Here is a 230686-nt window from a genome sequence, read left to right on the forward strand (position 1 = left end):
TGGAGAGAGACTCTTTCGTTGAGGATTGCGTTTGTTTTTGTTTTGTCAGTCTGTCTATGTCCTCTTCAAGCTGTTTCATCTTTTCAGATACGGCAGAGAGCTCTTCTTCAAGCTTGCGTTTGCGCGCTTTTTTCTCTTCATCGCTTTCAGACAGAGCAGATTTTTCTTGGTCATAGAGCTCTAAATGGGTATTGATATTTTTCTCGGCAACTTGAAGTTCGTACAGCTGGCCTTTCACATCCTGCTGCTTTAACCTTAAGCCTTCCCCGGTTTCTCTTAAGTCAGCCAGTTTTTTCTCCATATCCTGAATGGATTGCTTAAGGGTTTTGACCTCTTGTTCAAGCAGTGCTGTTTTCTCTTCCATTTCAGCGAGCCGTTTCGTCACATCTTCTAGCTCCCGGCTTCTTCCAAGGAGGGAGTTATTTTTCTTTTTAACCGCGCCGCCCGTCATTGAACCACCGGGGTTCACAACATCTCCCTCAAGGGTTACGATGCGGTACCGGTGCCCGAGAAGCTTCGCAAGCTCGTTTGCACCCTTTAAGTCCTCTGTGATCAGAACGGTTCCAAGAAGATTCTGGATGACGCTTCGATACGCAGAATCAAATGTGACAAGTTCACTGGCAACCCCGAGAAATGATGAATGTCGGGCGGCTGTTTCCGCGTCACGGCTTTGAAGCTGGCGGTCTCTAATAACAGAAAGAGGCAGAAACGTCGCCCGGCCGAAGGAATTCTGCTTTAAATATTGAATCGCTTTTCGGGCAGATTGTTCATCGTCGGTCACGACATGCTGAGCAGAAGCGCCGAGCGCTATTTCAATGGCCGTTTCATACTTCTGTTCTGTAGAAATCAGCTCAAGAACCGCTCCGCGAATTCCACCAAGGCGCTCTTTCGCTTTTAGCACTTCTTTAACACCTTGATAAAAGCCAGAAAAATCTCCCTGCATCGTCTCAAGCATGTCCTTTTTTGATCTCGCTTGCTGAACGTATTGGTATGCCTGATACAGAGCGGATTCATTTTTTTCGTATTGACGCTTTTTCTGCTCATATTTTGTCTGCATATCACGATATGCACCGACTTGACTGTGAATCTCCTGCTCAATTCGGGCAAATTCCGTTTCACATGCGGCTTTACGCGCAGAAATATCACGCCGTTCCTGCAGGTGCTTTTCATTGTTGTCCGCGAGTCTCTGCAATGTGACAGCGGATTGGGACATCTGGTCATCAAGAAGCTGGAGTTCGTTGCGTATCGAAGCCTGGCTGTTTAACAGCTCAAAATAATCACTTTTCAGCTGCTCGATTTTCTCTTCGACATTTTCATTGTGAAGACTGAGAGCCTGCTGTTTTTCTTTTACTTGCGCCCTTAACTGCTTCACCTCAGCCTGAAGCGTTTCGAAGACAGCTTCCTGCTTCGAAAGCTCTTCTTTCAGAACCGTTTCTTTTTGCTGAAACTGAACGATGGCTTCTTCAAGCTGTTCTTGGTTTTGCACAGCGTTTTTCTTTCGTTCTTTCAGGACTTCTTTACGGCCTTCAAGCTTTTCCAGCTCCTCACTAGTTACCAGTAAAACTTGCTGGAGCTCATCTACTGACTCATCAAGCGCTTGTATTTTGTCCCTTGTATCCTCAATCTTTGCTTCTTTCGCAGAAATAGCAGACGATTCAGCAAGCTCTTCTTCTTTTGCCATCTGCACTTTCTCTTTAAGAGTCGACCATTTACCATGCAGCTCTTCGATATCATAGGCAGTCAGCGCAATTTCAACATGCTCCAGCTCTTTCTTTTTCTCAAGGTAGTCTTTCGCTATTGAAGCTTGAATTTTAAGAGGTTCAACCTGTCCTTCAAGCTCATGTAATATATCTTCTACCCGATTTAGATTGTCCTGTGTCTCAAACAGTTTATTTTCTGCTTTTTTCTTTCTCGTTTTATATTTAAGCACCCCGGCCGCTTCTTCAAAGATACTGCGGCGATCCTCCGCTTTGCTGCTCAGGATCTCTTCCACTTTCCCTTGGCTGATAATAGAAAATGCTTCTTTACCAAGCCCAGAGTCCATAAATAAATCAATAATATCTTTCAAGCGGCATGGCTGATTGTTAATCAGAAACTCACTCTCACCTGATCTGTACACACGTCTTGTGACACTCACCTCGTGGAAGTCAATTGGCAAGAAATGATCATCATTATCAAGAGTAAGCGTAACTTCAGCTAGATTTAATCGCTTTCTTGAATCACTCCCGGCAAAAATAATGTCCTCCATTTTTCCGCCGCGAAGAGAGCGTGCCGATTGTTCGCCGAGAACCCAGCGAATGGCATCCGTGATGTTGCTTTTTCCGCTTCCGTTCGGCCCGACAACCGCTGTCACGCCTTTAACGAAGTCTACGGAAATCCGTTCTGCAAATGATTTAAATCCTATAACGTCTAAACGTTTGAGGAACATAGCGATCCTCCTTATGTAATAAGTATTTCAATTCTATCATAAACATTGGTGAAATAAGACGGCATACATACTGAAATCCCCCTGAGTCATAAGGGGGATTTTATTGTTTCGTATGGTGTTTTTGCAATTTAGCTAAAGCTTCCTGAGCAGCGTGCTGTTCGGCTTCTTTCTTTGAACGGCCGTTTCCGACTCCGAGTGGTTCACCTTTTAGAGATACGATGGCTTCAAATTCACGGTTGTGCGCAGGTCCTTTTTCGTTGGAGATTTTATACTCCAGAGAGCCTTTGCCGTCCCGCTGCACGTATTCCTGCAGCTGGCTTTTGAAATCCATCACATGAGAAAAAGCACCATCGTTAATTTTAGGGAACACATAAACTTTTAAGAAACTTTCGACCGGCTCTAATCCTTGGTCAAGGTACAAGGCTCCGATAAATGCCTCAAAAACATCCGCCAATAGAGCAGGACGCTTTCTTCCGCCTGTCATTTCCTCGCCTTTACCCAACAGGACAAGATCGCCGAATGACAGCTCGTGAGCCAATGAAACGAGAGACGGTTCGCAAACAATTGCGGCTCTCAATTTCGTCAAATCTCCTTCACTCATAGCCGGGTATTTGGCAAATAAGAATCTGGAGATCGTCAGTTCCAAAACAGCGTCACCTAAAAATTCAAGCCTTTCATTATCTTCATACGGCTTTTTCCGATGCTCATTCACATAAGATGAATGTGTAAATGCTTGATACAAAAGCTTTTCATTTTGAAAGTGAACCGAAATCCGTTCTTGAAACTCTTTAAATTGTTCTACTTTTTTATAGAACTTTTTTTTATCTTTATAATGTGAGTGTTTTGACATAGTAACCTCCATAGGCACATCAGGTTCACCGCGCTTCTCTGACTAAACCGGATACAGCGCGCGTAAAAGCGGCATGCTGTAATAACTGCACGAATAAAGGGCTAAAGCCCCGCGTTTCGGCGGGACTTTTAGCATCAGCTTATTGCTGGTTTTGTATGTAGTTCACAGCGTCGCCGACTGTTGCAATCTTTTCAGCATCTTCGTCAGAAATCTCCATATCAAACTCGTCTTCAAGTTCCATAACAAGCTCAACTACATCTAGGGAATCAGCACCTAAGTCTTCCTTGAAAGAAGCTTCAAGTTTGACGTCTGCTTCATCAACGCCAAGGCGATCTACGATGATTTTCGTTACACGCTCTAATGTGTCTGCCATAGCAATTCACCTCCCCTCAAGTATTATAGTGGATTCGTTTTTAAAAAACTAGAGAAACTATGATGAAATTTTCGAGAAAAAACTTACATCACCATTCCGCCGTCAATATGAAGCGTTTGGCCTGTCATATAACGGGCTCCCTCTGAAGCTAGGAACGTGACAACACTGCTGACATCGCTAGGTTCACCAAAGCGCGCGAGCGGAATTTGTTTCAGCATTTCGTCTTGAACGTCTTTTGCAAGTTTATCTGTCATATCAGTTGAGATAAATCCTGGCGCTATTGCGTTTACCGTAATATTTCGGCTGGCGAGCTCTTTAGCAGAAGACTTGGTTAAACCGATGACGCCGGCTTTTGCAGCCACGTAGTTGGCCTGTCCAGGGTTTCCGCTGACGCCGACGATAGACGATACGTTAATAATGCGGCCTGAACGCTGTTTCATCATTTGTCTTGTAACAGCTTTTGTGCAGTTGAAAACACCCTTCAGGTTAATGTTAATGACGTCATCCCATTCGTCTTCTTTCATTCTCATGATGAGATTGTCTCTTGTAATTCCCGCATTATTAACTAGAATGTCAATCGTAGAAAAAACAGACAATGTTTCTTTTATCATGTTTTGTACATCTTCGGGATTTGATACATCCGCTTTTACAGCAATTGCGTTTCTGCCCATTGATTTGATTTCATCTACCACTTCATTTGCTTTCGCTTCATTGCCGGAGTAGTTCACGACAACATTTGCTCCGCTTTTTGCCAGATCAAGGGCGATTGAGCGGCCGATTCCGCGGGATGCGCCAGTGACAATAGCCGTTTTATCATTAAGCATTATCATTCTCCTCCTTAAGCGTTTGAATTGCCAGCTCGATCGTTTCCGGATCTGATACAGCAATTGTTTTTAACCGTCTATTTACTTTTTTCACAAGGCCTGAAAGCACTTTTCCGGGACCGATTTCAATAAAAGTCGTAACACCCTCTGCGATCAGCTTGTTAATGCTTTCCTCAAAACGAACCGGAGAGTAAAGCTGCTCAATAAGTTTTTCTTTGATATCTGCTTTTTCAGTCATCACGTCAGCAGAAACATTTGAGATGACCGGAATGTCAGCGTCTTTTATGTCACAGGCGTCCAATACCTCTTTCAGCTTTTCAGCAGCCGGTTTCATCAGTTCAGAATGGAACGGACCGCTTACTTCAAGCGGAATTGCGCGTTTTGCGCCGTTCTCTTTTGCCAGTTCAGATGCAAGCTCAACCCCTTTAGCTGTTCCGGAAATGACGATTTGGCCAGGACAGTTGAGATTCGCAAGCTGTACAAGGTTGCCTTCCTCTGTGACTTTATCGGTTACTTGCTTTAATGCTTCAGCATCCATGCCGAGAATCGCAGCCATTGCTCCTTCGCCAGCCGGTACCGCTTCATTCATAAACTCTCCGCGTTTTCTGACGGTATAAACAGCATCTTTGAAAGACAGAGCGCCAGCCGCAACCAGTGCAGAATATTCACCAAGGCTGTGTCCTGCTGTGAAATCAGGTGTAATGCCAGATTCTTTAAATTTCTCAAGAACAGCGATGCTTGTCGTAAGCAAAGCAGGCTGCGCATTGTATGTAAGTGTTAATTCTTCAGCAGCCCCCTCAAAAATAAGCGAGCTGAGCTTTGTTTCTAACGTTTCATCGGCTTCATCAAACAGACGCTTTGCAGCAGGCACCTGCTCATAAAGCTCTTTTCCCATGCCGATAAATTGTGATCCCTGACCCGGGAATAAAAATGCAATCTTACTCATGATGTAAAAACCTCCAGACTACTCATCTGTTTTTTCTTCTTTCACTTCTTCCTGAATGAGCGCAGCCACATTTTGGCTGACCATCTCTCTTGCTTGCCGAATCGCATGGAATACAGCATTTGAATCTGAAGAGCCGTGCGCCTTGATCACAGGCGCTTTTAAGCCAAAAAGACTTGCTCCGCCATAATTCGAATACTCCATATTCATTTTCATTTCTTTCAATTTTGGCTTCAGCACAGCTGCTGCAAGCTTGGATGTCAAAGTAGACGTCATTACGTCTCTCATCATTTTAAAAATAGACAACGCAGAGCCTTCCAGCGTTTTGAGTGTAACATTCCCGGTAAAGCCGTCTGTTACTACAACATCCGCCACATCATCTAAAAGGTCTCGCGCTTCCACGTTTCCGATAAAATTGATGTTTGCTGTTTCTTTTAAAATTTGAAACGTCTGCTTCGTCAGTTCGTTTCCTTTTTTATCTTCTGTTCCGACATTTAAAAGTCCGACTCTCGGTGAAGTGACACCGCGCACTTGCTGAGAATAAACAGAACCCATGATGGCATATTGAACGAGGTGCTCCGGTTTGGCATCGACATTGGCGCCGACATCAAGGAGAAGAAATCCGTCTCCCGAAACAGTCGGAAGTGTCGGGGCAAGCGCCGGACGGTCAATTCCTTTAATTCTTCCGACAATAAAGAGACCGGCTGTCATTAATGCACCGGTATTTCCTGCTGAAATGCAGGCGTCAGCTCTGTTTTCCGCAACCTCCTGCGCCATAAGAACCATAGATGAGTTCTTTTTTCTTCGCACGGCACGGACAGGTTCATCCGTAGGCTCAATCACTTCATCTGCGTGCAGCACCGTGATGCGATCTGATGTAGTTGTTAAATGTGATTCTATCGTTGTTTTGTCACCGACAAGTGTGATATGGAGATCATCAAATGCCTCTATACCTTTTATAACTCCGTCAATAACAGCTTTGGGAGCGTGGTCTCCTCCCATTGCATCTACAGCTATTCTCATGCATGCTCCACCTTTATGAATGTTTTGAACGATACATGTCAAAGCGTCCAGAAAAAACAATTTCTTCGCCAACGTAGCTGTTCACTTCGACAACCGTTCTTCCTTTTTCTTTTTCGACAGCCGTCACTTTCGCTTTTGCTACGACACGTTCACCCTGCTTTACCTGTCTTGTAAAGCGGATGTCTGCACTTGCAGTCAGCGCCAGCTCGTCATCAATGACTGCAACTGCCAAAGAATTCGCCTGTGCAAATAAATGGTGTCCTCTCGCAATCTGATTCCGGCTGAACACGTGCTCCTGTTTTATTTCTAAAATGGATATCGCCTGATCATCCAGCTCAAGGTCAATAATTTCTCCGATAACTTCATCAAGTGACAGAGACTTCACTTCGTCCTCAAGTGTTTTCTCTGCCACGTTCTTAATTCTTTCTCTCAGTTCAGGTATGGAAAGCTCTAAGCGGTCCAAACGTATCGTCTGGATGCTCACCCCGAATTTACCCGCTAATTCTTCATCTGTAATAAAGGGGGTTGCTTGAATCGTCTGCTGAAGTAATTCCTGGCGTTCTCTCTTATTTCTTCTCATATCTAAACACCATCCGGACAATTAAGACTAGGTACTAATAGTAGTATATAATTTCATAGATTGGAATGCAACGATTGTTTCTGGCTGAACACCAAAAACTTCTGATACTCAGCTTAATTTTTCCCCGTCCATTACTCCGCTCTTCAGCAATTCATCTCTTAACACAGCGTATTCCGGCTCCTTCCAGAACGCGTCAGAAGCCACAAGATTCGCAGCATCCTGCCTTGCCGTTTCAAGCGCTCTGTAATCATGAACCATGTCCGCCACTTTAAATTCCGGCATTCCGCTTTGTTTTTTCCCGAAGAAATCACCGGGACCTCTCAGTTCCAGATCCTTTTCAGACAGCTCGAAACCGTCATTGGTCTCCGACATGATCCTCATCCGTTCTTTCCCTGTTTCTGATTTTGGATCAGCCATCAGAATACAGAAAGATTGATGCTCACCCCGTCCAACACGGCCGCGCAGCTGGTGAAGCTGTGATAGTCCGAAACGGTCGGCGTCATAAATCACCATAATTGTTGCATTCGGAACATTCACGCCAACCTCCACAACAGTGGTTGATACGAGAATTTGACAGTGATTTGCGCTGAATTCTCTCATGACCTGGTCTTTTTCATCGGAATGCAGCTTTCCATGCATAAGGCCGACATTCCATTTTCCCCGAAAAATATCAGAAAGCATATTGTACACGTCAATGGCGTTTTGCACATCAAGCTTGTCTGATTCTTCAATCAGCGGACAGATGATATAAGCCTGCCTGCCTTGCTTTAATTCTTTTTCGACAAATGCCAATATACGATCCAGCATGTCATGTTTTACCCAATAGGTTTCGATTCTCTTTCGTCCAGCCGGCATCTCATCGATGACAGATACATCCATTTCACCGAACACTGTGATCGCTAACGTTCTTGGGATTGGAGTGGCTGTCATAAAGAGAACATCGGGATCCTGCCCTTTGTTCCGAAGCTTTTTGCGCTGCTCAACTCCAAATCTGTGCTGTTCATCAGTAATAACGAGACTCAGCGCCTTAAACTCCACCTCGTCTTGGATTAAAGCGTGGGTTCCTACAAGAATATCAATCTCACCCGCCGCAAGACGCTCAAGCAGTTCTTTTCGCCGCTTCCCTTTAACAGAGCTTGTCAAAAGAGCAACGCTGACGTCCCATTTTTCAAATAGCGAAACGAGCGAATCAGCATGCTGCTCGGCCAGAATTTCTGTCGGCACCATGAGCGCTCCTTGGTATCCGGATAGGATCGCGGCATACAGTGCAATGGCGGCGACTGCCGTTTTTCCTGATCCAACGTCCCCTTGAAGAAGACGGTTCATTCTGTATGGAGAAGACATGTCTGCTGTTATTTCGCGAAGAACGCGTGACTGGGCGTTTGTGAGGGGAAACGGGAGGCTTTTGATAAATCTCATGAGTTCTTCGTTTGAAAAACGCTGCCGTATCCCTTGTGTCTGCTCTCTTTCCGCCTTTCGGAACGCCTGCATTTTCAACTGAAACAACAAAAATTCTTCATAAACAAACCGCCGTCTGGCAAGCTTTAATGCTTCCCTTGTTTCAGGCTGGTGCATTGCTTTTAACGCTTGATAATAGTCAGGCAGTTTATAGCTTTTTCTTAGCTTTTCCGGAAGAGGATCAGGAAGTGAGTCTGCATATTGGGTCAGCGCCTGCTGAATAAACCGCCTCATCATTTTGACGGTAACATTTTCTTTCACAGAATACACTGGTTCAATGCTTTTGTCTTCTTGATGCGGCCCGTTTTTCAACTCCTGAACAGAGATGGTTTGGCGGTGCTTGTCCCATTTACCTGAAACCGTCACCACAGAGCCGAGCGAAAGCTGCTTCTTCAAATAAGGCCGGTTAAAACATACGGCTGTAATTAAATAGTGGCCGACCAGAAGCCTGAATGTCAGCCTGTTTCGTTTTTTTCCGTAATAGGTAAGAGAAGGCTCTGAATGAACCTTCCCTTCAACTGTGACTCTTTCATCATGCTTTACTTCTTCTAAATCCCTCAGCTCGTAGTCATCATAGCGATAAGGGAAATAATTCAGAAGATCAGAAATGTCATAAATACCGAGTTCGTGTAATGTTTTTTCTGTTTCCGGCCCAATACCCTTAATGTTAGCTATACTAGTTTGCTGATGTTGTTTCACGTGAACCTAGCGCTCCTCCGAAAATTTTTTTCTCTAATTCTCTTCCTGTCGGTGTTGCCGCTAAACCGCCCTGGCCTGTTTCTCTAAGTGCAGTTGGCATCGTTTGGCCTATTTTATACATGGCATCGATAACCTCATCACATGGAATACGGCTTGTAATGCCCGCCAATGCCATATCAGCGGCAATCATTGCATTTGACGCGCCCATCGCATTCCGTTTCACGCAAGGCACCTCAACAAGCCCTGCAACAGGGTCGCACACGAGGCCTAGCATATTTTTTAATGTAATGGCCATGGCTTCCGCGCTTTGTTCGGGTGTTCCTCCTGCCATTTCAACAATGGCCGCAGCCGCCATGCCTGAAGCTGATCCAACCTCTGCCTGACATCCTCCGGCGGCGCCGGAAATGCTTGCGTTATTAGCCACGACAAATCCGAAAGCCCCGGCCGTAAACAAAAAGCGGATCATTTGTTCTCTTGTTGGATTCAGCTTTTCTTTTACAGCAAATAACGTACCGGGCACCACACCGGCAGAACCTGCAGTCGGTGTCGCACAGATGGTTCCCATTGCTGCATTTACTTCATTTGTTGCAACGGCTTTCGATACAGCATCTAAAATCAGCGGGCCAGACAGGCTTTTTCCTGATCGAATATAGGCCTGCAATTTAACGGCATCTCCGCCTGTTAAGCCCGTTTGGCTCGTAACTCCCTCGAGTCCTTTCTGAACCGCCGCTTCCATAACAGACAGGTTATGATCCATCTGCTGAAAAATGTCCTCTTTTGTTTTTTCTGTTACTTCCATCTCTTGAGCTATCATCACATCAGAGATCAATATTTGTTTTTCTTTAGTAATCTCAATTAATTCTTTTACATTACGAAACATAACTGGCTCCTCCTGACCCTTTTCGCTAGTCAGCAATCTTTGTCACTTGAATAATATTCGGCAGCTTCGACAGCTCGTCGAGAATGTGGTCGTCAATATTTTGGTCGACCTCTATTGTCATCAGCGCAAGCTGGCCGATATCTTTCCGGGCTACTTCCATATGTCCTACGTTGATTGAAAATTTCGCCAGAACATTGGCAACACCGGCAATTGTGCCAAACTTGTCATTATGAACAACTAATATGGCCGGATGATTTCCTGACAGCCGGAGCTCAAAACCATTCAATTCTGTGATTTCAATCTTTCCTCCGCCAATCGAAATACCCGTCAGTTCCAGCTCACCCTTTTCATCAGAAATGGTGATTTTTGTTGTGTTCGGATGGACCGGGACTGCGTCTTCTACCCGAAACTCTATATCAATTCCTTTAGCTTCTGCAATTTGTATAGCGGTTTTAATCCGTTCATCGAATGTATCAAAATCAAGCAATCCGCCGATAATCGCGACATCTGTGCCGTGGCCCTTATACGTTTCCGCAAACGAGCCGTAAAAAGATACAATGATGCGCTCAGGCTCTCTGCCAAATAAACTTCTGGCCACTCTCCCGATTCTAGCAGCTCCCGCTGTATGAGAGCTGGACGGACCGATCATAACCGGGCCGATAATATCAAAAACGCTTCTGTATTTCATGCTATTCCTCCTTATGAACCAGAGCTTATTAGCGCTTTGCTTCTAGACTAATTGATCAGATATAAAATGGCAAGCGGGCGCGTTACAGCGCTGCCGCACTTAAAAGCAGACATAAGAATAGAAGGGCAAATTGCCCTTCTATTCTGCTGAAACTATATACGAATACAGAGGCTGTTTCCCATTGTGGATCTCAACCTCAATCTCCTCGTACTTTTCACTGAGAAACGCTTCAAGCTGCTCAGCTTCTTCCTGAGACGCATCCTCACCATATAGAATGGTCACGATTTCATCATCTTCTCCGATCATTTCTGACAGCAGCATTTTCGCGGCTGACAGCTGATTTTCAGAAGTGCCGATAATCGTTCCATTCAGAATGCCCATAAAGTCGCCTTTTTTAATATCTTTACCGTCAATATGAGTATCTCTGACTGAGAACGTCACCTGTCCGCTTTTTACTTGCTGAATGGCGCTTAGCATATTGGCCTCGTTCGCTTCAGCTTCTTGATCCGGGTTAAAAGCCAGCAGGGCTGACATCCCTTGCGGAACCGTTTTAGCAGGAATGACAAAAACCTGTTCATCCACTACGCTGGCCGCTTGGTTAGCAGCCATGATAATGTTGGAGTTGTTAGGCAGGATAAATACCGTATCTGCATTTACAGACTTCACGGCATCAACAATATCCTCAGTGCTTGGGTTCATGGTCTGGCCGCCTTCAATCACAACAGAAGCGCCAATGCTTTTGAATAGGTCTGAAATTCCTTCTCCCATCGCCACAGTCACAATGCCATACGGCTGCTTTGCCGGCGGTATTTCGTTGTCTGCAGGTTTGCTTTCTTGACTGATGATAGAGGTATGCTGTTCTCTCATATTTTCTATTTTTATTTTGATCAATTCACCGTAATGCTGGGCGTAGTTTAACACGTTTCCCGGCTCTTCAGCATGAATATGAACCTTCGCCAGCGATTCATCCGCAATCACAAGCAGAGAATCTCCGAACTGGCTGAGGTCTTGCCTGAACGTGCCTTCGTCGAACTCTCTTTTTGTCTGATCAAGCCTAACCATCACTTCGGTACAGAATCCAAATTCAATATCTTCGGTATTCATCATGCTTTGCGCGCTCTTGTGATGCTCTGCGCTGACCATGTCGTCAAGTGACGGAAGAACTGCTTTCTGAGGTACAGTTTCACCTTTTAATGAAGCAAGGAAACCTTCATACACACAGAGCAGGCCTTTGCCCCCGCTATCGACAACTCCTACTTCCTTTAGGACAGGTAGCAATTCAGGGGTGCGGTTTAAAGACGCCTCTGCTTCTTCTGTCACTGCAATCATCAGCGCAGTGATATCGGTTTCTTTTTCTGCTAAGATCATCGCTTTTTTTGCAGCGTCTTTTGCAACTGTTAAAATGGTGCCCTCTACAGGTTTCATGACAGCTTTATACGCCATGTCTACACCTGCTTGCAGCGCAGCGGCAAACTCAAGTGCATTAATTTCTTTTTTCGTTTCAATGCTTTTGCTAAATCCGCGGAACAATTGGGATAGGATAACTCCTGAATTTCCGCGTGCTCCCATGAGCAGCCCTTTAGATAACGCGGAACCCACCTTCCCGATATCATCCGTATCCATTTGTTCAACTTCTCTTGCTCCGGAAGTCATCGACAGGTTCATATTTGTTCCCGTATCACCGTCCGGCACCGGAAACACGTTCAGTGCATCAACTGCACTGGCGTTTTGAGACAGATTCTGCGCTCCCGCAAGAATCATCTCGGCAAAGGTTCTGCCGTTTAATGTTCTGATAGACAATCCTACTCCTCCTAACTACGGGTTCGTCACTCGTACGCCTTGGACATAAATATTGACAGAGTCCACTGCCAGTCCGATGGTTTGATTTACTGTGTACTTTACTTTTGTTTGGACATTATGTGCCACTTCAGAAATTTTCGTGCCGTAGCTGACAATGATATACATGTCGATATGTATCTGTTCTCCTTCTTGGCGAACTTGGACACCCCTGCTGAAATTCTCTTTCCGAAGGATTTCAGTCAGTCCGTCTTTAATCTGGTTTTTAGAGGCCATGCCGACAATGCCGTAACAGTCAACCGCCGCGCCTCCTGCAACCATCGCGATGACTTCATTAGATATATCAATCTGTCCGTACTTCGTTCTTAATTCAATGGACACACTAGTTCCTCCTTCGAATGCATAGAGTTACAGCTATTCTACTATATGGTTTCCATTATGAAAAGACCAGGCAATAATCGCTGGCCGTACCTCTACATATACTATAGCGCTGCTGTTTCCGCAAGATGTCAAGTGAATTTTCTTGAAAGATGATGAAACAATAGTTGCAAACGTTTTTTAGCTGTGGTAAATTATTTAAAGTATCCATATCGAAAGCATCTAAGATTATATGAATGTTAAAAAGTAGATGTTTTGTGCAAGTGAGGAGGGAAACAAATGGCACGTAAATGCGTTATCACAGGTAAAAAAACAACAGCTGGGAATAACCGTTCTCACGCAATGAACGCTTCTAAGCGCACTTGGGGCGCGAATCTTCAAAAGGTTCGTATCCTTGTGAACGGAAAACCTAAAAAAGTATATGTATCTGCTCGAGCTTTGAAATCCGGTAAAGTTGAGCGTGTATAACAAAATGAACGCCTGCCCCGATATGTGGCAGGCGTTTTTATGTGGTGAAAGAGGGCTTTGAACCCCTGGGCCTTAATCTTTTCTAAATGAGCCCAGCATCGCCCGGACAATTCCTCCTAAAAACTTCGGCAATTTAATGGTGTAAAATTTCATTTTTGTCCCCTCCTATAACGTCCCGTAACCGCCTTGTTCATTGTTTTCAGCAATTGAATGAAAGCACATGCTTAATCCGTGCTTCTTATCATTATTAATATGCCTTTTGCAAACGAAAAAGTACCTCGTGAATGAATGAGTTCGTTACTAATACATAGTGTTGAACCGAGCGTAATATGACAATTATTTAGAGGATATTTAAAACCGGTCAGGGTCAGCTCATGTATGTCTTCGGAAAACGGTATGAAGGAGATATATCGCTTATTTTCATCCTTCTCAATATCATATTCACCAGGAGGGAACATTTGAATATGATTTTGTTTGTCTATCAGCCTAATTTTTATGTTCGTTTTTACACCTCTATACAGTAGCTGAATGTTTCCTAAAAAATGATCAGCTCTGCCGCCTGTAATGCCGAAAATCTGAATAATATCCGGCTGCTTTTCCAGCGCCCAATCAAGGGCGAGGTCTAAATCTGTTTGATCTTTTTCTGCTTGATACACATGAAGGGCGGGAGCGGCTTTTTCTATTCGCCGGCGTTCTTGCTCCGTTATGCTGTCAAAATCTCCGAAGGCTTCAACAGGAATGATCCCGGCATCTAAGAGAGTGACGGTGCCTTTGTCAACACCGATCCAAAGCGTGTGTTCATCCGTATAGCCGGTTAGATCGGGAATGAGATTTTTCGGGCCTCCCGCAACGATATTAATTGTTTTCATCTCTGATTCCTTTCTCTGCATACAGGAAAAAGAGCTTAGGCTATTGTATGCCCAGCTCTTTTCTAAAGCTGCTTATTTACTTCCTCTGATTTCAGAAATTGCTTTTTTGCGGTCAGACTGCCCATAAACAGCTGAACCGGCAACGAGTAAATTTGCGCCCGCTTCAATGACGAGCGGAGCGGTTTCTTTGTTGACGCCGCCGTCTACTTCAATTAACAGATCTTTTTTTCCTTTTTCATCCGCCATTCGCTTAACCTCTTTTATCTTAGGAAGGACTGAATGAATAAATTTCTGGCCGCCGAAGCCCGGGTTCACCGTCATTAAAAGAACAAGATCAAGATCGTCGAAAACATGCTCGATGACTTGAACAGGAGTATGCGGGTTTAGAACTACTCCGGCCTTCACTCCTTGCTCTTTAATGAGCTGGATGGTACGGTGCAGGTGCGGACATGCCTCAGCATGTACAGACAGGATATCTGCGCCTGCTTTCGCAAAAGCCGGGATATAACGATCCGGCTCTTCTATCATTAAATGGACATCAAGCGGCAGATCCGTTACCGGCCGGACTGCTTCTACAATCAGCGGACCGATTGTGATATTCGGGACAAAATGGCCGTCCATAACATCAATATGAATACAATCGGCTCCGCCTTTTTCTACATCTTTAATCTCATTGCCTAAAGCGGCAAAATCAGCGGAAAGAATAGATGGTGCAACCTTTATCATTATGCTAATACCTCGGCTTTCTGTCTTTAATCTCCGTCATAAATTCAACATAATGGTCATAGCGATACTGCTTTAATTCCCCGTCTCCAACAGCTTGTTTCACCGCGCATTTCGGCTCTTTCAGATGTAAACAGCCTCTAAATTTGCATGAAGCGCTTTTTTCTCTGATATCTGGGAAGGTATAGCCCAGCTCTTCTTCCTCAATGTCTGTAAATTCAAGCGAGCTGAATCCCGGCGTATCTGCAACCAAACCTCCGGACGTGTGAATCAGCTCCACGTGGCGGGTTGTGTGTTTCCCGCGGCCCAAATGCTCGGAAATCTCGTTTGTTCTCAATCCGAGCTCCGGACTGATCGCGTTGAGAAGCGAGGATTTTCCAACACCGGACTGACCGGCAAATACCGTTGTTTTATCCTGAAAATGCGGGATGATGTCCGTTAAACTGTCTTGGTCCTTAGAGGAGGTAAGGTATACGTCATAACCAATATTCCGATAGTCTTCTGCATAGGCTTGTATCGTATCTTCTGTATCTTGATCTTCAATCAGATCCATTTTAGTAATGCATATAATCGGCTGAATATCATTGGCCTCAACGAGAACCAGGAAGCGGTCGAGCAATGCCGTGCTGAAAGAAGGCTGAACCGCTGAGAAAACAAGGACCGCTTGATCAACGTTGCAAATTGGCGGCCTGATAAGCTCGTTGGTTCTTTCTTTAATTTCCATTAAATATCCTTCTTTGTCATTTTCAGCTTGATACACAACATAATCACCGACAAGAGGGGTAATTTTGTTTTTTCTGAAAATGCCTCTTCCTCTGCATTGTATTACTTTATCTGAATCCTCTGATTCATCCAGTACATAGTAAAAGCCGCTTAGCGCCTTAATAATTTTGCCCTCAGGCATATTTTCCCTCCTTGTTATTCATCTTTCGGATACTCAATGGTTTTGTAGCTGACAACTTTATTGTTTACCATTACTTGATAGTACCCTTTTTGGCCGGGTTCAATCTTTAGTTCGATCGTTCGTTCAGTCGGCTCTTTTATCTTAAATTCTTCGTAAGTGTCAGAGATGCTGTGATCCGCATCGTCAACCGCGATTTGCACTTGAAGCTCGTCCCCTTCATTTTCTGGTTCGTAGGGGATCTTGACCTTTTCTTTCACTGTTTTCGCAGGTTTTTTCTCTGGTCCGAGAGAGAATGTCACTTCAACTTCGTTTCCCGGCTTTACTGCCGTACCTGCTGCTGGTTTTTGTTTGACAACCTGTCCTTCTGGAACATCATCTGAGTATGCTTCTTTTTCTACAAGCTTCAATCCGTTGTCTTCCAGATATCCAGACGCTGCTTCTTTACTATAGGTTTTCAAGTCTCTAAGCGTAATGTCTTCGGGTCCGATACTGACTGTAAGTTTGACTTGATCTTCACTCGGGACAAGCTCAGTCCCTGCTGAAGGATTTTGGTCAATGACAGTGCCCGCATTTTTCTCGTCATTCACTTCATTTACTGTTACATGTTTAAACCCTTGGTCCTTCAACGCTTTTTTTGCCTGGTCGACCGTTTGGCCTGTCACATCACCGATCTCCGTTTTTGCTTTTCCGGTGCTCTTATAAAGGGTGACCGTGGCGCCTTCTTTGACTGTGGTATCCGCTTTAGGATCCGTTTTTACCATCAGGCCCTCTTCAATTTTTTCATCTGAGATTTCCAACAACTCGGAATCAACCTGTAAACCTTCTTTTTCCAAGAGCCCTGCGGCTTTTTCGTATTCCATTCCGGAGACATCAGGTATTTTGACATCCTTAGGCATGAAAAGCGACGGAAAAACAGTGACAGCAAGAATTCCAGCTGTGATAAAAACGAGGCATATCGTGAGCAAAACCCACGGCCACTTTTTTCTTTTACCGTTCTTCTTTGTTTTGTTTTCTTGTGCGGTTGTCACTTCAGCTTCTTTTTCGCCAGCAGCTTTAGCGAGTTCTTCATCTTTAATGATAGGTATCGCTTTTGTCATTTCTTCATCTTCTTGAATCGTAAATCTCTTTTCATTGAGTCTGTCGGCATCAAAAGCTGTTTTTATGTCTGCTTCCATGTCTTCAGCCGTTTCGTAGCGATGAAAAGGATCTTTGGCAGTTGCCTTGAGTATGATGTTTTCAACGCTTTGGGGGACCGATGGATTCCACCTTTTTGCCGAAGGAGTTTCCGCTTGAAGATGCTTCAAGGCGATGCTGACTGCTGACTCTCCATCAAACGGAATACGGCCGGTTAAAAGCTCAAATAGAACGATTCCAAGCGCATAAATATCCGATTTCTTTGTGGCTAAGCCGCCCCGGGCCTGTTCAGGTGATAAGTAATGGACCGAGCCCAGAACTGAATTGGTATGGGTGATTGTGGTCGAACTTAGTGCCGTCGCAATTCCAAAATCCGTTACTTTGATATTTCCCATATGATCAATCAAAATGTTATGCGGCTTGATGTCTCTGTGAACAATCTGGTTTTGATGGGCATGAGCGATGGCTGAGACTATTTGCTCCATGATGTTCAGCGCTTCTTTAGGGTGAAGTGGCCCATTTGCTGTTATGTATTCTTTAAGCGTCATGCCTTCAACGTATTCCATGACAATATAATAAATATCATCTTCCTCGCCCAAATCGTAAATGCTGACAATATTCGGGTGATCGAGGCTTGATGCGGATTGGGCTTCTCTGCGGAAACGTCTGATAAATTCATTGTCATTTGCATAGTCAAACCGCAGGATTTTAATTGCGACTTCACGGTCTAGAATGATATCCTCAGCTAAATACACGTTGGCCATTCCCCCGCCGCCTATAACGCGGAGAATTTGGTAACGCCCGCTGATCCGCTTGCCGATTAGCACTGATCTTCACCCTCTTCAACTTGTAAAGCAAGCTCAAGCAAAACTGCTGTGATGTTGTCTTCTCCGCCGTTCTGATTGGCTTTGTCCACAAGCAGGTTTACTTTTTCCTGAGGAGCTGAATCGCTTTGCAGGATGTCTTTTAACTCAGTGCCTTCCACTTTATTCGTCAGTCCGTCAGAACATAGAAGCAGTTTGTCTCCGGGTTCTATATCAAAGGAACGGGTGTCAATACTGACTGACTGGTCTGTTCCAAGCGCCTTCGTCAACACATTTTTTCGCGGATGATGTTCAGCGTCTTCTCTGGAGATCTCTCCAGTGCGAACCAGTTCATTTACAAGCGAATGGTCTTCTGTCACTTGAACGAAATCATCGTCCTGAAGCAAATAGCATCTGCTGTCTCCGATATGGGCAACAGAAACCGTTTTCCCCGTAAAAAGTGCACATACAATCGTCGTCCCCATGCCTTGGCATTCTTCGTGGGCTTGAGCATGATCGTATATTTTGCTGTTTACCGAAAGAATCTGTTCAATGAGCCATTTTTCACATTCCGAGGGCGCAGTTGGAATCGTCTCTGCTTCATTCCATTTCTCCCCCATGGCTTTCACAGCCATCTTGCTCGCAACATCTCCAGCAAGATGGCCGCCCATGCCATCAGCGACAACCGCTAATATAAATTCATCTTTCCCCTTGAATATCCCCGCATCATCTTCATTATGCTGGCGGATTTTTCCTGTATCTGTTTTTAAGGCTGTTAACAACCCTCATCACCTCGTCTCGTCTTGACGCTCCTTCGCGCGAAGCTGACCGCAGGCTGCGTCAATGTCATGTCCTTGCTCTCTTCGGATTGTGACATTTACTCCGCGGGATTTCAGCGTTTTTTCAAAAGCAAAAATCTGATCACGCGGTGTGCGCACATAGTCCCGTTCAGGCACGTAGTTTACCGGAATCAAGTTCACGTGGCATTTGACTCCTTCCAGCAAGTCGGCAAGCTCTTCGGCGTGTTCCACCTGGTCGTTTACGCCTCCGAACAGCCCGTATTCAAAGCTGATGCGGCGTCCCGTTTTATTAATATAATATTTAACGGCTTCCATTAGATCAGGCAGTTTATATGCTCTGTTAATCGGCATCAAACGGCTTCTGATTTCTGTGTTCGGCGCGTGCAGAGAAATTGCAAAGTTAATCTGCATTTGCTGATCAGCAAATTCGTAAATTTTCGGGATGATTCCACTCGTAGAGACCGTAATATGGCGAGCACCGATATTCAGGCCCTTGTCATGGTTAATGATTTTCAAGAAAGCGAGCATTTCGTTAAAGTTATCAAAAGGTTCGCCGATTCCCATGATCACGACAGAGCTGACGCGTTCATCCGTTTCATCAAGAGCTTTTTGCACTTTGACTACTTGAGCGACAATTTCCCCCGCTTCAAGGTTTCGTTTTAAGCCTCCAAGCGTTGACGCACAGAATGTACAGCCAATACGGCAGCCGACTTGTGTCGTTACACATACAGAATTGCCATACTCGTGTCTCATTAAAACGGTTTCGATGGTATAACCGTCATGAAGCTCAAACAAAAACTTCATCGTACCGTCTTGAGAGGTTTGTTTAACAGCCGTTTTCAGCGTTGTTAACACAAAGTGAGTGTTTAATTTCTCACGCAGATCCTTTGAGAGGTTTGTCATTTCTTCAAAAGAAGATACGCGTTTTTCATATAGCCATTCAAAAATCTGAGCCGCACGGAACGGTTTCTCTCCGTTGTCTGTCAGCCATTGTTTAATTTCGTCTAATTCAAAAGAATAAATCGACGGACGCTCTGTCCGCAATTCTTTTCTTACTTTTGTTTTATTAAGTTCTGCCATTGCTTATCCCTTCTTTCTCATGCTGCAAATAAAGAAACCATCTGTTCCGAAATAATGAGGAAGGATCTGAAGCCTTCCATCCCGAACAAAGGGTCTCACCTTTTCAGGCAGCCGCTTTTCAAGAGACAAATCGGGTTCAAAATCAGGATGTTCTTGTATAAACGCATGTATTACTTCATCATTTTCTGTCCGGTCCATTGTACACGTACTGTAGACAAGAGTGCCACCTTTTTTTACTAATGGTGCGATTTCCCTCAGGATCGACAGCTGGATTTCAGCTAGACGGGCGCTGTCGTCAGGCTTTTTCGTGTATTTCATGTCCGGCTTTCTTCTGATAACACCGAAACCTGAGCACGGGGCATCGACCAATATTCGGTCAAACTGTTCGTTTTCAAACGTTTCCCCCGCTTTTCTAGCATCCATTGTTTCCGCATGAATGATTGTCAGGCCAAGCCGGTCTGCCGCTTCTTTGATCAGCTTCACTTTATGTTTGTGAAGATCAAGCGACGTAACGCTCCCCTTGTTCTGCATTAATTCTGCGATATGAGCCGACTTTCCGCCAGGCGCCGCACACGCGTCAAGCACTGTTTCATCAGGCTTAGGGTCAAGGGCGCGGGCGACGAGCATGGAGCTCTCATCCTGGATGGAAACTTCGCCGTTTTGGAAGAAATGAGTTCCGGCAATTGTTCCCTTTAAGAGCTTCACAGCATCTTCAGCGAGGTCGCCTTTTTCAACTTCGATTCCCTCAGCAGCCATTTGGTCAAGCAGCTCAGCTCTGTCTGCTTTCATTTGATTGACACGCAGCGTCTGCTTCGGCGGAATGAGATGGATGCGGCAAATCTTTTCCGCAGCTTCAAATCCATACGCATCCGCCCACTCTTTCACAAGCCACTCCGGATGGCTTGTTTCTGTCGCCAGCCGGCGTACAGGATCTTCGATCGCGTCAAAGGATGGAACACCTTCGCGCTGAATAGAACGGAGCACGCCGTTGACAAATGAAGCAATGCCTTTGTGTCCGCGGATTTTAGCAATCTCAACCGCTTCATGAATGGCTGCCCTGTCTGGAATCTTCTCTAAATACTCCATTTGATATAAGGATAGGCGAAGAAGCTGAATCACCCACGGCTTTACCTTTTGAGGCTTATTGATAAACGGTTTAAGCATATAATCAAGCGCGATCTTATTTTGTAATGTACCATAGACAAGTTCAGTCAAAAGCCCTCTGTCCTGATCACTCAGTTCATTTGATTTAATGACCGATTTCAGCAGCAGGTTGCTGTATGCCTGGTTTTGTTCTAATTTGATCAGCGCCTCAAGGGCGATGTCACGAACACTAGTTTTTTTCATTGTTTACTCCTAACACATCACCGACTTCAACATGAGCGCCTCGCACAAAGTCTTCGCCTTTCATTCGTTTTTTGCCTGCCGGCTGGAGTTCGGTTAATAACAGAGCCGTCTCGTTACCTGTGGCAACGATAATCCCTTCCTTTTCAACCGCAACGACTGTGCCTGGCTCAGCTTTGGTTGGTGCGGGTGTTTTTTTGGATTCCCACACTTTCAAGTTTTGTCCATTAAGCGTCGTATAGGCAACAGGCCATGGATTTAAGCCGCGGATCTGGTTGTAAAGCTCTTCGCCCGTTCTGGACCAGTCGAGCAGCTCTTGCTCTCTTTTAATGTTAGGCGCGTATGTCGCTTTCTCTTCATCCTGCTTTTCAGGTGAAATGCTGCCGGCAATAACGTTTGGAACCGTTTCTGACAATAGCTTCGCGCCAGCCGCGCTTAATTTATCGTGCAGTGTTCCGACATTGTCGGTTTCTTCAATGTCCACTTCCACTTTTGAGATCATATCGCCCGCATCCAATTTTTCTACCATATACATAATGGTAACCCCGGTTTTCTTCTTTCCCTGCAGAATGGAATAATGAATCGGAGCACCGCCGCGCAGTTCCGGCAAAAGGGATGCGTGAACGTTAATGCAGCCGTACTTTGGACTGTCGAGAAGCTCTTTAGGCAAAATTTGTCCGAATGCCGCCGTTACAATCAGGTCAGGCTTTAATGCCAGCACTTTCTCAATTTCTTCTGTCAATCTGACTTTTTCCGGCTGAAGAACCGGGATGCCGTGACGCAATGCCTCTTCCTTGACCGGAGGAGGTGTCATGACTTTTTTTCTGCCCTTCGGACGGTCCGGCTGTGTGACGACCCCCACTACTTCATATCCGTCCTCAATCAGGGTTCTTAAAACAGGAACTGAAAAATCCGGCGTTCCCATAAATACGATTCTCGTCATCAAATCATCCTTCCATATCCGCTAGTTCATCTTCTGTATAGTATTTACTTATTTTAGATGTAAACAGCACACCGTCTAAGTGGTCCATTTCATGCTGCACGGCTCTTGCTAAAAAGCCTCGCGCTTCCAGAATGAACGGTTTTCCCTGACGGTTAAACGCACGCACTTTGACATAATCGGCACGTTTGACATCACCATAGACGCCAGGAAAGCTCAAGCATCCTTCAATTCCGGTTTGCTCGCCGCTTCTTTCTAAAATTTCAGGATTAACGAGATCAATTCTCCCTCTGTCATCCCCGATATCTACAACGGCCGCTCTTTTTAAAATGCCGATTTGCGGCGCTGCCAGTCCGACACCATCCATTTCAAGCATGGTGTCGTACATATCATCAAGCAGTTTTTTTAGCTTTTTATCAAAAACAGTCACGGTTTCCGCAGGTGTTTCCAAAACCTCCGCAGGATGTGTGACGACCTTTTTTACTGCCAATTTGTTACCCTCCAAGACGTGAGATCTTACATCATCATATAAGGATTCATATCAATTGAAATCATTACATGTTTTTGTTCAATTTCGCGTTTATAATGTTCCAGTATCTTCTTCAATAAAGCAGATAACTGGGTTTCCTGTTTGTATTTTATCACGCATTGATAGCGATATCTATCTTTGATCCTGGCTATCGGCGACGCGCTTGGTCCGAGAATTTTCGTGTCAGCTCCGCAGTTTGCTTTCAAAAAATGAGCGATTTTTTCAGCTGTAACCGCTGCTTTCGCCACTTCCTCATGAGAAACAGTCACAAGAGCCAAATAGTAGTATGGCGGATAGGATTGCTCTCTCCTGTGCGCCATTTCATGCTGATAGAACGTTTCATAATCGTGTGTTTTCGTCAGCTGGATACTGTAATGAGACGGTGTATACGTTTGAATGATGACATGGCCGGGCTTTTCATGCCTGCCTGCCCGGCCGCTGACTTGCGTTAACAGCTGAAATGTTTTTTCAGCCGATCTGAAATCAGGAATATGAAGTGTTGTATCAGCACTTAACACTCCGACAAGCGTGACATTCGGAAAATCAAGCCCTTTCGCGATCATTTGCGTTCCGAGAAGAATATCCGCTTTTCCTTCTCCGAAAGCTGACAGTAATTTTTCATGGGCGCCTTTCCGTGATGTCGTGTCAACATCCATCCGAATCACTCTCGCACTTGGCAGCACTTTTGTCAGCTCTTCCTCCACTCGCTGTGTTCCCGTTCCGAAAAAGCGGATATGCTCGCTTGCGCATTCAGGACAAGTGTGCGGAACAGGCTCTTCATGTCCGCAATAATGGCATTTCAGCCTTTGGCCGTAACGATGATACGTCATGGAAATGTCGCAGTGCGGGCATTGCGGGACATAGCCGCAATCCCTGCACATCACAAAGGAAGAATAGCCCCTCTTATTTAAAAACAGCACCGCCTGCTCACCCTTGGCAATCGTTTCTTCAAGCTTTTCCATCAATTCAACTGAAAACATCGAGCGATTGCCGTTTCTAAGCTCCTCTCTCATATCGACAAGCGAAACCTCAGGCATCACCCGATGGTTAACACGGTGCTTCAGTGAAAGAAGCTCGTATACGCCCTTTTGCGCTCTTGCATATGACTCTAATGTCGGCGTAGCACTCCCTAATACAACCGGGCAGCTGTGATGCTCGGCCCGCTTGATTGCCACCTCTTTCGCATGATAGCGCGGCATTTCTTCCTGTTTATAGGAAGACTCGTGCTCTTCATCGATGATTATCATTCCTAGATTTTCAAACGGAGCAAAAATCGCGGATCTGGCACCGACGACAAGCCGTACTTCCTTCCGGTGGATTTTACGCCACTCGTCATATTTTTCTCCTGTGGATAAACCGCTGTGCATGACTGCCACCTGGGAGCCGAAGCGGCCCTTGAAGCGGTTGACCATTTGCGGCGTCAGCGATATTTCCGGTACGAGGACGATGGCTTCTTTTCCTTTCGCCAGTACTTTTTCAATTGATTGCAGATAAATTTCGGTTTTTCCGCTTCCTGTCACGCCGTGAAGGAGGAACACTTTATGCTCATCGCTGTCCAATGTCTCGCGTATGGGCTCGAAGGCAGCCCTCTGTTCGTCTGTCAGCGGCAGGGGCTCTGTTTTTTTGAACATTTTGTCCTGATAGGGATCTCTGTAAACCTCTTCATAGCTTTCCTTCAAAAGCCCTTTTTGGATAAGGGTTTTGATGGTTGCAGAGCTCGTGTCCGTTTTTTTGCACAATTCCGCAGCAGGAATTTTCACACCTTCCGGCTCAGAGATGAGAAAGTGAAGAATCGCCTGCTGTTTTGCTGCTTGGCGGGACAATCCCTCAGCCTGCTTAGCAAGCTCTTCTTTACTCGCATTTGCCTGAATATGCCTGACCATTTTTTTATTGGTTTTTTGCGCGACTTTATACGTCACGTCAATGTCCCCTTTTTGAACATGCCTTTGAATCAGTTTCAGCGTATCATGATCGGGTATATCCGAATACAACAGCGTCTTTGTTTCAGTAAACAGCCGTTCCACTTGCGGCGGAAGATCGGCGCCGTGTGCAATTTTTAATTCTTTTTCATATTTCGCCTTTAAGGCGGCAGGCAGCATTGCTTGAAGCGCCGTTATTTTAAAAGACAGCGTTTTGTCTGACAGCCATGATGACAGATCCATAAGCTCCTCTGTCAGAACAGGTGTAAGATCTAATAAACCCTCTACTTCCTTGACAGATTTTCCCGATAGGTCAGATGCTTCTTTGACTGCTGTCACAAATCCTTGAATCTTACGGGGGCCAAACGGAACAATGACCCGCATCCCCGTTTTGATCATGCCCTTGAGATGGTCTGGGATTTTATAATCAAAAGGCCTGTCTATATTTTTGGTGCTCACATCAACGATGACTTCGGCAAAATTCATGAGCGCTCTCCGGTTTGTTTTGAGAGGTCTGCGATCTCCTGAAGGATTTCAAAAGAAACATCGAGCTTAGACATAATCGGGAGTTCGCGTTTATGCCCGTCTTTGAAAAAGATTGTCACGATATTCGTATCAGCACCAAAACCGGCCCCATTTGCTTTCACATCATTTGCCACAATCAAATCAAGGTTTTTAGCGGCGAGCTTTTTACGTGCATAGTGTTCAATGTCTTGTGTTTCGGCGGCAAATCCGACCAAAATCTGCTCTTTCTTTTTCTCGCCCAATTCTTTCAAAATATCGACTGTTCTTTTCAATTCTAAGGTCATGCCGCCGTCTTGTTTTTTCATTTTATGGTCAAATACTGTTTTCGGCGTAAAATCGGCTACCGCAGCTGTTTTAATGACTATATCACTTGCGTCATACACAGAGAGCACAGCTTCGCGCATATCCGCAGCCGATTGAACAGGGATAAACTCAGCAAGGCCTTTAGGCTGATCAAGTGAAACAGGCCCAGAAATTAAGGTTACCCGTGCGCCGAGCTGAACAGCAGCCTCCGCTAATGCGTAGCCCATTTTGCCCGTCGATTTATTGGTAAAAAACCGGACGGGATCAACCGCTTCCCGCGTTGGGCCGGCTGTAATGACCACATGCTTGCCTTCTAAAGGAGCGGATGTTTCTTCAGCAAAATGTTTTTCGGCCAGCTTTACGATGTTTTCCGGCTCTTCCAATCTGCCTTTTCCTACGTAACCGCATGCTAAATAGCCCTCACTTGGCTCAATAAAACGATAACCGTCCTGATAAAGAACAGAAATGTTTCGTTTGACTGCCGGGTGGTCATACATATGAACGTTCATCGCCGGCGCGATCCAAACGGGAGCCGTTGCTGCCAACAATGTTGTCGTCAGCATATCATCAGCGATGCCGTTTGCCAGTTTTCCAATCACATTAGCCGTAGCCGGCGCTACGATAATCAAGTCGGCCCAGTCTGCGGCATCAATATGAGAAATGACGCTTGGATTTTGTTCTTTAAATGTATCTGTATAGACTTCGTGGCGGCTCAATGCCTGAAATGTCAGCGGTGAAACGAATCGGCAAGCGGATTCAGTCATAATCACTTTGACATTTGCTCCTGCCTGAACCAGCTTGCTTGTTAACGCACAGGCTTTATAAACAGCGATGCCTCCGCTCACGCAAAGTAACACATTTCGATTGTTTAGCAATGAATTCTCCCCCTCTGCACTTTACAAAACCGCACGGAAAAAAATAACAACCTACATGATATAGGTTGCTACTTGTGCTACTATTCGCGGTCTTCCTTTTCAAACGAAAGCAGGCCTGCATCAATTTCTTCTAAAGCTTTGCCTACATATTTGTGTGAAATCGTATGTTCAATCATTTGGTCTTTTTTGATTTGCATTTCACGGGCGCGTCTCGCAGAAACAGTCACGAGCGTATATTTTGAATCTAATTTATTCATTAAAGAATCAATTGACGGATCTAACATTGATTATTCAACCTCCAGCATTTTCTTATATCTTGGTGCAACGCGTTCACGCTTCAAATGTTCAGCAAGAACGATTGCTTTGATTTTATCGCAAGCCGTTTCGACATTATCGTTTTCAACGACATAGTCATAAGCATCCATCATTTCGATCTCAGCTTTTGCAGCTTTCATTCGATTTTCAATCAGAGCGTCTGTTTCTGTGCCTCGTGTCACGATTCTGTTTTTCAGTTCAGAAAGGCTTGGAGGCGCAAGGAAAATAAACAGGCCTTCCGGGAAAGCATTTCTCACTTGAAGAGCCCCTTGAACTTCAATTTCTAAAAAGACGTCTTTTCCATCTTGAAGCGTCTGTTCAACATAATCGACTGGCGTGCCGTAATAATTGCCGACATACTCTGCCCATTCAAGCAGCTTGTTGTCCGCAATCATTTGCTCGAATTCATCTCTTGTTTTGAAAAAATAATCGACTCCGTTCACTTCGCCCTCTCTTGGACTTCTTGTGGTTACTGAAATCGAATATTCAAATTTTGTGTCTTCCTGCGAAAAGATCGCTTGTCGAACCGTTCCTTTACCAACTCCTGAGGGACCTGAGAGAACGATTAATAAACCTCTTTCTTTCATGCGGCAATTACCCCTGCCCTTCATCCATAATTTCTTCTTTAACAGAAAGTCTGTGTGCAACTGTCTCAGGCTGGACGGCAGATAAGATAATGTGATCACTATCCATGACGACAACTGCACGGGTTCTTCGTCCGTATGTAGCGTCAATTAGCATTCCGCGGTCTCTTGCATCCTGAATCATCCGTTTGATTGGCGCAGACTCCGGGCTGACAATCGAAATCATCCGATTGGCGGAGATGATATTGCCAAATCCGATATTAATCAGTTTAATCGTCATCTTCTACGTTCCCCCTGTAAAATAGACGTCTCTAGTTTAGCCTAGTAAGACCGTCTGTAAACAATACGCACAGTCACTATTCTATATTTTGCACTTGTTCTTTTATTTTTTCAATAGAACTTTTCATTTCAACGACAAGCTTTGTGATCTGATGATCATTTGCTTTTGAGCCGATCGTATTTGCTTCCCGATTGAGCTCCTGAACAAGAAAGTCGAGTTTGCGCCCGACAGCTCCGCCACTAGCTAATATATCACGAAACTGGGCGAAATGGCTCTTCAGCCTTGTAATCTCTTCAGTGATATCAGAGCGGTCTGCAAAAATAGCGCATTCTGTTACAAGCCGGCTCTCATCTAATACGTCTTCAGTCCATTCTTTGATTCTGGCGTACAGCCGTTCCCGGTAACGAGATACGACATCTGCAGCCAGCAATTCAGTTTCTCTCACCAGCTCTTCAAGCTGATCAATATGCATCAGGCAGTCTTTCGCTAAGAGCAGCCCCTCTTTTTCACGCATTTCACAGAGACCTTTTACCGCTTCTTCTGCAGCATCGATAATCAACGCCTCCAGCTTGTCATTTTGCGTCTGTTCTTCATGAACCTGGACGACATGATCAAGCTTAAAGAAATCCATTACATCGGGTTCTGCAGATAATTGATACCGTTTCTTCATATCTCTCGCGGCTGCGACAAATTCATCGAGCAGCGGCCAATCAATTTCAAGCCTTTTCTCAACAAGCATATCGCTGTCAACGGATACGAAAAGCTCAATTCTTCCGCGCTGAATATGCTGCAGAATGGTCTGTTTCAGCTTATCTTCAAAATATAGCAAAGGCCTTGGCAAACGAGCGTTCACTTCTTTAAATCTGTAGTTCACAGATTTAAGTTCAACGCTTACAGAGAGATCGTCTTGTGTTTTGCTTGCACTGCCGAAGCCTGTCATACTTCGTATCATTATAAAACACCCAATTCTTCCCTGTTCTCATAATAAAAGGGCAATAGACACGCTATTACCCCTAAGATTATATCATATGAATTTATTTTTTTCTTGTTAAAAGTGACCCCGCCAGCAAAAAAGTAGGGATGGCGGACATACCGATGACGAGCATCCAGTCCCCCGGCGTGATGGCTACAGTATGGAAAATCGGCTGAAGCGGCGGATAGTAGATTACTACAAGCATCAGCAAAATGGATGACAATACCGCGCCGATTAAATACAGGTTTTGAAACGGATTTCTAGAGAAAACAGAAGTTTCGCTGCGGCAGTCAAACACGTGAATAAGCTGAGCGAGAACCAATGTGGCAAACGCGATCGTCTGGGCATAAGCTAAGTTTTCCGGATTGCGGTGGTATACAATGATAAACGCTAAAATAGTGGCAACTCCGATTAAAAATCCTCTGGAAACGACCTTCCATCCTAGCTTGCGGGCAAATACCCCTTCTTTCGGATGACGGGGCTTGCGCTTCATGACGTCTCCTTCCGGCTGATCCATGCCGAGCGCCATTGCCGGCAATCCGTCCGTCACCAAGTTGACCCACAAAATCTGAATCGGAACGAGCGGTAAAGGAAGGGCGAGCAGCATCGCAAACAGCATGACAAGGATTTCTCCGACGTTAGACGCCAACAGGTATCTGATAAACTTCCTGATATTTTCGTAGATGTTCCTGCCTTCTTTTATCGCTGATTTAATCGTCGCAAAATTATCATCTGCGAGAACAAGAGATGATGCTTCTTTGGCCACATCTGTCCCGGTAATGCCCATAGAGACGCCGATATCAGCTTGTTTAATGGCAGGAGCATCATTGACGCCGTCTCCCGTCATCGCCACAATATGCCCGTTCTCCTGATAGGCTTTTACGATTTTTAGTTTATGTTCAGGGGAAACGCGGGCAAATACATAAACATCCTCCACCACATGAGAAAGCTCTTCTTGAGAAAGTTCATTCAGCATCTTGCCGTCCATGATTTTGCCGCTTTTCGGAAGGAGGCGCAAGTCTTTCGCTATCGCTTTAGCGGTTTCTACATGATCACCTGTTATCATAACGGTCTTAATTCCTGCTTCACGGCATTCTTTTATCGCCTGTCTGACTTCCGGCCGCGGGGGATCAATGATACCTGAAAGGCCAAGCATGGTCAGGTCTTTTTCCGCCTGCTCCATTGACGGTGTTTCGCCTGCTTTTATCGGCCTGTAGGCGACCGCTATCGTTCTGAGCGCCTGTGATGCCAAATGTCTTAATACCGCCTCTGTTTCTGCTTTTCTTTCATTTGAAAAAAGAGCCGCTGAGCCGTCATAATAAATACGGGAAGATCGCTGCATCAGTACATCCGGTGCACCTTTTGTAATGATATAGCGCTTTCTGTCTTGATCCTCTACGATGACAGTCATCATTTTCCGTGCAGAATCAAACGGAAATTCTTCGATCACCCGGTAGTTTGATTCAACAAACTCCTTTGAAAAACCGCCTTTTCTTGCCGCGGTGAGCAGCGCTCCCTCTGTCGGATCTCCGTCAAGCACATATTCGCCGTCTCTTTTCTCAATATTGGAGTTGTTACAAAGCGCTCCGAACAGAAGCATCTGCTGAAGCGGCTTATGTTCATTGACATTGATCTCTTTTTCGTTTAGTGTGAAGCTTCCTTTCGGTTCATAGCCGGCCCCTGCCACTCTCCATGTTTTCCCTCCGGACCAGACATGTGTCACCGTCATTTTGTTTTGGGTCATTGTCCCTGTTTTATCTGAACAAATGATAGACGCACACCCAAGCGTTTCAACAGCAGGAAGCTTTCTAACAATGGATTTTTGTTTAATCATCCGCTGTACACCAAGCGAAAGCGCCACTGTCACAATCGCCGGCAGCCCCTCCGGAATAGCAGCTACCGCTAACGAGACACCTGCTAAAAACATACTGTACAGATCATGACCCTGAATAACACCGACAGCAACGACAAGTACGGTCAAAAGCAATGCAACAACAATCAAAATCTTCCCGAGCTGCTCCAGTCTTCTTTGCAGCGGGGTTGACAATGTCCCTGCCGATTCAAGCATGTCGGCAATTTTCCCCATAGCCGTATTCATTCCTGTCCCGACGACAACCCCCACACCGCTGCCGCGGGTCACAATCGTACCCATAAATGCCATATTGGTAATATCGCCAAGTGAAACATCCGGTTTTTTCAATTTATCAGCATGCTTCACAACCGGGATTGATTCCCCGGTCAGCGCTGATTCTTCTATTTCAAGGCTTCTTGCTTCAACAATTCGAACGTCTGCGCCAATTCTGTCCCCGCTCGTAAATTTCACAATATCACCCGGCACCAGTTCCTTAGAAGGAATCTTTGTCCAGCTTCCTTCTCTGAGTGCCATGACATGCGGTGTTGAAAGCTCTTTTAAAGCCTGAAGAGATTGCTCAGCACGCCTTTCTTGAAAGAAACCGAGTATGCCATTCACAAACACAATCGCAATAATCGCAACCGCATCTACATATTCACCAAGAAAACCTGAGATTAACGTTGCCGCCAGAAGCACAAGCACCATAAAATCTTTGAACTGCGCGAAAAACAAGAGAAGCGCTGAAGTTTTTTTCCCTTCTTGCAGCTCGTTTGGTCCATGCTTGTCAAGGCGTTTTTTTACCTCTTTTTCTGTTAATCCTTGTTTCATGGACGTATTGGTTGCCTCTAGTAAATCTGTTTGTCCCATTTCATGAAACTTCATTCCGCTCGTCCACTCCCCTGCTCTCTTATAGAGATATCACTCTATAAGCATGCTTATTCTGACTCGTCCCATTTCATGCTATAATTATCGAATGCAGGAAGAATGAGAGGGTGTATTGCATATGTCGTTTGATGGCATGTTTACATACGGAATGACACACGAACTTAACGAGAAAATAATGGGCGGACGAATTACAAAAGTCCATCAGCCATATAAGCACGATGTGATTTTCCACATCCGTGCCAAGGGAAAAAACCAAAAACTATTATTATCGGCACATCCGAGCTATTCACGGGTGCATATCACGGCACAAGCTTATGAAAATCCAAGCGAACCTCCAATGTTTTGCATGTTGCTGAGAAAGCATATCGAAGGCGGATTCATTGAGAAAATTGAACAAGCGGGCTTAGACCGCATTATGATTTTTCATATCAAAAGCCGAAACGAAATTGGCGATGAAACCGTACGAAAGCTTTATGTAGAAATTATGGGCCGCCACAGCAATATCATTTTGACTGACGCAGCAGAAAATGTGATCATCGACGGACTTAAGCACTTATCACCGTCAATGAACAGCTACCGTACAGTACTGCCCGGCCAAGATTATAAGCTTCCGCCTGCCCAGGACAAAATATCGCCTCTTGAGGCGTCAGAAGATGATATTTTGCGTCACCTCAGCTTTCAAGAAGGAAAGCTTGATAAACAAATTGTCGACCACTTTTCAGGGGTGTCTCCGCTTTTCGCCAAAGAAGCGGTTCACAGAGCAGGCCTTGCCAACAAAGTCACACTGCCAAAAGCATTGCTGGCACTGTTTGCCGAAGTGAAAGAGCACCGTTTCATTCCCAACATTACGACTGTAAACGGAAAGGAATATTTTTATCTGCTGGAGCTGACTCATCTAAAGGGCGAAGCGCGCAGTTTTGAGTCATTAAGCGAACTGCTCGACCGTTTTTATTTCGGAAAAGCTGAACGAGACCGGGTCAAGCAACAGGCTCAGGATCTTGAGCGTTTTGTTGTGAACGAACGGAAGAAGAATGCCAACAAAATCAAAAAATTAGAGAAAACCCTGGAGTATTCGGAAAACGCGAAGGAATTTCAGCTTTACGGAGAGCTTTTAACCGCTAATTTATATATGCTGAAAAAAGGTGATAAACAGGCTGAGGTCATCAATTATTATGATGAAGAAAGCCCGACAATCACGATTCCTTTAAACCCGAACAAAACGCCTTCTGAAAACGCACAGGCCTATTTCACGAAGTATCAGAAAGCGAAAAATTCGGTCGCAGTTGTCGAGGAGCAAATCAGGCTGGCACAGGAAGAGATCGAATATTTTGATCAGCTGATTCAGCAGCTTTCGTCCGCTTCTCCCCGGGATATCAGCGAAATCAGGGAAGAGCTTGTAGAGGGCAAATATTTACGCCCTAAGCAGCAAAAAGGCCAGAAAAAGCAAAAACCGCACAATCCGGTGTTAGAAACATATGAATCCACCTCAGGGCTGACAATTTTAGTGGGTAAGAACAATCGTCAAAATGAATATTTAACGACAAGAGTGGCGGCCAGAGACGATATCTGGCTTCACACGAAGGACATTCCAGGCTCCCACGTTGTGATCAGAAGCAGCGAACCGGATGAGCAAACAATCATGGAAGCCGCGACAATTGCAGCTTATTTTTCAAAAGCTAAAGATTCAAGTTCAGTGCCTGTAGATTATACAAAAATCAGGCATGTCAAAAAACCAAACGGCGCGAAACCCGGTTTCGTCACCTATGACAGCCAGCATACCGTCTTTGTCACGCCTGATGCTGATACTGTCATCAAGCTCAAAAAAAGCTGAGCCGCATAAAGAAAAGCCAGAGCATTTGTATGCTCTGGCTTATTTCTTCCTTCTCACCTGATAAAGCCTGTTCACTTCAGCAATAAAATCGCCGTCAATCAGCTTATCCACGTTTTCAGCAAGCTCTTTCGTGTGCTTTGGACTGGCTCCGCTTGTAGAAACAGACACAGTGACATGCCCTCTTTTGACAATTTTCGGCATATATACATTGCCAAGCTCAGCGTCACTGACACAATTGACAAGCTGAAAAGGCGAAGCGGATTGGGCAATTTCTTTGTTCACTGCCGCATTATCCGTCGCAGCAATAATGAAGAAAGCATTGAGATAATCTTCTTTTTCAATTGTCCGTTTTTCCCATTTGATACGTCGCTCTTCTGCCATTTGCTTGATTTCCGGTTCAACATCCGGACTGACGAGCGTTATATCAGCTCCCTCAGAAATCACCGATTTCAGCCTTCTGAGAGCGATGCTGCCGCCCCCCGCAATCACAACCTTCTTCTTTTCCAGGCTAATGTGCAGCGGAAGCATATGAATCTCCATCAAAATCAAATTGTCCCTCAGAATTTGCCGCAGTTTCTCTCACACGGTTCAAAAATGCGTTTTTCACATGAGGATGAAAACCGATATAGGAAGAGAGGTAGACGTTCGGATTATGAGCTTTTAATTTCTGAACCTCTCGTTCGATTTCATTCATCAGCATACCCGTAAAGAGCAAATATGGAACGATAAAGGTTGTTATGCCGTCATCTTTTTTAAGTTCTGAAAAAACCTCTTTGTAATTAGGGCCGCATGCTGTCAAAAAGCACGGAATGACTTCCTTGACTGGAATCATTTCCTGAAGAAGATTAGCAATACCAGTTACGTCTCTTTTGACATCAGGATCTGAACTTCCCCTTCCGATGAGTACCACTCTGGCATTTTCATATGGAACACCTATGTCTTTCATTCGGTGATATACAGCCTTGACTACTTCTTCGTCAATCCCGATCGGCTTTCCGTATGAAATGCGGACTGACGGATATCGAGATGCAGCACGGGCAATTTCTTCCGGAATATCATGTTTTGCATGCGCAGCTGTTAAAAGAAGCAGAGGCACCACTGCGATATGAGTGGCGCCTTGCTTCACACATGCTTCAAATCCTGTCTCAATTGTCGGCTCCTGAAGCTCTAAAAAGCTGATTTCTTGTACTGGCACAGAGATGTGAGCCTTGCATCCTTCCAAAAAGGCTGCGGCTTCTTGCTGCGCTTTTTTGACCCGGCTGCCGTGGCCGACATATAAAATTGCTTGTTTCATTTTTACAACGCCTCGCTTAAATCTTGTTTTTTCAGTTCAGATTCAAACCATTCCAGCTTATAGTGATAATTTACAACATTTCCAATGACAATTAAACTCGGATTTGTAATGTTTTCTTTTATCACCGTTTCTGAAAGGGTTTCAACTGTACAAAAAACAGATTTTTGCTTGTCCGTTGTTCCCCAATGAATAAAGGCTGCCGGCGTAGAACCGTCCCTGCCGTTTTCAAGGAGTTTTCTTTCAATCTGCTGCACGTTTTTGATACCCATATAGATGACAAGTGTATCAATTCCTGTAGCCAGCGCTTTCCACTTTTCCTCAAAATCTTCTTCTTTTTTATAATGACCCGTTACAAAAGCGACGTTAGAGCCCGCCTCCCGATGAGTAACAGGAATCCCGGCATAAGCGGCTGCCGCGATTCCAGACGTAATGCCGGGGATGATTTCAAACGGAATTCCATTTTCAGAGAGGCATTCCGCTTCTTCCCCTCCTCTGCCGAACACAAAAGGGTCTCCGCCTTTCAGTCTGACAACCATTTTCCCTTTTTGCGCATACTTCACAAGAAATCGATTGATGGTTTCCTGCTTCATCGTATGAAAATCTGGAAGCTTCCCGCAGTAGATCAGGTCTGCTTGCTCTTTGGCATATTGTAAAATCTCTTTATTTACTAATCTGTCATATAAGATGACATCAGCTTTTTCAATGGCTTTCAGCGCTTTAATTGTCAGCAGATCAGGGTCACCAGGACCCGCTCCTACAATATATACTTTCCCCATCGTATTTCCCCCGATCTATTCGAGTTCTTCCAGAGCATTCGCTGTGATGATGTTCTCGCTTGCATTCCGGCATCTGAGAAGAACGCAGCAGATCATATTCAGCTCAATTTTTGTTTAACAAACTCGATCAGCTGATTTTTACACGCTTCACGGTCATGCTGTCCTGAATCAAGAACGAGCTCTGGAGCTTCCGGTTCTTCATAAGGTGAATCAATTCCTGTAAAGAACGGAATCTCTCCGTTTCTTGCTTTTTTGTAAAGTCCTTTCGGATCTCTTTGTTCACAAATATCAAGGTCGCATTTAATGTAGACTTCATTAAATTCGCCCGCTTCCACAAGCTCGCGAACCTGTTGCCTGTCCTCGCGGAAAGGAGAGATAAAAGCAGTAATCACAATGGTTCCCTGCTGAACAAAAAGCTTCGCCACCTCTCCGATCCGGCGGATGTTTTCTTTTCGGTCTTCATCAGAAAAACCAAGATCCCTATTTAGGCCGTGACGGATATTATCCCCGTCCAGCACAATGACTTGGTAGCCTTGCTCAAACAATTCTCTCGCAGCGGCGTTGGCAATGGTTGATTTGCCTGAGCCGCTTAACCCTGTCAGCCAGAGAATGGAGCTTTTATGCTTGTTTTTTTGCTGATACTCTTCTTTTGTGATAGAGGCTTCATGCCATACAATATCGCGATTTGTCACTGCCAGTCCTCCTTAAGATACGCCTACTTCTTCTTTTTTCTTCATCCCTTTGATTAACACTTCTACTACTTCTTTTCGACTGAATTCAGCAGGCGGCAGCACACCGTCTCTCAGCATACCTCTTACCTTAGTGCCTGATAAAATGACGTGATGCTCTCTGCCATGAGGGCAAGTTTTCGCTGTTCCCATATTTCCGCATTTTTTACAGAAGAAGCTGTGCTCAAATTTCAGCGGTGTAATTCCGAGTTCTTCAGGTTTAAATGTGTCAAACAGCTCCTGTGCTTCGTATGTTCCGTAATAGTCGCCTACACCTGCATGATCACGGCCGACGATGAAATGTGTGCAGCCGTAGTTCTTTCTGACAAGCGCGTGGAAAATTGCTTCTCTCGGGCCTGCATAACGCATCGCCGCTAAAAAGACACCAAGGAAAACGCGATCTTTCGGGTAATAATGATCAAGAAGCACTTGGTAGCTTTCCATCCGTACATCAGCTGGAATGTCATCAGATTTTGTTTCACCTACTAACGGATTCAAGAACAAGCCGTCTACTGTTTCAAGAGCCGTTTTTTGAATGTATTCATGCGCTCTGTGAACAGGGTTTCTTGTTTGGAAACCGACAATGGTTTCCCAGCCTTTTTCCGCAAACTGGCGTCTCGTTTCTAACGGTTCAAATGTAAATTCAGGGAACTGTTTTGAAGCTTTTTTAATCAACGTAATCGGCCCGCCGACATATGTATTGCCGCGGCTGAACAGCTTTTTAACACCAGGATGCTCCTGTTCATCTGTTTTGTACACATTGACAGCTTCTTTTTGTTTGTCAGGCACGTACAGGTCTTCGATTTGGATAACGCCGTATGTTTCTCCTTCATACGTTAACTTTACCGTTTCACCAAGTGACAGTTCCGCTGCTTTTTGCGCATCGACCGGAAGCGTGATTGGAAGAGACCAGACAACGCCGGAAGAAAGACGCATGTTTTCGACTACAGATACGTAATCTTTTTCATTAAAGAAACCTTCAATCGGGCTGTATGCACCGATACCGATCAATTCCAAATCCGCGAAAGAAATTAAATCAAGTTCAATTTCTTTTTGAATGCCGCTCACATCATATGATTCATCTACTCTGTTTACTAATGTTCCTCCGTGTGGTGCTAAGCTCATAATAGCCATCTCCTCCTAGTTAACTTATAAAATTACTCAGATTAATGATCAGATTCCCCCGCCTTGTTCGTGGACTGAGCGTCTCTCTTTACGAATGGCCTTTGTCAGGCTGACGGCACCGCCCGCCGCTAAAAGCACACTTACCATGATAAAGATCGAATAATAATCTGCTTTTAAAAACAAGGATACAAGCAGATAAGAAATCGATAAAGATAAAAACGGCGATACGATCCATACCTTCAGCATCGTTTGAACAACTTGTTTATGGAACACGTTCGGACCGTTTTTTGCCATGCCTATTCCGATAATAGACGATGACGTGACTTGCGCCAAGGGCACCGGCATCCCAAATACAGAACTGATGATCACCAGTCCGGCTCCTGTACCGGATAAGAGAATGCCTTCCCCTTTGGAGAATCTCGTAATTTTCTTCCCGTTTGTTTCTAGCACACGCCGGCCTAATAACAGTGCGCCAAGAGCAACAAAAGCTCCTCCATACAAGGTTCCTTTTCCGACATCAAGCACACCGGCAGCTACTAACGGGCCAACAGCATTCGCCACGTTATTCATGCCGGCAGAGAATGCTTCGAAAAATCCGGCAACTAACAAAACAACGCCGAGGATTTTTTGCTTTTTAGAAGATTTTACTTCAATCTTAAAATAACGAAACAGCTTAGATACGAAATAGGTGAAGCCGAAAGCGAACAGCGGGACAAAAACCCAAAATGACACAATGATCAGAAGATTGTTCACAAACAATACTTTATAAGCCACTCCCACGCCGACAACCGCGCCGACTGTTACTTCACTTGTCGACAAAGGAATGCCGAGCAGATTAGCAGTAAAGAGCGACAGGGCAGCAGCTCCAATAATGATGCAAACAATCGTCAGTGTAATCGTCTGCTCAGGAATAATGCCGGAGCTGATTGTTTTTACAACCTCGCCTCCGCCAATGACCGCCCCGGCAAAGACACCGACTGCGCATAGGATCAAAGCGTAGGTTTTCTTTTTGATGGCTCCGGAGCCGTAAGCAACCCCCATCGAAGCTGCAGCGCCGCTTGCACCAATATTCATCGCGAAAAACAAGCTAAATAAAATAGCGGCTAATTCCATTTTGCAGCTCCTTATTCATGCAGTCCGCATTCTGTTTTCGCCATACCATTCCATCTGCCTGAGCGCAAATCCTCTGCTGTAAAAGCGGGAGCAGTGCAAGGCGCACATCCAATACTTGGATATCCTTGGTCATGAAGCGGATTGTAGTCCAGTTCATTCCGGGATGTGTATCTCCAAATGTCTTTCCAAGTCCAATGGATAAGCGGGCAAACTTTTACTGACTTGAATTTTTCATCTTTGTTTAAGAAATTCGTATTGGCACGGCTTGGCCCTTGATCACGACGCAGGCCGGAAAGCCAGGCTGGATGTCCTGAAAGCGCCTCTCTTAAAGGAACGACCTTTCTAAGATAGCAGCACTGATTCGGCTCTCTTTCCCACAGTTTGTCACCATGTTCTTCGGCTTGTTCCTCAAGGGTGAGGTCTGGTTTTTTCAGGATGATATTAAGACCCGGATAACGCTCTTTCACTCGTTCAATTGTTTCATAGGTTTCTTTAAAATGAAGTCCTGTATCAAGAAACACAATCTCTGCGTCTTTTTTCACTTTATAAATTAAGTCAATCAGAACGATTCCCTCAATTCCGAAACTGCAGGCATAAACAAGTTGATTGCCGTAATGGCCGTATGCCCATTTTAAAACTGACAGCGCTCCTTTATAAGGATCGTCTTCCGGAAATGTAATCGTTGGTTCTTCCCAATTATCATACGTTAACATTTCTTCTTTCCTCCTTTCGGAGACAAACAAACAGTAGCTTTCTGCCGGTTGTCTTTTCCCATGTAATGTGATTCGCGGCTGCTGATATACAGATAGCCTTTTTACCTCTTAAAATAAAAAACTTTCAATCCGGCGGAAAGAAAGACAGGAACAGCATGCAGCCCTTATCTTTCAAAATGGAATTCATTTTGCTGGAAGTAGCACCTTACAAACTATGCAGGTTGCCGGGCTTCATAGGTCCAGTCCCTCAGCCGCTCTTGATAAGTTTTTAGATTTGTAGTAAATTTTAGCACAATTCTAACATAAGTCAACCCGACTTTTTTTATAGGATTAATAAAAAAACAGGCCTCACAGCCTGTTTTCAAGTACAGAAAGGCTTTGAAGCCTCTTTATATCATTTGAATTTATTTTTTATTTTTTAAACCAATCTTTTGACTCGGGATTTTGTTTCCATGTTTGCAGCTTTTTTAGATCATTTGAATGAATATTTCCGTTTTCAAGCGCGACCTCTGTGAGCGTATCATAATCAGTTAATGAGTAGTATGGCAGTTCTGCCTTTGCGAAGGCTTCCTCCGCTTTAGGAAGTCCATACGTAAAGATTGAGACGACACCAAGCACTTCACAGCCGGCCGCTTGTAAAGCTGCACAAGCTTCAAGCACGCTGCCTCCTGTGGAGATTAAGTCTTCAATGACGACTGTTTTTTGCCCTTCTTGCACAGCTCCCTCAATCTGATTGCCTTTGCCGTGTGTCTTCGGCTTGCTCCTCACATAACACATCGGAAGATTCAAACGGTCAGCCGCAAGAGCAGCATGAGGAATACCGGCAGTTGCTGTTCCCGCAATCATTTCAGCTTCAGGAAAATGCTCTTTGACAAGCTTGCTGATACCTGAGGCGACATCGTTTCTGACCTCTGGGAAAGATAGCGTAAGGCGGTTGTCACAGTAGATTGGTGATAAAATGCCGCTTGCCCATGTGAACGGCTCGTTCGGGCGTAAAAATACAGCTTGGATGTCTAATAGATGTTTTGCGATGATTTGTTTCAAGATTTGATTCCCTCCCATTCAAGTCTGACAGCCTTATAGGCTTTTACCGGGTCTTCCGCTTTTGTAATCGAGCGTCCTACTACAATCGCTGATGAACCTTTCTCTCTTGCAATGGCAGGCGTCGCTACGCGGACTTGGTCATTCGCAGCGTCCTCAGACATTCTGATCCCCGGAGTGACAGTCAGAAATGAAGGCGACACCGCTTGGTAAATGGCTTTTGCTTCATGAACAGAGCAGACCACTCCATCCAGTCCGCTTTCTTCCGCCTTTTTGCTGTAGTGCACAACCGTATCAATCAGAGACTTTTCGATCAGCAGTTCATCTTTCATGATTTGTTCAGATGTGCTTGTCAGCTGGGTTACCGCGATAAGTGACGGACGTTTTTTTCCAGCCGGCGTACCTTCTTCTAAGCCTTCGAGAGCTGCCTGCATCATTTTTTTGCCCCCAGCAGCATGAACATTGACGAGATCTACTCCGAGACTGGCAAGGCGCTTCATCGCTTTGTTTACAGTAGTCGGGATGTCATGAAGCTTTAGATCTAAAAACAGCTCACAGTTTCTTTCTTTTAATTGTTTCACGATCGATGGCCCTTCTTGATAAAAAAGCTCCATTCCAACCTTTACAAATAACGGTTCTTGCTGAAAAGGCGCTAAGAACGCAAGTGTTTCTTCAGCTGATGCAAAATCAAGCGCGATGATGGGCAGGTTGTTTTTCATGATTCCAGCTCCTTCCGATGCATTCTTCAATTGATTGATAGCCGTATTGGCGCAAAACAGATGGGAGCTGTTCAATAATCTCTGGACATGCAAAAGGATTCACAAAGTTTGCTGTTCCGACAGCGACTGCGCTTGCTCCCGCGAGAAGAAATTCCAGGGCATCTTCAGCCGTCTGCACGCCTCCCATTCCGATAATCGGGATGTTGACCACCTGGCTGACTTCATACACCATGCGAATGGCAACCGGCTTCACAGCAGGGCCTGAAAGTCCCCCTGTTTTATTCGCTAATATCGGTTTGCCGGTTTTTAAATCGAGTCTCATGCCGATTAGTGTGTTGATCATCGTAAGACCGTCCGCTCCCGCTTCCTCGATCGCTAATGCAATTTCTGTGATATTGGCCACGTTCGGAGAAAGCTTCACATAAACGGGTACATTCGAAACCTCTTTCACCGCTTTTGTCAAATCGGCAGCCATTTCAGGATTCGTGCCAAAAGCGATTCCGCCTGTTTTCACATTCGGGCAGGAAATATTCAATTCAAGAGCATGAACATTAGGCGCTTTGCTGATATGCTCTGCGACTTCAACATAATCCTCGACTTGAGAACCTGCGACATTGGCAATGATCGGCGTATCAAACTGCTCAAGCCACGGCAGCTCATTATGCAACACGCTATCCAGCCCCGGATTTTGGAGACCGATCGCATTGAGCATTCCAGCACCAGTCTCAGCTACCCGCGGCGTCGGATTCCCAAAGCGTGGCTCCTTTGTCGTAGCCTTAATCATGATGGCTCCAAGACAAGACAAATCATAAAAACGTGAAAATTCTTTTCCAAAACCGAAGCAGCCTGATGCAGGAATGATTGGGTTTTTCAAATCAAGTCCCGGCAATTTCACCTCTAGCATTACAGCGCCACCTCCTGAGCTTTAAATACAGGCCCGTCGAGACATACTTTTACATAGGATGTCTCACTTTCGTTTGTATGGCACACACACGCGAAGCATGCGCCGATTCCGCAGCCCATTCGTTCCTCCATGGACAGATATACTTCTTTATGGGCATATTCCTGTTTTAACGCCTTGAGCATCGGTGTCGGACCGCAGCTGAGGAGGATATCAAACTCTAGATTTTTCCGTTTAATCACATCTGTGACAAATCCGGTTTCCCCGTAGCTTCCGTCAGCTGTTGCCACATACGTGTCTCCGTACTGCCGGCATTCTTCCTCGTAAAAAACATCCTTTGCCGATTGGAATCCTAAAACGTGGATGACATTTACCCCTTTTTCAATCAAGCGTTTCGACAGCTCTTGGAGAGGCGGCACACCTACTCCGCCTCCTACCAGCAAAGCCGTCTTTCCGGGTTGAACTTCATTAACAGGAAAGCCATTTCCCAAAGGCCCGAGGACATCCACAAGTTCTCCCTGCTGCTTCAGTGACAAGAGTCTTGTCCCTTCCCCATCTACCCGATAAATGATGGTGACTTCATTTTTTTCAAAGTTGACGTCTGCGATGCTGATCGGCCTTCTCAAAAGAGGCGTAACCGCTTCGCTCACTTTAAGATGAAGGAACTGTCCAGGGGTTGTAAACCCTTGGACAAGCTCCCCTTTCAGAACCATTTGAAACACCCGGTCTGCAATTTGCTGGTTAGAACATACTGTCAAATACGCTTTTTTCATATAGTGACTGCCGCCTCCTGATTTGTGTTGACTGCCGGCATTTGATCAGCACGGAATGTCATGCTTTCCAGCACTCGCAATATCGCCTCTGCCGTATCTAAAGATGTTAGGCAGGCAACACCATTTTCTACTGATTCACGTCTGATTCTAAAACCGTCTCTTGCCGGCTGCTTTCCTTTTGTCAGCGTATTGATGACAAACTGCGCTTCTCCGTTTCTGATGACGTCAAGCAAGTTCGGGCCATCCTGACCGATTTTTCCGACGACCTTCGCTGGAATGGAAGCTTCTTTCAAGTAGCCTGCCGTTCCTTCCGTCGCTAAAATGTTGTAGCCGATCGCGTGGAACCGCTTAGCAATGGCAAGCCCTTCTTCTTTGTCCTTATCAGCTACTGTTAAAAGCACGGAACCGTAGTTCGGGATTTGAATACCTGAAGCAATCAAGGCTTTGTAGAGCGCCTTTTCAAGTGTCGAATCTTTCCCCATGACTTCACCGGTTGATTTCATTTCAGGCCCTAACGTAATGTCCACTCTTCTCAGCTTGGCAAAGGAGAAGACCGGCGCTTTTACAAATACACCTTGCTGTTCAGGCTGAAGGCCCTCTGTATAGCCAAACGCAGCCAGCTTTTGACCAAGAATGATTTTTGTTGCGAGATTCGCCATTGGGATACCCGTAATTTTGCTTAAAAACGGTACGGTTCTGCTTGATCTCGGATTCACTTCTAGCACGTACACCTCGCATTGCGACAAGACGAATTGAATATTGAGCAAACCGACAATATTCAGCCCTTTAGCCAATGCGATCGTGTATTGTTCAATTTTTTTCTTAATGTCCTCTGTGAGAGACTGAGGCGGATAAACAGCGATCGAGTCTCCGGAGTGAACGCCCGCACGTTCAATGTGCTCCATAATTCCCGGAATGACGACTGTTTCACCGTCGGATACTGCATCGACTTCAATTTCTTTTCCGGTCAAGTATCTATCAATTAATACAGGGTGCTGCGGATTGATTTTAACTGCGTTTTTCATGTAATGAAGCAGCTCTTCTTCATGATACACAATCTCCATTGCCCGGCCGCCAAGTACATAGGAAGGGCGTACCAGTACCGGATAACCGATATCACTCGCGATGCTTACCGCCTGATCAACTGATGTGGCTGTTTTGCCAAGCGGCTGCGGAACACCAAGTTCTCCAAGCGCTTGTTCAAATTTATCCCGGTCTTCTGCACGGTCTAAATCTTCTAATGAAGTTCCAAGGATTTTCACTCCGCGCGCAGAAAGCTCGTCAGCAAGGTTAATCGCAGTTTGTCCGCCGAACTGTACGACAACGCCTATTGGCTGTTCGAGGTCAATGATGTGCATAACATCTTCAATCGTAAGCGGTTCAAAATACAGCTTGTCTGAGATGCTGAAGTCTGTTGAAACGGTTTCCGGGTTGTTGTTGACAATAATGGCTTCATAGCCTGCTTGTTTAATTGCCCATACAGAGTGAACCGTCGCATAGTCGAACTCGACACCCTGACCGATTCGAATCGGCCCCGAACCAAGCACCATCACACTTTTCTTATCTGTAACGACAGATTCATTTTCTTCTTCGTATGTGCTATAGAAGTATGGCGTTTCTGACTCGAATTCCGCCGCGCACGTATCTACCATTTTGAATACCGGCTCAATCCCCGCTTGTTTTCTCAAGCTGTAAAGCTCAGATTCTTTCATTTTCCACTCGCGGCTAATGTACTGATCAGAGAAGCCGAGTTCTTTTGCCCGTCTCAGCACATCCGTATTGCCCGCATTGGCCTTCAATTCTTTTTCAAACTGTACGATTCCGAACAGCTTATGCAAGAAGAAGACATCGATAGCGGAAAATTCATGGAGGTCTTCTACCGTGTAGCCTCTTCTGTACGCTTCAGCTAAGTAGAATAAGCGTTCATCACCGGCCTTTTTAATTCGCTTTTCAAGAAGCTCATCTGAAATGTCAGCGGCGTCCTTCAATTCAAGATGATACACATCCGCTTCCAGTGATCTCACTGCCTTCAGCAATGACTCTTCAAGTGTGCGGCCGATTGCCATGACCTCACCTGTCGCTTTCATTTGCGTGCCAAGCTTTCTGTTTGCTGATTCAAACTTATCAAACGGCCAGCGCGGAATTTTGGATACGACATAGTCAAGAGCTGGTTCAAATGCTGCATATGTTTTTCCTGTCACCGGGTTCATCATTTCATCTAATGAAAGTCCGACTGCAATTTTAGCGGCGAGCTTTGCTATCGGGTACCCCGTTGCTTTTGATGCAAGGGCAGATGAACGGCTGACACGCGGATTTACTTCAATAATGTAATATTGGAAGCTGTCCGGATCTAAGGCGAGCTGGACGTTACATCCGCCTTCGATCCCAAGTGCGCGAATCAGTTTTAACGATACATTCCGCAAGAGCTGATATTCGCGATCGCTGAGCGTTTGGCTCGGCGCGACAACAATACTGTCTCCAGTATGGATTCCAACTGGATCAATGTTTTCCATGTTACAAACGACAATGGCGTGATCTTGGCTGTCTCTCATGACTTCATACTCGATTTCTTTATAGCCGGCGATGCTTTTTTCAAGCAGACATTGGTGTACCGGGCTTAATTTCAAGCCGTTCTCAACGATTTCTTTTAACTCTGTCTCATTCGAGCAGATGCCTCCGCCTGTTCCGCCTAATGTATATGCCGGGCGGACAATGACAGGGAATCCAATTTGACTGACGAATTTTTCTGCTTCTTCAAGGGAGTGGATAATCTCACTTTCAGGCACCGGTTCATTCAGTTCATTCATTAATGTTCTGAACAAGTCACGGTCTTCAGCTTGCTGAATCGCAGACAGTTTTGTGCCAAGCACTTCGACGCCGCATTCTGCCAAAACGCCTCTTTCAGAAAGCTCAACCGCAAGATTCAAACCAGTTTGACCTCCGAGTGTAGGAAGAATGGCATCCGGGCGCTCTTTTCTGATGATTCGTGTCAGGAATTCAGGTGTGAGCGGTTCGATGTAAACCCGGTCAGCCATTTCTGTATCTGTCATGATCGTGGCAGGGTTTGAGTTGACAAGGATGACTTCATAACCTTCTTCTTTCAAAGCAAGACAAGCTTGTGTTCCCGCATAGTCAAATTCCGCTGCTTGGCCGATGATGATCGGTCCAGATCCGATTACTAAAATTTTGTTAATGTCTACGCGTTTTGGCATACCGCTTCCCCTTCTTTCTCTGTTGTTTCGATCATTTCGATGAATCTGTCAAATAGATGGTTGGCATCCTCAGGACCAGGTGAGGCTTCGGGATGATATTGAACCGTAAATGCCGGCAATGTTTTATGCTTCAGCCCTTCAATCGTATCGTCGTTAATTGCGATATGCGTCACTTCCAGTTCTGTTTTACTGATAGACGAAACTGTATATCCATGGTTTTGAGATGTTAAGGCAACTTTTCCTGTAGCCAGCTCTTTTACCGGGTGGTTTGAGCCCCTGTGGCCGAATTTCATTTTTTCAGTATTCGCCCCGCACGCCAGCGCGAATAATTGGTGGCCGAGACATATTCCGAATAATGGCACTTTTCCAAGAACACCTTTAATCATTTCAATCGCTTCAGGCACATCCTTCGGGTCTCCAGGTCCGTTAGAAAGCATGATACCGTCCGGTTTCAGCTGAAGCACCTCTTCCGCTGTAATGTTGTAAGGCACAACGATGACGTCACATTTCCGTTTGTTCAGCTCTCTTAGAATCCCGTGTTTCATGCCGAAGTCAACCAAGACGATGCGTTTGCCTCTTCCCGGGCTCGGATATGCTGTTTTTGCTGATACTTGGGATACTTGATTTCTTGGCAATTCCGTTTCGTTCAGTCTTTTCAGCACTGCTTCGATATCTTCATCAGATGAAGCGAATGTTCCTTTTAGCGCGCCTGCCGTGCGGATCATTCTTGTCAGCTTCCTTGTATCAATCCCCTGGAGTCCGGGAATGTTTTTCATTTTTAAATACTCGTCTAAGGTGTATGCTGAACGCCAGTTGGAAGGCAGCTCACATAATTCTTTGATGATCAGCCCTTTGACAAAAGGGGTAATGGATTCAAAATCATCACGGTTAATGCCGTAATTTCCGATAAGCGGGTATGTTAATGTTACGATTTGTCCGCAGTAAGAAGGATCAGATAAAATTTCCTGATAGCCTGTCATCCCAGTATTAAAAACGACTTCTCCCATGTTGTGTTCTAAGCTTCCGAAGGCTTCTCCCTCGAATACCGCTCCGTTTTCCAGTACTAATCGTCTCTTCATTTGACAAGTCTCCCCTCTTCATAAGCAAGCTTCCCTGCCGCAATTGTAGCGACCGGCCAGCCGGTGCAGCTGATGCCGTTGAATGGTGTATTTTTTCCTTTTGATAAAAATGTCTCTTTGTCTATAACTGCTTCTTTTTCTAAATCGATTAACGTAATGTCCGCAGCTTGCCCCGTTTGTAATGTTCCATATGGGAGACCGAACGCTTCGCATGGCTTGATTGTCATGTAGTCAATCAGCTGCTTCAGCGACCAGCTGCCATTTTTGACAAAGTGTGTGTAAAGAAGCGGGAATGCTGTTTCTAAGCCGACAATTCCGAATGGCGCCAGTTTCATTTCTGTGTTTTTCTCTTCTTCCGTATGCGGTGCATGGTCTGTTGCAATAAAATCAATTGTTCCGTCTAAAAGACCTTCAATTAAAGCAGCTCTGTCTTCTGCGCTGCGGAGCGGAGGATTCATTTTATAGTTTGTGTCCAGCCCCGGGATGTCCTCATCACAAAGCAGCAAATGATGCGGCGACACTTCTGCTGTCACTCTGATTCCCGCTTTTTTCGCATCGCGTACGACCCTGACAGATTCTTTTGTACTGATATGGCATACATGGTAATGGCAGTTTGCCGCCTCAGCCAGCAGCACATCGCGGGCAATATGAACCGATTCACACACAGAAGGTATGCCGTTTAGCCCGTTCGCTTTGGAGAATGTCCCCTCATGTACGCTTCCTCCGTAAATTAAGGAGTTGTCCTCGCAATGTGCAACAATCGCCTTGTCAATTGCGGCTGCCCGTTTCATCGCTTCATACATCATGCCTGCTGTCTGTATACCAACGCCGTCATCTGTAAAAGCAAATGCCCCGGCTTCTTTTAACGCTTCAAAGTTTGTCATTTCATCGCCGATTTGTCTGATCGTAATGGATGCATATGGAAGAACTCTGACGCATGATGTTTCTTTAATTCTGTTTTGCACCCATTCCATCTGCTCCTTTGTATCAGGAACCGGCCGCGTATTCGGCATTGCTGCTACTGTAGTATAGCCGCCGCGTGCCGCCGCTTTGGCCCCGGTTTCAATAGTTTCTTTTTTCTCTCCGCCCGGCTCTCTGAAATGCACGTGGAGATCAACAAACCCAGGTGAAACGAGCAAACCTTTTGCATCAATTACCGTTTCATTATCCGTTGCATCAAGCTTGCCGATTGCGGTGATGGTTTCTCCAGTCACTCGGATATCCGCTTCTGTTTTTTCACCATTTTCGTTTAGTATCCAGCCGTTTTTAATGAGATATGACATACGCTGCTTCTCCTCTTTTCACATTGGTTTGTAAGGCACGCTGTATCACTGCCATTCTGATAAATACGCCATTTTGCATTTGCTTGAAGATTCTTGATTTTTCGCTTTCTACTAAGCTGTCATCAATCTCCACCCCTCTGTTTACCGGAGCAGGATGCATGATGATCGCATGCCGCTTCATACGCTCAGCCCGTTCTACGGTCAAGCCGTATTTGTTTAAATAGCCTTCCTGGCTGACAGCGGATTGATGTCGTTCATTTTGAATGCGCAGCAGCATGACGACATCGGAAGACTCAACTGCTTCATCCATTGAGACATACGTACCGAATGTATTTTCTTCATCCTGCCATTCCGAAGGGCCGGAAAATAGGACCCGGGCACCCAATCTTGTCAACACTTCCGCATTTGACCTTGCCACTCTGCTATGCTTGATGTCGCCGTGAATGGAGACAGTAAGCCCTTTGAACGTATTGAACTCTTCATAAATCGTCATTAAATCAAGCAGTGATTGTGTTGGATGCTGGCCGCATCCGTCTCCCGCATTCAGAATCGGAATATTCACCTGGCTGACAAGCTCTTCATAATACTCATCCTCACTGTGCCTGATGACGCAGACGTCCACACCGATTGATTCGAGCGTCCGGATCGTGTCATATAAGGTTTCGCCTTTTTGCACGCTTGTGCTTGTTCCATCAAGGTTGAGCACATTCATGCCCAGCTTTTTTTCTGCGACCTCAAAGCTGAACCGCGTTCTCGTGCTCGGTTCGAAAAACAGGTTTGCGGCAAACTTTCCTGTAAGCTGATTGTCTGTTTTTCCGCTTTTGAGATCTTGTGCTTTTTGAAGCAAATCTTTGATTTCCTCAGTGCTGAGTTCACTCATCGTCGTTAAATGCTTCATGTTCTTTCCCCTCTCTTTTCAACTTAAGGCTGAAAAAAACCCCGGTCTAAGATAGACTCGGGGTATGGTTAAATAGAGGGCAGCATTGAAGCTTCCTTCTCTTCATAACCCTTCCAAGCCTCTCTGGACTTTCATTAAAAGGTTTTAGATATGATGTTCAGATGTGTCTGTCTGCTCTTCCTTCGCCTGCGGAAGAATCAGGTTTAAGATGACACCGACAATTGCGGCAAGCGCCATTCCTGACACTTGGAATCCGCCTTGAGACACTTGGATAAAAGCTCCTCCTACACCGATGACAAGGATAACTGATGTAATAATGAGGTTTCTGTTGTTTTCATAATCAATTTTGTTGTCAATCAGCATTCTCAGGCCGCTTGAAGCAATGATTCCGAACAGCAGGAAGGAGACGCCTCCCATGACCGCTGATGGCACTGAACTGATCAGCGCTGAAATTTTGCCTATAAAGCCGAAGCAACAAGCAATCACTGCCGCTCCTCCGATGACAAAGACGCTGAATACTCTTGTGATGGCCAGTACGCCAATGTTTTCTCCGTATGTCGTTGTCGGCGGACCGCCGATCAGGGAAGCGAGGATTGTCGCCACACTGTCACCCATAATAGAGCGATGAAGACCTGGCTTTTTAATGAAATCTTGTCCGACAACCTTGCTCAGCACCATTTGGTGGCCGATATGCTCTGACATTGTGACAAATGCGACAGGAACCATTGCGGCTGCGATGCCGAGTGTAACTGACGGTGAATAATCTTTGAACGGAATGATAAATTCAGGCACTGCAAACCATTTCGCGTCAAGCACCGGCTGGAAGTTGACAATCCCTTGAGTAAGGGCGAACAAGTATCCGCCGATGATTCCGATCAGAACCGGAATCAGGCTTAAAAATCCTCGTAAGAAAATCGCACAAATAATCGTAATTGCCAGCGTAACTCCTGCGACACTAAAGTGCTTTAAGCTGTAGACCAACTCACTCGCGTTTGGATCAGCATACATCGCCATGTTTACCGCAGTGCTTGCCAGTCCCAGCCCGATGACGATAATAACAGGCCCTACGACTACAGGCGGGAGAATCTTGATCAGCCATCCTGTTCCAAGCTGCCTGATCAATAAGGCAATCAGCCCGTACACCAGCCCTGCAAGAAACGCTCCAACCATTGCCGCTCCTGGCCCGCCGGTCGCTTTTACCAGAATGATCGGAGAAATAAAGGCGAAGGATGAACCGAGATACGCCGGAATTTGCCCTTTCGTAATAAGAAGGTACGCCAGTGTTCCGATGCCGCTTGTCACCAACGCCACAGCAGGACTCATTCCGACGAGCTTCGGAACCAAAATGGTTGAGCCAAACATGGCAAACAAATGCTGAAGGCTGAATGAAACCCAAGAGAAAGGTGTCGGGACATCCCTGACCCCTAAATTTACTTTTTTCTTACTCATGATGATTTCCCCCTGATTGTTGACTTTCATTTTAGGATGACTCAATGACTGTATAAAAAAACCTCTTTGCTTTTTTACGCAAAGAGGCATACAAAGACCTGCCGAATACTTTTTGGGCCTTTGTTGTGCACCTCTTTGCAACCTCTCTGGATTGCCCTTAAAAAGGTGATTTATTATTCGTTTTCATAAATGGCGACGAGATCGTTTTGGTCTACCTCATCAAGCTGAACCATAACCTTTTCAGACTTTGATGTCGGGATGTTTTTCCCGATATAATCCGCTCGGATCGGCAGCTCCCGGTGTCCTCTGTCCACAAGCACTGCAAGCTGAATGGAGGAAGGTCTGCCTACATCAACAAGCGCATCCATTCCTGCTCTGACTGTTCTTCCGGTATACAGAACATCATCAACGAGAATGACTTTTTGATCTGTAATATCTACCGGAATATCTGCACCTTTTACAAGCGGTTCATCGTTGCTTGTTTTTTTAGAAAGATCGTCTCTGTAAAGAGTAATATCAATTTCACCGACTGTAACAGGATTTCCCTCAATCTGTTCAATGCGTTCCGCAAGGCGTTTTGCCAGGTAAATCCCTCTTGTCTTAATGCCGACAAGAATGCAGTTATTCATTCCTTTATTGCGTTCGATCATTTCGTGAGCAATCCTGGTCAGCGCCCGTCTGATTGCCTGTTCGTCGAGAATGACAGCTTTTTGATTCAATGTGTGACACCTCACAGTTCATATAGAAGAAAAAACCCCTCCTGCCAGAGCATAGAGGGGTTTTAGGACAAGGTGCGCGCCTGTACACGCATCCCGTCTATCCGTTATCCTTCTCAGTCTCTCTGGACTGTTTTAAAGAATCTATTCAGCTTCGTTTATTATTTCAGAAAAGAAACCCTCTGTCAACCATTTTTTCTGAGGTTTTCGATTAATTCTGCCATATCCTCAGGAAGCGGCGCTTCAAATTCGACATATTCTCCTGTTCGTGGATGGTCAAAACCTAAAACTCCCGCGTGAAGCGCTTGGCCATTAAAGTCGATTGTTTTTCTTGGGCCGTATTTCGGATCGCCTGCTAATGGGAAGCCGATATATCTCATATGAACACGAATTTGATGGGTTCTCCCTGTTTCAAGCTGGCATTCCACTAACGTAAAATCCTGAAAACGCTCTAGTACATGAAAATGAGTGACAGCGCTTTTGCCATCACGTGTCACGGTCATGCTTTGACGGTCTTTCTTATCTCGTCCGATCGGCGCGTCAATTGTGCCGTCATCGTGAGAAATAAGCCCGTGGACAACGGCCGTATATTTTCGGGTGACCGTTTTGTTGACCAATTGGTTTACGAGTGACTCGTGTGCCATATCATTTTTCGCCACCATTAATAAACCGGACGTGTCCTTATCGATTCTGTGAACAATACCCGGACGCATCACGCCATTTATTCCGGAAAGGTCTGTGCAATGAGCCATAAGGCCGTTTACAAGTGTGCCCGTAAGATGCCCGGGTGCTGGGTGAACAACCATTCCGCGAGGTTTGTTGACGACCAGCACATCCTGGTCCTCATAATAAATATCCAGATCCATAGGCTCTGCCAGGACGTCGAGCGCTTCCGGTTCGGGTACAGTGACGGTCACCTGATCACCCGGCTGAATTTTATAATTCGCTTTCACCGCGCTTCCGTTCACGACAACCTGTCCGTCTTTTACCCATTGCTGAACCTGGGTTCTTGACCAATCATTCTCAGACGATGCCAAAAATTTATCAATCCGCTCACTTTTTTGTTCTTCTGAAGCGGTTATATCAATTTGATTCATGCTATTGCTCCTTTTTCTTTTTCCCGCTGTCCAACAGCATTTGTATAAATAAAAGCATTACGCCGACACATAATGAAGAGTCCGCGATGTTAAATATCGGGTAATTGACAATAATAACATGGATAAAATCCACAACTTCCTGTCTGACAGCCCGATCGATAAAGTTGCCGATGGCACCGCCAAGCATAAGTCCGAGGGCAACGCCAAGAAACCTTTGTCCCTTTGTATAACGCTGTATGTAATAAACAATACCAATAATAACAGCGGTTGTTATGAGGTAGAAAAACCACATTTGACCCGCTAATATCCCCCATGCAGCACCCGTATTGCGATGGGAGGTGATATAGAATACCTGATCAATGATCGGAATGCTTTGGCCAAGTTCCATGTTCTTAACAACTAGCCATTTTGTCAATTGATCGGCTGCAATAATAAGTAGTGCAATCATATAATACAGCACAAACGTTCCTCCAGTTTACGGTTACTTTAATCCATTATGCATTTTATCAATAAAAAGCACTGGAGTAAAGAAATATCAGGCATATTAACCGGCCAGACACTGTTATTCATACAGTGCCTGACCATATTCGATATCCGTTGATTTCCATATCGGAAGCGTTTTTTTTTCAAATTGGACAGAATAAAGAAAATCGTTTGCTGTTCGGGCAGTCGGCAGCACTGCCAGCTTTGCAAGAGGAATGGGAGCCCCGGTTTCTTCACAGTATCCGAATGTGCCGTTTTCGATTTTGGACAATGCAAGGAGAACGTCTTGAAGCTCTTCTTTAATATGATAGATCAGAGTTGCTTTTTGTTTATGATTGATTGCTGCTTGCGGGCTTGTAGAAACCTGAAAGCAAGAATACTCAAATAATCTCGACTGTAATTCTTCTTTCATCAGAAGAAGTTCCGTATAAATTGCGGTCAGTTGATCATTCATTCTTCACAACTCCTGCTCTTAACGTAGTACCTTTATTGTTGCCTATGAATGATGATCTAAAGCCCATAAGATTTTTCCTGCCGTTCTAAAGGATGTCACTCTTGGCACAAAAAAAGCCCGGCTTTTACGCCGGGCCCTTTTCATTATTTTTGATAGTATTTTTCAACGATTTCAGCGTTGCGTAATGAAAGTGTAGGATATTTCGGGTTTGCACCTACATCTTTTGAAATCACACGTGATCTCTCACACATTTCGCCTTCCGCTTTCTCGACAGCGATTTTACCCGTCGCAAAACTTTGCGCATCGTTCGGCGCATCATTTTCTTCGCTGATTATCAGTTCAGACACAATAAACAGCTGAGAAAGGTTTTCTTTTATGGAAGCCAAGAGCTCCTTGTTTTCTTTGTTTGGATACAATTTCAGGTTTGCTTCCAAAGATTTACCGATAATTTTTTCATTTCGCGCAGTTTCTAATGCTTTTAACACGTCATCACGAAGAGCCATAAAGCGGTCAAATTTTTCTTCAGTCGCTTCACTGTTTGGAACCGCGATTGTTTCCGGCATATCGGTCAGCTGAACGCTCTGCTCTTCAACAAATGTTAAATGAGACCACAATTCGTCTGCCGTATGTGGAAGGATAGGCGCTGAAAGCTTCACTAATGCAAGAAGCGTTTCGTAGAATACTGTCTGCATGCTGCGTCTATCCGGATGATCCGCATGCTCGATGTAGACAATATCTTTTGCAAAATCAAGGTAGAATGAGCTCAATTCGATTGTGCAGAAATTATGAATGCTGTGATACACAACCGCAAATTCGTACTCATCATACGCTTTTTTCACTTTATCAATCAGCTTGTTCAGCTTAATCAGCATATACTGATCCACTTCACGAAGATCTTCGACAGCCACCGCATTTGTTTTTGGATCAAAATCGAAAAGGTTGCCGTGAAGGAAACGGAACGTGTTGCGGATTTTACGATATACTTCCGCAACCTGCTTTAGAATGGCGTCAGACACGCGAACGTCCGCCTGATAATCCACTGAAGATACCCATAATCTTAAGATGTCGGCACCAAGCTGTTTCATGACTTTAGCCGGAACAACAACGTTACCGATTGATTTACTCATCTTGCGTCCTTCTCCATCCAGTGCGAACCCATGGCTGAGCACACCTTTATACGGCGCTTTCCCTGTTACGGCTACTGCTGTAGAAAGAGAAGAGTTAAACCAGCCGCGATATTGGTCAGATCCCTCTAGGTATAAATCAGCCGGGCGAACGAGGTCATCACGTTCTTCAAGCACTGCTTGATGTGAAGAGCCTGAATCAAACCAAACATCCATGATATCCTGTTCTTTTGTAAATGTGCCGTTCGGGCTGCCAGGATGCGTAAAGCCTTCCGGAAGAAGATCCTTTGCTTCTTTTTCAAACCAAATGTTTGATCCGTGCTGTCTGAACAATTCAGAAACATGTTCAATGGTTTCATCTGTAATAATCGGTTCTCCGTTTTCAGCGTAAAATACCGGAATCGGCACACCCCACGCACGCTGTCTGGAAATACACCAGTCTCCGCGGTCCCGAACCATGTTGTGCAAACGCTGCTCGCCCCATTCAGGAACCCATTTGGTTTCTTTAATGGCATCCAGCAGGTCTGATCTGAAATCTTTAATAGACGCAAACCATTGCGCTGTCGCTCTGAAAATGGTTGGTTTTTTCGTTCTCCAATCATGCGGATAAGAGTGAGTAATGAATTCAAGCTTCACAAGTGCGCCTTTTTCATCAAGCTGCTGTGTGATCGCTTTGTTTGCATCATCATAGAACATGCCTTCAAAGCCAGGAGCTTCGCTTGTCATTACACCTTTTTCATCGACCGGGCAAAGCACATCTAAACCGTATTTTTGGCCGATGATAAAGTCATCTTCCCCATGTCCTGGCGCTGTATGAACACAGCCTGTTCCGGCATCAGTTGTTACGTGTTCACCAAGCATAACGAGAGAGTCTCTGCCATATAGAGGGTGTTCAGCGATAATGTTCTCAAGATCTTTCCCTTTGACCGTTCTTGTCACTTCATACTGATCAAATCCGCATGCCGATGCAACATTTTCGACTAAGGCACTTGCTACGACAAAGCGGTCTTCACCTACTGCAATCACGCTGTACTCAAGATCAGGGTGCACTGAGATTCCGAGGTTCGCCGGAATTGTCCAAGGCGTTGTTGTCCAAATGATGATGCGCTCACCGTTTTCAAGAACGCCTTTTCCGTCTTTTACACCAAAAGCGACGTAAATAGATGCTGAACGTTTGTCTTGATATTCGATCTCGGCTTCAGCCAGAGCAGACTCACTTGAAGGTGACCAGTTAACCGGTTTAAGGCCTTTGTAAATGTAGCCTCGTTTTGCCATTTCACCAAATACGCGGATTTGCTGCGCTTCGTATTCCGGTTTTAATGTCACATATGGGTTTTCCCAGTCACCGCGGACACCAAGACGTTTGAATTGCTCACGCTGTCCCTCGATTTGCTTCCAAGCGTACTCTTCGCATAGTTTGCGGAATTCCGCTACTGACATTTCTTTGCGGTTGACCTTTTTGTTTTTTGTCAGAGCTGTTTCAATTGGCAATCCGTGTGTATCCCAGCCCGGCACATACGGTGCGTTGTAGCCGCTCATTGATTTATAGCGGACAATGAAGTCTTTCAAAATCTTGTTAAGTGCATGGCCCATATGGATGTCGCCGTTTGCATACGGAGGTCCGTCATGTAAAACAAATTTCGGGCGGTCTTTCGTCCGTTCCTGAACAAGACGGTAGATATCCTCTTCCTCCCATTTTTTTTGAATGTCAGGCTCACGGTTTGGCAAATTTCCACGCATCGGGAAATCTGTTTTCGGCATTAAGAGCGTGTCTTTAAAATCCATTTTCATTCCTCCACTGCATTTTTTCAGAAAATAAAAAAGCCCTCTCATCCCATAAGGGACGAGAAAGCTTATCTCGCGGTACCACCCTTTTAGAAAAAGCAAGCATACACTTTTTCCTCTTGAGCATCGTAACGTGATGAACGTCCTAACCTACTGTGAGTTCAGCAAGGAAACTAAAGGGCTGATCTACATGATTCCGGCCATCCCGGACTCTCACCATCTCCGGGTCGCTATGAAGGCCTGAAGGAAACATGACTGTCCCTTTCAACCGTTTTTTCATCTGAATTTATGAACGTATTATATTCGACAAGCTAAGAAAATGTCAAGATAATCAGAGAATTTATTCCTTTTCCTCAAATACAGCGTCGACTTCATACTCAAGGAGATGATCCCAATCGTCATTTTTCAGAAGATCAAGCTGAGCTTCAATCAGCATTTGGAAACGTGTTCTGAACACTTTAGACTGTTTTTTCAGCTCTTCAATTTCCATTGCAATTTTTCTTGATTTTGATAACGATTCGTTGATAATGCGATCAGCGTTTTTCTCCGCTTCCCGAACGATCAGCTTTGCCTCTTTTTGAGAATTGCGTTTTACGTCTTCAGCCGCTTCTTGAGCAACTAAAATTGATTTATTCAATGTTTCCTCAATATTGGCAAAGTGTCCGATTCTTTCATCTAGCTCATTGACTTTCGCTTCAAGCTCAGTTTTCTTGCGGAGAACAATTTCGTAATCTTTTCTGACTTGGGCTAGGAATTCATTTACTTCATCTTCATCATATCCGCGAAAACTTTTTGTAAACGTCTTGTTGTGAATATCATTTGGCGTTAATGGCATGATGCCACCTCCATTTTTACATTTCAGTACGGTTATCTAGTTCACATTATAAAACAAATTTCGCACAGATGGAGAAAAAAACTGAAAAACCGACTATTTTTGTCGTTCAAACGTAACTCTCCATTTGTCTTTTTTGGTTTTTCCTTCGATTTTTGTTAAGCTGCACCGGCCAAAACCTCTGATTGACAGCATGTCCCCTTCCGCGACTATGTATGAAGGATCTTCAACCACCTTCCAGTTCACTTTCACAAGGCCGTTTTTCACAAGCGTCTGTGATTTCTGGCGGGATTGCCTGCTCATAGAGGCGCAGACGGCGTCAAGCCTTAAAGAAGAAACCGTGTCATCTCTTATTTCGACATCAACTGCTGGAATGTTAAGGTCTGACAAGTCGATTTTCTCTAGGCTGACCGCCGCTTTGCCTGCTTGGGTCAGCTGTGCAGCCACAAAATCAGCGGTATCGGCTGAGACAATCAATTGCACTGCTGTCTCAGAAAACACGATGTCACCGAATTTTTGCCGCTTTAATCCTATGCCCATTAATGCACCAAGCAGAGAACGATGATCTACTGAGACAAACTTGTCAGCATAACAAACGTTAAACGCCTGAAGTTCAAAATCTGATACTTCCGGAGTAATGTACTCTGGATACAGAATCGCCCGTTTTCGCTCCGCTCTGTCATAGCCGCCGGAAAAGGCAAGCCCGACATCTGCCTGTCCCGTAACAGCAGAGAGGATGACCTGCTCTCGGGGGTCTAAAAAGTCGGTCAGCTTCATCCGGTACTGCTCCTGGACAATTCTTTTCCATTCGAGCGCCTGATCAATAAAGGCCCGCTCGTCTTTTCTGAAGTGCTGATATATATCGCTCATCGTCTTTCCCTTCTATGTAAAGAGGCTTGGCTGCTGCCAAGCCCCTATCAAACTGTCACATTAAAACGCAATCATGCGATAAAGTCCCCACAAGCCGGTTGTCGCAAACCGAAGCACAAGTATTGCTACGATTGGTGAAATATCCAGCATTGCAATCGGAGGGATGATTTTTCTGAATGGTTCGAGATATGGTTCACAAATCGAAGCCAAAAAACGCCCGACTGCTGTTTCCCTCGTACTCGGCACCCATGACATAAAAATATATATGATCAGGGCAAATGAGTATATTGTGATTAATAAGTTTAAAACCGAAAAAACTTGATAAAGGATCATCTCGCTTTACCACCTCTGATGTTCGTCTTCAGATATGAGCTCAGAAATTGTGCCTGATACATCTACGTTGTCAGGCGTGCAGAGGAAAATATCTGAGCCGATTCTTTGAATATCGCCGCCGATGGCATAAACGGTTCCGCTTAAAAAGTCAACAATCCGCTTCGCCTGGTCATGCTGTATCCGCTGAAGATTGACGACAACTGCCCGCCGGTTCTTCAAATGGTCGGCTATTTCCTGCGCCTCCGCATAAACGCGCGGCTCACTCAACACCACTTTAGAGGATTTCTGAACACTTTGCAAGCTCACTACATTCTGTTTGCCCGAAGGTTTATTCCCCGTATAAGCCGGCTTTTCTTTTTGCTCATGCTCCTCATGAGATTCCCGCTCTGTCTCAATATATTCATATTCGTATTCTTCATCTTCCATTGAGAAAAAGTTTTTCAGTTTATTCTTCATACTCATTGCTGTACACCCCCTGTTTCATTTCCGACTAACGATGAGCCGATTCTAATATAAGTAGCTCCTTCTTCAATTGCAATTTCAAAATCATTTGACATGCCCATCGACAGTTCAGTACACGGAGCGTTCGGCTGGTTCAGTTTCTGAACCTGGTCACGGAGTTCTCTCAGCGACCTGAAACAGCTTCTGATCTGATCTTGATCATCAGTCAGCGGAGCCATTGTCATCAGCCCGGCAACAAGGATATGTTCGAAACCGGAAAGCTCCTGTATGAATGGAATGACTTCTTCTTTTTTCATGCCGTGTTTAGAAGGCTCAAGAGAGGTATTGACCTGCACAAAGCATCGTACAGTACCTTCAGCCCGTTTTTCAATTTCTTTCGCTAATGAGAGCCGGTCTAGGGAATGGATATAGGAAACCGCATTGACGACAGATTTTGCTTTTCTTGATTGCAAACTGCCGATAAAATGCCATTCCGGATTACCTTTCATCAATTCCTGTTTGCGGAGCAGTTCCGCATCCCGATTCTCTCCGAGGCAGGTGATGCCAGCATCTACTGCCTCCTGTGCTCTTTCAGGTGATACATATTTTGTGACTGCAATAACCGTAACTTCATCGGAGCTGCGGCCCGATCTGTTACATGCTTCGTTTATTCGTTCGTTTATATGTCGTAAATTATCAACAACACGCAAGATCTTTTATGCCTCCTTCATTCCGATAAAGGACATCATCCGTCCAGTTTTCCCCTGATCGCGGCGGTGAGAATAGAAAAGAGACGGCTCGCTTTCCGTGCATAAACCGCTGACAGAAATTTGTTCACTTGCCAAACCGCTGTCCATCAGTATAAGACGGTTCAGCTCTTTCAGATCAAGCTGATATTGTGCCTTTGCCGTCTGATTAACGGCAAGGTCTGCTGAAACCGGCAATGCGCGGACAGCATCCATGACGCGGTCGTCTACCGTATAGCATGCTCCGCTGATAGACGGGCCAATAACAGCGTAAATATCTGAGGGATTTGAACCTTCCTTCTCAGTCCATTGCTTCACCATTTCTCTGCCAATCTGTTTGACGGTGCCTTTCCACCCGGCATGGGCGACTCCGACAAGCGACTTAACCGGATCATAAAAGAAAAGAGGCACACAATCAGCAAAGCATAATGCTAAAAATACATTTTTTTCATTTGTATAGAGCCCGTCCGTTGCTTTTAGAGCCGTGTGATACTCACGGGCGCCTTTTCCCCTATCCCTCTGCGTCACTTTCTGAACGCGATTATCATGTGTCTGATCAGCGAATACCCAAGACTGCAAATCAGTATTAAACATATCGGCAATATATTCACGATTTTTAACTACATCTGCATCTTTGTCATGAACGTGCAATCCTGTATTTAACGATTCAAAAGGCTTTTGGCTGACACCGCCGTTTTTTGTCGTAAATCCGGCAATGACCTCTTTGTTGTTTTGATTCGTTTGAGCCCAGTCTTGTATCATGAGTGTCGAGGGTGTGGTAAGACTGAATGGGTGATATGTATTCATGATGATCCAACCTTTCGACAAACATTAAAAAAGCGGAATTTCCCACTTATTTTACCACATCTTACTGCATTCGTTGAGCGCCGATTTGCATATTTCTAAATGAAATGTGCCGGAAGAATCGAGACTTCCGGCATTTGCCAATCTGCGGCAGACAAGCAGGTTTATGCATGTGGTTCACTTAATCGGACTAAGATTACATCTTCCCCGATTTTTACTATATTTCGCCATGGAATGACCAATTCCTCTTCTTTTCCAAAAAATCCGAGAACTTTCCCATTTCCTCCGAGTATGATCGCCTGAATTTTTCCAGTGGTCACATTGATATCAATATCACCAATACTCCCCAGCTTTTTTCCGTTTGAGACATTGACGACATCCTTTACCTGAAATTCTGAAATGCTGATCATTCCATCACGTCCTTTTTCCGTCCTTTTGTTCAAGTATATGAACGGGCAGGCTGAACCTTGTCAGCAAGAAGAAATTTTCATGTCATTGTTCTTTTTTCCGGCTGCACCAGCTGATGATAAAATCGAGTATAATTTTTGTATACTCTACTAGCTGCTCAATCGATACCTTCTCGTTCACAGAGTGTGCATTGTGCAGATCTCCAGGACCGTATATTACGCATGGAATACCGGCATCATACAGCCATCCGCCATCTGTAACTGATTGAGAAACGTCAATAATTGGACACTCCCGTTTCACTTTCTGATGAGAGGCAGTTAGCACTAAGACGCCTGGGTGGCCAGGGTCAACTTCCAATGCCGGAAAAATTTCTCCTCTGTCTTCAATCATAGATGAGCCTCCCCACTTGAATACAGGGCGGTTTTCCCTAAGCCAAATATCACTGTCACTCAGCCGATTGACGTAATCCTCTATTTCCGCTGCCACTTGGTCATGGGTTTCATTCGGATAAAAATGGACTGTGATCCACAGCCGGCATTCGTCCGCTATAAAAGCCGCATGTCTGCCGCCTTCTATAACTGCCGGGTTAATCGTATTTGTGCCTGGTTTAAAACCGGGATAACTTTTCATAATAGACCAGTGGCGCTCAAGTTCACCGAGCCCCGCAATGATTTTTGCCATTTTTTCAATTGCGCTTGCTCCGAATGTTCCTCCGCCTGCGTGAATCATATTCCGTCTCGTTCCATCATGAAATGTTTGACTGCTTTTGATTTCGATCCAGCCTGTAATGACACCCCCTTGGCCTTGAATATGCATATCGCTCGTATCCGCGACAATTGCAAAATCAGCGTGGTAGCCCCTCTTGCAGCATTCAAGTGTGCCGGCCTCTCCAACTTCCTCCCCAATAACCGATTGCAGAATCAGATCACCTGGAAGCTCAATGCCGGCTTCACGAATTAATTTGACAGCAAACAGCACACAAGCCATTCCGCCCTTCATATCGGAAGCGCCTCGCCCGATTAAGAGACCGTTTTTTTCAATGGGATGAAACGGATCGTGCTTCCATTCTTCATCCTCTTTTACCTCTGCCACATCTACATGACCATTGATAATCAGGCTATAATAATCTGCTGAATCTGTTCCCTTTAGCTTGCCGACAACATTGGGATCTCCAGGGTACACATCCCATTTGTCGATCGAGAATCCCAATTCATTTAAAAATCCCGCAATCCATGACTGAATGCCCTCTGTATTTCTTGCAGGCGGAGCGGGTGTTTGATAAGAAATCAGTGTTTTAGCAAGCTGAATAAGCTCCTCCTTTTGTTCTTCCACTTTTTTTTGCAAAGAGTCTATTTGTTGATCCAATGTAAATCCGCTCCTATTCTTTAAAATCAAAAAAGCCGTTTCAAATGTGATGAAACGGCTTAATAAAAACAAACGAAGTCCGATGTACTCCGCTTTTCACCGCTTCCCTCCGCTGGCATGATCCAGATCAGGTCAAAAGGGTTGAGACAAAGTCTCTCTCAGCTTCGCAAAGCACCCCTAGGATGAATCTATATATGTTTGTCAGGCATTCGTTATCGGCTCAGCTCTTGTTAAAAACGGCCGATCCTGATTCCATAATACATGGATTGGCGTATCAAAAAAAGCGGAAAGTACTTGATCAGTAAGCATTTCCTTTATTTCTCCGGATCCAAAGACCTCTCCCTGTTTTAATAAAAGGGCTTTATCAAAGACAGGCAGAATTTCTTCAGCATGATGAGTCACATAAAGGATAGATGGTGCATTTTCTTTGTTTGCAATGTATGTAATCGTATCTAACAACTTTTCCCGGGCAATAAAATCCAGCCCTGTGACTGGTTCATCCAGTATCAGCAACTCCGGATCGGCCATTAGTGCTCTAGCAATCAACGCTCTTTGTTTTTCCCCTTGAGAAAGGGTTTCATAGCGACGATCGGCATATTCAATTGCTCCCAAGTCCTCTAACAAACCAATCGCTTTTTCCCTGGTTTCCTTACTTGGCGTTTCATATAACCCAATCGAAGCGTAAGCTCCGCTCAAAGCAATTTCAAAGGCTGAATCTGCCGGATACAATTTTTGCTGAAGAGCTGCTGAGACGAGGCCAATTTTACGTCTGAGCTTTTCCCCAAGCTCTGTTTTGCCAAATTCATGGCCAAGCACCTGCATCTCGCCTGATGTTGGAAAATAATATGAGCAAAGCATATTTAACAGCGCCGTCTTCCCGGCGCCATTTAGGCCGTAAAGCACCCAATTTTCCTTTTCTTCCACCTTCCAATGAATATCTCTCAGTATCCATTTCCCATTCCGTTTTAGTGAGACATTGTCAAGCTGCAAAATCATCGTGGTCCTCCTCTTTATTGCCTTTTATAATTGTTTTAATTTTCATAAAACTTTGTACGAACTAGGATACCTTACTTTTTCCAAAACGTAAACCATCCGTAATCAATAGAAAAGCCTTTAAAACAACATCGTTTTAAAGGCTTTTCATTATTGATGAATATTTTTATTCATTTGTTTGATAGCCGCTTTTTCAAGTCTGGACACCTGCGCCTGAGAAATTCCGATTTCCTCGGCGACTTCCATTTGGGTTTTCCCTTGGAAGAATCGCTTTCTCAAAATCATTTTTTCCCTATCGTTCAGCCTTCTCATGCCCTCTTTTAAAGCCAGCTCTTCAATCCATTGTGAATCTGTATTACGCTCATCACTGATTTGGTCCATCACATAGATCGGGTCTCCGCCGTCGTTATAGATCGGTTCAAATAGAGAAACCGGATCCTGGATGGCATCAAGCGCAAATACAATTTCCTCATGCGGTACTTCAAGAACTTTTGCGATGTCTTCTGCAGTCGGCTCCTTGCTTGTCTCACTGATTAACCGCTCTCTTACCTGAAGCGCCTTGTAAGCGATGTCCCGGAGTGATCTTGAGACACGGATCGGGTTATTATCGCGTAAATACCTGCGGATCTCTCCGATAATCATAGGTACAGCGTATGTTGAAAACTTAACATTGTGGCTTAGGTCAAAATTATCAATGGATTTCATTAGTCCGATGCAGCCGACTTGAAATAAGTCATCAACATACTCCCCTCTGTTATTAAATCGTTGAATGACACTTAAGACAAGACGCAAGTTCCCGTTTACAAGCTTTTCTCTTGCTGAATCATCGCCTTCATCCTGCAGCTGCCTAAACAGCTTTCCCATCTCTTCATTCTTGAGTACTGGTAATTTGGAGGTATCCACCCCGCAGATTTCGACTTTATTTCTCGACACTTTTTTCCCTCCCTACAGGAGCTGCTGTACAACGTTAAGTATCTCCTTGGGTGGGAAAAATATGCACTGCACTCAGACCGAAAAACTGTCGAAATCAGGAAATCCCTGTAAAATCAAGGGGTTCTAACCATAAAATTTTTTACACCATTTTGTTGAACTCTTTTCTCAATCTTTTTATAATTCTTTTCTCAAGCCGCGAAATATAAGACTGAGAAATCCCCATCATATCCGCTACATCCTTTTGGGTTTTTTCTTCTTCACCGACAAGCCCAAACCGCAGCTCCATGATTTGCTTTTCTCTCTCATTAAGCTGTTCAAGCGCTTTTTTCAAAAGCTTTTTATCGACGTTAGCTTCTATGTCTTTAGTGATGATGTCATCGTCAGTGCCGAGCACATCAGAAAGCAAAAGCTCATTGCCGTCCCAATCAATATTAAGCGGTTCATCAAAGGAAACCTCTGAACGGATTTTGTTATTTCTTCTTAAATACATCAGGATTTCATTTTCTATACACCGGGAGGCATAGGTAGCAAGCTTGATTTTCTTTTCTGGATTGAATGTATTCACAGCTTTGATTAGTCCGATGGTACCGATGCTGATTAAATCCTCTATATTAATTCCCGTATTTTCAAATTTACGGGCGATATATACGACCAGACGCAAATTGCGTTCAATTAGAATGGCGCGCGCCGCCTGATCGCCGTTTGGGAGCTTCATTAACAAAACCTGCTCCTCATCTTTAGATAATGGAGGCGGCAGGGCTTCACTCCCGCCTATGTAATAGACTTCATCACTTTTCAGCCCAAGTTTCATCAGCAGCTTATACCAGAGGTGCGTCAACCGTAATTTCAGTTTTTTCATCTTCCTCTCCCTTCTAAATGTCACGCCGTTTGAGTATGATAAGTAACGGACATTTGCGAACATTATGAAACGTGTTTGACAGCCTTGCCCGAAAGCATTTTCGGATGAATAATCGCGTCAAACTCTCCATCTGCCGACAGCTTTGTTGTGCTGATGCCGATTAAACATTTATCTGCAGAGATCATTTCTTCTTTTGTCATAATCGTTACGTGATCCGGTTTAACGCATAATAAAAATTGATTTTGCTGACCAACTCCCCTGTATGGAATCAACCTCATTTTATCTAAAAAGCGAAAGGAATCATCGAGCTGTTCGATGGCTTCCAATGGGTCTGTGTTTCGAATGATCATCGTTTCGGCTGTTCCGAAAATCGGCTCCAGTTTATCAATGTAAATGATCATTACCGGTGTTTTTGTAAGAGGATCGTACAGCTGATTACCGGAATCAATCAGGCCTCTGACATGAAGTGTTTGGCTGCCCAAATCTGCCTGCACGCTGACTCGTTCCTCATATTGAATGTTTTTTGTTTCAATATCTTCAATTCTTCTTTTAGAAAAAAACCATAATGCTGGAAAGCCAGCAACAATAAACAACCAGCTGATCGGGTCTCCAAACCCTGTTTGATTGGTAATCATGACACCGTTTTGAACAATAGAATTTGACTGCAGCAAAGAATGGGCTCCGATAATTCCTCCCCCCATTAAAAAAGTGGCAAAATAAAAGGAAAACAAATTTTGAAAGAAAAACCGAAATCTTTTAAAGCCAAATGTCACCACCACAATCACAACTGAAAAAGCTAGCTTCCCAGCCGGATGTTCAACAATCGGCGAAAAAGGAGTAAACATCAAAAGGACAATACTGGAACCGATGAACGCTCCGCCTACCAGTCTTCTTTTTTTTACATGCCGTTTTAAAATAAATGCCGTGAGCAAAAGCAAAAGTGCATCAAAACAAAAGTTTAACAGCCAAATGACATCTAAATAGATTTTCACATCTGACTCCTTTCTTTCTTGCCTCACGCTGTTCCCCTTCTTGCTTCATAAGTATAAAGCAAGCTCTGTGGGAAAGTCTGTCAATTAATGTTGAGAGGAAAATACAATTTTTCAGGGAAATCTGCTTAATTTGTCGAGGAAGTGTAATGAGAGGATATATAAAAAAGCTGCCAATGACGGCAGCTTTTTTCCACTTAATTTTCTGTGTTGATATTAAGTTTTCCATTTGCAGTTTTTCTTGTTTCATTTCCATAATCATCTCGTACGATCACTTCTACTTTTGCTCCTTTTGCTTTAATAGAAGAAGTGGCTGTCCAATAGCCTTCATATCTTCCCGGAGAAATTTCTCTTAACGGGAGTTCGGTGGCGTTTTGCACACTCGCTCTTGCATTTGTCAGCGGCATACGAATGATAAACGTTGCATCTAAATCCTCAGCGCTTGAGAAAGCGATTTTCACAGATTCACCGGCTTTTAAGTTTTTATCCTCTCCCGGAATTAAGCCGGAAATGACAGGCTTATCAAAATTGACATCAATGACAGCCTTTTTCGTCGTTTTGTTGCCTGCTAAGTCTGTAGCAATCACCTTGATTTCATTTCTTCCATTTTCCAAAAGAATACGGGCTGAGTATGAACCATCAGCTACTGTTGCTTTTTTGCCATTCACCTTGACGTCTTTCAGATTGTCATCGGATACAGCCCCTTTGACAGTCAGCGTTTCTTTATTTGTTTTCCCGCCATCCTTTGGAGTGTCCAGCGTTAACTCAGGCTTTTCTTGATCAAGCGTGACCGTGATTGGGCTGGAGGCATCTGTTGTTCCGTTGTCAGTTGATGCAGTTGCCGTCAGCTCATTTTCACCCTTGTTGAGTGTGATGCCTGCATGGAACGTGCCATCCGCAGCGGCTTTCGTTTCTCCTGCCTCTTTCTCTCCATTATAAATGTGTACCGTTGTACCAGGAGAAGCTTTTCCTTTTACAGTGACGCTATCCTTATTTGTGTATGATTTGTCTGTCGGTGAAGTAATCTCAGGTACAGCAGCTTCGTAATCAACTAATGCGCGAATCATATAGTTGCCGTCTGCTTTGTCACCCGGCTCCCATTGTCCACCTATATACTGCCAGTTGCGGCCGGAATTCTTGCCGGTTTCATCCATTGCCAGTCCAGGTGAATACGGGTCAGGTTTCGACTGGATATATACGAGATAAAAGTCTTTATCGACCATAATCCCTTTTGAACTGAGATCTACCTTAGTCCACTCGCCATTGCGAAGAGCTTCAGCGTTAAATGGCCCGGCAATTTTCTTGCCCGGTGCTCCGTCTTTTCCTGTGGCATCGTATACCTCAACCTTAAACTCTGTGCCGCCCGGATCTGGGAACTCTGTATCCCAGAATCTGAACAGCCCTCCTGTAAGCATGCCTTTGTCCTTGCCGTCAGCGAGCGTCATTTTTACCGCCCATCCGTTACCGGCAGCAAAATAGGAATTGGCATTCTCCGCTGTTCCGTCATCATATGCAATTTCACCCGGATAACCGACGAAAGGCTTCAATGCAGTTTCTTTTGTAACATCACCTTTTAACTCAACGGAAAATTCATCACTGTAATAACCCGGTGCAGCGACTTTAATCGTATAAGCGCCTTCATAGGCCTCCAGCGTATATTCACCTTTATCGTTTGTCATAGCCGGTTCCACCGCAGCATCCTCTACAACATAAACGGAAGCGTCTTTTACCGGCTCTCCTGTCGTTTTATTGATGACCGTGCCTTTTAATGTGCCCTTCTTCATCTCTTCTAACGTAAAATTAGCTTGTGTCGTCTGATCCGTCTTTAAAGACACTTTTTGTGTTTTCGACTGATAACCATATGCTTCTGCCATAAGCGTATAGTCTCCCGCTTTGTGCTTCAGCGTGTACTGCCCTGTGGATTGATCTGAATATGTTGATTTTCCTGTTTCCACTACACTGACTTGTGCCCTGAGCGGCAAAACTTGAGGCTGTATAGCCTTGTTCTGATGTTTTACCGCTGTGTTTGCAGATGGCTTAGCCTTTTTCGGATTTACTGGCTTTTTCTTTTGCTTTCCAGACGGCTTTTCGACGCCCAGCTTATTCTTTTTGACTGTTTTTCCGGCTGATTTGTCAGAAAGCACTACATCATCAATGTACCAGCCCTCTTTTGCAATGCTTTCATCTGATTGAAGGTTAAACATCACTTGAATGTTTTGACCTTTATAAGCCGATAAATCAATTTCTTCGTCCGTCCAGCTTGATGTCTTTCCGTTATAGACACCAGCCTGCTCCCAATTCTTTTCACCTTCCGGAAGAACAAAAACGTAGCCGTAATCAAAATCATCCTCTAAATTGTGCCAGCTTTTAAATTGAAGGAACAGACTTCCTGAATCAGGTGCTTTAATAGGAGGCATAACAAGGTTCATGTTTGCTGAGTTGGCATAATTTCCTGTCAAATTCGTTCCATATACTTTTTCTCCGGATGCTGCTGTATTTGGGCCAGTTGACGGAACTCCCCATTCCCAGTTATTATTTGTTCCGCTCGCAACCCAGCCGCCGGGTGCAGTTTCAAAGTCCTGTTTATATCCCACCGTGATGCTTGGTTTCACTGTTACATCGTATATGTCAGATGAAACGACATGACCGCCAAAATCTTGAATCATCCACTTATAGCTTAGTTTAGTTCCTTTTATATCTGGGATCTCTGCCTGATACGTTCCTTTTAGATGATCACCGCTGATTCGTTTAGCCGTTATTTCTGTCCATTCACCTTGATCAAGCTTGTAGGACAGCTTTACAGATGTCACACTCACATTGTCTTCAGCTGTCAAAGTCAGTGGCAGGCTGCCACCTTCATAAGCTTCAGTTACTTTCTCATGCTGATAGACAGGAGGCTCTTGGTCATCCCCCTCTACAGAAACTTGTCCTTCCGCTTTGCCTAAACCATCTGTAACAGCGGATACAGCATCAAAAGCATTCACCAGACCATGGCCATATCCGTTATTCGGTGAATCAGGAAATGTTGAATCCGTGAGCGGTTCAGCCGTGCTGGTTAATATATCCTCCATCTCATCAACAGAAAGTGAGGCATTAGCCTGTTTCAGCAGTGCAGCAACAGCGGATACATGCGGCCCTGCCATTGATGTGCCGTCCCAACCATCCTCATATGCCTGACCGGGAACGGATGAACGAATATTAACGCCCGGTGCAGATATTTCCGGCTTTATTTCATCATATGGAGATGGCCCTTGAAGAGAAAAGTCAGCGAGCTTTTTATTGATATCAGTCGCACCAGTTGCAAACGATTCTGGATAGTTTGCCGGATTTGCGATAGAACCAGGCCCGCCGGGAATAAAGAGATCCGTATTCCCCGCTGAAAACTCAGGGAAAATATCGGCCGCACGCCAGGCATTGACCATGTCTCTGTACCATTCATCAAGTCCAGAGCCCCCTCCCCATGAGTTATTGACAACATCAGGAGCCATTTCCGGGTGGGGATTTCCTTCCGCGTCCTTTGGTGCTAAAACCCATTCACCAGCTTCCAAAATGTCAGCATCAGTGCCGCCATCTTCAGAGAACGCTTTAACAGCAATCCATTTTGCGCCAGGCGCTACACCGATTTGATTTGTTCCATCAGGTTCAGAGCCCACCATCGTGCCTGTCACATGGGTTCCATGAGCCAAATCATCATAAGGGCTTGCCTCTCCTGCTACGGCATCATACCAGTTCATTTCATTTTCAGGCTCATTAGGATTTTCCGGATTATATCCGCGATATTTCTCTTTTAATGCCGGATGATTCCATTCCACCCCGGTATCAATGGACGCAACAACCGTGCCAGTTCCATCATATCCAAGTGCCCAAGCTTTTGGGGCATCGATTTGGTCTACATTCCATTCCACACCGTCAGTTGCTTTAATAGCTTTCTGTGCTTTTTTCATATTAAATGGGGAGGATGACTTAAAAAGCTGCCGTTTCTCATTAGGAAGCACCTTTTCCACTTCGGGAAACTGCGCCACTTTTTCCATAACCTCTTTTGAGGCATGAACAGCGATCCCGTTCACCACATAATAAGAATGAATTTGGTCTGCATTTCCTTTATCTTTCTGGGTGTTCAAGTATTTTAGGACATCTTGCTGGGATTCATCGGCTGTGACTTTTAAAGATGACACAACAGCAGAACGCTTTTGATATTCCGTCTTAGCGGCAGACAGCTTCTTCGATTTCGCTTTTTTAACAGCCGCTTTTGCCGCTTTTTCTGTGTTAGCCTGATCTTTAAATTTAATCAGAAAAGTCGTTTTTTCTTTCTTTTTAAAGCTTTTCTTTAATGAACTCGAAATCTTGTTTTGAATGGATTCCGCAGATTGAAGCTCCTTTTTAACAGAAGGTGAGGTGACTTTACTGCTTGCCCCGGCTGCTCCCGGAAACAGCAGTGAACTGATGACAACTGTACTTAAAACAGAGCTGATGAGTCTGTTTTTCGTTTTTTTCTTCATTTTCATCCCCCTTTTTCAACATGCTTTTTAAAAAAAGTGTCGTCCCTCCTTTTAATAATGAATGGTTTGTCAGAACATCGCTGTATATTAACTGTAGACAATCTGAATTACAGATATTGTCGTTTCATGTCATTCAATTTCCAAATATATGAAAATGATAAAAATGTCACAAAAATAAATAGATCTAATTATCTGTTTTGTTACTAAGCGAAGGAAGCAATAGGGAAAAAGACTTTATAAGAAGGAAAGTGTGAAGAGAAAAACAAAAAAGGACAAAATCGAAAACGATTTTGTCCTTTACATTAGCCGCGTTTATTACGGTTTCTTAAGAATGTCGGGATGTCAAGCGTATCATCAGCCGGCTGTGAAGTATGACGGCTTACTGTGTTCTGCTGCTGAGGCTCCTCACGTTTTGGCTCACGCTTCGGAACACTTTGATTGTGTGTTTTGATGCTTTGATTTAAGCTTGGACGCTGAGGCTTCGTCACGTCCTTCTCTTGTTCGATAAAGCCGGTTGCAATCACTGTCACCACAATCTCATCTTTTAGATTTTCATTAATAACAGAACCGAAAATCATGTTTACGTCTTGATCAGACGCCGAAGCGACAATGTCTGCTGCTTCCTGAACCTCATATAGGCTGAGGTTTGTTCCTCCAGTGATGTTCATGAGGACGCCTTGCGCACCGTCAATGGCCGCTTCAAGAAGCGGGCTGGAAATTGCTTTTTTTGCTGCCTCTGCCGCGCGATTTTCCCCAGTAGCAATACCGATACCCATCAAAGCAGATCCTTTGTTTGACATGATTGTTTTCACATCAGCAAAGTCAAGGTTGATAAGACCAGGTGTAGCAATCAAGTCAGAAATACCTTGAACCCCTTGGCGAAGTACGTTATCCGCTTCACGGAATGCTTCAAGCATCGGTGTGTTTTTATCAACAATTTCAAGGATACGGTCGTTCGGGATCACGATCAGTGTATCCACCGCTTCTTTCATTGCCGAGATTCCGCCTGCAGCCTGAAGCTGTCTTTTGCGTCCTTCGAAGGTAAACGGTCTTGTCACAACGCCGACAGTTAATGCGCCTAAGTCTTTCGCGATTTGTGCGATAACCGGTGCGGCACCTGTTCCTGTTCCGCCGCCCATACCAGCTGTCACGAATACCATGTCAGCACCTTTAAGTGCTTCTTCAATCTGCTCTTTGCTTTCTTCAGCGGCTTTTTTCCCGACTTCCGGATTCGCACCTGCTCCCAATCCTCTAGTCAGCTTTGCGCCGATTTGCATTTTCACTTCTGCTTTTGACAGGTTAAGAGCTTGAGCGTCCGTGTTTACCGCGATATACTCTACTCCTTGCACTTCATTTTCAATCATTCGGTTAACGGCGTTGTTACCGCCGCCTCCTACTCCGATTACTTTAATTGATGCTAAGCCGTCTATGTTTGTTTCGAACTCCAACATGCTAAATCCTCCTAATCTGCCGAATGACTATCTATCTATTCCCAAAACATGCTTAATAGTTTTTTCATTTTGCTCTGTTTATTATGTTCGGCTTGTGTTTTTTGTTTTCCTTTTGGCCGCTGCTGCACCTCATTTTGGTGATGATGCTGCTCTTGTTCCTCAGATGATGAGACTGCGATTTCCTGTATCGCTTCTTCAGGCATCTTAAAGCCTATTTTTCTGCCTTGGATTCTTGCATTCCGGCAGGCGAATTGGATCAGGCCCACTCCCGTCATATATTGAGGATCTCTTACACCGATATAATTCGGGCTTGCCACTCTGACATTGTTTTGCAGCACATCCTGTGCCAAAGACATGACACCCGGCATAGCTGCTTGTCCTCCTGTCAGCACGAAGCCTCCCGGCAGATCGGTAATTCCCATACTGCGAAGCTCTTCTGAAACAATTTCAAGAATTTCTTCTACTCTCGCTTCAATGATATTCGCTGCTTCTTGCTGTGTAAATGTTTGTTTTTGATTGGTGCCTATAACGGTTACCTCAAAAATTTCATCTTCCGAGGCTTCGTCATAGTAGGCATGTCCAAATTGCTTTTTCACGCGTTCTGCTTCTTCTGTTGACGTTCTCAATCCGATGGAGATATCTTTGGTGATATTTTCGCCTCCGAGAGGAATGACACGGGTAGAAGTGAGATGTCCGTTCTGGAATACGGCAATGGTTGTTGACCCTCCCCCTATATCAATGAGAGCCACACCAAGGTTTTTCTCGTCCTTTGATAATGCAGCAGAACCGGCTGCCAGCGGCTGAAGGCAAATATCAGTTATTTCAATACCAGCTCTTTCAACGCAGCGGAGTAAATTATGTAAGATTGTTTTTGAACCGGTGATCAAGGTGCCCTCTACTTCTAAACGCACCCCCAGCATTTTTTTCGGGTCGGTGATTTCATCTCTTCCATCTACGATAAACTGTTTAGGAATAACATCGACAATCAGCTGTTCGTGCGGTACTGAAACAACCTGTGCCGCCTCCATGACACGGCGTACGTCTTCAACCTGAATTTCTTTATTTTCACTGGAAACTGCTACAACACCGTTTGTATCTTGAATATTGATATAATTTCCATTAACGCCGACAATAGCTTTTCTAAGCGGAAAACCTACCATTCTTTCAGCTTGGTCAAACGCTTTTCTTATAGAATGAACGGTCTCATCTATATCAACGATTGAGCCTTTTTTCAACCCTTCAGACGGTACATTTCCCACACCGATAATATTAAGGGAATCATCTGTCATTTCTCCGACGATCACTTTTGTATTGGACGTACCGATGTCAAGACTGACGTAAAGTTCATTGTTGTTCATTCTATGGCACCTCCTCACATTTCGATCATTTCTATTCTATTATTTGCGGAACAACAATACAATGAATGTGGCTTTACAAGTGTGTAACAAAAAATAACAACAGAATATTTTTATGTGCTTTTCACATTTTATGTTTATTGAAAATATTCGTTATATCCTATGTATATCCTCTTTTATATCACATTTTTTTTATTTTTTTTAGAAAGAGTCCACTTTGTTAGTAGATTTCTTCTGATAACGGCTATATTCTGAAATAATCTGACTCCAAATGCGAATATACCTGCTAAATACAAGTCTACACCAAGATGGACTCCCAGAAAAGCTAAACTTATTGCCAATATAATATTAAAAAAGAAACCGGAAACAAATACCATTTCATCATATGTACCTTGTAAATGCGCCCTGATTCCGCCGATTAATGTATCAAGTGCGGCAAGCACCGCAAGCGATAAATAGTTTGAGTATTCACTCGGTATCGTTAAGTTTGTCATTAGTCCAATCGCTATTCCGAGCACCAGTCCCAACACGGGCAGCCACATGACAATTCTCCTCCTTTTCAGTCTTTAAGCAGTTTCAGCTGTTGTACGTCCAGTGGTCTGTCATATGCTTTTAATATTAGTTTGCTTTCAGATTTACCGGCTTTTAATGCTAAATTTTCAGATGCAAAAAGATCCTCAAGGCCTGACCCCTTCACTCTGCTGTGTAACATGTCCGGATCTTTGGCAAGCACTTTTACTGTTAAAGGATAATCGTCAAGGGCGTATCCGTCTATTTTTGTAGTGCCGTTTATATCTCTGATGACTGTATGATTCACAACTCTTCGCTCATTAATCGAGATATGCTCTGCACCGTAGGAGTTGAGTTCATTTATCAGCTTTTTCAGCAAATCCGGAGGCGGATTTTCGATCGGCTCTCCTGTTAAGCTTTCAGAAAAAAGCGGGGAAATCGTAATGACAATTCCGCTACCTGTTATATCGGTCATGCCGGCTGTTTTTTTTAAGGATTGCAAGGTATTATTTAGCGCGGTTTCTTTTGTCATTTCTTTCGTTTGCGAATAGCTATTCAGCAATTTGTCATATTTGTTTATTTCAGCCAGCAGCTTTTCCTGCTTCTTCTGCTCTGATGTCAGCTCTTCCCTAATATCCCACATATCTCTTGTATCCCGGACTTTGGGGTGCTTTAACGAATTAAACTGAACAGATATCATCAGGCCGAAGATGACCATAAGAACACTGATGCTTATGAAGGAACGCTTTATTTTCAATCTATTTCACCCGCTTTTTCAGTCATTCCTTCGTTTTCAGAATCGGTTTCATTTGTACGTTTTTCTCTTTTTCTGCCGACACAGAAATATGATCCATTGACAGCTGATCAATTAGGCCTCCAGCGATATTTAACGAGGGCAGCAGGACATCTGGATCTCCAATAGCGGATACCGTAAACGGAGCGGGATGCTGCACCCCGTCTACCGTTACCACAGGACCATTGCATTTGATATACGAATCATGCGTCAAACGCTGTCCATTAACGGCGACAGCTGCCGCTCCTGAGATATACAGTTCGTTTACTACTTGGAAGATATGGCTTTCGTGAACGATGTAACTATTCACATTCTCCCCTTCCGGTATGTATGACGCATCTTCCAATGTCACCTCAACGCCTTCTCCCTGCACACCGACTTCCCCAATATACATCCTGTATTTTTCTGTATCTTCGAGGACATTATAGTATTCCGACTTCTCTTTCTTCAGCTTATTTTCCGCCTGGCGGACTTTGTTTTGCTTTTGATATAATTCTTTTTCAAACTTCTTATTTTCTTTCTCTTGTTTCAGCAGTTCATCTCTCAGCGCATATTCTTTTTTCCACTCTTCCGTCTCAGCCGCGCTTTTGTTGTTTTCTTTTGTCATTTGAAAAGAAAATGAAATCAAAAAACCTGCGATAAGCATAATCAAGGAAAGAAGGACTGCTGATTTGCCCCTCAATTTTCATCTTCCTTTTTAGCAGCTTTATCGTTTTTTCCAAACTCTTCAAAATAGGTGGCAACTTCTAAATGAATGATTCCTTTTTTATTGCTGCTTAGCTGTGAGATGATAGAAGGATACGTCTTCATTCGGTCTGCAAACGTTTTAATAGATGCCGTAACAACATAACCGTCGTTCATGTACAACTTAATACGGTTTTCATCCATTTTTACAGGCGTATAATAAATTTCTGAAATCGACTGTTTTAACGACTTTGACAACGCATCGAGCTGCTTGGCCATTTGAGACCGCTTCTTCGCGTTTGTCCAATTCACTAAAATCGGTCCGGCATCATCCGGCGTTACTTCGTTTGGCAGAACTGAGCCGTTTTCAAGCACTTCATAGTACACATCGTCTTTTTCTAAATAAGCAATCGCTTTATATTCTTCGATTGCAATGTTGATTTTATTAGGCAGCGATTTGCTGATCTCCGCTTTTTTCACTAATTTATTTTGCTGAATCTTCTTTTCTGTTTTTTGCTTGTCCAAACTCCAAAACTCAGTATCTCCGCTGTTAATATCGGAAAGGTCGATAATTTCCTTTTTTGATACATTTTCATTCCCTGTAACAGAGATTGTTGATACTTTACTGATTGGTGTTTGCAGGTACACAATGATCAGCACCATAATAAAAAAGAGCATAATAAATGAAATGAGACGGCGGTTTGCCTTTTGTTTCCTCTGCTCTTTAATTTTAGGGATCCGCTCTTCAATGTTAACGATTTTTTCTCGGTCTTGACCCGGGTTCATTGCCTGTTCACCTCATTCAAATGAAACAGCTGTTAAAAGTCTGTCTATTCCAAAACAAACGGCATACTATGATGCCGTTTGTCGTTTGCTTACAGTATATCATATGAACAGCTTCAGTCAGAACTTGAATCAGCGATTTCCGCCGATGATTTCAACCTCTGTGTGCATATCAATCTCGTATTTTTCACGGATTGTCTTTTTCACATGGTCAATGAGATCAAGCACATCTTTTGCTGATGCTCCTCCCGCATTGACGATGAAGTTTCCGTGCATCTCCGATATCTTTGCACCGCCGATTTGATATCCTTTCAAGCCTGCTTTTTCTACAAGGTTCCCGGCATGATTCGGAAGCGGATTTCTGAATATGCTTCCCGCACAAGGGCTTGAATACGGCTGTGTATTTTTTCTATAGTCTTTATTGCTTTGCATTTGCTGAACGATTGATTCCTTATCCTTCTGCTCCAGCTGCAAAACAGCTTCAAGGCAAACGCCCGGGCGTTTCTTTTGCAGTACAGATGTCCTGTAGCTGAAATCCATCTGCTCATTTGTCAGCCACTCAATCGTTCCGTCTTCAAATAAAATATGCGCTTTGACGAGAATCTCGCTCATATCAGAACCGTGAGCGCCGGCATTCATATAAACCGCTCCGCCGACTGATCCTGGAATGCCGGCAGCAAATTCCAAACCGGACAGGCCTTTTTTGCTCAATGATGTAGCAAGGCGGACCACTGAATAACCGCCTCCGACTGTTACTTGTTCCCCTTCAAGCTCCAAATGGTCAAGACCCGCACCCAGCTTGATCACTACGCCTCTAATTCCTTCATCTAAAACAAGAAGATTTGATCCGCGGCCGATGACTGTCCACTTCACATCATATTTTTTAATCACGTCCATGATGTCTTTAACAGCATCTACACTGCTTGGAATGACCAATACATCCGCAGGTCCGCCGATTTTCATCGTTGTATGATTCGCGAGCGGTTCATTTGCAAGAACCTTGCCGACTTCGCGTTCTTTTAATTCCTGTATCACTTTCTCCATCGTAAACCTCCGCATTCCATTTGCTTTTCTACTATTTTTTTAATTCCTCGAGTACGCTGTATAAACGGGCAGCCGCGTCAGGAACACCGAGTGACTTTGTTCGTTCGCTCATTTCCTTTAACGTTTGCTCATTCAGTACAATTCGGTCTAGCGCTTCAATCAGCTTCTCCCCGCTGAGCTCTGTTTCTTTCAGTACAATCGCCGCATCATGCTGGCCGAGAGATCTCGCATTGACCTCCTGGTGATTCGCTGTCACATATGGACTCGGGATCAGAACACTTGGGATTCCGAGAGCAGTAATTTCGGCAATCGTTGTCGCACCGGCTCTGGCCACAATGACATCAATGGCCTTTAAATACTCAGGCATTTGATGAAGAAACGGCTTTGTGACCATATTATCAGCGGCACCCTTGCTTTTCAGCTCATTCATTACTTTTTCATAGTGAACTTCACCGGTGATATACAGCACTTGATAGTCTCTTGTTTTCAGCGCATCCTGCATGTCAATGACAGCGCGGTTAATCGGTGCAGCGCCTCGGCTTCCGCCGAAAATTAAGACCGTTTTTTTCTCTTCAGAAAGCCCAAATTCAGCCATTGATCGTCCCGTCTTTATTGAGACGACTTCAGAGGCTCGCGGGTTTCCCGTAAATACAACTTTCTCGCTAGGAAAATGTGATTTCGCTTCTTCAAAACAAATCGCTACTTTATTAACATATTTTGAAAGAAACTTATTCGTGATGCCCGGCAGGCTGTTTTGTTCATGGACAATAGTCGGAATTCCCATTTTCGCAGCGGCATAGACAACCGGCCCGCATACATAACCGCCCGTTCCAATTACGGCATCGGGCTTAAATTCCGCTAAATACGATTTACTCTTTTTGACGCCCTTCAGAAAACGCATCACAGTCTTGACATTTTCAAATGACAATTTTCTTTTAAATCCTGTAATTTCAATTGAACGAAACGGTATATTCTCCCGCTCAACAATTTTTTTCTCCAGCCCGTTTTCTGTTCCAATATATAAAAATTCCACATTAGGATGACGTCTTTGCACTTCTTTAATAAAAGCAAGCGCAGGATAAATATGTCCCCCTGTACCGCCTCCGCTTATTGCAATTCGCATTTCTTTTCCCCCAGTCTAAGTTTCTCTATAACATAACGATAACCCTGTTTTGTTGGACAGGGTTATCGCATCAATTGTTTCCAAGCTTCATGTTAGACAGGAAGCATGGACATACATTCGTTAATACCTCGAGTAGCGGCTTACATTCAGCAGCACACCAACTGCCATCAGCATTAGAGTCAATGAAGAGCCTCCGTAGCTCAGAAACGGGAGCGTGATGCCTGTTACAGGAATCAGGCCCGTGACTACGCCGATATTGATCATGACTTGAATGGCAATCATTGAAATAATACCGACTGCGACAAAGCTTCCGTACAGATCAGGGGCACCAAGCGCAATTCTGATTCCTCTCCACAGCAGGACGCTGAAGAGGAGCAAAATAAGTGTTCCCCCGATAAAGCCCAGCTCCTCTGACAAGATGGCGAAAATAAAGTCTGTTTGCGGCTCAGGCAGATAAAAGAATTTCTGTCTGCTTTGTCCGAGCCCCATTCCAAACAACCCGCCGGGCCCCACTGCATAAAGCGATTGAATGATCTGAAATCCGCTTCCGAGCGGGTCTTCCCATGGATTTAAGTATGAGGTAATCCGCTTAATCCGATATGGAGCTGATAGTACGAGCCCGACAAATCCGCTGAGGCCGATCAGTCCGAGAAAGACGAAATGGGCGATCCGCGCGCCGGCTACAAAAATCATGACAATACAAGTTCCGACCATTACTGTCCCCGTTCCGAGGTCAGGCTGGCACATGATAATCAAAAATGCTGAAAACACGATGCCAAGTGCAGGGACGAACCCCCGTCTGAACGATGTGATGTTTTTTTGTTTTTCAGAGAGAAATTTAGCAAGGAATGCAATCATCGCAAGCTTCATAAACTCTGAAGGCTGTATGCTGAATGCTCCGACTCCGATCCAGCTTCTTGAACCGTTCCGCACCATTCCGACGCCCGGTATCAAAACAAGCACCAGAAGGAAAAAGCAGATAACCATCAGCAATTTGGACCATGTCCTCCAAGTCCAATAATCGACATTCATGATAAAAAACATAGCAATGACGCCGATTCCCGCAAACAAAAGCTGCCGTTTCGCGAAAAAGAATGAGTCGTCAAATTTATAATCCGCCCATACCGCACTCGCACTGTACACCATAATTAATCCGATTGTTAATAATAATAACGTAATGATGACCAATAACAAATCAGGCGATGTTTTTTTAGTAGTCAAAGCAATCGACACCCCAAGCTTAAAGTCATTAGGGCTGCCGATTTACTTCAAGACAAGCCCTTACTTAAGCATATGCACGGCATCTATAAACATGTCACCGCGTTCTTCAAATGTTTTGAATTGATCCCAGCTCGCACACGCGGGTGACAGCAGGATGACATCTCCTTCATTTGAGAGCGCAAACGCCGCAGATACTGCTTGTTCAACATTATCGACACGTTTGACATGTTGTATTCCCAGTTCATTGCCGAGTTTCTCGAGTTTTGGCGCCGTCTGGCCAAATGTAAGCACTGCTTTGACATGCTTCATATAAGGTTTCAAGTCATCAAAACCATTTCCGCGATCCAGTCCGCCCGCAAGCAGAATGACCGGCTTATCAAAAGCTGAAAGCGCCTTGCTTGTCGCCAGAATGTTTGTTGCTTTACTGTCGTTATAAAATTTGCGGCCATTCACAGTTGTGACATATTGGAGGCGGTGCTTCACACCAGTAAAGCTTGTCAGCACCTTTTTAACCGCCTCATTGGATGCTCCTGCCGTTTTCACAACTGCAATAGCTGCTAAAATGTTCTCCAGGTTATGAGCACCGGGCAGCACAACCTCTTCCAGAGGAAGAATGGCTTCGCCGTTAAACATAATCATACTGTCTTTTACATATGCGCCCTGTTCAAGCGTTTTGCTGACTGAAAATGGGACGATTTCGGCTTTTCCGGCTTCAGCAAGACGCACGACGGTTTCATCATCCTGGTTGACAATGGCTTTATCTGAAGCAGTCTGATGAAGGTACACTTTCTGTTTCGCTTTTTCATAGTTTTCGCGCGTATGGTGATAATCCAGATGGGCGTCAAATACATTTAAAATCAGGCTGATTTCCGGTCTGAAAGCGTGTGTTCCCATCAGCTGAAACGAAGACAGTTCGGTAACGATCCATTCATCTCCATCAGCATGATAGGCAACCTCACTTGCGACTGTGCCGATGTTTCCGGCAATCAGTGCTTTTTGCGAGTCAGCTTTGAGCATTTCGTAAATTAGCGTTGTCGTGGTCGTTTTACCGTTCGATCCGGTAATCCCGATAAACTTGGCGCTGGTCAGGTAGTAAGCGAGCTCAATTTCCGTCCAAACCGGAATACCTCTTTTCTCCGCTTCCTGAACCATAATATTTTCATAAGGAATTCCCGGGTTTTTGATCAGAATCGTGATTTGATGCTGATCGAACAGAGAAACTGGATGCTCTCCGCAAACAACTTCGATTCCTTTTTCAGAAAGCTTTTGTGCCGGTTCATTTTCTTCAAAAGGCTTTTGGTCATTGACTGCAACATAAATGCCTTTTTCATGAAGAATGGAGGCCGCCGCATATCCGCTTTTCGCAAGCCCAAGGATTAAAAAATGCTGTTTCTGTAAAAATTGATCATTTTCCACTTATAACCACACCTCGATGTAAATTCCTAAAACGGCAAGCAAAAGTCCCGCAGCCCAAAACGTCACGACTACTCTCCATTCAGACCAGCCGACAAGCTCATAATGGTGATGAAGCGGACTCATTTTAAAGATTCGTTTACCTGTCGTTTTAAAGCTGATGACCTGCAAAATAACAGATAATGTCTCGATAACGAATACACCGCCGATGATAACCAGCAGGATCTCTAATTTCGTTAAAATGGCAATGGTAACGATGGCTCCTCCCAATGCAAGCGATCCCGTATCTCCCATAAAAACTTTGGCCGGATGAGCATTAAATACAAGGAAGCCCAGAACTGCACCGACAACGGCAACTGAGAAAATCGCTACGTCATATTGAGACTGATTCCATGCCAGAATGGCAAAGGCGCCAAAGGCAATCGCCGCAGTACCGGATAATAACCCGTCAAGGCCGTCAGTCAGGTTAACTGCGTTTGATCCGCCGACAAGCATAAAGAGCACAAGGATAAAGTAAGCCCAGCCAAGATCAAATGATAAGTCAGTTCCAGGAATGCGAATATCCGTCGCAAAATTGTAGTAATGATACACGGCGTAAAATACAACTGCAATAATAATTTGTCCGATCAGCTTTTGCTTTGATGTCAATCCAAGATTGCGCTTCATGACAACCTTGATGTAATCATCTAAAAAGCCAAGCAAACCGTAGCCTAGCGTAACAAACAGAAGCAGCACCATTTCGGGGCTTATTTCTGAAAACTTCTGTGTCATAACAATTGTTGTCACTATGATAGAAAGTATGATCATGACCCCGCCCATTGTCGGTGTCCCTGATTTTTTCTGATGTGATTTCGGTCCTTCTTCTCTAATACTCTGGCCGAATTTTAATCTTCTTAAAAACGGAATAAGAATCGGAGAGAGCAGAACACTAATTAAAAACCCCATTAAAATTGTAAACAGAATGACTTGCTCAAGCATTGTCCTTTTCTCCTCCTGTTTCTTTCAAACGACATACGTAGTTATCATATTCATGATTTTTTTCCATATGAAAAATCTTTTCAAGCTCCATTATTCAGTAACATCTCTTTCCTATGAATTCGTCTTATTCTTATTGAGTTCAACAATGGCTCTCGCCGCTACTTCAGCATCATCAAAATCGAAAGTTTCATTTCCGATCTGCTGATAGGTTTCATGTCCTTTTCCGGCAATGAGGACAACGTCGCCTTTTTTGGCATTGGCAATTGCGAAAAAGATCGCCTGCTCGCGGTTTGCAATACTGTGATAGTATGCGTTCTCTACTCCGGCTTCCATATCTCTTAAAATCGCGCGAGGATCTTCGCTTCTCGGGTTATCTGACGTGAAAATCGGCTCGTCAGCCAGCTCCACAGCAATTTTAGCCATTTTCGGGCGCTTCGTCTTATCTCTGTCTCCTCCGCAGCCGACAACGACAAATAGCTTTCCTTCCGTCATGTCTCTGCATGTCTCCAGCACATTTTCAAGGCTGTCCGGTGTGTGCGCGTAGTCTACAATGACAGGAAACTCCTGCTGCTGATTGACCAATTCAAAACGGCCTCTTACACCATGCAATTCTTCAACAGCCTCAGTGATGATTTCAAACGGTATGCCTGCTGCAATACATGTCGCAACAGCGGCCAGCACGTTATACACATTAAATTGTCCGACGAGAGACATCGTGATGTGCTTCGTGCCTTTGTTTGTCACGAGATCAAAGCTTGTGCCCTGTGCAGTGATACTGATGTTCTTCGCCATCACATCAGCATCGTTTTTAATTCCGTATGTAGAGATATGCGCAGCTGTTACCTTTTCAAAATAAGCGCTCGCCTCATCGTCAGCATTCAGGACGGCACGCTTTGGATGTTCATGGTTGAAAGCCCCGCCAAGTTGGGAAAAGAGCAAGCTTTTTGCATGCCGGTACTCATCCATCGTTTTATGATAGTCCAGATGGTCCTGTGTTAAATTCGTAAACACGGCAATATCATAATCACAGCCATGGACGCGTCCTAAAGACAAAGCGTGGGAAGAAACCTCCATGATTGCAGTGTCAACATGCTTGTCATTCATTTTCTTAAACGTTTTCTGCAGCGTGACGCTTTCCGGAGTCGTGTTTTTAACAGGAAGTGTTTCGTCTCCGATTTTCATGTACATTGTACCGATCAAGCCTGTGCGTTTTCCCGCTTTTTTCAGAATCTCATCGACCATGTGGGTCGTTGATGTTTTGCCGTTTGTCCCTGTTATCCCAATCAGCTGAAGCTTCTTCGTCGGCTGTCCGTAAAACGCATCAGACAAAACGCTGAGCGCGCGAAGTGACTGCCGGACAATAATAACAGGAACATTCACATCGACCTCTCTTTCTGCCACAATAGCCGCTGCACCGTTTTCTACTGCTTTTTGCGCAAAATCGTGGCCATCCACCGTATACCCTTTTACACATACAAAAAGACTCCCTTTCTTTACTTCCCTGGAGTCCATCTCAATTGAAGTTATTTCAGGGTCTTGTGAGTCGTTTACAGAAGGTTCGGTTGTTAAGTATGTAAGCAGCTTTGTAAGTTTCATCGTATCAAACCTCTCAACATTCTAATTCGTTCTTTTTATCATTGAAGTCACATCAAATGATGTGGTAATGATTTTAAGCATACAGTTCATATTTTAGCGTAAATAAAAGGATACATCCAGCTAATCTTGAAAGATATCAGCATTTTTTCTGCAATAAAAGAATAGGCAGCCCGAATCAATCGGCTGCCTCCTTTTCATCTTCTTCAGTCAAATACACGCGTATCTTTGAGCCTTCTTTTACTTTCGTTCCGGCAGCTGGCGATTGTTTAACGATTTTGCTCCCTTTCCCGGAAGCATCCACATTGAGATTCACCAATAGTGACTCAAGATCTGAGACAGACATCCCTACAACATTCGGAACTTCTATTGTTTTTGTGTCGTTCCATTGGTATTTTTTCTCGATTTGATTTTTCCGGAGCTTCACACCAAGTTCCGGCAGACTGTCTCTCATAATATTTCCGACAATAGGCGCTGCCACCGTTCCGCCAAACTGAATCGTGCCTTTCGGGTTATCCACCGCAACGTAGACGACTAGACTCGGATCATCAGCTGGCGCGAAACCGATAAATGATACAATATGGTTGTTTTCAAGATATTTTCCATCTTTAACCTTTTGTGCAGTTCCCGTTTTTCCTCCGACACGATATCCTTCTACAAATGCATTGCGGCCGGTTCCTTCTGCGACGACGCTTTCTAGAGCATAGCGGATTTGTTTGGATGTTTCCTCAGAAATGACTTGTTTCTTTGCGATTGGTGATTGTTTTTTGACCGTTTTCTTCGTAACAGGATCGATCCATTCCTTTGCAATATAAGGTGTATAGAGCGTTCCTCCGTTTACAGCGGCGGATACTGCTGCAACTTGCTGAATCGGCGTGACGGATACTCCCTGTCCGAAAGCCGTAGTTGCTTGCTCCACCGGGCCCACTCTCTCAAGCGGGAATAAGATGCCTGTTCCCTCGCCTTGGAGATCAATCCCCGTTTTTTGTCCAAAACCAAAGTCTTTGATATATTTGAAAAGCTTTTCCTTTCCTAAGCGCTCGCCTAATTCAACAAACCCCGGGTTGCAGGAGTTCTGCACAACTTCCAGATACGTCTGAAGCCCGTGCCCGCCTCTTTTCCAGCACCGCAGTCTCGCTCCGTCCACTTCCGCATGCCCTTTATCATAAAATTGATCCCGTTTCAAATTTACTTTTTGCTCTTCAAGGGCTGCTGCAAGTGTAATAATTTTAAAGGTAGATCCCGGTTCATACGTGCTCCATACTGGCAGGTTTCGATTGTAGACGGACGGATCAACAGATTGGTAATCAGCAGGGTCGAAGTCAGGCCTGCTAGACATCCCCAAAATTTCTCCGTTTTTCGGATTCATGGCTACGGCAATCATGCCGTCCGGATGATATTTGGCCTCAGCGTTATCAAGCTCTCTTTCCATTATCGTCTGGACCTTTGAATCAACCGTCAGCTTCATATCAAGCCCATCCTTAGGCGGCGTATAGTCATCCGCTTCATCAGGCATTTTTTTACCCTTGGCATCTGTATAAAACTTGACAGAACCTTTTTCCCCTTTTAAATCATCGTCGTAATAGGCTTCCAATCCAAGGAGTCCTTGGTTGTCAATTCCTGCAAATCCAAGCACATGAGATAAAAAGCTGCCGAACGGGTAATGACGGATACTGTCCTCCGCAACATACACACCTTTTAAATCAAGCGCTTTAATTTCCTTCGCCTTCTCATTTGAAATTTTTCTCCCTTCAGGAGTGATCTTTTCGATTGACGCTTTTTTAGTCACATGTTTATATACTTTTTCTTCTGACATATTGAGCACCGCCGCAAGCTGCTTGCTCGTTTTCATCGGATTCTGAACTTGGCGCGGCACGACGAATACGGTCGGCGCACTTTTATTTGTTGCGAGCTTCACACCATTCCGATCCAGAATCTCGCCTCTCTCCGGCTCAAACGGCAAGTTCCGGCTCCAGGAATCTTTCGCTAGCGAAGTCAGTTTTTCGCCCATCACAAACTGAACATACCCCAGCCTTGTATCAATGATCAGAAACACGATCACGCCAAAAAGCAAAACAAATAATAAACGTTTTCTAACCGTTACATTCGAGACGCGCAAGAGACCGTTCACTCCTTATTTAGGCTTGTTTCATTTTATGCCTGAATTTGGACAGGTAGAACGATGCTCCTCTGAAGGCATAAAAAAAGAAAGCCTGCATAACGACGGCTTTCTTTTTAATCAGGATTTTTAAACTTAACCTTGATTACGGTTTTGTCTTTGATTTCTTTGTCTTTCTTAACACTTTGGCTGACAGCGTAGCCTTGTCCGCTTACTTCAATATGAATTCCCGCGAGCTCGCCGTACTGCAGAACCTCTCTTCTCGACCAGCCTGTCATATCAGGCATTTTGATTTTGCCGCCCGTTTTCAGGAAGACCTTTTGATTGGTGAGAACTTCCTCATCCGCTTTCGGATACTGTTCTTTTACAGCGACATCACTGCCGATGACAATTGGTGTGAGATTCTCCTCTTTTGCTTTCTTTTGAGCAGCAGCTACCGTTTGATCTGTTAAATCAGGCATTGTCTGCGCTTTTGTTTCTTCCTTATCTGAGTCAGATTTTTCAGTTGGTTCGATGTTTAGGTAGTGCAGGCTATTTTTCATTGTTGGATTGAAGATTTCTGATACTGGATCTGAACTGCTTTGTCCTGCTTTTAGTTGCGGCTGCTGTACAGCAACATAAATTAAAAGCTCAGGATCATCTTTTGGCGCCATACCCATAAAAGAAAAGATATAGTTATCTGTGCCGTCTAAATATCCGCCTTTACCGGCTATTTGCGCAGTACCTGTTTTCCCGGCAACATCAAAACCTTCGATTTTATATGCTTGCCCTGTTCCGATTTTCGACGTAACAACTTCTCCCAATATATCCCGCACCTTTTTCGCTGTGCTTGCAGAAATTGGGGTTCCGGCTGATTCCGGCTTATTTTGATAAATAGTTTTATCTTTATCGGGATCAACGATATGGTCAATCACATAAGGTTTCATCATTTTGCCGTCATTTGCAATTGCCGTTGCGGCCTGAATCTGCTGAATTGGTGTGACCGCAGACGCTTGGCCATATGCAGTTGACGCCTTATCAAATTCATATTTAAAGTTGATTTTGCTGGAGACTTCTCCAGGCAAATCAATACCTGTTTTCTGGTAAAAATTGAATTTGTGCAAATATTGATTGAGGCGGTCATATCCCAGCTTTTCTTTCGCCAGTTTCGCAAAAGCGACATTCGACGATCTTAGAACGCCGTCATGATAGGTTGTCGGTCCCCAGCCTATTCCTCTATTATGGTCCCTGACAGGTGCTCCGCCAACTTCAAATGTCCCTGATTTATATTTTTCGTTCGCATTAAACACGTTTTCCTGCATCGCAGCAGCGAGTGTAAAGATCTTCATCGTTGATCCGGGCTCATACGCATATGAAATCAAATCATTATAGTAGTTTGTCACATCGCGCTTGTTCGGATCAAAGCTTGGGCGCTGTCCCATGGCAAGGACTTTGCCCGTTTTCGGATCAACGACTGCGGCCATGATTTTTTTCGGATTATACTTTTGCGCCACTTTTGTCATACTGTCTTCCAAAAAGGTTTGAATATTCTGGTCAATGGTTAAATATACATTGTCACCATTTTTTGGCGCTGTAATTTTATTTTTGCTGTTCGGGAGCTCCCAGCCGGATTTGTCGCTTTCATATGTCACATATCCGTCGCGCTCCTTCAAATACTTATCCAGCACTTTTTCTAACCCCATCGCGCCGGAAATTTCATTTGTGTCTTGATCAACCTCGGCATAGCCGATTAAATTGGATGCGAAAATACCATTTGGATAGTAGCGTTTTGTATCCCGCAAAAATGAAATGCCCGGGAGTTTCATTTTTTCAATTTTTTGCTTTTGTGAATACGTAATATCCCGGCCAGCTGAGCCAAACTCGACTTGTTTTGCATCTTTATTTAAGATATCAAGGATGTCGGCCTTGTCCAAGTTTATCACTTTAGACAATGCTTCCGCCGTTTTTTCTTTGTTTACAACATGCTGAGGATGCTTGACATCAGTGGTCATTTTTTTATCGAGAATCGCAATCAGTTTATACGTCGCTGTGTCCTCTGCAATGACTTTTCCTTTTCGGTCTAAAATCGAGCCGCGGCTCGCTTCGATGGTCCGTTTCTTTTCATGCTGCTCTGTCGCTTTTGTCGCAAGCACTTCGCCGTTCGCTTTTCCGGTTATTTGAATATATGCCATTCTCCCCAGGATGACAAAGAAAAAGAGAGCGAAACAAATACTTAGAATCGCTGCTCCTCTATTCATAAATTTATTCTTTTTTGGCATTTGAATCATTCCTGTATGTTTTTCACTTTTTTATCTTTTAAATTCAAGCCGTTCTTTTTCGCAATGTCCATAATGCGCTGCGGTTTGCTTAAATCAGCAACGCTTTTTTCGAGGTCACCAATTTGCTTATTTTCGGATGAAATTTGCTCCTCAAGCTTTTGCACCTCAATATTGGTTTGATATGCCGCATACGCCTTCGATACGATCAAAAGCGATACGCTGAGCACCGCCGCAGCAAAGAGGACAAGAAGCACTTTTTCTCCGAGAGTAATGGAAGCCCTTTTCTTGACAATCACTTTTTTCTCAGGACTGATCGCATGCCGCTGCTGTTTCTCTGGTTGGTAAGCTAAATTGCTCATAGGCTGATGACCTCCTTTTAATTTTGCGTTCGCGTTTCGTTATTTTCTTTTTTCAGCAATCCGAAGCTTGGCAGAACGAGCCCGGTTGTTCTCTTCAAGCTCTTCTTGAGATGCCGTAATCGGTTTTCGTGTGATGAGCTTCAGCTCCGGTTCAAACTCTTCCGGTATAACAGGAAGCCCCGGAGGAAGTTCCGGAAGCGACGACTTTTCTTTAAAAGTGGTTTTGCAAATTCTGTCTTCTAGCGAGTGGAAGGTAATGACCGATACCCTGCCCCCTGGCTTCAGAACCTCAATTGCCTGCTCCAAAGCTTCTTCAAACACCCTAAGTTCATCGTTTACGGCAATTCTGATTGCCTGAAACACGCGTTTAGCGGGATGTCCGCCGCTCCTTCTCGCTGGAGCGGGAATCGCGTCTTTTATTAGATCGACCAGTTGGCCCGTAGTTTGAATAGGAGACTTCATTCTTGCCTCCTCAATTTTTCTGGCGATCTGTTTACTGAACTTCTCTTCTCCGTATTTAAAGAAAATACGGACGAGATCCTCATAGCGCCACTCATTAACGACTTCTTTCGCCGAAAGCGTAGCCGACTGGTCCATCCTCATGTCCAACGGTGCGTCATGATGGTAACTGAATCCGCGCTCAGGTGTATCCAGCTGCGGAGAGGACACCCCTAAATCAAATAAAATACCGTCTACTTCTGTAATGCCTTGTTCATTCAAACATTCTTTTAAATACCTGAAATTGCTTTTAATCAGAATGAGCTGTCCTTTATAATCGGACAACACTTCTTTAGCATGCTGTAATGCCGTATCATCTTGGTCAAAAGCGATTAAACGCCCCTTCTCGGATAACTGCTGCAATAAGTATGTACTATGCCCAGCTCCGCCGAGTGTGCAGTCTACATATGTACCGTCTGGTTTAATATTAAGTCCGTCTACGGTTTCACGAAGAAGTACTGTCTTGTGTTGAAACATATTGTGTTGGTCCCACCTTTTATCAGGATGAATTGAAATTGTTTTTAGAGTGTTATACACGAAGAATCATTATATATCAAACCCAATCATGTTTTCAGCAATTTCAGCAAATGAATCTTCTTGCTCTTCTGTGTATTGTTCCCAAATTACTTTACTCCACAATTCAATTCGATTAGAAACCCCGATAACAACACATTCTTTTTCCAGTTTGGCGTAATTCAATAGAGATGATGCGATATTTACCCTGCCTTGCTTGTCCAGTTCGCATTCAGTCGCCCCTGAAAAGAAGAAACGGGTAAACGCGCGGGCATCTTTCTTTGTGAGAGGCAGAGCTTTTAGTTTTTCTTCAATTTGTTTCCATTCGTGCATAGGGTAGCCGAAGAGACATTGGTCAAGTCCTCTAGTCAGCACAAATTGCTCACCTAGGCCTTCTCTAAATTTAGCGGGTACGATCATGCGGCCTTTCGCATCGATGGTATGCTGATATTCACCCATAAACATGATCTCTTGCCCCACTTTCTCTCCTTAACTCACCACTATTCACCACTTCGCTCCACAACTTCATTTTACACTGTTTACCCATAAAAAAAAACCCTGAACTATTCAGGGTTCTTTAAAACTTTATTTCAAAGTTTGACAACTTGATGTTGATTTTGAAAAGAAAATGGCAGATTCTTGAATGTCGTGAAGAATTTTGGACCGTACCTGTTCAAATAATACATGATATTCCAAATCCGTTCTTGCGGCGCAAGAAGCGGCTTAATGCTATTTTGAATTCTTTCATAATCCTTCAAGACGTAGCCTTCTTTTTCTTCAATTCGCTTCGTCACCGTGTGCTCTAAGAATTGAAGCTGATCCTGAATAAAAGCGGCATTTTTCAGGAGTAAAGGTTCCATGCTTTGATCAACCTTTAACGCCTCCTGCCGGACCGTTTTGTGAATCGCTTCAATTTGGCTTTTCGCCTGATCCATCACCGCCGTAAACTCTTCCGGAATCTGGCGCTCGAAGTATGTCTCTCTTTGATTCTCCGTTCCGCTCTCAATCGCGTCTTGTAACGAGATATTCCGTTCAGCCAGTTTTTTCTCAATATGCCGCTCAAGTATCGTAATGTTCAGCCTTGGCATGACAGGAGGCATTTTGAAACCCATCACCGCAAAAGCCTGTTTGAGCTCGCCCCAATAGTTGATTTCTCCAGGCCCTGCAATAAATGCTAAAGTCGGAATGAGAAATTCCTGCATTAACGGTCTCGTTACAACATTGTTGCTGAAACGCTCTGGATGTTCTTCCATATGTGTATGAAGTTCATCCATCGTCCATCCTAGATCAAGCTCTTTGATGACAAATCGGCCGTTATCTTTTTCAATTAAAAAACGCTCTTCTTCGTATTCATAAAACAGATTCGCCTGCTCTTTTCCGGACTCGATAATCGGTTTGTAGCCTGCTTGACGCATGAAGGCCTGCTGATCTGATACAGCCCGGGCGAGTTCATCATTTTCTCGAAGAATCTTTTGGAACATGGCCGTTTCCAGCTTTTTAATCCCCGGATCCCCAGAATTTAATAAAACTAAGCCCTCTTCTTGGAACAAATCCGCGATCAGCAGTTCAAAGAAGTCAGTAAACGTAACAGATTCCCTTAAACATCGTTTCACATTGTCGAGAAGTGTATTCGTATGGTCTGTTTCTTCAAAAGCGGCAAAAACATCATCTATCCACGCGGCACACTTTTCCTGATCAAGCGATGTACTCGCGGCTGATGATTTCTTCCAATAAGACTGAGGCAGCTTTTTTTTCACAGGCCCATTCTCTTCAGATGTGTGAACAAAATTAATCTCATCCAAATCGTGGTCTTCTCCAGCCACCCAGAAGATTGGTATGACAGGCACTTGCAGTTCCTTTTCTTGTTGCTTTGCTAAAACAATGATTGAAATGATTTTATGTATGGTGTAAAGCGGTCCTGTTAAAAGTCCTGCCTGCTGTCCGCCGACTACAGCGGCACTTGACGGGTCCTTCAGCTTCTCAATAGCAGACTGCATCGCACTTGAACCGAATTTATTATGGTAAGAGGTTAAGTACGCCGCCAATTCCTCTCTTGCGAAAAACCGGGAAGATAAGTCTTCCAGTCTTTCGCGCCACATGTCCTTATGATGAATACTGTAATCAAAAAAAGAAGACATTTCTTCTTTGCCATCTATATAGTGCTGTACAAACACATTCTGATTTTTGATGGAAAGTTCAGTTAGCTGCATCTTCTAGAACTTCCTTTCTCCAATAAATAGTTAGTGATCCGAAATGAGTATAGCATGTTACCGAAAAAGCTCAAAAGACTTTGTTTGTATTTCGCTCCAATGCTTTGATGCTGCCATATAAAAACTCTAGGTGGACGGCATCAAGACCTTGAAGACTTGCTTCCTTCAATAAGTATCCGATAATGGCGTCAGCTTCCGTCTGCCGGCCTCCAATGACGTCAACCAGCATTGATGAACGATTCTCTTTCGTTTGTCCACAAACGGCCTGAACCCGCTCCCAAGCCTTTTCTTCGTTTTCAAGTTTTAAAATGCTGCATGCCTCCTGAAATACCAGCTTCATAAAAGCCAGATAAGCTGGCGTTGTCAGCAGTTCTCCATTTTTCACCTGCAATAACGCAGTTAAAGGATTAATACACGCATTTACAATCAGCTTGCCCGTCAGCAGACGGTACCAATCCGTCTCATAATAAATCGGAAAATCCGAATGGTTATGCTGAAACATGATGTTCAGCCGGTCTGGTTCAGCATCGTCGAATGCGCTCCATTTTATCGCACCTAGGCCTGTATGATCAACAGCTGTATCCGATTTTCTTACAGCTCCGTGCTCAACGATTCCAACATAAATGGAATGGCCAACGTGCCAGTCTTTTAGGTCGTGGATATGCCCCATGCCGTTTTGCAAAAATAATATATTCGTCTTCCCGATCCGTTCAAGCGACGAAAAAACAGACTGAAGCTGATGCTGCTTCACTGTTACGACAAGCAGGTCAAAGTCCGAATTGATACTCGTGTCCGCACTGCAATCAGCCCTGAATTCCTCCCCGCCTTTATAAAGCCGGATTCCTTCAGACCGAATGGCCGCAGCCTGTTCTTGCCGCCTCGTCACAACAGTCACGTCGTGATAAAGTGACAAATAATAGGCGCATAAAAGACCGACGGAGCCTCCGCCGATAATTCCAATTTTCATGATGTCACACCCAATTTAGCATTTACGTATTATCATAGCAGAAGTAAGAAGAAATTACTTCTCAAAGATCCCATGTGCTTAAAATTAAAGTTTAAATATTTGGATTTTTTAAATAAAGCGTTTACAATATATGTAGAAACAACAAAGGGGGAGATTTGTTTGACAAAGGTAGAACGTCTGCTTATCAACTATAAAACGCTGGAAGAATTCAAGAAATTCAAAGAATACGGCATTCAGGAGCTTTCAATGCTTGAAGAACTTCAGGATAATATTATTGAAAATGACAGCACCTCGCCTTTTTACGGGATTTATTTTGGCGATAAACTTGTAGCACGAATGAGCCTGTATCAAGTTAACGGCAAATCGAATCCCTATTTTGACAACCGCCAGGATTATTTGGAGCTGTGGAAGCTTGAGGTTCTTCCGGGCTACCAGAACAGGGGATACGGGAGAGCCTTGGTTGAATTTGCAAAATCATTCAAAATGCCGATCCGGACAAATCCGAGAATGAAATCAGCGGAATTTTGGAACAAAATGAACTTTAAAACTGTTAAGTATGATATGGCGCGGGACAAAGGGGAAAACCCGCTCATCTGGCATCCTGATATGGATCACGAAATGACACCGGGAGAGTCTGCATAGAAATAAAAACAACCGGCCTATTCTTACTATAGGGCCGGTTCATTTCAGGCGTTTCTTTACGTTTCTTGAGCCGTTTTTTTCATTCTTCCGTCTTCCTTCGAAACAACCATTTTTCTGGCCCGATCCATGATATCGATCAGTGCCTTGTAATCCTCTTCTGTCATCTCTAGCTGATTCCGCAATGTCTGATTTTCACTCCGCAAATCCTCAAGCTCTTTTTGCAGCGATTGGATTTGCTCCTTCAATTTTTCCCTTTCAAGCTGAAATTCTTGTGCAGACGGTGCTTCTTTGAATTGTTCGAGAAATTGAATGACATCCTGAATGGACAAATCTCGTTTTCCTTCTGACGATGCTGAGGCAGTCTGCTTCATGGAATTCGGCATATTGACCGAATGAACGCCGATTTGCTTTCTCAGTTCTTTCCTTTGCTTTTTTGCAAGCTCTATACCTGACTGGTATTGTTTTCTCACATACGAGTTCCACCTGAAACCACAGGCTGCCGCGGTTCTGGTCAGCGCCCTCCCAACCTCCTCAAAGGCTGAAAGCTGTGTTCCTCCCTCTCGAATATGACGAAGCACCACTTCTGCCAGCAGCAAATCCTCATCCTGAGTCCAAGCATCTTGTCTTGTAATGGTCAAATTCAATCTCCCTCCATGTCAGCTTATTTATCTCATACATATGCCGGTAATAGATTAGATAGACTATTTGAACTCACAAATTTTCCGCAAGCTGACAGGAAGAGAAAAAGAAAAAGCGCAGGGCTTTCACCCCGCGCTTTTCTTATTAGTTACTTTTTACATTTATGTCTTTGCCGTTGTATGATCCGCATGCTTTGCATACACGGTGAGACAACTTCATCTCTCCGCATGACGGACATTCTGTCATACCAGGTACATTAAGTTTGAAATGTGTACGGCGCAATCTTTTCTTCATTTTAGAAGTTCTTCTAAAAGGTACAGCCATTATTCCCACCTCCTTAAAGAGTTAAGATTCATCATCTTGTTTTAAGAGCTTTTCAAGGGCTGCAAGTCTCGGATCAACTTGATTCTTCTTGTCTTCTTCCGAAATGACTTGCCAATCCTTTCCTTCTTGAGGAGCAGCTCCTTTTTCTTGTTCAGATTCACAAAAGATTTGCATAGGGATTTCTAAAAGAATTTCTTCTTTCACGATCGGAGTTAAGTCGATAGTATCGTCCTCAACAATATGAACGTCATCATCTTCTATATCATCCGTGTGATGAAATATAAACAGTTCTTTTGTTGAAATTTCAAATGGATACGGGACATCAACGAGTGTTCTTGAGCATGGCAAAATCATTTCGCCTGAAATTGTAAAATCAAACGAAACCTGTTTGGATTTGATATCCGCTCTGCCCTTCACCCGGACGGGAGAAATGCGGCGAATGTCAGAATTCAGCTTTGTCAGCTCATTTAACTCAACTGTTTCATCAAACTCAAAACTTTGTTTTGGCATTTGATGCAGCTGATAAATCGTCCATTTCATTTGTATCACCTCAGGAAAGCAACAAACATGATTATAGCTTTTAAGATTGTTTTTGTCAATATTTTTTCTTTACAGCATAATGCTGCCATTGAAGTATCGTTGACAGCGGAATATGCTATGCATACACTTAAAACAAAAATAAGGCGTAAGAGTTTTCATTTGCAAATGTACCATACGTTTTTAAACATAGCAAGAAAGGCGGAAAAAATATGAAAGCTGTCGGATTGGTGGTTGAATATAATCCCTTTCATAACGGTCACCTTTATCATGCCCAAACAGCAAAGCGGCAAACCGGATGTGACACGGCTGTCGCGGTCATGAGCGGGCATTTTTTACAGCGTGGGGAACCGGCTGTTGTGTCAAAATGGGCCCGAACAAAAATGGCGCTGCAAAGCGGAGTTGATCTTGTTATTGAGCTGCCTTATCTTTATGCCGTGCAAAAAGCAGACATTTTTGCACGCGGCAGTGTTTCCATCCTGAACGAACTTGAATGTAAGGCGCTGTTTTTCGGGAGTGAAAATGGGGATATCAAGCCGTTTTTAGAAACAGCACAGCTTATTGGTGAGCATAAACATACATTTGATGACCGAATTAAAGAAGAACTTAAAACGGGGACGAGTTACCCAGCAGCGGCGGCTAGCGCCTTCAGCTCCATTTTGCATACCGAAAGTGCACTTGACTTGTCAAAACCAAATAACATTTTGGGGTACCAGTATGTGACTTCGGTTCTAACCGGGGGATACCCTATGAAACCTTATACCACGGCACGCATCTCTTCGGACTATCATGATGCCGATCTCCCTGAAGGCGAAAACCACATTGCAAGCGCCACAAGCATCAGAAAAGCGATGACTGGCCAGAATCTCGAAGCCTGCCTTCGTTTTCTCCCTGCTGCATCTGCACGTGAATTAGCAGCTTACCGCAAATCTTTCGGATTGTGGCATACACCTGAGAGCTACTTTTCTTACTTAAAATACAGCCTTTCAACTGTAACGGCACAGGAATTACAGCAAGTATACGAGGTGGAGGAAGGTTTAGAGCACAGAATTCTTCGTTCGATCAGAAAATCCAGCTCCTATCAGGAATTTATGGAGCTGCTGAAAACAAAACGCTATACGTGGACAAGGCTCCAGCGGATGAATACACACATTTTAACCAGAACAAAAAAACAGGATATGCAAAAGCTGCTTGACAACGATAAGGCGCCGTATATCAGGCTTCTCGGCATGACAAAAAAAGGACAGGCTTATTTATCCGAAAAGAAAAAAGCACTGTCTGTTCCGCTTGTCAGCAAACTGTCCTCTTTCTCCCATCCAGCTCTCGATCTGGACGTAAAAGCAAGCAGGATTTACAGCCTGCCGATAGAAGAGCCGCTGAGAACTGAGTTTGACCTGCAGGAATACGGACATGCACCGATTCGATATGATGAAGATGAACAACACTTTTTAAATGTATAGAAAAAGCACCTGAGAATCAGGTGCTTTTCGCTTTCAGCTTATTCAAATAATCAATCGCATCCTGCATGGTATCAACAGGCACAATCTTCATATTTGAATCAATATCTTTTGCTGTTTTTACTGCGTTCTTATAATCGGAATTGCTGGCGCCGTTTTGATTTGGCGCGAAGAAAATGTCTTTTCCGGCTTTGTCTGCGGCGACGACTTTTTGATCAATGCCGCCGATCGGGCCTACTTTCCCATCAACATCAATGGTACCTGTTCCCGCAATATCGTAGCCTTTTGTTTCGTCTGGTTTTGTCAGCTGATTATAGATTTCAAGGGACATCATTAACCCTGCTGACGGACCGCCAATATTTTCAATTTCAAAATCAATATCAGGCTCTACCTTCACGTTTCTGTCTGTATAAAGCGAAACTCCGATTCCTGCCCGATCCGGCTCATCAGGAAATTGTTTTAACGTAAGGGTGACACGCTTTTCTTTTTCTTCTCTTTCGATCTTTAACGTGACTTTATCTCCCGCTTTTTTGCTGCTGATATAATCAATTAGCTTTTCAGCAGACTGATAGTTTTTGCCGTCTGCGCTGATGATTTTATCACCGACTTCTATTTTCCCTTTTGCCGGCATGTTTTCTACAACAGAGCTTGCGTATATGCCGTTAAAGGAATAGCTGACTTTTTTTCCTGCCTTTTGATAGGCGGCTATAACCGCATTTTCTTGCGAGCTTTTCATCATTTGGAGCTGTCTTTTCATATACTCCTTATCTGACTCGCCTTCCTCCTTAATGCTCTCATCAGGAACAATTTCATAATAAGGGTGCATCTTTGCCCACACATATGTAAACGGATTAGCCGGTCCCACTTTAACAGTCATTAAGGACAGGCTTCCTTTTTCCGGGTAGCCTCCCTCCACTTTTATCAATGAAGCAAGCTCTGTCGCTTCTCCCGGTTTTGTAATATAGTATGGAAGTTTTATAAATGATAAAACGGCGATCAGTATGAGGATGACGAGCATCCAGCTAAAATGTTTTTTACGTAGCAAATTATGAGCCCTCCCAATTCTCTATTTCTTTTCTTATCTTGCTGATCATTCGGTTTGTCGCCTCTTCGCCTGCCGATATCATTTCTTCAATATTGGCAAACGAGCTTGAGCTGTAAGTTTCAAGGGAAGGGCGAATCATGATATCTGCGGCAATTGTTTGATGCCGCACTAATTCATTTTGCAGTATATCCATACTTTGCATAATCACATCAAAAATATGCACTGCTGTTTCAGTTTTTCGAACCCTGGAAACATCCGAAGCGATGATAATATCAGCTCCCATGTCTTTCACAACAGAAACCGGAATTCGATCGACGACCGCGCCGTCTACAAGAAGGCGTCCGTCCAGCCGCTGCGGAATAAAGATACCCGGGATGCTGATGCTGGCCCTCACTGCATCTGACACTGATCCTTTTCGGAACACAATCTTTTCTCCCGTCTGTAGATCACACGCAACAATGCCCAGCGGGATTTGGAGCTCTTCAATCGGTTTTCCGAATGTATAAGCATGCACAAGCTGTCTGACGCGGTCACCTTTTAAAAAACCGAGTTTCGGAACCGTATAATCAGCATAAAGCCTTCGTTTAAAGGCTTTGGCTACTTTTTTCATCGTTGCCACGTCATGTCCGGCGGCGTAAAAACTGCCCACCAAAGCGCCCATGCTGCTTCCTGCAATCATATCCACTTCAATTTGGTGCTTATGTAAACTGGAAAGCACACCGAGATGAGCGAGCCCTCTGGCCCCTCCCGATCCTAACGCTAACCCGATTTTAGGTTTGGCCAAAGCGTTAACCTCCTGCCTGAATTCCCTGTATATCGAATTCTATGGTCTAAACTGAACCCCTATGCTCGTATATTAGTACAAAGAATCAAGAGGACAGGTACTGCTTGGCCGTTTTACATCATACATTATTTTATCATGATATACATGTCATTGGGCATTTTTAGCATCGGGGAGGTAAGAATGAACTTGTCGAAGATTAATACACTTTTGATTGCCTCGTTTTTTCTTTTTTTAACAGCGACTGTCATCTCACATCCACAGGCTTCATTCGAAGCCTCTAAAACCGGGCTGTCTATGTGGTGGGAGGTTGTGTTTCCGTCATTGCTGCCATTTTTTATTCTGTCCGAACTCTTAATCGGCTTTGGCATTGTGCGGTTTGTCGGTGTTTTGCTTGAGCCTTTTATGCGGCCGATCTTTCGCGTGCCGGGTGTCGGCGGCTTCGTTCTTGCTATGGGAATGGCATCAGGAAACCCAGCGGGCGCAAAACTCACTGCCCGTCTGCGGCAGGAAAATCAGATTTCAAGAGTAGAGGCAGAACGGCTCGCGTCGTTTACCAATTCTTCAAACCCGCTCTTTATTTTCGGCGCTGTTGCCGTCGGTTTCTTTCAAAACGCGTCACTAGGCATTTTATTAGCTTCTGCACACTATTTGGGGAATCTTGCCGTCGGTTTAACAATGCGTTCCTATGGCCGCAAGGAAGAGCAGCAACTCAGAAGAAAGAAAACGATACCTTTCCCTTCAGTCAAAGATGCTTTACACGCTCTTCATACCGCCAGACTTGCAGAAAAACGGCCCTTGGGTAAAATTTTAGGCGACGCCGTGACGTCTTCTGTTCAAACGCTTCTTATGGTAGGCGGCTTTATTATTTTATTTTCTGTCTTCAATCGACTGTTGTCAGTGGTCCAGCTGACTGATGTTTTGTCTGTTTTCACAAAAGGAGCACTGACTTTGTTTCAGCTTCCGACTCAATTGGACATTCCGCTTTTATCAGGGATGTTTGAAATTACATTAGGCAGCAAGCTTGTCAGCGAGACAGATGTTTCTCTTCTGCAAAAAGCCATTATCGTCAGCTTTATTCTCGGGTTTAGCGGCTTTTCCGTACAAGCTCAGGTGGCAGGTATTTTATCGGAAACCGACATTCGATTTAAACCATTCTTTATCGCACGTTTGCTGCAGGGCGTTTATGCCGCTGTCTTCGTCATGCTTTTATGGAAACCTCTTTACACGGCATGGCATGATCCATATCAGTATGTATTTAAATCTCTTAACAGCAGTGACATGCCAACTGCCTTTATAAACGGCTGGAATCTGCTTGTGCAGATCGGACCTGCTGTCACACTATGCGCGCTGTTTACGTACATTATCATTTTTTCTTACAGACTGACAAACGGAACAAAAAAAGGATGAGTCAAAACCCTCATCCTTGTCTGAATTTTTGCTGAAGCGCCAGCTCTACTTCCGGCGGTACAAACTCTGATACCGAGCCGTTGTATCTCGCCACTTCTTTTACGATGCTTGAACTTAGAAACGAATATTGATTGTTTGTCATCATAAAAAATGTCTCAATAGATTCATCAAGCACACGGTTTACTGATGTCCCCTGCATCTCGTATTCAAAATCAGATACAGCTCTCAAGCCTCTTAAAATCGCTTTCGCATTTTTTCTTTTTGCATAATCAATTAACAGGCCTTGCGATGTTTCAACTGTTATGTTCGGAATGTCTTTTGTCACTTCTCTCAGAAGCTCACACCGTTCTTCCACACTGAACAAAGGCTTTTTTGAAGAATTATTCAGCACACATACATACACTTGTTCAAAAATATGCGCCCCGCGTTTGATGATGTCCAGATGCCCGTAGGTCACCGGATCAAAACTGCCGGGACAGACAGCTATACTCGCCACCTCACTACCCCCTCTTTTTATAAATCGCCACACCTGTTAACCCATAGGTTTCTTTTCTTGTCATCACAAGATCTCCTACGGTTTCGGGAAGCTCGACCTCTCTGTCATGCTCAGCGACGATAAAGCCGTCTTCTTCCAGCATTTGATATTCGTCAATCAGCGTTAAAAGTGCTTTCAGCTTTTGTTCCTTATACGGCGGATCGAGAAAAATTCCGCGAAAGCCGGTTTCTCTTTTAGCAGCAGCGTGCAAAGCTCGTTCCGCATCATTGCGGTATACCTGTGCATGTTTTGTAAGCTCCAGCGTTTTCAAATTAGATTTTACCGTTTGAATCGCTTTAAAATCACGGTCAACGAATATACAATGCTCAAACCCGCGTGAAAGCGCTTCGATTCCAAGTCCTCCGCTCCCTGCGAATAAGTCAAGTCCCATGCCCCCGTCAAAATAAGGGCCGATCATATTGAAAATGGATTCCTTCACTTTATCGGTTGTCGGTCTTGTTGATGTTCCGGGTACAGCCTTTAGTGAACGGCCTTTTTTTGATCCAGAAATTACTCTCATGTTCCACACCACTTTTTCTAAAAGCTATTTTGTTTCTTTATTCGGCCGGACGCCGCTATGTACATAGAAAAAAATCAATCCTATCTTAACATAAAGCATTCTTCCAAACAATGAACGCTAATCTGGATAAACAGGTGTATAAGCAGAATCATCCTTGTCCATACTATAAGCAACAGCATCTAGAGGATGTTGTTGCCAACCGCGGAGAAGACTTACGTTTCCCCATAAGTTCTTCCTCCGGTTTCTCCTCTCCCTTTGCCTTCTCCTTAACATATTAAGGAATAGAAGGACCCCGCAGATGCCTGCGGGGATTTTTTTATAGCTATATGCCGATTTTATAATCGTATTCTTTTGCCTTATCAAGCTTTGACTCGAATTCCAATTTTAAAAACGGTTTATAAGAAGGCTCCACTTTTTTCACAAATGAGTAAGACGCAATCTTGTCCATTGTTTTTTCAATTTGGTCCATATCACAGTACAGTACGACATATTTTAATCGTTTTGATACATAGTGCACATTCCCGAACTTCCTCAGCATTTTGCTCTGCTTTAGGGAGTGCAGATACACAACCATGCCCTGGCGCCTATTCTCCAATACAATCACCTGCCTGTTTTCTCTTATATGTAAAAGACGAGACGGCCAGTCTCGTCAGGACACTTTACATCCGCAGCTTCCGCCTGAACCGCAGCCGCCTCCGCATGAAGACAAACCGTCAAAATAAGGGTTCCCAGTCGGAACTTTCACATGCTCCGAAACAGCTGTCCCAATCTCAACGCTGACCTCATCAAGAATGGACTGGAGCTCATTTTCAGCTCTCTTGAAGTCAGCCACCTTGTCGTTCAGGTCCAGCTCACGTTTGATCTCCCTCATTTTCCGGGATATTTCTCTATAGTCAGGATGATATTTGCCAAAACGCTGTACATCCTCATACTGCTCTTTTATTTTGATAAAAGAACGAATAATCCGACCTGCCTCTTCATCTTCCTGGAGACGCTTGTAACAATTGCGGTAGTTCTCAGCCGTCTCCGACTGCAGAATCATCTCGGCAAGCTGCTGAGCTTCACTTTGAAGCCGCACGGATTCCATCGTCGCATACATAACATGCACCTCCAGTTGTTAGTTTACCATGAAACCAGCCAATTGGAAAATGCTTAACCGCAGCCGCCAACAAAACCTTATGACCGCATGAAAAAAGACCCTTTTTCAGGGTCTTTTAATCTTTTGTCCGCATCGCTTGAAACATTTGCATCATCATTTGCGCCATTTGAATCCCGTTCGTAAACTGGTTCACCCGATGCGGAATGGTTTTTTCATAAAAATTCATCATTTCAAGCTGAAAGGAGGACAGATCATCCGGTTTTCTTGAAAGTCTGCGGTACCATATCGGCTGTTCTCTGATGAATCGTTTCCGTTCTTCGTTTGCTAAAATATATTCCTGAACCTCTTTGCGCATATGAGCTCCCCTTTTTTAATCCTTTCGAAAAGAAAAAGGATGCTGTCCAGAACCTGGCTGAGAATGCTTCTGTCCGCTTCCGGAAAATGTATTAAGAAGGCTTTGCAACGATGAGATCGACTGGCTCATTTTATTGATTTGTTCGTTCATTTGATTGACATCCATCTTTTTCACCGCTGTCACCATTTTCGAGACAAAATCATTTTTTTGCGGTGTTTCAGGCACAGCTTCAGAAGCTTCTTCCGGTTCCCGATACGGATCCCAAATCGGGTCGCTCTCCCCGAAGAGGACCCAATTTTCATATACGTCCTGCCAGCTTCTTTGTTCTTTGCGCACTTCTTTTATCAGCTTGGGATGCTTTTTGACGAATTGTTTAAAGTCATTGATTGAATGATTGGCATGTTGATTCGCCACAATCCTCACCCCCTCCGAAAATCGTTACCTACTACAATGTATCGTTTTGTCGGGCATTGTGTTCGCCTATATTCATTCCCAAATGAATTTTTAGCGATATCCCTATACACTGGTGAAAAAGCCTGACTGAAGGGATGGGAAACGGCCTTATCTGTAAGCTATCAGCACATTCATTCAGACCAGCTTGTATGGAAATAGAAAAAGCCGGGAACCATTCGTCCGCGGCTTTCATTACCATCGCTTAATAAAATTTTGGGTGTAATATTTCCGGTCTACTCCGACACCAAGATGCGTATAATCTGAATTCAGAAGCGCTTTTCGATGGCCTTCGCTATTCAGCCAGCCTTCTACAGCAGCCGGACCGTCCACATAATTGTATGCGATATTTTCTCCCGCTTGCTGAAAGTCAACATGCCCTTCTTCTAAGCGGTCTTTCAGCGAGCCGTATTTTTTAGAGACATGGGAGAAATAATTATTTTCCTTCATATCCTCACTATGTCCAAATGCCACTTCCGCCGTTGGCTGATCCCACTCAAGCTTCGCAAGTCCGTGTTTAACGCGTATGACATTCGTCAAATCAAGGATTTGCTTTTCGCTCGTTGTTTGGATCTTTTTCCATTTCTCATCTGAAACGGCTTTCGGTTTAATTAATTCCCCGCGGTACACTACCTCATAAGGTCTTTGCTTTACAAAGGTCTGCGCATCAAACGCCCTGATGCTGGATAGCTTCCCCTCAAATTTGTCCATATACAGCTGGACATACATCTTTCCTACCTTTACAGTCGGTCTTGTATTGATATCCTCTTCAGAAAATTCAAACCGATAGGAATTTCCTTTATACTCTACATTCACAAATGGTGCCACCTGGGTGGTCTTGAATACTTCGCCAGTTGATTCTCCAATTTTGAAAGGCTTGGCGTTAATATCATTACCCGACGCGAATAATGTGACCACTTTATTGTTTAATACCCCGATTTGGATATATTGATCCTTACCTTGATTGTATACCCACCAATCGTAATCATAAGCCGAAGGGTCAATACGTTCAGGTTCCCCAAGCTTTTTCGTTACTTCATCGGCGGGCTTGCCCATGAAGGACAATAACCCTGAAGTCGGCATATGTATTCGTTTGCCGCTTTGCGCTTCCTCATTCGACACCTGAGGCTCGCTGTCATTTGATTTCTTTTCAGGAACAGATCCATATTGAATAAACAGAACATAGGTTCCGCAGATAATCAAAAGGATAACCATTGCTCTCAATATATTTTTCAATCTATCACCCCCGTGGCGATTCACAATCTTTTGCTTACATCCCATTACAATACAGCCTATTTAACATGTCAAAGATTTATGTGTTAATGAAAAAAACCTTCTTCTCTATTATCACCTTCGGAAATATCCGATAAGGCGCTGCCGGCACGTTCATTCGTTTGCTCAGATAAAGAAAGATCACCAAGCGTGACAATTCCAGTCAGTTTTTTATTTTTTGTAACTGGTATCCTTCTGAGCTGATGCGATGCCATCAAATGAAGAACCTCATCGACTGAAGCATCTTCCTCCACACTGACAGGTTTTTCGGTCATCGCGTCAGTGATTTTTTGCGAGTTCGGTTTTTTGATGGCGATTCCTCTTAATACGAGATCGCGGTCGGTTACGATGCCGACCAATGTTTCCCCGTCCTCATCAACTACCGGTATCGCTCCTACATTTGCGTCCTTCATCTTTACTGCAGCTTCATATACATTATCTAATACCGTGCAATATTGCAAGTCGGCTGTCATCAGATCTTTTATTTTTGTCATCCGTTTAACCTCCTTTAGTCTAGTGCTATTGTTGTCAAAATTTAATTTTTGCATACTTTCAAAAGAAGAAGATTCATTGAAAGTTTAACGCTTTCATACTATGATTGTCAGGAAAGGTAATTTTTATAAGGAGGGGTCAGTGTTGAAGTTTACTGAAAGCGGACTTGAAGGGGTTAAGGCTGAGCTCAGCTGGCTAGACGACTTAATGGAAAGCAAAGGTCTCATCAGAGCGGGTCAATGGGATTACGAGAGAGTCACCTATGACAAGAAGTTTTCGACGATTGAGGGCACGTTTTACCTGCGGATACAAGGAATTGCGGCAGAGGGTGATGTCGGAAGCGGACGCGCGGTGATTCAATTAATGTCCCCTCTCCTAGGCAAGCATTATTACCCGCACGGAGTAGAGTATGGAGAAACGGAAGAGTTTCCCGTACAGGTTGTGACAAAAAGCAAAGCACTGATTCAGGACATATCCGACATGTTAAAAACAGTTCAAATGTAACGAAAAGGTACAGCATATTCCGCTGTACCTTTTATGATATCGTCTGCTGAATATACGGCGGCTCTTCCTGCCCGTCCTTTTCCCTTTCTTTCTTCACCCATTGGAAAAAAATAATCGCCAAAAAAGTACCGTACACAATTTCCTGAATGATTTTCATCATGACGGCCCCGAGCTGCTGATCCTCTAACAAAGGCAGTGTATTCAACATCTCCGGTCCTGTTAATGGGACCTGCCCCATCATATCCGCTGGCACGCAAAGGCGCATTGCCTCGGCCCATGCAGACGGATCTGTATAGGTGGCGTATAACGGCGCACCGCTGAACATGATTAAGGCGCAAGCAGGTGTGAGCAGCATACCGTCCGCCATAATATACCCCAGCTTCATCAAGCCGCTGAGCTGCCGTAGACGCCCCACCTTATGAACAAGCGGCCACCACATGAAGAATGCAAGCACAAAGATAAGCCAAGTGATGAATGTATGGTAAAACGAATCGGTTTTGACAGTATCAAATATAAGCGGTACATGATATAAAGAAAAAATGCCGTTAAACAAAAGCAAAGCAATTAAAGGCGTTGTAAAAAAGGAAAAAACCGGTTTGATTGAAGGCCTGAAAATAATTTTTTCCCAGAGCCATGCAGGAATTCCCGCGATTAACAGTGGAGGGACAACCAAATACAGGACGGCCATCTGCACCATATGTGCGCTGAACATAATATGTCCGAGCAGGTCAACCGGGCTTCCCTCGGCTGCATATAAAAACAGCATCGCCGACAGAAAGCACACCATCTCTTTACCAGTTATTCGATTCGGCTTTGAAGACATTCGCCTGTAAAAATAGAGATAAAGCGCCGTAATGCCTAACAGGATACAAAAAAGATAAGGGCTCCACATCGCGCGAAACCCGAATATCTCCAACTGATTCATTTCTTCACCTCCGGCGGCTGTTTCAAATTACCACCATATAATTGTCACAAACGCAAGCACAGTGATAAACGCGACAAACACCCCTGAATACAAAAACAGTGCCGGCGCCTCATGCCCTTTCTGATTCATATGCATGAAATAATACAGCTGAAAGATGACTTGAATTGCAGCTAGCAAAATAATGAAAGGAATCGTAAACCAGCTGCCGACACCGTCCGTGGCCACAGTCAGAAATGCAACAATCGTAAGACCGATCATTAAACCAAAAGACAGGACTTGATATTTCATCTCTCGGGTATGCTTTTTTTTCTTAAATTCAAGGTCGCTATTGATATGCCCTCTGCTTTTTTTATCGACCATGTTTATCCCACCATCCCCATTAAATATACAACGGTAAAGATGAAGACCCACACGACATCAATAAAGTGCCAATAAAGGCTGGCAACGTAAAACTTAGGCGCCGTATACAGATTCAGCCCTCTCTTAGCATTGCGGATCATAAGCGTGCTGATCCACATAAGCCCAAATGCCACGTGGGCGCCGTGTGTACCGACAAGCGTGTAAAACGCAGAACCAAGGGCAGAGCTTGTGATGGTAAAGCCAAATTCATGGGTGTAATGCTTGAACTCATAGATTTCCAGTCCTAAAAAGCCGGCCCCCAATAAAATCGTAATTCCCAGCCAAAGCTGCATCTTGCCGAAGGAAAAGTTCTTCATGTGGTACATCGCGTACACACTCGTTAAACTGCTCGTTAATAGAAGCATTGTGGCAATGAATACAAGTGTCACATCGAACATTTCCGTCGTAGGCGGATCACCGGCATTTGAATTCCGAAGCGCAAGAAACGTGGCGAAGAGAGACGCAAACAGAACAGTCTCTCCGCCAAGAAAAAGCCAAAAGCCTAAAAATTTATTTTTCCCTTCCAGGGTTACTTTTTCGGGAGAAGCTGGAAAGGTTTCTGCGGTGAATTTTTCTTGAACTTGCATTATGCCTTCACCCCTTTATCATCGTTCGGCAGTTCCTCTTTATGAATATGATAGCCGTGATCATCAATTACTGAACGAAGCAGCATCGTAATAAATGTGATGCCGAGCCCGATAAAGATCACTGGCAGGCCCCAAGCGTAATCACTTCTGTACAGCAGCCCGAACGCTGCGACAAAAAGGCCGAAGGAAATGATGAGCGGCAGGATTGAGCCGTTTGGCATATGAATATCATCAACCGGTTCCGCCGGCGTCATTGATTTGTGTCCTGCCTGCTTCTCGATCCAAAGCGGATCAAGTCCTCTGACAAAAGGAAGCTGTTTAAAGTTATACTCCGGCGGCGGTGAAGAAACGGTCCATTCCAGCGTACGTCCGTCATGCCATGGATCAGCACCTACATATTCACCTTTTACCGATGTCCATATGACATTGACCAGCAGAAGAATAACAGCTGCCGCCATAAAAAACGCCCCAATTGTACTGATCAAGTTGCCGGTTTCCAGACCCTGTCCTGGCAAAAACGTATAAACCCGGCGCGGCATCCCCATTAAGCCGACAAAATGCTGAATGAAAAACGTGAGGTGAAAGCCGATAAAAAACAATACAAATGAAATTTTCCCCATCGTTTCATGCAGAATTTTACCGAACATTTTCGGCCACCAGAAATGAACACCGGCTAAAAGGCCGAATACAACACCGCCAATAATGACGTAGTGGAAGTGTGCAACCACAAAATACGTATCATGAAACTGATAATCAGCCGCAGCAGCTGCCAGCATGACTCCCGTCACACCGCCGAGCACAAAGGATGGAATAAATGAGACAGCATACAGCATAGCGGTTGTATACTTCACATTTCCTCCCCAAATCGTCAACAGCCAGTTAAAAATCTTAATCCCGGTCGGAATCGCGATAGCCATTGTTGCAACCGCAAAAATCGCATTTGCAATTGGGCCGAGACCTGTCGTAAACATGTGATGCACCCAAACCATAAAGCCCAAAAAGCCGATGAGCACGATGGCAAAAACCATTGATGAGTACCCAAACAAACGCTTTCTGGCAAACACAGGGATGACCTCTGAAAAAATACCGAATGCAGGCAAAATTAAGATATAAACCTCCGGATGGCCAAAGATCCAAAATAAATGCTCCCAAATGACCGTATTCCCGCCAAGCTCCGGATTAAAGAAATTGGTGCCGAACAGCCGATCCAGCATCATCAGTGCCAATCCAACCGTAAGCGGCGGAAACGCGAACAAAATCAATGCCGAGGCCACAAATGTCGTCCATGTAAACAAAGGCAGCCTCATATACGTCATGCCCGGAGCCCTCATGTTGATAATCGTGGCCAAAAAGTTAATCCCGGCTATCAGCGTCCCGAGCCCCGATATTTGGAGTCCGAGGACGAAAAAGTCTATGCCGTGCCCTTTAGAATGAAGCGAAAGTGAGGCATATGACGTCCAGCCCGCATCTGGCGCTCCGCCCAAAAACCAGCTTAGATTTAAGAAAATGCCCCCGAAAAAGAAGAGCCAAAAACCAAGCGCGTTTAAAAATGGAAACGAAACGTCCCGAGCCCCGATCTGCAAAGGCACAACCGCATTCATCAAGGCAAATAAGAGCGGCATCGCAGCCAGAAAGATCATCGTCGTTCCGTGCATAGTCATTACTTCATTATATGCTTGAGCACTGAGAAACGCATTTTCCGGCTTTGCAAGCTGAATTCTGATAAACATCGCTTCAATTCCCCCGACAAGAAAGAAGAATCCCCCTGCCACTAAATAAAGAATCGCGATTTTTTTATGGTCCACCGTCGTCAAATAATCCCAAAGCATAGATCCGCGCGTCCGCTTTTCTGTAAGCGCATTCAACATATGTGACCTCCCCCAATATCTCCCTTTCTTCCCTACTTGCTTTCCGCTTTTAAGCCTTTTAAGTATTCATAAAGCGCATCTGTTTCGCTGTCTGAGAGCTTTGGATATGTGCCTGTCATTTTGTTCCCCGGCTTTATGCTGTCAGGGTCCTTTAGCCAAGCCTTCACATTTTCTTTGTTGGCCTCTTTCACCCCTGCCACTTTTGTCCTTTCACCGAAGGTCGCCAAGTTAGGTGCCGTTCTAGCGGCTTCTGCACGCTTATCATTCGGCTCTACCGCATGGCAGCTCAGGCAGTTTTTCTCTTTAAACAGTTCTTCACCCTGCTTAGCCAAATCGCTCTCTGCTGTAGATTTATAGTTTTTCATTTCTTTTGTCCAGCCCTGAAATTCTTTTGCAGACATCGTCTTCACCTTAAAATCCATCAGCGCATGTGAAGGGCCGCAAAGCTCTGCACACTTCCCAAAAAACATATCTCCTGCCTCTTTGCTTCGTTTTGAATCAAATGTCAGGAAGAACTTATTTTCATTATCCGTATTCGTATCAAGTTTTCCTCCAACTGAAGGAATCCAGAAGGAATGTTTTACATCAGAGGCTTTTAAATTAAAATATACACGCTGATCTGTCGGTACAATCAGCTCCTGGCTTGTGATAATGTCGTAATCAGGGTACTCAAACTCCCACCAGTATAAATTTGCCCTAACATTGACTACAAGAGCATCCTCAGCTTTGCGGCCTTTTTTATCCATTGGTGATGTGTCCGCTAGCTCTAGCGTATATAATACAACAGGAATCACAAGAATAATGAGCAGCAAAATCGGGATCACGGTCCATGTGATTTCTAAAAATTTATTCCCCTCTACCTGTTTCGGTATCGTGTTCTCACCGACCCGTGATCTTCTGAATCTCACAATCACATAAAAGAAGATAACAGATACTACTGCAACAACAACCACCATAATCAATGTGCTGAGCACTGTCAGGTCAAACTGTTTATCAGCCACCTCGCCAGCAGGCTTGAGCGTGGATAAAAAAGGTTTTCCACATCCGCTTAATAGAAGCGGCACTAAGGCTAATAATAAAATAAGACGCCAATGCTTTACCATTTCACCCAACCCCTTTTCTGGTCAATACAAAGGCGGAAAGCGGATCGAAATCTATCGCCATCCAACCTATCACCAATAAAGCACTTATATTTCCTCTTCTCTTAAATTATGAGTTTTTTTACTCAAAATGCCATCTATGTATAAAAGTAAAGCCGCCTGATTAAACAAGAGGTCAAGGCGGCATTTACTAGTTGTCATCGTTTATTTTGAAGCGATAAAACAAGCATCATATCTATTTTTTAGAAAAGCGTCAAGACAACCATGGCAACGAAATAGATTGTCATGTAGTTAAGCGAGTAAACGAACATTTGTGTTGCCCACTTCATGATATTCTTGGAGCGGAATCCCATTAAGCCAAGAATCAGCCAGCCGATATTTAACAGCAAGCCGAGAATCACAATCGGAAGACCCAGGCTACCAAGGAAAAACGGAAGCGGCATCAGGCACGCAACCCACACAATAATTTGTCTTTTTGTCACTTCAAATCCGTATACGACAGGAAGCATCGGAATATTTGCAGCTCTGTAATCCTCTGTTTTCTTAATAGCCAATGCTAAGAAGTGAGGAATCTGCCAAATAAATAAAATCATGAATAACACCCATGCTACGACACCGATATTCCCTTCCACTGCCGTCCATCCAATAAGCGGCGGCACTGCACCGGAAACGCTTCCTACTACTGTGTTAATCGTATAGCGGCGTTTCGTCCACATTGTGTACAATACAACATACGTAAAGACTCCGATAAAACCGATAACAGCAGCCATGACAGTTGTCATCAGCAGCATGATCAATCCTAAAGCAACCAGCAAAATTCCAGACCATAACGCCTGACTCGGCTGAATTTTACCCGTAACCGTCGGTCTTACTTTCGTACGCTCCATAAGATGGTCAATGTCCCGGTCATACCAGTTATTGATCGCGCAGGAGCCCGCAATAATCAGTGAAGACCCGATTAACGTAAGAAGAACGGTGTTTATATTGCCTAAAAAACTTAAACCGGATATATGCAGTGCAAGCCACATTCCAGTGAAAGTCGTGATGAGGTTAGAATTGACGATCCCTATTTTAATAAGGGACAGAAAATCTTTCCATGCCGTTGTTTCTTCAATTTGTCCGTCTATAGCTGTATCATTTAAGATTCTGGAGTTAGCCATAACGTAAACCTCCCTTACAAACCTAACGCAGGAGAATAAAATAACCTGCAACTCTATCATACAAGATAACATCTTGTAAAAAAACATCCTATTAAATATTAAACGACAAACAGGAATTTATTTGTGAACTTTTTATGAATTTTACCAAAGATGAAGGCAATCTCCAAATCGGCATTGCGTTTACCTTATTTCTATCAGACCCGGCATGAATAATCAAGTGTACATTTTCCAGAAGCCGTCATTCTATTATATTTTTGTGAACAAAAGGCTCTGGGAATTGCCACAAAACACATATTCGCTTACACTTGGAACGTATATAAAATTGCAGCAGTATGTTAAGAAGGTGAATATTGTATGAATAAAGCATTAAAAGCTCTCGGTGTTCTGACGACATTTGTCATGCTAATTGTTTTAATCGGGGGTGCCCTCGTTACAAAAACAGGTTCCGGCCAAGGATGCGGCAGACAGTGGCCGCTGTGTCACGGCCGTTTTTTCCCTGAACTGAATCCGGCTTCAATTATTGAATGGAGCCACCGATTCGCAAGCGGAATCTCTATTATCCTTGTGCTAAGCCTTGCGTTTTGGTCATGGAGAAAAATCACGCCGATTTTTCGTGAAACAACGTTTCTCGCGATCATGTCAATTATCTTTTTATTTCTTCAGGCATTGCTTGGCGCATTGGCTGTCGTATTCGGTTCGAACGCGCTGATTATGGCGCTTCACTTCGGCATCTCATTAATTTCTTTTGCTTCAGTGCTTATTTTAACATTGCTCATATTTGAAGCTGATAAATCAGTCAGAACACTGGTTAAGCCGCTTCAAATCGGCAAAAAGATGCAATTTCACATGATAGGAATTTTGATATATTCCTATATCGTTGTGTATACAGGCGCATATGTAAGACACACTGAATCAAGTCTGGCATGTCCTGATGTGCCGCTGTGCAGCCCGCTGAACAATGGGCTTCCGACCCAATTCCATGAATGGGTGCAAATGGGCCACAGAGCAGCAGCCTTACTGTTATTTGTATGGATTATTGTTGCCGCTGTTCATGCTATTACTTCCTATAAAGATCAAAAACAAATCTTTTGGGGTTGGATCTCATGTCTTATTTTTATTACATTACAGGCACTGTCCGGTATTATGATCGTATACACTGAACTCGCTCTGGGTTTTGCACTTGCCCACTCGTTCTTTATTGCCTGTCTGTTTGGCGTTCTATGCTACTTCTTATTATTGATTGCTCGTTTCCGTTATGAATCCAGGCAATCATAAGGACTCAAGACCAAAGCCTTAGACGGCTTTGGTCTTTTTCATGTCTTGTTTTGGTGCTTTATTGTTTCAATGGCCAGCCTTCGCTGAACTTGATGATCAGTGAGCGGCTCACTTCGGTCTGTCCCCTTTCTCATCGTGATTATAGAAATTTCATATGCATCTATAGTCCGCGAACATAAGTATTAAAGCCTTTTGGCCATTGGAAAATCAGATAGTGCTTAAAGAAATATGCATGGACTACTACAAAGCATCTAAAAAATTGGTGGTATACCTCTTTTTATTTTGGGCTTGTGACAGTACTCTATAATCTCTGAAGTCCCCTTATATCTCTTCTAACCATCTGTTTCACTCCACATTTTCTATAAAAAAACAAGAGTGTATATCATTGATATACACTCTTGTTTTTTTTATGCTTTTTCAATTTCGAGAAGCAGATCTCCCGTTTGGATCGGCTCGCCATTTTTCACATGAACCTGCTTGATTGTTCCTGAGAAAGGCGCCTGAACCGTTGTTTCCATTTTCATCGCTTCATTAATCATCAAATGATCACCTTTATTGACTTTTGTGCCTGCTTCAGCCAATACCTTAATAACTGTTCCAGGCATGGAAGCTGCGATGTGGCTTGGATTTGTCCGGTCTGCTTTCAGCCTTTCCTGAACGGAAGACTTAATGCTTTCATCTTTAATGACTACTTCACGCGGCTGCCCGTTGAGTTCGAAATAAACGACGCGGGTGGCATCAGGCTGAGGCTCACCGATTGAAATCAGCTTAACGATCAGCGTTTTGCCGCGCTCAATTTCAACTTCTAACTCTTCACCTAATGTCATGCCGTAGAAGAATGTCGGTGTATCTAATACCGAGATGTCTCCATAGCTTTCTGTCGTTTTCACATAATCAGTGAAGACTTTAGGATAAAGGGCATATGCCACAGCATCCTGATCTGAAATTTCCAAGTTATGCTGCTCTTTAAATTCCTGTTTGATCGCTTCAAATGACACCGGCTCAAGCAGTTCGCCCGGTCTGACTGTAATCGGCTCCTGCCCTTTTAAGATTAGCTTTTGCAGTTTTTCCGGGAATCCGCCATGAGGCTGGCCGATATTTCCTTTGAAAAGCTCCACGACAGAATCAGGGAAATCTAAAGATTCGCCTTTTTCGTAAACGTCTTTTTCAGTCAGATTGTTTTGCACCATGTAAAGTGCCATATCTCCGACAACTTTTGAGGAAGGCGTTACCTTGACGATGTCACCGAACATATCGTTCACGCGTCTGTACATTTCCTTGACTTCGTTCCATCGGTCGCCAAGGCCTACTCCCTTGGCCTGCTGCTGCAGGTTGCTGTATTGGCCCCCTGGCATTTCGTGTTCATAAATTTCAGTATGCGGAGACTTCATTCCGCTTTCAAATTCACTATAATATTTACGCACCGACTCCCAATATTGGGACAGCAATTCAACGCCTTGGACATTCATTTCCGGACGGCGGTCGTTGCCTTCCATCGCATGATAAAATCCGCTCGCGCTAGGCTGTGACGTTAATCCCGCCATTGAGCTGACCGCCACGTCTATGATATCAACGCCGGCTTCAACAGCTTTCGCATACATATAAATACCGTTTCCGCTCGTATCATGCGTATGAAGGTGAACCGGAATGTCGATCGTTTCTTTCAACGCAGAAACGAGTTCATATGCAGCCTGCGGTTTTAACAGTCCTGCCATATCTTTAATCCCGAGAATATGGGCTCCGGCCGCCTCAAGCTCCTTCGCCATCGATGTATAATATGCAAGGTCGTACTTCGTCCGGTTCTTGTCAAGGATATCTCCCGTATAACAAATCGCAGCTTCTGCCACTTTGCCGGTATCCCTAACAGCATCAATGGCTAACGTCATCCCTTTTACCCAGTTTAAGCTGTCGAAAATACGAAACACATCAATACCGGATTGAGCTGATTGCTTCACAAATTCTTTAATCACATTGTCCGGATAATTCGTATAGCCGACCGCATTTGATGAGCGAAGCAGCATCTGGAATAAGGTATTCGGCACTTCTTTGCGAAGATCTTCCAAACGCTTCCACGGATCTTCTTTCAGGAATCGGTAGGCTACATCGAAGGTCGCGCCTCCCCACATTTCCATACTGAATAGTTCAGGCCATAACGCAGCCGTCGGATTTGCGATTTTTTTCAAATCATGCGATCTGATTCTAGTTGCCAATAACGATTGGTGGGCATCTCTGAATGTCGTATCAGTTAAAAGGACAGATTTCTGCTCCTTAACCCAATTTGCAAGCCCTTCTGCGCCTTTTTCATCGAGAATTTGCTTTGTTCCTTTGGCAGGTTGCTGATCAACGTCTACCTTTACGCTTAACGGTTTGTCAAACGCCGGTTTTTCTTTTTTCCCGATTCCGGGGAAGCCGTTTACTGTCACATTGCCGATGTAAGTGAGCATTTTTGTTCCGCGGTCTTTTTGTTTAGGGAAATTAAATAATTCAGGCGTTGTATCAATGAAAGAGGTATCATATTGCCCTGTCAGGAACTTCTCATGTTTTGCAACGTTCTCAAGGAACGGAATGTTCGTTTTTATGCCTCTGATTCTAAACTCCTGAAGGTTTCGCACCATTTTGGCAGCTGCCTGTTCAAACGTTAAAGCCCAAGTTGAAAGCTTAACGAGAAGTGAATCATAGTATGGTGTGATCACGGCGCCCTGGAAGCTGTTTCCGGTATCAAGACGGACACCAAAACCGCCGCCTGAGCGGTAAGCCATGATTTTTCCTGTATCAGGCATGAAATCATTTTGCGGATCCTCAGTCGTAACCCGTGACTGAATGGCATAGCCGATTGTAAAAATGTCCTTTTGCTCAGGAATATTTACTTTTTTGCTGTGAAGGCTGTGCCCTTGGGCAACAAGGATCTGAGTTTGAACAATATCGACACCAGTAATCATTTCTGTTATCGTGTGTTCAACTTGTACGCGAGGATTTACTTCAATAAAGTAGAACTCGTTGTTTGCAACAAGGAATTCTACCGTCCCCGCATTTATATAGTTTACATTTTTAGCAAGCGCAACTGCCGCCTCACAAATTTGATCCCTTAATTCAGGTGACAGCGAGACACTCGGCGCCACTTCAATGACCTTTTGATGGCGTCTTTGAACGGAACAATCCCTCTCAAAAAGATGGACGACATTTCCCTGCTTGTCTCCAATGACCTGAACCTCAATATGTTTCGGATTCTCAATTAATTTTTCTACATAAACTTCATCATTGCCAAAGGCTGCTTTCGCCTCTGATTTAGCACGCTCATATGCTTCTTTGACTTCACTTTCAGATCTGACAATCCGCATACCGCGGCCGCCGCCGCCAAGCGAGGCTTTAATGATGATCGGATAACCGTTAGCTTGTCCAAATTGTTCGACGGCTTCAAGCGTTTCGGCAGGACCGTCGCTTCCCGGAATCACGGGGATTCCCGCTTTTTCTGCCTGCTCACGCGCTTTTACCTTGTCACCAAACATATCGAGATGCTCGGATTTTGGCCCTATGAATACGATGCCTTCTTCTTCACATCGTCTCGCAAAATGAATATTTTCAGATAAGAAACCGTATCCCGGATGAATTGCATCGACTTTGTTTCTTTTCGCAATATCAATGATACCTTCAATATCCAGGTAAGCATCAATCGGTTTTTTCCCTTCACCGACCAAGTATGCTTCATCCGCTTTGTACCGATGGTAGGAACCGGAATCTTCTTTTGAATAGACCGCAACTGTACGAATATTCAACTCGGTACACGCCCGGAATATTCGGATTGCAATTTCTCCCCTGTTTGCTACTAATACTTTTTGTATCGATTGCTGAGACAAACTTTTCTCCCCCTTACCCGAATGGAATATAATCTATCATAGCGGAATATCCTTCCCCTGTACACACTTGTTTTTTACAGATAAACAGTTTTTTTGAGCTGTTTCTTTTTCATTCCCTTCGGCGCCAAAGGCTCTCTCTTTTTCTTATTCTCTGAATATTTCACAAACATGCTGATATTCGCTAATATCCCCATACTTGCCAGCAGCAGCACTAAAGAAGAGCCCCCATAACTGATAAATGGCAGCGTAACCCCTGTAATCGGAATTAATCCGCTGACACCGCCAAGGTTAATAAACGACTGGACGGCAATCATGCTTGAAATGCCGATCGCCAGAAGACTTCCAAACGGGTCCTCGCATTTTCTGGCAATATAAAAACCTTTTATGACGACAAAACCCAATAAGAAAATCACAAACAATACCCCAAAAATGCCGAGCTCTTCAGCAATGACAGCCATAATAAAGTCAGTGTGTGATTCAGGCAGATATCCGTATTTTTGGATACTTTCACCGAGCCCCAGGCCGAAAATGCCGCCTGAGCTGATCGCATAATAAGAATTGACCACTTGCAAACCTGATGAATTTGCATACTTAAATGGGTCTTCAAGACTCTCAAAACGCGCCAAACGGCCTTTAGTTAAAATTTGATCCTGATTTAAATAGAGGATCGGGCTGACTAAAATGAAAACAATTCCGCCGAGCAAAAGCAGCCTCACCAGCGTCTTTCCGCTGAAGCCGGAGCACAAGATCATGCACGTCGCAATTAACCCTATAATCATGGCTGTACCGAAATCTGGCTGCATGGCAATTAACCCGCAAATTATAAGCGTCATGACTACCGGAGGGGCTACTCCCGTTAACAGATGGTCGATATAACTTTGTTTTTTTGCATATACGGCTGCAAGGTATAAAATCACGACCAGTTTCACAAACTCCCCCGGCTGAATACTCATTCCGCCGATTTTAAACCAGCTCTGCGCGTTTCCGGCAACATGCCCGAAAACAAACAGTGAGATAAGCGCGAGAACAGATACAAGCAGTATCCCCTTCTGAAACTTTTGATGGGCCAGTGCTTTATAAGGAAACAACGCCATGAGAATAAATAGAGCGCCACCCGCAATTAAAGCAAACAGCTGCCGCATGAAGAAAAAATTACTGCTTACTCCATACCGGGAGACAGCTGTAATCATGCTTGAGCTGTATACCATCACTAAACCGAATCCGCATAATAAAACGATTGCGAATATCAGTGAGTAATCATAAGATTTTAGCATTTTTTTTAACATAACATCCTCTTCCCTGCATCTAACTTCCATTATCTATGGTTTTTATGTATTTATCTTTTTTATTTTACTACAATTTATCAAACGAGACGAAGAATCTCTATACGATTCGGAAGGAATGTGTAAAAAAAGACCGTCTTTTATGAGATGAGAGAAAAATAGCGGTTATAAAAAAACCCAAACTGTTAATAAGTTTGAGTTTTATCATTTATTTAGCTGTAAACGCGTCATGTAAAGCAGACAATTCGCGTTCCAATGTGTATAAAAGGTCTTTACCGTCTTTTTCATCAACCAATCCCAGGCGGACAGCAAAATCGATTTCCCTCGAAAGCCCGAACATTTGAGTATCTAAAACCTCTTCATATAGAGGACATTGAGGCATCGTTAAGTTATCCATTTGTACTCGGATCAGCTTCAAAATCTTCTCAGCGTCCACTTTTAAGAGTTCAAAAGCTTTTTGCCGATGGTCAACTATCATCTCTGAAGCCAAAAGTATCCCTCCGTTCCCCAGGCGAGTACCTAATTCTTCTATTTATCATAAAGGGTATCAACAGAAAATGCAAGAGGATTTATGCATATGACATAAATTAAAAAATACTCAGCCTGTACATCTCAGACATTATTTCCAAAAGCTTTACACCTGCAATGCTGTTCCCTTTTTCGTCTAATGCGGGGCCGAATATGCCGATCCCGAAATCGTAAGGCGAAATGCCCATAATCCCGCCGGATACGCCGCTTTTCGCAGGAATTCCGACCTTAATTGCGAATTCCCCGCTTGCATTGTACATTCCGCACGTCACCATAAATGTTTTGCAAATTCTAGCGACATCTTTTGAGATGACTTGCTCCCCAGTCTCTGGATGTCTGCCGTTCAATGCAAATACAGATCCGATTTTCGCTAAATCCAAGCTGTTCATCTCAATCGCGCATTGCTTCGTGTATAAATCCATTACTGCTTCTACATCATCTTCAAAAATGCCGTACTGCTTCATATAATAGCACATTGCCCGATTAATCATTGAAGTGCTGTATTCAGATTCAGCCACTTCCCGGCAGTATGTAATCTCTTGGTTGTTTGTCAGCCTTCTGATAAAAGAAAGCAAATAATCAAGTCTCTCTTTCACCGTTCTTCCTCTTATCAGACTTGTCACTACCAATGCCCCGGCATTAATCATAGGATTTAACGGCTTGCTTGGATTCACTGTTTCGAGCTTGATAATTGAATTAAACGGATCTCCGGTCGGCTCCTGTCCAACATAACTAAAGACCTTATCTTTGCCGTATTCCATTAACACCAAAGCAAGGGAAAGGACTTTCGATATACTTTGAAGCGTAAATGTTTTTTCTACGTCACCTGCTGACAGACAAACATTATTGGAATAATAAATCGCCACTGACAGGTCGTGTTTATCAGCTTTTGCCAAGGCGGGAATATAGCTGGCTACCTCCCCCTTGTCCGTTACTTTTTTCGCCTTTTTCACTAAGGCTTCAAGCTCATCATTATGCCGGCATACCATGCAAACACCCTCGTTCCCTCAGCATTTCAATACACATAATTTGTACACAAAGTGACAATTCATGCGAAAACTTTTATAATTTTGAGAGAAGGGGGTCATATCATGAGCGTTATCCAAGTAAAAGGCAATGTTACATATCCAATTACCATTGATCCAAGCGTATGGATTTTTGATGATCGCAAATTTTCGTTTGACCGCAAAGGGGACAGTCAAGACACATATTTACAATCAGCCGGGGATGAATCCGACCTTGATCCGGAACGCGTCATCAGAGAGGGGCGAATTGCCCCGCCTACATTAAAGACGGAAAAACAATATGAGAAGCAAAAACTGATGAACGGCAGTTTCGCAATGAGACTTGGGACTGTCCTGAAAAATGCTGAGCCGAACAGCTCTGCGACACAATGTGTATTTGTCACAAGTTCGGGAAAGGCCGCCGTTTCTCTGGAAACCGCTCTGAACAGTATTGTCCATTTCAGTGAGGCAGGCAAGCCGATTCAAGAAGGCGGCCCCGTGCATATTTACTTTGAAGACCCGGTTCATCACAAACAGCCGATTACCGATGTAAAAGAGATCGAAATCATTTAAATGTTACAGCAAATCAGCTGCGAGCTGGGCGAGACCTGATCTCTCACCTTTTAACAGCTTCACGCTGCCTGAGATGGGTTGTCCTTTAAACCGCTCAACCACATAGGCCAAACCATTGTTCAGACTGTCTAAATATGGGTGATCAATTTGTTCAGGGTCACCCATTAAGACAATTTTACTGCCTTCACCGACTCTCGTCAGCAACGTTTTCACCTCATGCCTGGTCAAATTTTGCGCTTCATCAATGATAATAAATTGATCTGGAATGCTTCTCCCTCTGATATAAGTCAGCGCCTCTACCTGAATTGAGCCAATTCCCGCCAAAATAGCATCAAGCTCCCCTGGTTTTTTTGCATTAAACAGAAACTCTAAGTTGTCAAAAATCGGCTGCATCCAAGGCTTTAGCTTTTCCTCTTTTTCACCTGGCAAATACCCGATGTCCTTGCCAACAGGAACAATCGGCCTTGCGACAACCAGCTTTTTATATATTCCCAAGTCTTCTGTCTGTAATAGCCCTGCCGCCAAAGTTAAGAGCGTTTTGCCGGTTCCTGCTTTTCCGATCAGGGTGACAAGCGGAATATCTTCCCGCAGCAAAAGCTCTAAAGCCATTGTCTGCTGTACATTTTTCGGCCTGATTCCCCATATATGTTCATCATCAAATACGAGTCTTTTTAATACCGTTCCGGTTTTGTCTGCAATTCCGACTGCCGAGGAGGACCCTCCTAGCTCATCCTTCATTAAAGCAAACTGATTCGGATAAAACGCATGCTGTTTCACATCGTTTACTGAAATTTGATTTTTCCCGTAAAAAGAGCTGAACAGCTGCTGGCTGATATATAAATCTTTATAGCCGCTGTACATTTCATCATTGTCCACAACCCGGTCATTCAAGAAATCTTCAGCAAGCAGTCCGATTGCGTCGGCTTTAACCCTGACCAGTACATCCTTACTGACGAGGATAACCGGCCTGCCATTTTCCTTGGTTTCTTCCTCTAGGCTCAAGTTTTTCGCAACGGCTAATATGCGATTATCGTTCGTCTTTTCAATAAAGATCTCTTGCAGCTGGTGAAACGAACGATGATTCAGTTCAATTCTCAGTGTGCCGCCGGTGTCAAGCGGTACATGCTCATGCAGCCTGCCCTTTTGTCTTAGCGCATCGATTAGCTTAGATACGTGCCTTGCATTCCTCCCAACTTCGTCCATATACCGTTTTTTTGAATCAACCTCTTCTAAAACGACAGCAGGGATGACAACCTCATTTTCTTCAAAAGAAAATATCGCGTTAGGATCCTGTAATAACACATTCGTATCTAACACATAAATTTTACTCAAGTCTCAGCCTCCTGATATAAGGGTCAAAGTTCTTCCTGCTTCTCTTTTGATGAAAAAGGTGAATGCCTGCTAAAATATATGTTTTTGTGCATAAAGATAGAAGGTTAATTCAACAATAAAATTAATGAAAGCATTTTAAGGAGGGAACCCGCAAGTGCGAATTCTTTTCATTATCGTACAGCTGACACTTATCCTGTCCGCTTGTGCCTATCAACAAGGAAAACAGGGCCAGAATGTTGAAAAAGAATCAACAAGACAGCAGGAGACTAAACCGATTCACGTAAAGGACACAACTCAAGAAACAAAAGACAATGGAACAAGAACGGATATTGCCAAGCATCTTGTCAGCGTTGCTGAAAAAAACCCCGACGTCAAGGATGCAACAGCCGTTGTGCTGGGGGGTTATGCTGTTGTTGGGATTGATGTCGATGATACTTTGGACAGAAGCAAAGTGGAAACCATTAAATATTCTGTAGCTCAGGCGCTAAAGAATGATCGATATGGCGCCAACGCAGTAGTCATTGCTGATCCCGATACGGTAGGCCGCCTTCGCGAAATGAGCAGAGAAATCAGCGAGGGCCATCCGGTAACAGGTATACTGGATGAATTAGCTGCAATTGTCGGCCGAGTGCTTCCCGAAGTGCCTAACGATGTGATTGACAATGAAGACGAACCGCAAACAAAGCAGCAAAATGACCAATTAAATAGAAAACAGCAACAGGAAATGGAGAAGGAGCAAAACGATCAATCTGATCATCATATGAAAAAGAACAACAATGACTAAGCTATAGCCTTGCGCTTTAGCTTTTTCTTATTTTGGACAGCTTCTGATCCGTGGTATAATACATGTTAGTGAAAGAGGTGATATGATGAGGGTCAAATGTTCTATTTGCGATAAAATTGAAACAATTGATGATGATACCCTGATCGCGAAACGGCTTCGAAACCGCCCGATCCATACATATATGTGCCAGGAATGCCACGATCGGATTGCCAAAAAAACAGAGGAACGGCTGAAAACGGGAAAATTTACTTTTCACCCGGGACAGCAGAAAAAAGAAAAAGTCAAAAAATAAAGCGGCCGCTTAACCATACAGAACACAAAAAAGACTCAGCTTTCAGCTGAGTCTTTTATGATTTTGCAGACTGTCCTTTTTTCGACTGATACAGCCGGATTTTGTAAATGATTAAAATCAGCGCAGCGACGACCAATCCTTCTGCCACGGGCAAAAACACCCCTAAAAAAGTCAAAACAGTGCAGCCCAAAGCCAAAAATACATACACCACTGCAGATTTTAATACAGGAAGCCGTTTAGCAAATCCAAGCTTAAATACAATAACGGCCAACACAAAAATCGTGCCGTACAGCAGCCACATGCCTGCCGCAGGCTGCCGGTCTACTTGATATAGAGCGGCGAAGAACGACAGGCGTTCGCTTACGTCATTCAAAAAGATTCCCTCCCCTGTAAACGTACGGGTTCTATCTTTTCAAATTCTGCACGAGATTAAGACAATCCTGCTGTTTTTTTCTTTTTAGCTGCTTTTTCACGTTCGTTCTTATTGAGGATCTTCTTTCTTAAACGGATGGATTCAGGTGTTACTTCACAATATTCATCTTCGTTTAAGTACTCTAGAGACTCCTCAAGAGACATGATGCGCGCTTTTTTAATTGTAGTTGTCTGATCCTTTGTCGCGGAACGGACGTTTGTTTGCTGTTTCATTTTGCTGACGTTAACAACAAGGTCGTTGTCACGGTTATGCTCTCCAACGATCATTCCTTCGTATACTTCAGTACCCGGCTCAACGAAGATGACACCGCGGTCTTCAATTCCTTGAATACCGTATGATGTTGCTTTTCCGTTTTCCATTGACACAAGTACACCTTGACGGCGTCCGCCGACTTGGCCTGCCTGCATCGGCTGGTAGCTGTCAAACGTATGGTTCAAAATACCGAATCCGCGTGTTAATGATAGGAATTCTGTAGAGTAACCGATCAATCCGCGGGAAGGAACTGTAAAGATGAGACGGACTTGGCCGTTTCCGTTGTTGATCATATCAACCATTTCGCCTTTGCGGGCACCCATTGATTCCATGACAGAGCCAGTATGCTCTTCAGGAACATCAATTTGCACACGTTCAACAGGCTCACAGCGTACGCCGTCGATTTCTTTGATAATAACTTCAGGTTTTGACACTTGAAGCTCATAGCCCTCACGACGCATATTTTCAATTAAAATTGACAAGTGCAGCTCACCGCGTCCTGAAACAACCCAAGCATCAGGAGAAGCTGTTGGCTCAACACGCAAGCTCACATCCGTCTGAAGCTGTGATTGAAGACGCTCTTCGATTTTGCGGGCCGTTACATATTTGCCTTCACGGCCTGCAAACGGACTGTTGTTCACGACAAATGTCATTTGAAGTGTCGGCTCATCAATGCGAAGCACTGGAAGCGGATCTTGATGGTCTACAGGACATACCGTTTCACCAACGTTGATATCTTCCATCCCGGAAACCGCAACGAGGTCTCCCGCTTTTGCTTCTTCAATTTCCACACGCTTTAAGCCTTGGAAACCAAAAATCTTTGTAACACGGAATGACTTTGCCGTTCCGTCAAGCTTCATAAGAGAAACCTGCTGTCCGACTTTCATTGTGCCGCGGAATACGCGTCCGATTCCGATACGGCCTACATAGTCGTTGTAGTCAAGAAGGGCAACTTGGAATTGAAGCGGCTCCTCTGCATTATCAACAGGGGCCGGAACATGCTTAATAATGGTTTCATATAAAGCTTCCATGTTTTCATCCTGTTGTTTCGGATCAAGACTCGCTGTTCCATTAATCGCGGAAGCATATACCACTGGGAACTCGAGCTGCTCTTCATTAGCATCAAGCTCAATGAACAGATCCAGAACTTCATCGATAACTTCCTCTGGACGAGCAAAGTCACGGTCAATTTTGTTTACAACAACAACAGGGTTCAGGTTTTGCTCAAGAGCTTTTTTCAGAACAAAACGAGTTTGAGGCATACAGCCTTCATATGCGTCAACGACAAGCACTACGCCGTCAACCATTTTCATAATCCGTTCTACTTCTCCCCCAAAGTCTGCGTGTCCAGGGGTGTCCAAAATATTGATACGTGTATCTTTATAGTTAATCGCAGTATTTTTCGCCAATATTGTAATGCCGCGTTCGCGTTCAAGATCATTAGAGTCCATTGCGCGTTCAGCAACCTGTTCGTTGGCACGGAACGTACCAGCCTGATGTAAAAGCTGATCGACTAGAGTCGTTTTCCCATGGTCAACGTGGGCAATAATCGCGATGTTGCGAAGATCATTTCGAAGTTTCACTTTTTCATCTCCTAAAAAAATTAGATAACTTTCATATTATATCACACATCCTCTTTAAAAGCGTCACGTTTTTCTGTAAACTTAATATAAGACGTAAAAGGGGATGGAATTTATGAAAAAAATGAATTGGCTTTTACTATTATTTGCATTTGCAGCGGTTTTCAGCATTATGCTGATCGGCGTCTTTATCGCTGAAAAAAGCCCTGCAGGCATTATCGCCAGCATTGTACTTGTTTGCGCTGTCATGGGCGGCGGATTTACATTAAAAAAGAAAATGCGCGAACAAGGCTTGCTTGATTAAAAGCATTGCCCCGCCGGCGACATTGTAATCAAAAAACACCGCAAAGAAAGCGGTGTTTTTCATTTCTTTAAGCCTTATCTCCCCTGTTTCTTAGTCAGGAAGATGCAAAACAGCCTTCATACATAGACAATCGTTCTAACGATCACACGTGCAGCCTTCAAAAAGTAGTTCGGCAACGATACACATAAAATACCATAGCGCCTATTCCTTCACCGGAAACTACTCCCTATAATGGAATTTGTAGCACAATTCATAAAAGGGAGAGAAGAAACATGAAGAAAACATTTGTAAAAAAAGCTATGTTAACGACTGCCGCAATGACCTCAGCTGCTCTATTAACGTTCGGTCCTGATGCAGCCAGCGCAAAAACACCGGTTGATAACACTGCTGTTCAACTCCAGCATCAGGCGAGCACTAACGAAGATCTCAATACATTCATTGATATATTAAATCAATGTATTTACGAACAAGACGGTGTATATTATTTTGACAGCGAAAAAGCTGTCGAGTTAGGAATGACAAAAGAAGAGGCTCAGGTAATTGCTACACTCTGGGAATCGACATCAGAATTTTTCAGCATTGTTTCACAATGTGTGTATCTCGAGGATGGAAATTACAAATTTGATACAGAAAAAGCAGTTGAACTTGGCTTCACAGAAAAAGAAGCACTTGCACTTGAACAATTTTTCTCCGCTGTTTCTCTCAAGATTCACATTCTTCAAGCAGCCATTGTGCTACAAGATGATGTGTACAGCTATGATAAAGACGCAGCGCTACAAGCAGGTGCAACGCCACTGCAAGCTGACGTTTATGAAAAACTCTTCAGTGCCCTGTCACAAGAACAGCTTGCCGCTATTTACGATATGATTCATCCCCAGGCTTAATGTAAAAAAGCGCTTGCCGGAATCGGACAAGCGCTTTTTTTATATCAGCAGTTTGATGATCAGCATCATGGCAACCGCCGCTCCAAACCAGCAGGCAGCTTTCATGATCAGTAATCCATAGTACCTCTGTTTAAAACGCAGTTCTTCTTCCGGCAGATAAGCCTCCTCAACGGCCTGTTCGCTTTCCAATTCAAATGGCTCAGCCATCGTGTCATACATGTCTCTGCAGCTGCTGCACATTTTTAAATGCGCTTCTATAACGTGTTCCGTTTCTCTTTTACAATCACCTTCAAGATACAGAGGAAGCAGGTCTCTTACTAGAAAGCAGGTCATATCCGCTCCTCCTCTCTACTTTTCGTCATGTTTTTCTTTAGCTCTAATCTAGCCCGGTGCAATGTGGTTTTCACCTTAGAAAGACTCCATCCTAATATCTCAGCGATTTCTTCATAAGAAAGCTCTTGGAATTCTCTTAAAATCAAAACGGATTGATGCTGATCTTTTAACTTCAGGAGCTCCTGCCGCAGTGTTTCGCTTTTCACCGTCCGTGACAGATACTGTTCAGGCTGGTCATAAGTTGTTTGCGTTAACCCTTCATTTTTGCTGATTTCAGTAAATTGGTATTGACATCCCTTCGGTACCAATTGATAAAGGTATGATGCGCAATGGTGTAGAGCCATGTTCTGATGGAAGAATGCCCCCTAAACGAAGCCAGACCGTTAAGAGCTTTTACAAACGTGTCCTGCGCTAAGTCCTTGGCTGTTTCAAGATGATGAGTCCTTCTGAATAAATAATTTAAAATTTCTTGATAATACTGCCGATACAAGTCCTCAATGGAATCCCTATGCTTCATTAAAAGTAAAACCACACCGTCATCCAAATGGCCAATAAAATGAAACAGATATACATGGAAGACAGGTATACTTTCATATATCTGATTTGGCTTTCTTCTTCAGCACCGGGACTTCTCTTTAAACAAGTTTTACTCTTTAAGTCTTCCGCATTCTTTTGAAATAGGGATTCATGCTGTTTCATCCATTCCATTGATTCATCCTCTAGCTCTCCTTCTTTATACAGGTCGTATAAGTCTACAAAAACAGATTCTTTTTCTTTATGATTCATAAAGACTTTTCACCTCTTGTGTTTCTCCATCCACTACATAGGCATCATGGCGATTTGAACCAAACGGCTGAATAATGATCAGCCATGCATAATGCCGTTCATCCTCTCTTTGAACGATAATCGGACGCATACGCTTTTTGTAAATAACATCCTGATATAGAGAAGCTACCTTTTCGTAAGCCAATGTTCCATTACGATACGTATAGGGGAATGACTGATTAGGTGTATCGCTGTATACATAAACGTTTAGCTGACCTTGATCTTCAAAAAACTCATATGTTTTAGAAGAATCAGTATACATCACCATGTCACTCTGACTGCTTTTTTTCTTCATTTCTGATACATCAGCATCGAAGACCGTTAATACCTGCCGCTGCAGCCGGCTGTTAGTCAGTGAAATTTCCTTTTTCATTGGAATCGAGAGACTGTGTAAACTACCGGATTCTCCATCAAACTCCAATACAATTCCATCTTTTGTTTCAACTCTCACCATGCTTCCGAGCAGGCTGTCGCTTTCAATATCAGTGATCTGATAAGGCTGTTTTGATATGTTCAGCGCTGTAAACATTTGTTCCACTTTATCGTGAATGTTTTGTTCTGTTATATGAACATGCAGAAGAGAGTCAAGCTGATAAATCGAAGGATCTTCACTAAACCCCATTAAGGTTTCCTTTTCCCAATAAAATACCGCGCCATCATCAGCATGATCTTTTTTATGAAGTTGATTTTTCAGGTAAATACGTACGACTGTCTGGCCGTCTTCTTGAGATACCTTTGTTTCGATATGATCCTTATGTAACACACGTCCGTGTCGCTCAAGGAAAGCGATGGACTTTCGCTTGTACTCCTGATTCGTTAGCTTTTTCCCATGCGCTTTTTGTAAGTATTCATAATTACGAATCAGCTGCGATACTTCATCTACCTCAGCTTTATAACTCTTGCTTTCAAATGAGTAGAAATAATGCACATCCATGTTTGTATCGTGCAAATAAAGTGTTTCATCCGTAGGAAAAAATGACTTTAGTATCTGTTCCGCTTTTTCTGATGAAATGTGCTCCCCGACATAATTGAATGAATCATGGACATTTATCGGTTTTGATACAGCGAAAGCAGCCGTTCCTATGTTATATATCGGATTTAACAGCAGGACAAAAAACACCATGACAGCCATCGTCACCCACTTATTCACACGCACATAAACCTTTCCTGACTTTTGGAACAGATGATAGCTCATCAAAAATCCCGCCATTGCCAAATAAATCGTATATGGCATTACTGCACCATAATCTTTTGAGATTTGATTGGGATATGGCGCAAGCAGCAAGACAAGCAGTCCGATAATCAGCGTATAAAATAAGCCTAGTAAAATCTTATTTGTTCTCCAATACAGCTTGAAAAACACAACATTCAACACAATAGAAAGAGTAATAATGAAAAACAGAAACACGAATGCAACTGGCTCGACTCCATCCGGATTTTCCTTCCAATACGTAAAGAAACTGAATATCATTTGTACGATTGGCAAACTGACAACGGCAAGGTCGAACGTATAAAACTTACCCTTTCCGCCATGATCACGCGGCATCAACATATAGTGAAAAGCCGTCAGCAGCACATATCCGTATAACAAAAAATGCAGCAGCGGCAACAGTTCTTTTCCGTCCTCTCTTAAGTAAGCGCTGGTGAAGTTTGTTGATTGCACCTGGTGAATAAGTTCAACAGACACTCCCGCCAGCAGCACAATCCGCAACATAACACCCGCCAAGAACATTGTGCGCTGCAGGTTTATTTTGGGATGATGCACCAAAAGATATAAGCCCGCCAGAACAACAATTGACCATTGAATCAGCAGGGTGCTTTGTCTGCTTAATATAAAATAACGTTCGAAATGCAATACATAATGACTGAATAACTCCAACACGAACAACAATCCTTTACTTCTTATTAAGGCCTCATTCGGTTAGACAGCGGACTTTTCAAAAAGTTTCAAGATGAAACAAAAATATCTCATCTTCCCCTTGATATGTAAAAAACATAACTCTTGAGTGAACCGTCACATGACACTTGACTCATCTTGATATTATTCAACAAAAACAAACACAGGACAATACTATCAATTTTGTCTAGTTATGTTAGTTTTTGTTGAGTATTCCAGAATGCTAGTTTAATATAACAATATAAAGTTTTCAGTATTTTCAAAAAGGGGGATTTATTGTGGGTTTAGGTAAGAAATTGTCTGTTGCTGTCGCTGCTTCGTTTATGAGTTTATCAATCAGCCTTCCTGGTGTTCAGGCTGCTGAAGGTCATCAGCTTAAAGAGAATCAAACAAATTTCCTCTCCAAAAACGCGATTGCGCAATCAGAACTCTCTGCACCAAATGACAAGGCTGTCAAGCAGTTTTTGAAAAAGAACAGCAACATTTTTAAAGGTGACCCTTCCAAAAGGCTGAAGCTTGTTGAAAGCACGACTGATGCCCTTGGATACAAACACTTTCGATATGCGCCTGTCGTTAACGGAGTGCCAATTAAAGATTCGCAAGTGATCGTTCACGTCGATAAATCCGATAATGTCTATGCGGTCAATGGTGAATTACACAATCAATCTGCTGCAAAAACAGATAACAGCCAAAAAGTCTCTTCTGAAAAAGCGCTGGCACTCGCTTTCAAAGCTATCGGCAAATCACCAGACGCTGTTTCTAACGGAGCGGCCAAAAACAGCAATAAAGCCGAATTGAAAGCGATAGAAACAAAGGACGGCAGCTATCGTCTTGCTTACGACGTGACGATTCGCTATGTCGAGCCTGAACCTGCAAACTGGGAAGTCTTAGTTGACGCTGAAACAGGCAGCATTTTAAAACAGCAAAATAAAGTAGAACATGCCGCCGCCACTGGAAGCGGGACAACTCTAAAGGGCGCAACTGTTCCTTTGAACATCTCTTATGAAGGCGGAAAATATGTTCTAAGAGATCTTTCAAAACCAACAGGCACCCAAATCATCACATATGATTTGCAAAACAGACAAAGCCGCCTTCCGGGCACGCTTGTCTCAAGCACAACGAAAACATTTACATCTTCATCACAGCGGGCAGCCGTTGACGCACACTATAACCTCGGTAAAGTGTACGATTATTTTTATTCAAACTTTAAACGAAACAGCTATGATAACAGAGGCAGTAAAATCGTTTCTTCCGTTCACTACGGCACTCAATACAATAACGCTGCATGGACAGGAGACCAGATGATTTACGGTGATGGCGACGGTTCATTCTTCTCTCCGCTTTCCGGCTCATTAGATGTGACAGCGCATGAAATGACACATGGCGTCACCCAAGAAACAGCCAACTTGATTTATGAAAATCAGCCAGGTGCATTAAACGAGTCTTTCTCTGACGTATTCGGGTATTTTAACGATACAGAAGACTGGGACATCGGTGAAGACATTACGGTCAGCCAGCCTGCTCTTCGCAGCCTGTCCAACCCTACAAAATACAACCAGCCTGACAATTACGCCAATTACAGAAACCTTCCAAACACAGATGAAGGCGATTATGGCGGTGTACACACAAACAGCGGAATTCCAAACAAAGCCGCTTACAACACCATCACAAAACTTGGTGTATCTAAATCACAGCAAATCTATTACCGTGCGTTAACAACGTACCTCACGCCTTCTTCCACGTTCAAAGATGCCAAGGCAGCTCTCATTCAGTCTGCCCGTGACCTCTACGGCTCAACTGATGCCGCTAAAGTTGAAGCAGCCTGGAATGCTGTTGGATTGTAATATTAGGAAAAGCCTGAGATCCCTCAGGCTTTTTTGTTACATATCTTGATTTCTCTCTTCAGCAGAAACAACGAAAAGATGCTGTCATGAGACAGCAACCGATTCTGATTTGCAAAAAGAGGGATGCAGCCGCAAGTGCGCATTTTATAAAAGCTAATGATTCAGTCCACATAATTGATAGACGAATTCTGCTACAGGTCACGTGGCTATGTGAAGGATCGCGCGTCCAGTTAAAAGCAAAAACATTGACAAAAAAATTTATTTATGCTAAAATTTACTATTAATATATTTGTATGTATAATAAGATTCTCCTGGCCAGGGGAATCTTATTTTTTGTGGAGGATCATTTCATGAGGAAAAATGAGTCCAGCTTAACGTCTCTAATTTCAGCTTTTGCCCGTGCATATCACAGCCGATATGACACACCTCTTATTTTTGATGATTTTATCGCAAAAGATCTCATTAACGAAAAAGAGTTTATCGACATCAGTAAAAATATGATTCAAGGAATATCGTTTTTCAACAAAGAGATCGCCGAACGTCTTCAAAATGATCCTGAAAAAATATTAAAATGGGTTGCACAAATCCAGCTGTCTCCCACGCCCCTAGCACGTGCTTCTTATTGTGAAAAAGTCTTGCACAACGAATTAATGCTGGGAGCAAAACAGTATGTCATTCTTGGAGCGGGGCTGGATACTTTCTGCTTTCGGCATCCAGAATTAGAAAACAGCTTACAGGTTTTCGAGGTTGACCATCCGGCTACACAGCAATTCAAAAAAAATAAGCTGAAGGATGCAAATCTGACAATTCCGGGTCATCTTCATTTTGTTCCTATGGATTTCACCAAAACGTTTTCATATGATCCTCTTTTAGATGAAGGATTTAAGAACACAAAAACATTCTTCAGCCTTCTCGGAGTGTCTTATTATGTAACACAGGAAGAAAATGCAAGCTTGATAAGCAATTTATTTTCTCATGTCCCGCCTGGAAGCTCTATTGTTTTTGATTATGCGGACGAAACACTTTTTACAGCAAAAGGGACGTCGAATCGAGTTGAACATATGGTGAAGATGGCTGCCGCAAGCGGGGAACCGATGAAATCATGTTTCACTTATCAAGAGATTGAACATCTGTTAGAGTCATCTGGTTTACTGATCTATGAACATCTATCACCAGACGACATCAATGACCTTTTCTTTAGTAATCGAAAAGACAATTTGTCAGCGTTTGAAACGATTCATTATATTCATGCGGTCACTAGTGTTGCATAAATTTTGACTGAATTTTCTGCTTTCTTGTTTTTGCTCATGAGAAGAAAAACAAAGACATTTGAATAGAGGTAGTTAACATCCATTTTTTTACTATAATCTTTGACGAGTGCAACAGACCTGTGAAATTCTTTAGGGCACGGTTTTCCCTACGATTTTTCGTAGCCATAAATGAGCGGATTTCCATGGTGCCGCTTTGAGTAAGCGACTAATTTGTAAGTACGTCCTTGAACTGTTCGTGTTCAGCTGTGCCAGTACATTTAGGCAATATACAATCATTGCGATATACACTTGATTATGTACGCCTTGTTCGCTCTGCGCGTAGAACTTTTTGATGTTCAGGTGCTGCTTCAGCCATTTAAAAAATAGCTCGATTGCCCAGCGCGACTTATATAACTCAGCGATTTCGTCAGCGCTTAAATCAAATCGATTCGTGATCAGATGCAGTTCGTTTCCTTTTGAATCGAGCACTTTGATGAGGCGAAAAGCGTTTTCTGCACGGTTTTGTGGTGTACCAATCAAAACCATTTCATCTGAAAACACAAGCGAGTCTTCAGGCAGTTTAAATGGCTCGATTACACGAATGACAGCGTTTTTTCGTAAGCGTGACACAAAGAAATACCCATCGTCTGTCATGCGGTCAAATCGTTCATAATCCAAGTAACCCCGGTCAAAGACGTACATGCATTCTTTGTCGTCAACGAGTACTTCCAGCTGACCACGATCATGTTCTTTCGCGTTTGTCAGCACCGCTTTATCTGGATAGGAACAGCCTTTTTCTGCGTAAACAAGACGTAAATGAAGCTTGATGCCCGACTTTGTTTTACGGAATTCAGCCCACTTATGGTTTTTCAAGTTCAATGGCAACGTACTCGAGTCGATAATTTTCAGTGGTGTTGTCGTTTCTCGGCGCTGCTCATAATGTGATTTCTCGTGAATTTGGGCAACTAAATCCAAAAATACCTGTTGGAACACTTCAGTCGGCACTTGATTTAATCGGCGTCCGAGCTGCGAAAAGCTAATCGCTTCTAAATGCGTCGCTTTTTGAAGGTCGTCAGAAAATAATGTCTCACTGACTGCACGCAGACTCTCGGTTTCATTGAGCTGAGCGAATACGAACAATTTCAAGAATGACGCAATATGTAGCTTCTTTGTATAGTAATTTAATTGATAGCTTTCAACTAATTCCTCGAGTTTTGTGGAGAAAATCGGTGAAAACCATTGTTCAAATGATGTTTTTCGTGTAAACTTATCCATGCTTATTGTCCTTTACTTTGGATTTGGATGGTTTATTACCGCCCTACCATTATAAAGGCTTTTTTTATGCAAAGATAAAATTACTGAAAATTTAGATTTTTATAAATCGTTGAATTATTTTAATGCGACACTAGTGTCATGCGGTAAAAAAATAATTTTCAAATCATCAGAAGCCTCTCAATGTTTGAGAGGCTTTTTATTGAACCCGCATGCAGCAAATAAGCTGCCGTTATCATACGGCAGCTTCTGCTAAAGGCTTCACCAAGATCATAAATGATTTGCCTTTCTCATCTTTTTCCGTTTTCAGCTGTTCAAAGCCGCATTGGCTTAAAAACAGTATCCATTCACTGCGCTCAATGGGAACTCCCGCAAACATCGCTTTGTGTTTGGCTCTAAGCAATTTGCTGATCTGTTCAATGATCATCTTCGCATGTCCCTTTTTTTCTTCAGCCGGGTCAATCAGGACCGTTCCGAGCCACGGCTTACCGTTTGAAGGAGACCACTCGAGATGGTAGCTGACGGCAACAGGCAGACCGTCTTTTTCCCATACAAGCCATACCCCGTTGTACATGGAATAGGAGATGATATAGTCTTGTGCATCTTTATCTCCAAACTCCTCCTCTTTCCATACAGGATGAGCCTCCGCGAGCTTTTCTAACAAGCTGAGATCATCCTGCTCAAATGGCCTACTTCCCAGCATGAAGATACTCTTCAAATATCGTTTTATGTATAGATGGGTTTCCGGCTAGCACACTGTGGTTTTCTAAAAAGGTAAACGGCTCTCCTTCAATGGTCGTATAGATGCCTCCTACTTCATTTAACAGCACACAGCCGGCTGCGTAGTCCCATGGCGCAAGGCGCATCGTGATGTAAGCATCTATTCTTCCTGCCGCGACATTTGCCAGCTCTAAAGCGGCAGAACCGTATGAGCGTGTGCCTCTGACTCTTTTCACAAGTGGCGCTAACACACTTTGATCAATTCTTCTGTTTTCCGTTACCCATGTTGCATTAATGGCAAGAATCGCTTCTTCAATGACGGTTTCTTTTAAAGGAGCCAGCTTCGTTTCATTCATATAAGCCCCTCTGCCGCTAAATGCGTGATACAGCTCATCGTGCACCACATCATAAATTAAACCGATTTTCCCTTCACCGTTTTCAAAAATCCCAATGGAAATCGCAAAATTTCTTTGCTGGTGCACAAAATTCATCGTCCCATCAATTGGATCAATAATCCATACGACTCCCTCAAGTGAGTGGATTTTGTCTCCTTGCCCCTCTTCACCGAGTATCCGATGTCCCGGAAATGTTTCTTGAATTCGATCAATGAAAAACTTTTCGGTTTCTTTGTCAATATTGGTGACTAAATCATTCGGATTTGATTTCGTTTCAATTGTCAGGCTTTCATGCATGGATTGTTTAATTCTCGCGCCTGCTTCTCTTATCCATTTCTTTGCAATCTCATCAATTTCCGTCCAATTTGTCATTCGTTCGTACCTCTCTTCTATGTAGACCTTTTATTTTATAGGATACTGATAACGGCAATGAAAAAGCAAGGAAAATGAAAAATATCCCTTCTCACGTAAAAACGAACCATTCATGCGGTTCGTTTTCACTATCGCTTTTTTACCCGTTAAGACGAATCCATTCTTTTCTAAGTCGCTCAAGTTTGTTTTTGCTTTGTTCAATCTGCTCTTCATTTTCTTTCTGCATTGCTTCATATAGGGTTGCCAATTCATAATCAACCTCTAGTCTCCAGACAGCAACACGATTGTTTTTCTCTTCCTTAAATCCCTCTTTTACAACTTGCCTCATTGTCTTTCGCCCCTTCCAGAGATCATTTGTTTGTAAAAAAGCATCCCATTTTGCCATTCAACAATGATTACTTCTTATATCGTATGATTGTTCTATTTACGCGCAACATGATTCTGAAAATTGTGTGTTTACCTATTCGTTTATTACCACATTTCCCCTTACTTCAAACGCACTCAATCTTTTTGAAGCTCGTATGAACTGTGATAAAATATGTATACTTAGCATGAAGGAGGAAGATCATGACACAAATGCGTTTCACTGAAGAGGACTTTAACACATTTACAATAGAAGGCTTAGACGCGCGCATGGAAGTATTAAAAGAGACGGTCCGTCCGAAGCTTACAGCTCTAGGCGAACATTTTGCCCCAACTTTATCAGCTTTAACCGGAGATGAAATGTTTCCGCATGTGGCAAAGCATGCAAGAAGATCCGTCAATCCCCCTGCTGACAGCTGGGTGGCGTTCGCAAACAGCAAAAGAGGCTATAAAAAACTGCCACATTTCCAAATTGGTTTATGGGAAAGCCACGTCTTTGTGTGGTTCGCGATTATTTATGAATCCCCTATCAAAGAAGAATACGGCAAATTGCTTGAAATGAACCAAGAAACCATTACGAAAAATATCCCTGACAGCTTCGTTTGGTCTGCAGATCACACAAAACCGGGAGTACATAAACAGTCTGAAATGGACAAGGAACAGCTGAAGACACTGTTTGAGCGTTTGCAGACTGTAAAGAAAGCTGAGCTGTTATGCGGCATCCAGCTCCAAAAAGAAGAAGTGCTGAATATGAATAACCAGGAATTCCTTCAGCGTATCGACGATGCCTTTAAGCAGCTTGCTTTTCTGTACCGCCTCACCCAAAAAGTATCACAAGCATAAAAAAGAGCCGGGATATCCCCCGGCTCTTTTTCTTACATCTTAATCTTCGCGATATCAGATTCTCTCGCCTGTTTGACCGTGCGATAAGGAGAATATGTACTTTGTTCCTCAAACTCGCCGCATAGCTTTTTTTCCTCGGCCTTCCCCGGTACAATTTCCTTGAAACGGCGGTAAGCTTTAAGCAGTTCTTCACGATCCGCCCCTTTTTCATATGCAAGCTCAACCTGCTGGAAAAATGCAATCACATCCACTGCTTCTTCGGTTGTCCAATCTTCATTCATCGGATATTGATACTCCATTTTCTTCACTCCTTGTAGATTTACTTCCCTTAAGAGAAAGCATCTTCATTTGATCATAAATTGTTCTTTACATTCTTTCAAGTTCATAATATAATTCATTTGTTTTACGTCTAAAAAACGGTTGAGAAACTGATTTTAATACACACTATTATGCATAGGTATGATTACAAAGGTGGGAAAACAATTGTCGCAACATGAAACACCCTTATACACAGGACTGAAAAAGCATGCAAGCAGACAGCCTGTTCAATTCCACATTCCCGGCCATAAAAAAGGGGCAGGAATGGACCCAGAATTCAGACAATTTATCGGTGAAAACGCGTTAAGCATAGATTTAATTAATATTGAACCATTAGACGATCTGCACGCGCCAAAAGGCATTATTAAACAAGCACAAGATCTGGCTGCTGAAGCATTTGGAGCGGATCATACATTTTTTTCTGTTCAAGGAACAAGCGGCGCCATTATGACAATGGTAATGGCTGTTTGCGGACCTGGTGATAAAATTATTATTCCAAGAAATGTTCATAAATCAATTATGACAGCTATTGTATTTTCCGGAGCGGTTCCAATTTTTATTCATCCTGAAATTGACAATGAATTGGGCATCTCCCACGGCATTACACTTGAATCTGCTAAACGGGCGCTTACCGAACATCCGGATGCAAAAGGGCTTCTCGTCATCAACCCGACATATTTCGGTGTTGCAGCCGACTTAAAAAGCATCGTAGAACTCGCTCATTCGTTTGATGTGCCAGTGCTTGTCGATGAAGCACACGGCGTTCACATTCATTTTCACGACGAATTGCCGCTATCGGCTATGCAGGCAGGAGCGGACATAGCAGCGACAAGTGTACACAAGCTGGGCGGATCACTCACGCAAAGTTCGATTTTAAACATGAGAGAGGGCCTTGTATCAAAAGACAGAGTGCAATCAATACTGAGCATGCTGACAACTACGTCAACTTCTTACTTGCTTCTTGCTTCTTTGGATGTTGCCAGAAAACGCCTTGCAACAGAAGGCCACCAGCTTGCTGAGGAAACACTAAAGCTTGCCAATCAGACGAGAGATCGCCTCAACCAGATTGAAGGCATTTATTGTGTCGGTTCTGAGATTCTTGGGTCGAAAGCAGCTTACAGCTATGATCCGACAAAATTGATTATCTCTGTGAAAAGTCTTGGCCTGACAGGACATGACGTGGAAAAATGGCTTCGTGAATCCTTTAATATTGAGGTTGAGCTTTCTGATCTGTACAATATTTTGTGTATTTTCACTCCTGGTGACAGCCAAAATGATGCAGACCGGCTTGTAGAGGCTTTAACTGAGATCGCACAGCAAATGTCAGAACAAGATGTAACACATCAGCAAACTGAGGTTCTGCTTCCAGAAATACCTTTATTGGCAATGACTCCGCGTGATGCTTTCTATGCAAATACGGAAGTCATCCCATTAAAAGAAGCATCCGGACGGATTATTGCTGAATTTGTCATGGTATATCCGCCTGGTATTCCAATCTTCATCCCAGGAGAAATTATTACAGAAGAAAACATCAGCTACATTTTTAAAAACCTTGACGCAGGCCTCCCTGTTCAAGGACCTGAGGACTCGACTTTACATATGATCCGAGTCATCAAAGAACAAAAAGCAATTCAATAAAAAATAAAAAGCATGCGGCTTTAAGCCGCATGCTTTTTTTTACTCTTCATCAACAGGACATTGACATTGTCCGCAGCATGTTCCGTATAATGTTGTCACTTTCTCATCTTCAAAGTAATGAATGGCTTCGTTGCAATCTTGGCAAACAATCGTACCCATCTCTTATTCCCCATTTCTTTGAATTTTGAAAACGCTTAATTTCTTTTGTTGTTATTATATTAATATGTCACATTTAAAATGTCAACAACAAACTGTATAACACATTTTATTTCATCTCATCATATTCACCTTGTTTTTCCATTTTCCATCATACAATATCTTCTTCATACAGAAGCTTTACTCGATATATATGCCACAGCACATAATGTAATTGCACGTTTTCTTGAACTTTCATCCAAGAATGCAGCAAAAAATTCAATATACCCCAGGTTGCTATTTTAAACGATTGATATAATATGTAATCTCACTTTAAAAACGGTTTCAATTATATAACAATTAGGTAACAAGAAGCAGATTAAGCCGCCTCTCGTGATAAACTAAAGCTAGTTAACTACTGTTTATACAGAGGAGAAGATAGATGCGATATCGCGCGGTATTCCCCATGCTGATAATAGTATTTGCTTTATCGGGCTGTACGCTTTCCACCATCAATCCGATGAAAAAAAGCCGGATTGACAACATTCATCATACACAAATCCTGTTTTTTTCTGATGAGAACCAAATAGACCAGGAAGCGCCTTATTACGATGCACTGCTTGATTTAGAAAAAGATTATCCCGAGCAAATAGATAAAATGAAGGTCTATGATAAAAAAGAAGGCTGGGAAGATGAGATTGAAACTGTCCCTACCCTTATGGTTGTTGATCAGCGCCATGTCGTGGTGAAAATCGAGGGATGTGTGAAAAAGAAAGAAGACATCATTAAACCATTACAGCATGTGCTGTCAAAATAAAAAAACAGCCCCGCTTTGAGCGAGGGCTGTTTTTGATATGAAAATTATTTTACGATGTGAATCGGACTTCCGATTGCCACTTCAGCAGCTTCCATTGTGATTTCGCCCAATGTTGGGTGAGCGTGAATTGTCATCGCGATATCTTCAGCAGTCATGCCGCCTTCAATCGCTAGGCTTAATTCAGAAATCATATCAGAAGCACTTGCTCCGGCGATTTGCGCACCGATCACAAGACCGTCCTCTTTACGAGTGATCAGCTTCATGAAGCCGTCTGTTTCGTTAAGAGAAAGCGCGCGGCCGTTTGCTGCAAATGGGAATTTAGCAGCAACAATGTCAAGACCTTCTTCTTTCGCCTGTGCTTCAGTGTAACCAACTGATGCAAGTTCAGGCTCAGAGAAAACAACCGCAGGAATACCAAGGTAATCGATTTCTGCAGGCTCTCCAGCGATAGCTTCTGCAGCGATTTTACCTTCGTAAGATGCTTTATGAGCAAGCGGCGGTCCTTCGATGATATCACCGATTGCATAAATGTTAGGTACGTTTGTGCGGCACTGTTTGTCAGTTTTCACAATACCGCGGTCCGTCATTTCGATACCGACTTGCTCAAGACCAAGCTCATCAGTGTTTGGACGGCGTCCTACTGTAATCAATACGTAATCAGCATCAACCGTTTTTTCTTCGCCTTTTACTTCGAAAGTAACTGTTACGCCGTCTGGTCTTTCTTCAACGCCTTTAGCCATCGCGTTTGTATGGATTTCAACGTTGCCTTTTTTCTTCAGTCTGCGTGTAACGAGAGAACTCATTTGTTTTTCGAAGCCAGGAAGAATTTCATCTCCGCCTTCAAGAATAACAAGTTCAGTACCGAAGTTAGCATACGCAGTTCCAAGTTCAGTTCCGATGTATCCGCCGCCGATAACAACGAGCTTTTTAGGAATTTCTTTAAGAGCCAAAGCTCCAGTTGAATTCAGGACACGCTCACTATATTTGAAGTTTGGCAATTCGATAGGACGAGATCCAGTAGCGATGATTGCATTTTTGAACGTGTATGTTTGAGCAGAGTTCTCATCCATAACACGAACTGAATTGCTGTCTACAAAGTAAGCTTCACCTTTTACAACATCTACTTTGTTGCCTTTAAGAAGACCTGCTACACCGCCAGTAAGCTTGTTGACAACAGAAGCTTTCCATTCTTGAACTTTTGTGAAATCAACTGTTACATTCTCAGCAGTGATTCCCATGTCATCAGAATGTTTTGCATTCTCATAACGGTGACCTGCATTGATCAGCGCTTTTGAAGGGATACATCCAACGTTCAGACAAACGCCTCCAAGAGTTGCTTTTTCAACGACTGTTACTTTTTGTCCAAGCTGTGCAGCGCGGATGGCAGCTACATAGCCGCCAGGTCCCGCACCAATTACAAGAGTATCTGTTTCAATAGGGAAATCTCCTACTACCATAACATTACGCCTCCATTAAAATTAATTGTGGATCGTTCAGTAAACGCTTGATGTGATTTAATGCATTTTGCGCAGTTGCTCCGTCGATCATACGGTGGTCGAAGCTGAGAGAAAGAGCTAAGACTGGAGCTGCTACGATTTCGCCATCACGAACAATCGCTTTTTCTGCAATGCGTCCGATACCAAGAATCGCAACTTCTGGATGGTTGATAACCGGAGTGAACCATTGTCCGCCGGCAGAACCGATGTTTGTAATTGTGCAAGATGCGCCTTTCATTTCAGCTGGAGCAAGCTTGCCTTCACGAGCTTTTGTTGCAAGGCCATTGATCTCATCAGAAATTTCAAAGACAGATTTACGATCTGCATTTTTCACAACCGGTACAAGCAAGCCTTTTTCAGTGTCAGCAGCGATACCGATGTTGAAGTAATGTTTTTGGATGACTTCATCTGTTTTATCGTCAATTGACGTGTTTAAAACAGGGAATTTTTTCAGTGCAGATGTAAGAGCTTTTACAACGTAAGGCAAGTAAGTCAGCTTGATTCCTTGATCAGCAGCAACTTGTTTGAACTGTTTACGATGTGCAACAAGGTTTGTTACGTCCACTTCGTCCATTAACGTTACATGAGGAGCAGTGTGTTTAGAGTTAACCATCGCTTTTGCAATTGCTTTACGGATACCGCTCATTTTTTCGCGTGTTTCTGGGAATTCGCCCTCTGGAGCTGGTGCAGCAGCCGGTTTAGCAGCTGTTTCTTGTGGTGCAGCTGTTTCTTGCGGTGCAGCTTCTTGCGCTCCTCCGTTTACAAAGCTGTCGATATCTTCTTTTACAACACGTCCGTTGTTGCCTGAACCAGTAACCTTACGGATGTCTACGCCTTTTTCACGAGCATATTTACGTACGGAAGGCATAGCGATCACGCGTTTGTTCGGGTCAACTTCAGCTTGATCCTGCTGTCCTGCGCCAGTAGCTTTTGCAGGCTCTTGAGCTTGCTCTTCTTTCGCAACGTCTTTTCCAGCTTCTGCAGTTGACTGAACTTGTGCTTCAGTTTTCGCATCGTCAGACTCGTCGCTGCCTTTAAATTGAAGATCTTCGTAACCAGGTGCATCAAACGTAATAATCGTTTGTCCAACAGTTGCAACCGTTCCCTCTTCAACTTTTAATTCTAATACTTTTCCTTTAACAGGTGAAGGAATTTCTACTACTGCTTTATCATTTTGGACTTCAGCCAGTACATCATCTTCGTCTACCTCGTCGTTAGGCTTGACAAACCATTTTACGATTTCGCCTTCGTGGATACCTTCCCCGATATCTGGAAGTTTAAATTCAAATGCCACAGTTCTCGACCTCCTAGTTTGATTAAGCAATTTTAAAGTTTACATCGTAAGCATTGAAAACAGATATATAATAGAGGGAAAACGTTCATCTTCCCTCTCGATTATGCAGTTTGATTAAAATTCAAGTACTTTTCTTGCTGTTTCAAGAACGTCTTTATGGTTTGGAAGCCATACGCTCTCCGCTTGAGAGAAAGGAAATACTGTATCTGGCGCTGCAACGCGAAGTACAGGTGCTTCCAAGCTCAGGATCGCACGGTCATTAATTTCTGCTACTACGTTTGCAGCAATACCGGCTTGTTTTTGTGCCTCTTGAACGACAATCGCGCGTCCTGTTTTTTCTACAGAAGCGATGATTGTATCGATATCAAGTGGGCTTACTGTACGAAGGTCGACAACTTCAGCAGAAATGCCGTCTTTTTCAAGCTCCTCAGCAGCTTTTAATGATTCATGAACCATTGCGCCGTAAGTAATGATTGAAAGATCAGTACCTTCACGTTTCACGTCAGCTTTTCCAAGCTCAATTGTGTATTCTTCTTCAGGAACTTCCTGACGGAAAGAACGGTAAAGCTTCATATGCTCTAAGAAGACAACAGGATCATTGTCTCTGATCGCAGAAATTAAAAGTCCTTTGGCATCGTAAGGAGTTGATGGAATCACAACTTTGATACCAGGCTGTTGTGCAACAAGACCTTCCAAGCTGTCAGCGTGAAGTTCAGGAGTATGAACACCGCCGCCGAATGGAGAACGAATTGTTACAGGTGAAGTCCAGCGTCCGCCAGAACGGTAGCGCATACGAGCCATTTGGCCAGAAACTGAATCCATTACTTCATAGACAAATCCGAAGAATTGGATTTCCATTACCGGACGGAAGCCGTTTAAGCCTAAACCAAGGGCAAGACCGCCGATACCAGATTCAGCAAGTGGCGTGTCAAACACACGGTCTTCACCGAATTCTTTTTGCAATCCTTCTGTCGCACGGAATACGCCGCCGTTTACACCAACGTCTTCTCCGAAAACTAAGACATTTTCGTCATTTTTCAGTTCTGTGCGTAACGCATCCGTGATTGCTTGAATCATTGTCATTTGCGCCATGGCTTACTTCGACTCCTTCTGTGTATAAATTTCAAATTGCTCCTCAAGGTTGTGAGGCATTTTTTCGTACATGATTTTCATTAAATCAGTTACTTTTTGCTTCGGTTCAGCATCAGCTTTTTTGATCGCTTGCTTAATTTCTTCTTTCGCATCCTCAATCACTTTTGCTTCTTCTTCTTCAGACCATAAGCCTTTGTTTTCAAGGAACGCACGGAAACGTACAAGCGGATCTTTTTGTTCCCACTCATTTTCGATTTCTTTTGTACGATATTTAGTAGGATCGTCACCAGCCATTGTGTGCGGGCCATAACGGAATGTAAGTGTTTCAATTAGTGTTGGACCTTCGCCGTTGATTGCGCGCTCGCGTGCTTCAGCAGTTGCTGCGTATACAGCAAGCGGATCCATTCCGTCTACTTGTACGCCGACAATACCGGCAGCTACAGCTTTTTGTGCAATTGTTTCAGCTGCAGATTGTTTTTCAACAGGAGTTGAAATCGCGTAACGGTTGTTTTGTACCACGAAGATTGCAGGTGCTTTATAAGCTCCGGCAAAGTTAATTCCTTCGTAGAAGTCCCCTTGAGAAGCTCCGCCGTCACCAGTGTAAGTGATTGCGACAGCTTTCTTACCGCGTTTTTTAATACCTAGCGCAACACCGGCCGTTTGAATGTATTGAGCACCGATAATGATTTGTGGAGAAAGGGCATTCACATCATCAGGCATTTGGTTTCCTCTGAAATGTCCGCGAGAGAAAAGAAACGCTTGATATAATGGAAGGCCGTGCCAAATTAACTGAGGCACATCACGGTATCCAGGAAGAACAAAGTCTTCTTTTTCAAGCGCGAAATGCGTTGCAATCTGAGAAGCTTCTTGACCCGCAGTAGGAGCGTAAAATCCGAGACGTCCTTGACGGTTTAATGAGATAGAGCGTTGGTCAAGCACACGCGTAAATACCATGCGGCGCATTAGCTCTTTTAATTGATCATCAGTTAAATCAGGCATCGCCGCTTCATTCACGACTTCTCCCTTTTCATTTAAAATTTGGAACGTTTCGAACTGCTTTTTAATGGCATCAAATTGCTTCTTACTGTCAACGATAGCTTTTTTCGTTTTTGCAGCCATACTAAGTCACCTCTTCCTTTCTTTTAAACAGTCATTAGACGTGCATTCCTTTTATACATACAAACTTAGGGTACCCTAAAGTATCAGCAGTAAGTCGTATTATATTTTAGCCGATCCCCAGTTTGCCAAAACCTTTTATGTAGGATAGTTACACTCTGCTTTGAACTGTATTATTTCGAAGTTGTAAAAAACTAATACAACACCGCTTAACATGGATTAGTTTACACCAAATAAAGAAGAACCGTCAATCGTTTTCATCGCTGATTTTCAATAAATGTATTCGCTTTACATTTTCATCAAAAAAACAGATGCCAACCGCACCCAACACTGTACTAGTATACCTTACTATGCTGTACTACAATAGAAATGAAAATTTTGAACGAAATCCGAATCGCATTTCATTCAAAAAAAGAGCTGATCGAGTCAGCTCTTTTTCACACGATAGCCTGCAGCATCATATAAATCTTCCCGGGCTTTATTATATTTTTCGGTTTGTTCATTAAATTCTCCGCTATATTTAAGGATCTTTTCATAAGAAGCATTGACTTTATCGATCTGCTGATCCAGATCATCTCTTGTCAAATCTTTGTCTTTCAGCTGCATATACAGTTTTTTATTAAGCTCAAGTGCTTTTTTATACTCTTTATACATAGTGCCATATGATGTATATCTTTTCTCCATATGGTTTGCTGCGGCATCGGCCTTTTCTTTTATGTCTTTTTCCTTAATATGTTCCGCTGACGTTTTTGCTTCCTCAAATTCTGTTTCCGATTTTTTCATGCTGTCATTTTCAAGCTTTAGGTGTTCTTCGCGCTTGCTGACATTTTCAAGCGCCTTAATTAGATAAAGCAACAATTTTTTTATAATCATCCATATTGAGCTTCATAACACTATCGTAAAGCTGATTTTCTTCGGCCTCTAATTCTTTAAGTGTGTTTTGTTCTTCTTGAAACGGCTTTTCCGATTCCGCGGCTTTTTCTAATGAATGATGAAGTGAATCAACCGGGTCCTGTCCCATGCATCCTGTTAATATCAGTGCCATGGCACAAAAAGCTCCGATCTTGATTCCAGGCCGCCGTTTTATAGCGTCTTTCACGTTAAATCCCCCAATCTTGACAATTTCTACTATAGAATCCATGGGGACATTTGGCAATAGCCGTGCTGTATAAATGCAATACTGAAATTAAATCAAAAAAGTGAAAAATCAGGACAGATGACCATACAACTTTTTTGTTTTTACATAGGTTATATTAGACGCTATGCCTACTTATAAAGGCTCTGGCGTAATTAAAAGAGGAGGTTATGTAATATGTATGGATATGGTTACGGCGGAGGCTGCTGCAGTTATGGTGGTTACGGATATGGTGGCTGCGGATATGGCTACGGCCGCACCTTTGCGCTAATCGTTGTTTTATTCATTCTGTTAATCATTGTCGGAGCTGCTTATTTAGGCGGAGGCTGTTGCTAACCACACAGCATGAAATTGACCAGCCATATACGGCTGGTCATTCGTTTCGTTGCACCTTTGTGAAGAAATCCGATATAATTTACATATTAAGCTTTAGGAGTGAAGTTTCTTGATTACTATGGAAAACATCGTACGTGACGGCCATCCAGCCCTCAGAGAGACTGCCGAACCTGTTGAGCTGCCTCCAACTGATGCAGAAAAACAGCAGCTGGCCGACATGATCGAATTTGTTAAAAACAGCCAAAATCCGGAATTAGCCGAAAAATACAAGCTGCGCCCTGGCGTAGGACTCGCAGCTCCTCAAATTAATATCAAAAAACGAATGATCGCCGTTCATGCGGAAGATGCTTCCGGTAAATTATACAGCTATGCTCTGTTTAATCCTAAGATCGTCAGCCATTCAGTTGAAAAAAGCTACTTAACAAGCGGCGAGGGCTGCCTCTCTGTGGATGAAGCGATTCCCGGTTATGTTCCCCGCTATGCTCGCATCAGAGTAAAAGGAACAACACTAGAAGGCGAAAATATTGATATTCGTTTAAAAGGATTTCCGGCTATTGTGTTTCAGCATGAGATCGATCATTTGAACGGCGTTATGTTCTATGATCATATTGATAAGGAAAATCCTTTCAAAGAACCTGAAAATGCAATCGCAATTGAGCGCTAAAATAAAGAAACGGCTGGCACAATGCCAGCCGTTTCTTTATTTTAAAAGGCCCAATTCTTTGGCAGCGTATGCAATTCCATCCTCGTCCACCGGCTTTGTTACAAAGTCCGCGATTTCTTTCAGTTCGGGAACAGCATTTCCCATAGCAACGCCTGTCCCTACATATTCAATCATTTGCAGATCATTTAATCCGTCGCCGAAAGCATATGTATCGCCGATATCAAACGGAAGACGCTCAATCACTTTTTTGATTCCTTCTGCCTTCGAACCTCCGTGCGGCAGAACATCAGTCGATAGCTCATGCCAGCGAACTAGATCAAACTCAGGAAAAGCGGCATAAGCTTTTTCTTCTTCATCCTGACAAAATAAAAGAAGCTGAAAAATTTCTTTTCCTTCATAAAAAAGGTCATCGGTCTCTGGATAATCTGTTTTAAGGCTGCCGATTCCCTCGAGAACATGGGGGTGATCCGCAACAGTCGCTTTCATCGTGTCCTCAGCCATAAACACAACAGGATGCTTGCCTTCATCCGCCTGCTTTAATAATCGCCTGATTGCATTTTCAGGCAGCGGATTTTTATAAATCACTTGATTTTCAAAGACAACAAACTGTCCATTGTAGGAAATAAATGAGTGGATGCCCAGCTCCTCCAAAATCGGCTTAACCAAAAATGGAGACCGGCCGCTGGCAATAAACACATGATGCCCTTGGCGCTGCAGCTCCGCCACGGTTTTTCTCGTACTTTCCGGTATATTCTTATCATGATCATATATTGTGCCGTCAATATCAAAAAAGATTAATTTAGAATCCATCGCAACTTCCCCTTTATCGTCTTGGTCTGCAATTCCCACCCTCATCATACAAAAAGATTGTCATTCAGCAAACAATTTCGTTCAAAAATCATATTAAATTCCATTAATAACCACGAAAAGTCTTCCTCAATCTCCGTATACTATTTGTATAAAAGAACTCTGGGACAAATTTTTCATTAAAGGAGGGACTGGCTAATGCTGCGTAAATTAAGAAAGAAACTCAGAAGACAATGGAACGGAATGCTCCGTAAGAAAGCAATTGCCTGACAAGGGATCTTTCACTTTTTGAGAGATCCTTATTTTGCTCAAGGCTTTCCTTATATTCCGTTTTCGAATATAATAGAATGAGCGAGTCTAACATACGGCATTTAAGGAGAGATTTGGAATGATTTATAAGGTATTTTATCAAGAGAAGGCTGACGAAGTACCTGTTCGGGAAAAGACAGATTCACTTTATATTGAAGGCGTATCTGAGCGTGACGTCAGAACAAAGCTGAAAGAAAAGAAATTTAATATTGAGTTTATTACACCTGTTGATGGTGCATTCTTAGAATATGAACAACAGAGCGAAAATTTTAAAGTATTGGAGTTATGAGCGGTATGAAATTTGTAAAAAATGATCAGACTGCTGTTTTCGCCCTCGGAGGTTTGGGCGAAATCGGTAAAAATACGTACGCGGTGCAATTCCAGGATGAAATTGTACTGATTGATGCGGGGATCAAGTTTCCCGAGGACGAACTGCTCGGAATTGACTACGTCATCCCTGATTATACGTATTTAGTCAAAAACGAAGATAAAATTAAAGGGCTTTTTATCACCCACGGGCACGAAGACCACATCGGCGGTATTCCATACCTGCTTAGACAAGTGAATATTCCTGTATACGGCGGAAAACTCGCGATCGGCTTACTTCGGAATAAACTTGAAGAGCATGGATTATTAAGACAGACGAAACTGAACATTATCGGCGAGGATGATATTGTAAAGTTCCGCAAAACGGCTGTGTCATTCTTCAGAACAACACACAGTATTCCGGATTCCTACGGCATTGTTGTAAAAACGCCGCCCGGAAACATCGTACATACTGGGGATTTTAAATTCGACTTTACTCCAGTCGGCGAGCCGGCAAACTTAACGAAAATGGCCGAAATCGGTAAAGAAGGCGTTTTGTGCCTTCTTTCAGACAGCACAAACAGTGAAAATCCGGAGTTTACCATGTCTGAGCGCCGTGTAGGAGAAAGCATTCATGACATTTTCCGCAAGGTGGACGGCCGAATTATCTTCGCTACATTTGCGTCGAATATTCACCGCTTGCAGCAGGTAATTGAAGCTGCTGTACAAAATGGAAGAAAAGTTGCCGTATTTGGACGCAGTATGGAATCGGCTATCGAAATTGGACAGACACTCGGTTATATTAACTGTCCTAAAAATACGTTTATTGAGCATAACGAAATCAATCGTATACCTGCTAATAAAGTAACAATTTTATGTACAGGAAGCCAAGGGGAACCAATGGCGGCGTTATCAAGAATTGCAAACGGCACACACCGCCAAATTTCAATCAATCCTGGGGATACAGTCGTATTTTCTTCATCCCCTATCCCAGGCAACACAATCAGCGTGAGTCGAACAATCAACCAGCTGTATCGTGCGGGTGCTGAGGTTATTCATGGCCCTCTTAACGATATCCATACATCCGGTCACGGCGGACAGGAAGAACAGAAGCTGATGCTTCGTTTAATCAAACCTAAATTCTTCATGCCGATTCACGGTGAGTACAGAATGCAAAAGATGCATGTCAAACTTGCAACAGATTGTGGCATCCCAGAGGAAAACTGCTTTATCATGGATAATGGTGAAGTATTAGCGCTTAAAGGCGACGAGGCTTCAGTTGCAGGAAAAATCCCGTCCGGTTCAGTGTACATTGACGGAAGCGGTATCGGTGATATTGGCAATATCGTACTTCGTGATCGCAGAATTCTCTCTGAAGAAGGACTTGTCATCGTTGTTGTCAGCATTGACATGGACGACTTCAAGATTTCAGCGGGTCCAGATTTGATTTCCAGAGGATTTGTGTACATGAGAGAATCTGGCGACTTGATCAACGACGCTCAAGAGCTCATTTCAAATCACTTACAAAAAGTAATGGAACGAAAAACGACTCAATGGTCTGAAATCAAAAACGAGATTACAGACACTCTTGCGCCTTTCTTGTACGAAAAAACAAAGCGCCGTCCTATGATCCTGCCGATCATTATGGAGGTTTAAAAAAAGAGGCACTCCCTAAGGGAGTGCCTCTTTTTATTGCAGTGATATGTGTTGAAATGATTTTACATCGAATAATCCCGTAGTCGTCATTTTAATATCAGGAATGACAGGCAAAGCTAAAAACGACAATGTCAAAAATGGATTAAATCCGCCTGTGAAACCGATTAACGGCAATTTATCATGAAGCGTCAGCAAGCTTTGATTCACTTGCTCTGCAGATTGGTCGGATAATAACCCTGCAATCGGCAACGGTACTGAATGGAGCTCTTCCCCATTTTTTATAATCGTTAATCCTCCGCCAATTTCCTGCAGCTTATTAACTGCCGCCGCGATATCCTCATCATTCGTTCCGACAGCAATAATATTATGGGAGTCGTGTGAAATGGTTGTGGCAATCGCTCCGCTCTTGAATCCAAAACCTTTCACAACACCAAGTCCGGTTTCTTTCAATCCTTTATGCCGCTCGACAACTGCAATCTTTAACAAATCAAACTCAGTGTCAGGCTCAAATTCGCGGGCATCAGGAGCCGGAACTTGTACTAATCTTGTTTCAAGCTGATTTGGTATGATTTGAATGACATTGATTTGCTGCTCTGAATCGATTGGCATATGAAAATCCTGTTTGTTAAGAGGAGCAGCAAGCTTAACAGAATCAAGCAGTGCCTGATCTGGTGCTGCAGTTGAAGCATGATCCTGATAGACCGCTTTGCTGTCTTCAGCAACAGTCTGCCCTTTTACCATCGTCATTGTGACAGTGACATTTTCCAAATCAGATACAAAGAGTAAATCAGCGTCATAACCCGGGGCAATCGCTCCCTTTGTATCTAATCCGTAGCATTCGGCCGCATTGAGGCTTCCTAATTGATAGGCTAAAAACGGATCAAGTCCAGCTTGAATCGCCATTTTCACCTGATGGTTTACACTTCCCTCTGACAATAAATCATCCACATGCTTATCATCCGTACAAAAAAAGAAACGGCGTGCGTTCTTTTCATTCACCGCCGGAAGCACATTGAGCGTGTTTTTGGCGACTGATCCTTCACGCATCATGACATACATGCCTCTTCTGATACGATTAAGGGCTTCTTCCTTCGATGTTACTTCATGGTCGTTTAAGACAAAGGCGGTTCTGTAAATGTTAATGAGGTCTGTTGATAAACCAGCTAAATGACCGTCTATCCTTTTTCCTGCCACACGGGCATCGAGCAGTTTCTGAACCATGTCTTCTTCAGCCTGCTGAACCGACACATAATCCATAACTTCAGCCAGCCCTAATACTTCTTCTTCTCCATAAAAAGGCTTGAGATCGGCAGCTTTGAGAATTGCGCCTGATCGCTCAAAACTTGCGGCAGGCACACTGGAAGGAAGCATAAAATGGATATTCAGCGGTGTATGCCGAGCTTGTTCAATCATAAACACAATCCCTTTTTCACCAGACACATTCGCGATTTCATGCGGATCTGTAACAACCGTCGTCACGCCATGAGGCAACACTGCTTTAGCGAACTCAATCGGTGTAACCATTGACGACTCAATATGTACATGTCCATCAATAAAACCCGGAACAATCATTTGTCCCTCTGCATCAATGATATTTTCGCCTTCATACTCACCGAGGCCTACAATAACTCCATCTGTAATCGCAATATCTTCATATATCCATTCTTGATTATATACGTCCATGATTTTTCCGTTTTTAATGACGATATCAGCTTTTTGTCTTTTGGCTGAAGCATTCAGCCTATTGACTAGCGCTTCTTTATTCAAATAGGCCCCTCCTTTTTTTATTATATGGTACAATATGCTATCGGAACGCCTGTGCTTAGTCAATGAAATTTTAAGAAATTGACGCTCAGTTCATTAAAGTTGTTATATTCTGATAATATGAAAAACCGCCCTTTGAGGACGGCTTATTTGGCTGCTATTTTGTATGAAGAACTCTTTTTTCGAAACGGGAGATGTCTGTAACTGATCCAATAACAATGAGTATATCTTCTTGGTGGATGACTTCGGTTGCAAGCGGTGATACGATGACTTCCTTGCCCCTTTTTATGGCTACGATGTTAATACCGTATTTTGCGCGAATATCTAAATCGAGAAGCGTATTTCCAGCCAGGCGGCTGTTAGCTACGATTTCAACAAGACTATGCTCTTCAGACAGCTCCAAATAGTCAAGTACATTGTTGGACACGATATTATGCGCAATTCGTTTTGCCATATCGCGTTCCGGGTGGACGATGTGATCCGCACCAATTTTAGACAGCACTTTTTCGTGATAATCGTTCTGCGCTTTAACTGTAATCGTATGGACGCCAAGTTCTTTCAGAATGAGTGTCGTTAAAATACTCGCTTGAATATTTTCCCCGATTGCTACAATAACGTGGTCAAAATTTCGCAGGCCTAAATTTTTCAGGACAGATTCGTCTGTCGAATCACCGATAACTGCGTGAGATGCAATCTTGGCATACTCGTTGACTTTATCTTCATCGATATCCATTGCCATAACCTCGACGCCTTCTTCGCTTAATGCTTTGCAAATACTGCCACCAAAACGGCCCAGCCCAATTACCGCAAATTCTTTTTTCATCGTGGTGCTCCTTTATATGACATGATATTGATCAAATTTTATCATATTCTTTTGTTACAGTATTATCCTTTTGGCAGCGAATTCATATGCCGCTTGAGCTTTTCAGTAAACTCAGGCGACAAATACAGCTCCGCTCCGCGTTCGATTTCAATCTGATAGTGCTGAGGCGGGGCAATTTCCGCTTCTTTTTGGAGGACGAGAAAGGTTAAACAGTCTTTGTAGTGCCTTCCGCCAGCTTCAACGTCTACAAATGCCGGCCGATACGTAAGAGATTCGACGCCCTCCCTTTTATATAGATAGGAGAGAGCAGAATAAGGGATACGGTATAAAACGCCTTCTGTTGTTCCTCCGTCTTCCAACATGTCCGCTCTTGAACCGTCTTCCCTTTTTAGCGTGAAGCGGGTTGTGTATCCTTTTAAAACAGCTCTTCCTACTGGATCTTGAAAATAGTGATCGACTCCCGCTTTTTGAAAGCGGGCATTATCCATGCATGATCCATAGGCAAAATAATAAATGGGATTTTTCGATTTGCTGATCATCTGATGTTCTTTCCAGTCGCCGCTGCTTATTTTCGTAAAACCGGCACACCCGTCTTTGTTCATAAAATAAATAAGCGCAATTTTAATCCCGACATCCGTTTCTACAAACACCGTTTGTTTATGATATCCTTGAAAAAATTGATCGAGCTTATGTATACACAATTCATCTGCTTCATATACTTCGCCATATATATAGCCTTCATCTTCATCATTGAAAACAGCTGTGGGCACCTCTTTTGCAGCAAACAAACTTCCCTTTGTTCTCGCCTGCTCATTGATACATGCCGATTGTGCCAGCAAATGATGGTTTTTTTCATGCTTTCTTAATGTCCCGTATACAAACAGAAGCGAGTTCACTTTATTTTTCTCCTCTCAGCTGTCTGATTTTAAAGGCAAAACCACTTGAAAGACGCTGCCTTTTCCAGCTTCACTTTCGATTTTCAATTCCCCGTCATGTTCCTTCAGGATTCTCAAACAAATGGGAAGTCCCAGTCCAGTGCCCTTTTCTTTTGTTGAATAAAAAGGTTTGCCAATCTGCTTCAGCTTTTCCTGCGGCATGCCGTTTCCTTCATCCTTTACGCTTATCACTGCATGAGAGGCGGTTTTAGCAGTTGAAATGGTTACGACACCACCCTTTGGCATTGCCTCAATTCCGTTTTTAATGATGTTGATAAAGACCTGCTTCAGCTGATTTTCGTCTCCATTAATCATACAGCCATCTGTCTCTTTGAAATTTTTCTCTATGACGATATTGGACAGAATTGCATTGGTATCAAGCAATGTCGTGACTTGTTTCAAGATCTCATTAAGCTGGTGTGTTTTAAATGTGATTGCCTGCGGTTTTGCAAGCAGCAGCTCGCTGAGCACTAAATCGATTCTTTTAATCTCTGAAAAGATGATGTCAAAATAGTCTTTTCTGTCCGGATATTGTGTTTTCATAATCTGGAGGAAACCACTGACAGATGTTAAAGGGTTTCTGACCTCATGAGCAATACCTGCGGCAAGTTCACTTGTGATTGATAGTTTCTGGGATTCCCTCGCCAGCCGTTCATTAATCTCAATGAGCTCATCTTCAGCCTCTTTCCGCTCAGTGATATCTGACATTGTACCCAGGCTGCCTGTAAATTGGTCATCCCGGTCATAGTAAAGTTTATAATGAACTTCTCCCCAAAAAATCGTGCCGTTTTTTGTCACGTATTTTGCCGTAAACATGCCAGAAGACGCTTTGTTTTGGATTTGGGTGTTAATGTGGTCGGCTACGTGCTTTTCTTTTATGAAGTAATCGTTATACATTGTTCCCATACATTCACTGATTGAAAAGCCGGTTATTGATGCCCACGCTTGGTTTAAATATGTAATTTCGCCTTTTGCATTCGTTTGAAATACGATTTCCTGCAAATTATCCATGATGCGGTTTTTTTCTTCAGAAAGCTGTTTATACTTCCATTCGTTATCCTTCATTTTCTTAACCAGCTGCTGTTTCTCATCAATATAATAAGCCAGCATCCAGACACTTACCAGCGTGACTGCAGTATACACAATATCAACAGGCCAATTAATCGGGTTTTTGCCTATAAAATAAAATAAATAATCCCAAAACATTATAAAAATCATTGCCAAAATGATGGAAATGATACGAGCTTGATATTTTCTCATATGACCACCTGCCGCTTGTGTTTCTCTACTTATTGTACCATTCTTCGACAAATAATTGAGTAAAATATGTAAAGTATCCCAAATCATTCATTACCAAATATCTTGATGTCTTATCTTAGGCGGCGGTAATCAAAAATTGGCACGCAAAAAAGGCGGAGATGACATCACTCCGCCTTTTTTAGCATAATTTTATTCTTTTAAAGCGGCTTGAATTTCTTCGAGAAGCAGCTGTGCACCCTCAGGGCTTAGCGTAATTTTACCGTTGCCGTATTCTTTATTTTCTGAAGTGATTTCTCCAGTCATTAAACAAACGCCATGAGGTTTGTACTTTTTCAAGATAATTTTATCTCCGTCAACAAAAAACTCAATGCTGTCTTTTATGGCAATATCCAATGCCCGTCTCAACTCAATCGGCATGACAATGCGGCCTAATTCATCTACTTTTCTCACAACACCTATTGATTTCATAAAAACCCTTCTTCCTTTAAATGTTTCTTTTCTCATGTAATGTTTTAAGGATGTACCTCAATATATCGTAGACGAATGAAACTTTGAAAAAGTTTCCCGCTTTCTATAAGAATTACAAGATATTTTTTCCATAAAACCGAAAAATGTATTACTTCTGTTACACAGTTCCTTGATTTTTTACAAAAACATTTCTTTACCGACGCACACCCCCAAAAATCGCAGTATTTCTGAGAAACTTTAAATGTAGAATCATATTAAATTAGGATAGAGATTGGGTGAAAACATGTTTCAATCAACTGAAATCGGGATTGACTTAGGAACAGCTAATATACTTGTTTACAGCAAAAATAAAGGGATTATCCTAAATGAACCATCTGTTGTCGCAGTGGATACGACGACAAAAGCAGTGCTTGCAATCGGAGCTGATGCGAAAAACATGATCGGTAAAACACCGGGAAAAATTGTCGCTGTCAGACCGATGAAAGATGGCGTGATCGCAGACTATGATATGACAACTGACCTGCTAAAGCACATTATGAAAAAAGCCGCAAAAAGCATCGGCATGTCGTTCAGAAAACCGAACGTAGTCGTTTGCACACCATCAGGCTCAACAGCAGTAGAACGCCGCGCCATCAGTGATGCGGTGAAAAATTGCGGCGCGAAAAACGTTCATTTAATCGAAGAGCCAGTTGCAGCCGCCATCGGAGCGGATTTACCGGTTGATGAGCCGGTTGCCAATGTGGTAGTAGATATCGGCGGAGGGACGACAGAGGTCGCTATTATTTCCTTCGGTGGCGTTGTTTCCTGCCATTCTATCAGGATCGGCGGAGACCAGCTTGATGAGGATATCGTTTCTTTCGTCCGTAAAAAATACAATTTGCTGATCGGCGAACGCACAGCTGAGCAGGTAAAAATGGAAATTGGCCATGCTCTGATTGAACATATACCAGAGGCAATGGAAATTCGGGGACGTGACCTCGTGACAGGTCTTCCAAAAACCATTATGCTTCAATCCAACGAAATTCAAGATGCAATGCGTGAATCCCTCCTGCATATTCTTGAAGCCATCAGAGCGACACTTGAGGACTGTCCGCCTGAATTGAGCGGAGATATTGTTGATCGCGGCGTTATTTTAACAGGCGGCGGCGCGCTCCTTAATGGAATTAAAGAATGGCTCACAGAAGAGATTGTCGTGCCTGTACACGTGGCGCAAAACCCGCTTGAATCTGTAGCAATCGGCACAGGCCGTTCTTTAGAAGTGATTGATAAGCTGCAAAAGGCAATTAAATAGTCTTTACCCGCAAAATTCTCACACGCGGCAAATTTCTTGCTTCTTTTTTCCTCACTTCCTTCATATTGTGGGAAATGGAGAAACGTTAAGGAGGAAACAGATGCTAAGAGATTTAGGAAGAAGAGTAGCGATCGCAGCCATTTTAAGCGGAATTATTCTTGGAGGCATGAGCATTTCTTTGGCAAATATGCCTCATTCGCCTGCAGGCGGCACTGTAAAACTGAATCATCCATAATATTGAAAAACCCAAGACGTGTCGTTTTGGGTTTTTCACTTTGGGCTCCTTCTTTCCTTTATAGGATCATATTTGATATGATGAGAAAAAAGCTTGGAGGAATGATTCATGGATTCATTTTCACAGAAATTAAATACATATGCACAGCTGGCGGTAGAAGTCGGCGTTAATGTCCAAAAAGGCCAGTATGTAGTCGTAAATGCTTCAACAGACGTTCGGGATTTTGTCCGTTTAATTGTAAAACACGCATATGAAAAGGGCGCAAAAAACGTCACCGTGAATTGGCAGGATGACGAAGTCGCCAAATTAAAATACGAACTTGCGCCGTTTGAAGCATTTGAAGAATATCCTGAATGGGAAGCAAAAGGCAGAGAAGAGCTTGCCAAAAATGGAGCTGCTTTCATTTCTGTTGTGTCGTCAAACCCAGACTTGCTAAAAGGTATAGATTCCAAACGGATTGCGGCATTCCAAAAAGCAGCAGGCAAAGCATTACATACATACAGACAATATATTCAATCAGACAAAGTCAGCTGGACTGTCGTAGGTGCGGCATCAGCAGGCTGGGCTCACAAGGTGTTTCCTGGCAAATCAGAGGAGGAAGCGATCCACCTTCTGTGGGAAGAAATTTTTAAAGCGACGCGCGTAAATGAAGACAACCCGGTTCAGGCGTGGATCAATCATGACCAAAATCTTCATGAAAAAGTTGACCATTTGAACGAGAGACATTACGCTGCCTTACATTATCAAGCTGAAGGAACTGATTTAACAATTAAGCTGCCTAGGAAGCATGTTTGGGCAGGTGCGGGAAGCGTGAATGAAAGCGGCCATGAGTTTATGGCCAATATGCCGACAGAAGAAGTGTTCACGCTGCCGCAAAAAGACGGGGTTGACGGTGTGGTATCAAGCACAAAACCATTAAGCTACGGCGGAAATATTATTGAAAATTTCACCCTGACGTTTGAAAATGGCCGTATAGTCGACATTAAAGCTGAAAAAGGTGAGGATATTTTAAAAGAACTGGTGGAAACAGATGAAGGTTCTCACTATTTAGGTGAAGTGGCACTTGTTCCTTACGATTCGCCTATATCACAATCAAACATTCTTTTCTATAACACGCTGTTTGATGAAAACGCGTCAAATCATTTGGCGATCGGAAGCGCCTATGCCTTTAATATTGAAGGCGGAAAGCAGATGTCTCGTGAAGAGCTTGTCAAAGAAGGCCTAAATGAGAGCATTACACACGTGGACTTTATGATCGGTTCTAAGGATATGAATATTGACGGAATTACGGCAGACGGGAAAAGAGAGCCTATCTTCAGAAACGGAAATTGGGCTTTTTAAGTAAATAAAAGGAGGCTTTTCCGCCTCCTTTTTTTATTTTTCTGCTTCATACATTTGCAGATTCGCATAAACGGTTTCTAATACTGGTGCAGCGAGAGATAAACGTTTAGCTTTTTCAAGCAAAAATCCATGCAGGTGGTCGCCTTCTGTCGTTTGGCCGTTTTCCATATCCCGAAGCATGGAGGACTTCATATGATAAGACATGCTGGTCATCGTACGAAAGCTCTCTTCCTCAAGATCCGGATCAGCCGGAACACCTTCTTTTCGTAAAACAGCGCAAATTTCCCCAATAAGAGTTTGGGCCGTGTGACGTCCGGCTTCTGTGGCGAGGATTGGGCCAAGCGGTCGTTGAAATAACGTTGTGATCCCCGCTTGCGCTGCAATAAAGAGATACTTTTTCCAAATGTCCTTCTCGATATGCCCGCTAATGATGACTTCAGCCTTCACACCTGAAAATGCCTCTTCAAACGCTCTTATCCGCTCCGTACGCTCGCCGTTCCATTCTCCAAATACAAAACGATGCGATGCGCTCGTATGATGAATTTCTCCTTTGTTGTCTAAAGCACTTTCTATAAAACACAGGCCGCCCAGCACCTGTTCTTTTGAAAATGCCGCAAATAGCTGCTCATAGTGGCGGTACCCATTTAAAAAAGGGAGAATGACAGATTCCTGATGGATAAATGGTTTGACATCGTCTATCACTTGAACAAGCGAGTATGCTTTAGAAGCAATGATAACGACATCAAATTGCCCTGTTTCTCCGGCACTGATTAGTTCGGGCTGAAATGATACATTCCCTTTTTCACTATGGATGACAAGCCCGGTTTTTTTCAGCTGCTCAGCTCGTTTTTGGCGCACAAGAAATGTCACATCATTTCCTTTCTCCGAAAGCCGTCCGCCAATATACCCACCTACTCCACCTGCTCCGACAACCAAAAATTTCATGTTGTGATCTCCTTTCATATTTAGGTATCAAAAAAAGCAGAGAAATCTCTGCTTTTTTATTCGGCGTATAGTTCAGTCAATTTTTTCTGCACATCAGCATTTTCAAGGAACTCGTCATAGCTCATTTGCTTATCGACGATGCCGTTAGGTGTAATTTCTATAATTCTGTTGGCAATGGTCTGCACAAACTGATGGTCATGGGAAGTAAACAGCATAGCGCCTTTAAAGCTGATTAAGCCGTTATTCAGCGCTGTAATGGACTCCAGGTCTAAATGGTTAGTCGGCTCATCCAAAATTAAAATATTGGCGCCAGAAAGCATCGCTTTCGACAGCATACAGCGGACCTTTTCTCCCCCGGAAAGTACATTTGCTTTTTTGTGGACTTCTTCTCCAGAGAACAGCATGCGTCCTAAGAAACCGCGTAAAAAGCTCTCACTTTGGTCGTGCGGAGAATATTGGCGAAGCCAGTCTACAAGGTTCAGATCACTGCCTTCGAAATATTCGCTGTTGTCTTTTGGAAAATACGCTTGAGATGTGGTAACACCCCATTTAAACGTTCCGCTGTCAGCTTCCATTTCCCCGGAAATGATTTTAAACAGCGTAGTAACAGCAAGTTCATTTCGGCCAGTGAAAGCAATTTTATCTTCTCGATTCATAATAAAGCTGACATTGTCAAGCACCTTTACGCCATCGATTGTTTTTGTTAAGCCTTCCACGCGAAGAACATCATTTCCGATTTCCCGTTCCGGCGTGAAGTTAACATAAGGATAGCGGCGGGAAGACGGTTTAATATCATCCAGCGTGATTTTTTCGAGAAGTTTCTTTCTTGATGTAGCCTGCTTAGATTTAGACGCATTGGCGCTGAATCTAGCGACAAACTCTTGAAGCTGTTTAATCTGCTCTTCTTTTTTCTTGTTCGCTTCTTGAGAAAGCTTTAACGCCAGCTGGCTTGACTCGTACCAGAAATCATAGTTTCCTACATAGATTTGAATTTTGTTAAAATCAAGGTCGGCAATGTGCGTACATACTTTATTTAAGAAGTGACGGTCATGGGATACGACAATAACTGTGTTTTCAAAGTTAATCAGAAACTCTTCAAGCCACTGGATTGCCTGAAGGTCCAAGTGGTTCGTCGGCTCATCGAGCAGCAGAACATCCGGCTTGCCGAATAATGCCTGTGCCAAGAGAACTTTTACCTTCTCCGAACCGCCGAGGTCTGCCATCTTTTTTGTGTGCAGATCTTCTGAGATACCAAGGCCTTTTAACAGGATCGCAGCTTCACTTTCCGCTTCCCAACCGTTCAGTTCCGCGAATTCACCTTCTAGCTCAGCAGCACGAATCCCATCCTCATCTGAGAAATCAGGCTTCATGTAAATAGCGTCTTTCTCCTGCATGACTTCATACAGGCGTTTGTGGCCCATAATGACCACTTTCAGCACTTCATACTCTTCGTACTCAAAATGGTTCTGCTTCAAGACGGCAAGACGCTCGCCAGGACTCATATGCACGTCGCCTGTCTGAGGCTCGATTTCGCCTGACAGCACCTTTAGAAACGTTGATTTACCGGCACCGTTTGCACCAATTAACCCATAGCAGTTGCCTGGGGTAAATTTAATATTAACATCTTCAAATAACTTGCGATCCGCAAACCGCAAGCTTACATTATTTACAGCAATCATTTATTATCCTCCATCATGTCTATCATCAATAAAAGTATACCATGAATGCAGGGCAAGAGAAATGATTCCCTGATAAAACAGAGAGAAAACACTTATACACCCAAACCAGCCAGCTGTGTTACAATTAAAGAGAGAGAATGCATCCGCTCGGAAAATTACACACTCTCATGGAGGAACACGTTGAGGCTTTTAACACTTACTGAATATTGCTTACTGATCTTTTTTACGGGCTTTTACCTTGCCGTAACAGGCTTTACCGCCAAAGATATCGGCTTATATATAGGCATAGCCCTTATTTACATATTTTCGCACATTTTTTCTAAACGGCTTTTAGAAAAGCGCGGAAAAGAGAACAAACAGGTTCACCTTTTCTTCAGTGTGCTAGCTATTATCGGTTCAGTGTTCATCACGGTTTTATGCATTGCATTGGTCGCTTCTTTTTCAAAATAAAAACGCCTGCTGTCTTAGGCCAGCAAGGCGTTTTTATTTTGTTTGACGCATTTCGTTAAACGGGAAAAAGACAAACTTCGATGTGCCGACAATTCGATCTTCCGCGATCAGTCCCAGCCCGTTTCGGCTGTCCATCGAATTCAGCCGGTTATCTCCCATGACAAAGTATTTGCCTTTCGGAACCTTAACCGGTCCAAAGTCTCCTGTCAGACTGACACCAAGTTTTTCTGCTTCCTTCTTGTTTTTAGACAAGTAAGGCTCGGCTACTTTTTTACCGTTTATATAAAGCGTGTCATCCTTCATTTGAACGGTTTCTCCAGGCTTTCCGATCAATCTTTTTACATAATGGATTTTAGAAGTTTCACCGTTGATAATAACGATATCTCCGCGCTTCAGCTCGCCGATATAGTTGACTGTTTTATTCACAAACAGCCTTTCTCCGTCATGTAATGTGGGATACATAGATGAACCTTCAACTAAATACGGTTCAAACAAAAAGTGACGGATCAGGAGAGCCAGCAGAACAGCGATGACAATCGCTTTACCCCATTCCAGGTACGTATTGGTTTTTTTCTTCGCCGTTTTCTCAGTATTCGTATTTTTTTCCTCGGTCAAAGTGTTTCCTCCTAGACAATTGCTATGTCAGTTGTTTCTCTTCTTTTACTTTATCATAAAAAAGAATAAAATACATAACTTAACCGCGCTCCCTGCCGGCCGGATAAGAAAAAGCGTCCTTTCGAACCAAGGACGCTTTTTTTCTTATTTTTCTGTAACAGGTTTTTTGACGATACCGAGGATAATTGCCATCACGACAGCACCGATCACGATACTTAAAAGGTAAAGCATCGGATGGTTTGTAATGAAAGCTACGAATACTCCTCCATGAGGCGCCGGAAGCGTTACTCGGAAGAATTCAGTTAATCCGCCGGCAACAGCTGCACCGACTACAGCAGCTGGTATGACGCGAAGCGGATCAGCCGCAGCAAATGGGATCGCTCCCTCTGTTACGAAAGCAGCTCCCATGAAATAGCATGTAATACCAGCTTCACGGTCACGCTGAGTGAATTTGTTTCTGAAAATGGTTGTTGCAAGTGCGATACCAAGCGGAGGAACCATACCGCCGGCCATGATTGCTGCATGAGGCGCATAGTTGCCTGCATCGATCATGGCGATACCGAACGTAAAGGCTGCTTTATTAAGCGGGCCGCCCATATCAATCGCCATCATGCCGCCCAAGATAATACCCATTAACACAAGATTTCCAGTACCAAGGCTTTCAAGCCAGTTTGTTAAGAAATTCATAAATGCCGCTACAGGTGTATTGACGACAAATTGCATTAATACGCCAGTGATAAAAATACCGAACAGCGGGTAAATCAAAACAGGTTTTAATCCATCAAGTGACTGAGGGATAAACGTAAATACTTTTTTCAGTAAAATCACGACATAACCGGCAAGGAATCCGGCAATTAAGCCGCCTAAGAATCCAGCATTCGCTTGAGTAGCCATAAATCCTCCGACCATACCAGGCGCAAAACCAGGACGATCTGCAATACTCATCGCAATGAAACCGGCCAGAACTGCAACAATCAGTTTTAATGCATTGTCGCCGCCGATAAAGTTTAATGCTGCTGCAAACGTGTTGTAGCTAGGATCATTCGGATCAGCAGAGTGAATTCCCCAGAAGAATGAAATCGCAACGAGAATACCGCCGCCGACTACGAACGGAAGCATGTTGCTGACACCGCTCATCAGGTGCTTATAAAACGCGTTTCCGATACCGCTTCCAGACTTGCCTTTCGCTTCTTCATCGTCGTTTGAAGCTGCTGAACCGCCGCCGCTGCCTTGATAAATCGGCGCATCTTGATTCATCGCTTTTTCGATAAGCTCTTGCGGACGTCTGATACCCGCCGTTACAGGAACTTGAAGTACGCGCTTGCCTTTAAAACGTTCCATTTCAACCTGCTTGTCCGCTGCGACAATGATTGCAGGTGCATCTTCGATTTCTTGGGCAGTGAGCTTGTGCTTAATGCCGCTTGACCCATTTGTTTCGACCTTAATTTCCACACCAAGCTCTTTCGCTTTTTCTTTAAGGGCATCCGCAGCCATGAATGTATGGGCAATACCTGTCGGACATGCAGTAACCGCTAAAATTTTTCCTTTTCCGGCAGGTGCTGGTGCCGCTTCCTCTTCCTCTTCCTCTTCGTCATCATCTTTATCGTGCTGATTAATAATGTCGATGATGGCATCTTCAGACTCAGCTTCAAGGAGCTGCTTACGGATTTCTTCACGCATTAACAGCGTTGAAAGCCTTGACAACGCTTCAAGGTGAGTGTTGTTTGCGCCTTCAGTCGCCGCGATCATGAACACTAAGTGAGCCGGCTGACCGTCTAATGATTCATAATCGACGCCGTCTTTTGAACGTCCGAACGCGATCGCCGGGTTGATAACGCTTGCCGTTTTCGCATGGGGGATAGCGATTCCTTCACCGATACCCGTGGAGCTTTGGCTTTCGCGATTTAAAATGGCTTCTTTATAGGCTTGTCGGTCATTTAACTTTCCAGCCTTATCAAGAACAGTGACCATTTCGTCAATAACATTTTCTTTTTCTTTGCTCTCAATATTAAGCTTTATCGTATGCTTCGTTAAAAGCTCAGTTATTTTCACTTGTGTTTCCTCCTCTATAGACGTGTGACCTTAACTTCAGGAAGAAGCTGCTGGACAAATTCTTCTGTTCCAAGTTCTTCAGAGAACGCGGTAGCACTGCCTGAAGTAACTCCTAAGCGGAATGCTTCTTCAAGCGGCAGCTGTTTGGAAATTCCGGCAAGGAAACCTGCAACAACGGAATCCCCTGCTCCGACTGAGTTTACCAATTTCCCCTTTGGCACGTTAGCAAAATAAACAGCTTCGTTCGTAAACAGAAGCGCTCCGTCTCCGGCCATTGATACAATTACATGTTCAGCGCCTTGTTCTACAAGCTTTTTCCCATAAGGAACGGCTTCCTCAACAGATGTAATGGCCGTGCCGAACATTTCTCCAAGCTCATGATGATTTGGCTTCATCAAAAATGGTTTCATTTCTGTTGCTTTCAAAAGAGCCTCGCCTGAGATATCCAGAACAACTCGTGCGTTCTGCTGTTTGCAGGCCTCTGCGATTTTTTCATAAGTATCGTGAGGGAGTGAAGATGGAATGCTTCCTGCAAGAACGACGATATCTCCCTCTTGCAAAGATTGGAACTGTTCTAAAAAGGCTTTGAAATCTTCATCCGAAATTGTCGGTCCCTGCCCGTTAATTTCAGTTTCATCACCAGTTTTCAGCTTTACATTGATACGGGTATCCCCTTTTACTTCAGAAAAAGCTGTTTCCAGGTTTTCTTCCCGTAAAAATGTTTTGATATATTCTCCGGTAAATCCGCCGACGAATCCGAGCGCTTTAGACGCCACATGGTGTCTTTTCAGCAGTCTCGATACGTTGATGCCTTTGCCCCCTGGATACTTGGTATCATACGAAGAACGGTTCAGGCCTCCTACAGTAAAATCTTCAACGTGAACAATATAATCGACAGATGGATTAAGTGTTACAGTGTAAATCATGGTTTCACTACCTTTACGACAGTTTTTTCTTGGTAATTATCGAATGTAAGCTCTTCAGCGTCAGTCGTAATGATTGTTGCGTCGCCTATTGCGGCGAATGCCGAAAATGAAATTTCTCCGAACTTCGAAGGGTCTGCTAAGACGTAAGCGTGTTTTGCCTGTTTGATCGCTTTCTGTTTTAAAAGGGCTTCATCAGGGTCCGGCGTTGTGAATCCAGCCTCTGTATGGACACCGTTTGTCCCCAGAAAACTCTTGTCAAATCTGTACTGGTCCATGGCAATCAGTGAAGCGCCTCCAATAATCGCGCCCGTTCTGTGCTTTACGTATCCTCCAAGCAGATAAAAAGAAATTTCTTTCCTTATTAATGCATCGATATGCATCACCCCGTTTGTGACAACGACAATATCTTTGGTTTTATCCATAAAATCAATCATGTGCAATGTCGTCGTGCCTGCATCAAGGTAAATGCAATCCCCTTCTTCTAAAAGAAAAGCTGCTTTTTCAGCAATTTTCAATTTATCGTGAAGGTTTTTGGATGATTTTTCAAGCATATCGGGTTCAAGTCTGATATCGGAAAGCTTGGCCGCTCCACCATGAACGCGCTTTAAAAAACCGCGTTCTTCAAGGGTCGATAAATCTCTTCTGATTGTTGATTCAGAAGCATTAGTCAGATTTATAAGCTCTTGAATCTTTACCACATCATGCTTTTCTATTTGATCAATAATCAATTGATGCCGTTCAGGAGTTAGCATGCTTCACCTCCTAATGAAAACGTATTCATTTTGAATACAATTTCATTGTAAACGCTATTTTCGGTTTAGGCAACTAAAATCATTCAAATTCATTCAATAACTATCAAAATCTTTCACGTTTCTCCATATTAACGTATGTCTATAGGGTTTGTAAACTGTAAATTCGACAAAAATAAGGACAATTGTACGACATTTTCTTCTTATTTTAATGAAAAAAGTCTTTTATATTCATAGTAGAAATCACTAAACATAAAAAAACCTCATGCATGTTGCATGAGGCTACTCATAACGCAGCGCTTCAATGGGATCAAGCTTTGCAGCTTTATTTGCAGGAAGCATGCCGAAAATAACACCAATGAGCATACTGAACAGCACGCCCCCGCATACAACCTGCCAGGATATGAGTGACGGCCAGCCCGCAATGGCTGAAACAAGCCCGGCCCCTCCGTATCCAATGCCAATCCCGACCAGACCGCCAATCAGCGTCAATACGACTGACTCAATTAAAAACTGAGTCAGAATCTGTCCCCTCGTCGCACCGAGGGATTTTCTGATTCCAATTTCCCGTGTCCGTTCTGTGACTGATACGAGCATGATATTCATGACACCGATTCCGCCGACCAAAAGGGAAATACCTGCAATTGAGCCGATAATCGTCGTCATAATTGCCGTTACCTTGCCAATTCCGGCCGCAATCTCCTCCATGTTCATCACTTGATACGAATCCTCTGTGCCATGATTGTCATTTACCAGCTGTGCTGCTTCTTTTCCTGCCGATTTTATGTCGTCTGCTGATTCGACCTGCAATGATACGTTACTGAAATCGCTTGTGCCAAAAGAGGATTTCATCATATTAAATGGCACATACATTTCACTTAAACCGAAAGAAAGCAAGCCTGTTTCTTTTTTCAGCACACCGATAATTTCAACGGGCTGTCCGTTTATCCAGACAACTTCACCTAAAGGGGAGGTTTTATCGAACAGTTCTTCAGCCATCTTTTGAGAGATGATTCCGGCTCTATTCCCCGCGAGAAAGTCATTGTCGGTAAATGTTCTGCCGCTTTCGATTTCTAAAGAATTGACATTCATGTATCCATCATTTATTCCGTTAACCGTAGCATCGGTTTCTTCTTCGTGATAACGCGCTTTCATACTTTCAGAAGTCGAAGCAACGACTTGTTTAATGCCTTCTATTCCTTTTAAACCTTTAATATCGTTTTCTGTAAACGTAGATTCAGCTGCGGCGTTCGGGTTGCTTGCCAGCTCCTCGTCGCTAGGCATATAGTACAGCTCCACAGTATTTCCCGGGCCGCTGATCGACTGCTTCAGCATTTGCTCGCCTCCTTGTCCTACCGCAACGACAACAATGACAGAGCCTACACCAATGATAATGCCGAGCATCGTTAAGATCGAACGCATTTTATGGGCAAGGACAGAGCTTAGAGCCATTCTGATGTTTTCTAACAGGCTCATTCTCCCACACTCCTTTGTCCGGAGCTGGCAGGAACAATGTTTCCGTCACGCACCATGACGATCCGATTCGTGCAATCTGCTACTTCAGGCTCGTGAGTAACCAGAACGATTGTCGTTCCCTCGGCATTTAATGCTGTAAACTGATCCATAATCGCCTCGCTTGTTTTCGTATCTAGCGCGCCGGTCGGTTCATCAGCTAAAATCAATTTGGGCTCATTCACGATCGCCCTCGCAATCGCCACCCGCTGCTTCTGCCCGCCAGACAGCTCGTTGGGCATGTGGAGCATTCGATTTGCTAACCCGACCTTTTCCAATGCTCTCTCAGCCCGCTCTTGACGTTCCTTTTTGCCTATCCCGGAATAAATCATCGGCAGCTCGACATTTTTTTTTGCGTTCAGCCGCGGAAGAAGCTGAAATTGCTGAAACACAAAACCGATGGACCGGTTACGGACTGCCGCCAGTTCTTTATCTTTATATGAAGAAATGTCTTCGCCGTCCAATTGATATGTACCGGAAGTCGGCCGATCAAGACAGCCGATAATATTCATGATCGTCGATTTTCCTGATCCTGACGGCCCCATAATCGAGACATATTCACCTTGATGAATGTCCAAATCAATAGAATGGAGAACATCAAACGTTTCCTTTCCGATCTGATAGCTTTTTCGCACATTAGAAAGCTGAATCATTTAAGATTTCACTTCCATTCCGTCAGTCACCTGATCAGATGGATTCAAAATGACTTGATCATCTTGGGTAAGCCCCTCTTTAATTTCTGTCAGGTCATCTGTCACTTCGCCGATTTTGACATTAACTCGCTTTGCTTTTCCGTCTTTTACTGTATACACATAATATTGGTCATCTTCTTTTTTGACTGCCTTTGAAGGAAGCGTATTTGCTTTCCGTTTATCTGTTTCAATATTCATGATAAATTTAAAGCCTGGCTTTCCTTCTGGAAGATTTCCTTTTATTTTCACTTGAAGCGGGTATTGGACCGCCTGTTCTGTTCCTTGTGCCGCAGCGCTCTCCTGCTGATCCGGAACAAGCCCGACTGCGGAAACCGTGCCTTTCCATGTTTTACCCTGTATTACATCTGAAGTGAGTGTGACCTTCTGGCCTTTTTTGACTTTCAATGTATCGTATTCAGACAATTTCCCTGAGACGACAAGGTCTTTTGGGTTGCCGATATGTATGACAGGCTCTTGAATATCTGACTTTTTGGATGCCGCTTCTTGGTTGACAGAAATAACGGTGCCTTCAATTTCGCTTTTCACTTCTAAATCTGACACCCGGTTGGCAAGTGACTGCCGCTGAAGCTCGGTTTGTTTTAATTCGATCTCCGCTGTTTTTTTCTGCATTTGAAGCTCTGTCCGTTCAGATTCGATTTGTTTTTCTGCTTCTTTCTTTCCTACCTGTTTTTCCAGTTCTCTTTCTTTGCTGTCTAAGGCTTTTAACTTTTCTTGAATTTGGTCAATTTGAAGCCGGTTGGATTCAGACGTTAACTGGTTCTGTTCTTTTTCCAGGCTCAGCTGCTCATTTGTATAGGTGACTAAAGGCGTGCCCTTTTTAACTTTATCGCCTTCCTTAACTTTAATGTCTTCTAATGTCCCTTTATCCGCTTCATAAAAGACATACTGTTCATTTGAAAATTTTAGCGTGCCAGGAACCATAACCGTTGATGAGATTTCATTTTCTTCAACGCTCCCCGTCTGTATCTCCTTGCCGGCGCTGCCGCTTGTTGGAGCGGCAGACCGGTATATATTGATTCCAACAAAAAGAGCGACTATAACTGCGATTCCAATTCCGATCCAGACTTTTTTCATGAGCTTATGCACCCGCCACAGAATTGATTAAACCTGAAAAAAGCGAAAATACAACTAAAATTCCGAATAGAATGATTGCTGAAATCCACCCGGCTTTTTTGGAGATGCCTCCCGTTTTGTGAAGTCCGATTGCTAATAATACAAAGCTCCAGATGCTGAAAATTTCAAAGGTATTTAACACGCTGGCAAGAGCCCCGTCAGATGGGATAATCCCTGCCAGTGACGTCGTGCTGTAAAGAGGATTCACGTCAGTCGTAAAAGCAACGATTCCATTAACCAATAATCCGAGACTGCTAATTAAAGAGACAAACAGACCGAGAGAAAGCATTTTTTTATATGTCGTAACTCCGCCTGATATTTTTACACAGAGCCAATAAATAAGAGGGGCAATAAATAATGCTGCGATACCGCCGATAATAGCGCCTGCCATTCCGCCAAATTTGGTTATTGTTGCGACAGTTTCCATTTGTTCAGCAGATAGCCCTTGCGTATCCTGGCTTTTCAAAAGCTCACTATAATCCGTACCGAGTGATTGCAGCACGGCACCGACGATGATAATTGCTGCAACAATCAAAAGCGGTCCCCATACAGCCGGCCTTTCTCTTATTCTTTCAAATTGAACGGACGGACTTGTGATTACTCCGAAAAGTGAAGGCTTTTCAGTCGCCGTTCCGCTGTTTTTTTCTACATTCGTTTCCATTTCAAAACCTCCTTGAGAATATCTAACAAATAGTACGGGAAGGATATCAAAAAGTTTCATGTTTTTCTAATAAAATTCCAAAAGCCTTCAATATTGAAGGCTTTTCATATTATTCTATCGCTGTGCTGTATTGCGCTTTCACAAGCCCGGCATAAATGCCTCCTTTAGCGAGCAGCTGATCATGGTTCCCTTCTTCTATTTTCCTGCCGTGATCAAGAACAATGATGCGGTCGGCGTCGCGGATCGTAGACAATCTGTGAGCGATCATCACTGCTGTACGCCCTTTCAGAAGCGTTTTTAACGCTTGCTGAATTTTTACTTCTGTCTCTGTATCAATGCTTGCCGTTGCTTCGTCAAGGATGATAATAGCCGGATCGGCGAGCAATGCTCTTGCAAATGAAATGAGCTGACGCTGACCGGCAGACAGTACGCTGCCCCTTTCCTCTACCTCTGTTGCGTATCCTTCCGCTAAATCGGAAATAAACTCATCCGCTCCGACCGCTTGGGACGCTTTCATCACCTCCTCATCCGAAGCATTTGGCCTTCCAAAACGAATATTTTCCATGATGGTCCCAGAGAAAATAAATGTATCTTGCAGGACAATGCTGATTTGTGAACGCAGACTGGCAAGGGAAAGATCCTTAATCGGTATACCGTCTATTTTAATGGTGCCTCCGGTCGCATCATAAAAACGGCTGATTAAATTCGCAATCGTCGTCTTCCCGCTCCCTGTATGCCCGACAAGCGCAAGCGTCGAGCCTGCAGGAATAGAGAAAGAAACGGCGTGAAGGGCTTTTCGTTTTTCATCATACGAAAATTCAACCTCTTCAAAACTGATCTCCCCATTTATCTTTTCATTATGAATGGCATTCGGCTTCTCCTTGACATTTGGCTGTTCGTCCAGAAACTCAAAAATCCGTTCTGATGATGCCATCCCCATTAACAGCTGATTATAGACCTGACCCAGTCTCGAAATTGGTTCCCAAAACATACCCAGATAAAAAGCAAAAGAAACGAAGACGCCAATCGTGATGGTTTCATTCATGATGAGTGTGGCTCCATACCAAATCAAGACAGCCGTCCCAATCGCATTCGTCATTTCTACCAGCGGACGGAACATGGCATTTTTTCTAGTTGCTTCCCGCCATGATTCGTAGTTCTCCTGATTGACACCGTCAAAATACGCCATGTTTTCTTCTTCCTGCGTAAATGCCTGTGTGACCCGGATGCCCTGAATGCTTTCGTTTAGATGAGAGTTGAGCTTCGATTGCTTTAGCCGTACCGTTTGCCAGGATCGGCGTATTTTTTTTCTGAGACTTGTTGAAATAAAAAACATAATCGGCAATGTCACCATGATGGCTATAGTCAGCTCAGGGCTCAGCGTAAACAAAATGATAATCACGCCGGCCAGAAGCAGCAAGTCGGTCAACAAATTGATGACTCCGCTTGTAAAGAGCTCCTGAAGAGAGTTAATATCATTCATGATCCTGACTAAGATCGATCCCGCCGACCGCTGATCAAAAAATCGATGGGATAAGCGCTGCACATGGGTAAATAAATGCTGTCGCAAATCGTAAATGACATGCTGGCCAAGCTGATTCATCCACCTGATTCTTAACACATTGGCGGCGTAATTGAGGACATATAAACCGCTAATAATAAAAATGAGCTGAATCAGCAGCTCCGAGTTTCTCCCTGTAATCGCTTGATCAAGAACATAAACGCCGATCAAAATGGGGATCACAAGCTTCACAGCAGTGCCAATTAATACGGTGAGAAAAGAAAGCGGCAAAATTGTTTTTCGATATGGTTTGACATAGCTCAGCAGCCGCCACATTTGAGCCCAGTTAAACGGCTTTTCAATGATTTCATCTGAAGAGTAATAGAAACGCTCTAAAATCCCCTGTTTTTTCGCTTGTTTCATTTGGCCCCTCCCTATCCGACCTCATGCGGCTCATTAATCATTTTGACATCACGGTATTGCAAATCGTAAATCTTTTTATAGTAGCCGCCTTTTTCAAGAAGCTCATGATGTGTTCCCCTTTCACGAATGCGTCCTTTATTAAAAACGAGAATTTCATCGGCGTGTTTCAGTGAAGAAATGCGGTGAGCGACGATAAAGGTTGTGCGGTTTTTCATGACTTCTTTTAAGGCAAGCTGTATGCTGTGCTCCGTTTGCATATCTACTGCACTTGTGGCATCATCCAATATTAAAATGCTCGGGTTCAAGCAAATGGCTCTTGCAATGGCAATACGCTGTTTCTGCCCGCCGGAAAGCCCCATTCCCCTCTCTCCCAGCATGGTGTCATACCCATCAGGAAGCTCCATAATAAAGTTATGAGCCTGCGCCCTTTTTGCCGCTTCGATGACGTCTTCCATTGAGGCATCCGGCCGCCCATACGAAATATTTGATCTAATCGTAGATGAAAACAGGAAGGATTCTTGAAGTACGACCCCGATATTGGAGCGAAGGGTTTTTAACGAATAATCTGTGATTGGTTTGTGATCAATGGTAATCATTCCGCCAACAGGACTGTAAAATCTGGTGAGAAGCTATGTCACTGAGCTTTTGCCTGAACCTGTCGGGCCCAACAGTCCGATTACCTTCCCGCTGTTTGCCTCAAAGCTTACATTGCACAGCGCGTTTGTTTGTTCTTTTCCGTATGCAAGAGAAACATTTTTGAAATGGACATCTCCGGTTAATTTTTGTTTATACAAAGCATGAGGATGATCTGTAATGTCTTCTTCTTTTTCCAGAATGTCGAGCAGGCGTTCCCCTGACGCTTTTGCTTGAGAGAACATATTGATGACAAAACCTAAGTTCATAATCGGCCACATCATATAATTGACAAGGCTGAAGAAAGCAACAAGCTCGCCGGGATTGAGCTGATTTTGCATAACCAAGTAACCGCCGTATGAGAGGAGAGCTACAATACAAATGTTACCAATGAACTCCATTAAAGGGAAATACGCAGACCAGATGGATGATGTTTGTAAATACTGCGCCCTGTATTCTGCATTGGCTTTATTGAAAGTGCTGATCTGAAAATCTTCCCTTGAAAGAGATTTAACCGTATTAATGCCGCTGATATTTTCCTGGACTTTTGTATTGAGTTTCGCAAACGATTTGCGGATGCCTCTGAAGGCGGGATGGACTCTTTTGTCAAACCGGTATACCGCAACCGCGAGAAATGGCAGAACAGCTATTGTCACAAGCGTGAGAGGAACAGAATAGTAAAACATAACCGACAGGCTGATGGCTACCAGCAGGCCGAATCGAATGAGCTCAGCGAGACCGTATGATAAGAAAAAACGAAGCCCTTCAACATCAGCAGTCAGCCTGGACATCAAATCTCCTGTTTTCGCGTTATCATAGTAAGAAAAAGAAAGCCGCTGCAGTTTTTCATACAGACCATTTCTCAGCCGATAAACGGATTTGATCCCGAACATATCACCTAAATACTGATGAAAAAAGGTAGCCATTCCTTTCAAAACCATTACCGCAATAAATCCTAAGCTGACCCACGCCGCAAGCTGATACTGCCGTCCCAGTACGATCTCATCAATCGTAATTTGCAGGATAATCGGATAAACGACAGTAATTGCTGTCATCAAAAGCATGGCTAGAAGCGACCACATAAACACTTTTCTGTACGGCCAATAATACATTTTTAATCTTTTAAATGTCTCCATATCCAGCACCTTTCCAACATTTATCATCTTCACTATATCGATACCCGAAATAAATTTCTATTATTTTTCAAAATTTCAGTCTAATTATGGAGTGAGTCTCTTACTTTATAGGGAGTAACATATGTAGAATAAACGCTTACAGAAAATCATTGTATGCTGAGGATACTTGGGGATATGCCAATGAAATACAGAAAAACCGGACGGCTGAAATGCCGTCCGGTTTTCATCCCCCGCTGACCGGCGGTATGATGGCTACCGTGTCACCCGAAGATACAGAGGTATTTTCTTTTACATAGCTTTCGTTAACGGCAATCATAGCCGTATCAATAGATTCAAGACCGTATTGTTCTTTTAGACTCGCTTTTATTTCATCTGTGGTTGCTTGTTCCACATCTATTTCTATTGCTTGTGTACCGGCCTGTTCAGCCAGTCCTGCAAATAAAAGAATTTTAATCATGCTGCTCTCCCTCGCTTAGGTCTGGTTTTCCGTTCGGATAAGCTGTTGTTTCTAGCTGGTCGCCGATCCATTGCTCACCGTCTTCCCAAATTTCTTTTTTCCAAATCGGCACAATCTGTTTAATGCGTTCAATCGCATACTCATTGGCTTCATATGCGGCTTTTCGATGGGGAGAAGATACAGCAATCACTACCGCTGCTTCACCGATATCGAGCACACCTATACGGTGCGTGATCGCAGCTGAGGCACCTTCCCATTTTTCTTCGATTTCAGCGCCGATTTGAGCAAGCATTTGCACGGCCATCGGTTCATATGCCTCATATTCAAGCCGAACCGTTCTTTTTCCGTTTGTCCATTCCCGAACCGTACCAATAAATGTTGTAATGGCTCCTGCTTCCCGTTTCTCCACTTTTTTGATGATGTTTTCAGTATTAATGGGTGTTTTCGTAATCTCAAACCGTTCCATTATGCAGATTCCCCCTTCAGCTGTGAAAGCACAAAGTCCACGGCAACCGGATCATCCGCATGAAAAACGGGTAATCCCTGATGCTCTGTCATATGCTCTTTTTTTCTATAGATGATGGCGATTATATTTACTGCTTGCAGCGCTTCCAGATCTTCCTTTTCACTTAGGATAACCACTTTAGGATAAGAGGCTTTTTTAAAGCCTTCAATCAGAAGACAGTCTGTTTCGAGAAATTGGTATAACTCAATCAGCCGTGCCAAATCCCAATTGCGGCGGGCAGTCAGCTGTAACACACCAGCACCTTCTACTGCTGTTACATCAGCACCTGCCGCCTTGTAACGGTCCGTGTCTTTTCCTTCCGTGAGCGTTTGCGGTTCACCGCCGTGACCATGATGCTTCAGGCAGCCCAAATGGACTCCCTGTTCAGAGGCTTTTTCAAGAATGCGCTCAATAAACGTTGTTTTCCCGCTGTTTTGAAATCCTACAACTTGGACGATCGGGAAAGGACGGACCAAGGCCATTCACTTCCATTCTCTTCTCTGATGAGCAGTACTTGAACCGTTCTGCCAGATTCGTAGCCTCGCGTGCCGCCCGGCAGGATAATAAATGCATTGGCATCTGCAAGTGATGTGACAGAGCTCGACTTATCTAAGCCAACGGGTGTCGCCAACAGCTTCCCTTCCTGATGGTGCACGAGCGCACGAACAAATCGGGTAAATGGGTTCGGCTTCGGAAAATCCTTGGTCAAAACAGCTTCCGCACAAATTGAATGCGGTGTTTCATTGAGCAGCCATGTCTGGATTATCGGTTTGACAAACAGTTCAAAACCGACATAGCATGCCGACGGATTACCTGAAAGGCCAAACAGCAGCATATCGTTTGCATGCGCCACCGTTGTCACGCTGCCCGGGCGCATGGCAACTTTATTAAACAGCACGTCCGCTCCGAGTTTTTCATAGATCGCAGGCAAAAAGTCAAAGTCACCGACTGACACACCGCCAGTTGTGATCAGGAAGTCCACCTTTTTCATCGCTTCTTTAACTGCAGCAAAGCTTTTATCCAGTTCATCAGAGATTTTCCCTAAATAAAGCGGTGTTGCGCCTGCTTCTATCGCTTGCGCATATACCATACTCGCATTGCTGTTGCGGATTTTTCCCGGTTCCAGCGGATCACTGACATTCAGCAATTCGGTACCGGTTGCGATAATCCCGACTACAGGCTTTCTCACGACAGGCACAGATGAGTATCCGAATGTTGCCAAAAGAGCCGTCACTCCTGGTGTCACCCGGGTACCCTTTCTCAGTAAAACACTCCCTTTTTGAGCGTCCTCACCTGTTTTTGAAATATTATCCCCCGTCTGAAAGCGGCGTTTTAAAGACATAAATGACTTCCCATTCTCCTCAAAGGTTTGAGTCAGTTCAATCATGACGACTGCATCTGCCCCTTCAGGGATTTGCGCGCCAGTCATAATCCGTACGGCCTGAAACGGGCCAAGTTCTTTTTCAGATACTGCTCCTGCTCCAATATGGTCAATAACTTCAAACCGAACTGGGTTTTCACGTGAAGCTTCTGCCGTATCGCACGCTCTGACAGCAAAACCATCGTATGGCGAACGATCAAACGCAGGGACGTGGTGATCCGCAGTTATATCTTCGGCTAAAAACCGATGAAGGCTGTCTTCAAGCGCCACCCATTCTGTTTCACCTTGTTTTTGAAAATGGCAGACACGCCGAACTGCCTCGTCTACCGGTATCGGTGTTCTTTTCTCCAGCATTCTGACCCCTCCTGTTGTTACAGTCCAATCACTCTTGCCAACACGGAGTTGGCTTCTTTCACATCATTTGTTCCATGCACCAGTGCCCGTCCGTCACTGAAAATGACAATTCTGAAATCCTCGTAAAAAATATGCAGCAAAAACGCATTAGCCTCGACCTTGCCGATTGTTTTCAGCCGCTTAATGAGCTCCTGTTTCGGGATTCTTTTTAATGATTCTGACCTTACCTGCACTGTGTCACGGCCGCATAGTACAGCAGCTTTTGGTGTGTTCCAATCCTGAAGATAAGGATATACCGCATTAGCTCCGCAAGATGGGCATTCCTCACGGCGTACATGATTAACGTTAATCTTCATATGCGAATTGTTCCAGACATCAAATGTCACAAAACCCCGCTGTATTGCTTCTTTTTGGCCGGTTAACAGCTTTAATGCCTCAGCCTGCTGATATGCTGAAACGATATGCACAGCAGGCGGAATAATGCCGGCAGTATCACACGTCGCCCCGCCGACAGGAATTTGCTCAAACAAACAAGACAGACAAGGGGTTTCTCCGGGAATGACAGTCATGAACATTCCCTGGCTGCTTACACAGGCGCCATAGACCCAAGGTGTCTTTGTTTTCTGGGCAAGATCGTTTATCAGCATGCGGGTTTCAAAATTATCTGTCGCGTCGATCACGACATCTGCTTTTTCAATCAGCGGCTCAAGCGTTTCGGCTGTTCCTTCGGTAACATACGCCTCAATATGTATCTCGCTGTTAATCGCTGATAGATGCTCTTTGGCAGCCATGGCTTTCGGCATGCGGAGTTTGGCATCGCTTTCTGTATAAAGCTGCTGCCTTTGAAGATTGCTCCACTCCACATAGTCACGGTCAATAATGGTAATCGTACCGACTCCCGCTCTCGAAAGTCCTTCAGCTCCTGCAGTGCCGAGCGCTCCCGCTCCGACAATCAGCACATGGCTGTCTGCCAGTCTTTTCTGGCCCTCTTCCCCAATTTGCTTAAATCTGATTTGCCGTGAATAACGTTCCTCCATCAAACCTGTTCTCCTTATCTTTTATGTCATCTTATCATGTTATTGCCCCGTCAGTCCCGCTTGAGGGAGTTCGATTTTTCTTCCAAACAGCTAAAATCATCACGTGTATTAATGTTGATAAACTCTGCCGGGTTTGCTCCGATATTTTCAGCCTGTACGTAACAAACCGAAATTCTGCCTAATAAATCTGATATTCTCAACCTCTTCTCAGAAAGCTGATCGTATAGAACTGGCATGATACGTTTGTGGTAAATCGCAATCAATGGCTGCACTTGTCCGTCTGAAATTGGGACTACCGCGTCCGCACCGGCAGTCATCAGACGTTTGAGCTCCAGCATCGTCCTTCTTTGTATCAGCGGTGTGTCACAGGAAAGAACAGTATAAAGATCACCGTCTGTCTTTTTAAAAGCGGTATATATACCAGCCAATGGCCCCATGCCTTGAAATGGCTCAGCATCTTGATACACTTCATTTTCACCGTTTTCTTGAAATCTATCAATAAATTCGGGACGGCTGATGATAACCGTTTGTTCTCCAAGTGCCTCTTTAGCGCATTCGTAAAGCATCCTGCCCTTCCATTTGACAAACGCCTTCGGTTCTCCAAAGCGACGTGAGGCTCCCCCTGCCAACAGTACGTTTACATGCTTCATATCATCTCACCTCTAGTTTCGTTAAAAGCATAGCAAAAGCAAAGGCTCAACGCTACTGCTTGTCTGTTTATTAAAGAGGAATAGCTGTTCAGTATTTGCATATTGTAGTGTTAACATCATGAGGGAGATGGTTCGAATGAAAAGATCAGGTCCTTTTTTCCACGACGTGTCTCAGGAGAACCTTTATTTAAAATCCGAGCTTTCAAGGTGCCATAAGCTGATTGCTGAACTTGAAGCAAGCTACTTTCATCAGAAAAATAACAAACTGCTCAAAGAAAATACCGATATGAAAGAAAAACTCCAGCAGCTGTCTGCCGAATTAACACATATGTCAACAAAAGAAAAACATGCCTCCCACACCAGCCAAACCCTGCACCAAATAAGAGCTGAACTGCTTGATAAAATCGTTGTTTTGCAGGAGCTTCTATCTGCTGAAACCTTTAAACGCAGAGCCGAAATCGAAGAAAAACATAAACTTCATATTGCGAAAGTCAAAATCGAAGAAGAAAATAAAAATCTTCATAAACGGATCAGCGAACTTCAAGCCTCGATTGAGCAGGAACAAAATGCACTGCTTCAGGCAAAACAGCAAGCCGAATTGATAAAAGCCGAAAACGGGCGTCTAAAAAAGCAAATGGTAGAAAAAGAATATCAGCTAAAACATATTAAAATAGAAGTTGATCATATGAAAGATCGAATCATAGAAACGAAAGAAAGACTGCTAGACATAGAAAAAACGAAAGAAAAATTATTTCACGAAACTATTATATCGTATAAACGGCAGCTTGATGAAAGCGATGCCTGGATTGCTTCTCATTTTGCCGATATTGATGGCGGCACGAAACAAAAAGAAAAAACGGAAGAAGAAGCTCCAGCGGTCTACGCGCAGCCAAATCATGTAGAGACTATCCTTGAAGATGTCACCAAACAGATACATGTGCTTCAAAAACAGCTTGCCCGCGCCCAATCATCAGACCAGGCCAAGAGCCATACAATCGAAGAGCTGAAAAACAGAGCCGCTGAAGAAAAGCCTTATCAAAAGTGGGTGTATAAGCTTAATCTTGAAAAAGAAAACAAACCTTCACAGAAAAAACCTCAATAAAAAAACTGCTTGAGCGATGGGACTGACCCCATAAGATGAGACAAATAAAAACACCTTCAAGTTTGAATACGGATGATTGTTATCCGAAATTAGACTTGGAGGTGTTTTTTCTATGGGGACAAGAGTGAGTTATCCGGTTGAAGTGAAACAGAAGGCTGTAGAAATGAGATTGGCAGGCGTACCTATGAAAGAGATCATGCAGGAGTTGAATATCAAAAATAATACGCAGATTAAGACATGGGTCAGATGGTATAAGGCTGGTGATACACATCGATTTGAACAGCCTGTTGGTAAGCAATACACTTATGGAAAAGGTCCGGAGTATTCTTCCGAATTAGAGAAACTGCAGGCAGAGAATCGATATCTGAGACAACAGAATGAAGTGTTAAAAAAGTACAACGAATTGGAAAGGAAGTTGATAGCCAAACGTCAGTCGAACTTGTAGAAGAATTGCACAGCACAATGACCGTGCAGGATATCTGTATTCATTTAGGTATCTCTCGCTCGTCTTATTATCGTTGGAAGAAGAATCTGAAGAAAGATCATCCCAAGCGCCATTTAGAAAAACAAATCGGCACGTTGTGCCGAGAGCACCAGTATCGATATGGATATCGAAAAATCACAGCTATATTAAAAAAGAGAATGTGTATTAACCATAAAACGGTTCAGCGTATTATGCAGAAAAATCAGTGGCAGTGCCGGGTTAAGGTGAAAAAGCGCAAGAAGAATGGGCAGCCATATGCCGTGGTCGACAATATATTAGATAGGAACTTTCAGTCTGATCATCCTCTTGAAAAACTAGTAACAGACATCACGTATTTGCCTTATGGACAGAAACAATTGTACCTTTCCAGTATATTGGATGTATATAATGGAGAAGTGATTGCTTTTACGATTGGAGATAAGCAGGACACAGACTTTGTCTTACACACACTTGATCAACTGCCAACACTGCCTGAGAACTGCGTGTTACATAGTGACCAAGGATCTGTGTATACATCTTACGAGTATCAGAAAGCTGTTAAAACAAAAGGCATTACCATGAGCATGTCCCGCAAAGGGACACCCGCTGATAATGCCTCCATCGAATCGTTTCATTCCTCACTAAAGTCTGAAACGTTCTATCTTAACAGCATTGATCGAACCACGACCGCCATCGTAGAACGCACTGTCATAGAATACATTCATTATTATAACAATATTCGTATTCAAACGAAACTAAACAACCAATCACCGATAAATTATCGGCAATTGGCTGTTTAAAAGGTGTTTTGATCCCTGTCTCAAAAACGGGGGTCAGTCCCCGATGCCAAGCAGTTTTTCTTTATATTTATTCATTTGCTGATTCTGCAGATTCGATTTCACCCTCTAAAATGTACTGCCCGCGATATGGCTTTTTCACTTCCGGGTACATTTTAATTAAGCTTTGCATAAATGTTGTCATATTAGGGATTTCAAGACCGCTTTCTTTTTCAATCTCTTTTTGAAGCTCCGAGCTCTTAATCGCCGCGTTGTGGCGTTTTAATGTTTTAATAGCAGCTTCACGCAGCTTAGCTGCTTTTGATCCCGGTCTTGCCGTTCCTCTTCTTCTTCGTGTTGTTCCGTCTGGTATACCGGCAGGAAGAGAGGAAATAGATTGAAGCTGAGGCTGAACAGACTGCTGCTGTGATTGCGGCTGATAGCTTCTGATTTCCTGAGCCGCAAGCTCAGCGAGAACCGGCAGAGAGTCAGGTTTTTTTTCAGAACGGAAATCCTTTTTGATTTCGGAAGGGCTTCCATTTCTGTCCAGCTCTCTTAATTTTGCGTATATTTTATCACGTTCAATTTGATATTCACGAATGACTTTCACTTCAGCTTCATTTAATTGTTCTAACCGCAAGCGCAAAGCTTCTCTTTCATTAAACATTCCTCAATGTACCCCCTATCAAAATTAACATCTTTAATTAAGATATTAGATTACAAAAGTAATTTTATCAACTATTATTTTAGCATTTTACTATTATATTTACTCTATGAAAAATTCCTTATTTTCTGAAAATTTTTTATTTTTCAAAAGAGTCCTTTATTCTCAAGGGATTAAGGGGCTTTCTAGTTTATTTGGTATAATGTTGAAAATATATATTTTACTTACTTCTTTAAAGAAATTTAGTGTAATATCTACAATTTTCGAGTTATGAGATATGAGATTTATCTAAAATTGAGGAAAAACATCAAAAATTAGCTGTGTTTTCTAGCGTATCAATCAAACAAACCATCAATTCCTATACCCAAATTTGGAAAAATAAGCTTCTTACTCTTCTTCCATTGCTTTTTGCACAAATAAAAAACCTGATGTGATCAGGTTTTTAGGAAATACTATTTAGTCAGATACCTATTCCGTTTCAGCCAGAACGCGGTTCACACGTTTTTCAAGCATTTTCATACCGCTCCCGCCGGCTTGGAAGTGACGGAGCTGTCCTGTTTTATCAAACACATAATATGCAGGTACATATTCATTTTCAAATGAATCGGTTAAAGCATGGTCACTGTCAACAAAAATCGGCTGAGTGATATCGTGTTCAGCAGCTGTTTCTTTAATTTTACCAAGGTCAAGATCATCTTCGGAACGGGGCATGTGTACAGCTACAACATTCAGCTGATCTTGATATTTATCACGAAATTCATTCACTTGCGGCATCGCTTCTTTGCACAAGTGGCAGCTGATGGACCAGAAATGAATAAGCGTCGGCTTTTCCCCAATCAATTGCTCTCTCGTCACTTCACCATTTAACCAAGCTTTTTCTCCCGTCAATTCCGGCATGGGCTGACGTAATTTCATTGCTTTTCCCTCCTATTTAACAGAGTGGCCTAACGAATATGCTAGACCGCTTTTCGTTCTTGGAAAGAATTAAAGTGTTTTTTGGCCTGGTTTCCAGTTAGCCGGACAGAGTCCGCCAGTTTGCAGCGCCTGGAGAACACGAAGCGTTTCATCAACATCACGCCCAATATTGTTATGGAAAACAGTTTGATATTGAAGCTCCCCTTCAGGATTAATAATAAACAATCCGCGCAAAGCCACACCTTCTTCTTCGATTAAAACGCCATATTCCCGGGATACCTCATGGTTTGTATCAGCAGCAAGCGGGTATTTCAGCTGGCCAAGACCGTTTTCTTTGCGGTCTGTATTGATCCAAGCTAAATGAGTATGGATGGTATCAGTTGAAACCCCGATGACTTCTGCATCAAGATCTTCGAACTCGTCATAGCGGTCAGACATTGCTGTAATTTCTGTGGGACAAACAAAAGTGAAATCCATTGGATAGAAGAATAGCACTGTCCATTTGTCGTTTTTCATGTTTTCCTCAAGACTTACTTTGCCGAATTCTTTGCTTGCAAGGACTGCTTCCATTTCAAAACGAGGAGCTTGTTTACCTACCATACGTTCTGCCATATGTATCCCTCCAATTTATTGTTTGGCTTAAAGGTCAAAATCGCATGAAAATAAAGGGTGATTAACCATTTTTAGTTATATTGCAATGCCATTATATAAAAGCAGATTTCCTGAGTCAATTTTTAACAAATCATGTATGTCTTTGGCTTCGACATTTTTGAATAAAACGTTTAACATGGTCATGTACAGGGTAACTAGTCTCAATGTGCAGCAATCAATTAGAAAAGGAGCTCAACATGGACTTTATTAAACAATATGATTGGGCGGGACTGATTACAAATGCCGGTGTTCTGCTCATTAAACTCGCCATTATGATATTGCTCTATTTTATCGTTCGATCATTAGGCATGAAAATCATTAAACATCTGTTTGCAAAATTCGAGGAGCAGAATAGCTTGTCTATCGGACGTGCACATACGCTCCGAAGCCTGACTCTTAACATATTTGCTTATACTTTGATTTTTATATTCTTCGTCATGGTTCTAGATTTGTTTCATTATGATCCAAGCGCTCTTTTAGCGGGGGCAGGAATCGTCGGCCTGGCTGTCGGATTTGGCGCCCAAGGGCTTGTCAGTGACATCGTGACAGGTTTTTTTATTTTGCTTGAGAAACAATTGGATGTCGGAGATTATATTACCGTTTCCACCTTTGACGGAATTGTCGAGCAGGTTGGCTTAAGAACAACTCAAATCCGCAGCTTTGACGGAACATTGCATTACATCCCCAACAGAAACATCACAAACGTAAGCAATCATTCTCGTGGTACCATGCAGGCTCTTGTTGATATTAAAGTGCCGGCTGAAAGAAACATTGATGAAATGATTCATATTTTACAGCAGGTTTGTGATGAGACGGCAGCGGCTCTTCCACAAATAAAAGAAGGCCCAAATGTCATCGGGATTCAAGAACTGGGGACTTCTGAAATTGTGATCAGGGTCATTGCCAAAACAGAAAATATGGAACAGTGGCGAGTCGAACGAGTGTTGAGAAAAGAAATAAAGAACGCGTTCGACCGCGCTTTCCCTAAAGAAACAGAATAAATAAAAGAACCGAAGCTTTTTGCTTCGGTTTTTATATTACTGAATTCTGCTTTCAACTTCGCTGCAAATTTCTTCAGCCGTCATCCCGGAAGCTGTAATGACAGGTGCTTGTGTTACCGTATCGGCTATCCCTTGCACATTATTATCAAGACCTGTTACGACACAGCAGTCACAGCCTTGAGCATCAGCAGGGCTTTTCATCATTACAACGTCATATCCTTTTTCTTTTAAAGCAGCTTCTACATCTGATAATGATTGTTCAATTCCTATTTTTTTAGCCATTTTTGAACACCTCCGTTTACTAGAGTGCTCATTTTATGGAATTTTATTCTTTCATTTGTACTTAATTGGCATAAACAGAAAAATAACCTGTCATGACATTAACCGCTGTTTCTATCGCATTTTCATCGGGATTCAGCTTAGCATGATGAAGCCCATGTTCAGAATCAGCGCCGAGCCAGAACATGAAGCCGGGATATTTTTTCAGCATATAGCCAAAATCCTCCCCAGTCATTGCTTCTTTTGCTTCAATTACAGTCGCCAGTTGATGTTCAGCAACAAAAGACATAAATTCTTCTGTTAATCCGCTCGTATTGTAAACTTGGTGATAGACAGACGGATATGTCACTTTTCCTTTGCAGCGGAATCCGATTTCGATTCCTTTCACTACATCTTCAATCCGTTCCTTTACTTGTTTCATCGATTCTTCAGAAAGCGTGCGGATCGTGCCTTCCAGGTGGGCCGTTTCCGCAATGATATTTTGTGCCGAGCCTCCGGTAATGGTACCAACTGTAATAACAGCACTGTCTAGCGGATCTGTGTTTCTAGAGATAATCGTTTGCAGCTGGGTGACAAGTGTACTTGCTGCTACAACCATATCCTCAGCCAAATGCGGATATGCCGCATGTCCCCCTTTGCCTTCCAGATCGATGACTAGCTCTGATGTATTCGCAAATAGAAGGCCGCTTTTTGTCGCAATGGTGCCTACCGGAAGCTCTGGAGCAATATGAAGGGCAGTGATGAAATCAGGCTGCCATTTTTTTAATACATCGCTCTCAAGCATTGGTTCCGCACCGCCAGGCCCTTCCTCTGCCGGCTGAAACAGAAAAAGCAAATCATGTTTGACTGGGTGGTGAACAAAATGATCAATAATGCCGAGTGCAATTGTCATATGCAAATCGTGACCGCAGGCGTGCATGTTGCCGTGATGCTCTGATGCGAATGGAAGACCAGTTTGCTCTTCTATAGAAAGCGCATCGATATCCGCTCTGTATGCCAGCATTTTTTCCGGCGCCGTCCCGTTCACTTTTACAAAAAGCCCTGTTCGCCATTTCTCAATTTCAATTCTGTCTTGCGGATATTGTTCCAAGACATGTAATAAATACTGCTGGGTTTTGAACTCCTGAAATCCAAGCTCCGGTATACGATGCAGATCTCTGCGAATTGCGATGAGCTCCTCTTTCTTCATTTCTATTCCTCCTGCCTATACGAATAAGGCGTGGATATATTATCCACGCCTTTTTTATCAAACTTTTCCTTACAGCTGGCGTAATTCCTGCTTGATTTCAGTTTTGCCTTTTGTTTTTTCATCAATGTCTTTGATTTTTTTAGCTGGTGTGCCTGCAACGACAGTGTATGGCTCAACGTCGTTTACCACGATCGCGCCCGCAGCAACAACAGCTCCTTTACCTACTGTTACGCCTTCAAGCACAACAGCATTTGCGCCGATTACGACGTCGTCTTCAATCACAACCGGTTTAGCGGATGGCGGCTCAATAACGCCCGCAAGTACAGAACCCGCGCCGATATGGCAGTTTTTTCCAACAGTAGCTCGTCCGCCAAGCACAACGTTCATATCAATCATTGTGCCTTCGCCGATGACTGAACCGATATTAATAGAAGCACCCATCATGATGACTGCGTTATCACCGATTTCAACTTGGTCGCGGATGATCGCGCCCGGCTCGATACGCGCTTTGATGTTTTTAAGATCAAGCATTGGGATCGCAGAATTGCGGCGGTCATTTTCAACCACATAGTCTTCGATTTTGCTTTGGTTTTCTTCGATTGCTGTTTGGATTTCGCTCCACTCACCGAAAACGACACCAGTGTTTCCGTTGATAAAAGCTTTCGCAGATTCGCCGAAATTGATTCCTTCCAGCTCACCTTTCACGTAAACCTTTACAGGTGTTGATTTTGTACTATTTTGAATAAATGAAATAATTTCATTTGCGTCCATCATTTTCATATGTATAGTCCTCCTCCTGATTTTCTACCTCATTACTGTATCAAAGGAAAGATACAAAGACAAGAAAAAAAGGAACAGCCGTTTTAGCAGTTCCCAGTGAGTGATCAGACAGCGCATCCGCTTTTCTTTGCGAATTGTCTCCCAAAGTTTATTAATTCTTCCTCTTCGTCACCTTCTGGATTATTTTCGATTTTTACCGAAGGCAGCACAATGTCGCCACCGCATTCTTTTATTTTTGATTCGAGCGTATCAACCGCTCCGCAGAAAAATTCATATGCTGTATCACCAGAACCGAATACAGCGCATGTTTTACCGGAAAAATCAATCTCCTCCATGTCTTCAACAAGATCTAAAAATTCATCAGGCAGATCTCCGTCTCCCCACGTGTAGGTTCCCATTATGACATGGTCATAATCGGTAAACAGCTGGGCATCATCAATATCCATTGCTTCGAAACGGTCTACTTCTGCTTCCGCCTCCTGAAGCCCCTTTTCAATTAAATCTGCCATTGCTTCAGTGTTGCCTGACATTGTTGCATAAACAAGCAAAATCTTAGCCAATTCCTTGTTCCTCCTCTAATGAATCATTGCTGAAACTTCGTACGGCTGGACAAATTTACATTCATACAAGCCTGCGCAAAAGAAATTCTCTTTCTGATTGGCCACTCTCCATCCATGCCCCTTAATGGTATCGAACCATTTTAACGATCGGGCTTCGAGATCAGCCTGGTAAATTCTCGAAAAACCGTTTTCATCTTGTGTTGTAGTGACATATATAATGCCATCATCCTCTGAAAGATCAAGAAATGATTCTTCTATTCTGATCATGCTGGATTGAATGATGAATTCTTCACCATTCAAAAGATTCCGTACGGTGACAGCACCGTGCTTTCCTTTCACAGAACCCATCGCCGCCACCAGCCAATTTTCATTGAACACGAGCATGGATGCCGTCATCCGGTTTTTTTCTTTTTTGACAACTTGGACAGTGTCACGCTTAATGTCGTAAGCCCAAATGCCGCCAAAATATTCGTGTATTTGCGTGCCGATAAAAAGATTGCCCCCGTGAAGGCATAGCGACCGGATAACAGGGGGATTATGAAATTCGGCAAAAGGTTTGGCTACGCGCCATGAGACACCAAAATCATCCGATACATAAATACAATGCTTACCGTGGGCGCAGACAAACCCGTTGTTTCTGCCGATAATCGCCCACACTGTTGCATTTGTCGGAAAGCTCGACATCGTCCAGGTTTTCCCTTCATCAGCCGAACGAATGACTGTTCCCTTTTCACCAACGCCAAATAAGTAAGGCCCTATGTAGCTGATACAGTGTATCTTACTTTTCAAACGAAAAAGCTTTCTCCAGCCCTGCTCCAAAGAGTAATGAAAAATGCCTTCTCTTTGTACCGCCACAAAATATCCAGAAAACGCCGATGCCGTAACAGCGGTTGCCCCTTTATGAAACATGGATTTTTTCCTTGTTCATATAATCTGCCCATGCAAGAAAACCTCTCGCAAACGCTCGGCAGCTTTCCACATCTTCATCTGTTTCAGGCGCTAATTCAATTTTTAGTGTTTCCTGGTAAACAGCAGCTCCCGCCTCTTGCAGCATGACATTGAACAAATTCACCGCTTCGCAAAACTTTGGATAAGAATAATCGCCAGACCCGAAGCAGGCTGTTTTTAAACCATTAAGCTGAATCTGTTTGACCTCTTCGAAAAAATCCTCCGCTTCGTAGGGCAAATCGCCGTCCCCCCATGTATAGGTGCCAATCAGTACATAATCATAGGAGGTTAAACAAGACGCATCCATATCATCTATCTCGACACAATCGATATCCAACTCATATTCCTGAAGCGTATCTTTTATTATGAAGGCAATGTCTTCTGTATTTCCTGACATGCTGGCATATGTAATCAAGGCTTTAGCCATGTTATCATCCCATTAGTTGATAATGATTTTCAATATCATATGTATCACTTTAAATGATAATGATTTTCATTGTCAACAGATAAATAAAAAAAAGACAGCACCTCGCTGTCTTTAAAATGGATTTTCCTGATCCAGCATATCCTTTATCACTTGTACAAAAGCTTGAACTTGTTTCAGTTCAAAGGCAGGCTCATAGCCTAATAACCATGTATCCCGACCGATCGGATGCCCTTTCATGTCTAAAAGAGGCATTTTATTCACTTTATCTTCATTTTGAAGGGTAACAGACGGCAAAATGGCATAACCGATTCCGTGCAGCGCCATCTGTTTGCACGTTTCAATCTGATCAACCAATATCGTCTGTTTCGGCGACGTTTTAAATTTTTGATGCCACCAGTGCTGAATTTCCTGAAAATAAGTGCTATCACTTTTAAACTGGATAAACGGCCGTTCTGTATGGGCAATATCTTCGATGCAGGAAATTTCAGTATCCACTAAATACAGATGATCTGTCATTAAGTAATCTTTGCGCCCCTTCCACTCAGGGTTGCCTCTTATAATGCCGATATGAACCTGATCCTCATACAAGCTTTTCAGCATTTCGCTGCTCCACCCGGTTATGAGCGAGATCTTTGCATTCGGATACTTTTCAACATACGTCTTCAGGACTTTAGGGAGCCAATGCTGACCGATTATGGAGGCGACGGCAAGCTTCAATGTGCCGTGAATTTCACCTTCAAGCTCGTCAATATTTTCTCTTATTCTTTCCTGCTCTAATGTCACATCATTCGCAAACTGAATGATTTTCTCACCGGCGGGCGTTACCGTTAATCCTTTTTGAGATCTTAAAAAGATTTTTTTTCCCCACGCCTTTTCAATGGTTTGTAAGCGCTGAGATAAAGCCGGCTGAGATACAAAAAGCCGTTCTGCCGCCTTTCTCATATTTAATTCCTCAGCTAAAACTACGAGCATATGAAGCTCTTGAAGCTGCATGTCGTCCTCCTTTTTGTTATCAATAAGTTTTTCTTATCTCCCATTCTAATAAAATCTTAGTTTCTTATTCAAGCCCTATTCTCGTTTAAATTATGTATGCGCTTTCTTTTTCGCTCTGCCTATATAATAAAAATAGGCCGTACAGCCTACTTATTCAACGAGCGTATATGCTTATTCAATTCCTTTAAAACGACTCTTCTCGTAAAAATCCCTTCAAATACCTGCTCGTCATTTTCAACACAGACAAATCCGTTATTAATGACCATGCCGAATCCCTTCATAATCGGATCATTGATATGAAGGCGCGGAATGTCGGTCAGCATGACTTCCTCAACAGTGATTTGGTCAAGCTTTTCAAACTCAATTCGCTCAAGTCCAAAAATACTGTTCATGATCATATTTGTCCTGATTAAGCCATGTAAACGGTAGGAAGGATCCAGAACCGGGATGGCAGTGTATCCGGTTTTTGTCAATACTAATAATGCGTGCTCAAGGTTATTTCCGACTTGCACGTGCGCTACTTTGTCCGCCTCAATCATAAATTGTCCGACTGTTGCCTCAAGAAGTTGATCTGATTGTAAGCTTATCATGTTTTCGACCCCTTTTCATTTTCATCATCAATACATTCCCTATATTGCAATAATATAAACTTTATCAGTATTTGTCGAAAAGTTTCCTTTCAATAAAAAAGATACTCTTTGTGGAGTATCAATTATAGGGTGTCCCATTAATTTTCAAATCGAAATCGGTCGTATAGCGTTACAAGTTTTTTGTAGGTGGTTCCGTCAACGTTTTTGGTCCCTGTCTCTATATCGTTGATCTCACTGCTTAATAGCTCGATGGCATACTCATGGTTGATCAGGATATTCAGCAGAAGTTTTTGTTCTTCTTCTGTAAATCGTTCACCGATAAGACTCATTCGCAATCAGGCCCCCTGTTTTATACTGAATACCTCTGAAAGCAAGACAACTTACTTTCAGCTCTACCGCTAGAATAAGTAATCAGATAACAAACGGCAACCGCATAATTCGACATTTACCTTGGCTTTTTCAGCCAAATTATTTTGTGAAACGATTTGCATAGCTGAAGGCAGTGTATGAATCCGGCTTTATTTTGGCCTCAATCCCCATGGAGGTAATACGTCCAGTCATTTCCTGGATCAGATCTTTTGTAAGCCCTTTTTTCCCAATATCCAAGTGAACTTCAAAGGTAAGATCCGCCCCCTCACCGGTAAAGGGCAGGAGCAGATCGGTAATATCCATTAAGTGTCCATCAAGAATATGAGCGGCCGTTTCTTGGCTGTACGCCGTTTCTAACGAAATCTTCTCCCGAAGGCTATGTATGGGTCTGTCGACTGTATGATTTTTCAAGCAGCCCCAAGCTCCCTTGCCTGTACGATGCAAATGCAATGCGGTAATAAACTTTGTGTAATCGCGGTAAACCTGTGAATCGGTTCCGATCGATAACACATAAGAAGAACGGGGGTCCTTTTGAACAAAGGCTTTAAGCCGTTCCATCACATCTTGAAAGGTCATCTGTGCTTCTGAAAGATTATAAAACAGAAAAGAATCAGCCATCACGACACTCCTTTTCAAGGATTTACAACCATGAAACAAGTATGTTCCTTACCGTTTATTTCGATTACTTTTGCAAAGGCGGAAGCTTGTTCCCCCTATTTCAGGAATCTTACTGAAGAAGTTCAAAGATTTCGATGGAAACCATGTCGATATTATCAAACGGATATGTGTTAGGTTTTTCACCCTTTTGGAAAACCGTCAGTTCAAACGTTTGATTTTTTTCGAAATATTTAACACTGCATATTTTCTCACCATTCACTTCGAAATAGCGCTGCATTGGCTCGTTAGCCGCTTCCGCTGTTTCTTGCAGACTTTGCAGCCGTGTGATGATACCCATTAATTGTGACATTCTAAAAAAAGACTCCTTTCAAAAAGCAACTTCAAATCAACAAGTATTTATTATAATACAAGTTCTATTGAGCATCATACCATAAAGTCGGACAGGATGGCATTTTCACTGCTGAATTTAAGCAAAGAAAAAAAGTGAAAAAAACGATTTTTCTTTAGTTTGAGGCTTTTTTTGAATGTCATGCACACAATTATAATTTTTTTCGAATCTTTGGCAGCATTAAGAATGCCTTTTTGCAACTTTGTCAAAACCTTCTTTTGAATTTTATGGTGAAGTCCCGCGTGGCCATAATCAATGGGAGTCATGCTGGATAGAGGTAAACAACGGAACTGAACACCCGTGCAGCAGTGTCAGGGGTGTTCGGCACTGAATGTTTCTCCCCGTGTTAAACGTTTACCACTAGTTAGGTTTATTGTTTCATTGGATTGTCCTATGCTTTGACAAATAAAAAACTTGGCGGGGGTAGCGCCAAGTTTTTTCGGCTCTTGATCTGATAGAGGGGTTGGGGAACAGAGAGTAGCTTCTCTCTATAATTAAATGATAATGATTCTCAGTATCAATGTCAATCGTTTTTTGATATTTTTTTCAATTCATAAAAAAAAAAAACGGCCTTTCAGCCGTTAAATCAGTCCGTCCTGCTCATATAAATAAGAATAAGGCAAGTCTATAAATAAATACATCTGATCATCCATCGGATATGAAAACGTTCTGATCATTTCACCTGTTTCCAAATCACTGTACAGATCACTGAAAAAACCTTTTCTGAGATTTCTCATTCTCATAATGTTCTCCAGAAAATAAGGGCGCCAGCTCCAGTTCTTTTCCGCATATTCCGGCTGATAAATCCATTCTCCATCTTGCTTAAACACATTTCCCGTCAGCTGATCGCCTTCTTCATCACACATGTAAATCCTGAAGCTGCAATCTGTCAGCTCTTCCGCCAGCTTTTTAATAAAGTCATCATCAGAAGACAGATTGTTTTTTCTCAAAGAGGTCACAGCCTGATGCACTCGTTTGTAAAACTGTTCAGAGTGCTCATAGACGGTCTCCAGTTTCTTTTTCTCATGTGTGATAAATTGGTGAAATTCAGTTTTAAGTCTTTGTTTTAATACATCTCTCTCTAGAAACGTTTCAGATGGAGACACCAAGTAATAGCCCTGAAAATAACGGCCTCCGTTTCTCCAGGCGTACTGTAGCTGGAAGTTCGCCTCAATGTCTTCATACAATAGCGCCGCACCGATTTTTCTTGCTAATAAAGATATGCTGTACAGCACATGCTCATATGACGGTGACGGCTGTGACACTTTCAGCGCCTGCAAATCGATTTTTAACAGATCTGGTGAGAGCAGCGCGATTCTGTCCAAGTTGCTGCTTTCTTTTCCGATGTTGTCAACTGCGATTTTAATTCCGTATGTACGATAGTATGCAAGCATATGGTAGAGCTGCTCAATATCCCCTTCAAAATTGTGCTCTGTAATTTCAAGAACAAAACGGTGGAGTTCGATTCCCTTCGCTTCATATTCTTTCAGAAGCTCCAGAAAGCTTTCACCATGATCCAGCATCAGCAGATTGGCATCCTGATTCATAAAAATCAGCAGATCAGAATCCGCCTCTAAAAAGCGGTCAAGAGCCTGGCGGATAATTCTGTTATCAACCTCTAGTTTATATTCTTCGGGTATCCCCGCATCTAAAAAGAAGGGCCCGAGACTTTGGATTTCTGAATCTGCCAAAATTCGTCCAAGCACCTCATATCCGACAACCTTCTGCTCCTCGGCACTAAAAATCGCCTGGTAATATGGAAGGACATCATCAATGTTCGTTAAAATATCAAGTGGATCCAACATGTTATCACCTGCTTCTCTATCTTTGTCTGATTATACCACATTGAATCCAAAGATTAATATTCTTTAAAACGGATAAGGATTCAGCCATTGCCCCCCGTCCATTGTGATACAATCCCCGTTTATATAGGATGCTTCATCAGAAAGCAAAAACGCTGCCAAAGCGGCGATTTCCTCCGGTGTGCCCAATCGGCCGAGCGGCACACTGTTCATCGTGCGGGCCATCGCTTTTTCCGATTCAAATAGCTTCTCCGCACCGCCTGTTCGTTCAATCGGTCCGGGGGCTATCGCGTTTGTACGAATGCCGTATTTGCTCCCCCATTCAACGGCCAGCGTTCTTGTCAATGACAATACCCCCGCTTTGGCTGCAGCGGAATGAACGACCCCCGCTCCCGCTCCCCAAGCGTACGTGGCTGCCATATTTAAAATGACACCCTGCTGCTTCTGGTCAATCCAATGCCTTGCCGCTGCTTGGCTGCAAAAAAATGTGCCGTTTAAAACAATCTCAATAACGGCTTTCCATCCATTGGGCGTCAGCTTTTCTGCCGGACAAATAAAGTTTCCGGCCGCGTTGTTAATCAGCGCGTCAAGCCGGCCAAAGGCTTTTACCGCTTCTTTAATCATGTCTGAAGCGGCGGAATCGGAACGGACATCCATTTGAAAACAAGCGACCTGTCCCTCAAAGGTCTGAATTTCTTTTTTTGTTTCCTCAAGTGCCTCATGGTTCCTCCCTGTCACCATAACGTGCCACCCTAATTCAGCCTGTTTTTTTGCCATCGCTTTTCCCATGCCGCTTGACCCGCCGGTAATAATTACCGCCTTTTTTTCCATGTTTATCCCCCCTATTGTGAATGAGTATTCATTCAATAATATTCTATCATTATATCCCTGCCTCTGTCAGCACATGCTCATATGAGATTTTTATCAGATACAGATGATATAATAGAAAAACTCTATTAAAGGTTGGTTTGAAATGAAAAAGATGTCCAGAAGACAATTTCTAAAAGGAATGTTCGGCGCTCTTGCTGCCGGGGCTTTAACGGCCGGCGGGGGATATGGCTATGCCAGGTATCTCGAGCCGCATATGATCGAGACAACCGAACACACAATAAAAAGCTCTCTCATCCCGCACGGATTTGACGGTTTTAAAATCGTGCAGTTCAGCGATGCACACTTGAGTGATTACTTTACTCTCGAAGATTTAAAAACTGTCATTCTTACAATTAATGAATCTAAACCTGATCTCATTGTTTTTACAGGTGATATTATCGATAATCCTGATACGTACCAGCACCACCAGGCAGTCATTCCATTATTGAGAAAGCTTAATGCTCCCTTCGGCAAGCTTTGTATTTACGGCAATCATGATCACGGAGGCTATGGAACTGCCGTTTACAAAAGCCTGATGACGGCCGGAGGTTTCACGGTATATCGCAATGGCTATCAAACATTGTCACTCGCAGATGGCAGCAAAATCGAGATTGCTTCGCTTGATGACTTAATGCTGGGAAACCCAGATTATGAAGGCACCCTTTCAAGGCTGAGCGACAGACTTTTTTCCATTCTTCTCGTCCATGAACCTGATGCGGCCTTGAAAACAACAGATTATCCCGTGAACCTTCAGCTTTCCGGCCATACACACGGCGGCCAGATTCAGCTGCCTTTTTACGGACCGATTATTACGCCTCCATATGGAAAAGTCTACACAGAGGGAATGTATCAAACGGGCAGCACTCATATTTACGTAAACCGAGGCCTCGGGATGACCAGGCTGCCTTTGCGGTTTCTGGCCAAGCCTGAAATCACTGTCTTCACCTTAAAAAGCACAAATTAATGTAGCAGGATGGGCTCCTCATCAATACTTATAAGTAAAAAAGGAGGATGAGGAAACTGCTTACGTACCAGGTGAAGCAAGGTGATACACTGAACAGCATCGCGGCTGATTTCAGAATCAGCACGGCTGCATTACTCCAGGCTAATCCGTCACTGCAGGCAGGGCTCACCGCAGGACAGTCCATAGTCATCCCCGGACTGCCGGACCCTTATACAATTCCGTATCATATCGCAGTCTCAATCGGAGCGAAGACCCTTACGCTGTTCCTAAATAATCGGGTAATGAAAACCTATCCCATCGCCGTTGGTAAAATACTAACGCAAACGCCTACTGGCGAGTTTTACATTATTAACCGCCAGCGCAATCCCGGCGGCCCATTTGGCGCTTATTGGCTGAGCCTTTCAAAGCAGCACTACGGAATACATGGGACGAATAATCCCGCTTCGATTGGTAAGGCTGTTTCTAAAGGCTGCATTCGCATGCATAACAAAGACGTGATCGAACTTGCTTCAATTGTGCCAAACGGAACAAGAGTCACGATTAACCGGTAATGTTTTCTTATTTGTTTCAAAAACAGGCGGTTTATAATATGATAAAGTGGGACCTTTAGGGTAAGGAGCGTTTTTATGGATATATTTAAAAATCGTAATTTTGTTCGTCTATTTTTCGCAGCACTCGCTTCTCAAATGGGCACGACAGTAGGCAACATGGCCTTTGCTTTTTTTTTGCTGGACCGATTCAGCAGCCAGCCTTCATATACGACCTTGGCGGAGCTGATGTATTCTCTTCCGACCATATTTGTATTTCTGATCGTGGGAGTCGTCGCGGACCGGTTTGACAGAAAAAAGGTGGCAGAAAATTGTGATTGGATCAGAGCAGGCCTGACTGTCGTGCTTTTTTTCACTTTATTTACCGGCAATATTCCTCTTGTTTTTTGTATCTTATTTATCAGAAGCGCTGTAACAAAGTTTTTCTTTCCGGCAGAAAACAGTTTGGTACAAGCCATTCTGCCGAAGGAGCATTATGCGAAAGCGGCAGGGCTTAATCAGATGCTTTTTAGCATTTTTATGGTGTTTGGAGTCGGTATAGGCGCATTTATGTACAACACCATCGGTATTGAAGGCGCCATTATTCTTGATTTTGTCAGCTTTATCATTTCCGGGCTGCTCATCCGCAGCTGCCGGATTCCAAAAGAAGCCCGACAGCCAAACGGTGCATTCAGCTGGAGAAAGACTTCTGTTAAGGATTCAATAAATGACTTTAGAGAAGGCATCCTCTATATTTTAAAAAACAAATTGCTGGCATCTCTTATTTTTGGCTTCTTTATTTTTGGATTTGTCAATGGAGGATTCGCCGTATTGCCGATGTTTACAATGAAATATGGATTGGCGCCTGACCGTTATGAGTGGCATACGTCTGTATTTACGATCGCACTCGGGTTTGGGCTGCTGGCAGGCAGCGTAATCGGCACGATCATCTCTAAAAAAGTGAAGCCGCACTTTTTAATGTCGATACCGATTTTCATTGCAGGTTTGCTGATCTTCGTCCTCGGCTACACCAATATTTTATGGGTGTATTACGCGGCAGCTTTTGCACTGGGAATGTGCATCGGACCGATCAACATTGCAATCGGAGGCTGGATGCCCAAAATTGTTCATCCAAAACTGATGGGACGTGTAAGCGGCATGCAGGACCCTTTTATGATGTTTGCACAGTCTTTGACACTTGGCTTAGTCGCGCTGTTATTCCCTAAGTTTGTTTCAAACATTGATTATCTTTATTACGGCATGGGTGTTATTATCCTGCTCGTTTTTATTTTTTATTTTATTGCACTGCCAAAATACAGTGCTCAGGCTGTGGAAGTGAATGTTCAGGAAGCATTTCAAGAACAGCCGAAAAAGAAGGCAAGATCTGTATAATGCAGGTTAAAAATGCGCTTTTTTTCTTAGAAAAAAGCGCATTTTTACATTCAATATTTGCATTTCAACTTTAAAAAAGTATAATCTAAACATATAGAAATTGATAAGAGCAAAGGAGAGAAATAATGGACGACCATGCATATACGAAAGATCTGCAGCCAACCGTAGAAAATCTTTCAAAAGCAGTTTACACTGTGAACCGCCATGCAAAAACCGCCCCCAACCCTAAATACCTATATCTGCTGAAAAAACGGGCTTTGCAAAAGCTTGTCAAAGAAGGTAAAGGAAAGAAAATAGGGCTTCATTTTTCAAAAAATCCAAGGTTCAGCCAACAGCAATCGGACGTGCTTATCTCAATCGGAGACTACTATTTTCACATGCCTCCAACTAAAGAAGACTTCGAACATCTTCCGCATTTAGGTACACTTAATCAATCGTACCGAAATCCTAAAGCTCAAATGTCTTTAACAAAAGCGAAACACCTATTGCAAGAATATGTCGGCATGAAAGAAAAGCCGCTAGTGCCAAATCGCCAGCAGCCAGCTTACCATAAACCGGTCTTTAAAAAACTTGGCGAGAGTTACTTTTAAAATAAAAACAGCCGTGCCTCTTTCTGGCAACGGCTGTTTTTATTTATTCAATAACATACGTATCCACTTTTTTAATCAAATCACTGATCTCAGGCTTGCTGATTTGCTCATCTGCGCCTACAACTTCGCCGCGGTGACGCAGATCATCCGTAATTAACGATGAGAAAATCATAACCGGCACATCTGAGCTTTTCGGATTTTCCTTCAGCAGCTTTGTGAGCCTGTGTCCGTCCATTTTTGGCATTTCAATATCAGTGATGATCATATCAATCTGTTCTGATAAATCAGTTTCGTTTTCAGCAAGGTTCATAATGTATTCATATGCCTCTTTTCCATTTTCAAACGAAGCGATGTTGTTGTACCCTGCTTCTTTTAATTCATCCTGCAAGAGGCGCATCAAAAGCGGTGAGTCCTCTACAATGATAAGCTTTTTATCAGTTCTTCTTTCATCGAAGCCCTCGGTATGCATATTATACGTGTCAACACCTGAATCTGATTCAATGTCATAAATAATTTTTTCATAGTCAGGCAAAAAGATCATCAGGTCTTCGAGCTTAATAATCCCGGTAAGGTGCCGCTCCATTCCTTGATTTAACGATGTCGGCTTTTCAATCGCTTCCCAGGATACTCTGTGAATTTGAGAAACAGAGCCGACATGAAAAACAATTTTCCGTTTATTAAATTCAGTCACGATATATTTCTCATCTTTTGATCCTTCAGGCTCTACTCCAAAAAATGAGAAGAGACTGATCACAGGGAGGATTTCTCCTCTGAGTTTAATCATTCCTTCTACATGCTGATGGGAGTGAGGCACTGATGTCACCTCGACAGGCTGAATAATTTCTCTTACCTTCATGACGTTAATTCCGAAAGCATTTTCACCCACGCCAAACTTCACAATTTCTAATTCATTTGTACCAGAATCCAATAAAATTTCGTATTGTTGTAACGACAATTCAATCCCTCGCTATTCGCATTCAGTATTGTACTGTATATATCGGCGTAATTTGTAAAAAGTGAATGGCAGCTCTTCAAAATCAAATTCCGAAGGCAACAAGCCGCGTTCCTCAAAAAAGAAACTTTTTTCCTAATAACCATTGACTTTCCAACTAACAGTGATAAAATAGTCAAGGATTTTTCCAAAGAAGGGTGTAAATAATGGGTACCTTAGTAATATTTAAAGAAAACGAAATGACTGTTTTAGAGGATATCAGTGAAGAAACTTACCTGAATATGAAGAAAGAATCAGCTGACCTTCAAGAAGAGCATCCTCCGTATCTGATTTGGCACGAAGACCTTCATTTTGATTATGGCTATTAATGAAATTGGCACATATAAACAATAATAGAACATGATACAATAAAGACAATCAAATCGCTGGTTGTCTTCTTTTTTTCTGAAAAGAAAGGTATGTTTAGAAAAAAGGCGCATACAATCGAAATATATCAGTTAAAAAGGTGACAAATGATCAGCTAGTGGTAAAATAGGATAAACTCATTATATTTGTTAAGGTGATGAATTATGGAACATTTGCTGAATCCGAAAGCAAGAGAGATCGAAATTTCAGGAATACGCAAATTCTCGAATCTTGTAGCCCAACACGAAGACGTCATTTCACTTACAATCGGCCAGCCTGATTTTTTCACACCGCATCATGTGAAAGCTGCCGCAAAAAAAGCCATTGATGAAAACGTGACGTCATATACTCCGAATGCCGGCTACCTGGAGCTGAGACAAGCTGTGCAGCTTTATATGAAGAAAAAAGCGGATTTCAACTATGATGCTGAATCTGAAATTATCATCACAACAGGCGCAAGCCAAGCCATTGATGCTGCATTCCGGACGATTTTATCTCCCGGTGATGAAGTCATTATGCCAGGGCCTATTTATCCAGGCTATGAACCTATTATCAATTTGTGCGGGGCCAAGCCTGTCATTGTTGATACTACGTCACACGGCTTTAAGCTTACCGCCCGGCTGATTGAAGACGCTCTGACACCCAACACCAAGTGTGTCGTGCTTCCTTATCCGTCAAATCCTACCGGCGTGACTTTATCTGAAGAAGAACTGAAAAGCATTGCAGCCCTTTTAAAAGGCAGAAATGTCTTCGTATTGTCCGATGAAATATACAGTGAATTAACATATGACAGACCGCATTACTCCATCGCAAACCATTTGCGGGATCAAACAATTGTCATTAACGGCTTGTCAAAATCACACAGCATGACCGGTTGGAGAATTGGATTTTTATTTGCACCGAAAGACATTGCAAAGCACATTTTAAAGGTTCATCAATACAATGTATCGTGCGCCTCATCCATTTCTCAAAAAGCCGCGCTTGAAGCTGTCACAAACGGCTTTGACGATGCATTGATTATGAGAGAACAATACAAAAAACGTCTCGACTATGTTTATGACCGTCTTGTTTCCATGGGACTTGACGTAGTTAAACCGTCCGGTGCGTTTTATATCTTCCCTTCTATTAAATCATTTGGAATGACTTCATTTGATTTTAGTATGGCTCTTTTGGAAGACGCTGGTGTGGCACTCGTGCCGGGCAGCTCATTCTCAACATATGGTGAAGGATATGTAAGGCTGTCTTTTGCATGCTCAATGGACACGCTGAGAGAAGGCCTGGACCGTTTAGAATTATTTGTATTAAAAAAACGTGAAGCAATGCAGACGATAAACAACGGCGTTTAAGCCGTTGTTTTATTTTTTGGAAATGAAATTTTAAACGCTGTGCCTTTTTCAGGATGGCTGTCCACATGTATAACTCCCTGATGGTTTTCAATGATATTAAATGTCACCATTAATCCAAGCCCCGTACCTTTTTCTTTTGTTGTTAAAAATGGCTCTCCAATCCGGTTTAGTACCTTTTCAGGTATACCTTCCCCTTCGTCTTTGACAGTAACATGAACAGAATGCTCATCTTCGGTTATGATAATGTCTACTGTTCCCCCATCAGGCATTGATTCAACTGCATTTTTGATTAAATTAATGAATACCTGCTTTAATTGGTTTTGATCCCCGTTTATATAAATGCTGTCTTTTTCATAACTTGTTCTGATAAAAATGCCATTTAAATTCGCCTGCGTTTCTAACAGGGCTGAAACCTCACCAATTAATTTTTTCAAGTTCAAATATTCTTTGACAGCATTTTGCTGAGGTTTCGCCAGCATGAGCAATTCACTGAGTATTAATTCGATACGGCTGAGTTCAGAAAACACAATATCAAAGTAATGTTCGTTGCCTTCCATTGTCGGTTTCATCAGCTGTAAAAATCCTTTGATCGCTGTAAGAGGGTTGCGGATCTCATGGGCGATTCCCGCCGCGAGCTGCCCTGCGATTGATAATTTTTCCGATTTCAGCATCAATTCTTCTGTTTGTTTTCTCTCTGAGATATCCCGAAGAATGACCTGGACGGCCGCTTCACCAAAAAAGGTCGTCGGAATGCAGACCATCTCCGTATAGATGACCCTGTTCTGAAAGGTGAACCAGGATTGCTTGACAATTTCAGATTCTGTTTTTTGCTCGGCGATGTTTTGGATTCTCTCTTTTACATCCTCGTGATCGCAAGGATGCAGCTGATCGTATATGTTTTTGCCAATTAAATCCTCATATGTAGCCGCTTCAAACAGGGAAATTCCCGATTCATTCATAAACACCCATTTTCCATTGTGAATCACCGCAATGGTATCAATGGAATTTTGAATCAGCAGCTGATATCGTTCACGGCTTTTTTGCAGGATGGTTTGGAATTTTTTCCTTGAAGAGATATCGATCAGCAGCAGCTCAGCCTGCTGGTTTTTGTAGACGGTCGGGGATGCTTTCACTTCTAAATGAACAGGTGTGCCATCAAGCCTTTTCCACGTCTGTTCAATCATTCCGACTTCCATTCCTTTTTGCATTCGTATAATCCTGTTTTTCACGATATCATGATATTCTTCTTCAATAAATTCATAGGACCATTTTCCAATAATAGCATCCTTGCTTTTTGCTCCCAGCATTGAGAGCATCGCGCTGTTTACATAGACGATCTTGCCTTTGACACTGATGCATAGCGGACTCGGGAGATTTTCAACCAACCGTTCATAATCATCCGTTATATATGTAGTCGATTCCGGGCTTGCAGGTTCGATTTCATGTTTTTCGCAGTTTAGGGATTGATGGCCTGTTTCTTCTTCAAGAACCTTCATTTTCAAAATGATTTCCCGTTCTGTCCGCTCAGCTCTTGTCGTAACAATTTCTACCGCAGCCTCCACCCACACAATCGTATGATCTTTTTTAATAAAACGAAAGGTGCACGGCATCAGATGATGTTCATTATAAAAATAGCTTTCAACCAAAAATTGGTCTTCCTCATGCAGAAACGTTTTGAGGAATGATCCGATCATCTCTCCTTGGAGATAGCCCAAATGCAGTTTGGAGTTGGCAGATATATAAATGATGCGTCCATTAGAGGCCAAGACTGCATGAATATCGGTTTTTGTTTGAAGTGGTTTAACATGCTGCGTATCCTGTTCCACAGAATCCCTCCTTTGCATGATCATCGTGTTTCGACATATACAGATTGACTTTTACCTAGTATGATTCGCTAGAAAATGAGTATTCTCCTTCTATTCTTATGGTGAACGTCAATTTTTGAATAAAAGAAAGGGCACACAATCTTTTAGTTGTGCACCCTGTTTTTTATTTTTTACTGTGTTTTTTTTCGAGCTCTGCGTAGGCGTGGATAGCTCTTTTGGCAATAATTTTATTGATCTTATCATCATCATTTACTGATGGAACAACAACACTAAAAGCCACTTTTGGATTTTTCGATGGGTAATAGCCGACAAAAGTCAGATTGTATGTTTTTTTCCCCCACCAGTTGCGATTCGTGCCGTAGTAAAATGTTTCCGCTGTTCCCGTTTTCCCTGATACATCTTCTGTAAACGTATTTTTAGCTGTCCCTGAAGTGGTAACTAGCTTCATTCCAGTCTTCACCTGCTGAATGTCACTTTCTGAGTTGTTAATTTTGTTGAGAATGTTTGGCTTTCTTTGTTCAATGGTCTTCCCAAGGCCTTCTTTTTTGCTGGGCTCATGAACACTTGTAACAATTCTTGGCTGAATGCGGTACCCCCCATTGGCAATTGATGAGATGTACTGTGCCATTTGAAGCGGTGTATATGTATCGTATTGTCCAATGGCCAAGTCTAAAATTAACCCCCCTACCGCATCAGGTGTAGTTTGCATTCCGGCTGATTCCTGCGGAAGATCGATACCTGTCTTTACTCCCAGGCCAAATTGGCTGTAGTAATTTCTCATTTTGTTTAAATCCTTCTGGTCAGCAGGAAGAGGTCCATGCGGCTTGTATGTGACACCGGCAATGTGCATGGCAACATTAAACATATATACGTTTGAACTTTTTTGCAGAGCGGTTAATTCATTGATGGTTCCCATGTTCATGTAGGATTTCTTCGGTTTGTTACCGTATCCTGCTAAATAAAGAGGTGTATCAACAAAATATTTATAATGCGGGATTCCGTCCTGATAGCCGGCTAGCACGGTGGCCCCCTTTACTGCTGATCCCATTTCATATTGGGTGGTAAATGCCCCTATCGCATAATCTTCAATTTTGTTGGTTTTTAAATCTATCTTTTTCCCTGCCATTGATAAAATATCGCCGTTATTCGGGTCCATCATTACGGCAAAGGCTCTGTCAAGCATGTAATTTCCGCGTGCACGGCTGTTTCTTACTTCTTCTTCAATGATCTTTTCTACCTTTGCCTGAAGCTCCATGTCAAAAGAAAGCTGAAGATCGTATCCCCTGCTGCCCTTATCAATGGTTTTTTGGCTGACGACATTTCCTTTATTATCTTCTACGTATTCCACTTTTTCTTTATGCGAATTTAAATATTCTTCATATTGATACTCTAAATAACTTTTTCCCACCCTGTCATTATTCGCATAGCCTCTTGTTAAGTAGAAATCTTTCCGGTCGCTCAGCAGGCCCTGATCAGGTGTCGTGACGCCCCCGAAAACAGAATAAAGGGTTTTGTCATAAGGATATTTTCGTGTCCAATCGTTTACGATATCGATTCCCGGAAGTTCTTCTAAATGCTCAGAAACAATGGAAATTTCATCATATGTTAAGTCATTTTTTGGTCTTTGCGAGGAGTTTTTCTTCTCATCAAGCAGCGCTCCGTTTTTTCCATTGCTATTGCTCTTATTTGGATTCATTGCCTTTACGATTTGAGGTTCGTAAGCATTTCCGCTTGAAAACCTTGTATATATCGCAGCAGTTTCCATTTCTTCGTCATCTTGCTGAATAGCCTTTAATTCTTGATCCGGAACACGCTCTATTTGAAGCTTGTAAGCCTGGTCTCCTTTCAGATTGCTTTCTGATTCCTTAAGCAGAGCGGCGGCTTTTTTCGGATGAGCTGCGATCCAGTAATCACGAAGATCCCTTTCCTTCAAAAATTCGGTATCAATATGAATGAAAGAAGCAAGCCGCTTCGCTGTTTTGATTTTATCTTCTGTTTTTGTGCTAGATGTTGATACATACACAATTTCTGGAACGCTCTGGTTGTCGACAGCAACTTTCTGATTTCTGTCGTACATCTTCCCGCGAGGCGCAGGATAGTAAGCTGTTTTTGCATTTGATTTCTCAGCGTCTTCTTCATGCTGTTCGCCTTCAACAATTTGAACAACCCCGAGCTTAAAAATTAATGCAGTGAATAGAACAAAGACAGCTAGGAAAAAAAGGTTCATTCTGATTGCTCTGTTTCCTTTGCTCTTTTTCTTTGGTTCACGTCCTATTTCAGTCACTTCTGGTTACCCCTCTCAAATCATTCAATATATTTACATATACTGAGATTAATTGTAACATCTTTGTAATAGTTGTTACAGCGAAAAGGAGTAAAAAAAGCTGTCAATATAAAAACACATTAAAATATAACTAACGGTTCAAAAAAAAGGAAGCTATGTAACGGTACGATAAAATCATATATACCGCTGATTCCCTTATTCTTAGTGATTCAACGGATTTACTTTACGAAAATGACAATCTTTATTTGTCAAAGGAAAGTGCTGGAATCTTTATGACAAAAAAGCTATGTTATGATTTTTCTGTAGAAACAAACAACTCTAGGAGGTTACGAACTAATGAAGAAAGCATTTATTTTATCTGCTGCCGCTGCGGTTGGATTATTCACATTCGGGGGCGTACAGCAAGCATCAGCGAAAGAACTCTCCTGCCAGCCTGTGGTTACAGTAAAAACGGGGAACACAGTACAAAACATGTCACTTAACGATGCAGTGAAAAAACTGCATATTAACACAAATATCAAAACGTTAAACGCTGCAAACGAAAAAGAGATTAAGCAGTTTCTTCAAAAACATGCGAAGCAATCTAACGTGAAAGTTCAGGATGTTCAAAAGACAGAAACGGCCAAACCTGCACAAAAGACTACTGAAAAAGCAGCTGCTGATCAAAACACTGCTTCTAAAGCACCCGCAACTGCTGAAAAAACAAACACAACAACATCTGCACCTTCATCTGTAAGTGCATACGAGAAAAAAGTTGTTGAACTTACAAATGCAGAAAGACAAAAACAAGGATTAAAGCCGCTTCAAATTGATGAAACGTTAAGCAAATCTGCACGAGCAAAATCTCAGGATATGAAGGACAAAAACTACTTTGATCACCAAAGCCCAACATACGGCTCACCGTTTGATATGATGAAATCTTTCGGAATCAGCTACAAAACAGCAGGTGAAAACATTGCGAAGGGCCAAAAGACACCAGAAGAAGTAGTAAAAGCTTGGATGAACAGTGAAGGACACAGAAAAAACATTCTAAACGGGAGTGTAATATTAACTGTGTAAGTAAGGAATGCGTACGGTTCCTTACTCACACAGTTTTTTATTTGATAGAATAATAAGTATAAAGCTAAAGGAGTGGTTTCAGTGGGGAAATTGAAAAGAGATCCGAACTCCGTAGAATTAGCTAACAAGATTATCGAACAGTATCAGCCTAAATCAGTAGAAGATATGCAAGAAGCATTAAAAGACATATTTGGTCCCATGTTTGAGTCAATGCTAAAAGGTGAAATGAATCACCATTTGGGCTATGAATCCAATGACAAGGGAGAAAAAGAAACAAGAAATAGAAGAAATGGATATGGCAAAAAGATCGTGAAAACAACGGCAGGAGAAGTTGAAATTGCAGTCCCCCGTGATCGTGATGGTTCATTTGAACCGCAGTTGATTCCAAAGCGTAAAAGAGATGTATCCTCTATAGAGGATAAGGTCATTTCGATGTATGCCAGAGGAATGTCACAACGAGACATTTCTTCCACGATAGAAGACATCTATGGCTTTTCTGTATCTCATGAAATGGTATCCGACATTACGGATACTGTACTTCCTAATTTAGAAGAGTGGCAAAATCGTCCCTTAAGTAACTGTTACCCTTTTGTGTTTGTCGATTGTCTTTACACAACCATTCGTAATGACTATGAAACGAAGAAGTATGCCGTTTACACAATACTAGGATATACCATAGAAGGTAAAAAGGACATTCTAGGTTTGTGGTTGAATGAAACGGAAAGTAAACATAAATGGATGCAAATTTTTGATGAAATCAAATCTCGTGGTGTAGAAGATATCTTCTTTCTCTCAATGGATGGCGTTAGTGGTCTGGAAGAAGGAGCACGTGCGATTTTTCCTGATGTGACCGTACAGAGATGTATTGTTCATTTAATTCGAAATTCGATTAAGTATATACCAAGTAAAGACTACAAGCCTTTTACTGCTGCCTTAAAGAAAGTGTATGGAGCTCCAAGCCTTAAGGCTTGTCACAGTGCATTTGAATCTTTTGAAAAGCAGTGGTCTACGTACCCTGGAGCTGTAGACGTATGGAAACGAAACTTTTCTCATGTGGAACAACTTTTCGATTATGGTGGTAATATTCGTAAAATCATGTACACTACAAATGCCGTTGAAAGTATCCACTCTAGCTTTCGAAAAGTCACGAAAAAAGGAGCATTCCCCCATGAGAATGCCCTATTAAAAATATTGTTTTTACGAACAAAAGAATTAGAAAAGAAATGGGATGGTGGACGCATCCAGCAATGGGCTATGGTCATGAATCAACTATTAGTTCATGACCACCTAAAGGAACGTGTGAAGAAATATCTAGAATAACTTACACACTTTTCTTGACAAGCCCTTCTAAACCCTAACTTTACTCACATCGGTGTTGGCTACGTTGAGTCTGGAAGCATCTGGACACAACAATTCATCGGAAAATAATAAAAAAAGATTGCCTGTTTCGTACAGGCAATCTTTTTTTATTTCACCCAAAGCTTATATATACTCTGTGTTCCGCTGTTTTCTTCACCTTGAGCAGCTAGCTTGTCATATAAGGATTTTGCGAGCGACAAGCCTGGCATTTCTTCCCCCATTAATTCTGCTTCCTCTAGTGCAATTCCCATATCCTTAATAAAATGCTTCACATAAAATCCCGGTTCAAAGTTGCCTTGCAGCATACGGGGAGCAAGATTTGACAATGACCAGCTTCCGGCTGCGCCCGTTGTGATGCTTTTCAGAACATTTTCCGGCTCTAGACCTGATTTTTGGGCATAAGCCATCGCTTCAGCAACACCGATCATACCGGCTGCAATTGCAATCTGATTGCACATCTTGGTATGCTGTCCGCTTCCAGCCGATCCTTGATACTGAATATTCTCTCCCATTAAAGAGAAAATCGGCATGCAGGCTTCAAAAGCTTCTTTTTCTCCACCGACCATAATCGCGAGTGTTCCGTTTTGTGCACCGACGTCTCCACCGGAAACAGGAGCGTCTAAAGCGAACAATGCTTTTTCTTTGGCCGCTTCAGCAATCTTCTTCGCAAGCGAAGGCTTAGATGTCGTCATATCAATAAGATATGCGCCTTCTTTTGCGTTTTCAATAATTCCATTGCTTCCGAAATACACTTCTTCAACATCACTGGGATAGCCGACCATTGTAATGATGACATCCGCTTCTTTCGAAAGATCTTTGACCGTATCTTTCCAGATCGCGCCTTTTTGAAGTATGCTTTCTGCTTTTTCTTTTGTCCGGGTGTACACCAAAACAGGGTGGCCGTCATTCAGAATATGTGATGCCATGCTCTTTCCCATCACTCCAAGACCGATAAAACCAATTGTTTTTTTCAAGGTCATTCCTCCCTGATGTTTCGTTTTGATTTTAGTTAAAATTTATCATTTTTCCTTCATTTTTTAGACTACCATATCTATTCATCTTATAACATAAAAAATCCCCAAAACAAATGATGTTTGGGGATGTAATTGGATTACAATGTGAATTTTGCAATTGTGTTCATAAGTTCTTGGCTTGCATGTTTTAGTGTTTCCGTTGAGTGTTTGACTTTATCAAGGGTGACAAGCTGTTCATCGGTTGATGCGTTCACTTCCTCTGCTGCGGCAGCTGATTCCTGTGATATGGCTGAAATGCTTTGAATAGCTTCAGAAATCGCAAGCTGTTCTTCACTCATTCTTTGAATTTCCGCGTAAATGTGATCAATACCTTGTACCAGTGACTGCATTTCTGCAGTTATCGTATTTAATACCTCTCCAGTTTCGTGAATGGCACTGTTTTGTTCATCATTCATTCTGCTTGCCTCAACCATCGCGTGAGAGGCCTCTTTTGTCTCAAGCTGGATAAGCTTCACAGTCTCGCTGATATGCTTTGTAGAAAGGGCTGATTGCTCAGCTAACTTCCGCACTTCATCGGCTACGACGGCAAAACCGCGCCCGCTTTCTCCGGCTCTGGCTGCCTCAATACTGGCATTTAAGGCAAGCAAGTTGGTTTGATCAGATATGTTTGAAATCGCTGTAACGACTTCTTCAATATTCTTAGTTTGATTTTCCAAATCCAGCAGCATCGTTTCAACCTTTTTCGTTTCCATATTGGCTTCGTTTGATTTCATCAGCAGCTGGCCGAGCGCGTCAAGTCCTTTATAGCTTGCATCCTCGGACGATTTTGAACGTTCTTTAATTCCGCCTGCCTCCTCAGCGATTTGCCTGATTTTCGTTGACAGGCTTTCCGATTTTTCATTAATGGTTTCAACTTCAGAAGCCTGTTCCGATGCTCCTGCGGCTACTTCTTCAATCGCTTTTGCAATTTGTCCGCTTGTTTCATTAGTTTCGGCAGAGACAGCCGTTAGTTGTTCAGAGGTGTCAGATACTTTCCCTGAAGAGAGTCTCACTTGCTCAACCATTTCCTTCATATTTTCAACCATCAGATTGAAATCTCTTGTTAAAATACCGACTTCATCCTTAGATTTTGATTCCGCGCGCACTGTTAAATCGCCTGCGGAAACAGCTTTCGTTTTTGCGATCAGCTGCTGTATCGGACCGGTTATCGTTTTGGCCAGGAAGTAGCTGAGAATAATTGTTATGATAAGCGCAAGCAATGATATCCAAAGATTTGCCCGATTCATTTTATCTGAAATCCACATTAATTGATCGGTATCAAATTGCGTTCCGACCTTCCAGCCCGTTTCGCCAATCGTTTGGTACACAACCATTTTTCCATTCACATCTTGTATCCCTTTTTTCTCGGATGCGATGGTTTGCAGTGTTTGATCCTTTGATATATTTTTTCCTTGATTTGACGGATGGGCTAAAAGATTGCCGCTCGTATCAGCTAAAAAGGCAAATCCATTGTAAGGCACCTTTTGTTTATTGACCATACTCTGGATAGCAGAGAGTTTCAAGTCATAGCTGGCAACCCCTATCACTTTTTGCCCGTCTAAGATCGCTTTCGATGCAGTAACAATCATGTCTCCTGTCACGACATCTTTATAAGGTTCCGTCCAAACAACTTGATCCGGGGTTTCAGCTGCAAGCTTATACCATGGTCTTGATGCTGGATCATAATCCTCAGCGAAATCCGCTTTTGGATATGTAAACATTTCTTTTTTTGCGGTGCCTATGTAAGCCATCGCAACATAATCATCGTTATCTTTGATTTGCTTAATGTCATCGTGAAACAGCCGAGCAACTTCTTTACTTGGTTTCGTTACAAATGTATGCGTTAATTCCCCATTAGCCAATCTTGATAACGAAATGGCATAACTCTTTAATTGCAATTCAATATTTTGTTCAAGTGACTGCGTCACGTTTTGAGTTGTATTTTTCCCATCCTCTGTAATCATCGGTTTTAGCGTCAAATAAGAAGACAGCATTAAAAGAACAACTGTGACGATTAACATAATCGAAACAAAAACAGCAATCTTCATGTGAAGTTTTTTAAACAAACCAATCCCCTCCTAATTTCTATATCGGCCCTTTCGTTTGAAAAATGAATAATCAAAAAATAAATTATAAGAAAATCGGAATATATTTACTGAAAATTCAATCTTCGTTATAATGAAACAACATAAGGAGAGTGATGATCATACTAAAACAAATGTATGTGCATGACGGCAGAAAATTTGAGGCTCTGACCATCAGAAACTACACTGAGACTGACATCGAGAGGCTGATTTCTCTTCAAGAAGAATGTTTCCCTCCTCCGTTTCCCCAGGAATTGCTGTGGTCAGAGGACCAGCTTGTCAGCCATATCAAAACCTTTCCGGAAGGCGCTTTATGCGCGCTCATCAATGGCAGAATTATCGGTTCCATGACTGCTCTTATTGTACAATTTGAGCCTGAATCTCCTGATCATACTTGGGCACAAGCAACAGACAACGGATCGATTAAAAATCATGAACCTCATGGAAATACTTTATATGTAGTGGATATTTCTGTTTCTCCTCATTATCGAAAGCTTGGAATCGGAAAATGGCTGATGAATACGATGTATGAGCTGACTGTTGATAAGAGACTGGAGCGCCTTCTCGGCGGCGGCCGCATTCCTTTATATCATAAATACGCACACGAGATCAGCGCTGTTCAGTACGTTGAAGATGTGATGGAAGGCAGGAAAAACGACCCTGTACTGTCCTTTCTCCTCCGTTGCGGGCGTTCACCTATTCGTGTAGTAAGCAATTATGTAGAGGATAAAGAATCATTGAATTACGGCGTTTTGATGGAATGGAAAAATCCTTTTTATAAAAAGAGAGCTGTTGATCACAACAGCCCGTTTAAGTGAAATATTCAATTTTCGCGTTAGGGAAAAAGGTATCAATATAGGATTCAAGTGCTTCTCGAAGTGCATGCTCTTCATCTTTCTGATATATATATTTTCCGATCCCGTAGCGTCCCCATTTATAACGGCGCTTTTCTTCATCTAATTCGAGCTTCGTCTTCGGATAATTTTTCTCTATCACTCGTTTGGCCGGTTTTGTAAAACGGTGTTGAATTAATTCAAACGTTATGTCATGTCTAACGTCCTGCGGCAAAGCAGCATCAAGCTTTTCAAACAGATGTCTGTATCCTTCTTCCCAGCCTTCATGAATATAAATCGGAGCAACAATAAAGCCTAGCGGGTAGCCTGCTTTTGCAACTTTTACTGCCGCCTCTATCCGCTTATCAAGAGGTGAAGTTCCCGGCTCAAAGTTTTTAATCACATAGTCGGCATTAATACTGAATCTGAATCTCGTTTTCCCGTTATGCTTTGCGTCTAATAGGTGATCGACATGATGAAATTTCGTTACAAATCGGAGCTTTCCGAGATCACTTTGACCAAAATGTTCAATGGCGCGCTTCAGCGTGTGTGTCAGATGATCAATTCCTACAATGTCTGACGTACATGATGCTTCGAACCTTGTGAACTCTGGTGCGCGCTCCTTCATATACTTATCTGCCTGATCCAAAATCTCTTCGACGTTTACATAAGTTCTGATATACGGCTTTGATCCCATGGTTGTTTGCAGGTAGCAGTAATGACAATGCCCCATGCAGCCTGTTGCAAACGGAATGGCATATTCAGCCGAGGGTTTGGATGAATCAAACTTTAATGTTTTCCGGACACCGATAACTAAAGTTGATTTCGCATTGCGATATTGCTGAAGATGATTTTTCCCAGGAATATTACGCACCTGATTGTGGGATGTTGTTTCTCTGATTTCAATGCCCATATTCTCAAATTTTTCTTGTAATTCTTGGCCTAGCGGATATTCCAGCGCCCTCGGTTCTATATATACAAGCTGCGGAACAAATGGGTTCTGCATGATGCCACATCCTTTTCCTTTACTAACGTTACTTTTCTCACTAGGCGGAAAGGATATGAGTTGTAATGATTTCCTTGTTACTCATATGGATCAATATCAAAGAGTTCTTTGTAAAGCGATTTAGCTTCTTCATAGCTTGCAAACACAGCATCGTCCTCTGCGAACGGGTGATAGGTTTCATAAATAAACAGGGAAAGCTCGCCTTCATGGTATGGATGGTGCACAATTTCGGCTTCCTTTATGTGAGCTACATTGGCGGCGTGCGGATTTCTGTAGATCACATAAACAGTATCTCCTGCGTTAAATTGGTTTGACATACTATCCCTCCTAGCCATGTTATTGTGTCCTTCTATACCCTTACTTATGAAAAAAACCAGACAGGCCGGAGGCCGTCTGGTTTTTGTACATTACTTGAATGTTTCTTTTACGAACGCGACAACTTCTTCTGTCGTGCTCATAGATAAGATTTTCTCTTTGAATGACTCAGCTTCTTGTTTAGACAATTTGCTGATTTGTGTTCTTGCCGGAAGGATAGACGTTGCGCTCATTGAGAACTCATCTAAGCCTAAGCCGAGAAGGATTGGAATCGCAATCTCGTCTCCTGCCATTTCTCCGCACATGCCAACCCATTTTCCTTCTTTGTGTGCTGCTTCAATTACCAGTGTAATTAAGCGAAGGATTGCCGGGTTGTATGGCTGATACAGGTAAGATACACGTTCATTCATACGGTCAGCTGCCATTGTGTATTGGATCAAATCGTTTGTTCCGATACTGAAGAAATCAACCTCTTTAGCAAACTGATCAGCGATGACTGCAGTTGACGGAATCTCAACCATCATTCCGACTTCAATATCGTCAGATACAGCCTGTCCCGCTTTTACGAGCTTTTCTTTCTCTTCAAGAAGGATCGCTTTTGCTTCTTTGAATTCGTTAACTGTCGCAATCATAGGGAACATGATTTTCAAGTTTCCGTATGTACTTGCACGAAGCAGCGCGCGAAGCTGTGTTCTGAAGATTTCTTGCTCTTCAAGGCAAAGACGAATCGCTCTATATCCCAGGAACGGGTTCATTTCTTTAGGAAGCTGCAGGTAAGGAAGCTCTTTGTCTCCGCCGATATCAAGTGTCCGCACGACGACTGATTTTCCTTCCATACGCTCAAGAACCGTTTTGTAAGCATCAAACTGCTCATCTTCTGTAGGCAGCTGATCTCTTCCCATGTAAAGGAATTCTGTACGGTAAAGGCCAACTGCTTCTCCGCCGTTTTCAAGAACACCTTTTACATCATCAGGAGTACCGATGTTCGCTGCAAGCTCTACATGATGTCCATCTTTTGAGACAGTCGGTTCATTGACAAGCTTCGCCCACTCAGCTTTTTGAGCCAAATAAGCATTATGTTTTTCTTCATACTCTTTTACAGTTTCCGCAGATGGGTCAATAATGACATCGCCATTGATACCGTCAACGATAACAGTCACGCCGTTTTGGATCGTGCCTGTAGCCGCTTTCGTTCCAACAACTGCCGGAATCTCAAGAGAACGTGCCATGATGGCAGAGTGAGATGTGCGTCCGCCGATATCAGTAGTGAATCCTTTTACGAACTCACGGTTTAATTGGGCTGTGTCAGACGGTGTTAAGTCTTCAGCTACAATAATAACCTCTTCTGAGATCATGCTTGGGTTTGGAATTTCCACGCCAAGCAGGTGGCCGGTTACGCGTTTTGTTACATCGCGGATATCTGCCGCACGCTCTTTCATATATTCGTTGTCCATAGATTCAAACATGGTAACGAACATAGAAGACGTTTCTTTTAAAGCGAATTCAGCGTTCACTGAATCAGTGCTGATTTTTTCTTTCACAGGGTTCAGAAGCTCAGGGTCACTGAGAACTAAAAGGTGAGCAGAAAAAATATCAGCTTTATCCTGACCCAGTTCTTTCAAAGCGTGCTCTTTGATTTTTTCGAGCTCTTCTTTTGAACGTGCAATCGCTTCATCAAAACGGCTTACTTCCGCTTCAGAATCAGAGATGTTTTTCTTTTCAACCGTTAAATCTGGCTCTTCAAGCCGGTATGCTTTTGCAATCGCGATGCCGGCTGAAGCGCCAATCCCTTTTAATTCTTGCATTACTCGCCGAGTCCTTCGCTTTTCATTGTTTCTTCTAAAGCGTTAAGAGCATCGTTTTCGTCAGCTCCGGAAGCAGAGATTGTGATCTCAGCGCCTTTAGCGATACCTAAAGACATAACACCCATAATAGATTTAAGGTTAACTGTTTTGCCGTTATATTCTAAATTAACGTCAGCGTCGTATTTGCTAGCAGTTTGAACAAGAACTGTCGCAGGACGAGCATGGATTCCAGAATCTGCAGTTACTTTAAATGTTTTTTGTGCCATTTTTATCATTCTCCTTTTAACTTAAAGCTTAATTACTTCACAATATTATATCATACAACCGTACTTGTCATCTGACAAGCACGGCGTACTAACACCCTTATTTTTCAATCTTCACAATATCTTCTTGTTCTCTGTTGACTGAACCGCTTGCTTTAATACTGACTGTTTCTCCTTCAGCAAGGTTTGTAAATACAATCGGTGTCATGAGAGATGGTACATTCGGTTTGACTTTATCCAGATCAACTTCAAGAAGTTTTTGTCCAGGCTCAACGCGGTCTCCTTCTGATACGAAAGACGTAAATCCTTCGCCCTTCAGGCTGACGGTATCAATACCAAAGTGGATTAAAATTTCTCTTCCGCCGTCGGATTGCAGGCCGATCGCATGTTTCGTCGGGAACACATTTAGAATTTTTCCGCGAACCGGTGATACGACAATTCCTTCAGAAGGGAGAATCGCAAAACCGTCACCCATCATTTTTCCTGAGAAGACTTGGTCAGGAACATCCGTAATCGGGTGAATTTCCCCGGTAATCGGAGAAACGAAAACTTCCTCTCCGATTTCATTTTGCAGCGGTTCTGCAATCACTTCCTCAACCTGCTGTCCTACTTCCTCTTGAGCAGATGTTTTCGGTTCAGGTCTAGGCTTGCGTCCCGCAATAATGTCTTGCATTTGTGTTTTTAACCCGTCAGAACGCGGTCCGAAAATAGCCTGAATGTTGTTGCCGACTTCCAGCACTCCGGAAGCGCCAAGCTGTTTCAGACGGTCTTTATCAACCTTTTTCTGATCGTTTACAGTCACACGCAGACGAGTGATACAAGCATCAAGGTGTTTGATGTTTTCCTGGTCACCCATTGCCTGCAGAATCTCATAAGGAAGATCCCCTGCTTCACCTGTTTTCCCAGGTGCTGCTGTTTCTTCCGCAGCATCCTCGCGTCCAGGTGTTTTCAGATTAAATTTGCGGATGGCAAATCGGAATCCGAAGTAGTAAATGACCGCTAACCCTAAGCCGACAGGGATGACAAGCCACCATGCCGTCCGGTTCGGTAAAATACCGAATAGGAAGTAGTCAATTAAACCGCCGGAGAATGTCATACCAATCTTAACATTCAACAGCTGCATGACCATGAATGAAAGTCCCGCAAACAAACAGTGAATCGCAAACAGGACTGGAGCAACGAATAAGAAAGAAAATTCCAATGGCTCTGTGATCCCCGTTAAGAAGGATGTCAAGGCCGCTGAACCCATAATACCTGCAACGAGTTTTTTGTTTTGCGGTTTTGCTTCATGATAAATGGCAAGCGCCGCAGCAGGCAGACCGAACATCATAAATGGATATTTACCTGTCATAAACGTACCTGCCGTTAACTGTACGCCGTCTTTAATCTGCGCCATAAAGATACGCTGATCCCCGCGGATGATTTCTCCTGCTGCACTCTTATAGCTGAAGAATTCATACCAGAACGGCGAATAGAAAATGTGGTGCAATCCGAATGGGATAAGCGAACGTTCAATCACCCCGAAGATAAATGCAGCAAGGGTTGGATTCGCTTCCACTAATCCTGTTGAAAAGGCATTCAATCCATGCTGGATCGGAGGCCAGATCACTAACATAATAAGACCCAGAATCAGTGCAGAAATTGACGTAACAATTGGAACGAAACGTTTACCCGCAAAGAAACCAAGGTATTGCGGCAGTTCAATTGTGTAAAATCTGTTAAACAATAATGCAGCTAACACACCGACGATAATACCGCCGAACACCCCTGTCGCCAGGGTAGGTATACCAAGCATGTTTACATATGCAGGATGGTTTTCCGTAAAGAACTTGGCTCTTTCAACTGAATCCGAAGGAATGGTTCCGTTTGCAAGAAGAACCGCACTCATGGATACATTCATTACAAGATAACCGATAATTGCTGCAATCCCTGCAACTCCATCACCGTTGGCAAGCCCGATGGCTACACCTACTGCGAAAAGAAGCGGAAGGTTATCGAAAACAATCTGCCCAGCGCTTTCCATCACACCTGCTACAAGCTGAACATTGTCATTGCTCAAGAAATGCAGGACCTGAATCATGTCCTTATTTTGCATCGCATTCCCGATCGCAAGCAAAATCCCCGCAGCCGGAAGGATCGCAACTGGAAGCATAAGCGCACGCCCAATTTTTTGAAGAACGCCGAATAATGCTTTAAACATAAGAATTGACCTCCTCTTTTTACTAGTCTGACCTTACAGCTAAAAATCATGACAACGAATTCACAGGCGTAAGTCTTCCAGTTTAACCGTTTACATTTGCCCTTTTACACAACAAAAAGGCATGAGCAAAATTGGGTGCGCAAAAGAACGAGAATGAACTTCCCGTTTTTTCCCTCAATCACTCATGCCTGATCGAATCAGTAACACGTTATAAGGATAAACTGAATTTATGAAATTTTATTGGTTAATCGGTACAGATGAAGCGTCAGATAAACCGCTTCCGCCTCATGAACTGGTTTCTTCAATGTTTGCTGCAAGATTTTAATCAATTTCCAAGCTGTATTGTAGCATAGCGGATATTCATTTTTCAATAACAACATTAATTTTTCTGGTTCTTTAGTCGGTTCTTCTTTTTTAATTCTTTCTATTGTAAATCTGATATGCCTGATCAGCCGCAAATAGTTGACACTTTCCTTATTTACTTTCATTTGAAATGAGTCTTCAATCACCTCGACAAGCTGCGCCATGAGCTGAGAGTGCTGATTGACCTCGGACAGCGGACGGTTTGTCAATGCTGAATGGATATGCAGAGCGATAAAACCAATCTCCCCTTCCGGAAGGCAGATTCCCGCTTTTTCATTGATCATATCTATGACTTCTTTGGCAATTTGGTACTCCTCAGGATATAGTGACTGAGTCTCCATTAGAAATGGATTTTTCATATCAAATCCCTGCTGCTGCCTTTTGATCGCAAATGCGATATGGTCTGTCAACGCAATGTGAATATGTTCATTTAATGAGTGATTAGTCCTATTTCTTATGTGATAGATGACATCGTTTGAAATATCAACGAGCTTTTCATCAACATAGTCAAGGAGCTTTTTAAATTGCTTTTGTTCCTTCTCGTCTTTTAAAATGAACATTTTATCGTAGCCTTTATCTTCAATGACATCATCTTGTTTTTTTCCGAAACCAATACCTTTTCCGATTAAAACGACTTCGCTGTATTTATGATGAGAAGCAATTAATACGTTATTATTCAGTACCTTTTTCACTGTGAAGGACCCATTCACGATCCTCAGCTCCTTTGTCATTCAATACCTCATATCGTACATAACGAACGGAATGCACGTCAAACCTTTTTTCAATGCATTCACTAAACAGTCGATCTTTCGATGAGACGGTAATCCAGAACTTTCCTTTCAATCGGCTGTCCTTGAATTCTTTTTTCCAGTATGGCAAATGCCTGCTTTCCCATTTCCCTTGTCTGAATATCGATCGTTGTGATTCCAAGCGCTTGGCTGATTTCGTGGTTATCAACGCTTAAGATTGCAAGCTCATCCGGTACTGACACCCGCTGGTTCTTTGCTTCAAGAAAAAGCCCTGCTGAGACTTGGTCATTGGCAACAAAAATAGCCGTCGGCTTTTCCTTCCACGTTTTCCATTTATGAAAAAGCGCCTTCCCATCATTGATTGTAATCGCTTTCTCAATTACCCAGTCTTCACGAAATGCCTCGCCGATCTCTTCCAATGCCTCTTTGTAGGCTTTGATTCGAAAATGACTGTTCATGCCTTTTTTTCTTGCCAAACAGATGGCTATTTTTTTGTGCCCTTTGGCAATTAAATAGTCCAAGCCGTTCCGAAATGCTTCTTGGTGAGGAATACTGATGGTTGGGAAGCGGGCATTATCTGAATTCTGGCAAAGCAAAATCGGGCCCTCCCATTCCATGAGTTTCTCATCAGCAAGCGCCTTTGAGCAAAAAATCAGGCCGTCAACCTGGCGCTGCTTTAATTGGGACAGCGCAAAGATTTCTTTTTGTACCTCATAGTTTGTTTGGAATAAAGAGAGGTGAACCCCGGATTCCGCGGCTGCATCGGCTATTCCTGCAATCAGCTCTGCAAAATATGGCAGATTAACCGTTGGCAAGACAACACCAATCATGTTTGAAAATCCTTTCGACAAATGTACAGCGTGAATATTTCTCGTGTACTCCAATGATTCCATTGCCTCAAACACTCTTTTTCGTTTGTCTTCACTGACGTATGGATGATTGTTTATGACTCGGGAAACCGTTGTAACAGAGACACCGGCTTTTTCTGCAATGTCTTTAATATTAGCCATAGATTCCCTTCTTTCTAAATCCCCTTGATCTGGAATGCGTTTCATACAATATGATATGGACGTACCAGATATCTTTTTGTGTTTTAAGCTGAAAGGAGAAGATCACATGGGTTTCTTCATTTTAATTGGGTTATGTCTCACTGTTCTCGGTGGCAGCTGTCTTGCTGTAAAACCTCTCAACCAAAAACATGAAATTAAACCCTTTCGAACATTTGATGATTTTTTTATTTAATGCAGATAAAAAAGGACGATGTCGAGAACAAAGTCCTTTTTTATTTCTATTACGGCAGTATGATTAATTCCTTTGGATATTGGGTCAGAGCAACTGCTCCTTCCTTTGTTACGTGAACGTCATCCTCAATGCGCACGCCGCCGATCTCAGGCACATATATCCCCGGTTCGATCGTGTAGACCATGCCTTCCTGCAGCAGTGTATCGTTGGCCTGGCTCATGGATGGATACTCATGGACAGAAATTCCGAGTCCATGCCCAAGCCGGTGAGGAAAATAGTCACCGTATCCCGCTTTTTCAATGATTCCGCGGGCAGTTAAATCCAGATCTCCGATTCTCACACCGGGTTTGCTTGCCTCAATCGCGGCTTTTTCCGCTTGAAGCACAGTCTCGTAAATGGCCTCCTGCTTCGGATTGATGGTTTTGTATGCAAACGTTCTTGTAATATCAGAGCAATAGCCATCAAGAATAACACCGAGATCAAATAAAACAAAATCACCTTTTTTCAACGTGGCTGTACCAGGATTTCCATGAGGCTGGCCAGATTTTTCTCCGAATAAAACCATTGTAGAGAAAGACATGCCCTGAATTCCTTTTTTCTTCAGCTCATACTCAATTTGAGCGAGCACTTCCACTTCACTGATGCCTTCACGCAAAGCGGCTGTGCCGACTTCAACACCGTAATCCGCAAGCTTTGCCGCCTCTTTCAGCAAACGAATCTCATTGTCATCTTTAATCAGGCGAAATTGATTGAGTGTTTCTTCTGCTGAAACAAATTGAGCCCCGCCCGTCGCATGCTTCAGCTGTTCTGCACGTGACAGCGAGATTGAATCCTTTTCTACCGCAAGCATATGTATGCTGATATTTCGCTTTTTCAAAGCCTTCTCTATCAGCTCCCACGGATTTTCGTGATCCGCATAGCCAATGATTTCATGATTCCAGCCTGCGTTGCGGGCCTGTCCTGCTTCCATTCCTGGACAAACAAAGAAAGGCTCCTCTTCTTGAAAAATAAATAACCCCATTAATCTTTCATGCGGCTCTGTGTAAAAACCGGTTAAGTAAAAAACATTTTCTTTTGTATGAATAAATGCGGCAGTATGCCCCGCTTCCTTCAGCCATGAAGAGACGCGTTGTATTCTATTCACTTCTTGTTCCTCCCTGCCATTTGCAATGCATTGTTCTGTCTTCCATTGTAACAGGTTTTACCGGTGTTTGCCTTTCACGACGCCTTCATTTTCTAATGCATTTTATTTCCTGCTCCTCTTCCTGTATACTGACAGTAACGTTCAATCGCAGGGGGGTTGTTCCGTTTGCTGATGAATTTTTTCAGACGAAAAGCAGTTATGCTCTTAACGGTTTTGGGAATTTCCGCTCCTTTTATCGGGATGAAGATGGTGGGCTTTTATTATTACAGCTCTATCATAGGCTGTGCAGCGGGTTTCCTTTGCTGCATCCTCGCTCTCATCCTGGTTATGAAAAGATCTGATAAAGACAAAAATGAAGGAAAAGCTTGATACATAAAAAGCCAGCAGCCTGATTAGGGCTGCTGGTTTTATTTTAGGAGTCTTAAACCGTTTAGTATGACCAAAATCGTGCTGCCCTCATGACCAATCACGCCAAATGGCAATTCCATCACCTGCAAAAAGTTTGCACAAATCAGCAGGCAGATTACAGCTAGAGAAAACACGATATTTTGTTTGATAATCCTGTTCATTTTCCGAGACAAGCGGCACATGTTTACGAGCTTTTTCAAATCGTTTTTCATGAGGACCATATCAGCGGTCTCAAGTGCTACATCTGTTCCGCCGCCCATCGCAATGCCGACATCCGCCGCTTTGAGCGCCGGCGCATCATTGATTCCGTCACCCACCATTGCAATCGTTCCGAATTCTTCTTTTAACCGTTTGATTTCATTCACTTTTTGGTCAGGCAGGCATTCTGCTACGACAGTTGTCATGCCGGCTTCCTTGGCAATCGCTTGAGCCGTGTCTTCGTGATCTCCTGTCAGCATGGCCGTTTTAATCCCAAGTCGGTTCAGTTCTTCCATGACCTCTTTTGCTTCAGGCCTGATTTGGTCCTTCAGTGCGATACAGCCTGCTATTTGATCATCCTTTTTCACAAATACAATTGTATGACCGCTTTGAATGACATCTGATGCTGTTTGTTTCAAAAATTGTGCTGCCATTTCCTCGCCGATAAAACCTGCTTTACCGACCTTCCATTTCGCACCCGACACTTCTGCCATAACGCCAAACCCTGAGGTTTCTTCTATAGATATGTAGCCGGACTGATTCACGCCGCGGCTTTCAGCGTACGCCGTTATGGCTTGGGCGAGCGGATGGCTTGATTGCATTTCGATGGCATAGACAGCCTCAAGAACTTCCGCTTCACTGAATCCTTCTGCTATTCTAATCGTCTCTACGGCAGGCTGGCCTTTTGTTACAGTGCCGGTTTTATCAAAGGCGATCATTTGCACTGAGCCCAGCTGTTCAAGAAAGACGCTTCCTTTCACAAGCATACCGTTGCGGGCGCCATTTGAAATCAGGGACAGCGCCGCCGGCATAATAGAGGCGACAAGCGCACAAGGTGACGCGACAACCATAAACACCATTGCGCGGTAGAAGGTTTCACTCCAGCTCCAGCCCAGCGCAAAGTGCGGGACGAATAAAAGGAGCGCCACCGCAATTAGCACACCTTTCACATAAGCATTTTCAAATCGTTCGATGAAAGCCTGAGCGGGTGAAACACTATTTTGCGCTGATTCAACCAGTTTGATAATTTTTCTGAATAACGAATCTTCATTTGCTTTCGTGACACGGACAGTCAAGGAGCCATTGCGATTCACCGTTCCTGTGAATACAGCGTCGCCTCTGTTTTTTTCTACAGGCATTGATTCACCTGTTAAAGCCGACTCGTCAAGACTTGTCGAGCCCGATTCAATGATACCGTCTGCCGCTACGCGTTCTCCAGGTTTGATCACAATCATATCACCGGCCTGCAAGTCTGAAACCGGAACTCTTTTGGTTTCACCATTGACCATCAATGTCGCTTCTTCAGGCTCAAGCTGCATTAAAGACGTTAAATCTCTGCTGCTTTTATTCATCGTGTATGTTTCTAAAGCTCCGCTTAAGGAAAAAATAAATATTAAAATAGCACCCTCTGCCCAGTATCCGATCAAGGCGGAACCAACGGCAGCGAAAATCATTAAAAGTTCTACATTCAGCGTTTTGGATTCGAGTGTTTCTTCGATTCCTTCCTTTGCTTTAGCAAATCCGCCGATCACAAAAGCCAGCAAGAAAAGTATTATGGATAATACCTGATATCCGGATAAGAGCCAGCCTGCCAAAATAAGAGCGCCTGATACAAGTGCAGCAATAAGCTCCGCGTGCTGTGCCCAGTTTTTTTCCCTCTTGTCTGTTTTCAATGGCTCGTGCGGGTCGCGTTGAACGATAACTTGTTCATTCATATCGAATTCTCCTCTCTAATTGAGAACGTAAATCATCTTCATTTCTCTTATAAAAACAAAATCGCTGCCCAAAAGGCAGCTTTATCGTCAGTTATTTCTTGATGTCTTCCTTTATTATAGCACGCACGAAGAGAATTTCAATTATAATTATTTTAATTTCTTTTTGATAATAATTATCATTAATGTTCATTCACTTCTTCTCTATATGAAAAAAGCTGAGAGTCGATGCTCTCAGCTATTCTTCCGTCCATTCCTTCAGTTGTTCCGCCGTCATCGGGCCAATTTTTGTTTTTTCAATTTCTCCCTTTTCATTCAGCAAAAATGATGTTGGGATCGTGATGATATGATACTCCTTCATCAATTCCCCTTTTGAGTCAAGGACAATTGGAAACGTCAGCTTATTTGCTTTAATAAAGTCTTCAACGACTTGCTGATTTTGTTCCGAATTCACTAAATTCACCGTTACCAGCTTTACACTGTCGGATGGATGGGCATCATAAAACGATTGAAACTGTGGAAGCTCCTTTTTGCAGGGCGGACACCATGACGTCCAAAAATGGAGAATTGTTTTTTGCCCTTTATTCGGAATCGAGATGTCCTCCCCTTCTATCGTTTTCATAAGAAAAACAGCGGGAACAGCAGGCTGTTTTTCCTCAGCTTGTGCCGCACATGGAAACCATGCAATCAACCCTAATAACATAATGTATATAGTAAGCAAGCGCTTCGTCAACATGGAATCTTCCTTTCATGCTTTTCAATTAGCTTGCCCCTGCAGTTCCTTTATCATCCTTCAATTCGCGGCGTTCTGGTCCCTCCCGTAAGGAATACGGATACCTTCAATGCTTTGCAGATCGTGGCATAGTGCAGGCTCGTCAAAAGAATCATGCCAGTGTTCATTCCAAGGATAATCCCGAGCATTTGCAGATTCTCCATTGATCCCAGTACATACATCATACTTAGCGCAACGATATGGCTCCATACATTGTGATAAAAAGCCTCTTTCACAAAGCCCATCCCGATTAAGCACGCCTGCAGCGGCATGACAAACAGATGAAAGAGAAAGTAAGGCCACAACAGCTGCAAGTAATACTGCGCTTCAGGAGAGTGAAAAAACAAATGCGTGAGAGGTCCCGCAAACTGGAACATGACCCAGACGGCAGGTATACCGTAACCTAATGTAATGAAAATCGACTGCTTCAGCCTTTTTAACACGATGTCATACTGAGAAAGTGCATAAGCTTCCGAAATACTCGGTATCATGACGACCATTAACGAATGGGCAATAAAAGCAGGGAACGACCCTATCGTCACAGCCACTCCTGCCAGCATTCCGTATTGATCGATCGCCGCTGTCCCGGCAACGCCCGCAGCCAAAAGAGCTCCTTTTACTAAAAAGGGTTCAATTGCATTGACAACCGCATGAAAAATGCGCAGTCCTGTTGTAGGAATTGAAACAGCAAGCAGTCTTTTCCTTACATCCTTTCCGCGCAAATGAATGTGCTGCTGGCCGGATAACGCCCGCCTTGCCATGATAAATTGTGAATATAAATAAACAAGCACGACCACATCACTCACGACTAGAACAAACAAGGAAATCAGCACAGCCATGTCCAATTCAAATGAGTACCATTGAAAAAAGAGGAATAAGCACAAGAGCTGGATGATTTTTTTCAGCACATTGGCAATTGCGATCTTCCCCATTTTCTGCACACCCATAAAGTAGCCCCTGGCGATTGAAGTAAAGGCGACAACAGGAATTAAGCCGATGACAATCCCTTTAATAAACGGGTGGTATGTATCAAATACCGGAATAAACGGAAGCGCAATACTAGCGGCAGCAGTAGAAAAAGCAGTAAAAATGGCTGTCATTCTGAAAGCGTGCCTCAGCATGCTTTCATGAAGCTTAGGATTTGACTCGGCAATGAATTTAGAAATGGATATCGGCAGTTCCAGGCTCGCGATGACAATAATTAAAAAGATCGTGGGCAAAATACTCATGTAAAGCCCCATCCCATGCTCGCCAAGCTCCCGCGCCAAAATCATATTGACGACAAATTCAAGGCATTCAGCGAAAAAGGCGGCAATGGATAAAAGAATGATCCCTTTCACAAATCGATTCATGATGTCTCTCCTTGTCTCTTGTACTACCAACATCATATGAGACAAGTTCAAAAATTATTTTATTTTTACTCTTTATATGAAAAAAAGCACAGCTGAGACAAATTGTCTCTTCTATGCTTAGACGGCAAAAACGTGTCTGCCGATTTTTTCTACGATTTTTCTTGAACGAATCCAATTATCTGACGCTGTTTTCGGATTATAAAAGAATATGGCATCTGTTTCTCTATTTTTTGAGGACAGCGCTTCTTCGGCAGCTTCAATCGATTCTTTATCAGGCTTTTGGTTAATGCTCCCGTTTGCGACCGGTTCAAAGGCGTTTTTCTGATAAATAACTCCTCTTATCGTATCAGGAAAACCTTTTTTCTCCGTCCTGTTCAGTACAACGCTTGCTACAGCGACCTTGCCTTTATATGATTCTCCTTTGGCCTCTGCGTGAACGAGACGGGACAGCAACTCTTTTTCAGACTGTGTATATGTTTCTTTCTCATCATTTGTTTTGTCCGGTTTATCTTTCTCTTTCTTTTCAGTGTGTGCTGATAGCTTAATCGGTGTTATTTTCTTGTCCTTATCAGCAGACAGTGAAGGGAAAGATTCATTCGTATTTCGATCTATATGTGTAAGCCATTTCGCTTCTTCATGTTTTGTCTTCTTTGCGCTCAGTAGTGAAGCTTGTGTATGCTCAATTTTGGCTGCAGGCATGAAACAAAGAAGAAAAACAGCCAGAGCAGTGAATTTCGTTGTCATACAGTTTCCTCCTTAAAGTGCTCCAAAAAACACTTCATAACCTTAACAAGAGATCCATTCATTTTCACGGAAAAAGATTTTCCAACTCTCCCAAGGAGGTATCAGGATGGAATAAAGAGGATGACTCACTGCTTAATGGCAAAAAAACAGTTTGAAATTCTATAAATATTGTCAGATTAAAACATGTTTATCCATTTTTGACACTTTACATTTTATTTACACCTGTTACAGACAGCTGTAATAAAAGGCTTGTATTCTGTCATATATGATAAAAAGGCTTCTCACGTATGAGAAACCTTCAGCTTCTTGGCTGTTCTAAGTATTGAAAAATAACATCTCCGCCTTGCTGGGCAATTCCTCGGAAATGTTTAAAATCATCTTGTTTAGATAACACGGCCCTGAAATCAAGAAAATGCTCTTTCTGGACTCTCAGTTCGTTTATGGCGCCGGTGCGCAGCTGTTCAATCATTTCTGTTATTTCTTCGGGTCGCAACAAAAATTCCCCCCTTTTCTTTCTATTGACGAAAATCAATATATCATCTTTATAGCGACAGAACAATTCATAAGGGAGATAAAACTCCTTATCGCTTTACTTCTCAATGAAAATACTGCAAAATACTTTCAAAAGGCATTATTATGTTTAAAGGAGAGGAAGCTTGTGAAAATCGCTAAGGTTGGGAATGTCATTGAATTTAAAAACGGATTAACCGGTGTTGTTGAAAAAGTAAATGAGAATTCTGTTATCGTTGATGTGACGATCATGGATAACTATCGGGATCTTGAGTTAGATTCATTGACAGTTGTTAATCATAAAAATTATAAGATCATCAGAGACTCCTATTAAAACCTCCTTATTTCCACATTTATTCAAAAAAACTGCAAGACGGACAATTTAACACCTTACATATGAAATTCGCTTTCTCAAAAGCTGCCGGCCGGCAGCTTTTTTACATAAAAAACACCGATCATGAATCGGCGTTTTTGTCTATTTCCGTTATTTCTATATAGAACTCGCTGACGGCCCCCGGTTCGTACAGGTTGGTCAATGATGTTGAATAATTTGTCATTTTCCCCCGGAAGGCAAGACCGCGTTCCGGAACCTCGACATTAAACGTTTTTTCATACAACAGGACAGCGATATCATGGTAAGTCTCACTCGTAACGTTTAAGGTAAATGCAATTTTTCGCTTCGGCTCGCTCTCCTCTTGATATGCAGCCATTTCTAACGTTACATTGTTTAACCGCAATGTCTTCACTTCATATCACTCCTTTATAGTCCATGCATCTTAGCATACCTTAGCGAATGTTTACAATGAATCTGTTCTTAACGGTTATATGAACCAATTCATTCGAAAAGACATCTTTACAAACATACGTTCGTTAAATTATAATAAAACAGACGAGCTGCCATCCAGCATCCCGTCTTTTCATTAGAAAGTGGCGAGTGGAATTCCCCCCCGGATTCGCTCGTCTTTTTTTATATAATCAGGATGTGTAGAACGAGTAACTAAGATGCTTTAAAAAACAAAAAATAGACGTAGTGTTACCCACATCTATGTAAGGACATCTTGTGCCATTAACGATTATCAATCGTCTCCGGATACAAATCATGGTTCATCATACGGTATTCGGCCATTTTTTCATACTTCGTGCCAGGCTTTCCGTAGTTAGTGTACGGGTCAATGGAAATTCCGCCTCTTGGCGTGAATTTGCCCCATACTTCGATGTAGCGCGGGTCCATTAATTCAATCAAGTCATTCATGATGATGTTCATGCAGTCTTCGTGGAAGTCACCATGGTTTCTGAAGCTGAATAGATACAGCTTTAATGATTTGCTTTCAACCATTTTTTCATCAGGAATGTAGCTGATGTAGATTGTCGCAAAGTCAGGCTGTCCTGTTTTAGGACATAAAGATGTGAATTCCGGACAATTGAATTTTACAAAGTAATCACGGTTTACATGTTTATTCGGGAAGGATTCCAGCACGTCCGGTGCATATTCGAACAAATAATTTGTACCTTGGTTGCCTAACAATGTTACACCTTCTAATTCTGATTCTTTTCTTGTCGTCATGTTCATCTTCCTTTCTATTATACTCCGCGTTTGTTGCCCCATAACAGGGTGTGCAGCTGCGGGAGCACTCTTACGAGATTCAGCTCCGCATCGACAGCTACCTTATCAACAAGCGCTTCATATTTCCCAAGCAAATGTGTAATCAGTGACTGATCATCTGTCGTATGCACGTCATCATTTCCGACTTGTAAATAAAACGGGATTCCCGGATACCGCTTGTGCACCATTTTGGCAAATTCAAGATCTTCATCATTAAAGATGACAACCTTCAAGCTGACAGCATGCTGTCTATCATTCTCTTGAAGTGAAGTTAAAATGTGGTCAAGCTTTTGAAAGTTCGTTACCATTTTTGAGCTTGGCGGTTTTGGAGAAATTGTCAGGTCATCAATCAGCGTAAACCAATCCTGATAAACGGTCCCTTGAGTTTCAAGCGCTGCACGGATGTTATTTTCCTTCAGCAGTTCAATAAAAACATCCAGCTGTTTTAACAGGGCCGGGTTGCCGCCTGAGATCGTCACATGAGAAAACGCGTCTCCGCCAATGTCCTTAAGCTCCGCAAAAATCTCCTCCGCCGTCATCCAGCGAATATCTTTTTTAGCAGACCCGTCCCAAGTGAAGGCGGAGTCACACCAGCTGCAGGAATAATCACAGCCGGCTGTCCGGACGAACATCGTTTTCTGTCCGATCACCATGCCTTCTCCTTGAATTGTCGGGCCGAAAATTTCTAATACAGGAATTCCTTTAGCCATTCAAACCACCCTTCTTCGGACGGTAGACACAGTAGCTTGTCGGTGTTTCACGGACAAACACCTGTACACAGGTCGGCTTATTCTCCAAAGTGTCTAAATAAGCCTGTACGTTGTCATAAATCGTTTTCGCCACGACTTCAGTTGTCGGCAGCGAATACCGGTCGTCCTGAGAAAAATCTTCATGATCATTTAATAGCGTGTGATCATAGTTTCCGTGCACCAGTTTTTTGAGTACGCTGAAATTGACAAGAAAGCCTGAATCGTCAAGTTCGTCGCCGGCAACGGTTATATTTACGGTATACGTATGTCCGTGAACCCTGCTGCACGCTCCCGCACTTTCCCGAGGGATAAAATGAGCGGCTGAGATATGCATGTCCTTATTCAGTTCAAACGAATAAGGATGCTGGGCCTGCGGATAAATTTGAGATAACAATTTATGCACGCTCTCCTTTCATCATCATATATTCTTCATAACCTTTTGAACGAAGGTGACATGCCGGACATTCGCCGCAGCCGTCGGCGATGATGCCGTTATAGCATGTCAGCGTGTTGTTTTTTACAAACTCCAGCGCGCCAAGCTCATCTACAAGCTTCCACGTTTCCGCCTTATTGAGCCACATGAGAGGCGTGTGGATCACAAACGGCTTCTCCATTGCCAGATTTACCGTGACATTGCAAGATTTCACGAATTCGTCACGGCAGTCAGGATAACCACTGAAGTCTGTCTCGCAAACTCCTGTAATAATGTGGCGCGCGCCAATTTGGAAAGCCAGGATAGACGCAAAGGATAAGAATACCAAATTGCGGCCAGGGACGAATGTGGATGGCAGTTCTCCGTCTTTTACTTCTATCTCAATATCATTTCTTGTCAGGGCATTCGGTGCAAGCTGATTTAAAAGTGACATATCAAGCAAATGATTTTTCACACCAAGCTTTTCCGCAATGGATTTAGCCACTTCAATTTCCTGCGAATGTCGCTGATTATAATGAAAAGTCACCGTTTCGACTTCTTCGAATTCTTTTAAGGCCCACAATAAGCATGTTGTGCTGTCTTGACCGCCGCTAAATACGACAATTGCTTTTTCTTTTTTCATGATTCCTCTCCTTCTCCGCAATAAAAACGTCGGCGAGAGACATCGCTACAGCTAATTCACGCAAAAAAACACCTTTTTTCGGAAGGTGCTCTAGAAAAACATAAAAAAGGCCGTATCCAAGGATACAGCTCGTCCTTAGTTTTTTATAGAGGGTGTAGCTAGAACCTCTCCCGCATATCGCACGGATTTTCTTCAATTTTTTCACTTCTGCTATCTTACCATAATGATGTTTTTCTTGACAATAAAAAAGTCAGTCCCCGGTTCCTAGATCAATTATCGCTCTATAGTGACGGTTCGTTTCATTATATATATTTATAAACTGCGCCGCCGAGGAGCTTTTTTGCAAAGCAAAGCGCCTATGAAGGCCAGGCTCACATAGCCAAACAAGGGATAAATCGTTGAAATAAGCCTGCCGTACCCTATTTGGCTCGTAATATAAGCCGTGATCATAATGGCTGCAAAGATATATTTGCTTTTCACTGGAAGAAAGCTTTGCACTTGTTTTTCTAATCCATATAGATTACCGATAACTGATGTGAACACTTCTCCGAAAATAATGAGTAAATAAATCAAATGGACAGATCGTGCAAAGAGATAAACCACTTGCGCCATCGGTATATCATACAAAAATACATCCGGAAGAGTTGACAAAGACAGAAAACTCCCGGACAGCACAATCGTCAGCATCGTGCCTCCGATTAAAGCGCCTTTTTTGATCACTTTCTCCGAGGACATTTCATTCGCCAGCGGAACCAAAACTGCTTGGGCAAGCGATAAATTCAAAGCCCCGTAAGAAAAGGCTGATAACAGCCAATCCCATCGATGCGGCCAAACCCACTGAGCTGCGTTTCGTGATTCGCTGAATATAAAAGAGTCGGCCACCACAATCATTGAAAAGAGGATTAAAAGGGGAACAACAAACACATTGACACCGAAAATGCCTTTTACTCCTCTAGTCATCACAATTAAGCTCAGACCGATTGTAATAAGCATCCCAATCTGAGCGGACATCCCCAATTGTTCCTCAAAAAGCGCCCCTGCTCCTGAAAGCATGACAGATGTAACTCCGAGGAGAACAAACAGCATAAATACATTGATAATCCGCCCAGCCGCCGCCCCGAACAAAAAGATGTTCATTTCTTGGTATGACTTGGCATTGATTCGCTTTGAAATGATCATCAGCTTGGCGCCCAGAAACGTAAACATTCCGCCGCTGACGAGAATGCCGAATAAACCGAACCAGCCGAACTTCAGAAAAAACTCAACAATTTCCCTCCCAGTCGCAAATCCAGCTCCGACTACTGTGCCGACATACACAAAAGCAAGCTGACTTGCAGACCCTTTTGATTGTTCCATTTCTTCCCTCCAAACGAACCGCAGTTTTGTCTATATATGCCTTTTTATAACCTATGAGACAAGTTCCTTGAAAAGACGAAGAAAACATGTTTTACTTTTTGTAACAAATCAAAAATTTTTTGTGCATAAGACTTGAAAGTCAAAGATAGTCAGAGTATACTATTAATCAAAGTTGGTCAAACAAACCGGCCTTTTTTAAAAACCAATTGGTCAAAGATAGTCAAATATTCAGTCTGCTTTGAGCATATTGGTTTGAATGCCGTTAAGTTTGCCGTATACTAATAGTCAAAGAAGGTCAAATCCAATAGACCTTTTTATTCACTTTCATTGGTCAAAGAAGATCAAATTATTAAGGAGGTTTTGGCAAATGCGTTGTCAACATTGTCATCAAAACGAGGCGACGATTCGCCTTAACATGCAAATAAATTCCGTTCATAAACAGATGGTTCTTTGTGAAACTTGCTATAACGAACTGACCCGTAAACCTTCAATGAGTATGGGTCCTCAATCTTTCGGATTTCCGTTTGAACAGGCATTCCAGCCGAAAGAAAAGAGCGCAGCAAAACAAAGCGGAAAAAAAGGGCTGCTTGATGAGCTGGCTCAAAATATTACAAACGGTGCAAAAGCCGGTCTCATTGACCCCGTCATCGGCCGTGATGATGAAGTGGCGCGAGTGATCGAAATTCTAAACCGCCGGAACAAAAACAATCCGGTTCTTATTGGTGAGCCGGGTGTAGGGAAAACTGCCATCGCTGAAGGGCTCGCTTTAAAAATTGCTGAAGGTGATGTTCCAAACAAACTGAAAAACAAAGAGCTATATTTGCTTGATGTTGCATCCCTTGTTGCAAACACAGGGATCAGAGGCCAATTTGAGGAGAGAATGAAACAGCTGATCACTGAGCTGAAGGAACGAAAAAATGTCATTCTGTTCATTGATGAAATTCACCTTCTCGTCGGCGCAGGCTCTGCAGAAGGATCAATGGACGCCGGCAACATTCTCAAACCGGCCCTAGCCAGAGGCGAACTGCAAGTCATTGGTGCGACAACACTGAAAGAATATCGTCAAATCGAAAAAGATGCCGCGCTGGAAAGACGTTTTCAGCCTGTCATGGTGCAGGAGCCTTCAATTGAACAGGCTATCCTCATTCTGCAAGGGATTAAAGACAAATACGAGGCATACCATGGCGTAACATTCAGTGATGAAGCAATCAAAGCATGTGTCACTTTATCATCCCGCTACATTCAGGACAGACACCTGCCGGATAAAGCAATTGATTTATTAGATGAAGCAGGTTCAAAAGCCAACCTGTTAATTGATGAACTGAATGATGAGGATGCCGCTGAACGCTTAACTGCAATTGAAGCCGAAAAAACAAAAGCCCTGGAAGAAGAAAATTACGAACTTGCGGCAAAACTCCGTGATGAAGAACTCGCATTGGAGAAAAAACTGAACAGCTCCTCCGCTCATACCGCTGTCACTGTGGAAGCTGAGCACATTCAGGAAATTGTTGAACAAAAAACAGGCATCCCTGTCGGCAAACTGCAGGCAGACGAACAAACGAAAATGAAAGAACTCGAAGCAAAACTTCATGAACGCGTGATTGGACAAGAAGCCGCTGTTCAAAAAGTGGCAAAGGCGGTAAGACGAAGCCGCGCCGGTTTAAAATCCAAAAACAGACCAGTCGGCTCCTTCCTCTTCGTCGGTCCTACCGGCGTAGGGAAAACAGAGCTTTCTAAAACACTGGCAGATGAATTATTCGGCACAAAAGACGCTATTATCCGACTCGATATGAGCGAATACATGGAGAAACACGCCGTATCTAAAATTATCGGTTCACCGCCTGGATATGTCGGCCATGAGGAAGCTGGACAATTAACTGAGAAAGTGCGCCGCAATCCTTACAGCATTGTGTTGCTGGATGAGATTGAAAAAGCACACCCAGACGTTCAGCATATGTTCCTGCAAATTATGGAGGATGGCCGTCTGACAGACAGCCAAGGCAGAACTGTAAGCTTCAAAGACACAGTGATCATCATGACAAGTAATGCGGGTGCTGGTGAGAAACAAACGAAAGTCGGTTTCCAATCAGATGACAGTGTCATCGAAGAACAAACATTGATTGATTCACTGAGCATGTTCTTTAAACCTGAGTTCCTCAACCGTTTTGACAGCATTATTGAGTTCCGCTCATTGGAAAAAGAACATCTTGTCAAAATCGTCAGCCTTCTTCTTGGAGAACTTGAAGAAACATTGGCTGAACGGGGCATTAGCTTGAATGTGACAGATGAAGCGAAAGAAAAAATCGCTGAGCTGGGCTACCACCCTTCATTCGGTGCACGTCCGCTTAGAAGAACCATCCAAGAATGGGTTGAGGATGAAATGACCGATCTGCTGCTTGATAATGGCGAGATCACAAGTTTTCACGTGATTTTAGAAGATGATAAAATCAAAGTGCAAGCGAAATAACAATCAGCGGTTTCCTTTTAGGAAGCCGCTTTTTTTTATGCTTTCATACTCTTGACTTAGAAAATACCGTCCCTTCCCCTGAAGCGCTACTTCCCTTCATCCTTTACACTTTTTTTAAGGAGGGATGGAACATGTTTATATACAGTGAATATGTATTTCTACTATTATATGAATACCATCTGAAGGACAGCTTGCAAGCAAGCTGCTAATTTCAGTAGACCCCCGGGCTTTTCAATTTTGGAGAGCCCGTTTTTGTTTATTTCTCCCTTCTATGCCTCTTCCTTGAATATTTCATGAACAAATTCACAATGTCCCTAAAGTTCCGGGCACCAAAACCGATATTAACCATAGACAAGCTAGTAAAAAAGGATTTGGTGAAAAACTATGGATAAAACTTCGTTAATCGGTATTATTCTTGCTTTTGTGGCATTGAGCGTCGGGATGGTTCTGAAAGGCGTCAGTTTCAGCGCCCTTGCAAACCCCGCTGCCATTTTAATTATTATCGCCGGGACAATCTCAGCAGTCGTTATTGCGTTCCCAACAAAAGAAATTAAAAAAGTGCCTGCGCTGTTTCGAGTGTTATTTAAGGAAAATAAACAGCTCACAATAGAGGAACTCATTCCTATGTTCTCTGAATGGGCTCAGCTTGCACGCCGCGAAGGTCTGCTTGCTTTAGAAGCAAGCATTGAGGATGTAGATGATGCTTTCTTGAAAAACGGGCTCAGCATGGCTGTTGACGGGCAAAGCGCGGAATTTATCAGAGATATTATGACAGAGGAAGTCGAAGCAATGGAGGACAGGCACCAAGCCGGAGCCGCTATTTTTACACAAGCGGGAACGTACGCCCCGACACTTGGAGTACTCGGTGCTGTAATCGGGCTGATTGCCGCTCTCTCTCATATGGATAACACAGATGAGCTTGGACACGCCATCAGTGCCGCCTTTGTTGCCACACTTCTCGGTATCTTTACAGGGTATGTGTTATGGCATCCTTTCGCAAATAAATTAAAACGAAAATCAAAACAAGAAGTAAAACTGCGTGAGGTCATGATTGAAGGTGTTTTATCCGTTTTAGAAGGACAAGCACCGAAAGTCATCGAACAAAAGCTTTTAATGTATCTTCCTGCGAAGGACCGCTTGAAATTTGCAGAACAAGGAGAGGCGCAAAATGGCGAGAAAAAAGAAGAAGCATGAGGACGAGCAAGTTGATGAATCATGGCTCGTTCCTTACGCCGACATCCTTACTCTTCTCCTGGCATTGTTTATTGTGCTGTACGCGAGCAGCTCGATTGACGCAGCTAAGTTTCAAATGCTCTCAAAATCATTTAATGAAGTTTTTACAGGCGGCACCGGTGTACTGGACTACTCCAGTGTCACTCCTCCTGAAAACGAGTCAGACGGCATCGATGAAGTGAAAAAGGAAAAAGAAGAGAAAGAGAAAAACAAGAAAGAAAAAGAAAAAGCAGCTGATCAAGAAGAACTTGAAAATGTGAAGAGCCAGGTGGAAAAGTTCATCAAAGATAAAAAGCTGGAACATCAGCTGGAGACGAAGATGACTAGTGAAGGCCTTCTGATTACGATTAAAGACAGCATCTTCTTTGATTCTGGAAAAGCGACCATCCGTAAGGAAGATGTGCCGCTTGCAAAAGAGATTTCAAATCTTCTTGTGATTAACCCGCCAAGAAATATCATTATCAGCGGACATACTGATAATATGCCAATTAAAAATTCTGAATTCCAATCAAACTGGCATTTAAGCGTCATGAGAG

Annotated in this window: 226 protein-coding genes, 5 pseudogenes, 3 riboswitches and 1 other annotated feature (2 of these 235 running past the window's edge); of the genes and pseudogenes, 44 read left to right on the forward strand and 187 right to left on the reverse strand. The window is 43.2% G+C overall.

Translation table 11 applies throughout. The features are described 5' to 3' along the window. The 12 genes from smc to PUN35_RS06105 form a co-directional block, all read right to left on the reverse strand. On the reverse strand, positions 1–2428 hold the 5' portion of the coding sequence (gene smc / locus PUN35_RS06050) for a chromosome segregation protein SMC (protein WP_014479770.1). Its footprint begins 1133 nt before the window's first position; the window shows 2428 of its 3561 coding nt (coding positions 1–2428); it begins with the start codon at positions 2426–2428; its stop codon lies beyond the left edge, outside the window. A 100-nt stretch (positions 2429–2528) separates the two neighbouring features. Further along, complete coding sequence (gene rncS / locus PUN35_RS06055) at positions 2529–3278, reverse strand: ribonuclease III (protein ID WP_003232030.1); 750 nt, start codon at positions 3276–3278, stop codon at positions 2529–2531. Between the two features lie 139 nt (positions 3279–3417). Next, positions 3418–3651 carry an acyl carrier protein gene (gene acpP / locus PUN35_RS06060; RefSeq protein WP_003154310.1) on the reverse strand — a complete coding sequence of 78 codons (234 nt, stop codon included), beginning with the start codon at positions 3649–3651 and terminating at the stop codon, positions 3418–3420. A gap of 83 nt (positions 3652–3734) precedes the next feature. After that, positions 3735–4475 (reverse strand): 3-oxoacyl-[acyl-carrier-protein] reductase, encoded by a 741-nt coding sequence (gene fabG / locus PUN35_RS06065; protein WP_014476789.1) that lies wholly within the window; start codon positions 4473–4475, stop codon positions 3735–3737. Beyond that, entirely contained in the window at positions 4468–5421 is a 954-nt protein-coding gene (gene fabD, locus PUN35_RS06070; protein WP_014479769.1) for an ACP S-malonyltransferase, read from the reverse strand. The genes fabG and fabD overlap by 8 nt, the downstream gene beginning before the upstream one ends. An 18-nt stretch (positions 5422–5439) precedes the next feature. After that, complete coding sequence (plsX, locus tag PUN35_RS06075; RefSeq protein ID WP_014479768.1) at positions 5440–6441, reverse strand: phosphate acyltransferase PlsX; 1002 nt, start codon at positions 6439–6441, stop codon at positions 5440–5442. A 13-nt stretch (positions 6442–6454) separates the two neighbouring features. Further along, positions 6455–7021 (reverse strand): transcription factor FapR, encoded by a 567-nt coding sequence (gene fapR, locus PUN35_RS06080; protein WP_003232044.1) that lies wholly within the window; start codon positions 7019–7021, stop codon positions 6455–6457. 108 nt (positions 7022–7129) lie between these two features. Further along, entirely contained in the window at positions 7130–9178 is a 2049-nt protein-coding gene (recG, locus tag PUN35_RS06085) for an ATP-dependent DNA helicase RecG (RefSeq protein ID WP_014479767.1), read from the reverse strand. After that, positions 9156–10058, reverse strand: a complete 903-nt coding sequence (gene sdaAA, locus PUN35_RS06090; RefSeq protein ID WP_003232049.1) for an L-serine ammonia-lyase, iron-sulfur-dependent, subunit alpha — start codon at positions 10056–10058, stop codon at positions 9156–9158. Before sdaAA ends, recG begins: the two co-directional genes overlap by 23 nt. Before the next feature lie 25 nt (positions 10059–10083). After that, positions 10084–10746: an L-serine ammonia-lyase, iron-sulfur-dependent subunit beta gene (gene sdaAB, locus PUN35_RS06095; RefSeq protein ID WP_014479766.1), complete on the reverse strand. Its 663-nt coding sequence runs from the start codon at positions 10744–10746 to the stop codon at positions 10084–10086. Between the two features lie 138 nt (positions 10747–10884). Further along, complete coding sequence (locus PUN35_RS06100) at positions 10885–12546, reverse strand: DAK2 domain-containing protein (RefSeq protein WP_003232052.1); 1662 nt, start codon at positions 12544–12546, stop codon at positions 10885–10887. A 15-nt stretch (positions 12547–12561) separates the two neighbouring features. Then, positions 12562–12924, reverse strand: coding sequence for an Asp23/Gls24 family envelope stress response protein (locus PUN35_RS06105; RefSeq protein WP_003232054.1), 363 nt, complete (start codon positions 12922–12924; stop codon positions 12562–12564). Between the two features lie 276 nt (positions 12925–13200). Between PUN35_RS06105 and rpmB the strand changes: the two genes are divergently transcribed. Then, positions 13201–13389 carry a 50S ribosomal protein L28 gene (gene rpmB / locus PUN35_RS06110; protein ID WP_003221548.1) on the forward strand — a complete coding sequence of 63 codons (189 nt, stop codon included), beginning with the start codon at positions 13201–13203 and terminating at the stop codon, positions 13387–13389. A 72-nt stretch (positions 13390–13461) separates the two neighbouring features. On the opposite strand, the gene spoVM is transcribed toward rpmB, so the two are convergent. The 17 genes from spoVM to PUN35_RS06195 form a co-directional block, all read right to left on the reverse strand. Further along, positions 13462–13542: a stage V sporulation protein SpoVM gene (gene spoVM / locus PUN35_RS06115; RefSeq protein WP_003221545.1), complete on the reverse strand. Its 81-nt coding sequence runs from the start codon at positions 13540–13542 to the stop codon at positions 13462–13464. A gap of 71 nt (positions 13543–13613) precedes the next feature. Then, entirely contained in the window at positions 13614–14258 is a 645-nt protein-coding gene (locus PUN35_RS06120) for a thiamine diphosphokinase (protein ID WP_014479765.1), read from the reverse strand. Between the two features lie 72 nt (positions 14259–14330). Then, complete coding sequence (gene rpe / locus PUN35_RS06125; protein WP_003232058.1) at positions 14331–14984, reverse strand: ribulose-phosphate 3-epimerase; 654 nt, start codon at positions 14982–14984, stop codon at positions 14331–14333. A gap of 4 nt (positions 14985–14988) precedes the next feature. Continuing rightward, positions 14989–15885: a ribosome small subunit-dependent GTPase A gene (gene rsgA / locus PUN35_RS06130; RefSeq protein ID WP_014479764.1), complete on the reverse strand. Its 897-nt coding sequence runs from the start codon at positions 15883–15885 to the stop codon at positions 14989–14991. 14 nt (positions 15886–15899) lie between these two features. After that, positions 15900–17846: a serine/threonine protein kinase PrkC gene (gene prkC, locus PUN35_RS06135; RefSeq protein ID WP_014479763.1), complete on the reverse strand. Its 1947-nt coding sequence runs from the start codon at positions 17844–17846 to the stop codon at positions 15900–15902. After that, a complete protein-coding gene (prpC, locus tag PUN35_RS06140) occupies positions 17840–18604 on the reverse strand; it encodes a protein-serine/threonine phosphatase PrpC (protein WP_014479762.1) in 765 nt (254 codons plus the stop codon). The genes prkC and prpC overlap by 7 nt, the downstream gene beginning before the upstream one ends. A gap of 6 nt (positions 18605–18610) precedes the next feature. Beyond that, positions 18611–19702, reverse strand: a complete 1092-nt coding sequence (gene rlmN, locus PUN35_RS06145; RefSeq protein WP_014476780.1) for a dual-specificity RNA methyltransferase RlmN — start codon at positions 19700–19702, stop codon at positions 18611–18613. Positions 19703–19705: 3 nt separating this feature from the next. Then, positions 19706–21049, reverse strand: coding sequence for a 16S rRNA (cytosine(967)-C(5))-methyltransferase RsmB (gene rsmB, locus PUN35_RS06150; protein ID WP_014479761.1), 1344 nt, complete (start codon positions 21047–21049; stop codon positions 19706–19708). Further along, a complete protein-coding gene (fmt, locus tag PUN35_RS06155; RefSeq protein ID WP_014479760.1) occupies positions 21036–21989 on the reverse strand; it encodes a methionyl-tRNA formyltransferase in 954 nt (317 codons plus the stop codon). Before fmt ends, rsmB begins: the two co-directional genes overlap by 14 nt. Positions 21990–21993: 4 nt before the next feature. Beyond that, the gene (def, locus tag PUN35_RS06160) at positions 21994–22476 is read right to left on the reverse strand and encodes a peptide deformylase (protein ID WP_014479759.1); all 483 of its coding nucleotides are present in this window, start codon (positions 22474–22476) and stop codon (positions 21994–21996) included. Positions 22477–22502: 26 nt separating this feature from the next. Next, positions 22503–24920, reverse strand: coding sequence for a primosomal protein N' (gene priA, locus PUN35_RS06165; protein ID WP_014479758.1), 2418 nt, complete (start codon positions 24918–24920; stop codon positions 22503–22505). Beyond that, the gene (gene coaBC / locus PUN35_RS06170; protein ID WP_014479757.1) at positions 24917–26137 is read right to left on the reverse strand and encodes a bifunctional phosphopantothenoylcysteine decarboxylase/phosphopantothenate--cysteine ligase CoaBC; all 1221 of its coding nucleotides are present in this window, start codon (positions 26135–26137) and stop codon (positions 24917–24919) included. Before coaBC ends, priA begins: the two co-directional genes overlap by 4 nt. An 80-nt stretch (positions 26138–26217) precedes the next feature. Continuing rightward, positions 26218–26421 (reverse strand): DNA-directed RNA polymerase subunit omega, encoded by a 204-nt coding sequence (gene rpoZ, locus PUN35_RS06175; RefSeq protein WP_003221520.1) that lies wholly within the window; start codon positions 26419–26421, stop codon positions 26218–26220. Between the two features lie 3 nt (positions 26422–26424). Beyond that, positions 26425–27039 (reverse strand): guanylate kinase, encoded by a 615-nt coding sequence (gmk, locus tag PUN35_RS06180; RefSeq protein ID WP_003232083.1) that lies wholly within the window; start codon positions 27037–27039, stop codon positions 26425–26427. Between the two features lie 7 nt (positions 27040–27046). Continuing rightward, positions 27047–27316 (reverse strand): extracellular matrix/biofilm regulator RemA, encoded by a 270-nt coding sequence (gene remA, locus PUN35_RS06185; RefSeq protein ID WP_003154355.1) that lies wholly within the window; start codon positions 27314–27316, stop codon positions 27047–27049. Between the two features lie 76 nt (positions 27317–27392). Beyond that, positions 27393–28268 (reverse strand): YicC/YloC family endoribonuclease, encoded by an 876-nt coding sequence (locus PUN35_RS06190; RefSeq protein WP_009967215.1) that lies wholly within the window; start codon positions 28266–28268, stop codon positions 27393–27395. 82 nt (positions 28269–28350) lie between these two features. Then, positions 28351–31023 (reverse strand): calcium-translocating P-type ATPase, SERCA-type, encoded by a 2673-nt coding sequence (locus PUN35_RS06195; RefSeq protein ID WP_014479756.1) that lies wholly within the window; start codon positions 31021–31023, stop codon positions 28351–28353. A 121-nt stretch (positions 31024–31144) separates the two neighbouring features. Here PUN35_RS06195 and rqcH point away from each other — a divergent pair, with 121 nt between their 5' ends. After that, entirely contained in the window at positions 31145–32857 is a 1713-nt protein-coding gene (gene rqcH, locus PUN35_RS06200; protein ID WP_014479755.1) for a tRNA modification protein RqcH, read from the forward strand. A 39-nt stretch (positions 32858–32896) separates the two neighbouring features. Here the strand turns inward: rqcH and sirC are convergent, their stop codons facing one another. The 53 genes from sirC to PUN35_RS06465 all read right to left on the reverse strand — a co-directional run bounded on the left by sirC (position 32897) and on the right by PUN35_RS06465 (position 91564). Beyond that, positions 32897–33385, reverse strand: a complete 489-nt coding sequence (gene sirC, locus PUN35_RS06205; RefSeq protein ID WP_014479754.1) for a precorrin-2 dehydrogenase — start codon at positions 33383–33385, stop codon at positions 32897–32899. Continuing rightward, positions 33366–34151 (reverse strand): sirohydrochlorin chelatase, encoded by a 786-nt coding sequence (gene sirB / locus PUN35_RS06210; protein ID WP_014479753.1) that lies wholly within the window; start codon positions 34149–34151, stop codon positions 33366–33368. The genes sirC and sirB overlap by 20 nt, the downstream gene beginning before the upstream one ends. Before the next feature lie 2 nt (positions 34152–34153). After that, the gene (cobA, locus tag PUN35_RS06215) at positions 34154–34927 is read right to left on the reverse strand and encodes a uroporphyrinogen-III C-methyltransferase (RefSeq protein WP_014479752.1); all 774 of its coding nucleotides are present in this window, start codon (positions 34925–34927) and stop codon (positions 34154–34156) included. Between the two features lie 98 nt (positions 34928–35025). Continuing rightward, positions 35026–35619, reverse strand: a complete 594-nt coding sequence (cysC, locus tag PUN35_RS06220) for an adenylyl-sulfate kinase (protein ID WP_003232097.1) — start codon at positions 35617–35619, stop codon at positions 35026–35028. Positions 35620–35631: 12 nt separating this feature from the next. Continuing rightward, the gene (gene sat, locus PUN35_RS06225; RefSeq protein ID WP_014479751.1) at positions 35632–36780 is read right to left on the reverse strand and encodes a sulfate adenylyltransferase; all 1149 of its coding nucleotides are present in this window, start codon (positions 36778–36780) and stop codon (positions 35632–35634) included. A gap of 48 nt (positions 36781–36828) precedes the next feature. Then, a complete protein-coding gene (cysP, locus tag PUN35_RS06230) occupies positions 36829–37893 on the reverse strand; it encodes a sulfate permease (RefSeq protein WP_014479750.1) in 1065 nt (354 codons plus the stop codon). An 11-nt stretch (positions 37894–37904) separates the two neighbouring features. Continuing rightward, positions 37905–38606 carry a phosphoadenylyl-sulfate reductase gene (locus PUN35_RS06235; protein ID WP_003221498.1) on the reverse strand — a complete coding sequence of 234 codons (702 nt, stop codon included), beginning with the start codon at positions 38604–38606 and terminating at the stop codon, positions 37905–37907. 161 nt (positions 38607–38767) lie between these two features. Then, a riboswitch (SAM riboswitch) is annotated at positions 38768–38873 on the reverse strand. Positions 38874–39017: 144 nt separating this feature from the next. Next, a complete protein-coding gene (gene pyrE, locus PUN35_RS06240) occupies positions 39018–39650 on the reverse strand; it encodes an orotate phosphoribosyltransferase (RefSeq protein ID WP_014479749.1) in 633 nt (210 codons plus the stop codon). After that, positions 39647–40366, reverse strand: coding sequence for an orotidine-5'-phosphate decarboxylase (pyrF, locus tag PUN35_RS06245; RefSeq protein WP_014479748.1), 720 nt, complete (start codon positions 40364–40366; stop codon positions 39647–39649). The genes pyrE and pyrF overlap by 4 nt, the downstream gene beginning before the upstream one ends. Further along, a complete protein-coding gene (locus PUN35_RS06250; protein WP_014479747.1) occupies positions 40335–41270 on the reverse strand; it encodes a dihydroorotate dehydrogenase in 936 nt (311 codons plus the stop codon). The genes pyrF and PUN35_RS06250 overlap by 32 nt, the downstream gene beginning before the upstream one ends. Then, entirely contained in the window at positions 41270–42040 is a 771-nt protein-coding gene (gene pyrK, locus PUN35_RS06255) for a dihydroorotate oxidase B electron transfer subunit (protein ID WP_014479746.1), read from the reverse strand. Before pyrK ends, PUN35_RS06250 begins: the two co-directional genes overlap by 1 nt. After that, positions 42037–45252 (reverse strand): carbamoyl-phosphate synthase (glutamine-hydrolyzing) large subunit, encoded by a 3216-nt coding sequence (gene carB / locus PUN35_RS06260; protein WP_014479745.1) that lies wholly within the window; start codon positions 45250–45252, stop codon positions 42037–42039. Before carB ends, pyrK begins: the two co-directional genes overlap by 4 nt. Further along, positions 45237–46331 (reverse strand): carbamoyl phosphate synthase small subunit, encoded by a 1095-nt coding sequence (locus tag PUN35_RS06265; protein ID WP_003232115.1) that lies wholly within the window; start codon positions 46329–46331, stop codon positions 45237–45239. The genes carB and PUN35_RS06265 overlap by 16 nt, the downstream gene beginning before the upstream one ends. Further along, complete coding sequence (locus tag PUN35_RS06270) at positions 46328–47614, reverse strand: dihydroorotase (protein WP_003232117.1); 1287 nt, start codon at positions 47612–47614, stop codon at positions 46328–46330. The genes PUN35_RS06265 and PUN35_RS06270 overlap by 4 nt, the downstream gene beginning before the upstream one ends. Further along, a complete protein-coding gene (locus tag PUN35_RS06275; RefSeq protein WP_014479744.1) occupies positions 47598–48512 on the reverse strand; it encodes an aspartate carbamoyltransferase catalytic subunit in 915 nt (304 codons plus the stop codon). The genes PUN35_RS06270 and PUN35_RS06275 overlap by 17 nt, the downstream gene beginning before the upstream one ends. Positions 48513–48656: 144 nt before the next feature. Next, positions 48657–49961: a uracil permease PyrP gene (gene pyrP / locus PUN35_RS06280; protein ID WP_033881657.1), complete on the reverse strand. Its 1305-nt coding sequence runs from the start codon at positions 49959–49961 to the stop codon at positions 48657–48659. A gap of 173 nt (positions 49962–50134) precedes the next feature. Next, on the reverse strand, positions 50135–50680 hold the full coding sequence (pyrR, locus tag PUN35_RS06285; RefSeq protein WP_003232127.1) for a bifunctional pyrimidine operon transcriptional regulator/uracil phosphoribosyltransferase: 546 nt from the start codon (positions 50678–50680) through the stop codon (positions 50135–50137). A gap of 182 nt (positions 50681–50862) precedes the next feature. Further along, positions 50863–51774, reverse strand: a complete 912-nt coding sequence (locus tag PUN35_RS06290) for an RluA family pseudouridine synthase (protein ID WP_014479742.1) — start codon at positions 51772–51774, stop codon at positions 50863–50865. Between the two features lies 1 nt (position 51775). Then, positions 51776–52234, reverse strand: coding sequence for a signal peptidase II (gene lspA, locus PUN35_RS06295; RefSeq protein ID WP_014479741.1), 459 nt, complete (start codon positions 52232–52234; stop codon positions 51776–51778). Positions 52235–52336: 102 nt separating this feature from the next. Next, positions 52337–52711 carry a sporulation-related RNA polymerase-binding protein YlyA gene (gene ylyA / locus PUN35_RS06300; protein ID WP_014479740.1) on the reverse strand — a complete coding sequence of 125 codons (375 nt, stop codon included), beginning with the start codon at positions 52709–52711 and terminating at the stop codon, positions 52337–52339. Between the two features lie 143 nt (positions 52712–52854). Then, positions 52855–55620, reverse strand: coding sequence for an isoleucine--tRNA ligase (gene ileS / locus PUN35_RS06305; RefSeq protein ID WP_014479739.1), 2766 nt, complete (start codon positions 55618–55620; stop codon positions 52855–52857). 51 nt (positions 55621–55671) lie between these two features. Next, positions 55672–55898 (reverse strand) — a binding site (T-box leader). Between the two features lie 62 nt (positions 55899–55960). Then, the gene (divIVA, locus tag PUN35_RS06310; RefSeq protein WP_003221468.1) at positions 55961–56455 is read right to left on the reverse strand and encodes a septum site-determining protein DivIVA; all 495 of its coding nucleotides are present in this window, start codon (positions 56453–56455) and stop codon (positions 55961–55963) included. A gap of 93 nt (positions 56456–56548) precedes the next feature. Continuing rightward, the gene (locus PUN35_RS06315) at positions 56549–57322 is read right to left on the reverse strand and encodes a YlmH family RNA-binding protein (protein ID WP_014479737.1); all 774 of its coding nucleotides are present in this window, start codon (positions 57320–57322) and stop codon (positions 56549–56551) included. 60 nt (positions 57323–57382) lie between these two features. Beyond that, entirely contained in the window at positions 57383–57655 is a 273-nt protein-coding gene (locus tag PUN35_RS06320) for a YggT family protein (protein WP_014479736.1), read from the reverse strand. A 6-nt stretch (positions 57656–57661) separates the two neighbouring features. Beyond that, positions 57662–58117 (reverse strand): cell division protein SepF, encoded by a 456-nt coding sequence (gene sepF, locus PUN35_RS06325; protein ID WP_014479735.1) that lies wholly within the window; start codon positions 58115–58117, stop codon positions 57662–57664. Next, positions 58114–58806 (reverse strand): YggS family pyridoxal phosphate-dependent enzyme, encoded by a 693-nt coding sequence (locus PUN35_RS06330; protein WP_014479734.1) that lies wholly within the window; start codon positions 58804–58806, stop codon positions 58114–58116. Before PUN35_RS06330 ends, sepF begins: the two co-directional genes overlap by 4 nt. A 6-nt stretch (positions 58807–58812) precedes the next feature. Further along, the gene (pgeF, locus tag PUN35_RS06335) at positions 58813–59649 is read right to left on the reverse strand and encodes a peptidoglycan editing factor PgeF (protein ID WP_015483207.1); all 837 of its coding nucleotides are present in this window, start codon (positions 59647–59649) and stop codon (positions 58813–58815) included. 161 nt (positions 59650–59810) lie between these two features. Next, complete coding sequence (locus PUN35_RS06340) at positions 59811–60056, reverse strand: YlmC/YmxH family sporulation protein (RefSeq protein WP_003232153.1); 246 nt, start codon at positions 60054–60056, stop codon at positions 59811–59813. Positions 60057–60138: 82 nt separating this feature from the next. After that, positions 60139–61419 (reverse strand): N-formyl-4-amino-5-aminomethyl-2-methylpyrimidine deformylase, encoded by a 1281-nt coding sequence (ylmB, locus tag PUN35_RS06345; RefSeq protein ID WP_033881661.1) that lies wholly within the window; start codon positions 61417–61419, stop codon positions 60139–60141. Positions 61420–61506: 87 nt separating this feature from the next. Further along, positions 61507–61608, reverse strand: a riboswitch (TPP riboswitch). Positions 61609–61620: 12 nt separating this feature from the next. After that, the gene (locus PUN35_RS06350; RefSeq protein ID WP_014479731.1) at positions 61621–62415 is read right to left on the reverse strand and encodes an ABC transporter ATP-binding protein; all 795 of its coding nucleotides are present in this window, start codon (positions 62413–62415) and stop codon (positions 61621–61623) included. A 147-nt stretch (positions 62416–62562) separates the two neighbouring features. Then, positions 62563–63345 (reverse strand): RNA polymerase sporulation sigma factor SigG, encoded by a 783-nt coding sequence (sigG, locus tag PUN35_RS06355; RefSeq protein WP_033881656.1) that lies wholly within the window; start codon positions 63343–63345, stop codon positions 62563–62565. Between the two features lie 139 nt (positions 63346–63484). Next, positions 63485–64204, reverse strand: coding sequence for an RNA polymerase sporulation sigma factor SigE (gene sigE, locus PUN35_RS06360; RefSeq protein ID WP_003221446.1), 720 nt, complete (start codon positions 64202–64204; stop codon positions 63485–63487). Between the two features lie 62 nt (positions 64205–64266). Then, on the reverse strand, positions 64267–65196 hold the full coding sequence (spoIIGA, locus tag PUN35_RS06365; RefSeq protein ID WP_014479729.1) for a sigma-E processing peptidase SpoIIGA: 930 nt from the start codon (positions 65194–65196) through the stop codon (positions 64267–64269). A gap of 194 nt (positions 65197–65390) precedes the next feature. Beyond that, complete coding sequence (locus tag PUN35_RS06370) at positions 65391–69692, reverse strand: bacillopeptidase F (protein ID WP_014479728.1); 4302 nt, start codon at positions 69690–69692, stop codon at positions 65391–65393. A 302-nt stretch (positions 69693–69994) separates the two neighbouring features. Next, positions 69995–71143 (reverse strand): cell division protein FtsZ, encoded by a 1149-nt coding sequence (gene ftsZ / locus PUN35_RS06375; protein ID WP_003232167.1) that lies wholly within the window; start codon positions 71141–71143, stop codon positions 69995–69997. Between the two features lie 35 nt (positions 71144–71178). Next, complete coding sequence (gene ftsA, locus PUN35_RS06380) at positions 71179–72501, reverse strand: cell division protein FtsA (RefSeq protein WP_003232169.1); 1323 nt, start codon at positions 72499–72501, stop codon at positions 71179–71181. A gap of 173 nt (positions 72502–72674) precedes the next feature. Further along, positions 72675–73040 (reverse strand): small basic family protein, encoded by a 366-nt coding sequence (locus PUN35_RS06385; RefSeq protein ID WP_003238683.1) that lies wholly within the window; start codon positions 73038–73040, stop codon positions 72675–72677. Positions 73041–73057: 17 nt separating this feature from the next. After that, on the reverse strand, positions 73058–73765 hold the full coding sequence (locus tag PUN35_RS06390) for a DUF881 domain-containing protein (protein WP_019712168.1): 708 nt from the start codon (positions 73763–73765) through the stop codon (positions 73058–73060). Positions 73766–73787: 22 nt separating this feature from the next. Beyond that, positions 73788–74483, reverse strand: coding sequence for a DUF881 domain-containing protein (locus tag PUN35_RS06395; RefSeq protein ID WP_003245024.1), 696 nt, complete (start codon positions 74481–74483; stop codon positions 73788–73790). Continuing rightward, complete coding sequence (divIB, locus tag PUN35_RS06400) at positions 74480–75271, reverse strand: cell division protein DivIB (protein WP_014479727.1); 792 nt, start codon at positions 75269–75271, stop codon at positions 74480–74482. Before divIB ends, PUN35_RS06395 begins: the two co-directional genes overlap by 4 nt. A gap of 129 nt (positions 75272–75400) precedes the next feature. Continuing rightward, a complete protein-coding gene (gene murB / locus PUN35_RS06405; protein ID WP_003232182.1) occupies positions 75401–76312 on the reverse strand; it encodes a UDP-N-acetylmuramate dehydrogenase in 912 nt (303 codons plus the stop codon). A 31-nt stretch (positions 76313–76343) separates the two neighbouring features. Continuing rightward, entirely contained in the window at positions 76344–77435 is a 1092-nt protein-coding gene (murG, locus tag PUN35_RS06410; RefSeq protein WP_014479726.1) for an undecaprenyldiphospho-muramoylpentapeptide beta-N-acetylglucosaminyltransferase, read from the reverse strand. A gap of 120 nt (positions 77436–77555) precedes the next feature. Then, the gene (spoVE, locus tag PUN35_RS06415) at positions 77556–78656 is read right to left on the reverse strand and encodes a stage V sporulation protein E (protein ID WP_003244810.1); all 1101 of its coding nucleotides are present in this window, start codon (positions 78654–78656) and stop codon (positions 77556–77558) included. Between the two features lie 60 nt (positions 78657–78716). Continuing rightward, positions 78717–80072 carry a UDP-N-acetylmuramoyl-L-alanine--D-glutamate ligase gene (gene murD, locus PUN35_RS06420; protein ID WP_003232189.1) on the reverse strand — a complete coding sequence of 452 codons (1356 nt, stop codon included), beginning with the start codon at positions 80070–80072 and terminating at the stop codon, positions 78717–78719. Beyond that, positions 80073–81047, reverse strand: coding sequence for a phospho-N-acetylmuramoyl-pentapeptide-transferase (gene mraY, locus PUN35_RS06425; RefSeq protein ID WP_003232192.1), 975 nt, complete (start codon positions 81045–81047; stop codon positions 80073–80075). Positions 81048–81158: 111 nt separating this feature from the next. Then, positions 81159–82643, reverse strand: a complete 1485-nt coding sequence (locus PUN35_RS06430; protein ID WP_003245326.1) for a UDP-N-acetylmuramoyl-L-alanyl-D-glutamate--2,6-diaminopimelate ligase — start codon at positions 82641–82643, stop codon at positions 81159–81161. Between the two features lie 175 nt (positions 82644–82818). Continuing rightward, a complete protein-coding gene (locus PUN35_RS06435) occupies positions 82819–84759 on the reverse strand; it encodes a stage V sporulation protein D (RefSeq protein ID WP_014479725.1) in 1941 nt (646 codons plus the stop codon). Positions 84760–84875: 116 nt separating this feature from the next. Then, on the reverse strand, positions 84876–87026 hold the full coding sequence (gene pbpB, locus PUN35_RS06440) for a penicillin-binding protein 2B (protein WP_014479724.1): 2151 nt from the start codon (positions 87024–87026) through the stop codon (positions 84876–84878). Further along, positions 87023–87376, reverse strand: coding sequence for a cell division protein FtsL (ftsL, locus tag PUN35_RS06445; RefSeq protein ID WP_003232200.1), 354 nt, complete (start codon positions 87374–87376; stop codon positions 87023–87025). Before ftsL ends, pbpB begins: the two co-directional genes overlap by 4 nt. A 39-nt stretch (positions 87377–87415) precedes the next feature. Further along, a complete protein-coding gene (gene rsmH / locus PUN35_RS06450; RefSeq protein ID WP_014479723.1) occupies positions 87416–88351 on the reverse strand; it encodes a 16S rRNA (cytosine(1402)-N(4))-methyltransferase RsmH in 936 nt (311 codons plus the stop codon). A 69-nt stretch (positions 88352–88420) separates the two neighbouring features. Further along, positions 88421–88852 (reverse strand): division/cell wall cluster transcriptional repressor MraZ, encoded by a 432-nt coding sequence (mraZ, locus tag PUN35_RS06455; RefSeq protein ID WP_003221402.1) that lies wholly within the window; start codon positions 88850–88852, stop codon positions 88421–88423. Positions 88853–88977: 125 nt separating this feature from the next. Further along, positions 88978–90597, reverse strand: a complete 1620-nt coding sequence (gene bshC / locus PUN35_RS06460) for a bacillithiol biosynthesis cysteine-adding enzyme BshC (RefSeq protein WP_014479722.1) — start codon at positions 90595–90597, stop codon at positions 88978–88980. 70 nt (positions 90598–90667) lie between these two features. Next, on the reverse strand, positions 90668–91564 hold the full coding sequence (locus tag PUN35_RS06465; RefSeq protein ID WP_014479721.1) for a 2-dehydropantoate 2-reductase: 897 nt from the start codon (positions 91562–91564) through the stop codon (positions 90668–90670). Between the two features lie 159 nt (positions 91565–91723). On the opposite strand from PUN35_RS06465, the gene PUN35_RS06470 reads away from it, so the two are divergent. Continuing rightward, a complete protein-coding gene (locus tag PUN35_RS06470) occupies positions 91724–92206 on the forward strand; it encodes an N-acetyltransferase (RefSeq protein WP_014476736.1) in 483 nt (160 codons plus the stop codon). A 56-nt stretch (positions 92207–92262) separates the two neighbouring features. Here the strand turns inward: PUN35_RS06470 and gerR are convergent, their stop codons facing one another. From gerR to PUN35_RS06485, 3 genes are all read right to left on the reverse strand, one after another. Beyond that, a complete protein-coding gene (gene gerR / locus PUN35_RS06475) occupies positions 92263–92844 on the reverse strand; it encodes a sporulation-specific transcriptional regulator GerR (RefSeq protein ID WP_014479720.1) in 582 nt (193 codons plus the stop codon). A 145-nt stretch (positions 92845–92989) separates the two neighbouring features. Further along, positions 92990–93169 (reverse strand): 50S ribosomal protein L32, encoded by a 180-nt coding sequence (gene rpmF / locus PUN35_RS06480; RefSeq protein WP_003154457.1) that lies wholly within the window; start codon positions 93167–93169, stop codon positions 92990–92992. Between the two features lie 21 nt (positions 93170–93190). Beyond that, positions 93191–93709, reverse strand: coding sequence for a YceD family protein (locus PUN35_RS06485; protein ID WP_014479718.1), 519 nt, complete (start codon positions 93707–93709; stop codon positions 93191–93193). A gap of 27 nt (positions 93710–93736) precedes the next feature. Between PUN35_RS06485 and PUN35_RS06490 the strand changes: the two genes are divergently transcribed. Both PUN35_RS06490 and PUN35_RS06495 read left to right on the forward strand, forming a co-directional pair. Then, positions 93737–93922 (forward strand): hypothetical protein, encoded by a 186-nt coding sequence (locus tag PUN35_RS06490; RefSeq protein ID WP_003232215.1) that lies wholly within the window; start codon positions 93737–93739, stop codon positions 93920–93922. After that, on the forward strand, positions 93919–95166 hold the full coding sequence (locus tag PUN35_RS06495; RefSeq protein WP_014479717.1) for a nucleotidyltransferase: 1248 nt from the start codon (positions 93919–93921) through the stop codon (positions 95164–95166). The genes PUN35_RS06490 and PUN35_RS06495 overlap by 4 nt, the downstream gene beginning before the upstream one ends. 16 nt (positions 95167–95182) lie before the next feature. Here PUN35_RS06495 and ddcP read toward each other — a convergent pair whose 3' ends face one another. Together ddcP and PUN35_RS06505 are read right to left on the reverse strand one after the other, a co-directional pair. Continuing rightward, positions 95183–96208: a protease DdcP gene (gene ddcP, locus PUN35_RS06500; RefSeq protein ID WP_003245451.1), complete on the reverse strand. Its 1026-nt coding sequence runs from the start codon at positions 96206–96208 to the stop codon at positions 95183–95185. Position 96209: 1 nt separating this feature from the next. After that, the gene (locus tag PUN35_RS06505) at positions 96210–96992 is read right to left on the reverse strand and encodes a patatin family protein (protein WP_003232221.1); all 783 of its coding nucleotides are present in this window, start codon (positions 96990–96992) and stop codon (positions 96210–96212) included. A 180-nt stretch (positions 96993–97172) separates the two neighbouring features. On the opposite strand from PUN35_RS06505, the gene spoVV reads away from it, so the two are divergent. Beyond that, on the forward strand, positions 97173–98399 hold the full coding sequence (gene spoVV, locus PUN35_RS06510; protein ID WP_014479716.1) for a dipicolinic acid transporter SpoVV: 1227 nt from the start codon (positions 97173–97175) through the stop codon (positions 98397–98399). Between the two features lie 10 nt (positions 98400–98409). On the opposite strand, the gene coaD is transcribed toward spoVV, so the two are convergent. The 8 genes from coaD to PUN35_RS06550 all read right to left on the reverse strand — a co-directional run bounded on the left by coaD (position 98410) and on the right by PUN35_RS06550 (position 103124). Then, on the reverse strand, positions 98410–98895 hold the full coding sequence (gene coaD, locus PUN35_RS06515) for a pantetheine-phosphate adenylyltransferase (RefSeq protein ID WP_003245283.1): 486 nt from the start codon (positions 98893–98895) through the stop codon (positions 98410–98412). 4 nt (positions 98896–98899) lie between these two features. After that, on the reverse strand, positions 98900–99454 hold the full coding sequence (gene rsmD / locus PUN35_RS06520; RefSeq protein ID WP_033881642.1) for a 16S rRNA (guanine(966)-N(2))-methyltransferase RsmD: 555 nt from the start codon (positions 99452–99454) through the stop codon (positions 98900–98902). A 322-nt stretch (positions 99455–99776) separates the two neighbouring features. Beyond that, positions 99777–100049 (reverse strand): YlbG family protein, encoded by a 273-nt coding sequence (locus tag PUN35_RS06525; protein WP_009967171.1) that lies wholly within the window; start codon positions 100047–100049, stop codon positions 99777–99779. 54 nt (positions 100050–100103) lie between these two features. Continuing rightward, positions 100104–100553: a regulatory iron-sulfur-containing complex subunit RicF gene (gene ricF, locus PUN35_RS06530; protein ID WP_003221370.1), complete on the reverse strand. Its 450-nt coding sequence runs from the start codon at positions 100551–100553 to the stop codon at positions 100104–100106. 115 nt (positions 100554–100668) lie between these two features. After that, positions 100669–100908 (reverse strand): YlbE-like family protein, encoded by a 240-nt coding sequence (locus tag PUN35_RS06535; RefSeq protein ID WP_003232231.1) that lies wholly within the window; start codon positions 100906–100908, stop codon positions 100669–100671. A 15-nt stretch (positions 100909–100923) separates the two neighbouring features. After that, positions 100924–101322, reverse strand: a complete 399-nt coding sequence (locus PUN35_RS06540) for a YlbD family protein (RefSeq protein ID WP_003232233.1) — start codon at positions 101320–101322, stop codon at positions 100924–100926. Positions 101323–101553: 231 nt separating this feature from the next. After that, positions 101554–102594: a CAP domain-containing protein gene (locus PUN35_RS06545; RefSeq protein ID WP_014479713.1), complete on the reverse strand. Its 1041-nt coding sequence runs from the start codon at positions 102592–102594 to the stop codon at positions 101554–101556. An 83-nt stretch (positions 102595–102677) separates the two neighbouring features. After that, positions 102678–103124 carry a CBS domain-containing protein gene (locus PUN35_RS06550; protein WP_003221362.1) on the reverse strand — a complete coding sequence of 149 codons (447 nt, stop codon included), beginning with the start codon at positions 103122–103124 and terminating at the stop codon, positions 102678–102680. A gap of 139 nt (positions 103125–103263) precedes the next feature. On the opposite strand from PUN35_RS06550, the gene PUN35_RS06555 reads away from it, so the two are divergent. Further along, complete coding sequence (locus PUN35_RS06555; protein ID WP_014479712.1) at positions 103264–103626, forward strand: YugN family protein; 363 nt, start codon at positions 103264–103266, stop codon at positions 103624–103626. A 31-nt stretch (positions 103627–103657) separates the two neighbouring features. Here the strand turns inward: PUN35_RS06555 and ctaG are convergent, their stop codons facing one another. From ctaG to cyoE, 6 genes are all read right to left on the reverse strand, one after another. Then, positions 103658–104551 carry a cytochrome c oxidase assembly factor CtaG gene (gene ctaG / locus PUN35_RS06560; RefSeq protein WP_014479711.1) on the reverse strand — a complete coding sequence of 298 codons (894 nt, stop codon included), beginning with the start codon at positions 104549–104551 and terminating at the stop codon, positions 103658–103660. A 27-nt stretch (positions 104552–104578) separates the two neighbouring features. Continuing rightward, positions 104579–104911, reverse strand: a complete 333-nt coding sequence (gene ctaF, locus PUN35_RS06565) for a cytochrome c oxidase subunit IVB (RefSeq protein WP_014479710.1) — start codon at positions 104909–104911, stop codon at positions 104579–104581. Between the two features lie 2 nt (positions 104912–104913). Beyond that, on the reverse strand, positions 104914–105537 hold the full coding sequence (gene ctaE, locus PUN35_RS06570; RefSeq protein WP_003232244.1) for a cytochrome c oxidase subunit III: 624 nt from the start codon (positions 105535–105537) through the stop codon (positions 104914–104916). Then, positions 105537–107405 (reverse strand): cytochrome c oxidase subunit I, encoded by a 1869-nt coding sequence (gene ctaD / locus PUN35_RS06575; protein ID WP_003232245.1) that lies wholly within the window; start codon positions 107403–107405, stop codon positions 105537–105539. The genes ctaE and ctaD overlap by 1 nt, the downstream gene beginning before the upstream one ends. A 32-nt stretch (positions 107406–107437) precedes the next feature. Then, positions 107438–108508, reverse strand: coding sequence for a cytochrome c oxidase subunit II (gene coxB, locus PUN35_RS06580; RefSeq protein WP_014479709.1), 1071 nt, complete (start codon positions 108506–108508; stop codon positions 107438–107440). A 239-nt stretch (positions 108509–108747) separates the two neighbouring features. Then, positions 108748–109665, reverse strand: coding sequence for a heme o synthase (cyoE, locus tag PUN35_RS06585; protein ID WP_003232250.1), 918 nt, complete (start codon positions 109663–109665; stop codon positions 108748–108750). A gap of 354 nt (positions 109666–110019) precedes the next feature. Here cyoE and ctaA point away from each other — a divergent pair, with 354 nt between their 5' ends. Then, positions 110020–110940, forward strand: coding sequence for a heme A synthase CtaA (gene ctaA, locus PUN35_RS06590; protein WP_014476717.1), 921 nt, complete (start codon positions 110020–110022; stop codon positions 110938–110940). Between the two features lie 407 nt (positions 110941–111347). Here the strand turns inward: ctaA and pyc are convergent, their stop codons facing one another. From pyc to glsA, 4 genes are all read right to left on the reverse strand, one after another. After that, positions 111348–114794 carry a pyruvate carboxylase gene (gene pyc / locus PUN35_RS06595; protein WP_014479707.1) on the reverse strand — a complete coding sequence of 1149 codons (3447 nt, stop codon included), beginning with the start codon at positions 114792–114794 and terminating at the stop codon, positions 111348–111350. Positions 114795–114868: 74 nt separating this feature from the next. After that, on the reverse strand, positions 114869–116080 hold the full coding sequence (gene ftsW, locus PUN35_RS06600) for a cell division protein FtsW (protein ID WP_033881638.1): 1212 nt from the start codon (positions 116078–116080) through the stop codon (positions 114869–114871). A 205-nt stretch (positions 116081–116285) separates the two neighbouring features. Next, positions 116286–116567, reverse strand: coding sequence for an Fpa/YlaN family protein (locus PUN35_RS06605; protein WP_003245286.1), 282 nt, complete (start codon positions 116565–116567; stop codon positions 116286–116288). Positions 116568–116664: 97 nt separating this feature from the next. Further along, entirely contained in the window at positions 116665–117594 is a 930-nt protein-coding gene (glsA, locus tag PUN35_RS06610; RefSeq protein WP_003232263.1) for a glutaminase A, read from the reverse strand. A 102-nt stretch (positions 117595–117696) separates the two neighbouring features. On the opposite strand from glsA, the gene PUN35_RS06615 reads away from it, so the two are divergent. Next, positions 117697–118182 carry a hypothetical protein gene (locus PUN35_RS06615; RefSeq protein ID WP_003245279.1) on the forward strand — a complete coding sequence of 162 codons (486 nt, stop codon included), beginning with the start codon at positions 117697–117699 and terminating at the stop codon, positions 118180–118182. 3 nt (positions 118183–118185) lie between these two features. On the opposite strand, the gene PUN35_RS06620 is transcribed toward PUN35_RS06615, so the two are convergent. After that, on the reverse strand, positions 118186–119514 hold the full coding sequence (locus PUN35_RS06620) for a PhoH family protein (RefSeq protein ID WP_014479705.1): 1329 nt from the start codon (positions 119512–119514) through the stop codon (positions 118186–118188). A gap of 154 nt (positions 119515–119668) precedes the next feature. Between PUN35_RS06620 and PUN35_RS06625 the strand changes: the two genes are divergently transcribed. Together PUN35_RS06625 and PUN35_RS06630 are read left to right on the forward strand one after the other, a co-directional pair. Beyond that, positions 119669–120298, forward strand: coding sequence for a YhcN/YlaJ family sporulation lipoprotein (locus PUN35_RS06625; protein WP_014479704.1), 630 nt, complete (start codon positions 119669–119671; stop codon positions 120296–120298). 82 nt (positions 120299–120380) lie between these two features. Continuing rightward, positions 120381–120590 (forward strand): YlaI family protein, encoded by a 210-nt coding sequence (locus PUN35_RS06630; protein ID WP_003232271.1) that lies wholly within the window; start codon positions 120381–120383, stop codon positions 120588–120590. A 55-nt stretch (positions 120591–120645) separates the two neighbouring features. Here the strand turns inward: PUN35_RS06630 and PUN35_RS06635 are convergent, their stop codons facing one another. After that, a complete protein-coding gene (locus tag PUN35_RS06635; protein ID WP_003232274.1) occupies positions 120646–120963 on the reverse strand; it encodes a YlaH-like family protein in 318 nt (105 codons plus the stop codon). 56 nt (positions 120964–121019) lie between these two features. After that, complete coding sequence (gene typA, locus PUN35_RS06640) at positions 121020–122858, reverse strand: translational GTPase TypA (RefSeq protein WP_003232278.1); 1839 nt, start codon at positions 122856–122858, stop codon at positions 121020–121022. Between the two features lie 112 nt (positions 122859–122970). Between typA and PUN35_RS06645 the strand changes: the two genes are divergently transcribed. Then, entirely contained in the window at positions 122971–123159 is a 189-nt protein-coding gene (locus tag PUN35_RS06645; RefSeq protein WP_003245500.1) for a YlaF family protein, read from the forward strand. Positions 123160–123431: 272 nt separating this feature from the next. Then, positions 123432–124043, forward strand: coding sequence for a hypothetical protein (locus tag PUN35_RS06650; RefSeq protein WP_003232282.1), 612 nt, complete (start codon positions 123432–123434; stop codon positions 124041–124043). 39 nt (positions 124044–124082) lie between these two features. Here the strand turns inward: PUN35_RS06650 and sigQ are convergent, their stop codons facing one another. The 4 genes and pseudogenes from sigQ to PUN35_RS06670 all read right to left on the reverse strand — a co-directional run bounded on the left by sigQ (position 124083) and on the right by PUN35_RS06670 (position 127092). Continuing rightward, positions 124083–124376 carry an anti-YlaC sigma factor ylaD gene (gene sigQ, locus PUN35_RS06655; protein ID WP_014479703.1) on the reverse strand — a complete coding sequence of 98 codons (294 nt, stop codon included), beginning with the start codon at positions 124374–124376 and terminating at the stop codon, positions 124083–124085. After that, a pseudogene (ylaC, locus tag PUN35_RS06660) lies at positions 124373–124893 on the reverse strand (RNA polymerase sigma factor YlaC). The gene sigQ and the pseudogene ylaC overlap by 4 nt, the downstream one beginning before the upstream one ends. Continuing rightward, positions 124893–125162 carry a hypothetical protein gene (locus PUN35_RS06665; protein ID WP_003232287.1) on the reverse strand — a complete coding sequence of 90 codons (270 nt, stop codon included), beginning with the start codon at positions 125160–125162 and terminating at the stop codon, positions 124893–124895. Before PUN35_RS06665 ends, ylaC begins: the two are co-directional and overlap by 1 nt. After that, the gene (locus PUN35_RS06670; protein ID WP_072592530.1) at positions 125152–127092 is read right to left on the reverse strand and encodes a hypothetical protein; all 1941 of its coding nucleotides are present in this window, start codon (positions 127090–127092) and stop codon (positions 125152–125154) included. The genes PUN35_RS06665 and PUN35_RS06670 overlap by 11 nt, the downstream gene beginning before the upstream one ends. A gap of 284 nt (positions 127093–127376) precedes the next feature. On the opposite strand from PUN35_RS06670, the gene nprE reads away from it, so the two are divergent. Both nprE and PUN35_RS06680 read left to right on the forward strand, forming a co-directional pair. Beyond that, positions 127377–128942 (forward strand): neutral metalloprotease NprE, encoded by a 1566-nt coding sequence (gene nprE, locus PUN35_RS06675; protein ID WP_014479700.1) that lies wholly within the window; start codon positions 127377–127379, stop codon positions 128940–128942. Between the two features lie 350 nt (positions 128943–129292). Beyond that, the gene (locus PUN35_RS06680) at positions 129293–130213 is read left to right on the forward strand and encodes a class I SAM-dependent methyltransferase (RefSeq protein WP_014479699.1); all 921 of its coding nucleotides are present in this window, start codon (positions 129293–129295) and stop codon (positions 130211–130213) included. Positions 130214–130342: 129 nt separating this feature from the next. Here the strand turns inward: PUN35_RS06680 and PUN35_RS06685 are convergent, their stop codons facing one another. From PUN35_RS06685 to PUN35_RS06700, 4 genes are all read right to left on the reverse strand, one after another. Beyond that, complete coding sequence (locus PUN35_RS06685) at positions 130343–131467, reverse strand: IS4-like element IS4Bsu1 family transposase (protein WP_014478926.1); 1125 nt, start codon at positions 131465–131467, stop codon at positions 130343–130345. A gap of 232 nt (positions 131468–131699) precedes the next feature. Next, positions 131700–132128 (reverse strand): GNAT family protein, encoded by a 429-nt coding sequence (locus tag PUN35_RS06690; protein ID WP_072174091.1) that lies wholly within the window; start codon positions 132126–132128, stop codon positions 131700–131702. 25 nt (positions 132129–132153) lie between these two features. Further along, positions 132154–132951: an inositol-1-monophosphatase gene (suhB, locus tag PUN35_RS06695; RefSeq protein WP_014476703.1), complete on the reverse strand. Its 798-nt coding sequence runs from the start codon at positions 132949–132951 to the stop codon at positions 132154–132156. Between the two features lie 139 nt (positions 132952–133090). Then, positions 133091–133279, reverse strand: coding sequence for a hypothetical protein (locus PUN35_RS06700; RefSeq protein ID WP_009967148.1), 189 nt, complete (start codon positions 133277–133279; stop codon positions 133091–133093). Positions 133280–133518: 239 nt separating this feature from the next. Here PUN35_RS06700 and PUN35_RS06705 point away from each other — a divergent pair, with 239 nt between their 5' ends. Further along, complete coding sequence (locus PUN35_RS06705) at positions 133519–134157, forward strand: YktB family protein (protein WP_014479697.1); 639 nt, start codon at positions 133519–133521, stop codon at positions 134155–134157. Positions 134158–134189: 32 nt separating this feature from the next. Here the strand turns inward: PUN35_RS06705 and PUN35_RS06710 are convergent, their stop codons facing one another. Beyond that, positions 134190–134456 carry a UPF0223 family protein gene (locus PUN35_RS06710; RefSeq protein WP_014479696.1) on the reverse strand — a complete coding sequence of 89 codons (267 nt, stop codon included), beginning with the start codon at positions 134454–134456 and terminating at the stop codon, positions 134190–134192. 184 nt (positions 134457–134640) lie between these two features. On the opposite strand from PUN35_RS06710, the gene speA reads away from it, so the two are divergent. Continuing rightward, positions 134641–136113 (forward strand): arginine decarboxylase, encoded by a 1473-nt coding sequence (gene speA, locus PUN35_RS06715; RefSeq protein ID WP_014479695.1) that lies wholly within the window; start codon positions 134641–134643, stop codon positions 136111–136113. A 39-nt stretch (positions 136114–136152) separates the two neighbouring features. Here speA and PUN35_RS06720 read toward each other — a convergent pair whose 3' ends face one another. Beyond that, entirely contained in the window at positions 136153–136272 is a 120-nt protein-coding gene (locus PUN35_RS06720; RefSeq protein WP_003232305.1) for a GapA-binding peptide SR1P, read from the reverse strand. A gap of 418 nt (positions 136273–136690) precedes the next feature. Here PUN35_RS06720 and slp point away from each other — a divergent pair, with 418 nt between their 5' ends. Then, a complete protein-coding gene (gene slp / locus PUN35_RS06725; protein WP_003245672.1) occupies positions 136691–137065 on the forward strand; it encodes a peptidoglycan-associated lipoprotein Slp in 375 nt (124 codons plus the stop codon). Between the two features lie 44 nt (positions 137066–137109). Here slp and lpdA read toward each other — a convergent pair whose 3' ends face one another. The 5 genes and pseudogenes from lpdA to PUN35_RS06750 form a co-directional block, all read right to left on the reverse strand. Then, complete coding sequence (gene lpdA, locus PUN35_RS06730) at positions 137110–138522, reverse strand: dihydrolipoyl dehydrogenase (RefSeq protein ID WP_003232309.1); 1413 nt, start codon at positions 138520–138522, stop codon at positions 137110–137112. A 4-nt stretch (positions 138523–138526) separates the two neighbouring features. Continuing rightward, on the reverse strand, positions 138527–139855 hold the full coding sequence (gene pdhC, locus PUN35_RS06735) for a pyruvate dehydrogenase complex dihydrolipoyllysine-residue acetyltransferase (protein WP_014479694.1): 1329 nt from the start codon (positions 139853–139855) through the stop codon (positions 138527–138529). Positions 139856–139969: 114 nt separating this feature from the next. Further along, the gene (gene pdhB / locus PUN35_RS06740) at positions 139970–140947 is read right to left on the reverse strand and encodes a pyruvate dehydrogenase complex E1 component subunit beta (protein ID WP_014113660.1); all 978 of its coding nucleotides are present in this window, start codon (positions 140945–140947) and stop codon (positions 139970–139972) included. Positions 140948–140950: 3 nt separating this feature from the next. Further along, positions 140951–142066 carry a pyruvate dehydrogenase (acetyl-transferring) E1 component subunit alpha gene (gene pdhA / locus PUN35_RS06745; protein ID WP_014479693.1) on the reverse strand — a complete coding sequence of 372 codons (1116 nt, stop codon included), beginning with the start codon at positions 142064–142066 and terminating at the stop codon, positions 140951–140953. Positions 142067–142489: 423 nt separating this feature from the next. Beyond that, a pseudogene (locus PUN35_RS06750) lies at positions 142490–143162 on the reverse strand (YkyA family protein). A 213-nt stretch (positions 143163–143375) separates the two neighbouring features. On the opposite strand from PUN35_RS06750, the gene PUN35_RS06755 reads away from it, so the two are divergent. Together PUN35_RS06755 and def (PUN35_RS06760) are read left to right on the forward strand one after the other, a co-directional pair. Further along, complete coding sequence (locus tag PUN35_RS06755; protein WP_003232317.1) at positions 143376–143534, forward strand: YjcZ family sporulation protein; 159 nt, start codon at positions 143376–143378, stop codon at positions 143532–143534. Between the two features lie 109 nt (positions 143535–143643). Beyond that, positions 143644–144198: a peptide deformylase gene (def, locus tag PUN35_RS06760; protein WP_003245474.1), complete on the forward strand. Its 555-nt coding sequence runs from the start codon at positions 143644–143646 to the stop codon at positions 144196–144198. 36 nt (positions 144199–144234) lie between these two features. Here the strand turns inward: def (PUN35_RS06760) and PUN35_RS06765 are convergent, their stop codons facing one another. After that, positions 144235–145008, reverse strand: coding sequence for a Cof-type HAD-IIB family hydrolase (locus tag PUN35_RS06765; protein ID WP_014479690.1), 774 nt, complete (start codon positions 145006–145008; stop codon positions 144235–144237). A 385-nt stretch (positions 145009–145393) separates the two neighbouring features. Between PUN35_RS06765 and rnpZA the strand changes: the two genes are divergently transcribed. Both rnpZA and rnjA read left to right on the forward strand, forming a co-directional pair. Then, the gene (rnpZA, locus tag PUN35_RS06770) at positions 145394–145603 is read left to right on the forward strand and encodes an RNA polymerase subunit omega 1 (RefSeq protein WP_003222303.1); all 210 of its coding nucleotides are present in this window, start codon (positions 145394–145396) and stop codon (positions 145601–145603) included. Between the two features lie 5 nt (positions 145604–145608). Further along, a complete protein-coding gene (gene rnjA / locus PUN35_RS06775) occupies positions 145609–147276 on the forward strand; it encodes a ribonuclease J1 (protein WP_014479689.1) in 1668 nt (555 codons plus the stop codon). A gap of 33 nt (positions 147277–147309) precedes the next feature. On the opposite strand, the gene ade is transcribed toward rnjA, so the two are convergent. The 5 genes from ade to abhA all read right to left on the reverse strand — a co-directional run bounded on the left by ade (position 147310) and on the right by abhA (position 152526). Next, complete coding sequence (gene ade / locus PUN35_RS06780) at positions 147310–149043, reverse strand: adenine deaminase (protein WP_014479688.1); 1734 nt, start codon at positions 149041–149043, stop codon at positions 147310–147312. A 154-nt stretch (positions 149044–149197) separates the two neighbouring features. After that, complete coding sequence (gene ktrC / locus PUN35_RS06785) at positions 149198–149863, reverse strand: Ktr system potassium transporter KtrC (protein WP_003222311.1); 666 nt, start codon at positions 149861–149863, stop codon at positions 149198–149200. A 62-nt stretch (positions 149864–149925) separates the two neighbouring features. Beyond that, positions 149926–150759: a gamma-glutamylcyclotransferase family protein gene (locus tag PUN35_RS06790; protein WP_014479687.1), complete on the reverse strand. Its 834-nt coding sequence runs from the start codon at positions 150757–150759 to the stop codon at positions 149926–149928. 15 nt (positions 150760–150774) lie between these two features. Beyond that, a complete protein-coding gene (kinC, locus tag PUN35_RS06795) occupies positions 150775–152058 on the reverse strand; it encodes a two-component sensor histidine kinase KinC (protein WP_014479686.1) in 1284 nt (427 codons plus the stop codon). A 189-nt stretch (positions 152059–152247) separates the two neighbouring features. Further along, positions 152248–152526 carry a transcriptional regulator AbhA gene (gene abhA, locus PUN35_RS06800; protein ID WP_003244728.1) on the reverse strand — a complete coding sequence of 93 codons (279 nt, stop codon included), beginning with the start codon at positions 152524–152526 and terminating at the stop codon, positions 152248–152250. A 283-nt stretch (positions 152527–152809) separates the two neighbouring features. Here abhA and mreBH point away from each other — a divergent pair, with 283 nt between their 5' ends. From mreBH to PUN35_RS06815, 3 genes are all read left to right on the forward strand, one after another. Continuing rightward, positions 152810–153817, forward strand: a complete 1008-nt coding sequence (mreBH, locus tag PUN35_RS06805; protein ID WP_003245743.1) for a cell shape-determining protein MreBH — start codon at positions 152810–152812, stop codon at positions 153815–153817. A gap of 100 nt (positions 153818–153917) precedes the next feature. Continuing rightward, entirely contained in the window at positions 153918–154052 is a 135-nt protein-coding gene (locus PUN35_RS06810; RefSeq protein WP_003238865.1) for a protein YkpC, read from the forward strand. 108 nt (positions 154053–154160) lie between these two features. Then, entirely contained in the window at positions 154161–155393 is a 1233-nt protein-coding gene (locus tag PUN35_RS06815) for an aminopeptidase (protein ID WP_003232341.1), read from the forward strand. A 33-nt stretch (positions 155394–155426) separates the two neighbouring features. On the opposite strand, the gene PUN35_RS06820 is transcribed toward PUN35_RS06815, so the two are convergent. Both PUN35_RS06820 and PUN35_RS06825 read right to left on the reverse strand, forming a co-directional pair. Then, entirely contained in the window at positions 155427–156338 is a 912-nt protein-coding gene (locus tag PUN35_RS06820; RefSeq protein ID WP_014479685.1) for a ketopantoate reductase family protein, read from the reverse strand. A gap of 56 nt (positions 156339–156394) precedes the next feature. Further along, on the reverse strand, positions 156395–158017 hold the full coding sequence (locus tag PUN35_RS06825) for an ABC-F family ATP-binding cassette domain-containing protein (RefSeq protein WP_003232344.1): 1623 nt from the start codon (positions 158015–158017) through the stop codon (positions 156395–156397). Positions 158018–158197: 180 nt separating this feature from the next. Between PUN35_RS06825 and PUN35_RS06830 the strand changes: the two genes are divergently transcribed. Then, a complete protein-coding gene (locus PUN35_RS06830; RefSeq protein ID WP_003232345.1) occupies positions 158198–158467 on the forward strand; it encodes a hypothetical protein in 270 nt (89 codons plus the stop codon). A 33-nt stretch (positions 158468–158500) separates the two neighbouring features. Here PUN35_RS06830 and sipT read toward each other — a convergent pair whose 3' ends face one another. From sipT to PUN35_RS06910, 16 genes and pseudogenes are all read right to left on the reverse strand, one after another. Next, complete coding sequence (gene sipT, locus PUN35_RS06835; protein WP_003232348.1) at positions 158501–159082, reverse strand: signal peptidase I sipT; 582 nt, start codon at positions 159080–159082, stop codon at positions 158501–158503. 144 nt (positions 159083–159226) lie between these two features. Next, a complete protein-coding gene (locus PUN35_RS06840) occupies positions 159227–161134 on the reverse strand; it encodes a PTS fructose transporter subunit IIABC (protein WP_014479682.1) in 1908 nt (635 codons plus the stop codon). 14 nt (positions 161135–161148) lie between these two features. After that, on the reverse strand, positions 161149–162060 hold the full coding sequence (pfkB, locus tag PUN35_RS06845; RefSeq protein ID WP_003244923.1) for a 1-phosphofructokinase: 912 nt from the start codon (positions 162058–162060) through the stop codon (positions 161149–161151). Continuing rightward, a complete protein-coding gene (locus tag PUN35_RS06850; RefSeq protein ID WP_014479681.1) occupies positions 162057–162812 on the reverse strand; it encodes a DeoR/GlpR family DNA-binding transcription regulator in 756 nt (251 codons plus the stop codon). The genes pfkB and PUN35_RS06850 overlap by 4 nt, the downstream gene beginning before the upstream one ends. Before the next feature lie 279 nt (positions 162813–163091). Further along, positions 163092–164285, reverse strand: a complete 1194-nt coding sequence (gene skiZ, locus PUN35_RS06855; protein WP_014479680.1) for a sporulation-delaying-protein transporter subunit SkiZ — start codon at positions 164283–164285, stop codon at positions 163092–163094. Then, positions 164282–164974, reverse strand: coding sequence for an ABC transporter ATP-binding protein YknY (gene yknY / locus PUN35_RS06860; protein WP_014479679.1), 693 nt, complete (start codon positions 164972–164974; stop codon positions 164282–164284). The genes skiZ and yknY overlap by 4 nt, the downstream gene beginning before the upstream one ends. Further along, positions 164975–166108: an efflux RND transporter periplasmic adaptor subunit gene (locus tag PUN35_RS06865; protein WP_014479678.1), complete on the reverse strand. Its 1134-nt coding sequence runs from the start codon at positions 166106–166108 to the stop codon at positions 164975–164977. A gap of 4 nt (positions 166109–166112) precedes the next feature. Further along, on the reverse strand, positions 166113–166808 hold the full coding sequence (gene yknW, locus PUN35_RS06870; RefSeq protein WP_014479677.1) for a YknW family membrane protein: 696 nt from the start codon (positions 166806–166808) through the stop codon (positions 166113–166115). 109 nt (positions 166809–166917) lie between these two features. Further along, positions 166918–168732 carry an ABC transporter ATP-binding protein gene (locus PUN35_RS06875; protein ID WP_014479676.1) on the reverse strand — a complete coding sequence of 605 codons (1815 nt, stop codon included), beginning with the start codon at positions 168730–168732 and terminating at the stop codon, positions 166918–166920. An 11-nt stretch (positions 168733–168743) separates the two neighbouring features. Further along, positions 168744–170501, reverse strand: a pseudogene (locus PUN35_RS06880) (ABC transporter ATP-binding protein). Positions 170502–170724: 223 nt separating this feature from the next. Then, positions 170725–170958 (reverse strand): molybdopterin converting factor subunit 1, encoded by a 234-nt coding sequence (gene moaD, locus PUN35_RS06885; protein WP_014476678.1) that lies wholly within the window; start codon positions 170956–170958, stop codon positions 170725–170727. After that, a complete protein-coding gene (locus tag PUN35_RS06890) occupies positions 170951–171424 on the reverse strand; it encodes a molybdenum cofactor biosynthesis protein MoaE (RefSeq protein WP_003232367.1) in 474 nt (157 codons plus the stop codon). Before PUN35_RS06890 ends, moaD begins: the two co-directional genes overlap by 8 nt. After that, positions 171424–171945 carry a molybdopterin-guanine dinucleotide biosynthesis protein B gene (mobB, locus tag PUN35_RS06895; protein ID WP_014479673.1) on the reverse strand — a complete coding sequence of 174 codons (522 nt, stop codon included), beginning with the start codon at positions 171943–171945 and terminating at the stop codon, positions 171424–171426. The genes PUN35_RS06890 and mobB overlap by 1 nt, the downstream gene beginning before the upstream one ends. After that, positions 171906–173198 carry a molybdopterin molybdotransferase MoeA gene (gene glp / locus PUN35_RS06900; RefSeq protein ID WP_014479672.1) on the reverse strand — a complete coding sequence of 431 codons (1293 nt, stop codon included), beginning with the start codon at positions 173196–173198 and terminating at the stop codon, positions 171906–171908. Before glp ends, mobB begins: the two co-directional genes overlap by 40 nt. Positions 173199–173215: 17 nt before the next feature. Then, complete coding sequence (locus PUN35_RS06905) at positions 173216–174235, reverse strand: molybdopterin-synthase adenylyltransferase MoeB (RefSeq protein ID WP_014479671.1); 1020 nt, start codon at positions 174233–174235, stop codon at positions 173216–173218. Between the two features lie 50 nt (positions 174236–174285). Then, entirely contained in the window at positions 174286–174885 is a 600-nt protein-coding gene (locus tag PUN35_RS06910) for a molybdenum cofactor guanylyltransferase (protein WP_014479670.1), read from the reverse strand. 136 nt (positions 174886–175021) lie between these two features. Here PUN35_RS06910 and cse15 point away from each other — a divergent pair, with 136 nt between their 5' ends. Then, a complete protein-coding gene (gene cse15 / locus PUN35_RS06915; protein ID WP_014479669.1) occupies positions 175022–175987 on the forward strand; it encodes a spore protein Cse15 in 966 nt (321 codons plus the stop codon). Between the two features lie 112 nt (positions 175988–176099). Next, positions 176100–177250 (forward strand): IS3 family transposase gene (locus tag PUN35_RS06920; RefSeq protein ID WP_087614160.1). Its coding sequence is split into 2 segments (ribosomal slippage): positions 176100–176373 and positions 176373–177250, totalling 1152 coding nucleotides; the frame shifts between segments, so codons are not numbered across the junction. A gap of 67 nt (positions 177251–177317) precedes the next feature. Here the strand turns inward: PUN35_RS06920 and rok are convergent. The 3 genes from rok to ahpA all read right to left on the reverse strand — a co-directional run bounded on the left by rok (position 177318) and on the right by ahpA (position 179417). Beyond that, positions 177318–177893 (reverse strand): transcriptional regulator Rok, encoded by a 576-nt coding sequence (gene rok, locus PUN35_RS06925; protein WP_003232378.1) that lies wholly within the window; start codon positions 177891–177893, stop codon positions 177318–177320. A gap of 465 nt (positions 177894–178358) precedes the next feature. After that, positions 178359–178805, reverse strand: a complete 447-nt coding sequence (gene ykuV / locus PUN35_RS06930; RefSeq protein ID WP_014479665.1) for a thiol-disulfide oxidoreductase YkuV — start codon at positions 178803–178805, stop codon at positions 178359–178361. A gap of 69 nt (positions 178806–178874) precedes the next feature. Further along, on the reverse strand, positions 178875–179417 hold the full coding sequence (ahpA, locus tag PUN35_RS06935) for a biofilm-specific peroxidase AhpA (RefSeq protein ID WP_003245371.1): 543 nt from the start codon (positions 179415–179417) through the stop codon (positions 178875–178877). Between the two features lie 236 nt (positions 179418–179653). Between ahpA and mscT the strand changes: the two genes are divergently transcribed. After that, on the forward strand, positions 179654–180457 hold the full coding sequence (mscT, locus tag PUN35_RS06940; protein ID WP_003244994.1) for a small-conductance mechanosensitive channel protein MscT: 804 nt from the start codon (positions 179654–179656) through the stop codon (positions 180455–180457). 36 nt (positions 180458–180493) lie between these two features. Here the strand turns inward: mscT and PUN35_RS06945 are convergent, their stop codons facing one another. From PUN35_RS06945 to fadH, 13 genes are all read right to left on the reverse strand, one after another. Next, positions 180494–180739, reverse strand: coding sequence for a YkuS family protein (locus PUN35_RS06945; protein WP_003232382.1), 246 nt, complete (start codon positions 180737–180739; stop codon positions 180494–180496). A gap of 61 nt (positions 180740–180800) precedes the next feature. Then, on the reverse strand, positions 180801–181925 hold the full coding sequence (locus PUN35_RS06950) for an N-acetyldiaminopimelate deacetylase (protein WP_014476668.1): 1125 nt from the start codon (positions 181923–181925) through the stop codon (positions 180801–180803). Between the two features lie 69 nt (positions 181926–181994). After that, entirely contained in the window at positions 181995–182705 is a 711-nt protein-coding gene (dapD, locus tag PUN35_RS06955) for a 2,3,4,5-tetrahydropyridine-2,6-dicarboxylate N-acetyltransferase (RefSeq protein ID WP_003218680.1), read from the reverse strand. 104 nt (positions 182706–182809) lie between these two features. After that, the gene (locus tag PUN35_RS06960) at positions 182810–183265 is read right to left on the reverse strand and encodes a flavodoxin (RefSeq protein ID WP_014479663.1); all 456 of its coding nucleotides are present in this window, start codon (positions 183263–183265) and stop codon (positions 182810–182812) included. Between the two features lie 15 nt (positions 183266–183280). Continuing rightward, the gene (locus PUN35_RS06965; RefSeq protein WP_014479662.1) at positions 183281–184174 is read right to left on the reverse strand and encodes a WD40/YVTN/BNR-like repeat-containing protein; all 894 of its coding nucleotides are present in this window, start codon (positions 184172–184174) and stop codon (positions 183281–183283) included. Further along, positions 184164–184640, reverse strand: a complete 477-nt coding sequence (locus tag PUN35_RS06970; protein WP_014479661.1) for a flavodoxin — start codon at positions 184638–184640, stop codon at positions 184164–184166. Before PUN35_RS06970 ends, PUN35_RS06965 begins: the two co-directional genes overlap by 11 nt. Before the next feature lie 111 nt (positions 184641–184751). After that, positions 184752–185633, reverse strand: coding sequence for a transcriptional regulator CcpC (gene ccpC / locus PUN35_RS06975; protein ID WP_014479660.1), 882 nt, complete (start codon positions 185631–185633; stop codon positions 184752–184754). 146 nt (positions 185634–185779) lie between these two features. Continuing rightward, positions 185780–186223, reverse strand: coding sequence for a cyclic-di-AMP-binding protein CbpB (cbpB, locus tag PUN35_RS06980; protein WP_014479659.1), 444 nt, complete (start codon positions 186221–186223; stop codon positions 185780–185782). A 137-nt stretch (positions 186224–186360) separates the two neighbouring features. Further along, entirely contained in the window at positions 186361–186558 is a 198-nt protein-coding gene (gene abbA / locus PUN35_RS06985; RefSeq protein WP_010886502.1) for an AbrB antirepressor AbbA, read from the reverse strand. Positions 186559–186691: 133 nt separating this feature from the next. Continuing rightward, positions 186692–187210 carry a ribonuclease H-like YkuK family protein gene (locus tag PUN35_RS06990; protein WP_003232389.1) on the reverse strand — a complete coding sequence of 173 codons (519 nt, stop codon included), beginning with the start codon at positions 187208–187210 and terminating at the stop codon, positions 186692–186694. A gap of 109 nt (positions 187211–187319) precedes the next feature. After that, positions 187320–187559, reverse strand: a complete 240-nt coding sequence (locus tag PUN35_RS06995; RefSeq protein ID WP_003218671.1) for a YkuJ family protein — start codon at positions 187557–187559, stop codon at positions 187320–187322. A 620-nt stretch (positions 187560–188179) separates the two neighbouring features. Next, positions 188180–189403, reverse strand: coding sequence for an EAL domain-containing protein (locus tag PUN35_RS07000; protein ID WP_003232391.1), 1224 nt, complete (start codon positions 189401–189403; stop codon positions 188180–188182). A gap of 63 nt (positions 189404–189466) precedes the next feature. Beyond that, complete coding sequence (fadH, locus tag PUN35_RS07005; protein WP_003232398.1) at positions 189467–190231, reverse strand: 2,4-dienoyl-CoA reductase; 765 nt, start codon at positions 190229–190231, stop codon at positions 189467–189469. Between the two features lie 142 nt (positions 190232–190373). On the opposite strand from fadH, the gene PUN35_RS07010 reads away from it, so the two are divergent. The 4 genes from PUN35_RS07010 (at position 190374) to PUN35_RS07025 (ending at position 193743) form a co-directional block, all read left to right on the forward strand. Continuing rightward, the gene (locus tag PUN35_RS07010) at positions 190374–191234 is read left to right on the forward strand and encodes a metallophosphoesterase (RefSeq protein ID WP_003232400.1); all 861 of its coding nucleotides are present in this window, start codon (positions 190374–190376) and stop codon (positions 191232–191234) included. Positions 191235–191290: 56 nt separating this feature from the next. Beyond that, complete coding sequence (locus PUN35_RS07015) at positions 191291–191785, forward strand: L,D-transpeptidase family protein (protein ID WP_072174092.1); 495 nt, start codon at positions 191291–191293, stop codon at positions 191783–191785. A 75-nt stretch (positions 191786–191860) separates the two neighbouring features. Further along, positions 191861–193153: an MFS transporter gene (locus tag PUN35_RS07020; RefSeq protein ID WP_014479656.1), complete on the forward strand. Its 1293-nt coding sequence runs from the start codon at positions 191861–191863 to the stop codon at positions 193151–193153. A gap of 125 nt (positions 193154–193278) precedes the next feature. Continuing rightward, on the forward strand, positions 193279–193743 hold the full coding sequence (locus PUN35_RS07025) for a YkyB family protein (protein ID WP_003232406.1): 465 nt from the start codon (positions 193279–193281) through the stop codon (positions 193741–193743). Positions 193744–193786: 43 nt separating this feature from the next. On the opposite strand, the gene cheV is transcribed toward PUN35_RS07025, so the two are convergent. After that, positions 193787–194698: a chemotaxis protein CheV gene (gene cheV / locus PUN35_RS07030; protein WP_014476655.1), complete on the reverse strand. Its 912-nt coding sequence runs from the start codon at positions 194696–194698 to the stop codon at positions 193787–193789. 203 nt (positions 194699–194901) lie between these two features. Between cheV and PUN35_RS07035 the strand changes: the two genes are divergently transcribed. Both PUN35_RS07035 and PUN35_RS07040 read left to right on the forward strand, forming a co-directional pair. After that, on the forward strand, positions 194902–195063 hold the full coding sequence (locus PUN35_RS07035) for a hypothetical protein (protein ID WP_003245246.1): 162 nt from the start codon (positions 194902–194904) through the stop codon (positions 195061–195063). Between the two features lie 201 nt (positions 195064–195264). Continuing rightward, positions 195265–196446: an aminotransferase A gene (locus tag PUN35_RS07040; protein WP_014479654.1), complete on the forward strand. Its 1182-nt coding sequence runs from the start codon at positions 195265–195267 to the stop codon at positions 196444–196446. On the opposite strand, the gene kinA is transcribed toward PUN35_RS07040, so the two are convergent. Next, positions 196443–198272 (reverse strand): sporulation histidine kinase KinA, encoded by a 1830-nt coding sequence (kinA, locus tag PUN35_RS07045; RefSeq protein ID WP_014479653.1) that lies wholly within the window; start codon positions 198270–198272, stop codon positions 196443–196445. The genes PUN35_RS07040 and kinA overlap by 4 nt on opposite strands. A gap of 163 nt (positions 198273–198435) precedes the next feature. Further along, on the reverse strand, positions 198436–200556 hold the full coding sequence (locus PUN35_RS07050) for a peptidoglycan D,D-transpeptidase FtsI family protein (protein ID WP_014479652.1): 2121 nt from the start codon (positions 200554–200556) through the stop codon (positions 198436–198438). A 336-nt stretch (positions 200557–200892) separates the two neighbouring features. On the opposite strand from PUN35_RS07050, the pseudogene PUN35_RS07055 reads away from it, so the two are divergent. From PUN35_RS07055 to PUN35_RS07065, 3 genes and pseudogenes are all read left to right on the forward strand, one after another. Continuing rightward, positions 200893–201591 (forward strand): annotated as a pseudogene (locus tag PUN35_RS07055) (CAP domain-containing protein); the annotation flags it as partial. 96 nt (positions 201592–201687) lie between these two features. Beyond that, positions 201688–202935, forward strand: coding sequence for an IS256-like element ISBsu2 family transposase (locus tag PUN35_RS07060; protein WP_031600262.1), 1248 nt, complete (start codon positions 201688–201690; stop codon positions 202933–202935). A gap of 24 nt (positions 202936–202959) precedes the next feature. After that, positions 202960–203043: pseudogene (locus tag PUN35_RS07065) on the forward strand (hypothetical protein); the annotation flags it as partial. A 38-nt stretch (positions 203044–203081) separates the two neighbouring features. On the opposite strand, the gene PUN35_RS07070 reads toward PUN35_RS07065, so the two are convergent. After that, positions 203082–203948 carry an NAD(P)-dependent oxidoreductase gene (locus PUN35_RS07070; protein WP_014479649.1) on the reverse strand — a complete coding sequence of 289 codons (867 nt, stop codon included), beginning with the start codon at positions 203946–203948 and terminating at the stop codon, positions 203082–203084. Positions 203949–204085: 137 nt separating this feature from the next. Then, entirely contained in the window at positions 204086–206053 is a 1968-nt protein-coding gene (mcpC, locus tag PUN35_RS07075) for a methyl-accepting chemotaxis protein McpC (RefSeq protein WP_014479648.1), read from the reverse strand. 134 nt (positions 206054–206187) lie between these two features. Here mcpC and PUN35_RS07080 point away from each other — a divergent pair, with 134 nt between their 5' ends. Beyond that, complete coding sequence (locus PUN35_RS07080) at positions 206188–206889, forward strand: GNAT family N-acetyltransferase (RefSeq protein WP_014479647.1); 702 nt, start codon at positions 206188–206190, stop codon at positions 206887–206889. On the opposite strand, the gene splB is transcribed toward PUN35_RS07080, so the two are convergent. From splB to papB, 8 genes are all read right to left on the reverse strand, one after another. Further along, entirely contained in the window at positions 206882–207910 is a 1029-nt protein-coding gene (gene splB, locus PUN35_RS07085) for a spore photoproduct lyase (protein WP_003232425.1), read from the reverse strand. The two genes, PUN35_RS07080 and splB, sit on opposite strands and share 8 nt — an antisense overlap. A 77-nt stretch (positions 207911–207987) precedes the next feature. Further along, positions 207988–208227 (reverse strand): splAB operon transcriptional regulator SplA, encoded by a 240-nt coding sequence (splA, locus tag PUN35_RS07090; protein ID WP_003218644.1) that lies wholly within the window; start codon positions 208225–208227, stop codon positions 207988–207990. A gap of 90 nt (positions 208228–208317) precedes the next feature. Further along, positions 208318–210030 carry a phosphoenolpyruvate--protein phosphotransferase gene (gene ptsP / locus PUN35_RS07095; protein WP_003218638.1) on the reverse strand — a complete coding sequence of 571 codons (1713 nt, stop codon included), beginning with the start codon at positions 210028–210030 and terminating at the stop codon, positions 208318–208320. Beyond that, positions 210030–210296: a phosphocarrier protein HPr gene (locus PUN35_RS07100; protein ID WP_003154654.1), complete on the reverse strand. Its 267-nt coding sequence runs from the start codon at positions 210294–210296 to the stop codon at positions 210030–210032. Before PUN35_RS07100 ends, ptsP begins: the two co-directional genes overlap by 1 nt. A 97-nt stretch (positions 210297–210393) precedes the next feature. Then, positions 210394–212493 (reverse strand): PTS glucose transporter subunit IIABC, encoded by a 2100-nt coding sequence (ptsG, locus tag PUN35_RS07105; RefSeq protein WP_014479646.1) that lies wholly within the window; start codon positions 212491–212493, stop codon positions 210394–210396. Between the two features lie 227 nt (positions 212494–212720). Next, the gene (gene glcT, locus PUN35_RS07110; protein WP_014479645.1) at positions 212721–213587 is read right to left on the reverse strand and encodes a glucose PTS transporter transcription antiterminator GlcT; all 867 of its coding nucleotides are present in this window, start codon (positions 213585–213587) and stop codon (positions 212721–212723) included. Positions 213588–213649: 62 nt separating this feature from the next. Further along, positions 213650–214615 (reverse strand): LacI family DNA-binding transcriptional regulator, encoded by a 966-nt coding sequence (locus PUN35_RS07115; RefSeq protein WP_014479644.1) that lies wholly within the window; start codon positions 214613–214615, stop codon positions 213650–213652. A gap of 281 nt (positions 214616–214896) precedes the next feature. Further along, positions 214897–215991 carry a di/tri-peptidase gene (papB, locus tag PUN35_RS07120; protein ID WP_014479643.1) on the reverse strand — a complete coding sequence of 365 codons (1095 nt, stop codon included), beginning with the start codon at positions 215989–215991 and terminating at the stop codon, positions 214897–214899. A 165-nt stretch (positions 215992–216156) separates the two neighbouring features. Between papB and PUN35_RS07125 the strand changes: the two genes are divergently transcribed. Then, positions 216157–216360, forward strand: a complete 204-nt coding sequence (locus PUN35_RS07125; RefSeq protein ID WP_014476643.1) for a hypothetical protein — start codon at positions 216157–216159, stop codon at positions 216358–216360. 38 nt (positions 216361–216398) lie between these two features. Here the strand turns inward: PUN35_RS07125 and pfeT are convergent, their stop codons facing one another. From pfeT to PUN35_RS07150, 5 genes are all read right to left on the reverse strand, one after another. After that, positions 216399–218312 (reverse strand): metal-transporting ATPase PfeT, encoded by a 1914-nt coding sequence (gene pfeT / locus PUN35_RS07130; RefSeq protein ID WP_014479642.1) that lies wholly within the window; start codon positions 218310–218312, stop codon positions 216399–216401. A 235-nt stretch (positions 218313–218547) separates the two neighbouring features. Further along, on the reverse strand, positions 218548–219045 hold the full coding sequence (gene stoA / locus PUN35_RS07135; RefSeq protein ID WP_014479641.1) for a sporulation thiol-disulfide oxidoreductase StoA: 498 nt from the start codon (positions 219043–219045) through the stop codon (positions 218548–218550). A gap of 50 nt (positions 219046–219095) precedes the next feature. Further along, positions 219096–220433, reverse strand: coding sequence for a sporulation protein YkvU (ykvU, locus tag PUN35_RS07140; protein WP_003245552.1), 1338 nt, complete (start codon positions 220431–220433; stop codon positions 219096–219098). A 117-nt stretch (positions 220434–220550) separates the two neighbouring features. After that, a complete protein-coding gene (locus tag PUN35_RS07145; protein WP_014479640.1) occupies positions 220551–221177 on the reverse strand; it encodes a cell wall hydrolase in 627 nt (208 codons plus the stop codon). 298 nt (positions 221178–221475) lie between these two features. Further along, positions 221476–221670 (reverse strand): hypothetical protein, encoded by a 195-nt coding sequence (locus PUN35_RS07150; protein WP_003218622.1) that lies wholly within the window; start codon positions 221668–221670, stop codon positions 221476–221478. Positions 221671–221835: 165 nt separating this feature from the next. Between PUN35_RS07150 and PUN35_RS07155 the strand changes: the two genes are divergently transcribed. Next, on the forward strand, positions 221836–222021 hold the full coding sequence (locus tag PUN35_RS07155; protein WP_003232446.1) for a YkvS family protein: 186 nt from the start codon (positions 221836–221838) through the stop codon (positions 222019–222021). 121 nt (positions 222022–222142) lie between these two features. Here PUN35_RS07155 and PUN35_RS07160 read toward each other — a convergent pair whose 3' ends face one another. From PUN35_RS07160 to PUN35_RS07185, 6 genes are all read right to left on the reverse strand, one after another. Continuing rightward, on the reverse strand, positions 222143–222433 hold the full coding sequence (locus tag PUN35_RS07160) for a YkvR family protein (RefSeq protein WP_014479639.1): 291 nt from the start codon (positions 222431–222433) through the stop codon (positions 222143–222145). 320 nt (positions 222434–222753) lie between these two features. Continuing rightward, positions 222754–223251 (reverse strand): preQ(1) synthase, encoded by a 498-nt coding sequence (gene queF, locus PUN35_RS07165; RefSeq protein WP_003218613.1) that lies wholly within the window; start codon positions 223249–223251, stop codon positions 222754–222756. 17 nt (positions 223252–223268) lie between these two features. Continuing rightward, positions 223269–224000 carry a 7-carboxy-7-deazaguanine synthase QueE gene (gene queE, locus PUN35_RS07170; protein ID WP_014479638.1) on the reverse strand — a complete coding sequence of 244 codons (732 nt, stop codon included), beginning with the start codon at positions 223998–224000 and terminating at the stop codon, positions 223269–223271. After that, positions 223993–224442 (reverse strand): 6-carboxytetrahydropterin synthase QueD, encoded by a 450-nt coding sequence (gene queD, locus PUN35_RS07175; protein ID WP_003232462.1) that lies wholly within the window; start codon positions 224440–224442, stop codon positions 223993–223995. The genes queE and queD overlap by 8 nt, the downstream gene beginning before the upstream one ends. Next, positions 224435–225094, reverse strand: coding sequence for a 7-cyano-7-deazaguanine synthase QueC (queC, locus tag PUN35_RS07180; protein ID WP_014479637.1), 660 nt, complete (start codon positions 225092–225094; stop codon positions 224435–224437). Before queC ends, queD begins: the two co-directional genes overlap by 8 nt. Positions 225095–225223: 129 nt before the next feature. After that, a riboswitch (PreQ1 riboswitch) is annotated at positions 225224–225268 on the reverse strand. A 138-nt stretch (positions 225269–225406) separates the two neighbouring features. Beyond that, on the reverse strand, positions 225407–226450 hold the full coding sequence (locus PUN35_RS07185; protein ID WP_014479636.1) for a YkvI family membrane protein: 1044 nt from the start codon (positions 226448–226450) through the stop codon (positions 225407–225409). A gap of 367 nt (positions 226451–226817) precedes the next feature. Here PUN35_RS07185 and clpE point away from each other — a divergent pair, with 367 nt between their 5' ends. The 3 genes from clpE to motB form a co-directional block, all read left to right on the forward strand. Continuing rightward, entirely contained in the window at positions 226818–228917 is a 2100-nt protein-coding gene (gene clpE / locus PUN35_RS07190) for an ATP-dependent protease ATP-binding subunit ClpE (RefSeq protein ID WP_017695065.1), read from the forward strand. A 384-nt stretch (positions 228918–229301) separates the two neighbouring features. Beyond that, on the forward strand, positions 229302–230111 hold the full coding sequence (gene motA, locus PUN35_RS07195) for a flagellar motor stator protein MotA (protein ID WP_014479634.1): 810 nt from the start codon (positions 229302–229304) through the stop codon (positions 230109–230111). Continuing rightward, positions 230086–230686, forward strand: partial view of a flagellar motor protein MotB gene (motB, locus tag PUN35_RS07200; RefSeq protein WP_014479633.1) — the 5' portion only. It continues 182 nt past the right edge of the window; only the first 601 of its 783 coding nucleotides appear in the window; its start codon is at positions 230086–230088; the stop codon falls past the right edge of the window. The genes motA and motB overlap by 26 nt, the downstream gene beginning before the upstream one ends.

The sequence above is a fragment of the Bacillus sp. N3378-2at genome (assembly GCF_033412715.1).
Classification (GTDB): domain Bacteria; phylum Bacillota; class Bacilli; order Bacillales; family Bacillaceae; genus Bacillus; species Bacillus subtilis.

Coding starts and splice junctions, on each gene's coding strand:
- rncS (WP_003232030.1), bottom strand. CDS start 3,278: ATGTCAAAACACTCACATTATAAAGATAAAAAAAAGTTCTATAAAAAA.
- acpP (WP_003154310.1), bottom strand. CDS start 3,651: ATGGCAGACACATTAGAGCGTGTAACGAAAATCATCGTAGATCGCCTT.
- fabG (WP_014476789.1), bottom strand. CDS start 4,475: ATGCTTAATGATAAAACGGCTATTGTCACTGGCGCATCCCGCGGAATC.
- fabD (WP_014479769.1), bottom strand. CDS start 5,421: ATGAGTAAGATTGCATTTTTATTCCCGGGTCAGGGATCACAATTTATC.
- plsX (WP_014479768.1), bottom strand. CDS start 6,441: ATGAGAATAGCTGTAGATGCAATGGGAGGAGACCACGCTCCCAAAGCT.
- fapR (WP_003232044.1), bottom strand. CDS start 7,021: ATGAGAAGAAATAAGAGAGAACGCCAGGAATTACTTCAGCAGACGATT.
- sdaAA (WP_003232049.1), bottom strand. CDS start 10,058: ATGTTTCGTAATGTAAAAGAATTAATTGAGATTACTAAAGAAAAACAA.
- sdaAB (WP_014479766.1), bottom strand. CDS start 10,746: ATGAAATACAGAAGCGTTTTTGATATTATCGGCCCGGTTATGATCGGT.
- rpmB (WP_003221548.1), top strand. CDS start 13,201: ATGGCACGTAAATGCGTTATCACAGGTAAAAAAACAACAGCTGGGAAT.
- spoVM (WP_003221545.1), bottom strand. CDS start 13,542: ATGAAATTTTACACCATTAAATTGCCGAAGTTTTTAGGAGGAATTGTC.
- PUN35_RS06120 (WP_014479765.1), bottom strand. CDS start 14,258: ATGAAAACAATTAATATCGTTGCGGGAGGCCCGAAAAATCTCATTCCC.
- rpe (WP_003232058.1), bottom strand. CDS start 14,984: ATGATAAAGGTTGCACCATCTATTCTTTCCGCTGATTTTGCCGCTTTA.
- rsgA (WP_014479764.1), bottom strand. CDS start 15,885: ATGCCTGAGGGCAAAATTATTAAGGCGCTAAGCGGCTTTTACTATGTA.
- rlmN (WP_014476780.1), bottom strand. CDS start 19,702: ATGGCAGAACTTAATAAAACAAAAGTAAGAAAAGAATTGCGGACAGAG.
- rsmB (WP_014479761.1), bottom strand. CDS start 21,049: ATGAAAAAAACTAGTGTTCGTGACATCGCCCTTGAGGCGCTGATCAAA.
- fmt (WP_014479760.1), bottom strand. CDS start 21,989: ATGACGAGAATCGTATTTATGGGAACGCCGGATTTTTCAGTTCCTGTT.
- priA (WP_014479758.1), bottom strand. CDS start 24,920: ATGAATTTTGCCGAAGTCATCGTTGATGTGAGCACCAAAAATATAGAC.
- rpoZ (WP_003221520.1), bottom strand. CDS start 26,421: ATGTTAGATCCGTCAATTGATTCTTTAATGAATAAATTAGATTCAAAA.
- gmk (WP_003232083.1), bottom strand. CDS start 27,039: ATGAAAGAAAGAGGTTTATTAATCGTTCTCTCAGGTCCCTCAGGAGTT.
- remA (WP_003154355.1), bottom strand. CDS start 27,316: ATGACGATTAAACTGATTAATATCGGATTTGGCAATATCATCTCCGCC.
- PUN35_RS06190 (WP_009967215.1), bottom strand. CDS start 28,268: ATGATACGAAGTATGACAGGCTTCGGCAGTGCAAGCAAAACACAAGAC.
- PUN35_RS06195 (WP_014479756.1), bottom strand. CDS start 31,023: ATGAAGTTTCATGAAATGGGACAAACAGATTTACTAGAGGCAACCAAT.
- rqcH (WP_014479755.1), top strand. CDS start 31,145: ATGTCGTTTGATGGCATGTTTACATACGGAATGACACACGAACTTAAC.
- sirC (WP_014479754.1), bottom strand. CDS start 33,385: ATGCTTCCGCTGCACATTAGCCTGGAAAAGAAGAAGGTTGTGATTGCG.
- sirB (WP_014479753.1), bottom strand. CDS start 34,151: ATGAAACAAGCAATTTTATATGTCGGCCACGGCAGCCGGGTCAAAAAA.
- cobA (WP_014479752.1), bottom strand. CDS start 34,927: ATGGGGAAAGTATATATTGTAGGAGCGGGTCCTGGTGACCCTGATCTG.
- sat (WP_014479751.1), bottom strand. CDS start 36,780: ATGAGCTTAGCACCACACGGAGGAACATTAGTAAACAGAGTAGATGAA.
- cysP (WP_014479750.1), bottom strand. CDS start 37,893: ATGGAATTAGCCGCTATTTTATTTAGCTTGTTTTTCGCGATGAATATT.
- PUN35_RS06235 (WP_003221498.1), bottom strand. CDS start 38,606: ATGTTAACGTATGATAATTGGGAAGAACCAACGATTACATTTCCGGAA.
- pyrF (WP_014479748.1), bottom strand. CDS start 40,366: ATGAAAAACAACCTGCCCATCATCGCGCTTGATTTTGCATCAGCTGAA.
- PUN35_RS06250 (WP_014479747.1), bottom strand. CDS start 41,270: ATGCTAGAGGTGAAATTGCCGGGACTTGATTTGAAAAACCCAATCATT.
- pyrK (WP_014479746.1), bottom strand. CDS start 42,040: ATGAAAAAAGCGTATTTGACAGTATGTTCTAACCAGCAAATTGCAGAC.
- carB (WP_014479745.1), bottom strand. CDS start 45,252: ATGCCAAAACGCGTAGACATTAACAAAATTTTAGTAATCGGATCTGGA.
- PUN35_RS06265 (WP_003232115.1), bottom strand. CDS start 46,331: ATGAAGAGACGATTAGTACTGGAAAACGGAGCGGTATTCGAGGGAGAA.
- PUN35_RS06270 (WP_003232117.1), bottom strand. CDS start 47,614: ATGTCATATCTCATTAAAAACGGCTGGATACTAAACGAAAATGGTGAA.
- PUN35_RS06275 (WP_014479744.1), bottom strand. CDS start 48,512: ATGAAGCATTTAACGACGATGAGTGAACTCAGCACTGAGGAAATCAAA.
- pyrP (WP_033881657.1), bottom strand. CDS start 49,961: ATGAGTAAGAAAAAAGTAAATTTAGGGGTCAGGGATGTCCCGACACCT.
- PUN35_RS06290 (WP_014479742.1), bottom strand. CDS start 51,774: ATGAATCAAATTGATATAACCGCTTCAGAAGAACAAAAAAGTGAGCGG.
- ylyA (WP_014479740.1), bottom strand. CDS start 52,711: ATGAATGATCAACTGACCGCAATTTATACGGAACTTCTTCTGATGAAA.
- ileS (WP_014479739.1), bottom strand. CDS start 55,620: ATGGATTTTAAAGACACGCTCTTAATGCCGAAAACAGATTTCCCGATG.
- divIVA (WP_003221468.1), bottom strand. CDS start 56,455: ATGCCATTAACGCCAAATGATATTCACAACAAGACGTTTACAAAAAGT.
- PUN35_RS06315 (WP_014479737.1), bottom strand. CDS start 57,322: ATGAGCGATATATATCAGCACTTCAGAAAAGACGAGCGGGCCTTTATT.
- PUN35_RS06320 (WP_014479736.1), bottom strand. CDS start 57,655: ATGATCCTTTATCAAGTTTTTTCGGTTTTAAACTTATTAATCACAATA.
- sepF (WP_014479735.1), bottom strand. CDS start 58,117: ATGAGTATGAAGAATAAACTGAAAAACTTTTTCTCAATGGAAGATGAA.
- pgeF (WP_015483207.1), bottom strand. CDS start 59,649: ATGAATACATATCACCCATTCAGTCTTACCACACCCTCGACACTCATG.
- PUN35_RS06340 (WP_003232153.1), bottom strand. CDS start 60,056: ATGATCAGCATTTCAGAATTTCAGGTAAAGGATGTCGTCAATGTCTCA.
- PUN35_RS06350 (WP_014479731.1), bottom strand. CDS start 62,415: ATGATTTTGCAGCTTGACAATGTCTCACTAAAACGGAATGGGAAATGG.
- sigE (WP_003221446.1), bottom strand. CDS start 64,204: ATGAAAAAACTGAAATTACGGTTGACGCACCTCTGGTATAAGCTGCTG.
- PUN35_RS06370 (WP_014479728.1), bottom strand. CDS start 69,692: ATGAAGAAAAAAACGAAAAACAGACTCATCAGCTCTGTTTTAAGTACA.
- ftsZ (WP_003232167.1), bottom strand. CDS start 71,143: ATGTTGGAGTTCGAAACAAACATAGACGGCTTAGCATCAATTAAAGTA.
- ftsA (WP_003232169.1), bottom strand. CDS start 72,501: ATGAACAACAATGAACTTTACGTCAGTCTTGACATCGGTACGTCCAAT.
- PUN35_RS06385 (WP_003238683.1), bottom strand. CDS start 73,040: ATGTGGCTGCCCGTGTTGGGACTGGTGCTCGGAATAGCGATTGGACTA.
- divIB (WP_014479727.1), bottom strand. CDS start 75,271: ATGAACCCGGGTCAAGACCGAGAAAAAATCGTTAACATTGAAGAGCGG.
- murB (WP_003232182.1), bottom strand. CDS start 76,312: ATGGAGAAAGTGATACAGGAATTAAAAGAACGCGAAGTCGGCAAGGTT.
- murG (WP_014479726.1), bottom strand. CDS start 77,435: ATGCGAATTGCAATAAGCGGAGGCGGTACAGGGGGACATATTTATCCT.
- mraY (WP_003232192.1), bottom strand. CDS start 81,047: ATGCTTGAGCAAGTCATTCTGTTTACAATTTTAATGGGGTTTTTAATT.
- PUN35_RS06430 (WP_003245326.1), bottom strand. CDS start 82,643: ATGAAACTTACAAAGCTGCTTACATACTTAACAACCGAACCTTCTGTA.
- pbpB (WP_014479724.1), bottom strand. CDS start 87,026: ATGATTCAAATGCCAAAAAAGAATAAATTTATGAATAGAGGAGCAGCG.
- ftsL (WP_003232200.1), bottom strand. CDS start 87,376: ATGAGCAATTTAGCTTACCAACCAGAGAAACAGCAGCGGCATGCGATC.
- rsmH (WP_014479723.1), bottom strand. CDS start 88,351: ATGTTTCAACACAAGACAGTACTTCTTCGTGAAACCGTAGACGGACTT.
- mraZ (WP_003221402.1), bottom strand. CDS start 88,852: ATGTTTATGGGTGAATATCAGCATACCATCGATGCGAAAGGCCGCATG.
- bshC (WP_014479722.1), bottom strand. CDS start 90,597: ATGCAGCTAACTGAACTTTCCATCAAAAATCAGAATGTGTTTGTACAG.
- PUN35_RS06465 (WP_014479721.1), bottom strand. CDS start 91,564: ATGAAAATTGGAATTATCGGCGGAGGCTCCGTCGGTCTTTTATGCGCC.
- rpmF (WP_003154457.1), bottom strand. CDS start 93,169: ATGGCTGTACCTTTTAGAAGAACTTCTAAAATGAAGAAAAGATTGCGC.
- PUN35_RS06485 (WP_014479718.1), bottom strand. CDS start 93,709: ATGAAATGGACGATTTATCAGCTGCATCAAATGCCAAAACAAAGTTTT.
- PUN35_RS06490 (WP_003232215.1), top strand. CDS start 93,737: ATGATTATAGCTTTTAAGATTGTTTTTGTCAATATTTTTTCTTTACAG.
- PUN35_RS06495 (WP_014479717.1), top strand. CDS start 93,919: ATGAAAGCTGTCGGATTGGTGGTTGAATATAATCCCTTTCATAACGGT.
- spoVV (WP_014479716.1), top strand. CDS start 97,173: ATGAACTTGTCGAAGATTAATACACTTTTGATTGCCTCGTTTTTTCTT.
- rsmD (WP_033881642.1), bottom strand. CDS start 99,454: ATGAGAGTAATTTCTGGATCAAAAAAAGGCCGTTCACTAAAGGCTGTA.
- ricF (WP_003221370.1), bottom strand. CDS start 100,553: ATGTATGCGACGATGGAATCCGTGCGGCTTCAAAGTGAAGCTCAGCAG.
- PUN35_RS06535 (WP_003232231.1), bottom strand. CDS start 100,908: ATGCGCAAAGAGGTTCAGGAATATATTTTAGCAAACGAAGAACGGAAA.
- PUN35_RS06550 (WP_003221362.1), bottom strand. CDS start 103,124: ATGACAAAAATAAAAGATCTGATGACAGCCGACTTGCAATATTGCACG.
- ctaG (WP_014479711.1), bottom strand. CDS start 104,551: ATGAATCAGTTGGAGATATTCGGGTTTCGCGCGATGTGGAGCCCTTAT.
- ctaF (WP_014479710.1), bottom strand. CDS start 104,911: ATGGTCGATAAAAAAAGCAGAGGGCATATCAATAGCGACCTTGAATTT.
- ctaE (WP_003232244.1), bottom strand. CDS start 105,537: ATGCAAGTTCAAGAAAAATTCACCGCAGAAACCTTTCCAGCTTCTCCC.
- ctaD (WP_003232245.1), bottom strand. CDS start 107,405: ATGTTGAATGCGCTTACAGAAAAGCGGACGCGCGGATCTATGCTTTGG.
- coxB (WP_014479709.1), bottom strand. CDS start 108,508: ATGGTAAAGCATTGGCGTCTTATTTTATTATTAGCCTTAGTGCCGCTT.
- cyoE (WP_003232250.1), bottom strand. CDS start 109,665: ATGGCTAACTCCAGAATCTTAAATGATACAGCTATAGACGGACAAATT.
- ctaA (WP_014476717.1), top strand. CDS start 110,020: ATGAATAAAGCATTAAAAGCTCTCGGTGTTCTGACGACATTTGTCATG.
- ftsW (WP_033881638.1), bottom strand. CDS start 116,080: ATGTTAAAAAAAATGCTAAAATCTTATGATTACTCACTGATATTCGCA.
- glsA (WP_003232263.1), bottom strand. CDS start 117,594: ATGGTATGCCGGCATAATGATGAGCTTGAAGCCTTAGTGAAAAAGGCG.
- PUN35_RS06615 (WP_003245279.1), top strand. CDS start 117,697: ATGAGCGTTATCCAAGTAAAAGGCAATGTTACATATCCAATTACCATT.
- PUN35_RS06630 (WP_003232271.1), top strand. CDS start 120,381: ATGATGAGGGTCAAATGTTCTATTTGCGATAAAATTGAAACAATTGAT.
- PUN35_RS06645 (WP_003245500.1), top strand. CDS start 122,971: ATGAAAAAAATGAATTGGCTTTTACTATTATTTGCATTTGCAGCGGTT.
- PUN35_RS06650 (WP_003232282.1), top strand. CDS start 123,432: ATGAAGAAAACATTTGTAAAAAAAGCTATGTTAACGACTGCCGCAATG.
- sigQ (WP_014479703.1), bottom strand. CDS start 124,376: ATGACCTGCTTTCTAGTAAGAGACCTGCTTCCTCTGTATCTTGAAGGT.
- PUN35_RS06665 (WP_003232287.1), bottom strand. CDS start 125,162: ATGAATCATAAAGAAAAAGAATCTGTTTTTGTAGACTTATACGACCTG.
- PUN35_RS06680 (WP_014479699.1), top strand. CDS start 129,293: ATGAGGAAAAATGAGTCCAGCTTAACGTCTCTAATTTCAGCTTTTGCC.
- PUN35_RS06685 (WP_014478926.1), bottom strand. CDS start 131,467: ATGGATAAGTTTACACGAAAAACATCATTTGAACAATGGTTTTCACCG.
- suhB (WP_014476703.1), bottom strand. CDS start 132,951: ATGACAAATTGGACGGAAATTGATGAGATTGCAAAGAAATGGATAAGA.
- PUN35_RS06700 (WP_009967148.1), bottom strand. CDS start 133,279: ATGAGGCAAGTTGTAAAAGAGGGATTTAAGGAAGAGAAAAACAATCGT.
- PUN35_RS06705 (WP_014479697.1), top strand. CDS start 133,519: ATGACACAAATGCGTTTCACTGAAGAGGACTTTAACACATTTACAATA.
- PUN35_RS06710 (WP_014479696.1), bottom strand. CDS start 134,456: ATGGAGTATCAATATCCGATGAATGAAGATTGGACAACCGAAGAAGCA.
- PUN35_RS06720 (WP_003232305.1), bottom strand. CDS start 136,272: ATGGGTACGATTGTTTGCCAAGATTGCAACGAAGCCATTCATTACTTT.
- slp (WP_003245672.1), top strand. CDS start 136,691: ATGCGATATCGCGCGGTATTCCCCATGCTGATAATAGTATTTGCTTTA.
- lpdA (WP_003232309.1), bottom strand. CDS start 138,522: ATGGTAGTAGGAGATTTCCCTATTGAAACAGATACTCTTGTAATTGGT.
- pdhB (WP_014113660.1), bottom strand. CDS start 140,947: ATGGCGCAAATGACAATGATTCAAGCAATCACGGATGCGTTACGCACA.
- pdhA (WP_014479693.1), bottom strand. CDS start 142,066: ATGGCTGCAAAAACGAAAAAAGCTATCGTTGACAGTAAGAAGCAATTT.
- PUN35_RS06755 (WP_003232317.1), top strand. CDS start 143,376: ATGTATGGATATGGTTACGGCGGAGGCTGCTGCAGTTATGGTGGTTAC.
- PUN35_RS06765 (WP_014479690.1), bottom strand. CDS start 145,008: ATGGATTCTAAATTAATCTTTTTTGATATTGACGGCACAATATATGAT.
- rnpZA (WP_003222303.1), top strand. CDS start 145,394: ATGATTTATAAGGTATTTTATCAAGAGAAGGCTGACGAAGTACCTGTT.
- rnjA (WP_014479689.1), top strand. CDS start 145,609: ATGAAATTTGTAAAAAATGATCAGACTGCTGTTTTCGCCCTCGGAGGT.
- ktrC (WP_003222311.1), bottom strand. CDS start 149,863: ATGAAAAAAGAATTTGCGGTAATTGGGCTGGGCCGTTTTGGTGGCAGT.
- kinC (WP_014479686.1), bottom strand. CDS start 152,058: ATGAGAAAATATCAAGCTCGTATCATTTCCATCATTTTGGCAATGATT.
- abhA (WP_003244728.1), bottom strand. CDS start 152,526: ATGAAATCAATAGGTGTTGTGAGAAAAGTAGATGAATTAGGCCGCATT.
- mreBH (WP_003245743.1), top strand. CDS start 152,810: ATGTTTCAATCAACTGAAATCGGGATTGACTTAGGAACAGCTAATATA.
- PUN35_RS06810 (WP_003238865.1), top strand. CDS start 153,918: ATGCTAAGAGATTTAGGAAGAAGAGTAGCGATCGCAGCCATTTTAAGC.
- PUN35_RS06815 (WP_003232341.1), top strand. CDS start 154,161: ATGGATTCATTTTCACAGAAATTAAATACATATGCACAGCTGGCGGTA.
- PUN35_RS06820 (WP_014479685.1), bottom strand. CDS start 156,338: ATGAAATTTTTGGTTGTCGGAGCAGGTGGAGTAGGTGGGTATATTGGC.
- PUN35_RS06825 (WP_003232344.1), bottom strand. CDS start 158,017: ATGATTGCTGTAAATAATGTAAGCTTGCGGTTTGCGGATCGCAAGTTA.
- pfkB (WP_003244923.1), bottom strand. CDS start 162,060: ATGATTTACACTGTAACACTTAATCCATCTGTCGATTATATTGTTCAC.
- PUN35_RS06850 (WP_014479681.1), bottom strand. CDS start 162,812: ATGCTAACTCCTGAACGGCATCAATTGATTATTGATCAAATAGAAAAG.
- skiZ (WP_014479680.1), bottom strand. CDS start 164,285: ATGAGCCTGTTAGAAAACATCAGAATGGCTCTAAGCTCTGTCCTTGCC.
- yknY (WP_014479679.1), bottom strand. CDS start 164,974: ATGATTCAGCTTTCTAATGTGCGAAAAAGCTATCAGATCGGAAAGGAA.
- PUN35_RS06865 (WP_014479678.1), bottom strand. CDS start 166,108: ATGAAAAAAGTCTGGATCGGAATTGGAATCGCAGTTATAGTCGCTCTT.
- yknW (WP_014479677.1), bottom strand. CDS start 166,808: ATGGAAACGAATGTAGAAAAAAACAGCGGAACGGCGACTGAAAAGCCT.
- PUN35_RS06875 (WP_014479676.1), bottom strand. CDS start 168,732: ATGAAACAAGCGAAAAAACAGGGGATTTTAGAGCGTTTCTATTACTCT.
- moaD (WP_014476678.1), bottom strand. CDS start 170,958: ATGATTAAAATTCTTTTATTTGCAGGACTGGCTGAACAGGCCGGTACA.
- PUN35_RS06890 (WP_003232367.1), bottom strand. CDS start 171,424: ATGGAACGGTTTGAGATTACGAAAACACCCATTAATACTGAAAACATC.
- mobB (WP_014479673.1), bottom strand. CDS start 171,945: ATGGCCTTGGTCCGTCCTTTCCCGATCGTCCAAGTTGTAGGATTTCAA.
- glp (WP_014479672.1), bottom strand. CDS start 173,198: ATGCTGGAGAAAAGAACACCGATACCGGTAGACGAGGCAGTTCGGCGT.
- PUN35_RS06905 (WP_014479671.1), bottom strand. CDS start 174,235: ATGGAGGAACGTTATTCACGGCAAATCAGATTTAAGCAAATTGGGGAA.
- PUN35_RS06910 (WP_014479670.1), bottom strand. CDS start 174,885: ATGAAGCATGTAAACGTACTGTTGGCAGGGGGAGCCTCACGTCGCTTT.
- cse15 (WP_014479669.1), top strand. CDS start 175,022: ATGAAAAGATCAGGTCCTTTTTTCCACGACGTGTCTCAGGAGAACCTT.
- rok (WP_003232378.1), bottom strand. CDS start 177,893: ATGTTTAATGAAAGAGAAGCTTTGCGCTTGCGGTTAGAACAATTAAAT.
- ykuV (WP_014479665.1), bottom strand. CDS start 178,805: ATGAAATTACGTCAGCCCATGCCGGAATTGACGGGAGAAAAAGCTTGG.
- ahpA (WP_003245371.1), bottom strand. CDS start 179,417: ATGGCAGAACGTATGGTAGGTAAACAAGCTCCTCGTTTTGAAATGGAA.
- mscT (WP_003244994.1), top strand. CDS start 179,654: ATGGACTTTATTAAACAATATGATTGGGCGGGACTGATTACAAATGCC.
- PUN35_RS06945 (WP_003232382.1), bottom strand. CDS start 180,739: ATGGCTAAAAAAATAGGAATTGAACAATCATTATCAGATGTAGAAGCT.
- PUN35_RS06950 (WP_014476668.1), bottom strand. CDS start 181,925: ATGAAGAAAGAGGAGCTCATCGCAATTCGCAGAGATCTGCATCGTATA.
- dapD (WP_003218680.1), bottom strand. CDS start 182,705: ATGAAAATGATGGACGCAAATGAAATTATTTCATTTATTCAAAATAGT.
- PUN35_RS06965 (WP_014479662.1), bottom strand. CDS start 184,174: ATGTTTCATAAAGGGGCAACCGCTGTTACGGCATCGGCGTTTTCTGGA.
- PUN35_RS06970 (WP_014479661.1), bottom strand. CDS start 184,640: ATGGCTAAAGCCTTGATTACATATGCCAGCATGTCAGGAAATACAGAA.
- ccpC (WP_014479660.1), bottom strand. CDS start 185,633: ATGCAGCTTCAAGAGCTTCATATGCTCGTAGTTTTAGCTGAGGAATTA.
- cbpB (WP_014479659.1), bottom strand. CDS start 186,223: ATGATAAGCTTACAATCAGATCAACTTCTTGAGGCAACAGTCGGACAA.
- PUN35_RS06990 (WP_003232389.1), bottom strand. CDS start 187,210: ATGGCTGATTCTTTTCTGTTTTATAATCTTTCAGAAGCACAGATGACC.
- PUN35_RS06995 (WP_003218671.1), bottom strand. CDS start 187,559: ATGTCACAATTAATGGGTATCATCACACGGCTGCAAAGTCTGCAAGAA.
- PUN35_RS07000 (WP_003232391.1), bottom strand. CDS start 189,403: ATGTTGGATCCACTTGATATTTTAACGAACATTGATGATGTCCTTCCA.
- fadH (WP_003232398.1), bottom strand. CDS start 190,231: ATGGAAAAAAAGGCGGTAATTATTACCGGCGGGTCAAGCGGCATGGGA.
- PUN35_RS07010 (WP_003232400.1), top strand. CDS start 190,374: ATGAAAAAGATGTCCAGAAGACAATTTCTAAAAGGAATGTTCGGCGCT.
- PUN35_RS07020 (WP_014479656.1), top strand. CDS start 191,861: ATGGATATATTTAAAAATCGTAATTTTGTTCGTCTATTTTTCGCAGCA.
- PUN35_RS07025 (WP_003232406.1), top strand. CDS start 193,279: ATGGACGACCATGCATATACGAAAGATCTGCAGCCAACCGTAGAAAAT.
- PUN35_RS07035 (WP_003245246.1), top strand. CDS start 194,902: ATGGGTACCTTAGTAATATTTAAAGAAAACGAAATGACTGTTTTAGAG.
- PUN35_RS07040 (WP_014479654.1), top strand. CDS start 195,265: ATGGAACATTTGCTGAATCCGAAAGCAAGAGAGATCGAAATTTCAGGA.
- PUN35_RS07080 (WP_014479647.1), top strand. CDS start 206,188: ATGATCATACTAAAACAAATGTATGTGCATGACGGCAGAAAATTTGAG.
- splB (WP_003232425.1), bottom strand. CDS start 207,910: ATGCAGAACCCATTTGTTCCGCAGCTTGTATATATAGAACCGAGGGCG.
- splA (WP_003218644.1), bottom strand. CDS start 208,227: ATGTCAAACCAATTTAACGCAGGAGATACTGTTTATGTGATCTACAGA.
- ptsP (WP_003218638.1), bottom strand. CDS start 210,030: ATGCAAGAATTAAAAGGGATTGGCGCTTCAGCCGGCATCGCGATTGCA.
- PUN35_RS07100 (WP_003154654.1), bottom strand. CDS start 210,296: ATGGCACAAAAAACATTTAAAGTAACTGCAGATTCTGGAATCCATGCT.
- ptsG (WP_014479646.1), bottom strand. CDS start 212,493: ATGTTTAAAGCATTATTCGGCGTTCTTCAAAAAATTGGGCGTGCGCTT.
- glcT (WP_014479645.1), bottom strand. CDS start 213,587: ATGACAAAGGAGCTGAGGATCGTGAATGGGTCCTTCACAGTGAAAAAG.
- PUN35_RS07115 (WP_014479644.1), bottom strand. CDS start 214,615: ATGGCTAATATTAAAGACATTGCAGAAAAAGCCGGTGTCTCTGTTACA.
- pfeT (WP_014479642.1), bottom strand. CDS start 218,312: ATGAATGAACAAGTTATCGTTCAACGCGACCCGCACGAGCCATTGAAA.
- stoA (WP_014479641.1), bottom strand. CDS start 219,045: ATGTTGACGAAGCGCTTGCTTACTATATACATTATGTTATTAGGGTTG.
- ykvU (WP_003245552.1), bottom strand. CDS start 220,433: ATGAATCGATTTGTGAAAGGGATCATTCTTTTATCCATTGCCGCCTTT.
- PUN35_RS07145 (WP_014479640.1), bottom strand. CDS start 221,177: ATGACAACGAAATTCACTGCTCTGGCTGTTTTTCTTCTTTGTTTCATG.
- queF (WP_003218613.1), bottom strand. CDS start 223,251: ATGACGACAAGAAAAGAATCAGAATTAGAAGGTGTAACATTGTTAGGC.
- queE (WP_014479638.1), bottom strand. CDS start 224,000: ATGGCTAAAGGAATTCCTGTATTAGAAATTTTCGGCCCGACAATTCAA.
- queC (WP_014479637.1), bottom strand. CDS start 225,094: ATGAAAAAAGAAAAAGCAATTGTCGTATTTAGCGGCGGTCAAGACAGC.
- PUN35_RS07185 (WP_014479636.1), bottom strand. CDS start 226,450: ATGGAACAATCAAAAGGGTCTGCAAGTCAGCTTGCTTTTGTGTATGTC.
- clpE (WP_017695065.1), top strand. CDS start 226,818: ATGCGTTGTCAACATTGTCATCAAAACGAGGCGACGATTCGCCTTAAC.
- motA (WP_014479634.1), top strand. CDS start 229,302: ATGGATAAAACTTCGTTAATCGGTATTATTCTTGCTTTTGTGGCATTG.